The sequence below is a fragment of the Amycolatopsis sp. NPDC004747 genome, from assembly GCF_053601335.1.
This window is the reverse complement of record NZ_JBSGBQ010000008.1, coordinates 1-226,282: the sequence shown is the minus strand read 5'-3', so window position 1 is coordinate 226,282 and position 226,282 is coordinate 1. Positions and strand designations below refer to the sequence as shown.

Here is a 226,282-nt window from a genome sequence, read left to right as displayed (position 1 = left end):
CCCGCCCTGCGGGCCCAGGCCGCCCGGCTGCGGGCGCTGCTGGCCGAGCCCGGCGCCTCCCCGGCCGAGCTCGGCCGGGCGCTCGTCACGACCCGCGCCGCCTTCGAACACCGCGCGGCGGTGGTCGGCGACGACCCGGCCGCGCTGCGGGACGGCGTCGACGCGCTGGCGAACGGCGTGCCCGCGGCCAACCTGGTGACCGGCACGGCCGGCGCCACGGCGGCGGGCAAGGTCGTGTTCGTCTTCCCCGGCCAGGGTTCCCAGTGGGCCGGGATGGCCGTCGGCCTGCTGGCCGATTCGGCGGTCTTCCGCGCGGAGCTGACGGCGTGCGACGCGGCCGTGCGCGAGATCACCGGCTGGTCCGTGGTCGACGTGCTCACCGACGCGCCGGGCGCGCCCGGCCTCGACCGCATCGACGTGCTGCAGCCCGTGCTGTTCTCGGTGATGGTCTCGCTGGCCCGGCTCTGGGAGTCCTTCGGCGTCCGGCCGGACGCGGTCGCCGGGCACAGCCAGGGCGAGGTCGCCGCGGCCTACCTCGCGGGCGCGCTCTCGCTGGCCGACGCCGCCCGGGTGATTTCGGTGCGCAGCCGCGCGATGACCGAGGTGTGGGGCCAGGGCGAGATGATGTCGCTGGCGCTGTCCGCCGACGAGACCGGCGCCCGGATCGCCAAGTGGGGCGACGCGATCTCGCTCGCCGTCGTCAACAGCCCGTCGTCCGTCGTCGTCTGCGGGGACGGCGAGAAGCTCGCCGAACTGGCCGCCGAGTGCGAGGCGGACGGCGTCCGCGTGCGCAAGGTCCGGGGCGCCAACGCCGCCGGTCACTCGCCGGCGGTCGACGTGCTGCGCGAGCCGCTCCTGCGCGACCTGGCCGTGCTGCGCCCGGCCGCCGCCGAGGTGCCGTTCTACTCGACGGTGACCGGCGCGGTGCTCGCCGAGCCGGCCGACGCGGCGTACTGGTGCCGCAACATGCGTGAGCCGGTGCGCTTCGAAGACGTCACCCGGGCCCTGATCGCCGACGGCCACACCCTGTTCGTCGAACTGAGCCCGCACCCGCTGCTCGCCTCGGCGATCCAGGAGACCGCGCAGGACGCGGGCGCCGCGGTGCTCACCTTCGGCTCGCTGCGCCGTGACGAGGGCGGGCTGCGGCGGTTCACCCGGTCGCTGGCCGAGGCCCACGTCCGCGGCCTCGGCGTCGACCTGGCCCGCCTGTTCGGCGAGGGCGCCGTGCCCGAGCTGCCCACCTACGCCTTCCAGCGCGAGCGGTACTGGCCCGACGCCACGGCCGCGGCCCCCGCGGCCCCTGCCGCCGCGCACGGCCCCGGCGAGGCCCGCTTCTGGTCCGCTGTGGACAGCGGGGACTCCGGCGCCATCGCGGCCGCACTGGCGATCGACGACTCCGAAGCCCTGCGCGCGGTCGTGCCGGCGCTGGCGGCCTGGCGCCGCGACCGGCTCGAGAAGTCGGTGGCGGACGACTGGCGGTACCGCACCACGTGGCGGCCGCTGCCCGCCGCGGCCGGCGCCGCGCCGTCCGGCACCTGGCTGGTCGTCACCCCGCCCGGGGTGGACGCCTCGGCGTACGCCGGCGCGCTCGCCCGCCACGGTGCCGAGCCGGTCACCCTCGAACTGCGCCCGGACGAGCCGTTCGAGGCGCCGCCGGGCGACATCGCCGGCGTGCTCTCGCTGCTGGCGCTGGACCCGGCGGGCCTGACGGCCGCACCGGCGACGCTCGCCGCAACGGCCACCCTGCTGACCACTGTGGACGCTCGCTTGTGGACGGTCACCCGCGGCGCGGTCTCCGTCGGCCGCGCCGACCGCCTCACGGCACCGGAGCAGGCCCCCGTCTGGGGCCTTGGCCGGGTGGCCGCCCAGGAGCACCCCGATCGCTGGGGCGGCCTGATCGACGTGCCCGCCGACTTCGACGACCGCGCGGGCGACCGGCTCGCGGCGGTGCTCACCGGCACCGAGGACCAGGTGGCGATCCGCGCCTCGGGCGTGTTCGGCCACCGGCTCGTCCATGACCGGCTCGTCGACCAGGCGCCGGCGCAAGACTGGCAGCCCCGCGGAACGGTGCTGGTCACCGGCGGGACCGGGGTCGTCGGCGCCCACGTCGCACGGTGGCTGGCCCGCTCCGGCGCCGAGGGGCTGGTGCTGCTCAGCCGACGGGGACCCGCCGCGCCGGGCGCCGCCGAACTGGCCGCCGAGCTGACCGGGCTCGGGACCGAGGTGGCCGTCGTCGCCTGCGACGTCACCGACCGCGAGGCCCTCGCCGCGGTGCTCGACGGCATCCCGGCCGAGCGGCCGCTGACCGCCGTGCTGCACGCCGCCGCCGTGCTCGACGACGGCGTCCTCGACCGGCTGGACGCCGGGCGCTTCGAAACCGTGCTGCGCCCGAAGGCCTTCGCCGCGGCGGCGCTGCACGAAGCCACCCGGGACCTCGACCTCGACGCGTTCGTGCTGTTCTCGTCGATCGCGGGCACACTCGGCAACTCCGGGCAGGCCGGCTACGCCGCCGCCAACGCCTACCTCGACGCCCTCGCCTTCGCCCGCCGCGCCGAAGGGCGGACGGCGACGTCGATCGCCTGGGGCGCCTGGGCGGGCAGCCTGGCCACCGAAGGCGTGGCCGGGCGGACGAGGGCCCGCCGCGGCGCCGCCGGCGCGATGGAGCCCGCCACGGCGATCGCGGCCATGGCGACCGCGCTCGCCCACGACGACACCGCCGTGGTGCTCGCCGACCTCGACTGGAACCGGCTCGGTCCCGCGCTCACCGCGGCCCGGCCCAGCCCGCTGGTCGCGGAGCTGGTGCCCGCGGCACCGGCCGGCGAGCCGTCCGCCGACGATGGCCTCGCCGGCCGGCTCGCCGCCGTCCCGCCGTCCGAACGCGCCGACGCGGTGCTGGAGTTCGTGCGCGCGCAGGCCGCCGCCGTGCTCGGGCACTCCTCCGCCGAGGCCGTCGACCCGGACCGGCCGTTCCGCGAGCTGGGCTTCGACTCGCTGACCGCGGTCGAATTCCGCAACATCCTCGGCGCGGCGACCGGGCTGCGCCTGCCGGTCACCCTGGTCTTCGACCACCCGACCCCGCTCGCGGTCGCCGCCCACGTGCTCGAGCGCGCGTTCGGCGACGGCGAACCGGTGCGCGCGTCCGTGCCGGCGTCCGCCGCCGCCGCCGATGAGCCGATCGCGATCGTCGCGATGGGCTGCCGCCTGCCCGGCGGCGTCCGCTCCCCGGAGGACCTCTGGCGGCTGCTGGCCGACGGCGGCGACGCCATCGGCCCGTTCCCCGAGGAGCGCGGCTGGGACATCGGCCGGATCTTCGACCCCGAGCGGTCGAAGCCCGGGACCACCTACGTCCGCGAAGGCGGCTTCCTGGCCGACCCGGGGGAGTTCGACCCGGCGCTGTTCCGCGTTTCGCCCCGCGAGGCGCTGACCATGGACCCGCAGCAGCGGCTGCTGCTGGAGATCGCGTGGGAGGTGTTCGAACGCGCCGGGCTCGACCCGCAGTCCCTGCGCGGCAGCGAAACCGGCGTCTACGTCGGCACCAACTACCAGGACTACCCGGCACTGCTGCACCAGGCGGGCGGCACCGACGAAGGGTTCATGGTCACCGGCGGCGCGGCCAGCGTCGTGTCCGGGCGGCTGTCGTACACCTTCGGGCTGGAAGGCCCCGCGGTCACCGTCGACACGGCCTGCTCGGCGTCGCTCGTCGCGCTGCACCTGGCCGCCCAGGCGCTGCGGCAGGGCGAATGCTCGCTCGCGCTGGCCGGCGGCGCCACGGTGATGGCCACGCCGATGCTGTTCGTCGGCATGAGCGCGCAGGGCGGGCTGGCCGCCGACGGCCGGTGCAAGACCTTCGCCGGTGCCGCCGACGGCACCGGCTGGGGCGAAGGCGCCGGGCTCGTGCTGCTGGAACGGCTGTCCGACGCGCGCCGCAACGGCCACCCGGTGCTGGCGCTCGTCCGCGGCTCGGCGGTGAACCAGGACGGCGCGTCGAACGGGATCAGCGCGCCCAGCGGACCGGCGCAGCAACGGGTGATCCGCCAGGCGCTGGCCGGCGCCGGACTGTCCACACAGGACGTCGACGCGGTGGAGGCGCACGGCACGGCCACCACGCTCGGCGACCCGATCGAGGCCCAGGCGCTGCTGGCCACCTACGGGCAGGACCGGACCGAGCCGCTGCTGCTCGGCTCGGTCAAGTCCAACCTGGGGCACACCCAGGCGGCCGCGGGCATCACCGGCGTGCTGAAGATGGTGCTGGCCCTGCGCCACGGCCTGCTGCCGCGGACGCTGCACGTCGACGAACCCACCCCGCACGTGGACTGGACCGCGGGGAACGTCCGCCTGCTCACCGAAGCGCAGCCGTGGCCGGACCACGGCCGGCCCCGCCGTGCCGGTGTTTCCGCGTTCGGGGTCGGCGGCACCAACGCCCACGCCATCCTCGAACAGGCACCGGAACCCGCCGGGACCGCCGAAGCCGGCGAGGACGGCGAGCTCGCGGTGACGCCGTGGCCGCTGTCCGGCGACTCGCCCGCGGCGCTGCGGGCCCAGGCCCGCGAACTGCGGGACCACCTGCTCGGCCACGGCGGCTTCCGCGCCGCGGACGTCGGTCACACGCTGGCCACCGCGCGGGCGGCGCTCACCCACCGCGGGGTCGTCACCGGCGCGGACCGCGACGAGCTGCTCGACGGGCTCGCCGCCGTCGCGGCCGGCCTGCCCGCCGCGAGTGTGGTCACCGGGACCGCGACCGGCCGCGGCAAGCCGGTGGTGCTGTTCTCCGGGCAGGGCTCCCAGCGGATCGGGATGGGCCGCGAGCTCGCCGCCGCGTCCGGGGTGTTCGCCGACGAGCTCGACGCCGTCTGCGCCCACCTGGACCAGCACCTCGACCGGCCGCTGCGCGAGGTCATGTGGTCCGGCACGCCGGAGGAGCTGGACCGGACCGAGTACGCCCAGGCCGCGCTCTTCGCGGTCGAAGTCGCCCAGTTCCGCCTGCTGGAAAGCTGGGGCCTGCGCCCGGGGGTGCTGCTCGGCCATTCGATCGGCGAGCTCGCCGCCGCGCACGTCGCCGGCGTCTTCTCCCTCGCCGACGCGGCCGCGCTGGTCGCCGCCCGCGGCCGGCTGATGCAGGCACTGCCCGGTGGCGGCGCGATGCTGGCCGTCCAGGCCTCGGAAGAAGAGGTCGCCGCCGCGGTCGAGGGCACCGGCCTCGACATCGCCGCGGTCAACGGCCCGGCTTCGGTCGTCGTGTCCGGCGACCAGGACGCGGTCGCCGCGTTCGGCGCCCGGTGGCGGGACCAGGGCCGGAAAACCCGGCGGCTGCGGGTTTCCCACGCCTTCCACTCGGCGCGGATGGACGCGATGCTCGCCGCGTTCGCCGAAGCCGCCGCGAAGGTCACCTACCACGCACCGAAGATCCCGGTCGTCTCGAACGTGACCGGTGAGCCCGCCGCCGAGACCGACCTCGGCACGCCGGAGTACTGGGTCCGGCACGTGCGCGGCACCGTCCGGTTCGCCGACGGCGTCCGGGCGGCCGCGCGGCTGCACGCCGGCCCGTTCGTCGAACTCGGCCCGGACGGCGTCCTCACCGCGCTCGCGCAGGAGACGCTCGGCGCGGACGAGCGCGTGTTCGTCGCCGCGCAACGGGCCGACCGCCCGGAGTTCGCGTCCGTGCTGCTGGCGGCCGGGCGGCTGCACGCGACCGGCACGGCGGTGGACTGGGCGGCGGTGTTCGCCCCGGCGAAGCCGCACCGGGTGCCGCTGCCGACGTACGCCTTCCAACACGAGACGTTCTGGCCGAAGATCGTCCACACCGGCTCGCGCGCGGACGTCGACCGCCTGCGCTACCGCGTCGGCTGGCGGCGGATCGACCTGCCCGCCGGGAAACCGGCCGGCCGCTGGCTGCTCGTGCTGCCCGCGGGCGACGCCGGGCAGGCCGCGACCGCGCGGGCGGCACTGGGCGCGGGAGCCACCGAACTGGTCGTGGGCGCGGAAAGCCGCGAGGAGCTCGCGGCCCGGCTGGCCGGGCTGGGCGCGTTCGACGGCGTGCTGTCGCTGCTCGCGCTCGACGAGGAACCCGCGCCGATCGTGCCCCGGGGCGCGACCGCGAGCCTGCGCCTGATCCAGGCCCTCGGCGACGCGGGCGTCGAGGCGCCCCTGTGGCTGCTCACCGAAGGCGCGGTCGCGGTCGGCTCCGACGACGTCGTCACCGGCCCGGCCCAGGCCATGGCCTGGGGCTTCGGCAAGACGCTCGGCCTGGAACAGCCGGCCCGCTGGGGCGGTCTGGTGGACGTCTCGGGAGCGGCCGCCGAGCAGCTCGCCGCGGTCCTGGCCGGCGCCGGCCACGAAGACCAGCTCGCGGTCCGTGCCGACGGCGTGTACGTCCGGCGGCTCGCCCGGGCGCCGCTCGGCCCGCGCGGCGAGCCGTGGGTGTCCCGCGGGACGGCGCTGATCACCGGCGGGACCGGCGGCCTGGGTGCCGAGGTCGCGAAGTGGCTCGCCCGCGGCGGCACCGAGCACCTGGTCCTGACCAGCCGACGCGGCCCGGCCGCCGACGGCGTCGCGGAACTCGAAGCCGAGCTGACCGGGCTCGGCACCCGGGTCACCGTGGTCGCCTGCGACGTCGCCGACCGGGACGCGCTGGCCAAGGTGCTGGCCGACGTCGGCGAGGAGATCCGCACGGTGGTGCACGCCGCCGGGATCAGCCTCAACAACCCGATCGCCGCGACCACCGACGCCGAACTCGAAGCCGTGGCCACCGCGAAGCTGGCCGGCGCGGTGCACCTCGACGAGCTGCTCGGCGACCGCGACCTCGACGCGTTCGTGCTCTTCTCGTCCATCTCCAGTACCTGGGGCAGCGGCGCGCAGGCGGGGTACGGCGCGGCCAACGCCTTCCTCGACGCCTTCGCGCACTGGCGCCGGGCCCGCGGCCGGACGGCGACCTCGGTCGCCTGGGGCGCGTGGGGCGACGTCGGCATGGTGAACCTGGCCGGCAACGCCGAGGCCGCGCGGCGGCTGGGCCTCACCCTGATGCCGCCGTCCTCGGCGATCGCCGCGCTGGCCGCGGCGCTGGACCAGGACGAGACCGCGGTGACGGTCGCCGACGTGGACTGGGCGACCTTCGCCCCGAGCTTCACGCTGGCCCGCCGTCGCCCGCTGCTCGACGACCTCCCGGAGGTCCGCGCGGCGGCCGACCCCGGCACCGGGACCGACGGGGTGGCCGAACAGCTGCGCGGGCGGCTCGCCACGATGTCCGGCGCCGACCGCACCCGGGTACTGGCCGAACTGGTCGGTGCCCACATCGCGGCCGTGCTGGGCTACGCCGACGCCGTCGACCCCGGCCGGTCCTTCCGCGAACTCGGCGTCGACTCGCTGACCGCGGTGGAGCTGCGCAACCAGATCGGCGCGGCCACCGGCCTGCGGCTGCCCGCCACGCTGGTGTTCGACCACCCGACACCGGCCGACGTGGTCGCCTTCGTCCGCGACGAGCTGCTGCGCGACGGCGACGAGGGCCGGACGGTCATCGACGACCTCGACCGCGTCGACGCCGCGCTCGGGGCCGACCTGCCCGACGGCGACCGGCGGCTCGTGGTGGCCAGGCTGCGCTCGCTGCTGGCGAAGTTCGGCGACGACGACGGCGAAACCGGAACCGGCGGCCTCGACACGGCCACCGACGACGAGCTGTTCGCGCTCGTCGACCACGACCTCGGACTGTCTTGAGCACGCGGGGGAACGACGTGACGGAGAACGAAGGCAAGCTGCGCGAGTACCTCAAGCGCACGATCGGCGAGCTGCAGCAGGCCCGCCGCCGGATCGACCGGCTGGAGGCGAGGGCGCACGAGCCGGTGGCCATCGTCGGGATGAGCTGCCGCTACCCCGGCGGCGTCCGCACCCCGGACGACCTGTGGCGGCTGGTGGCCGACGGCGGCGACGGGATCGGCGCGTTCCCCGCCGACCGCGGCTGGGACCTGGACGCGCTCTACCACCCCGACCCGGACAACCCGGGCACGAGCTACGCGCGGGAGTCGGGCTTCCTGTACGACGCCGCGGACTTCGACGCCGGCTTCTTCCGGATTTCGCCGCGGGAGGCGCTGGCGATGGACCCCCAGCAGCGGCTGCTGCTGGAGGCCACCTGGGAGGCGGTCGAGCACGCGCGGATCGACCCGAGCTCGCTGAAGAAGGAGCCCGTCGGCGTCTACATCGGCTACAGCGGCCAGGACTACAGCAGCGTGCTGCTGGCGTCGGACGAGCCGGCCGCCGGGTTCGTCGGCACGGGCAACGCGTCGAGCATGGTCTCGGGCCGTCTCGCCTACGCACTCGGCCTGGTCGGCCCGGCGGTCACGGTCGACGCGGCGTGTTCGTCGTCGCTGGTCGCGCTGCACCTGGCGGCGCAGGCCCTGCGGGCGGGCGAATGCTCGCTCGCGCTGGCCGGCGGGGTGACGCTGATGTGCACGCCGATGGCGTTCCTCGAGTTCTCCCGCCAGCGCGGCCTGTCGGCCTCGGGCCGCTGCCGCGCGTTCGACGACGCGGCCGACGGCACGGCGTTCTCCGAAGGGCTCGGCCTGCTGGTGGTGGAGCGCCTGTCGGACGCCCGCCGCAACGGCCACCGGGTGCTGGCCGTGCTCCGCGGTTCCGCGGTCAATTCCGACGGCGCGTCCAACGGCATCACGGCCCCGAACGGCCCGGCCCAGCAACGGGTGATCCGCCAGGCACTGGCGGCGGCCGGCCTGTCCACATCGGACATCGACGTGGTCGAGGCGCACGGCACGGGCACGGTGCTGGGCGACCCGATCGAGGCGCAGGCCCTGCTGGCGACGTACGGCCAGAACCGCGACCGCCCGCTGTGGCTGGGTTCGGTGAAGTCCAACATCGGCCACACCCAGGCGGCGGCGGGCGCGGCCGGGGTGATCAAGATGGTCCAGGCCCTGCGGCACGGAGTGCTGCCGCGCACCCTCCACGCGGAAACGCCGACCAGCCACGTGGACTGGTCGGCGGGCGCGGTGGAGCTGCTCACGCAGGAGCGCCCGTGGCAGCCGGCCGGACGCCCGCGGCGGGCCGGGGTGTCGGCGTTCGGGATCAGCGGAACGAACGCGCACGTGATCATCGAGGAGCCACCGGCCACGGACACCGACCGGGCCGCGCCGCCGGCCGGTGGTGACCGGGTCGGGGAGGAGCTGCCCGTGGCCAACCTGTCCGTGACCGTGCCGCCTGCCGCTGCCGATCGGGCCGGGCCGGGCTCGCCCGCCGCCGATCTGGTCGCCGCGGCCGGACCTGCCCTCGCTGAAGTGCCCGCCGCCGAGATGCCCGCCGCCGTGCCGTGGCTGCTCTCCGCCAAGACCGAAACCGCCCTGCGGGCGCAAGCCGATCGGCTCGCCGGTCACCTCACCGAACGTCCCGGCCTCCGGACCGCCGATGTCGGCCTCTCGCTCGCCGTCACCCGGGCCGAGCTGGAACGGCGGGCGGTGGTCGTCGGTGCCGGGCGGGCCGAGCTGGCCGCCGGGGTGTCCGCCGTCGCCGCCGGGGTGGCCGCGCCCGGCGTTGTCACCGGGACCGTCGCCGGTGTCGGGCCGGGGCCGGTGCTCGTCTTCCCCGGCCAAGGCTCGCAATGGGCAGGCATGGCCGTCGAGCTGCTCGACACCTCGCCCGTCTTCGCCGCCCGGTGGGCCGAGTGCGAGGAAGCCCTCACCTCCTTTGTGGACTGGTCGCTGACCGGGGTGGCCCGCTCGGCCGACCCGGCGGCCATGGACCGGGTGGACGTGGTGCAACCCCTGCTCTGGGCGGTGATGGTCTGCCTGGCCGAGCTGTGGCGGTGGGCCGGCGTCGAGCCGGCCGCGGTGATCGGGCACTCCCAGGGCGAGATCGCCGCCGCGGTGGTCGCCGGAGCACTGTCCCTCGAGGACGGTGCCCGCGTGGTCGCGTTGCGCGCCAAAGCCATCACCGAGCTGGCGGGCACCGGCGGGATGCTGTCGGTGCCCCTGCCGGTCGCCGAGGTCGAAGACGCACTCGACCCGCGGCTGGCCGTGGCGGCGGTGAACGGGCCGTCGGTGACCGTCGTTTCGGGCGAGGTCACCGCCCTCGACGAGGCGCAGGAACGGTGGAAAGCCCAAGGTGTCCGGGTTCGCCGCGTCCCCGTCGACTACGCCTCGCACTCGCCCCAGGTCGAGGCGATCCGCGACCGGATCCTCGCCGACCTCGTCGCGGTCAAACCCTCCACTGTGGACACCACCTTCTTTTCGACGCTGACCGGCGGCCCGATCGACACCGCCGAGCTGACCGCCGGGTACTGGTACCGCAACCTGCGCGCGACCGTCCGCTTCGAGGACGCCGTCCGCGCCGCCGCGGCCGCCGGGCACACCGCGTTCGTCGAAGCGTCCGCGCACCCCGTGCTCACCCTCGGGATCCAGCAGACCCTGGAAGACGCCGGCACCGTGCTGCCCACCCTGCGCCGCGACCACGGCGACGTGCCCCAGCTGCTGACCGCCTTCGGCGAGGCGTGGACCCGCGGCCTGCCGGTCGCCTGGGAGCGGCTCTTCGAGCCGTCCGGCGCGCGTGCCGTCGACCTGCCCACCTACGCCTTCCAGCGTGAACGCCACTGGCCGCGGCGGGCCGCACGGGCCGCCGCCGGCTGGGCCCACCGCACCGAATGGGTGCCGCTGGTGGTCCCCGGCGGCCGGTCGCTGTCCGGCACCTGGGTGGTGGTGTCCGGTGTGGACGGTGGCGAGCCGGTCGCCGACGTCGAACTCGCGCTCAAGCGGCACGGCGCCGACGTGCACGCCGTCACCTTCACCCCGGGGGCGACCCGGGCCGACCTCGCCGCGGCACTGCGGGACGCGGGCGACATCGACGGCGTCGTCGCGGCCTTCGTGCCCGGTTCCGGCCCGGCCGAGCTGCTCGCGCTGGTCCAGGCGATGGGCGACACCACGACCGGCGTTCCGTTGTGGACGGTCACGGCCGGCGCGGTGAGCACCGGCCCCGCCGATCCGCTCACCGACCCGTTCGGCGCCCAGGCGTGGGGCCTGGGCCGGGTGGTCGCCCTGGAGTACCCCGGCCTGGCCGGCGGGCTCGTCGACCTGCCGTCCCGGCTGGACGAACGCGCCGGCGCCCGGCTGGCCGCGGTGCTGGCCGGCGCGGCGGCGGAGGACCAGCTGGCGATCCGGCCGGAAGGCGTGTTCGGGCGGCGGCTGCGGCCGGCCCCGCCGTCGTCCGGTGAACCCGTCGCGCTGTCGGGCACCGCGCTGGTCGTCGGCGGGGCGGCCTCGATCGGCGTGCACGCCGCGCGCTGGCTGGCCGCGAGCGGGGTCGGGCACCTGGTCCTGGTCTCCCGGCGCGGCGCGGGCCACCCCGAACTGGAGGCGGAGCTGAAGGCCGCGGGCGTCCGGGTCAGCCTCGCCGCGTGCGACGCCACCGACGCCGACGCCCTCGGCGAGCTGCTCGCCGGCCTCGCGGCCGACGGCGACCAGGTCCGGTCCGTCGTGTACGCCGCGGGCGGGCTCGACGGCGGCGTGCTCGGCACCCTCGACCCGGCCGGGCTCGACACGACGCTGGCGGCCAAGTCCGGCATGGTGGTCACCCTGCACGAGCTGACCCGCGAGCTCGACCTCGACGCGTTCGTGCTGTTCTCCTCCCTCACCGGGACGTGCGGCGTCGGCGGGCAGGGCGCCAAGGGCGCGGCGAACGCGTTCCTGGACGCCTTCGCCGACTACCGCCGCGCCACCGGGCTGCCGGCCACCTCGATCGCCTGGGGCCTGTGGGACGACGGCGGCGAAGACGTCATGGCCGGCCAAGCCGCGCGGCTCGGCCTGCGCCCGATGCCGCCGGTGCGCGCGGTCGACGCGCTCGGCCACGTGCTGCGCGGCGGCGCGGCCACCGCACTGGTGGCCGATGTGGACTGGACCCGGTTCACCGCCATCGTCGCCGGCTCGCCGCAGAACCACGGCTACGACGAGCTGGTCGGCCGCCCGGCCCCGGCGGCGGCGCCGGTCCTGCGCGCGCTCGACGAGGCGTCCGTGCTGGCGCTGGTCCGGACCGAAGCGGCCGCCGTGCTCGGCTACCCGAGCCCCGACCTGGTCGAAACCGGCCGGCCGTTCGCCGAACTGGGCATCGACTCGCTGACCGCGATGGAACTGCGCAACCGGCTCGCGGCGGGCACCGGGCTCACCTTGGCACCCGGCGTCGTCTTCGAACACCCGACGCCGGGTGAGCTGGCCGCGCGGCTGAGCACCGAACTCGGGGGCGGGAGCGCGGAACCGGCCGGGCACGACGGGCTCGGCGAGCTCTTCCGCGAGGCCGTCCGCACCGGCCGGGCGGGGGAGTTCACGCTCGGGCTCACCGCCCTGGCCGGCTTCCGCCCGGTCTACCGCGAACCCGGCGAAACCCCGGTGCCCCCGCCGGTCCGCCTGGCGGAAGGCGGGGCGCCGCTCAAGGTGATCGCCTGCTGCGGCTTCGTCGCGGCGGCGGGACCGCACGAGTTCGTCCGGTTCGCGGGCGGCCTGCGCGGGAAGCGGGACGTCTGGGCGGTGCCGCTGCCCGGGTACCGGCCCGGCGAGCGGGTGGCCGCCGACCTCGCGGCGCTGCTGGACGTGCAGGCCGCCGCCGTGCTGGACCTGGCGGGCGGGGAGCCGTTCGCGCTGCTCGGGCACTCCGGCGGCGCGGTGGTCGCCCAAGCGCTCGCCTCGCACCTGGAAGCCCGCGGCTGCGGCCCCGCGGCCGTGGTGCTCGGCGACATGTACGGCTCCGACACCATGAGCTCGATCCTGACCTGGGAACGGGAGCTGACCGGCGGCGTGCTCGAGCGGGACGGCGCGTTCGTCGCGCTCGACGACACCCGGCTCACCGCGGGCGCGGCGCACGCGAAGCTCTTCGAGACGTGGCTGCCCGAGCCCACCGCCGCGCCGACCCTGCTCCTGCGCGCCACCGAGCCGCTCGGCGCCTGGGACGGCGAAGACGGCGCGTGGCGGGCGTCCCTGAACTTTCCGCACACGGTGATCGACGTGCCGGGAAACCACTTCACGATGATGCGCGATCACGCCGGAACGGCCGCGGACGCGGTCGACGAATGGCTCGCCGGAATCGGCTGAGCTCCCACCGAGACGAACGAAGCTGGGGACGACCATGACGAAAACGGCGTTGATCACCGGGATCACCGGCCAGGACGGTTCCTACCTCGCCGAGCACCTGCTCGCCGAAGGCTACGAGGTCTGGGGCGTGATCCGGGGGCAGGCGAACCCGCACCGCTCGCGGATCGACCGCCTGCTGTCGGAGGTGAAGCTGGTCGAAGGCGACCTGCTCGACCAGAGCAGCCTGGTCAAGGCGATCGACCTCGCCCAGCCGGACGAGGTCTACAACCTCGCCGCCATCTCCTACGTGCCGCTTTCGTGGCAGCAGAGCGAACTCACCGGCGGCGTGACCGGCCTCGGCGTCCTGCGCATGCTCGAAGCCATCCGGATGGTCAGCGGCTTCGGCGGCTCGCGCACGCCCACCGGCCGGCAGATCCGGTTCTACCAGGCGTCCTCTTCGGAGATGTTCGGCAAGGTCGCCGAGACGCCGCAGCACGAACGGACCATCTTCCACCCGCGCAGCCCGTACGGCGTCGCCAAGACCTACGGCCACTTCATCACCAAGAACTACCGGGAGTCCTTCGGGGTGTTCGGCGTCTCCGGCATCCTGTTCAACCACGAGTCACCCCGCCGCGGCACCGAGTTCATCACCCGCAAGATCACCCTCGCCGCCGCGCGGATCAGCCTGGGCCAGCAGGCGAAACTGCCGCTGGGCAACCTGGACGCCAAGCGCGACTGGGGGTTCGCCGGCGACTACGTCGAGGCGATGCACCTGATGCTGCAGCAGGAACAGCCGCAGGACTACGTCATCGGCACCGGGGAGATGCACTCGGTCAAGGACGTGCTCAGCACCGCGTTCGACGCGGTCGGGCTGGACTGGCACGACTACGTCTACCTCGACCCGCAGCTGGTCCGGCCGGCCGAAGTGGACACTCTGTGCGCCGACGCGAGCAAGGCCGAAGCCGAACTCGGCTGGAAACCTTCGGTGCGGTTCCGGGAGCTCATCGAAATGATGGTCGAGGCCGACCTGCGCCGGGCGAGCCGCGTCCGGCGCGACGAAGACGAAGCCGACCAGTGGTGACCCCGGCGACCGCCTGAGCCGAACTGCCGCATTGCCGGGGCGGCCGGCTTGAGGTGGCCGAGCGGCCCCTGGGGCGGTTGAGGGGGTGGGCGCCCGGTGATCAGGGGTGTCCGGCAGGCGGCCGCGTGGGTAGCGTTTCCCTTGCCGGGCCCCAGGAGCGGGAGGTTTCTCCCACCCGCCAGGCGCCGGGGTTGGCACGCGCGGCCGGACGGCGAATTCTCCTCGAGCGAGTTCTCGGTCGCTCAACCGAATTTCTGATAGGGGCCCGATGACTTCTTTGGTAACCGCACCGCCGGTCGGCGCCGCGTTCGCCGATCCGGCGAACGCCGCGCTCCCGGCCGAGTACGTGGCCGCGCACCTGCGCGTCGAGGACGTCGACATGTTCCGCGGAGTCGCCGACAAGGACGTCCGCAAGTCGCTGCGCGTCGGCCGCGTGCCGATGCCCGAGCCGGCACCCGACGAGGTGCTGATCGGCGTGCAGGCCGCCGCCATCAACTACAACACCGTGTGGTCGTCGATGTTCGAGCCGATGCCCACCTTCAAGTTCCTGGCGCAGTACGGGAAGCAGGGCGGCTGGGCGGCACGGCACGACCAGCCCTACCACGTGGTCGGTTCCGACGCCGCCGGCGTGGTGGTGCGGACCGGTTCGAACGTGCGCCGCTGGAAGGTCGGCGACCACGTGGTCGTGAACCCGATCCAGGTCGACCCGGAGGAGCCGGAGGCACAGGCCGACGCCATGCTCGGCGACCACCGCGCCTGGGGTTTCGAAACCAACTTCGGTTCCCTCGCCGAGTATTCGATCGTGCGCGCCAGCCAGCTGCTGCCGAAGCCGGCGCACCTGAGCTGGGAAGAGGCGGCGGCCAACCCGCTGTGCGCCGGAACCGCGTACCGGATGCTCGTCGGCGAGCGCGGGGCCCGGATCAAGCAGGGCGACGTCGTGCTCATCTGGGGCGCGGCGGGCGGTCTGGGCGCGTACGCGGTGCAGTTCGTGAAGAACGGTGGCGGGATCCCCGTCGGGGTGGTCAGTTCCGGCGACAAGGCGGAGTTCGTCCGCCGGCTCGGCTGCGACGTCGTGATCGACCGCACCGAGCTGGGGCTGACCGGCCGCACGGCCGACGACCCGGCCGAGGTGGTCAAGGTGGGCAAGCGCCTCGGCGGCATCATCCGCCGCGAGACCGGCGAGGACCCGCACGTCGTGTTCGAACACACCGGCCGCGCCACGTTCGGCGTGTCGATGTTCGTGCTGCGGCGCGGCGGGGCGATCGTCACCTGCGGCTCGAGCTCGGGGTACCAGCACGGCTACGACAACCGGTACCTGTGGATGCGGCTGAAGCGGGTGATCGGCAGCCACGCGTCGAACCTGCTCGAAGCCACCGAATGCAACCGCCTCTTCGCCATGGGGCACGTCGTCCCCGCCCTGTCGGCGCTCTACCCGCTGTCCGAAGTGGCCGAAGCGGCCCGCCAGGTGCAGGAGAACAGCCACTTCGGCAAGGTCGGCGTGCTGTGCCAGGCGCCCCGCCCGGGCCTCGGGATCACCGACCCGGACCTGCGCGCGCGGATCGGCGAGGAGCGGCTCAACCCGGCCCGGCTCCGGTTGACGGGCTGGACGGCGTGAAGGGGAACGCAATGGGCATCGGCATCCTGGGCACCGGTTCGTACCTGCCCTCGCGGATCGTGACCAACGAAGAGCTCGTCACCTGGGTCCCGGGGGCGACCGCGGACTGGATCGAGACCAAGACCCTCATCAAGGCGCGGCGCCACGCCGCCGAAAACCAGGCGGCCTCGGACCTGGCCGTGCGGGCGGCGGAGCGCGCGCTCGAGACGTCCGGGATCTCGGCCGGGCAGCTCGACTTCGTCATCGTGTCCACGTCGACCGGTGACCACCCGCAGCCGCCGACCGCCTGCCGGGTCCAGCAGGCGCTGGGCGCCTACGGCGCGGCCGCGTTCGACATCAACGTCGTCTGCGCGGGTTTCGTGCACGCCACCGCGCTGGCCCAGAGCCTGATCGCGACCCGGCCCGGCGCCCACGTGCTGGTGATCGCCGCGGAGGTGTACTCGCGGTTTCTGGACTACCGGGACCGCCGGATCTCCGTGCTGCTCGGCGACGGTGCCGGTGCCGCGGTGATCGGGGAGGTGCCCGACGGCGGCATCATCGACGTCGACATGGCCACCGACGGCGGGTCGGCGGACCTGATCATCGTCGAAGCCGGCGGCAGCAGGCGGCCGACCACGGCGGAAACCGCGGCCGACCTCGGCCACACGATCAAGATGAACGGCCGCGCCGTGCGGGACTTCGTGCTCGAACAGGTGCCGCCGGCCATCGCCAAGCTGCTCGCGCGCGCCGGGGTGCGGCCGGACGAGATCGACCACTTCGTGCCGCACCAGCCGAACGGCAGGCTGCTCGCCGAGCTGGTCGAAGCCTGCGGCCTGCAGGGCGCGCGAACCCACACGACCTTGGCCGACTACGGCAACACCGGCAGCGCCTCGGTCCCGGTGACCCTGGACGCCGGGGTGCAGTCCGGCGCCATCGCCGGCGGCGACCTGGTGCTGCTCAGCGGGTTCGGCGGCGGCATGTCCACCGGGACTTGCCTGCTGCGCTGGACGGAGGCGGCATGAGCGGGGAGATCACCCGGATCGGGGTCGCCGGCTGCGGCGTCATGGGTGCCGGACTGGCCGAGACGTGCGCGCGGGCCGGGCTCGACGTGCTCGTGCTGGCCAGGACCGCCGACTCGGCGGCCCGCGGGCGGCGCCGGGTGCTGAAGTCGATCGGCCGGGCCGTCGAGGCGGGCAAGCTCACCGAGCAGGCGCGGGACGCCGCGCTGGCCCTCCTCAAGTTCACCACCGATCCGGCGGACCTGCACGACCGGCAGTTCGTGCTCGAAGCGATCGTGGAGAGCGAGCCGGAGAAGGCGGCGCTGTTCAAGGAGCTCGACGACCACGTGACCGACCCGCACGCGATCTTCGCCTCGACCACGTCGGCCATCCCGATCACCCGGCTGGCCGGGGCGATGAACCGGCCGGGCCGGTTCGTCGGCACCCACTTCTTCAACCCGGCACCGGTCATGCGGCTGGTCGAGGTCACGGCGTCGCTGCTGACCGACGACGACGTGGTGACGCGCACCGAAGCGTTCGTCACCGGCGTGCTCGGCAAGGAAGTGGTGCGCTCGCAGGACCGGGCCGGCTTCGTGGTGAACACGCTGCTCGTGCCGTACCTGCTGGCCGCGGCGCGCATGGTCGAATCCGGCTTCGCCACCGCCGAAGACGTCGACAAGGGCATGACGCTCGGCTGCGCCCACCCGATGGGCCCGCTGCGCCTGATCGACCTGATCGGCGTGGACACGGTCGTCGGGGCCGGCCGCGCGCTCTACGAAGAGTTCCTGGACCCCGCCTGCGCCCCACCCGCGCTGCTGCTGCGCATGGCCGACGCCGGCCTGCTCGGCAAGAAGACCGGGCGCGGCTTCTACGACTACCGCTGACCGCGGCCGGGGGATGAGATGTTCGTCAGAAGGATCGCGGTCGTCGGCACCGGCTACGTCGGGCTGACGACCGGTGCGTGCCTGGCTTCGCTCGGCCACCGGGTGGTGTGCGCGGACTCGGACGCGGCCAAGGTGGCCCGCCTGCAGGCGGGCCGGGTGCCCATCCCGGAGCCGCGGCTGCCCGAGCTGGTCGCCGCCGGGCTCGCGGCGGGACGGCTCGAGTTCGTCCTGGGCGCGGCCCAGGCCGTCGGGGACGCCGAGGTCGTGTTCCTCTGCGTCCCGACCCCGATGGGCGAGGGCGGCGCCGCCGACCTGCGGGCCGTCGAGTCGGTCATCGCCGAGGTCGGTGCCCTGCTGCCGCGCGGCTGCGTGGTGGTCAACAAGTCCACGGTCCCGGTCGGCACGGCGGCCCGGGTGGCCCGGCTGCTCGGCCGGGACGACGTCGCGGTCGTGTCGAACCCGGAGTTCCTGCGCGAGGGTTCGGCCGTCGACGACTTCCTGAACCCGGACCGGATCGTCGTCGGCTCGGACGCCCAGGACGCGGCCGAGCGCGTCGCCGCGCTGTACGCCCGGCTGGGCGCGCCGACCGTGCTCACCGACGCGGCCAGCTCGGAGCTGGTGAAGTACGCGGCGAACTGCTTCCTCGCCATGAAGCTCTCCTACGTCAACGCGATGGCGGAGCTGTGCGAGGGGCTCGGCGCGGACATCGCCGACGTCACCGAGGGCATGGGGTACGACCGCCGGATCGGGCAGTCGTTCCTCCGGCCGGGGCCCGGCTGGGGCGGGTCGTGCCTGCCCAAGGACACCCACGCGCTGGCCCAGGTGGCACGCGTGGCGGGCGTCGAGTTCCCCCTGCTCGGCGCCACCATCGACACGAACACCCGGCAGCGCGAACGGGTCCTCGGCAAGATCCGCGCGGCGGCGGGCGGTTCGCTGCGCGGCAAGCGGATCGGCCTGCTGGGCCTGGCGTTCAAGGCGGGGACCGACGACCTCCGGGATTCCCCGGCCCTCGCCGTCGCCGACCTGCTGGCCGCGGAGGGCGCCGAGCTGGCCGCCTACGACCCCGCGGTCTCGGTGGAGGTGCCCGGGATCCTGGTCACCGACGACCCCTACCAGGCCGTCAAGGGCGCCGCGGTGATCGTGCTGCTCACCGAGTGGCCGGAGTTCCGCGGCCTCGACTGGGGCCAGATCGGCGAGCTCGCCGCCGGTCCCGTCGTCGACACCCGCAACCACCTCGATCCCGACGCCGTGCGGCGGTCCGGCCTGTCCTGGACCGGGATCGGCCGCTGAAACAACCCCGAAGGAGAAGCAATGCCGAAGAAGACGTCCGCGGCGAGCGCGCTGGCCGCGGGAGCGCTGGCCCTGACCCTGTTCGCCCCGGCGACCGCGTCCGCCGCACCCGTGCTGCGCGACGGCGACTGGGTCTTCACCGGCCGGACCTACTCCGACGACATCGGCGGCCGGGCCCAGTGCTGGCTGGCCGAGCAGGCGGAGGAGGCCAACAACCCGTTCCGGGACTACGACTGCCACTGGGGCGTGCCGCTGAAGATGGGGATCATCGGCCTCTGGTACCGCTGACCGGGATGACCAGGCGTCATATCTGATGTTTCGTGCATCGCGTCTTGACGCCTGGATTGGCAGGAATCTTTACTAACCGGAGGAAGTCCCCTCCACCTCCGGGAGCACGCATGTCTTCACTCCGGCGCGCCGCGATCGCGGTCTCCGCGTTCGCGATCGCGGCCAGCGGTCTCGTGGTGAGCCCGCCCGAGGCGCTCGCCCTCGAAAACGGGTTGCTGCGCACGCCACCGATGGGCTTCAACAACTGGAACTCGACGCAGTGCCGCGCCGAGTTCAACGAGACGATGATCAAGGGCATCGCGGACATCTTCGTCAGCAAGGGCCTGAAGGACGCGGGCTACACCTACGTCAACATCGACGACTGCTGGGCACTGCCGTCCCGCAACTCCGCGGGCAACCTCGTCCCCGACCCGGCGCGGTTCCCCAGCGGTATCAAGGCGCTCGCCGACTACGTGCACGCGAAGGGCCTGAAGTTCGGCATCTACACCAGCGCCGGCACGAAGACCTGCAACACCGCGGGCTTTCCCGGCGCGCTGAACCACGAGCAGCAGGACGCGAACCTGTTCGCCTCCTGGGGTGTGGACTACCTGAAGTACGACAACTGCAACAACCAGGGCGTCGACGCGCAGCAGCGGTACAAGGCGATGCGCGACGCCCTCGCGAAGTCCGGCCGCCCGATCGCGTACTCGATCTGCGAATGGGGGCAGAACAAGCCGTGGACCTGGGCGGAGCCGGTCGGGAACCTGTGGCGCACCACCGGTGACATCTCCGACAAGTGGTCGAGCATGATCGGCAAGGCACAGACCAACCGCGGCCTCGCCCAGTACGCCGGTCCCGGTCACTGGAACGACCCGGACATGCTGGAGGTCGGCAACGGCGGGATGACCGCGGCGGAGTACCGCACCCACTTCAGCCTCTGGGCGATGATGGCGGCACCGCTGCTGATCGGCAGTGACCTGCGCAAGGTGTCGGACGACAACTTCTCGATCCTCAAGAACGCCGACGTCATCGCGCTCGACCAGGACCCGCTGGGCAAGCAGGCGACGGTGCTGAGCGCGAATTCGGGGCTCGTCGTGTACAGCAAGGTGCTGGCGAACGGCGACCGCGCGGTGGCGCTGTCCAACGAGACGGCGGCGGCGGCGACGATCAGCACGACGGCGTCCGCGACCGGGATCGGCGGCGCGTCCTCGTACACGCTGAAGGACCTGTGGAGCAAGGCCACCCGGACGACCACCGGCACGATCAGCGCGTCGGTGCCCTCGCACGCGACGGTGCTCTACCGCGTGTCCAAGGCTTCCGGTGGCTCGACGCGCTACGAAGCCGAGTCGGCCACGGTGTCGGCGGGCGGCACGATCGACTCGAACCACGCCGGCTTCTCCGGCACCGGCTTCGCGAACGGCGCCAACGCCGTCGGCAGCTACGTCGAATGGCAGGTGACGGGACCGGCGTCGACGCTGGCGTTCGGCTACGCGAACGGCACGACGGCGGCGCGCCCGGTGGACATCGCGGTGGACGGCACGGTGGTCGCCGCGGCGGTGCCCTTCCCGGCGACCGGCGCCTGGACGACGTGGAGCACGGTGACCAGGTCAATGTCGGTGCCGTCGGGCCCGCACACGGTCCGCGTGACGGCGACGACCGCCGACGGCCCGGCGAACCTCGACTACCTGGACGTTTCGCCGTAGTGGCGTTCGTCGTAGGCCTGCCGGGCCGCTTCGACCTCGCCGAGGTTGCCCGACCACTGGGAGAGCGACGCGAACAGCGGGCCGAGGCTGCGGCCGAGCTCGCTGATCTCGTACTCGACCCGTGGCGGCACCTCGGCGTGGTAGGTCCTGGTGATCAGGCCGTCGCGCTCCAGCTGCCGCAGCCGCTGGGTGAGCACCTTCGGGGTGATCGTGGTGATCCGGCGCTGCAGTTCGACGAACCGCTGCCGGCCGTACTCGTGGAGCGCCCACAGGATGGGCGTGGTCCACCGGCTGAACACGATGTCGACCACCGGGGCGATCGGGCAGGCCAGCTCGGGTGTGGTCTCGGTCACTGTTCGGGCCTCCGGCCATTACTTTCCTCTAGGTACCTACTATCCCTTCGAATGTAGCGTCGTTCCCATGATCATGGTTGTGGGAGCGACGGGAAACGTCGGGAGCCCGCTGGTGCGGGCGTTGGTGTCGGAGGGCGAAGAGGTGACGGCGGTGTCCCGCCGGATCACGTCGGCGCCTCCCGGGGCCGTGGTGCGGCAGGCCGAGTTGAGCTCGCTGTCGTTCTCGGGCGTCTCGGCGGTGTTCTTGATGGCGCCGCCGGGCTTCCAGGGTCCGTTGGAGCCGGTGCTGGACCGGGCGCGCGAGGCCGGCGTCGAGCGGGTGGTGCTGCTGTCCTCGCAGGGCGTGGGAACGGGCCGTCACCCGGAGGACTTCGAGCGGGCGGTGCGGGCGTCGGGTCTGCAGTGGACGGTCCTGCGCCCGGCCGGCTTCGCGTCGAACGCGTTCCAGTGGGCGGAGAGCGTCCGCGTGGCGCGCGAGGTGGCGGCGCCCTTCGGCGACGTCGCCCTGCCGGTGATCGACCCGGAGGACATCGCCGAGGTGGCGGCGGCGACCCTGCGGTCGCCGGCGCACGCGGGCAGGACGTACGAGCTGACCGGCCCGGCACCGGTGTCCCCACGCGACCAGGCGGCGGCGATCGGTGCGGCGGTGGGCGAGCCGGTGCGGTTCGTGTCACTGGAGCGCGAGGAAGCCCGCGCGGTGCTGCTGGGCTTCATGCCGGCGCCGGTCGCCGAGTCCACATTGGACATCTTGGGCTCGCCGACACCGGCGGAGCAGCGGGTGAGCCCGGACGTCGAGCGGGTCTTGGGCCGTCCGCCGCGCCCCTTCGCCGAGTGGGCCTCGCGCTTCGCGGAGGCGTTCAAGTGACCGGGCTGGCTTACCGTTCGTCGGGCTCCGGCGCACCGGTGGTGTTCCTGCACGGCAATCCGGCGTCGTCCCACCTCTGGCGCACCGTGATGCGGTCCCTGCCGGGCCGCTTGCTGGCCCCGGACCTGATCGGCATGGGCGACTCCCCGCGGCCGGACATCGCGTACACGTTCGACGACCACGCGCGTCACCTGGACGCGTGGTTCGACGCGTTGTCCCTGACCGACGTGGTCCTGGTGGGCCACGACTGGGGCGGCGCCCTGGCGGCGGACTGGGCGTCCCGGCATCCGTCGCGGGTCCGCGCCTTGGCGTTCACGGAAGCGGTGCTCAAGCCGATGACGTGGGAGGAGTTCCCGCCGGCGGGAGCGGAGCTGTTCCGCGCGCTCAAGACGCCGGGGCTGGGGAGTCCATCGTCGAGAAGTTCCTCCCGCCGGAGTACGCGGACCAGGACCACCGCCCGGTCTTGCAGTGGACCCGTTCGATGCCACTGGGCGGCGAGCCACCCGAGGTGGTGGCCCGCATCGAGGCGTTCGGCCGCTGGCTGGCGACATCGCCGTCGGTGCCCAAGCTGCTGGTGACGTTCGAGCCGGGCTTCGACACGATGCTGACACCGTCGATGGTGGAGTGGTGCGCTTCGACGTTCGCGTCGCTGGAAGTGGTGGCCCGCCCGGAAAAGGCGGGCCACCACACGCCGGAGGAGCAGCCGGAAGCCTTGGCGGAGACGTTGTCGGCCTGGCTGGCGACTGTGCGGCCGTAGTCCGGGTGACCGCTCGGACCGGAGCGTGCCGGGGCCACTTCTCGTGTCCGGTGTTACGGGCGCCGGTGGGCGAGCGACTGTGTTGACATGGTGCATCGTCGGTGGCGGGGCTTCGGAATCGGCCTGGTGGCGGCCGGACTGGGGTGGTGGGTGCTCAAGGTGACCTTCCTCGAGCCCGCTGAACGCGGCATTGCCAGCGGGTACGGCCAATTCGTCCTCGCGGCCCTCGGCATCGTGATCGCACTGGGGCAGTTCCTCGGCAGCCGCCGGAAGATCCGCGGCGCGGACGTCGAACGGATCGTCGACAACCTCGCCGCCGAAATGCGGTCACAATGGGAAGCTGCGGCCGCGGAACGGGGACTGCTCCAGCCGGCACCGCTGCCCATCCGGTGGCGCCGCTGCCCGGAGCCGGTCGCCGGCCCCGCGGCCGCGGCGACGAAGCCACACGCAGGCGGTGCCGCCTTCGACCCGCTTCCCGGCATCGACCACGTCACGAGGGCCCAGCTCCGGGAAGGCACCCACCGGACGTTGCACCGGATCTACGGCGGCCTCGCCTCCGGCCGGCTGATCCTGGTCGGCGGTCCGGGAGCGGGCAAGAGTTCGGCCGCGGTGTTGTTGCTCCTCGACGCCTTGCGTTACCGCCGTACGCAGACATCGCCCGGCTGGCGCGCGCGGATCCCGGTGCCGGTGATGGTCACGTTGTACGGGTGGGACCCCGATCGGACATCCTTCCCGGACTGGGTCGCCGGCAAGCTGGCCGGGTCGGCGGCGTTGCCCGGACGTCGCGGCCGGCGCCGCACTGCGGACCTCCTGCGCGATGGCCGCTTGGCCGTGTTCCTCGACGGCCTCGACGAAATCCCGGCCCCGACCCGCCCGGCGGTGTTGCGCGTGCTCGGCCAGCAGACCGCCGTCCGGCTGGTCCTGCTGTCCCGGACCGACGAGCTCCTCGAAACGGTGGGCCACGGAGTCCTCGCCGGGGCGGTCGCTCTGGAGCTCAAACCACCTACCCCCGCGGACGCGGCGACGTACCTGGTCCAGGGGATCACCGAGCCGGCTCCGCAACCCTGGCAGGATCTGGTCGAGACGCTCAACGGCAGTCCCGAGAGCCCGGTGGCTCGCGCGCTGGCCAGCCCGTTGACCATCTCGCTGGTCCGGGATATATACCCACCTCGCCCCGTCGAGGGTTCTTCGGTGGGCGCGGTGGATGAACTGCTCGACTCGGAGCGGTTCCCGGACGCGGCAAGCGTGACCGACTACCTGCTCGACCAGGCGATCGAGTCGGCGTACACGACACAGGTACACCCTCGTTATTCCGCGGCTACGGCGTTGCGGACGCTCACCCTGATTGCCGAGCGCATGCGCGACGGGAAGACGCGGGATCTCCAATGGTGGACCATGCCCGGCTGGCTGCCAGGCGGTGTCCGAATTGCGCTCAGTGCGTTTATGGGAGCTGTTCTTTCCGGCTGCCTCCTGATTCCTGCCTCGATCGGTGAAATGCAGCCGTATGACGATGTGTCATTGTCGGACTGGGTTGTTCCCATCCTGCTCGGGCTGTTGGGCGGGTGCGCTGCCGGCATGCTGGACGGGGTCAGGCCGGTTGTGCTCGATCGGAAGTTCTTCGATCGAATTTTGCGATTCAGGACAGTGGCGCCGTCGGCGATGGGAGGAATTCTGCTGGGGACACTGATCGGTATATCGTTTGGGATATCCGACGGGCTGGTCACCGGATTTGTCATCACCATTTTGGGGTTGATGCTGTCCGAATCGACCGCGGCGGACAGGTCGACCGGGCTGCCGCCGGTGGATCTGTGGCGAAGTGATTTCCTGTCGAAAATGGTCGGCTGCGTCGCCGGGCTGTTGCTCATGGGTACGGTCAGTCAGCTGCAAAGACCGCCGTGGATCTCGGGTGGTGACATCTTCTGGTCACTCCTGACGTGGGGCGCCATGGGCTTGGTGGCGGGGCTGCTGGTGTCCCAAGCCTGGATGACGATGGTCGCCCAGATCTACCTCACGATCCGCTACCGGACCCCGCTCCGCCTGGGCCACTTCCTCGAGGACGCCCGCGGGCGGCACCTGCTGCGCTCGATCGGCCCGGCTTACCAGTTCCGCCACGCAACCCTGCAAGACCGGCTCGCCCCGCCGGTGCCCGACGTCGAACTGGTCGAAGTGGAGCACGCCGACTGATTGCGACGCTGGTGGATGGAAAGCGGCCAAATGCTGCCCCTCGGCTGCTGGTACAACAGCTCGCCTGACCAACGGCGGCGGGGTCGATGAGGTGGTCGTCCTTGCACTCGTCAGCTACCGGTTCTGGTCAGCCGCCGACTACCTCGACTATCCGACGTGGGTGCCGGGGAACCTGCGTCGCGGGCGTCTTCGGCATCCAGAACGCCAAAGCGAAGTAGCCACCCTGCCGGTTGCCGCAACCACCCGGTTCGTGTGGTCGTCCGACTCCGTATAACAGCATGTACCGAGCCCGAGACCTCCGCGCCTGCGGAGGTCTCGGGCTGACTGCCGGTCGGGGTGATTGAGGCCTTTTCAAGGCCTTCCCATCAGGTAAAGCGCCTGGTCAGAATGGCCGAGGCGTGGCCACCAATCACTTATAGTAGTGATTATAGCACTAAAAGTAGCAGGACTGCCCGGCAGCTGAGCTCCGCCGATGTTGCTTCTCTCGTGGCTGCTCACGCGGCAGGGGAGTCGATCGCCCAACTTGCTGAGCGCTTCGGTGTTCATCGCGGCACTGTCGGCAAGCATCTCCGCGCTCGTGGCGTCGTCACGACGAGCCCAGGACTTCATCCTGACGACGTGCCTGCTGCCCTTGAGCTCTACAAGGCCGGCTGGACTTACGCCCAGATTGCGGCCAAGTTCGGAGTGGGGGAGACGACGGTGCGCGATCGACTTCACCAGGCAGGAGTGCCGAAGGCTGAGCGCTACGGGCGGAGCGGTCGAAATCTGCGATGCTAAGTCAGGTCAGCTGCCCGAGTGCCATCTGCTTCAGTGTTGCGGCAGTAGGGAAGCCTTCCCGAAGCGCTCGGCGCAACCCAAGTCGCGCCAGCTCATCTGCCACCTGCTTGCCGGAACTTATCTCGGCCGGTGTGGGGTACTTGCCGCCATGAACCAGGCGACTGCGCAGTCCATAGAGGGCCGTGAGCTTCTTTGCAAGGTTTACTCGATCGCTAGGCTTCTCGCTGAGGTAGTGCGCGCCGTGAATCTGAAAGCGGTAGCCCAGGTCGCCATGTCGTGCACTTTCGTCGTAGGGAAGCAGGAGTGACTCAAGTGCAATGACAAAATCCAAGATAGCATCTGCTGGATTGCGCCGCGCAGCTCCCGAATAGAATCGGTGAAGAGCGAGGTCTTGTGGAGAAGCGGGCGTCACGAGATTGTACTTTCCAAGTTGCGTTACTGTCTGGAGGAGGCTCTGGAGATCACTGAGGTCGAGTGATGACCATTTTTCCGGCGCTGAGTTTTTGGCTATGGGTGTATGGTTGGATGTAGACATGCGCCACTTGGGCAAGCCTTCAAACTTCGATGCTCCGCCGGAAATGCTGTATCCGTGTAAGTGAAAGGCGCACAACCATCTATCCAGCAAGTTTCGGGTATCTGGGGGTTCGGCATCGCGGGGTGTATTGACCTGGGCCTCTAATATAACCATGGGAAGCGTGAGGGACACGCCTCCAAGCACTGAGCTCATTCCCCACGCTTGGAACAGATCACCTTGCTCAAGTTCGGAGAGCTTTCGAATGGTGGCTCTTCCAGTGGTTAAGGGAGTGTCACCTTCCTCGCTGATCGATAACCCTGAAAGGGGTACGCTCACCTGATAGGTCAGGTTTGGCTGCTCAACCAGTCTTAATATGTCATTGGCAAACTCTTCGGCGGCCGACTCGTTGGCGCTGTCAACGCTCGGCAGTGTCCCGAGATGGTAATTAAGTGCTGGAAATACGACACGGTAGAGGACCCATTCGGTTGGGTCGTCGGCGTACTCGCGATAATCTGGGTATCCTTCGCTAAGGGGGCGGGCAAGGAAGGCGCCACTTGTTGCGCCGAAGGGTGACCAGAAGGGTAAATTTCTGCCGGTCATGGTTGCTATGCAGGCGGCGCACTTCATGGCTTGTGCCGTAGTCTGCTCGTCTAGTACTGGCCATAGGTTGTGGGTCGGTAATCCAGAGGAGGGCGCTAGGACATTCCGCTGTGCTTGGTGCCACTTGGATTTCCAAGTTCCAGGGTTGCTGTCACGCTTAATCAGGAGCTGATCTGTGGGAACCGTCGAGGGCCAGCTAACGTCAGCTATCCGTTGCCTAGCCGCAGACTTGGCCATTTCGAACAGGGATTTAAGATTGTCGAAAACTTCTTCGCGGGTAGATGCTGACATGATGTAATTATAGTCCGATCTCGAATTTCTGTACTGATTCCGGGTGATTTCGTCAGTCTATCGAGTTCCGGTGTCACCCTGTGGGGTTGGTTACCTGGATCAAAGTCTGCCAGTCACTGCAGCCGTCAAGTGTGCCCGCATGAGGCAGGCGTTCCGAAGGTGGAACGTACGGTCGGCGCGGCAGTACCTTGCAAACACCCGAAACACCTGGCATGCATTGACATTAAAGCCATCTGCAAGCAAAATACGACTGAAACAATTTATCTTGGAATAACCTTCTTGAACTCTATCTACAAGTACATCGCCCCAGCCCATCGCGCGTTATGGCGTTGGCCAATTCTAGCATTTGCCGTGCTGGGGTTCGACCTGGCAATCGCCCCGGCGGGCCAAAAGCTCACCAGTCTAAGCTACCACTCAGCCTTTATAACGGTCTACGTATTTGGCCTAATATTTGGCATATTCGAAACCGTCAGCGAATATCGCCACCCGAGAGCAGATGTCTACAAAACAGCTGGAAGTTCGGCGAGAAAATGGAATCTTGTCTCTAGTGGCATACTGGCAACAATAATTTGGCTCTACATTAAGCAAGGTCAAATCATGACCGAATGGCCTTGGTTGTTCGTGATTTGGATTCCCGCACTTGCGATCTACCTCCTGCGACCGAGAGAACCACAAAACTAGCGGCAAAGCTGCAGACTTTGACTTCATGATCAACATCAATTAAAGTATTTTAGCTTGAGAGCGCCTCAAGCGGTTTTTTTGACATCGCGGGAGTCTTGATGCGCAAGCGCAGATTGAGGATAGCTACTTCGGTAGCCACAATCCTCGCCGTCTTGGCCGCCATCTTTGGGGTCGCGACGCCAACGGCCCAGGCCGACACCTGGCCAGACGCCTATACACAGATCATCAACCACCAGATCCCGGTTCAGTCGGATGGCTCACCAACCTACATGTTTGGGGACCGGGATTTCGGCCGCTACTACGTGGGCACCAACGGCCTTGAGATGCGATTTACTAGCGGCGGAACTGGCACCGTCGTCACGGCGGCTCTAGCTATCGGAAGTGCCGGGGCTAGTGAACTCCTTGTGGGCAATATCAGCGGCGTTGGAGCCATGATTATTTCCGCCGTACGTTCCGAGGGGCTTCGAAAGGCATTAAGCCTCGTAGGTATCGGGGCTGGCGCATATGTCGGCTACGAGGCAAACGCCCTCGTATACAAGAACTACTGCCTCGGCGTCACATTGCGGTCTAGCGTACTCGACCAGGTTCTCTATAAGAGTACGCAGATCTTGCTCGGCTCCTATCTGGCGAGCAAGGTTGCGACTCCGGCTTACGACCCGGTTGTGTGGTTTGAGCCATGTGCCGCGAGCGGTAACGCCGATCGCTTCGCACCGGTCTCGCTGCCAGGTATTGCAGGTGTTGTTGCGGCGCAGCCGATGCAGGCTCCTAGCCCTGACGTTGCCCCCTTCGGCTCACTCGACGAAGCCAAGCAGGTACCGGATCAGACGAAGATCTCGGTAGCAGGTTGGGCCATCGACCCGGATGCGGGTACTGGTCCCATCCAGGTTCACACCTACATCGACGGACTCCTGCAAGGAGCCGCTACAGCCATTGGTCCGCGCCCGGACGTGGGTGCGGCGTTCCCCAACTATGGGGCCAACCACGCTTACTATGCCGAGTACACCGTCGGGATCGGTAATCACCAGGTCTGCACCTACGGCATCGACGTAGGCGGTGGGGTGAACCCGCAGCTACCGAACTGCAAGATGGTCCAGGTGTCGTTCGCGCCGGCCTCGTTCCAGCGCTCCAACGGTGAGACGGTGGTCGTATCGGTCGGTCCCAACAACCGACTCGATTTCTACTACAACACCTACGGTCAGCCGACATTCAATCGCATTCCAGCCACGCCGGACAATACAGTGTTCTCGGCTCCGGCGATCATCCAGCGGCCGAACGGCGAGACCGACATCGTTGTTATGGGACCTAACCACCGGTTGGACTTCTACTACAACGTGTTTGGCACCTCGACGTTCACAAGGCTGGCGGTCACGGGCGACAACATGGCCTACTCGGCACCGTCAATCGTGCAGCGGGCAAACGGCGAGTCCGATGTAGTGGTCAGGGGTCCAAACAACAGTCTAGACTTCTACTACAACGTCTTCGGCCAGCAGACCTTCAACCGCCTCACGGCCGGACCGGACACGGCGTTCTCCGCGCCTGCGATCATCCAGCGCGGCAGTAACGGTGAATCCGACCTCGTGGTGCAAGGCCCGAACCACCGGCTCGATTTCTACTACAACGTGTTCGGGACTTCAGCCTTCAACCGCCTGGTCGTGGCTGGCGATGGGATGGCCTTCTCGTCTCCCGTGATCGTCCAACGAACCAACGGCGAGTCGGACGTGGCAGTACGGGGACCGGGCGACAGCCTGGACTTCTACTACAACGTCTTTGGCCAACCCAACTTCACGCGGCTGACCGCGGGAGGCGGCACGGCCTACTCGACACCAGCACTGGTCCAGCGGGACAACGGGGAGTCCGACCTGGCGGTCCTTGGACCGAACGGGCGACCGGACTTCTACTTCAACGTGTTCGGCACCTCGACGTTCACCCGGCTCAACGTCAACGGCGATTTCACCGCCACCTCCGCACCGACGCTCATGCAGCGACCGGACAAGGAGAGTGACATCGTAGTAGCCGGCCCCGGCCCGAACTACGATTTCTACTACAACGCGTTCGGGCAGCAAACCTTCGGACACGTGCCGGTCGCGGGCTAACACCAAGCAATGAATGCACACCTCATCCCCAACCCCGAGAAGGGAGGGCGCCCCGCCGAGAGCGTATCTCGGCATCTAACTTGAGGCCTGAACTGTCAGTTCAGACTTGGAGCTAGATTGTCATACTGCAGTCAGTACGAAGGAATAGTAACGCCAGTGCTGAGCAGTCATATGGGCCAATTGGACTATCTCGGCAATCTCCGGAGCTGCCGAGCTTGCATCGGTCATGCAGAGCTTAATTTTGCCCTCTAGTACCGGCCACAACTGCTCGGCTAGCTCAACCTTGCTTGGTTTGTAGCTCCATCGCCCCCAAACGTTCTTGATATCCGTCTTCTGATTCTTGGTTCCGCGTCGTGCTCGAACTTCGGCAAGATGATCTATAAGCTCGTCACGACTAAGCCCATCGCATGTCTGATGGATAGCCCTAATTCCGTCGGCGAGTTCAGCATCAGTAAAGTGTGTAAATTCGTAGCAAGACTCTGTCCAAGTGAAGATCTTGACGAGGTGATCAAGCTCCTCGTCTGTTGTCGCCGCACCTTGCGCCCTCAGTACTAATTTGATCTCGGTAAGTATGTTCGCGCGTGTCTTTTCGACATGTTGCGGCGCGAAGTAGCTACCCTCTGGATCAACGGCGACCATAAGGCATGTCGGCGGCTTAATTAACTCCCAGTAGTCTTCGGTTCGGCGTTCACCTACCAAAGGGGCAGCAGCTAACGCGGCGACCTTTTCAAGGTCTCGATCTGCTCCACGGAGGTTAAGTACTCGCATCAGCTCAGGCGCATTGGGATAGCCAAGTGTGCTCCATACCCTAGGGACGTGAACCTGCTCGCTTTCGCCTTCAATCGCGAGCACCACTCGCGGATGAGGCGACAGTCCAACCTGTACCAGGTCCTGATCTAGGGTCTGTCTCCTATAGGTCAGCCGCTCAGTTAGCGGGTGCCAGGCCTTCGACGGGGTAGCCGGCAAAGGTTCTGCGGCATCACGGCCAGCAAGGTCTTCCCTGAAACGAAGTAGAATCTCGGCTGTTTCCCGCATGTCCATAGCCAAGAGGGCGTTATCTTTAAGGTCCCTCCATGAGGACCGTGGCGCACGTCGAATAAGCGAACTCCATGCGCCTCGTATCGGGTCGATCCATTGAGCTTTTTCGAGGAGGTATTCGGCATCGTCATATGCTTGCTCGCCTGAATATCCAAGCTGGCTACCGATGGTGACTGGGTCAAACTCTGCGCGGTATCGATCCCATATCTCATGGCTAACATTCACAAAGTGAAGGCGCTCCGGGTCAAGGTTAGGTAAGTACCTAGCCTCCAGTGCGGTTGCCATAATCGCGATTCGCCTGAATCGAATAGCTCGCTCTAGTAAGTACCAGTCAGGTTTCGGCAAGGTTGTCCTGATGCGCTGACCTTGCGAGAGTTGCCGTCTCTCGCTGAGCGTGTGCTCCAGCGCGGGCAAGCACTGTAATTGATGCCATGAGTAGATCAGGCCATTCCACCAGTTTGAAGACCTTTGCTGCCCACGCGCGAAGGGGAGACGTGGCTTAAAAGTAGTCTGTTGAAGGTCTTCAATGGCGCCCTTGCTTCGCGCTTTCCGAATCTCTGTCAACAGCGTGCCAGTGTATGCAATCGGCTCCTCTACCTCCAGAGCGGATTGCCCTTCAACGCGCCGGTCATAGATTGCCACAAAGGGCACAAGTAGGCCATGACGATACAGTTCCCGCATGGTTGCGTCATCGAGATCGTATCCACGCCTCTTCGCCTCGCTTATGAAGTCACTCAGTTTGAGTGGGTCGCGCTGCGTGAATACCCATGGCATTGAGACTGCCGCAAGCGCTGAGGGAACATCCCCACTCGATGATTGCGCCTTCTTTGGTGACACTTTGTTCATGTTACTACTATACAGTTCGTCATCTGCGCATACGTCTCGGACGCGACCAATTCGCTCGGACGTGTCATGCTAGCAAATCGAAGTGATGCGTGAGATGATGCGGCCATGATAGATATTCCCGCAGTCGAAGCGCTTGCCATGCCGGTTGATGAACTTGCTCTGGCGATCCTGGCTGACCTTGTTAAAACTAAGGAATGGAATGCAAATAACTACCTAAACAGTTGCAAACAGGATTCGCGCAACCTTGGGTACCAGCGGAACCAACAGGCGCAAGAAGCAGTCGCCGAAGCCATGGGCTGGCTTCGATCTCAGGGCATGATCGCTCATACTCCTGCCAACTCGGACGCAAACGCGATCTTTGTCACTCGATGGGGACATGAAGCGCTAAAGAAGACCATCTCAGAAGTTTGGGCGGTCAATCGACTTCAGGTCCATCTCCATCCGCTCATCGAGCGCAAGGCGCGACGGCAATTCTTGCTGGGTGAGTATGAGAATGCGATATTTGTCGCACTCAAGGCTGTTGAAGTACGAGTACGGAAACTCTGCGGTTATGGTGACGAGATGATCGGTGTACCTATGATGACTCAGGCTTTTAAGGTTGGCGGTCCGCTCGCCGATCCGGCCGCACCGACCGGTGAGGTTGAGGGCACTATGGCGTTATTCCGAGGAGCCTATGCGGTACTTCGCAACCCATCCGGTCACCGGGAAGTATCTTTTGATGATGTGACTGAAGCATCCGAGGCTGTTATGACGGCGAGTCTTCTCATGCGAATGCTAGACAAGATTGAGAAGAGGATCTCGACTACCCCCTGAGTGGGCTAGCTCCAACTAGTTATCCGATCTACGCGAGCTCTGTTCTTGCTGATAATAATTATTGATAATTGTCTGCTGATTGATGCGCGTTGTGGGTTGCTGCAGTATCTGACCTAGAATGAATAAGAGTAAGCTCATGCCTAGTTCTAAGATAAAAGGGATGTTGTTCTTAAGCCATTGAAGATGAGGCCCCTCTCCCTGTGAGAGTTCTCTTTTGATCTCTTTCGCGGTTTGGCCTGGATCGGCAGACTCGTAGACGTACTCAAGTACCCTGTCGGCCATGAATCGGAAAACGCCGTCGGGGAGACCAACCCATGTTCGGCACGTTCTACAACGAGATGCGTTGTCGTACAGAGTCACTGTCCCGCCAAACGAATATCCCGAGTCGAAGACTGATAAGCAGTTTGGGCATTCGAGCATGAGTTTCATATGTAAACTAGTATAGCTCAGCTTGCACGATAAGCGCATAAGCGCTATTGCGCGGAGATTCTCTCATTGTCGCAGCTATATGCCTTCGTCGACTCGGTTGAAGGCTGACAGGTTTGGTGTTCAGCCGACTTCGCCAGCTTGCAGCTTCTCCAAGTCGTACATCAGTGAGTCATACACCGGCGCGTCATCGAACGGCTGCAACTGCCCGAAGAGCTGCCAACCCCAGGACAGGTACGCGGTGCGAGCTGGCATGTTGTCCGGCTTCACGAGCAGGGTGGCGCGTTCCTCGGGCCGGTCGGCGAGCAGCGCATCGTGCAGCTGGCGGGCGTAGCCACGCCGCTGCCAGGCCGGGAGCACCATCAGCTGAGTGACGGCGAAGGTGCGCTGGCCATCTTCTTCGAGGACTACCGGAGCAGGGTCCCCACGGAGACCTCGCCACCAGTTAGAGCCCTTCGGCAAGGTGTAGCCCAGCGTGTAGCCAACCAGCTCGTCGTTAATCCAGCCCGTGACCAGCGCGAAGCCGGGCCACTTGGCGTAGGCCTCGAGGCGTTCCCAGAACCGATCCGGTGCGAAGAACGGATCACTGAGCAGGTCGGCATAGACCTCGGTGTAGACCGCGAGCAGGAGACGGCGCAGCTCGTGCATACCGGCGGCGTCGTGGTCGTGGAGAACCAGCTCGGGCGTCGGGGTCGTCATCACGAGACCAGGGTGGCGTAGCGCTCGGTCAGCTCGTCAACGCCGGGAGCCTGGTAGGTCGAGATGACGCGCATGACCCGGTCCAGCTCCATGGTGACGCGCCAGCTGTCGAGCCCCTCGGCGATGGCGTCGAGGACTTCATCGGCGGCTTCAACCGCTCCATCGACAGCGCCGGAGCCCACGCGGGCTGACGCGAGCCGCACCCGGTAGAGGGCGACGTTGCGGGCGAAGCCGTCGCCATACCCGGCAATGGCCTGCTCCAGCAGTTTCTCGCCGCGTTCGGCCTTGCCGACTTCAACCGCGCAGGTGGCCTCGACAGCGTCGATCTCCATCGGGCTCATGAACGCCGCCCAGCTGGCGGCCTCGTCGCCCCGGTCAGCATCGAGAGCTTTCCGGGCGCGGGTAATGGCGGCTTGAGCGTCACTGAAGTCGTCACTACGCGCGTTGGCTACCGCCAGGTGCAACAGCGGCACGGCGGTCATCCGCGACGACGGCCCGAGACTGCGCACGGCGTCCTCGGCCGCGCGGGAGAAGCGCAGGCCCTCCCGCGGGCGGCCGACCAGGTTGCTCTGAAAGCCCAAGCCAGCCAGGGCGCGGGTCTCAATCTCGGCGTCGCCGGCCTGGCGGGAGACGGTTAAGGCGTCGGTGAAGCTGGTGCGGGCGACCTCGTGCTGGCCAGCGTCACACGCCAACCAGCCGGTCCGGATTTGCAGATTGCCGGTGGCCTGAAGCAGCGCTTGCCCGACTTTCGCGTTGTAGCTGCCACGTTCAAGCATGAGGTTGGCTTCGCGCACGGTCGCGACTCCGGCCTGCCAGAGGGTTTCGCCGCCGTGACGGTGGTCGAGGTTGCAGAGCCGGTCGGTGGTCCGCTGCAGCCGTCGCACGTCAGCCATGCCGATGCTGCCGAACGCCTCAATCCCCATCCCCGTGGCGGCGGTCGCGGCTACGCCCCACTTCATCAGCGTCCGTCGCTTCATAGGATCGGACGCTACCTCCGCCTCGATCAGCACGCCGTCTTGCTCATGCGTTGCCGGAGGTTCGAGGCTTTCGGCCAGCAGGTCTTCGAGGCCGGCGGCGGTAACCCCCAGGACCTTGGCGAGCCGTGGTCGCTTGTGGGGCAACGGCTCGGTCTCGCCTGCCTCCCACCGGACCACGGTGCTGCGGTCGGTGTCGAGCGCCTCGGCCAATGCCTCCTGCGTGTACCCGGCCGCCTTGCGTGCGCGGGCCAGACGTGTCCGCTTGACGGCCATGATTCATCCCCTCGGTTACGGCGCGAGATCGTCACATTACCGCAGGTCAGGCCGCCGCGTGCATCACCCGCGCGTCTTTTTCGCGCTTTCTCCGCTCTGGTTTGGCGAATCCCGCCTAAGCGATGGTCGATCACGTCACCCCGGCGGCCGGTAGACCGGCCCCTCCGCCGACGACCAGGCCAGCGGTCTTTTCCGGTGTTTTCGCCGCTGACCTGGTCGGATGTCCTGGCCGTCGGGGTGACGCCCATTTGGCCGCACGACCAGGACGTGACCCCATGACGCTGACCGCCCAACTCCTCGCCGAACCGCCGCCGCTCCTTGCCGATGAACCGCAAACTCTGGTCGCCGCCCCTCTGGCCTACGGCTACATGCGGGTTCCCGCCGACGTGCCGGATCACCGGGTGCGCCGTGTCGAACAGGCGGTGACTCGGTTCGCGGCGTCAAAGGGGTTGTACTTCGTCAGCTTCTTCTTCGAGCTGCAGTGCGGCTCGCGCGAAGGCTTCGATGAGCTCCTGACCGAACTGGTCCAGGCGGACGCGCACCACGTGGTGGTCCCGAGTTTGAAGCACCTGGCCTTAAACGAGCTGCTCCAGACCGCCATGCGCGAGCAGCTCGCGGCTGAGGCGAATGCCCAGGTCCACGCCGTTGGGCGTCGGACCGGCGAGGCACTGGCATGACTACCTTCCCCGACCTGCAAGTACTGGCCGACCATCTGAAGAAGACACCCATCATCGCCCCGTCGGACCCACCGCCACTGGTGTACGGCTACGTCCGCACGGCCGAGCCGGAACCGAGCTACGCCGACGCCTGCTCAGATCTCCTGACCTGGTGGTGCGCCTCGCGCGGCTGGCAGCTCGGAGTGGTCTTCCGCGACGTGGGCGTGGGTTGCGGCAAGGCCCCTCGGCCGGGCTTTACCGGCCTGCTCGACGTGTTGCGGCTGCCGGAGGCCGCCTTCGCGGTGATCGTCGAGATGAAGCAGCTCGGTCGTCGGCCTGAGGACGTCGCCCGGCAGGTGGTGCAGATCCAGCGCGCCGGTGCGCTCGTGCGGGTGCTCGCCGATGAGGTGCAGTCATGAAACGGCAAACCGCCGAGCTGATCCGCGCCCTCGCGGCCGTGACCAAGCCCGTGCCGCGCATCTCGACCGAGCTGCTGGCCGGAACGATGCCCGCCGACAAGCAGTGGGAGTTCGCCGGACTGCTTGAGGGACTGGCCGGCCTGTTCGCCGCGCATGCAGACGACCAGGAACCTAAGACGCCGGAGACCCTGGCCCGCCGACTGGCTCGAACCGGCCGGGAGCTGCTGCAGGCAGCCACTCAGTTGGAGGCCGACGCCCTGCCCGGTTCCGACCTCCAGCAGCTCAGTGGGCTACTGAGAGCGTTGGCCGAGGTGCTCGACCTGTACGTCGGCAAGCTGCCAGACCCGCCGGCCGCCGCGGACCCGCCCGACATGCCGGAGTCGCCAGGCTCATGAGCGGCGAGGTGCTGGCGGTGCTTGTGGTCATGACTGTTCCGGTGACCTGCGTTGCCGTGCTCCTCGTGGGCGACGCCCGGCACAACCGCCGAGTTCGGGCCCGGCCGGAGCACACCGTGGCCGGTATCCGCAAGCGCGTAGAGGCCGAACGAGCCGAAGCCGAAGCCGCCAGCGCACCGACGCAAGTCCTACCCCGGATTCAGCCGGCCTCCCCCGACGAGCCCACCCAACCGCTGCCGCCGGTCTTACCGAAGCGGTCCCGGCCGGGCGGCCAGCGCCCGACGCCGTATCCCCGCAAGCCGCACCAGCGCCCAGATACCGAACTTGTGGAGCGCGTCCTTCACGGCTTGCGCAATCTTCCCGACCGGCCACCGGCCGAGTCGGACTCCAAGGACCCTCCGGCTTGAAAACGAGGTCGGAGTTTTGTTGGCAAACAAGAGAAAGAGGAACGATGAGGCTCGCCGACACCCGGGTACCTGAGTCGGGCAAGGTGACGCTCGCGGTGCGCGGGAGCAGGCTGACGCACTGGTCGAGTTGCCGCTCGACGTGCGACTTCGGGTTGTGGTTGGGCTCGATAAGTGGTGGCTGCTTCTCTGGCGCACCGCAATAAGGAGGACGGTTGCCGCGATCACGGGACAGGCGCTGTTGGAGGCTCACCGCGCCGAGTGGTCGCTGCGAAAGATCGCTCACCGCACCAGGTGGGGTGCGTCGTCGGTGCATCGCCGCATCGGGACCTACCACCCGGCCCCAGTAGCACCGCTGGCCACACTGCCCCCAGGGCTGGAGAAGTGGACAAAGGTGCTCGTAGCCGCTGATCAGGAAGGAGTAGCGACCGACGTACTGAGCAAAGCGCGGTACGAGATCGGCGCATGTGTTGAGGTGACGCTATCCGCGCTGCTGGAACATGGAGAAGTGCTCGCCAGGCTCTCGCACACTACCCGGCTGTGTGCGGCAGTCGAGCTGGACGACTGGTGGAGCAGCTGGCACCAGAGCATGAGCACCTGCATTTCGGTGTTCCTGGCCGAAGCGCTCATCGCCGCCCATTCTGATGACTGGTCCGTGAGAAAGATCGCCGTTGCGGCTGGGGTCAGCGCTTCGTTCGTGCATCGTCGCCAGTCCGCGTACAAACACGCCGCGAGATCGCCCGGGGATGCCGCCCAGCCGAACGTGGAGCAGCTGGTCCGAGAATTGGTCGACGCCACCCGCGAGGTGCCAGCTACAAGTAAGCATCACGTTACGTCGACGTGCGCGGAGAGCAATCTACCAGCACACGCCCGGATGGGTTCCCCGCACGCCCCAACTCGTCATCGAAGCCGACAGGCCCACGAGGGGCCGGGGTACCCGTTGCGACCTCGACGTTGGTGAAGTCGTGGGCAGACGGTACGGGAGGTTGCCGCCGTGCACGGCACGTCATATGGCAAGGTCTACTGGCTGCTGGCAGAGGACGGCGTAACGCTTCACTTTCGCGGCTGGGCCTCACGGGCCTAGCCGAACGGCGACACAATCAAGCTCGACGTATAGACCCTGTGACGGCGGGATACCTGGATAGCTACCGGTTTGGTTGCTTCGCTCCATCCAGCTCATAAGCTGGGCGTGTCCCTCTTTGGTCGCCAACAACAAGACAATCATGAACTCCTTGGATTTTCCTCCTTCGTATACGTGACGCTCGAACCGCCCTTCGTTGTCAAACGTCAACTCGAAGCCTTTGGGCCAAAATAGCCCGCCGGGGTCAACTCCGTGGGCGATCCACACGTGATGCTCTGGAGGTACGTCTTCCACGACACCGGTAACGCGGATGCGCTGCTCAACGACCGCGCCGCCCGCTGGCGAGTCAATGCGTCCAGTACACACGCTGGACTGTACCACGGAAGATGCCACACCACTCTTCTTTGTTTCCTTGTTCGCGTCGGAATTGCCTTTCAAGAGGCTTACTGGGACTTGGGGCTTGAATCCTGGATCAGTCAGTATCTGGCTTTCAATTTCAGCATACGCGAACCACAGATGTCGCTGAGCCGTCTCGAAGCTGGCTTTGCGACCATACTGGTCTGCTCTCGTGATCGACCTTTGTCTAGCCCCTTTATTCAACGCTTGAATACCTGGTGGACAAAGGATATTGAACCCGAGCTGAAATGAGCGCCGAAAGACCACTTTTTCCTCGCCAGGTGCCAGTCTTCCCGGGTAGGGCCGCATGCGCTGCAGGTGTTCGAGCAGGTTCACTTGGACTTGTTTTCGTATTTCAGTGCAGCTGCGCGACAGGTCAATCTCCCAGGCGCGTTGAAGATCCGCCAACTCGCTTGCAAGAAGATCGGGCAAGTCTTCACCAGCAACACCTGGCCCCTGGGAGAGCATTTGCAGCTGAAGCTGGACAGGCGTGGTCAACTTCGACTGCCTGATCTTGCGTGAGGCCTTAGGCATTTATTCCTCCGCATCGTGGACATCGCGCCCATCAAGTCGCACTACGTCAGCGTTTCGGTGTCGCCTGCTGACCAATAGTTGTCGAAATGTTATAAGTAAAGTGTAGTTAAACAAGATCCATCACATGCCTGAGAATTCCCCTGACCCCCAGCGGGAGTCGGCCACAGAGGACAACAAAACACGAGAGACGGGCGATGACTTCACGGCATGGGCCAATGAAGCGGTGCGCCAGGAGGCAGAGGAAACGCGGCGAATCCAGAAGTCACCAATGTGGACTCAACCTGATCCCCTGGAAGGTCCCGCCGGACTCGCTGCCGGAGTCGAGTCGCTTTCATCATCAGAAGTGCGGGCAGAAGTGCCATCGGAAGCCGATGAAGACTTCACCTCCTGGGCTGAATCAGCCGTCCGCCAGGAGGCAGAGGAAACACGGCGAATCCAGGAGTCGCCAATGTGGCTGCAAGACGACGTTCCCGGAGTAGAACTCCCATCGACGCCCGACAGCTCAAAGGATGATGAGGGCGGGTCCTGACTAGTCGCTGACTAGTCAGCCTGGCTCGCTGACAAGCCCTCTGAACTGCAACAACGCCCGTGACTAGTCACGGGCGTTGTTTTCGTTCTGGGCACCATGCAGCGGCCTTCGTAGTGTCATTTCTCGGCAGCCCGGACTCGGATCAGCTGCCTGTCTAACCCTCAGAAGATCAGACCTCGTGGATCTTCGTGCTCCCCGCGAAAGGAGGTGATCATGCGACGTGGCATCGGACCCATGCTCGGCCGGGTGGCCGGACTGATCCTCGGCGCGGTCGGACTGGGCGTCTTCCTGCGCCTGGTGCTCGCGATCCTGGAACCGGTCCTGCCAGCTCCACTGTTCGGGGCGCTCATGACCGGCTGGGCGAAGCTCTTCGAGATCGTTGAGCCCGCCCTGGCTCCAGCGCTCGGGATCGGCATCCTGGCCGCGTTCGGCTGGATCATTCTGGGTTCTCGTAGGTAATCAACAGAAAAGGTAGGTGATACATGTTTCTGATCGTCCTCATGCTCCCGCTTCTGCTCTTCCTCGCCATCGTCCTGATCGGCGTTCACGTTCTGGCGGTCGCTTGGCCTTGGGTTCTCCTGGCCATCGCCGTTGGGGTGCTCATCAAGGTTCTTAAGTAACCACAGCGCCCGGTCACATCTCCTAGTTCTCATCACACGCCCTCGGTGGGCGGTCTTTGTGCTGCCCACCGAGGGCTTCTTATCCGGTTCTCATCTATCAGATCGGAGTTACCATGCCTCGCCTCACCCGTAAACAGCTCATCGAGATCGACGGTAGCTACAACGAAGACGTAGCGGCATCCGAACGCCAGCTGGCCTGCCGGGCTCTGGCCCGCGAACTGCGCTGGCGCTGGCGGACCGATACGCCTGTCACGGTCAACATGGCTGGCCCCAGGCTCATTGGCACTCGCTCGCGCCGCGCTGCTAATAGCTGATACCTCAGCACTCATGCCACTGGCGTTTCGCCGGAGATATCGCGATATGTTCGGTAAATGTTCGGCAGGTCCGCCATGGTTCTAGCGGGTCTGCATACGCCAAAATAAAAACCCTGAGCCGCTACCAGCGCGACACGCGGATGAGATCTAGTCATCTACGAGTCACTTAGTGCTGGTGGGCGGACTCAGGTGTCACACAACAGAAGCCTCGAAGTGAGGGGCTGTCGCGCATCTTTTATTACACGCCCACCCGTGCCAGTCGTCAAGCACGGCTGGTTTGATGCGCCCGCATACCTCCCTTCGAGCACCACCGAAGGGAGGTTTTGCATGTCCGAGTCACACAAACCTATTCGCGTCACCGCGCAAGAGCGCAGTCACGTGGCCGTACGCAAACTTGCGAGAGCTTGCATCGCCATCGCCCGGCAGCAGCTCTGCACGGAGCCCCGCTCCGAGACCGGTACGCAGCCGGCGAACCAGGAGGTGGCCCGTGACTAACCTCCAATGGTTCGAAGCTATCCCGCCGCGGAACGGCAGTTTGGCCGACCTAACCGCCATGTGCCGCGTGCTGGCCGGTCGGCCGCAGTACGGGATGCGTCGCTTGCAACCTTTGGTTGCATTCGAGGCGTGGATCGCGCGTGACCAAGTGCGCTGGCTGCTCGGCGTCGAGTCGCGCATCGCTGATTCACTGCCGCGAGAGCTCGTCGCCCAGCTGCCGGGCTTGGCGCTCTTGGAGACGGACGCGCCGGATCGGCCGGCGCCGGTCACGGCCCGCGAAGTCCACCTAACGAGCAAGATCCACCCCGTCCGACTCGATACCTCTGCCGGGGTCACGGCCGGGCTCGTACAGCTACGAGAGTCACTGCGACCAGGCGAGTCCTTGGTGCTGAGCTGGGTAGTCGGGCCGAGCCATCGCTCTACTCAGGTGCCGATTGCTGATTCACCGCTGGAGTGGCTGGGCTGGGCGCCACCTCGCGAACCGACCGGCGACGAGCAGCGTGGCTGGAAAACCAAGCTGGCTGAACCTCTCCTCGGGGTGCGCGGTCGGCTCGGTGCGGTCGCGGACAACCCGAAGCGGGCGGCCCAACTGCTCCGTCCGGCGGTCTCGGCGTTGGGACTGGCCAGTGGTTCGCACACGCGCATCTACGCTTCGCCCCAGTCGAGCAAGACAGCCGACCGGCTGATCCGCGTCATGGGTCGGGTGCGCTCGTTCTCGGGCATCACGAACGCTAGCGAACTGGCGACACTCCTCGGCTGGGCGTTGCATGACCTTGACGTACCCGGCGGTCCGGGCGGTTTCTCCGCTCCCCCGTCCGGCCTGCTACACGACGCCTCCGCCGGAGCTCCGGCCCCGGCCAGCCGGCCCCTGGGGCAGAGCACCCACGCGACGGCTCGTGGTCAAGCGGTTTGGCTGCCACGCGCGAGCTACGCCACCCACGCCCACGTCATCGCGCCATCTGGGACCGGCAAGAGCACGCTGCTAGCTCACTGGATCACCGCCGAGGCGAAGGCAGGCAACAGCCTGGTCGTCATCGAGCCAAAAGGTGACCTCGTCCGCGACGTGCTAGCCCGGCTACCCGAGCAGCGCCATACCGACGTGGTAGTCATCGACCCGGCCGCGGACGGCCCCGTGATCGGCTTCAACCCGTTAGCTGGTCCCCGCGACGACGCCGAACGTCAAGCCGACTCGGTGTTGGGTCTCCTGCGCCAAGTCTTCGGGGCTGCCATCGGCGCGAGGTCGGCTGACGTGCTGCTACACGGGCTGTATCTGGCCTCGCGGCTGGAGGACGGCACGCTGACCGATGTCGGTCCGCTCCTGACGAACCCGAAGTTTCGGCGAACGGTCGCGGCCAAAGTCGGCGATCCATTGACGGTGGCCCCGTGGCTGGCCTGGTTCAACAGCCTGTCCGACCCCGAGCGACTCCAAATTATTCAACCAGTGCTGAATAAGACGAGGGCTTGGACGGCGCGTCCGGCCGTCCGCCGACTCATCGGCCAGGCGCACCCCAGGTTCGACCTGGCCCAGGTCTTCAACCGGCCGACCATCCTGCTCGTGAACCTGAACTCGGGCGCCCTCGGACCCGAGACGACGAGTCTCGTCGGCAGTCTGCTCCTGTCGCAACTCTGGGAGGCCACGCAGCGGCAGACCACAAAACTTGCCGCAGAGCGGCGGCCGGTGTCGGTGTTCGTGGACGAGCTGGAGCGGTTCACGGCCGGGCTCGACTTCGCCGACGTACTCGCTCGGAGCCGGGGTGCGAACGTTTCCTGGACGCTGGCTCATCAGCACCTTGGTCAGCTCAGCCCCGACCTTAAGGCGGCTGTGCTGGCGAATGTCGGGGCACGGGTGGTGTTTCGGCCGGCGGTTGGAGACGGAAAGGCCCTGGCTGGTGTCCTCGGTGCACCCGTCACGCCGGACGACCTCGAACAGTTGCCCGCCTACCGCGCCGTCGCGCGCGTGCTGGTGAATGGCTCCCCGAGTCCGGCCTTCGAGGTGGCCACCCCGCCACTCCCGGACGCCTTCAACGGCCCGGACGCCTTGCGCCAGGCGAGCGCCGAGCGGTACGGCGCGGACCCGGCCGAGCTGGACGCCGAACTGTTACGCCGCTGGCAGGGCGGTGAACCACCAGCCGCGCCGGTCGGGGTACGGAAGGCCAACCGATGAGGCGGCCTAAGTCCCTCATAAGGGCTACCGATCGCCCTACCGATGGCGTCGAGCAGGAAACGCCCTCACCTGCGAGAACCCCGGATAGCTGGCCTGGACTCTCTATCGCTCATGGAGGTATCCAATGAGCGGCCATGGACGAGCCCGCCGGATCGCCGGACGGCTAACAGCTCGGGATCTCGCCATTCTCGAATCGCTCTGGCGCTTGCGCCTGCTCACCGGCTCGATGATCGCCCGCCTCCACGTCACGGCCGCCACTCCGGCGACGCGGGGCCGCAAGACGCGGGCCGTCATGCAGCGGCTGACGAGCTTCGGCCTGGTCGTTCCGCTCCAGCGGCGGATCGGCGGCGTGCGGGCTGGCAGCGGTGGTCTGATCTTCGGCCTGTCCGGGCTGGGTCACGCCGTCCTTGACCTTGGCACCGGCGGAGTCGGCCGCCGTCGGCTGCGGGAACCGAGCCCGATGTTCCAAGATCACTTGCTGGCGGTGGCCGAGCTCTATACGCAGCTCGTCGAAGCGGCTCGCGCCGGCCAGAGCGAACTCCTCGAGTTCACAGCCGAGCCGACCTGCTGGCGATACTTCACGGGGCTGGCCGGAGAGACCATCGCGCTCAAGCCGGACGCCTTCGTCCGGCTCGTCACCGGCGGCTACGAGCTGAGCGCCTTCGTCGAGGTGGACCTTGCCACCGAGAACCTGACCCGCATCGCCGTCAAACTCGGGCTCTATGTCCGCTACTGGCACGACGGAGCCGAGCAGCACCGTCACGGCGTGTTCCCGCGGGTCTGGTGGCTCGTGCCTGACGCGGACCGGCGCGACGCTCTGACCCGGCAGGTTCTCCGCCTGCCTGACGACGAGCAAGCCCTGTTCGCGGTCGGCCTCCTGGCTGAGGCCACCGACCATCTGACCGAAATTCCAAACCATGAAGGAGGTGCCCGATGACCGAACCACAAACCACACTGCCAACCGGCCGCATCCTCGTCGGGGACCTCCGCGAGCGCCTGGCCGAGCTGCCGGACGCCTCGGTGGACTGCGTGGTGACAAGCCCGCCGTACTTCGGTCTGCGCGACTACGGCCACGTGCAGCAGATCGGGGCGGAACCCACGGTGGACGACTGGGCTGTTCAGATCGCAAGTACCTGCGACGAACTGGCCCGCGTGCTGACGCCGACCGGCACGCTCTGGCTGGTGCTTGGCGACGGCTACAGCCGCCATCCCAACGAAGGAGCGTCCAAGAAGAGTCTGCTGCTCGGACCGTCACGGATGGCACTGCGGCTGATCCGGTCCGGCTGGCTCCTACGCAACGCCGTGGTGTGGTCGAAGCCGAATCCGACACCGAGTTCCGTTCGCGACCGGTTCACGACCAGCCACGAGGTGGTCTACCTGTTCACCCGGCAGGCGAACTACTACTTCGATCTCGATGCAGTCCGGGAACCCGCCAAGACCGCGGCCGCCGGCCCGGCCCGCACGACAGCTCGGACCTATCTGTCTCGCGAGGATGTCCCGACGCTCGGCGGCGGCAAGAGCCCGCGAGTGGATCTCAACCACGGCCTCGCCGCTATGAAGACGGCGGGACTGGCCAGTCACCCGCTTGGCAAGAACCCAGCCGACGTGTGGACAGTCCCGACCGGCAGCTATCGCGGGGCACACATGGCCACGTTCCCGCTGGAGCTGATCCGCCGCCCGATCTTGTCAGGCTGCCCGGAGCGAGTCTGCTCGATCTGCGACCGGCCCTGGCGTCGAGCGGACCGACTGCACGACGGCCGTTGGTTAGCCACCGGACCACTGGAGCCGGTCTGCCCGCACATCAGCTGGCGGCGCGGTGTTGTACTTGATCCGTTCATGGGCGCGGGCAGTACGGCACTGGCCGCCGAGATCCACGGCCGGGATTGGGTCGGCATCGAGCTCAACCCGGACTACGCGGCGCTTGCCGAGAAGCGGCTCGCCACCTGGCGGGCCGAGCAGAAGGCGGCTTCATAAGCCGCGGGCCACTCGTCGGTGGCCTGTGGTCGCTCAGCTCTCGTCCCGCGCGAGCGCGCGGGCCTGGGCGATCACACCAACACCGAGGAGGACGCCATGTCCGAACCACGAGGCGGCGTGAAGACGCTCGGGATCAAGGTGCCCGACGCCTTGCACGCCCAGTTCACGCTCGTTGCGCAGCTGGATGGCATCTCGCTCAACGATGCGGCCCTGCGGGCCGTGGAGCTGTACGTCACCACCAAGCGGCAGGAGCCGGACTTCGCCCAGCGGGCCACGGCTGCGCTGGACGAGATCGAAAAGGAGGCCGCCGCCCGGCGCGGCGCGATCCAGGGCCTGTTCGGCAGCGATGACCCGGCCGAAGTCGCCGACGCCAAGCCCCAGGCCACCCGAGGCCGCAAGGCCGCAGCCGCCGAGTAACTGCTCGGCTCGGTACCGGATGGCGGATATCCGCCATCCGGTACCACCCCCACCATAAATAAGGTCAGGATTTCCTATCTTGGCACTTCCTAAAAACACTGAGAAAATGATTGTGCAATGACATTCTTGGCTCTTTAAAGCCAAAAGGAGGATTCCGCAACATGGACGAAGTCTGTCCAAAAAGGGCTGTTATCTACCTGCGCGTAGCGCGTGAGGACAGGAATCAGGTGCAAGCCCTGGCTTTTCAGCGTCACGCTTGCCAGCGCCGGGCCAACGAACTCAATCTGATGATGCTGGGTGAGTACGTTGATCGCGGCAGTAACAACGTCAATCCTGAACATCGGCCTGGACTGTCGCGACTGCTGGCCGAGCTGCGAGAGCGGCCGGTAGCGTATGTCGTCACGTTCAATTCGGCGCGTATCGCACACAAGGCGTACCACTTCGCGAGCGTGGCCTGGCGACTTGGCAAGTTAGGTACACGGCTGGAGATTGCGTCGGTACCGCATAGCGAAGTTGACGAACAAGCTCGCCAGCTCATTAGCTACATCGGCTCGGTGCAGTTAGTCGACCCTGAACTCGGTCGGACTGACAAATAAGAATCGATAGGAGGGTAACAATATGAATAACGCAAAGCTGTCGGCCATGGACGCCGCACGGACTGCTCGTGAGGCTGCCTCGGTAATCCGCTCTAGCTTGAGCGCGCAGGGAGCGGGCGAGATCGCTCTTATCTACTTGCGGGTCAGTACTCGTGAACAAGCCCGCTCGGGCGGTGGTGCTGAAGGGTACTCGATCCCGGCGCAACGCGAAGCTTGCTACGCCAAAGCGCGCCACTTGGGTGTGACCATTCAGAATGAATACGTCGATGCTGGCGAGTCGGCTCGCTCGACAAATCGTGATGAGCTGCAACGGCTCCTCGGAGACCTCAAGAGGATTCGTCCCCGGTACGTCATCGTACATAAGGTGGATCGGCTGGCGCGCAACCGCGAGGATGATCTGGCGATCAACCTGCTCTTGCGTAAGCTGGGCGTCAAGCTGGTCTCCTGCACGGAGAACATCGACGACACGCCAAGTGGCAAGTTGTTGCACAATCTCATGGCGGGTATCTCCCAGTTCTACTCAGATAACCTCGCTCAGGAGGTTCTTAAAGGCCTAGTTCGTAAGGCTCAGGAGGGTGGTACGCCGTTTTATGCGCCGCTCGGCTACATCAACTGCCGCGAGAGTCGTGAGGGCGTGGAGCGGTCCTGGGTCGAGTTGGACCGCGACCGTGCCGAAATCATCAGCTGGTGCTTCGAGCACTACGCCACAGGAGAGTGGAGCGGGATCGCCCTTACATTGGCGGCTCAGAATAAAGGACTTACGAGTCGGCCCAATCGTAGACGTCCGGCCCAGCCGATTGGCCTAACCGGCATGTACCACATCTTGGCGAACCCCTACTACATGGGCGTGGTGAGCTACCAGGGCATTCATTATGAGGGCAAGCATCCGACCCTTGTTGAGCCCGACGTGTGGTTGAGAGTGCAGGATATTCTCGCTGCACATAACCACACGGGCGAGAAGGACCGGACGCATAACCACTACCTGAGGTCCACCATCTACTGCTCGGAGTGTGGCGGTCGCAAGGTCTACTCGGAGCACAAGGGCAACGGCGGAGTCTACGCGTACTTCCACTGTGTGAAGCGCAAGACCAAGACCAACAACTGTCAGCGTCGTGCTGTTCGCGTCGAACAGATCGAAGAGGGCATCGCAACCTTCTATGGCACCTTCCGGGTGCACCGGGAGCACGTCGAGCTCATTCGCGCAGCTGTCAGGGAGGAGTTAGCTAGCCAGCACGCCGAAGCAGCTCGCGGCCTGGAACGAGCCCAGCGAACGAAGCGACGGGTCGAAGGGGAGCGGCAGAAGCTGCTTCAGCTGCACTATGCCGGCGATGACTTCCCGCAGGACCTGTTGGCTTCGGAGATGAAGCGGCTGACGCGAGAGCTGGCGGAGGCTGACGCGGAGATCAAGGCGGCAACGGTTGGAGTGACGGATGTCGAAACAACCCTGGAACTGGCTTTGACGGCGGCGGAGCGTTGCGAGGCGGCCTACCTCGCCACGGCCGACAACAGCATCCGTCGTCAGATCAACCAGGGCTTCTTCGAGAAGCTCTACATTGGTGAGGACGGCTCTGTGGAGCGTGTCGACCTGACGGAGCCGTTCGCGGCGCTCTTTGAGGTGGGGGACACGATCAGGCTGCCCGCCGCGCTGGGCGGCACGCGCGCGGCGTCCCATGTGGCCGAGGACGCGCCGGATCTCTCCGCCGGGGCTGGTGTCGCGGCGGACCGCGCGGCCGATCTCACGGTCGCGTTCGGCGAGCGCGCCACGGTCACGAAACGTACATACACAAACACGCCCGGCGAGCATCTGCTCGTCGGGCGTGGTGTGAAACAGGCATATCTGGTCGGGATGACAGGATTTGAACCTGCGACCCTCCGCTCCCAAAGCGGATGCGCTACCAAGCTGCGCCACATCCCGGCACACCCCCAGGGGGGTGTGTGATCAGCCTAGCGGGTCACGCTAAGCTGGCCACGCACCCGGGTACCTCCGGGGGCACGCGGGTGTAGCTCAATGGTAGAGCCCTAGTCTTCCAAACTAGCTACGCGGGTTCGATTCCCGTCACCCGCTCAAGAAGCGCCAAGGATCTCCCTGGAGCTCCGAGAAGCTCCAGGGAGAAGCCCTCAAGCAGGCGAAGCGGCGTCCCGGGTCGAAGCGGCGTCCGCCTCCAACGAGGCCGCGATCACGTCCAGCAGCTTGTCCGTGTCCACCGGCTTGGTGATGTAGTCGTCCGCGCCGCTGGCCAGTGTCCTGGCCCGGTCCTCCGCCGTGGCCTTTGCTGTGACCGCGATCACCGGCAGGTCCGCGTTCGCCGCCTCGGCCCGGATGGCCGCGATCGTGGCGTTGCCGTCCAGCTCCGGCATCATCACGTCCATCAGCACCAGGGCCGTGTCCTCGTTGCGCTCCAGCTGCCGGATGCCGTCGACGCCCGTCTCCGCGTAGATCACCTCCAGGCCCGCCTGCTCCAGGACCGCCGCCAGGGCGAACACGTTCCGCAGGTCGTCGTCGACGATCAGGACCTTCTCGCCGTGGAAGCGCTTCGGTGTCACGTCCGGGGCCGCCACCAGCACCGTGCTGGGCACCGACGGCAGGCGGGGCGACGACAGGGCCGTCAGGGCCGGGTCCACCAGGTTGGCCGCCGCCACCGGGAGGTACAGCGTGAACGTCGAGCCCACGCCCGGCTCGCTCACCACCCGCAGCTCACCGCCCAGGAGCTCCGTCAGCTGCTGGCTGATGTTGAGCCCCAGGCCCGTCCCGCCGTACTTGCGGCTCGTCGTGCCGTCCGCCTGGCGGAACGCCTCGAAGATCACCGCCAGCTTCTCCTCCGGGATGCCGATCCCGGTGTCCTCGACCGCGAACGCGATGATGCCCGGCGCGTTCCGCAGCGCCTCCTGCTCCACCTCCGCCGGGTCCGCCGCCCGGATGTGCAGGCGGACGCCGCCCTCGTTGGTGAACTTCGCCGCGTTCGACAGCAGGTTGCGCAGGATCTGCTGCAACCGGTGCTCGTCCGTGTGGACGCTGCCCGGCACCGGCGGGTCGATGTGGACGGCGAACTCCAGGCCCTTGTCCGCGGTCAGCGGCCGGCACAGCGACTCGACGTAGTCCACCAGCTCCGGCAGCGTGATGTCGGACATCTGCATGTCCAGCCGGCCCGCCTCGACCTTGGCCAGGTCCAGGATGTCGTTGATCAGCTGCTGCAGGTCCGACCCGGCCGCGTAGATCGTCTTCGCGAACTGGATCTGCTTCTCGGTCAGGTTCCCTTCCGGGTTCTCCGACAGCAGCTTCGCCAGGATCAACGCGCTGTTCAGCGGCGTCCGCAGCTCGTGCGACATGTTCGCCATGAACTCGGTCTTGTACTGCGACGCCACCGTCAGCTGCCCGGCCCGCTCCTCCAGCTCCTGCCGCGCCTGCTCGATCTCGCTGTTCTTGACCTCGATGTCGCGGTTCTGCTGGGCCAGCAGCGCCGCCTTCTCGGCCAGCTCGGTGTTGGACCGCCGCAGCTCGCCCTGCTGGGCCTGCAGCTGCTCCGACCGGGCCCGCAGCTCCTGGGCCAGCCGCTGCGACTCGGTCAGCAGCGCCTCGGTCCGCGAGTTCGACAGGATCGTGTTCACGTTGACGCCGATCGTGTGCCGCAGCTGCTCCAGCAGGTCCTGGTGGACCGTGCTGAACTCGTTCACCGAGGCCAGCTCCAGCACCCCGAGCACCTCGCCCTGGAACAGCACCGGCAGCACGATCAGGTTCACCGGCGCCGCCGAGCCCAGGCCGGACGAGATCAGCGCGTACTCCGGCGGCGCGTTGTGCACCAGCACCGTGCGCTGGTCGACGGCGGCCTGCCCGATCAGCGACTCGCCCATCGCGAACCGCAGCCCGGCGCGGGACTGCGCGAGCCCGTACGCGGCGATGCACTCCAGCACCGTGCCGTCGCGGTCGTCGTCGCGGGCCAGGAAGAACGCGCCCTGCTGCGCCCGCACCAGCGGGGCCAGCTCGGACAGGATCAGCGCCGCCACCGACACCAGGTCGCGGTGCCCCTGCATCCGGCCCGACAGCTGCGCGAGGTTCGTCTTCAGCCAGTCCTGCTCGCGGTTGGTCCTCGTCGTCTCCTTGAGGTTCGCGATCATCTGGTTGATGTTGTCCTTGAGGTCGGCCAGCTCGCCGTTCGCCTCGACGGTGATGTGCCGGGTCAGGTCGCCCGCGGTCACCGCCGTCGCGACCTGGCCGATCGCGCGCACCTGGGTGGTCAGGTTCCCGGCCAGCCGGTTCACGCTCTCGGTGAGCCGCTGCCAGGTGCCGGACACGCCGTCGACCTCGGCCTGGCCGCCCAGCTTGCCCTCGGTGCCGACTTCGCGCGCGACCCGCGTGACCTCGGAGGCGAACGCCGAGAGCTGGTCGACCATCGTGTTCATCGTGGTCTTCAGCTCGAGGATCTCGCCGCGGGCGTCGACGTCGATCTTCTTCGTCAGGTCGCCCTTCGCGACCGCCGTCGTGACCTGGGAGATGTTGCGCACCTGGCTGGTCAGGTTGTGCGCCATGAAGTTGACGTTCTCGGTCAGGTCCTTCCAGGTCCCGGCCACGCCGGGCACGCGTGCCTGACCGCCGAGGATGCCTTCGGTGCCGACCTCGCGCGCGACGCGGGTGACCTCGTCGGCGAACGCCCGCAGCGTCTCGACCATCCCGTTCAGCGTCTCGGCCAGCGCCGCGACCTCGCCCTGGGCCTCGATCCGGATCTTCTTCGACAGGTCGCCGTTGGCCACCGCGCTCGCCACCGTGGCGATGTTGCGGACCTGGTCGGTCAGGTTGTCGGCCATGACGTTGACGTTGTCGGTGAGGTCCTTCCAGGTCCCGGCGACGCCGCGGACCCGCGCCTGGCCGCCGAGGATGCCTTCGGTGCCGACTTCGCGGGCCACTCGGGTGACTTCGTCGGCGAAGGCGGACAGCTGGTCGACCATCGTGTTGAGCGTGGTCTTGAGCTCGAGGATTTCGCCGCGGGCGTCGACGGTGATCTTCTGGGTCAGGTCGCCCTTCGCCACCGCCGCCGTCACCGTGGCGATGTTGCGGACCTGGTCGGTCAGGTTGTTCGCCATCGAGTTGACGTTGTCCGTGAGGTCCTTCCAGGTCCCGGCGACGCCGGGCACGGCGGCCTGGCCGCCGAGCTTGCCTTCGGTGCCGACTTCGCGTGCCACTCGGGTGACTTCGTCGGCGAAGGCGGACAGCTGGTCGACCATCGTGTTGAGCGTGGTCTTGAGCTCGAGGATCTCGCCGCGGGCGTCGACCGCGATCTTCTGCGTCAGGTCGCCGCGCGCGACGGCCGTCGCGACCTGGGCGATGTTGCGGACCTGGGTGGTCAGGTTGTTCGCCATGAAGTTCACGGACCCGGTGAGGTCGCGCCAGGTGCCCGCGACGCCGGGGACCTGCGCCTGCCCGCCCAGCTGGCCCTCGGTGCCGACCTCACGCGCCACTCGGGTGACCTCGTCCGCGAACGCGGAGAGCTGGTCGACCATCGTGTTCATCGTCGTCTTGAGCTCGAAGAACTCGCCGCGGGCGTCGACGGTGATCTTCTGGGTCAGGTCGCCCTTCGCCACGGCCGTGGTGACGTGCGAGATGTTCCGGACCTGGTCGGTGAGGTTGTCGGCCATCTGGTTGACCGAGTCGGTGAGGCTGCGCCACGTCCCGGCCGCGCCGGGCACCTCGGCCTGCCCGCCCAGCTTGCCCTCGCTGCCGACCTCGCGCGCCACCCGGGTGACCTCGCCGGCGAACGCCGAGAGCTGGTCGACCATCGTGTTCAGCGTGTTCTTCAGCTGCAGGATCTCGCCGCGGGCGTCGACGTCGATCTTCTTCGTCAGGTCGCCGCTGGCCACCGCGGTCGCCACCTGGGAGATCCCGCGGACCTGGTCGGTCAGGTTGTCGGCCATCAGGTTGACCGAGTCGGTCAGGTCGCGCCACGTCCCGGCGACGCCCGGCACCTGCGCCTGGCCGCCGAGCTTGCCGTCCGAGCCGACCTCGCGGGAGACGCGGGTGACCTCGTCGGCGAACGCCGAGAGCTGGTCGACCATCGTGTTGATGGTGTTCTTGAGCTCGAGGATCTCGCCGCGGGCGTCGACGTTGATCTTCTGGGTCAGGTCGCCGCGCGCGACGGCGGTGGTGACCTGGGCGATGTTGCGGACCTGCTCGGTGAGGTTGTCGGCCATGAAGTTGACCGAGTCGGTCAGGTCGCGCCAGGTGCCCGACACGCCCGGGACGACCGCCTGGCCGCCGAGACGTCCCTCACCCGCGATTTCGCGGGAGAGCCTGGTCACTTCGGCGGCGAACCGCGACAGCTGCGCGATCAGGCCGTTGACCGTCTTCGCCAGCGTGGCGTACGCGCCCTGCAGCGGGCGCCCGTCGAGGGTGAGCGTCATCGGCTGGGACAGGTCGCCGTCGGCGACGCCGCCGAGCACGCGCTCCAGCTCGATCGCCGGCCGGGTCAGGTCTTCGACCAGGCCGTTCACCGCGTCGACGGCTGTGGTCCAGCCCCCGGGACCGACCTGGCCCTCGAGCCGCTCGCTCAGCCTGCCTTCCTGCCCGACGGCCGCGCGGACCCGCAGCAGCTCGCTGACCAGCCGCTGGTTGCGCTCGGCGATGTCGTTGAACGCGACCGCGAGCTGCGCCGAAATGCCGTCGCCGTGCGGGACGAGCCGCCGGCGGAAGTTGCCGTCCCCGAGATCCCGCACCGCCACGAGCACCCGTTCCAGCGCGGCCGCTTCGCTCTGGGATTCCGTTGTCATGTGTGCCGACCCTCTCCACCACGCATGCGCCAGCCATGGTCGTCGACCCAGCGTGCCATGCTTCGCCCTACACTTCGAGCCAGCCCGCCCGCTCACGCGGTAGCCGTTCGACAGCAGTCCGGAGGCAGGAGGTCCGTGCATGGTGTCACGTCCGGCCCCGGCCTCGACGGCCCTGCCGCCGATGCCCGGTGACGGCGGGCCGCCTGGCATCGACGCCTTCGCGCGGGCGGCCCTCGAAGACGTCCGCGACGCGGTGTTCCTGCAGGACGCCGCGGGCGTGGTGCGCTGGGCGAACCCGGCGGCGCGGGCGCTGGCCGGCGACGCCGAGCCGCAGCTGCACGCGGCGACCGAAACGGTGACACCCGGGGCCGCGCCCCGGACCTCCGCGGAACCCTCGGTGGGTCACCTGGAGGTGGCCGGGCACCGGCGGGCCGCCCGGATCCGGGCCCTGCCCGGCGGCTGGCACGCCTGGACCGTCCTCGCGGACGACGTCCCGCAGCGGCACGTGGGCGACTTCATGGCCGAGGCCGGTCCCCGGCTGGCCGCCGCGCGCGGGCGGCACGGCACCGCACGGGTGATCGCCGAGCTGGCCGCGTCCGCGCTGGCCGAAACCGTCTTCGTGCTGCTGCCGACCACCCGCGGCCGGTGGGAGTGGTGGAGCTGCGAGCGGCCCGCCGCGCAGGGTCACGGCCGGATCCGGCGGGTGCCCGCCCAGGTCGCGCCGGTGCTCGCGGCGACGTTCGGGGCCACCGGGCCGCCTCAGCAGGCGCCGGTGCCCGCGCCCGAGGTCGCCACGCTGCCCTCGGTGGTCGCCGACCGGTTCGAAGGGCACACCGACGTCTCGGTCGTCTCGCTCGGGCCGAGCGCGAGCGCCGGGGTGACCGGCGCCCTGCTGCTCGGGCGCCGCGGTGAAGCCGAGTTCGGCGCCGGGCAGGCCCGCGCGGTGGCGGAGTTCGCGCTGGCGGCCGGGACGGCGCTGGCCAACGCCCAGCGCTACGCCCGCCAGGAGGAGGCGACCCGCGGCCTGGAGACGACGCTGCGCCCGGTCGACCCGCCGGAGCTCGACGGCGCCCGGTTCGAGACCTGGTACGAGCCGGCGGGCGGGGTGCTCACCGTCGGCGGCGACTTCTTCGACGTCCTGCCGCACGAGGACGGCAGCGCGTTCCTGGTGCTCGGCGACGTCTGCGGCAAGGGGCCCGAGGCCGCGGCCCTGACCGGCCGGGTCCGGCACGCCCTGACCGCGCTCGCCATGGTCGAACGCGACGGCCGCACGCTGCTGCGGCTGCTCAACGAGCTGCTCATCGCCGGCGGCAGCAGCCGGTTCGCCACCCTCGTCCTGGGCACGGCCCGGCCGTCCGGCAGCGGGGTCGGCCTCACGCTGGCCTCCGGCGGCCACCCGGCGCCGTTGATCGTCCGCCGCTCGGGCGTGGTCGAAGAGGTCACGGTGCCGGGTACGCTGGTCGGCATCTCGCCGCAGGCCCGGTTCGCCGAGGCGGAGGTCCGGCTGGAGCGTGGGGACGTCTGTCTCCTGTACACCGACGGCATCACCGAGGCCCGCAACCGGCACGACCAGACGGAACTCTTCGGAGACGACCGGTTGCGCGCCGTGCTCGCCGCGGCGGCGGGTGAGCCGGCCCGTGAGGTCGTGCGGCAGCTGCGCCAGTCCGTTCGCGACTGGCTCGGCAGCTCGGCGCACGACGACATCGCGGTGCTCGCCATCGAATGTGCGGACTGATTGCACTGTCCTTTGTGGACTTGGTTTGACGCCTGGATGAGGGGGTAATTACCCCGGTGCACTCAGTTTTTCCGACGGAGGAGCCCCATGGCGAACGCACTGCAAGGACGCCGGGTCGCGATCCTGGCCGCGGACGGCGTCGAACAGGTCGAGCTGGAAAAGCCGCGCCAGGCCGTCCTGGACGAGGGCGCGACGGTCGAGCTGGTTTCGCTGGACACTGGCGAGATCCAGGCGATGAACGGCGACATCGACAAGGGCGACCGGTTCGCGGTGGACCGGAAGGTCGCCGACGTGGCAGTCGGTGACTTCGACGCGCTGCTGCTGCCCGGCGGCACGATGAACCCCGACAACCTGCGCACGGACCCCGCCGCGGTCGGGTTCGTCGGCGACTTCGTGCGGGCCGGCAAGCCGGTCGGGGTGATCTGCCACGGTCCGTGGACGCTCGTCGAAGCGGATGTCGTGCGTGGCCGCACGCTGACGTCGTACCCGAGCATCCGGACCGACCTGCGTAACGCCGGTGCCACCGTTGTCGACGAAGAAGTCGTAGTGGACAACGGACTGGTTTCCAGCCGCAATCCGGACGACCTGCCGGCGTTCTGCGAGGCGGTCGTGCGGGAGTTCGCGGGCTGACCACGAGTCCTTTGTGGACGTCACCCGATCGTGTCTGTTAAGTCCGGCTTAAATCTGTTGGCGTTCGGCCTCCGCGCGGAGGACGCTGTTGGTGTGACGAGGATCGCCCGTGGAGAGGAGGTGAACGCGATGACTGTGCACGCAAGGCGCTACGGCCGCTGGTGCCGTGAACACTTCGACGCGATCGCCGCCGAGGGCGTTCCCGCACCCCGTGGCGGCGAGCCCGCCGGCCAGGCCCTGCCCGAACCCGAGCCGGAGCCCGTGCAGCCGGGTGCCGAACAGCCGCCGCGCCGATGACCACGAAGAAGGCCTCCCCGATCCGGGGAGGCCTTCTTCGTGTCCGGGGTCAGCGGTAGCTGCGCCGGTACCAGACGCGCCGCGGGCCGGGCACGCCGATCCGGGTGATGACGTCGGTCAGGATGGCGCCGATGACCAGCCAGAGGACGGCGGCGAGGCCGTCGTTGAGGAACGTCCGCAGCCCCTCCGAGTCCGGCGTGAAGAGGTTCCGCAGGCCGAGCGACACGCCCGCCGACCACTCCGAGATCAGCTGCGCGAAGCCGTTCGACGAGTTCGCCCCGCCCAGCACCAGCACGATGTGCACGGCCAGGACCAGCGCGAACACCGCACAGACCAGGTGGATGAGGGCGTTGATCGTGCGCACGGCCCGGATGCGCGGGTGGGTGCGCTCCACGATCTCTTCGGTGGGAGCGGGCTCGTACGACTCCGGGGGCGGGGGATACGGCATCGTCGGCGTCCCTTCGACTGTCCGATGTGGACGTATCTGGGCGAACAGGAACAACGCTGGTGAATACCCGTCACCCGGGCGAGCGAACCGGATGTTCCGCAAACTTCCCTGACGAGCGGCTGATAGGGTATTTTGCGGAACACGAGGAGGGTCATGGCGCAGGACGTCTACTCCGTCGAGCAGGTCGCCGCGAAGCTCGGCCTGCACGTCCGGACGGTCCGGAACTACGTGCGGGACGGGCGGTTGAAGGCGGTCCGGATCGGCAAGCAGTACCGGATCACGGCCGCGGACCTGGTGGCCTTCACCGGGCTGCCGGTGGCCGAGCGGGCCCCGGCCGCGGAGCTGTCGGGGGTCGTCGAGCTCGCCGGTGTCGACCGGGCAGCGGCCGACCGGATCGCGACCGCGGTCGGGGCCCTGCTCACCGGCCCTCGCGACGGCGGCGAGCGGCCCCTTCGCGTCGAAACCATCTACGACGGGGAGCGCGCCACCATGAAGATCATCGTGCTCGGTGACCTGGCCGCCGGTGCCGACCTGCTGCGCTGGGTCGCCTCGGTCACGGAGAACCCGGCGTGACCGCGGTCTACCGGTCGGCGGCCGGGGCGGCCGCGGTCCGCGAGCGCTACGACGCGCTCTTGGACCGCTGGCCCGTGCCGTCCGAACGGCGCACGCTGGCCACCCGGCTGGGCGACACGTTCGCCGTGGTGTCCGGCCCGGTGGACGCGCCGCCGGTCGTCGCGCTGCAGGGGTCCGGCGGCACCGCCGCGCACTGGCTGCCGGACATCGCCACGCTCGCCGGGCGGCTGCGGGTGTACGCGGTCGACGCACCCGGCGAGCCGGGCCGGACCGTCGAGGCGCGGCCCCCGCTCGCGTCACCGGCGTACGCCGAGTGGCTCGACGACGTCCTCGACGCGCTCGAACTGCCGCGCGCGGCCTTCCTCGGCACCTCGCTGGGCGGGTGGTGGGCACTGGACCACGCGCTCCGGAGTCCCGAGCGCGCCGGCCCGCTGGTGCTGGTCAACCCGTCGGGGATCGGCAGGCGCCGGATCGGGCCCTTGCTGAAGTTCGCCTGCTACGGCTTCCTCGGCGGCTGGGGACGCCGCCGGTCGCTGGCCATGGTCGCCGCGGGCGGCCCCGCCGACCCGGGCCGGCGTGCCGTCGGCGAGTTCACCCTCGCGACGTTCGAGCACTTCAAACCGCGCCTGGAGGCGATCCCGGTATTCGGCGTCGAGCGCCTGCGTGAACTGGCGGTGCCCGTGCAGGCCCACTTCGGTGCCCGCGACGTCCTCCTCGACCAGCGGGACGCGGCGGCGAGACTGCGGGCCGCCCTCCCGGCCGCCGATGTCCGGTTGGCCGAGCACGCCGGGCACTTCCTGCCCGGCTGGGCCGCCGCCGCGGCGGAGTTCCTGGCACGGAAACGATCGTGACCGGCAGGGGCCGGTTCGCGGCCGGCCGGCCGCACCGCGCTGAGCCGGGCGGCGCAACTCGCCCGCGGAGGGGCAACCGCCGTCCCGCGCCGGGCGTCAGGTGATCATGAGCACTCCCCGGCGCTGTGCGCTGTTGGTGTCCGTCCTCGCCCTGCTGGCCGCGTTCGCCTCGCCCGCGACCGCGGAAGCCGTGGTCCCGCCGGGATTCCGGCCCGCATCGACGAGCTGGACCGGGCCGGACACGGGGTACGTCCTGGGGTACCGGCCGTGCGGCGGGACGTGGTGCCCGGTGCTGCTGGGCACCACGGACGCCGGGCGGCACTGGCGGCGGCTGGGTGCGCCGCCGATGCCGCTGCCGGACAACCACAACCACGTCGCGCTGCGGGTGTTCGGCGACCGTCTCGCGTACGTCGAGGACGGCGTGCACGTGCTGACGACCCGCGACGGCGGCGGCACCTGGCAGCGGGTCACCCCGGCCGGGGCGCAGGAGCCGTACTACCTCTCGAAGATCGCCGAAACCGGTGGCCGCGTCTTCGCGCTGCTGACCACCCACGGCGAAGGCCGCGGCTCGACCCGGCTGTATTCGGGAGCGGCCGGTTCGCCGGTGCTGGCCCCGGTGCCCGGGTTCGCGGTCACCGGCGGCCTCACCTACGGCGACCTGGCGGTCGGCGGCGGGCTGCAGGTCGCGCTCGGGGCCGACTACGGCACCGAGGGGTACTGGACCTCCCGCGACGGCGCCCGGTTCGCGCCCGCGGACCCGCCGTGCCCGGAGGGGCAGGTCGCATCGCTGAGCGCGGTCCGCGACGGGCAGGTGGTGGCGTTGTGCAGCGGCAGCCCCGGCTCGCCGCAGCCTGGCTCGACCGAACGGCAGCTGCGGCACGCCCCGCAGCTCGGGGCGCGGTTCAGCGGAACGGACGCGGCCCCGTTCGCGGGGATCAACCAGGGTTTCGCCGCGGCCTCACCGACGTCCGCGACGGTCGCGGCCGTGGGCGGCGGCGTCGGCTTCCTGCACCACACGGCCGACGGAGGCCGCACCTGGACGACGACCGAGCTGTCCGAGCGCGGCTTCGCGCTGACCGATCTCGACTTCACCGGCGGCGGGACGGGGGTCGTCGTCGACGGGCAGCCGGACGCCTCCGGCGGCTCTGCGGTGTACCGGACCACGGACGGGGGAAGGACGTGGCGGGAGCTGGAATTCGGGTAATCGATCCCTCCACGGTGTACCGCGCCACGGACGGAGGAACCCCGGCCACAACTTCGTTTCGGGTCGTTCTCCCTGGCAGGTAAGGCCCTTGTGCCTGGTTCACTTGGTGAACGGCATGTCGTAACCTGAGCACTGTCCGTCGCCGGACACGGTGAGCGAACCCGGGCAGGGGTGTCGCCACCACACGCAGAGTGGGAGAACAGTCGATGACGCCTGGCGACCTGCGGTCCGGAACCGAGGGTGGTGCGGCCGCCCTCGATTTCAGCAAGGCGAGCCTGGCCCGGTTGTCCGACGCGCTCCTCGGCGGGCACGACCACTACGAGGTGGACCGCGAAGCGATGCGGCGGCTGCTGGCCATCGCGCCCGGCGCCCGGGTGATGGCGAAGGAGCACCGCGACTGGCTGGTGCGCGCGGTGCGGTTCCTGGCCGGCAAACGCGGCATCGACCAGTTCCTCGACCTGGGTTCCGGCATGCCGACGGCGGAAAACACCCACGAGGTGGCGCAGCGGTACAACCCGGACGCGCAGGTGGTGTACGTCGACAACGACCCGGTGGTGCAGGTGCACGGGCGGGCGCTGCTCGAGGAGAACTACCTGACCCACGTCACCGGCGCCGACCTGACCCGGCCGGCCGAAACCCTCGCCGACGAGGTCGTCAAGGAGTACCTGGACTTCACCCGGCCGGTGGCGCTGATCCTGACCTCGATCGTGCACCACATCGACGACTACGACCGCGCGAAGTCGATCGTCGCGGAGTACGTCGACGCGCTCGCGCCCGGGTCGTTCCTGCTGCTCACGCACAACTTCGACCCGGAAGAGGATTCCCCGCGCCAGGAGCTCGCGCGGCTGCTGGAGACCAGTTTCCAGGGCACCGGCCTGGGCAGCGTGTACCGCACGCGCGAGCAGATCGCGGGGTTCTTCGAGGGCACCGAGCTGCTCCGGCCCGGGCTGGTCTACCTGCACGAATGGTGGCCGGACGGCCCGCGGCTGCACCCGCTGGGCGAGCTGAACTTCCTGACGCTGGGTGGGGTCGCCCGCAAGCAGTGAGGAGCGGCCGCCTGCCGTCACCCGGGTGAGTTCACTCGTTCCGCTGACAGGCGTGCCCGATTCATGATTGTTTGTCCCCCGTACGTGTTCCGAGCACAAACGGGGGGATACCCAGTGAAGAAGTTTGCGGCAGCCGCTGCCGTCATGGGTGCGCTGGCGTCGACGGTCGTGTTCGCGCCGCCGGCCAGCGCGGGGGACAGCCAGATCATGAAGTACCAGTGGAGCTACCCGGCGGCGTACGAGTACGACTGCTACTCCGACGGCCAGTGGTACGTGCAGACCGGCGGGTTCGTGCGGTTCGAGTGCCGCCCCACGACCTGGACCTGGGAGCTGTGGGCCGTCACGCGGTGACCGTCGCGCCGTGATGACCCCCTTGCGGGACTCCGGTTTCGCAAGGGGGCCGTGCCGGGTCAGGCGGCGTTGAAGGTGTCGGGGTCCGGGCCGGTGCGCTCGCCGCGGTCCAGCGGGGTCAGCGACTCCATCTCCTCCTCCGTGAGGGTGAACCCGAACAGGTCGAAGTTCTCCTCGATCCGGGACGGCGTGACCGACTTCGGGATCACCACGTTGCCCAGCTGCAGGTGCCAGCGCAGCACGATCTGCGCGGGGGTGCGGCTGTGCTTCACGGCGAGTTCCGCGATCACCGGGTCGCCGAGCAGGCTGCCGCCCTTGGCGAGCGGGCTCCACGCCTCGGTGGCGATGCCGTGCTTGGCGTCGAACTCGCGCAGCTCCCGCTGCTGCAGGTACGGGTGCAGCTCCACCTGGTTGACCACGGGGGCGACTTCGGCGGCGTCGAGCAGGCGCTCGAGGTGCGCGGGCTGGAAGTTCGAGACGCCGAGCGCGCGGACCCGGCCGTCGGCGTGCAGCTTCTCGAACGCCTTCCAGGTGTCGAGGTACTTGTCGCGCGCCGGCGTCGGCCAGTGGATCAGGTAGAGGTCCAGCTGCTCCAGGCCGAGCTTGGTCATGCTCTCGTCGAACGCCTTGAGCGTCGAGTCGTAGCCCTGGGCCGAGTTCCACAGCTTCGTGGTGACGAACAGTTCGTCGCGGGGGATGCCGGACTCGGCGATCGCCTGGCCGACGCCTTTTTCGTTGCCGTAGACGGCGGCGGTGTCGATGCTGCGGTAGCCCGCTTCGAGGGCGGCCTTCACGGCGGTGGCGGTCTCGTCGTCCGGGACCTGGAACACGCCGTAGCCGAGCTGCGGCATCCGCACGCCGTTGGTGAGTTCGATGACGGGCACGCTGGTCACAAGTGGTCCTTTCGGTGGGTGGTTCATCGGGCGAGTACCCGCTCCCCGGCGTCGAAACTAGCCGGAGTCCTGCGGTCGAGCAGTCCGGAGCCGAGCGCCACGGCGAGGCCGGCCGCGGCGAGCGCGGCGCCGATCCAGTTGGGCGCGGTGTAGCCGAGCCCGGCGTCGATGGCCTGGCCGCCGAGCCACGCGCCGCCGGCGTTGCCGAGGTTGAACGCGGCGATGTTCGCCGCCGACGCCAGCGCCGGGGCGCCTTCGGCCTTGGCCAGCACGCGGGCCTGCAGCGGCGGCACGGTGGCGAAGCCGGCCGCGCCGAACAGCACGATCGTGATCGCCGCCGGCACCTTCGCGTGCGCGGTGAACACGAACGCCACCAGCACCAGCGCGAGGACGGCGAGGATGACGTAGAGACTGGGCATCAGCCTGCGGTCCGCGGCCTTGCCGCCGAGCAGGTTGCCGGCGAACAGGCCGGCGCCGAAGAGCACGAGCAGCCAGGTGACGGCGCCGCTGGAGAAGCCGGCGACCTCGGTCATCATCGGGGCGATGTAGGTGAAGGACGCGAACACCCCGGCGAAGCCGAGCGCGGTCATCACCAGCGCGAGCCACACCTGGGGGCGGCGGAACACGGCGAGCTCGCCGCGCAGGCCGGCGCCCGGTTCGGGGGCCTGGTGCGGCACCAGCGCGAGGATGCCGGCGGCGCCGGCCACGCCGAGCGCGCTGACCACCCAGAACGTCGAACGCCAGCCGAAGGCCTGGCCGAGCGCGGTGCCGGCGGGCACGCCGAGCACGTTCGCCACGGTCAGCCCGGTGAACATCAGCGCGATGGCGCCGGCCCGCTTGGCCGGGGCGACCAGCGACGCGGCGACGACCGAGCCGACGCCGAAGAACGCGCCGTGGCTCAGCGCCGCGACGACCCGGCCGGTCATCAGCAGGCCGTAGCTCGGCGCGAGGGCCGAGAGCACGTTGCCCGCGATGAACAGGCCCATCAGGGCGACCAGCACGGTCTTGCGCGGTACCCGCGAGGCCAGCGCGGTGAGCACGGGGGCGCCGACGACGACGCCGAGCGCGTAGCCGGAGATGAGCAGGCCTGCGGCCGGGATCGAGACCCCGAAATCGCCCGCGACCTCGGGCAGCAGGCCCATGATCACGAACTCGGTGGTGCCGATCCCGAAAGCGCTGATCGCCAGTGCGAGCAGAGCGGCGGGCATGGAAGTTCCTTCTTCCCGGAGTAGACTGGGTGCGTTGGCAACTACAAGCGTCCGAGATAGTTGCAGACGCCGTATATTGCACAAGCTTGCGACTTGTCGGGCGGTCAGCGCAAGCCGGGGAGAGGTGAACCGTGTCACTGGACGACGACGCCGTCGAAGCGCGCGCGCAGGGCTGGCGGACGCTGGCCGCGCTCCACGCCCGGATCGAGGACCGGCTGCAGCGGGCGCTCGAGCGCGACCACGAGCTGTCGGTGAGCGAGTACACGGTGCTGGACGTGCTGGCCCGCCAGGACGGCTTCCACCTCCGGATGAACCAGCTCGCGAACGAGGTGGTCCTCAGCCAGTCCGCGACGACGCGCCTGGTGACGCGCCTGGAGGGCCGGGGGCTGCTGGCCCGGTACCTGTGCGCGGACGACCGCCGCGGGATCTACACGGAGGTGACACCGGCGGGCCAGGTGCTGCTGACGGCGGCCCGCCCGACGCACGACACGGCGTTGGCGGAGGCGCTGGCGGAAGCGGAGACGCTGCCGGAGCTGGCCCCGCTGGTCGGGGCGCTCGGCGCGCTGAGTTTCCGCGGGACTGCCTCGGCCTGACCGGGTTCGGGGCTCGCCGCGAAGAGGTCCCCGGCCTGGGGGCCCCCGGATTTCACGTTACCGGGTACCCCCGACAATTTCGGGTCCCGCGGCCCGCGGTGGGTTGTCCGTACCAGTCAGCCGGTTTGGGGGTTTCTGCCGGTATTGTGAAAGCGGGCCGGCATCACCGCCCGTGAAGTTCTTACCAGGCAACAGAATCGGTGCCGCCGTGCCCGGCATCCGCCTGCTGGCCGCCGTCCCCGCCGAGTGAAGAGGTTCCCCGTGCAGGTGCTGGTGTTCTCCAAGACGACCGCGTACCGCCACGACTCGATCCCGGCCGGGATCCGGGCGATCCGGGAACTGGGTGCGGCGCACGGTTTCGCCGTCACCGCGACCGAGGAAGCGTTCACGCCCGTCCACGATGTGGTGGTGTTCCTGTCGACCAGCGGCGAGGTCATGGACGCGGCGCAGCGGGCGGCGTTCGAGTCCTATGTGGAGGGAGGCGGTGGCTACGTCGGCGTCCACGCGGCGGCCGACACCGGGTACGGCTGGCCGTGGTACGGACAGCTGGTGGGTGCCTGGTTCGACCGCCACCCGGAGATCCAGCGGGCCCGGTTCGTGACCGAGGACGGCACGCACCCGGCGACCGCCCACCTGCCGGCGGTGTGGACCAGGACCGACGAGCTCTACGACTTCCGGACCAACCCGCGTGGCCGCGTCCAGGTGCTGCAGACACTGGACGAGTCCAGCTACACCGGCGGCGGCATGGGGGCGGACCACCCGATCACGTGGTGCCACCCGCAGGGCCGCGGCCGGGCGTTCTACACCGGACTGGGCCACACGAGCGAGTCGTACGCCGATCCGGCGTTCCGCGCCCTCCTGCTGGGCGCGATCCGCTACGCCGCGGGAGTGCTTCCCGCGGCGTAGCGGCGTCGGCGTCGGCCTCGGGTCAGCGCACGCCGAGGAGGTGTTCCAGGGCGAGCTGGTTGAGCCGGGTGAAGTGGTAGCCGCGCGCGGCCGCCGCGTCGAGGTCGAACTCGTCCTTCAGGACGTCGTCGAACGTCTCGCCCGGCGCCAGCGTCGGCGTCGAGAGGTCCGTGACCCGCGACGCGGCGAGGGCCTCCACGACCTCCGGGTCGGCCCGGAACGCCTTCGACTTCTCCTTGAGGATCAGGTAGGTCCGCATGTTCGCCGCCGCCGACACCCAGACGTCCTCGGCGTCCTCGGTGCGCATCGGCTTGTAGTCGAAGTGCCGCGGACCCTCGTAGCCGCCGTTCTCCAGCAGGTCGACCAGGAAGAACGCGCTCTTCAGGTCGCCGTGGCCGAAGATCAGGTCCTGGTCGTACTTCGGGCCGTGCTGGCCGTTGAGATCGATGTGGAACAGCTTGCCCTGCCACAGCGCCTGCGAGATGCCGTGCACGAAGTTCAGCCCGGCCATCTGCTCGTGCCCGACCTCGGGGTTGAGCCCGAACAGCTCCGGCCGCGTCAGCTGGGAGATGAAGCCCAGCGCGTGCCCGATCGTCGGCAGCAGGATGTCGCCGCGCGGCTCGTTCGGCTTCGGCTCGAGCGCGAACCGCAGGTGGTAGCCCTGCTCGACGACGTAGTCGGCGAGCAGGTCGAGGCCCTCCTTGTAGCGGTCCAGCGCCGCGCGGACGTCCTTCGCGGCGTCGGACTCGGCGCCTTCGCGGCCGCCCCAGACGACGTAGGTCTCCGCGCCGAGCTCGGCCGCGAGGTCGAGGTTGCGGCGCACCTTCCGCAGCGCGTACCGGCGGACGTCACGGTCGTTGCTGGTCAGGCCGCCGTCCTTGAACACCGGGTGGGTGAACAGGTTCGTCGTGGCCATCGGGACCTTGAGGCCGGTCTCGGCGAGCGCCTTGCGGAAGCGCTCGATCGCCTTGTCGCGGTCCGGCTCGGTGGCCAGCAGGTCGTCGTCGTGGAAGGTCACGCCGTAGGCGCCCAGCTCGGCGAGCCGGTGCACGCTCTCGACCGGGTCGAGCGCCGCCCGCGTCGCGACACCGAACGGGTCGTTGGCGGGCCAGCCCACGGTCCAGAGGCCGAAGGTGAACTTGTCGGCCGGCTGGGGAGCGTAGTCGCTCATGACTGTCCCTTCATTTAGTTCACGTTGTAGACTAAATATGCGCCGCGGCGGTCCTCGGCGTCAAGAGCCCGGTTAGAGTGCTTCGCGGGAGGACACGATGACGCAGGCCGTGCGGCACGAAGAGATGCGCGCCCGCAACCTCGAGGTCGTGCTGGGCGCGGTCGGCCGCGGCGGCCCGCTCACCCGGGCCGCGCTCGCCGAAGTCACCGGGCTCACCAAATCCACGATCTCCAAGCTCGTCGGCGACCTGGTGGACGCGGGCCTGCTCGCCGAGACCGGCCCCGCCCGGGCCGGCGAACGCGGCCGGCCGGGGGTCGGCCTCGTGCTCAGCGGAGCGCGGGTGGCGTCGCTGGGCCTGGAGGTCAACGTCGACTACCTGGCCGTGCGCGTGCTCGACCTCACCGGGGAGGTCCGGGTCGCCGCCCGCCGTGACCGCGACAACCGCGGCTCGCGGCCGGAGGAGGTGCTGGGGGAGCTGCAGGACCTGGCTTCGGAGGCGCTGGCCGAGGCGCACCGGCTGGGGCTCGAGGCGGCGGGTGCGGTGCTGGCGGTGTCCGGCCCGGTCGGCGACGGCGTCCTGTTCAGCGCCCCCAATCTCGGCTGGCAGGACGTCCGCCCGGCCGGCCTGCTGCGGCTCCCGGTCGCGGTCGAGCTGGACAACGAAGCGAACCTCGCCGCCCTCGGCGAGCTCTGGTACGGCGACGGCGAACGCGACTTCCTCTACGTGTCCGGCGAAATCGGCATCGGCGCCGGCCTGGTGGTCGGCGGCGCGCTGTATGCCGGCGCAACGGGCCTCGCCGGCGAGCTGGGACACGTGGTGGTTGCTCCGGAAGGGGAGCTCTGCCGCTGCGGCGGCAGCGGCTGCCTGGAGACCTACGCCGGGCAGGAAGCGTTGCTGAGAGCCGCGAACGCCGCTTCGGTACCGGCGCTGCTGGACGCCCTCGAGCGCGGCGACGACCCGGCGCTGACGGCCTGCACGGCGGCCGGGCGCGCCCTCGGCGTCGCCTTGACGTCGGCGGTGAACCTGCTGGACCTCGACCGCATCGTGCTGGGCGGGGTGTTCACGCAGCTGTACCCGTGGCTGTCCGGGCCGGTGTCGGAAGTGCTGGCGAAGCGCCTGGGCGGCCTGCGCGGCACGCCCCCGGTCCTGACCGCTTCGCGCCTCGGCGGGGACGCGGCGACCCTCGGCGCGGCCGGCCGGGTCATCCACCGCGTCCTGGCCGACCCGGCGCCCTTCGTCACCCGGGCCCAGGAAGCCGGAACAGCGTGAAGGCCGCCCCGGGGGTTCCCGGGACGGCCTTCACGGACTCGCGGAACTAGCTGACCGCGGTGATCTGCACCAGCGAGGTGCCGACCGTGACCCCGGTGTCGGTCTGCACGGTCAGCTGACCGCGCAGGGTCCGGCCCGCGGCCGGGGCGGCCGTGGCCGTCACCGTCGCCGGCACGGTCCACGAGCTGCCCGACGCGCGCAGGGCGTTGGCGTCGGTCACCGCGACCGAGCCGAAGGCCGGGTTGGTGAACACGTCGAGGTAGTCGTAGGCGGTGGTGCCACCCGGCACCGCGTACCCGTCGACGAGCGCGACCCAGATCCCGGCCGCCGGGTTCTGCACGGTCACCGACTCCTCGGAGTCACCGTCCGCGCTGACACCCGCCTGCACGCAGGAGCCCGTCGTGCAGTTGTACAGCACCAGGTCGAGGTCCGTGCCCACCACGGCGGGGTTGCCGATCGTGGCGGTCAGCGACGTCGAGCCCGGCGTCACCGCGATCTGGTACTGCTGCTGCGCGCCCTCGGCGATGGACGGCCGCTGCGTCTTCGCGCTGCCCAGCGTGGCGCCGGCCAGCTTGCCGGTGAACGCGCCGAGCGTGTTCTGCACGGTGTAGGACCGCGAGATCGGCGTGCCCAGCGTGGCGGACGCGATGGTGTCCGGGTTCGGCGAGATCGCCGTGCCCAGCACCGCGGCCGTCAGCTTGTACGGCGCTTCGGCCACGTCGGAGGTCCGCCGCGCCTCGACGACGATCTCCCACACGCCCGGGAGCGGGTTGGCGATCGTCCGGCTGGTCGGCGTGCCGCCGGCGCAGCCCGCACCCGCGTCGGGCAGGTAGCACGCGGTCGTCGCGGTGCTGGCCTCGGCCGGGACACCGGTCGGGTCGTACCGCAGGAACCGCACCTGGCCCTTGCCCGGGGCGCCGGCGCCGGCGTCCAGGTCCACCTTCAGCGCGCTGGCGCCCTGCGGCACCCGCACGAAGTAGCTGGTCGCCTGGTTGCGGGCGGCCTTGCCCGCGACGTCGACCTGGAAACCCTTGCCCGCGACGAACTCCTGCGGCGCGAAGACCGTGTTCAGGGTCTGCACGTCGATGCCGATGGTCAGCGGGTTGTCCAGGTAGAGCAGGGCCGAGTGGACCCCGGCGCTCTTCGGGTCGACCTTGACCTCGAACGTCACCGGCGTGTTCAGCGGCAGGACCACCGTGGAGGCCGAGGAGTACGTGCCGTCGTTGCCGACCCACCGCACGAAGTACGGCACCGGGTGCGCCGAGCCCGTGGTGCGGGTGATCGTGTACGTCCGCTTGTAGGCCTTGCCGACCGTCACGCCCTCGCGGTCGTGGATGCCCACGCCCGTGTTCGGCTTGGCCAGCAGGCCCGACAGCGCGGTGTGCACCTCGACCGACGTCGAAACGGCGTCCGGCTTCGGGTTGAGCGAAAGCGCGACGAACGCGGCGGGGACGTTGAACAGGCCCGCGCCCTGGGCGTACGCGCCGATGCCCGGCACGAACCGCGCGGTCGACTTGATCGCCGAACGCAGCTGCGCCACCGGCGGCCGCTGGCCGTTGTGCGTCGCCTTGTACGCGCTCACCAGCAGCGCGGCCGCGCCGGTCGCCTGCGGCGCCGCCATCGACGTGCCCTGCAGCATCGCGTACCCGGCGGGCAGGGTGTACGTGCCGGGCACCGGGCTCGGCTGCTCCCACCGCGGGACGGTGGCGATGGCCGCGCCGGGCGCGATGATGTCCGGCTTGAAACCGCCGTCCTCACGCGGGCCGCGCGAGGAGAACGGGTGCATCGACTCGGGGTTCTGGGTGACCGAACCGTAGTTCGACAGCCAGGTCTCCTTGGTGATGTACGAGCCGACCGAGATCGCGTCCGTGGCCACCGACGGGTCGCCGACGGTGTTCGCCCCGGCGCCGCTGTTGCCGGCCGAGATGAAGATCTGGACGTTGTACTCGGCGATCGTGCGGTTGTAGAGCTCCGCGCGGGCGTTGTTGCCGTCGTTGAGGGCCGGCAGGCCGCCGATCGAGATGTTGATGACGTCGGCGCCGTGGCTGGCCGCGTAGACGACACCGTCGATCAGGCCCGAGGAGGTGCACCCGGAGCTGGTGAGGCAGACCTTGACGGCCAGCACCTTCGCACCCGGGGCGGCGCCGTCCATCTTGCCGCCGAACAGGTCGTTGCCGGCGGCGATGCCGGCCACGTGCGAACCGTGCTCCGCGCCCGCGATGCCGATGCCGACGTAGCCCGGCTTGTCGGTCTGGACCACGAAGGCCATCCGCTCGGCGATGTCGGTCGCCGGGTTGTCGGTGCCGAAGAAACCGACGTCGTACTTCTTGTTGTAGTCGGTCATCGGCTTTTCGTCGGTGAAGTCGCCGTTGCCGTTGAGGTCGACCCGGACCTCCTTGGTGGCGGGGTCGAGCAGGACGCCCCAGGAGTCCGCCCGGTCGCCGTCGCGGTTGATGTCACCGCCGGTCTCGCTGTCCGCGGCGCCCAGGTCGCCCGCGGTCTCGCCGAACACGCCGAACGTGTACGGGCCGCCGGTCGCCGGGGCCGTCCAGGTCCTGCCGTTCGCGGTGAACGTGCCGGTGTAGGTCTGGGTGGACTGCTTGACCCAGGTGCCGTCACCGGAGTTGGTGGCGTTGGCGTTGTACCAGTCGACGATCTTGCGTTCGCCGTGGCTGGTGGTGGCCAGCGCGGGGGAGTCGAGGTCGACGCCGGAGTCGAGCACCGCGACCGTGGTGTCCTTGCCGTCCCAGTTGGGCAGGACCTGGCCGAACTGCGCCGCGTAGGTGTCGCCGGTCGGCAGGTACGGGTTCACGCGCGGGGTGTTCTTGCCCGGGGCCGGCTGCGGCAGCGGGGTGGTCGCGCCGTCGGGCTTCGGGTCGTCGCGGTAGACGAGGCCGTCGACGTCGACGGCGTTGACCGACTTGAGCTTCGCGGCCTTCTCCGCCTTGTCCGGCGGGATGGTGACCTTCACGTAGTCGAGCTTCGTGTCGGTGGACTGGACGACGCCGCCGAGGGCCTTGAGCTCGTTGACGGCGGTGCCGGTCTGGCCCTTTTCCGCGGCGATCAGCAGGGTGACGTCGGGCTTCCCGGCCTTCTCGGCTTCGGCGACGAGTGCGCGGTCGTGCTCGTCGAGGGTCTTGCCGTCGGCCGCGCCGCTGGTGGGCGGGGCCTGCTGGGCGGAGGCCACCGGGACGGCGACGCCGAGGACGGAGGCGCCGAGTGCGGTGGCGAGGACGGTGATCCCGGCCCGCCGTCTCCAGCGCGATCTGTGCTGTGTCACTGAAACGACCCTTCATGAAGAAATGCGTACCGGCAGTACACAGGGTGGGATCTTCGTCAGCAATCAGACAGTTAGCCCATAGACCGCAATTGGTTGCGAGCCAAATGGCCTAATGCACTGCCCGGTTGGGCGGTCACGAAAACGATTGCCGACCGGCCAGATCTCCCCATTGCTACATGCGCGTATAGCGGGCTATATTCACGTGTAGTCGACTACACGTACGTATAGGACGCTGATGAGCTCCGAAGACCTCACCGCCCGGGCCCGGATCCGCGACGCCGCCATCCGCCTGTTCGCCGAGCACGGCATGGAAAAGACGTCGATCCTGGACATCGCCAAGGAAGCCGGCGTCTCCGGTGGCCTGATCCGCCACCACTTCGGCTCCAAGGACGGCCTGCGCGAGGCCTGCGACGCCCACGTCCACGACGAGCTGCTGCGGTTCAAGCTGGAAGCGCTCGAGAAGGGGGTCGCGAACGGCGGTTTCCTGCCGACGTTCGACCCGCGCCAGCTGCTGCTGCGGCGCTACCTGGGCCGGGCCATGATCGACGGCTCCGAAGCGGCGGCCCGGCAGTTCGCCGAGGTCGTCGACGAGACCGAGGCGTACTTCCGCGCCACGGACTCCGGTGGCCCCGACCCGCGCGCCGCCGCGGCCGCGCTCGTCGCGATGACCGGCGGCCTGTTCGTCTTCCACAGCCACATGGCAAACGTGCTCGGGGAAACCCCGAACACCCACGAGGCCACCCTGCGGATCATGGCGGCCGCCGGGCACCTGCTGGCCCACCCGCCCGCCGCGCCCGAGCTGCTCGAGAAGGCGCGCGAAGTCCTGTCCGAAATGGACATTGAAAGAAAGGGATGACGATGGCCGAAGCGATCACCGCCGACGGCCTCACCAAGGCGTTCGGCCGGACACGGGCCCTCGACGGGCTCGACCTGACCGTCCACACCGGAGAGGTGCACGGCTTCCTCGGGCCCAACGGCGCCGGCAAGACCACCACGATCCGCGTCCTGCTCGGGCTGATGCGCGCCGACAGCGGCCGCGCCACGCTGCTCGGCGGCGATCCCTGGGCCGACGCCACCGAGCTGCACCGTCGGCTCGCGTACGTCCCCGGCGACGTCACCCTCTGGCCGAACCTCACCGGCGGCGAGGTCATCGACCTGCTGGGCCGGCTGCGCGGCGGCCTCGACCCCGCCCGCCGCGCGGAGCTCGTCGAGCGCTTCGACCTCGACCCGCGCAAGAAGGGCCGGACGTATTCGAAGGGCAACCGGCAGAAGGTCGCGCTGGTCGCCGCGCTGGCGTCCGATGTGGAGCTGCTGGTGCTCGACGAGCCGACGTCCGGGCTCGACCCGCTGATGGAGGAGGTCTTCCGGGAGGTCGTCGCCGAGGAGCGCGAACGCGGCGACCGGACGGTCCTGCTGTCCTCGCACATCCTCTCCGAGGTCGAAGCGCTGTGCGACCGCGTCACGATCGTCCGGGCCGGCCGCACGGTCGAGTCGGGCACCCTGGACGAGCTGCGGCACCTGGGCCGGATCACGATCGACGCCTCGCTCGCGCAGGTGCCGGCGGACCTCGGCTCGCTGCCGGGCGTGCACGACCTGAGTTCCTACGGCTCGCACGTCCACCTGTCCGTCGACCAGGCGGCGCTGGACGACGTCATGCGGCACCTCGCCGGAGCCGGGCTGCGGAGCCTGGTGAGCCGGCCGCCGACGCTCGAAGAGCTGTTCCTGCGCCACTACCGCCACGACGAGCCGGTCGGAGCGGCGCGATGACCGGCACCGGGGCGTTGCTGCGGCTGGTGCTGCGCCGCGACCGCCTGCTCATGCCGGTCTGGATCGCCGGGCTCGCGCTCGCGCCGGTGGGCTACCTGTCGTCGATCAAGGCGGCGTACCCGGATGCCGCGTCGCGGCAGCACTTCTACGACCTCAACTCCTCGAGCGCGACCTTCGTCGTGCGCAACGGCCCGCTGTACGGCTCGTCGGTGGGCAACCTCCTGGCCTGGCAGTGCGGGTTCGTCCCGGTCGTCGTCGGCCTGATCGCGCTGCTCACCGTGGTCCGGCACACCCGGACCGAAGAAGAAGCGGGCCGCCGTGAGCTCACCGGCGCCACGGTCGTCGGCCGGCACGCCGGGCTGGCCGCGGCGGTGCTCGCCACCTGCGGTGCGTGCCTGGTGTTCGGGTTGCTGACCGCGCTCGGCGTCGCCGCGCAGGGCGAGCCGCTCGCCGGTGCGCTGGCCCTCGGTCTCGGGTTTTCCTTGGCCGGCTGGGTGTTCGCCGGGGTCGGCGCGGTCGTCGCCCAGCTCACCTGGGGTGCGAGCGGGGCGCGGGGGATCGGGATCGGCGTGCTGGTGGCGGCGTTCCTGCTGCGCGCGGCGGGGGACAGCAGCGAGGCAGCGGGCCGGCTCGTGTGGCTGTCGCCGATCGGCTGGGCGCACCGGCTGCGGCCGTTCGCCGGGGAACAGTGGTGGGTGCTCGGGTTGGGCGTGATCGCCACCGGCGCCCTGGTGGTCGTGGCCGTCGCTCTCGCGGCGCGCCGGGACCTCGGCGCGGCACTGCTGCCGGCCCGGCTCGGGCGTTCCGGCGCGAAGCCGTCACTGCGCTCGCCGCTGGCCTTGGCCTGGCGGCTGCAGCGGGGAACGCTGCTGGTCTGGACCGGGTGCCTGGGTCTGGTCGGGTTGCTGATGGGCGGGGTCGCGCAGAACGTCGCGGAGATGATGCGGGACAACCGGGCGGTCGCGGACGTGTTCGCCCGCGTCGGCGGGGGCGGCGCGGTGATGGACGCCTACCTGGCGGGGACGATGACGTTGTTCGGCCTGGCGGCGGCGGGTTACGCGGTGCAGGCGGCGCTGAAGCTGCGTGCGGAGGAGGCGGCGGGCCGCGCGGAACCGGTACTGGCGACGGCGGTCGGGCGCGTCGGCTGGGCGCTGGCCCACCTGGCGTTCGCGTTCGCCGGCCCGGCGGTGGTGCTGGCGGTGACGGGCTGGGCGACGGGGGCGGCGTACGGGAGCGGCTTCGGGCTGGTCCCGGCGGCGCTGGCCCAGCTGCCCGCGGTGTGGGTCCTCGCGGGCCTGGCCGTGGTGCTGATCGGCTTCGTCCCCCGGTATTCGGCGGCGGCTTGGGGCCTGCTGGCGGCGTTCCTGCTGTTGTCGCTGGTGGGCACGGCGTTGCGGTGGAACGACGTGGTGCTGGGGATTTCGCCGTTCCAGCACCTGCCGAGGTTGCCGGGCTCGCCGTTTTCGGTGGCACCGGCGCTCTGGCTGGCCGCCATCGCCCTGGCGGTGGGCACGGGCGGCCTGTTCGCGTTGCGGCGACGGGACATGCCGGCGGGCTGAAGCGTCCCTGCGTCTGGTGGCAACCGAGGGAGTCGAACCCTGCGCGGCTTGTGAAGGCGGCGCTCCTAACCGGCCCTGACCCTTCGGCGGGCGACGGCTGCCAGTGGTTACAACGTGGCTAGTACCCCCGTTATTTCACTTTCAAGCGCCGCTTCACCCGGACGGGTCGGGCTGGCAAGGTTGTCCGCATGGATGATCTCCTGCTGCGCCGCGTCCGGCCGGGTCTCGGCGGGGACCTCGCCGACGTCCGGGTGAACGACGGCCGGGTCACGTCGATCACCGAACCGGGCTCCACCGGGTTCGCCGCGCGGGTGGTCGACGGGCACGGCGGGACGCTGCTGCCGGGGCTCGTCGACGCGCACGTCCACCTCGTGCAGTGGGCGACGTTCCGGCGTCGCATCCCCCTGGACGCGGCCCGCTCGGCGGGGGAGGCGATCGAGCTGCTGCTGGCGCACCTGCTGGCGACCCCCGCGCCGCAGACGGAACTGGTCGTGGGCGCCGGGTTCCGCGACGCGCTGTGGCCGGACAAGCCGCACAAGGACCTGCTGCAGCGGGCGCTGCCCGGGCGTGCGGTCGCGTTGTTCAGCGCGGACCTGCACACGCTGTGGCTGAGCCCGGCGGCGTTGAAGCTGATCGGCCGCGACCACCCGACCGGCGTCCTGCTGGAGGGCGACTGCATGGCCGCGACGGCCCAGCTCCCGACGGCGGCGATCGACGTCCAGGACCGGTGGGTGGCGGAGGCGGTGGCCGCGGCGGCCGCGCGGGGCGTGACGCAGATCGTCGACTACGAATACGCGGACACCGTGGCGGACTGGACGCGCCGGGGAGCGCCGGCGGCCCGGATCTCGTGCGTCATCGCGAAGCACCTGCTGGACCGGGCCATCGAGCGCGGGCACCGCACGGGCGACGTCCTGCCGGACTCCGGCGGCCTGCTGACGGTGGGGCCGTTCAAGCTCTTCGTGGACGGTTCCCTCAACACCCGCACGGCCTACTGCCACGACCCGTACCCGGGCGCGGATTCCCCCGGCCTGCTGGAACTCCCGCCGGCCGAGCTGATTCCCTTGATGCGGCGGGCGTTCGACCACGGCCTGCTCCCGGCCGTCCACGCGATCGGCGACCGGGCGAACACGATCGCGCTGGACGCGTTCGAGGAAGTCGGCTGCCCGGGCCGCATCGAGCACGCGCAGCTGCTGGCCCCTCCCGACGTTCCCCGGTTCGCTTCCTTGGGCGTGATCGCGGCGGTCCAGCCGTCGCACCAGCCGGACGACCGCGACGTCGCGGACCGCCACTGGCACGGCCGGACTTCGCGGGCGTTCCCGTACCGGTCGCTGCTGGAATCGGGTGCCCGCTTGGAGTTCGGGTCGGACGCCCCGGTGGCGCCCTTGGACCCGTGGGACGGCATCGCCTCGGCAATCTCCCGAACGGACGACGACCGCCCACCGTGGCACCCGGAGCAGGCGATCCCGTTCGAAGAGGCCCTGGCGTCGTCGTCCGGTGGCCGCCGAGGGGTGGCGGTGGGCGACGTCGCGGACCTGATGGTGACGGCGGCGGACCCGTCTTCGCTGTCCCCGGCGGACTTGCGAGCCCTCCCGGTGACGGCGACGCTCGTCGGGGGGCACGTGACCCACCAGGTCTGAACGGGCAACCGGCGGGGTTTTCCCGAACCGGCGCACCGGACGGCGGGGAAATCTCGGTCGAAGTTTCGGTCCCATGAAGAAATTGATCCGATTCAGAGTTCTCCCAGCTCTTCCACGTCGTCCGATTCGCTCATCGGGGTCTCGGCGGACGACGCACCCGACCTGCGCAAGACGATCATCGCTTCCCTCCTGACCGTGCTGAGCCTGGTCATCGGTTTCTACTTCGGTTCCCGCACCGCGCAGACCGCCATCGAAACGGAGGCCGGAATCGGAACCGGCGCTCCCCGTCCCGCTCCGCCGTCGCCCGTCATCACCGGTGTGAGCCCCGGAGAAGGTCCGACCGGGACCGCGGTGACCGTGAAGGGAAAGGGCCTGGCGGAAGCGTCCATCCATTTCGGGACGCTCCCGGCGACGCCCATCGGACCGCCGTCCGACTGGGAGGTCGTCGTGGCCGTGCCGGCCCGGCCGGACCGTTATCCCGCCGAGGTCGACGTGGTGGCCGAAACCGCGGCCGGCTCCTCCCCGGTCACGGACGCGACGAAGTTCACCTTCCGCTGACCGACCTTCAGGCCTTGATTTGTCCACCGGACAACGGAAAAGATCCCACCGTGGATGTGACAACGTTGTCAGGAGGACACCGATGAGGCTGTGCACCCCAAGAACGGGGACGCGCGTTCTGGCCACCCTGCTCGCCGGCGCCACGACGGTGGCCCTCGCCACCCCGGCCCAGGCCCGAGGCCCCCGGTTCGCCGAGGACCCCACCACGCTCGTCGACACCTCGATCGGCAACAACGGCGACGGCACCACCTTCCCCGGCGCCACCACGCCCTTCGGGATGGTGCAGCTCAGCCCGGACACCCAGCTCAAGAAGTACGCCTCCTACGACTACGCGCAGGACACCACCCTCGGCTTCAGCCACACCCACCTCTCCGGCGTCGGCTGCCAGACCATGGGCAACTTCCGGTTCATGCCCACCACCGGCGCCGTCACCACGAGCGACCCGGCGAAGTACGGCGCCAAGTTCAGCCACGCCGACGAGACCCGGCAGCCCGGGTACTACGGCGTCAAGCTCGCCGGAGGCATCGAAGCCGAACTCACCGCCACCCAGCGCACCGGTCAGCACCGCTACACCTTCCCCAGCGGCGCCACCAGCGAAAACGTCCTCATCGAGGTCGGCGAGAGCAACGGCTACACCTACGCCGGCGATGTCCACGTCGTCGGCGACGACACCGTCGAGGGCTGGCTGCAGGGCGGCAACTTCTGCTGGGAGACGCAGAAGGAGCGCTACAAGGTCTTCTTCAGCGCCAAGTTCGACCGCAAGTTCACGAGCTTCGGCACCTGGACCGACGACCAGCTGACACCGAACCGGCGTGACGCCGGACTCGGCAGCCGGCGCACCGGGGCGTGGCTCACCTTCGGCACCGACGAGAACCAGGTCGGCGCCTCGGTCGGGCTTTCCTACACCTCGATCGACGGCGCCCGGCTGAACCGCGGCGCCGAGCAGCCCAAGTCGTTCGACAAGGCCCGGAAAGCCGCCCACGACACCTGGCGCGACGAGCTGAACCGGATGCGCGTCGCCGGCGGGACGACCGCCGACCAGCGCACCTACTACAGCGCGCTGTACCGGTCGCTGCTGCACCCGTCCGTCGGGTCCGATGTGGACGGCTCGTACCGCGGCTTCGACGACGCCGTGCACCGCAGCCGCGACACCTACTACCAGATGTTCTCGCTGTGGGACACCTACCGCTCGCAGAACCAGCTGGTCGCGCTGCTGCACCCGGACAAGGCCGCCGACATGACCAGGTCCGTCCTCAAGATCTACCAGGACGGCGGCTGGGTGCCGCGCTGGGCGCTCGCCGGCGGCGAGACGAACGTGATGAGCGGCGACCCCGTCACGCCGTGGGTGGTCGACAACTACCGCCGCGGCCTGCTCGACGACCGGACCGCGCGTCAGCTGTTCGACGCCCTGTGGCGCAACGCCAACGAAGTGCCGGGGGACCAGTCGATCTTCCGCGGCCGCGACGGCAACCCGACGTACGTGCGGAACGGCTGGATCGGCTACCAGGACCTCCCGGGCTACACCTACGGCGACACGCGCCAGGCCGGGTCGGCGACCCTCGAGTACGCCCTCGCCGACTGCGCGCTGGCCACCATGGCCTCCGGGCTGGGCTACCGCGACAAGGCGGCGACGCTGCGGGCCCGCTGCGGCAACTTCGCGAAGCTGTGGGACGCCGGCGTCGAATCCCACGGTTTCACCGGCTTCCCACGCACTCGCGCGGCGGACGGTACCGGCGTCGGCGACCCCGACCCGGCGCAGTCGACGGGGTTCCACGAGGGCACGCCGTGGCAGTACCAGTGGCTCGCCCAGCAGGACACCGCGAAGCTGTTCGGCCTGATGGGCGGCCCGGCGCAGGCGGAAAAGCGGCTCGACACCTTCTTCGACCTGCCGCTGCTGCTCACCGACCCGGCGAAGGCGGCCAAGGACTCGTGGGTCCACGGCGCGTACGACTACCACAACAACTTCGCCTTCAACCCGAACAACGAGCCCGACCTCCACGCGCCCTGGATGTACAGCTGGACGGGCGCGCCGTGGAAGACCTCGGCCGTGCTGCGCGCGGCGCGGACGCTGTTCACGGACACGCCGTACGGCATGCCCGGCAACGACGACCTCGGCACCATCTCGTCGTGGCTGGTGTTCGGCATGGCGGGCGTTTTCGAAGCCCAGCCGGGCTCCGGGACGTACCTGCTCAGCACGCCGATGTTCGAGAAGGTCGAGATCCGCCCGGACGGCGGCCGCAAGATCGAGATCGAGGCCCCCGGCGCGAGCGCGGGGAAGCTTCAGTACACAAAGGACGTCCGAATCGGACACCTGGGGTACGACCGCAGCTGGATTTCCCACGCCGACCTGCTGAGCGCGGGCAAGATCCGGTTCTCCGTGAGCGACCGCCCGACGGCGTGGGGCACCGCCTCGGCGCCGCCCGCGATGTGACGAAGGGAGCGGCCTCCCCGGCACCCGGGGAGGCCGCTCGGCGGTCGAGCGGCCTGCGGGCGGGAGAGGGGAACCGGGCGGAGGCTTCAGCGAAGCCGGCACAGGGCGGCTGACCAGGCTTGGCGCGAGACGGTGAGCCGGCCCGCGGAGCGGGCCTTGCTGAAGTTCAGCGCCCAATTGGTTAGCGTGGTCGCGGTTCGTTCGCATTCGGGCAGTCCGCTCGGCGGTGCGGATATTCGAAGAAGTCTGTTTCATGGTCTGATACTGCAAACCCCCGATCACCACTCCCTCAGTGTGTTGGTGTCAACCAGCCGCGACAGTTTCAATGGTCACCATGTTGAGGTGGCAGCAGGCGGAGGGAAAGCGCCACGCGCTCGATGGGCCGTTCCCTCCGCGCCCGGAAGAACAGTTCGTGGCTTTGTGCGGCGCGGAAGTGACGGTCGCGGTGCGGGATGTTCCGCAGCTCGGGGGGAATTGGTTCGATCCGACCTGCGCCGAATGCGAGTCGGCGTGGCTGGCGCGGTGCTGACCGATGCCGGCCGGGACCAGCGGCTGCTGGAGCGCATCCGCGATCTCCACGCTTCGCTCGGCCCCGATCTGGCGTGGCTGGCCAGGACCGTCGGGGAGGAGGTGCCGCGCCCCGACATCCTCCGCGACCTGGGGGAGCGGCTCGCCGATCTCGGCGGCGACCTGGTCGCCCGCGCCGACGAGCTCGACGCCGAGGTCCGGGCCGGCCTCCCGGACCACGGCTGGCTCCCCGAAGCGGGCGCACGGCGGCGCGCGCTCGCCGTCGCCCACCAGGTCGGCCCGCGCCCCCTCCGGTGCGGGCCGATCTTCCTCGCCGTCTGCGGGGCGGCCTGTATCCCCTTCTACGGGACGGACCCGACCGGCCGGACAGCGCGGCACGAACGGTGCGAAAAGTGCCTCCACGTGCGCTGATCCGCCGTTTCTGCTGAGCTGGGGGTATGTCCGAGCAGAAAACGACGGCGACCGAGCGGTTCTTCCGCGTCGCGATCGCGATCAAGGGCCTCGACGGCGGGCTGCAGGTCGTCGGGGCGTTGATCTTGGCGTTCATCCCCGCCTCGACGGTCAGCGGGTTCACCCACGCGGTCATCACGCGTGACCTGCTGGGCGACCCGTCGGGCACCCTTGCCCGCCACCTCGAGTCGGCGACGGAGAACTTCCTCCACGGCGACACGAAGACGTTCGCCGTCGCGTACCTGCTCGCTCATGGGCTGATCAAGCTCGGCCTGGTGTGGGCGCTCGCCCGGAAGATCGTGCGGGCGTATCCCGTTGCCGCGGTCGTTCTCACCGCGTTCGTGGTCTACGAGATCTTCCGGGCGGTGCACACCCACTCGATCGCTTTGCCGTTCTTCGCTGCCCTCGACGTGGTGATCATCGTTCTGGTGCTGCGGGAGTACCGGCAGCTGAAACGCGGTTAGGCGGCGCTGCGGCGAACGCGAGCCCGTACCTCAGCGCGGCGGGCCGGGTTCACGCGGCGACGGGAAATCGGACCGTCGTGCGGTCGACGACCTCCAGCGGCTCGACGTAGAGGGCCGTTGCGTTGTCCGAGCCGCCGCGGGACAGTGCCGCTTCGACCAGCTCCGCCGCGCCCGCTCCCGGCTGGGCCAGCACCGCGCGGATGCCCGTGCCCGTCAGCGGCTTGTGGACGCCGTCGCTGGTCAGCAGGAGCCCCGTGCTCGTGGTTTCCGCCGTGCCGATCTCCTGCTCCTCCGCCGTGCGGACGCTCGTGGTGACGACGTGCTCCATCCTCGGCGTCACCGGCTGGTGGCGGGCGCGGAAGTACTCGGCGAGCGTGTGGTCGGTGGTCAGGAGGCTCAGCGCGGTGCCGTTCCAGGCGTACGCGCGGGCGTCGCCGACCCAGGCGATGCGGTAGCCGCCGTTCCCGGACGGCATCGCGACCACCAGGACCGCGTCCCCGAGCGTCTGCTCGCGCACCGCCCGCTGAGCGGCGAGCACCGCCTCGACCGGTCCTTTGTGGACTGGGGTGCGGGCGGCGGCCGCGGCGGCGGTGCGGGCGGCGCGGGCGGCCGCAGGGTCGTCACCCACCCCGTCGGCGAGGGCGAACGCGATGCCGGGGCCGCCGGCTGCCGCATACGCCCCGACGGCGTCGGCGTTGAGTGCGCGCGGCCCCTGCGCGCTCGCGGTGTGCCACCGTGGGTAACCCGGACGTGTGGTGATCATCGCGGCCTCCTCATCCCCTCCGGCCTCCATGATCCGCCCCGAACCTAAGGGGCGGCTGAGACTTTGCGGGTACCCGCCCGCCGAGGTGCGGAAGATCCTCGTGCCTTCTCGGTACGCTCGGTCTCGTGGACGACTACCGGGCGCTGGAGAACCTGATCTTTTCCTACGCATCGCTGGTCGACGCGGGAGACTTCGCCGGGGTCGGCGAGCTGTTCGCACGGGGTGCGTTCGTCGGCAGCGGCGGCGTGGTGCGGGGCGCGGCGGAGGTCGAGCGGATGCTGCGCGAGTCGGTGATCGTGTACGCGGACCGGACGCCGAAGACGAAGCACGTCACGACGAACGTGGCCCTCGAGGTGTCCGGCTCGAAAGCGTCCGGCCGCTCGTACTTCACGGTGCTGCAGGCGGTCCCCGGCTTCCCGCTGCAGACGATCGCGGCGGGCCGCTACCAGGACCGCTTCACCCGCGAGAACAACGGCTGGCGCTTCACCGAACGCCGGGCGACGGTCGACCTCGTCGGCGACATCAGCCACCACCTGCGCGCGAAGGGGCCGTGAGGGGCCCCTTCGCGCGATCCTCAGCTCTGCAGGTCGTACACCGTCTGGCCGTCCACGGTGGTGGCGGTGAAGTTCGCCGTCACCCAGTCCGTGATCTCCGACGAACCGCCGCCCGGGACGCCTCCCCGGCCGCCCTCGACGTAGTACTTGACTTCGCCCGCGGCCACGTACGCCTGGAACTCGGCCAACGTCGGCGCCGGGTCGGAGCCGCTCCAGCCGCCGATGCCGATCACCGCCTTGCCGCTCGCCAGCTCCAAGGATGCCGCGCTCTGCGAACCCGTCGTCGCCGCCGCCCACTTCGTCGTCGTCTTGGCCAGCAGCGCACCGACCGCGCTCGACGAATCCTCGAAGCCACCGAAACCACCGAAGCCACCCATCGCGCTCGACGTCGGGCCGGACGTCGGGATCGACCCGCTGTGCGCCACCGACGCCGTCTCGACGCCGTACGCCGCGGAAGAGACCCCGATCGTCAGCACGACGGCCGCCGCGACCACCGCGGCCGCCCGGCGAACGCCCGGCACGCCCATCACCAGCACCGTCCCGACCAGCACCCCCAGCACCGCGACGATCCAGCGCAGCGCCGGGAACCACTCCGGCGTCCGGTCCAGCAGGATGAACGACCACACCGCCGTCACCACGACCATCCCGGCCAGCACCGCCCGCGGCGCGAGGTGCGCCCGGCCCTGCCACAGAGCGCGGCCCGAAATCGCGACCAGTGCGGCGATCGCCGGGGCCAGTGCCACCGCGTAGTACGGGTGCACGATGCCGCTCATGAAGCTGAACACCAGCGCGGTGACGACCAGCCAGCCGCCCCACAGGACCAGCGCCAGGCGCGTCCGGTCCGTGCGCGGCGCGCGGCGGGTGAACCACAGGCCCGCGACCAGGCCGATCACCGCGGCGGGCAGCAGCCACGAGATCTCCGTGCCGAAGCTCGAGCCGAACATCCGGAACAGCCCGGACGCCCCGCCGAAACCGGTGTTCCCGCCGCCCCCGCCACCGCCGGGGCCGCCGCCTTCGCCGCCGCCGAAGATGCGGCCCAAACCGTTGTAGCCCAGCGCGAGTTCCAGCAGGCTGTCCCCTTCGGACCCGCCGATGTACGGCCGCGACGACGCCGGCCACAGGTCCACCAGCGCGATGAACCAGCCCGCCGAGACGACCAGCGCGACGACCGCCCCGCCGAGGTGCAGCAGCCGCTTGCCCGGCGACGCCGGTGCCGCGATCAGGTACGCCAGGCCGAACGCCGGCAGCACCAGGAACGCCTGCATCATCTTGGTCAGGAAGCCGAACCCGATCGCGACCCCGGCCAGCGCCAGCCAGCGCGGGCTCGCCGTTTCCGTGGCCCGCACGACGAAGTACGCGCCCGCGACCATCAGCAGCACCAGCAGCGCGTCCGGGTTGTTGAAGCGGAACATCAGCGCCGCGACCGGGGTCACCGCCAGCACCGCGCCGGCCAGCAGCCCGGAGATCGGGCCCGAAGTCCGCTTCACCGTCAGGTAGAGGATCCCGACGGACGCGACGCCCATCAGCGCCTGCGGCGCCAGCACGGTGAAACTCGAGAAGCCGAAGACCCGGGCGAACGCCGTGCCGACCCAGAGGGCCGCGGGCGGTTTGTCGACAGTCAGCACGTTCCCGGAGTCGAGCGAGCCGAACAGCCACGCTTTCCAGCTCTGCGTGCCGGACTGGACGGCGGCGGCGTAGAACGAGTTGCCGTAGCCGGAGGCGGTGAGGTTCCAGAAGTACAGCACGGCGGTCGCGGCCAGCAGCCCGAACACCGCCGGGCGCACCCAGCGCGGCGGTGCGGGTGCGGCGGACTCCCTGCGGTGCCGGGGTTCGGACACCGGGACGGGCAGGACGGCGGTCATCAGTACTCCTTCTGGGTGGTGGCCTGGCGGCGCGGGTGGAACACCCAGCCGCGCAGGAGCAGGAACCGGAGCACCGTGGCGGCGAGGTTCGCCAGCACCAGCACGGTGAGCTCCAGGACGAGCCCGCGGGTGGTGGATCCGTTGAGCAGCGCGAGCGAGCCGCTGGTGAGCGCGAGCCCGAGGCCGAACACGATCAGCCCTTCGAACTGGTGCCGCCCGGCGCCGGCCCGGCCGCGGATGCCGAAGGTGAGCCGCCGGTTCAGCGCGGTGTTCCCGACCGCCGTCACCAGCAGCGCCGCGAAGTTCGCCGGCTGCGCGCCGACGACCGTGCGCAGCAGCAGGAAGAGCACGAGGTAGGCGAGCGTGCTGCCGGCGCCGATCGCGGCGAACCGCACCAGCTGCGTCACCAGCCGTGGCGGCACGCCCGGCGCGTCGACGCCGATGGGCTGCCTGCCGAGCTGCTCGCGCAGCCTGCTGACCGGGATCTCGCCGGTGAACGTGGCTTTGGTGACGCGGGCGATGCCCTTGAGGTCTTCGGTGGCCGTCCGCAGGATGTGGACCGAGGAGTCGGGGTCGTCGACCCAGTCGACGGGCACCTCGTGGATCCGCAGCCCGGCGCGCTGGGCCAGCACGAGCAGCTCGGTGTCGAAGAACCAGCCGGTGTCCACCACGTGCGGCAGCAGCTCGCGGGCGACGTCGGCGCGGATGGCCTTGAACCCGCACTGCGCGTCGCTGAACTTCGCCGCGAGCGTCGAGCGCAGGATCAGGTTGTAGCAACGGGAGATGAACTCGCGTTTCGGGCCTCGCACCACTCGCGCCCCCCGGGCGAGCCTGCTGCCGATGGCGAGATCGGAGTGCCCGGACAGCAGCGGCGCGACGAGCGGCCCGAGCGCGGCGAGATCGGTGGAGAGGTCGACGTCCATGTAGGCGAGCACGGCGGCGTCCGAGGCCTGCCACACGGCGTTGAGCGCGCGGCCGCGGCCCTTCTCCTCGAGGTGGTGGACGGCCACTTCCGGGAATTCCCGGGCCAGCCTTTCGGCCACCGGCAGCGTCGCGTCGGTGCTCGCGTTGTCGGCGACGGTGATCCGGTACGGGTAGGAGACGTGCTCGGCCAGGTACGCGTGCAGCCGTCGGATGCACGGTTCGAGGTCGGCCTCTTCGTTGAAGACCGGGATGACGACGTCGAGAACGGGCCGCGGGCCGGCCAGGTCGACCGGGCCGGTCCCGGGCCGCGATGCGGGGGCGGTGGCTGTCATGCCCCCACGGTCGCGGCCGCCGCTTTGGTGATCGTGTGTGCCGTCTGTGCGGTTCCTGTGCGGTCAGCTGTGGGCGCGCAGCGGGACCACGTTGCTCGGCAGCGAAGCGCGACCCGGTTCGCGCTTCGGGGCCGTCGGGCTGATCGTCAGCGTCACGAGGCTCGCGTACCTCGGGTGGCGGTCGACGTACACCTCCGGCACCGCGCACGCGGCCGCCAGCACCGTGCGGTGGCGGTGCAGGTGCTCGAACGCCTCACGGCCGTACAGGGACACTTCGATGTCACCGCCGCGGGGACGGCTCCAGAGGATCGCCGGGAGGCGGCCGCCGGGCAGGCGCAGGTGGGGGAACACCGCGCGCAGCCGGTGCTGCAGGCGGATCGCGTGGATCCGGGCCCGGACCTGGCGGCGCCGCAGCACCGCGACGCCGAACGCGACGGCGAGGACCGCCGACGCCCACAGCGGACCGGCCCACAGCGCGAAGGTCACCACGCCGTAGGGGAGCAGCGTGACGGCCAGGATTTCCCAGCGCCAGTGGTAGATCCGCAGCGGGAAGGTCGGGGACGTGCCGGTCATTTCCGTGCTCCTTTCGGTCGGACGGCGGCGGAGGAGGCCGCCGAGGTGGCGCAAGAGACGTCCGGCACCGGCGGCCAGCACGAGGGCGGCGACGATCACTGGCCCGGACGTCATGTCGGGATCCGCGTCTTCGGGGCGGGCTCGGGCTTGATGTCGCGGTCGCGCCCGAGCTGCCAGGTCCAGCGCCAGCCGGCCCAGATCGCGACGGCGGAGCCCACCAGGACGAGGACGAAGGCCTGCCCCACCAGCCCGTCGAGCGGGGCGAGCCGCAGCAGCACCAGCAGCGCCCACACCTGGGACGCGGTGAAGGGGATGACGAGACCGGCCGCGTAAACGCCCCGGCGCCAGCGGCTCCGGCCCGGTGCGGTGGTGTAGGGGTCCATGAAAGCCCTCCTCTGCCGTGGATCCAGGAAACCTCCGGCGCACCGTTTCCTCTGTGTCAGGAGACACAGAGCGCGGAATCAGTTCGCCAGTCGTCGAAGTTCGGCCATGTGGTGGATCGTCACCTGTCTTCGGCCGGTGCTGATCACCCCGCGGCGGCGCAGGTCGCGGGTCACCCGCGCCCACGACTCCCGCGAGATCGCCGCGGTCATCGCCAGTTCGGCCTGGGTGGCCGGCACCGCGATCCGGATGTCGTCCCCGCGCTGGACGCCGTGCTGGACGGCCAGCTGCATCAGCTGTGCCGCCACCCGCCGCGCCACCGTCCCGCCGCCGACGTCCAGCCACTGCCTGCCGACCGACCGCAGCCGGTTCGAGAGCACCAGCAGCAGCGCCCAGGAGATCCGCGCCCGGGCCTGGCACAGCGCGGCGAACCGGTCGCCGGGTATTTCGAGGACGTCGAGGTCGTCCAGTGCTTCCACGGTGGCCGAGCGCGGCCGGTCGTCGATCGCGGCGAGCTCTCCGATGACGTCACCGGCACCCCGCACCCCGACGACGACGTCGCGGCCGTCCGGCGTGCCGTGGACGATCCGCACGTGCCCGGTCAGCAGCACCAGGACGACACTGGAGAGGTCACCTTCCCGGCACACGATCTGCCCGCGCCGGAAGGTCCGCCGCGTGGCGGCTTCCGCCAGCTTGCGGCGATCGGCCGGGGCCAGTCCGGCCCAGAAGCCCGTCGGTTCCACGGTCCCCACCTCTTTCGCGCTACGCGGTCATGTCCTCCTGGCGCCGGACGGCTTCCGGCGAGTGCACCCACCCGCGGAGCCGCTGGGTGCCGACCTTGATCGGCACGGTCTGGAAGTAGGTCCGGTGGTCGATCCCCGGGTAGCCGTGCCGGACGACCGAGCGGTGCATCTCCGGGGAGATGACGAGCACGAGCGGGGCGGCGGTGAGACTCAGCTGGCGCCGGAGCTCCCGGGCGTCGACGAAGCGGCAGACGATGTCGACGTCCTCGCCGTAGGGACCGCGGCGGTCGTAGTGCACCTCGCCGGCGTGCACGGCGACCCGGAGCCGGAAGGCCAGCTCGGGATGGCTCTCGGCGTGTCTTTCCAGCAGCAGCGCCAGCGTCGGGACGACGGTGGTGAGCAGCACCGGCTTCGGGGCCTGGTCGACCGGCCGGACCAGGCACAGCGCGCCGTCGCCCCGGTCGACGAACTCGTCGCGGAACTTCTTGGTGATCCCCCCGGCCAGGAAGGCCTCGTCCAGCAGCTCGAACAGGACGGTGCGGAGCTGGGCCCTCGCCGGGTTCGTCCGCGTCGTCGAGCCTTCGATGTCGACCGCCACCATGGCCCGGTGGAGGGGGACGTGTTGCGCTGGGATACTCATGGCCTGCTCCTGCCTTCAGATCAAAACTGAAGTTCAGTCAAGGAGACTGTAAGGCGTGAAGTACCCCGGATCAACTGAGATGAATCGGTGTTATCTGTTCGGTGCGAGGAAGTTCCGCTGAGCGTAACGTTTCAGTCCCAGGATGGGCGGGGCGCCGACAAAGGCACTAGTGACGGGGAGTAGTATTGGCGCCCTCGTCGGGATTACTGAAATTTCCTGAAGGGCGGCCCGAGTCGTGTCCCCAGCCCAGCCACCGTGGCTCGCGCTCGCTCACCGCCTGCGCGCGCTGCGCGAGAGCGAGTGGCCCGAAGCCGGGATTACCCAGGGCCAGCTCGCCAAGGCGATCGGCGGAAGCAAGTCCCTCAGCGTCTCCCTCATCTCGTCGTGGGAGAACACGGACAAGCCGGTCACGCCGCCGACCAGGCGGCTCGAGGCCTACGCGACGCTGTTCGCGACCCGGCGGTCGCTGGACGGCGGCACGCTGCGCGTCCTCCCCATCGGACAACTGACGGACGAGGAGCGGGCGCGGCGCGAAGAGCTCCTGGACGAGCTCCTGGGGCTGCGCGAAGGCCGGGCGTTCGTCGCGCCGCCGGTCCCGGTGGCCGACATCTGGACCTTCGACCAGGACCAGAACATCACGATCGTTTGTGCCCGGCTGCCGGAGCAGTACCGGCGGCACCTGTCCTACGCGAACCCGGAGAGCGCCGACTTCGTCTCGCTGTACACCTACGCCGACCCGGACGCGCTGATCGAGCTGTTCGGGCACATCCGCTCGCGCAACCCGGAGAACAACGTCAAGTTCTGCACCAGCGAGGAACTGACGGCCGACGACTACACGAGCCACCTCGTCCTGCTCGGCGGGGTGGACTGGAACTCGGTGACCCGGGACGTGATCGAGCGGGTGGACCTCCCGGTGGAGCAGGTCGGCCGGGCGGACGACGCCGAGCACGGCGGGTTCCGGGTGCGGCAGGACGGGCGTCCCAGATTGTTCGAACCCAAGCTCGACCGCCGCGGTCACCTGCTGGAGGACGTCGCCCACTTCTACCGCGGCGAAAGTCCGTTCAACCGAAAGCGCACCGTGACCGTGTGCAATGGTATGTACGGTCGTGGCACCCTCGGAGCGGTCCGCGCGCTGACGGACGCGCGTTTTCGCGACCGTAACACCGCGTACGTGCAAGACCGGTTCGGCGATGTGGAATCCTTCAGCATCATCAGCCGCGTGCCTGTCGTCGGGGGACAGGGGCTGACTCCCGACTGGACCCTCGAGGAGAACCGGTTGCACGAGTGGCCCGAGGCTGCCGGGTGAGCCCCCGGCAGCACGAGTCGCACCAGGACCTCCTGGCGCACTTCGACACCGAGGACGTTTCCGGTGCGGCGATGGACGCCATCATCGTGCCGACCGCGCGCCCGGCCGCGTACCTGCGGCAGGCCATCGCGGCGGCGAAGGACCGGGACGCCTTCCTGCTCTTCCTGTGCAGCAAGCTGTCGACGATCTCCGGCGCGGTCCTGGAGGCGAAGAACGCCGGCGTCCGCGCGCTCGCCATCGACACCGACCTGCTGAACCCGGGGCTGGTGCCGGAGTTCGCCACCGACCAGGTCGTGCGCTTCACCCGCTTCCGGCGGCAGACCGACACCAGCTTCAAACGCAACCTCGGGCTGCTCATCGCGGTGCTCGCCGGCTGGAAGCGGATCCTCTTCCTCGACGACGACATCGTGCTGCCGAACCCCGCGGACCTCGGTGTCGCGGCCGGCCTGCTCGACGAGTACGCGGTGGTCGGCCTGGCCAACGCCGGCATGCCGGACAACTCCGTGGTGTGCCACGCGATCCGCGACGCCGGCCGGAAGCAGGACACCTTCATCGGCGGCGGCGCGCTCGCGGTGGGGGAAGCGGCCTTCAGTTCGTTCTTCCCCAACATCTACAACGAAGACTGGTTCTTCCTGCTGGACGGCATGAAACTGCGGCCGTCCGCGATCACCGGCACCGCCGTCCAGAAGCCCTACGACCCCTACCGGGACGCCCGCCGCGCCCGCGGCGAGGAACTGGGCGACACCCTGGCCGAAGGCGTGTTCGGCCTGTTCGACAGCCATCTCGGTCTGGCGCAGGCCAACAAGGCCTACTGGCGCGAGTTCCTCGCCGACCGCCGCCGGATCATCCGGGACACGATCAAGCTGGTGCAGGCGTCCCCGATCGAGGCGGCCCTGCAGGCGCGGATGGTCGACTCCCTCAAGGCCGCGGTGGGCCGCAGCGAACTGATCACGCCGGACCTGTGCGTGCGGTACCTGCGTGCCTGGCAACAGGACTGCGTGCGCTGGCGGCAGCGGATCACCGACCTCCGGCGCGACCACCACGGCGGTTCGGGTGTCGAGCACGCCGTCGCGGCGCTGGGCATCCCCCTGCTGGCGCAGGCCCAGGCCGGGATCGACGCACCGCTCAGCACGGGTGCGGAGCGGCTACCGGCGGTGCCTCGGTCCGCGGCGCCGGTGTGACCGGCGGCAGGTCCTGGACCAGCACGTAACACACTTCCTTCTCGGTCAGGACCGTGCCGTCCGCCGAGGTCGTCCGCGCCAGGCAGATGACCTCGCCGTGGCCCCAGTCGCGATACCCGAGGTTCTTGTACAGGCGGGCCGCGTCGTGGTTGTCCGTCCGCACGGCGAGCGCGACCCGGTAGCGGCCCTGCTCGAGGACGAGGCGCTCGGCTTCGCGGACCAGCGCCGTGCCGACCCCCTGCCGCCGCAGGTCCTGGTGCACCCGCAGGTTCATGATCAGGGGAACGTGCGGGAGGTGGTCGCGGATGGGCTTCTCCTCCGCATCCGCCAGCCACAGGTAGACGACGCCGGCGAGTCGGGACCCCAGTGAGCCCAGGAGCAGCAGACCACGCTTTTTCTGCTGTCGCCGGTAGCGGTCTTCGAAGAAAGCGCGGTCACCGAAGGCTGTGACGAACGATTCCAAGTCTGCCGATTCGGCCAGCCGTATCTGAGGCTCGGTCATCAGCAGGAACTCCTGTTCGCCTGGGCACCACCAGTGTGCCGGAGTGAGCCGGTTGTTGACCAGGTTGCCCGGGCCCGGACCGGCGTCACACCCTGCTTTCGTCGTGTCTCACACGGTCGCTGCCAGGTCGTACACCGTTACGCCGTCCACAGTGGAAGCCTCGTGGTGCGAGGCGACCCACTCGGTGATCTGCCGGGCCGCGTCCGAACCGCTGTTGCCCGGCATCGACGTGCCTTCGCCCAGGAAGTAGTGGATCCGCCCGCTCGCCACGTACTGCTGGAACTGCGCAAGCGTCGGGTACGGGTCCGTTCCGTTGAAGCCGCCCACCGCCAGCACCGGGGCGCCGGCGGCCAGCTGGTAGCCCGCTGCCGCGTTCGACAGCACCGTGGCCGCCGTCCAGGTGTACTTCGAGGCGTCCTGCCGGAGCAACGCCGTGAGGGACGCGCCCGGCAGCGTCGTCGAAAGCAGCGCGCCCGGGCCGCCGCCACGGCCGCCGCCGAAGCCGCCGAAACGGCCGCCGAAACCCGATGACGGGCCGGCCGACGGGATCGCGCCGTTGTGCGTGGTCGCCGCCGTGGCCAGCGTGTACGCACTCGTCCCGGACAGCGCGACGACCAGCGAAAACACCGCCACCGACGAAGCCGCGCCGCGGGTCAGGTGGGGCGCGAAGAACAGCGCCACCGCCGCGAGCAGGCCGCCCACCAGGACCGTCGGGGCCAGCCACGGCTGCCACGACGAGCCCAGCAGCAGGTACGCCGTCAACGCTGTCACGGCGACCCCGCCGCTGAGCAGCCCGGCCGCCGCCGGGTGGGTGCGCAGGCGCCACAGCTGGACCGCCGCCGTCCCGACCAGCGCCGCCACCGCCGGGGCCAGTGCCACCGTGTAGTAGGGGTGGATGATGCCGCCCATGTAGCTGAACACCAGGGCCGTCACCAGCAGCCAGCCGCCCCACAGCAGGAGCGCCGCCCGCGACGCGTCCGTGCGCGGGGCGCGGCGGGTGAACCACAGCCCCGCACCCAGCGCCAGCAGCGCCGCCGGCAGCAGCCACGCGATGCCACCCGCCATTTCGCTGCCGAACAGCCGGGACAGGCCCGTCGAGCCCCAGCCACGGCCCCCGCCGCCGCCGACGCTGCCGACCTCGTCGCCGGTGATGCGGCCGAAGCCGTTGTAGCCGAAGACCAGTTCCCACAGCGAGTTCGTCTGGGACCCGCCGATGTAGGGCCGCGAAGCCACCGGCCACAGCGCGACGACCAGCAGGTACCAGCCCGCGGACACCAGCACCGAGACCAGCGCGCCGAGCAGGTGCAGCAGCCGCTTGCCGACCGAAACGGGCGCGGCGACGAGGTACGCGACGGCGAAGGCGGGCAGCACCAGGAACGCCTGCAGCATCTTCGCCAGGAACCCGAAGCCGACCGCGACACCGGCCAGCGCGAGCCAGCGCGGGCTCGCCTTCTCGACGGCCCGGACCACGCAGTACGCACCCGCCACGAGCAGCAGGACGAGCAGGGCGTCCGGGTTGTTGAACCGGAACATCAGCGCCGCGGCGGGCGTCAGGGCCAGCACCAGGCCCGCGACCAGCCCGGCCGCCGGGCCGGACGAGCGGCGGACCGTCGCGGACAGCAGCCAGACCGAGCCGACGCCCATCAGCGCCTGCGGCACCAGGATGCTCCACGCGTTGACGCCGAACAGCCGGGCCGACAGGCCCATCACCCACAGCGCCGCCGGGGTCTTGTCGACGGTGATCGCGTTCGCCGCGTCGCTGGAACCGAAGAACAGCGCCTTCCAGCTCTGCGAGCCCGCCTGGGCGGCCGCCGAGTAGAAGGCGTTGGCCCAGCCGGAGGCGCCGAGGCCCCACAGGTACAGCACAGCGGTCCCGAGCAGGAGCACGGCCAACGCGGGACGGTGCCACGAAGGGGGTGCAGCGGTTTCGCGGGCGGCACGAGCGGCTTTTCGGGGGCTCCGGGCGGCGGAGCCCCCGGCCCGGGACGAAGCCCCGGATGTCACAGCGGTCATGAGGCTCAGCTTCCGGTGCCCAGCTGGGGCCGCGTTGTGCCGATGCTGTGCACGCGCTGTGCGGGCACGGCCACCGGGAGGTGCACCGCGAACTCCGTCCGGCCGGGCCGGCTGTGCACCTCGATCGTGCCGTGGTGGGCGACGACGACGGCGGACGCGATCGCCATCCCGAGCCCGGTGCTGCCGGCGTTGCGGGAGCGCGACGAGTCGCCGCGGGCGAACCGCTCGAAGACGTCCGGCAGCAGGTCCGGGCTGATGCCGGGGCCGTCGTCGGTCACCGTGAGCACGGCGCTGCCGTCCGCCGAGCGGGCCAGCGCCGTCACCACCGTGGTGCCCGGCGGCGTGTGCGTGCGCGCGTTGGCGAGGAGGTTCGCCAGCACCTGGTGCAGGCGCTGGACGTCGCCGAACACGAGCACCGGGTCCGGTGGCAGCTCCAGCAGCCAGCGGTGCTGCCGCCCGGCGACCTGGGCGTCGCCGACGGCGTCGGCGACCAGCCGGGTGAGGTCGACGTCGCGGGCGTCGAGGGGGCGGCCCGCGTCGAGCCGGGCGAGCAGCAGCAGGTCCTCGACCAGCGCCGTCATCCGGACGGCTTCGGCCTGGATCCGGCCCATCGAATGGGCGACGTCCGGCGGCACCAGCGCGCTGCCGCGGGCGGCCAGCTCGGCGTACCCGCGGATCGCGGCCAGCGGCGTGCGCAGCTCGTGGCTGGCGTCGGCGACGAACTGCCGGACCCGGATTTCGCTGGCGTGCCGGGCCTCGAGGGCCTGGGCGACGTGGCCGAGCATCAGGTTCAGCGCGGAACCGACCTGGCCGACCTCGGTCCGCGGGTCGGTGTCGCCCTCCGGGACGCGGATGGACAGCGCCACCTGGCCGCGGTCGAGCGGCAGCTCGGTGACGCGGCCGGCGGTGGCCGCGACGCGCTCGAGCGGGCGCAGCGTGCGGCGGACCGCGAACGCGCCGAGGAAGGCCGCGCCGAGCACGCCCGCCGCGGCGACGCCGAACAGGATCAGCCCGACGGTGAGCAGCGTGTCGTCGACCGGCTTCATCGGCAGGCCGGTGACCACGACGTCGGAGGTCCCGGCGACCGGCAGCGCCATCAGGCGGTACTCGCCGAGGTCGGCGAAGGACAGGGTGTGCGGTTTGCCGTCGGCGGGCACCGACCGCATCAGTGCCTGCTGCGCGGTGGTCAGGTGCAGCCGTCCGCCGTGTTCGGAGATGCTGTCGTCGCGGACGAGCGCCTGCCCCGAGAAGGTGGCGCTGACCGTGCCGACGTTCTGCCCGAGCGGGTGCTGGCCCAACGTCTGCGGCGGCGGCCCGCCGTCCGGCGGCCGGACGTTGCTCGCGAACACCAGCGAGCGGTTCGCCGCGGCCGAGAGCTGCTGGTCGACCTGGCGGGTGAGGAAGAGGTCGAGCGCGAACTCGCTGACCACCCCGACGATCAGGCACACCACGGTGAGCAGCACGACCACCGAGCCGGTCAGTTTCGCGCGCAGCGAAAGCCGCCCCCGTCGGGGACGAGGCGGGACGGTTCGCGCGGCCATGGAACCAGCGTCCGTCCGCGCCGTGTGTGCGGGTTGTGCGCTGCCTGTGAAGCGGCTGTGCGGTGACCGGCCCGTTGCGGGATGTCCGGTTCGCGGTCACAGGAACGGCTGACGGCGGGCACAGTCGGTGCACAGCCGGCGGCTCCACCGTGGACCTCACCCGAAGAGCGAGGAGCGACACCATGACCACACCGCAGGCACCGTCCACTCCGGACCGGACGTGGGGCGCGACACCCGCGCCCGCCCCGAAGCAGGCTTGGTCGCCGGGCAAGAAGATCGCCGCCGGCGCCGTCGCGGCGGTGCTCGTGGCCGGCGGGGGAGCGGCGGTCTGGGCCGCCTTGTCGTCGTCGGCGGCCACCGAAACCCGGACCGGCCCCGGCGGCATGGCGGGCGGCCCCGGCAGCCGGCCGGGCGGTGGCCTGGCCGGAGCGCTGCACGGCGAATACGTGGCCTCCGACGGCAACGGCGGCTACGTCACGAAGATCGTGCAGACCGGGGAGATCACGGAGCTGAGCGCGACTTCCCTGACGGCCGAGAGCGACGACGGCTTCTCGAAGACGTACACGATCACGTCGGCCCAAGCCACGGGCCTGGCGACGGGCGACACGGTCACGGTGACGGCCACGGAGTCCGGCAGCACGGCGACGGCGACCTCGGTGACCGACGGCGAGTCGGGCGGCCCGGGCACACCGCCCTCGGGCGCTCCGACCGGCTGACCCCGGGCTCGCAGGCGCCCCGAGGCGGCCTTGGTTGCGTCTGACGCACCGAAGGCCACCTTGGGGCGCTTCGGGGCCGGGCCCGGAGGTCAGCGGCGGTCGTAGTCGACCGCGACCTCCGGGGTCGTCGCGCGGGAGCGGCAGGTCAGTATCCGGCCCGCGGCGACGTCGTCCTCGGTCAGCGCGTACCGGACGTCCATGTCCACCTGGCCGTGCAGCAGCGTCGCCCGGCAGGTGCCGCACGCGCCGCCCGTGCACGAGTACGGCACCTCGTAGCCGGCCCGCAGGGCCGCGTCCAGCACCGTCTCCCCGGCTTCGGCCGTGACGCACGTCGTCGTGCCGCCCAGCGTCACCGCCACCTGCGCCGGCGTGCCCGCCGGGTCGCGCAGGGGGGCCGCGCCGCGGAAGAGCTCGAAGTGGACGCTCTCCTCCGGGACGTCCGCGTCGGCGAGGGTACGGCGGGCCAGCTCCATCAGGCCGCGCGGCCCGCAGAGGAACCACTCGTCGACCTTCGCCGGGTGCAGCCGGTTCTGCAGCAGCGCGCGCAGCCGCGTCGCGTCGAGCCGCCCGCGCTGGTAGCGCTCGTGGGAGATGGCCAGTGCCTCGCCGACCGTGTCGAACTGCCGCGGCCGGTGCGCGTGCAGGTCCGGGTCGCGCTCGTCGGTGCGGTAGTGGACCACGTGCAGCCGGCCGCCGAACCCTTCGGCGAGCGCGCTCAGCTCCGCCGCGAACAGCGTCGTGGCGCCCGAGGTGTTGACGTAGAGCAGCGTGGCCCGGCTGTGCGGCTCGGCCGACAGCGTGCTGACCAGGATGGACAGCACCGGCGTGATGCCGCTGCCCGCGGCCAGTGCCACGTAGTGCGCGGTCCGCGCCGGGTCCGGGACCAGCGTGAACGAGCCGGACGGCGGCAGGACGTCGAGGCAGTCACCCGCGGCCAGCGCGGTGGTCGCGAAGCCGGAGAACGCCCCGCCCGCCCGCCGCTTCACCGCGATCCGCAGCTCGCCCGCGTCCGCCGGCGCGCAGATCGAGTACGTCCGCCGCACGGGGTGGCCGTCGACCACCGCGCGGACCGCCACGTGCTGGCCGGGCGAGAACCGGAATTCGGCCGCCAGGTGCGGCGGGACGTCGAAGGTGATCGCGACGGCGTCCGCGGTCAGCGGCCGGACCTCCCGCACCCGCAGCCGGTGGAACCGGCTCGGCCCGAGCGGCGGCGGTTCGGGGCACGGCTTGTGGTCGCCGAGGTCGTCGGCCAGCCGCCGCCACGCGCGGTATTCCGACGGCGTCAGCTCCCGGCCCCACGCCGTGATGATCGGGACGTCGCGGGCCAGGTAGGCCTCCCGGTTGTCCCGCCACGCGCGCAGGTAGCGGTAGAACGGCACGGCGGGGTGGAGGTGGTGCACCAGGTGGTAGTTCTGGAACAGCATCATCGGCGTCATCAGCCACTCCAGCCCCACGCGCACCCGCGTGGTGCCGAACTTGTCGCGCGGCTTCGCGGCGGGCAGGCCGTGGTGCGGCAGCCAGTCGAACCACCACGCCAGCACGGCGAGCCCGATCCGCTGCGGCAGCAGGTACCCGAGCAGCAGCTCCCGGCCGTGGCCGCCGGCGACCAGCGTCGCGGCCGCGACGAACGCCAGCGACAGCAGCACGACCGTCTCCGCCCGCTCCGCGGCCGGGCGGGTGCGCGCGCGGGCGGTGTAGAAGCGTGCGTACCAGAAGTCGATGGTGAGCCAGCGGAACGGCAGCGACCACCAGGTTCCCTGCGATGTCCACGCGTCGGGATCCGTGTGGGAGTCCGCATTCGTGTTCCGGTGGTGCTCACTGTGGACGAACCGGAGCAGCGGGAACGACGCGTAAGCCGCGACGAACGGCATCGCCAGCCGGCCGAGCACCTCGTTGACCCATGTCAGCTTTCCTGCGGCGTGGTGGGCGGATTCGTGCACCACGGTGAACATCGTGAAGGTGACGATCGCGTGCAGCGGCACGGTGAACACCGGCGGCGCGATCCCGGCCAGCAGCAGCCAGGTCGCGGTGGCCCACAGCGAAGCGCCGCCGGTGAACAACAGCAGTGTCGGCACCGACAGGCGGGGCAACGGGATGCGGGGCGAAGGCACCGAGCGCGGGGTCGGCGGGGGTGACGCGGACGTCCGGGAGCCGCGCGGCGAGGTGTCGACGACGGGCATCGAGTGGTCTCCTCGGTCGAGAAGCTCCGGGCGAGGCGGGAGTCACCGTAGACAACGCGCTCGCGTTTGTAAACGTCGCACCACGCTTCGAAAAAAGGTCCCGGCCAGCCGAACGCAAGCGGTGGGTAAGCTGCCCGTGTGAAGGCCGTCACCCGTCCCGCCCCGGCGCGCACCCGCGACCGCCTGCTGGACGCGGCCGCCGAGCTGACCGCGGGCGAGGGCTGGGCCGCGGTGACGATGGGCAAGCTGGCCGCCCACGTCGGCGTCAGCAGGCAGACCGTCTACAACGAACTCGGCTCCAAGGCCGAACTGGCCGAAGCCTTGGTGCTGCGGGAAACCGAGCGCTTCGCCGAGCGCGTGACCGAGGTCGTCGCCGCCCACCCGGGCCGTCCCGTCGACGGGGTCACCGCGGCCTTCCGGCAGACGCTGGAAGCCGCCAGGGTCAACCCGCTGCTGCTGATCGCACTGGGCTGCCCGAAGGGCGGCCGCGACGACTTCCTCCCCCTGCTGACCACCCGGCCCGAGGGCGTGCTCGAGCGCTCGGTCGACACGGTGGCGGCCCTGTTCGCCCGGTGCTACCCGGAGGCCGGGCTGACCCTCTCGGAGTGGACGGTCGCGGTCGAGGCCGTCGTCCGGCTGCTGCTGTCGCACCTGGTGCAGCCGAGCGGGTCGGTGGCGCACGCGAGCGGTCAGATGCGGTGGGTGATCGGCCGGATGCTCGGCGCCTGACGCGCGGGCGGTCCTGCGGCCTTGGTCCGGCCGGCGTGGCGAGGGTCGGAGGTCGCGGCGCGAGCGGTGCGGCTGCTGCTCTCCCACCCCGTGCAGCCGAGCGGCTCGGTGGTCCACGGGAGCGGTCAGATGCGGTGGGTGATCGGCCGGACGCGCGGCGCCCGACCTCGCAGGTGGCCCCCGGCCCGGTGGCGGAGGCCACTGGCCTAGACTCGGACGTCCCGGCCTGCACGTCAGACGGGGCCATTTCCGCAGGATTGTCCACCACAATCGTTACCGCTCGAGGAGAAGACCTTGAAGAGCACCGTCGAGCAGCTCAGCCCGACGCGAGTCAAGATCAATGTCGAGGTGCCGTTCGACGAGCTCAAGCCGAACTTCGACCGCGCCTACCGCAAGATCGCCCAGCAGGTGCGCATCCCGGGCTTCCGGCCCGGCAAGGCGCCCGCTCGCGTCCTGGAAAGCCGGATCGGGCGCGGCCCGGTGCTCGACGAGGTCGTCAACGAGGCCATCCCGGCCAAGTACATCGAGGCCGTCCGCGCCAACGAGGTCCGCACGCTCGGCAACCCCGAGTTCGACGTGACCAAGCTCGAGGACCGCGACGTGCTCGAGTTCACCGCCGAGGTCGACGTGCGCCCGGAGATCGAGCTGCCCGACCTGGACGGCTTCGCGATCACCGTCGACGACGTCGAGCTGACCGACGCGGAGGTCGACGAGCAGCTCGACGAGCTGCGCGCCCGCTTCGGCACGCTGACCGGCGTCGAGCGCCCGGCCGAGACCGGCGACTTCGTCTCGATCGACCTGTCCGCCACCGTCGACGGCGAGGCCGTCGAGGAGGCGAGCACCACCGGGCTGTCCTACGAGATCGGCTCCGGCCAGCTCGTCGACGGCATCGACGAGGCGATCGTCGGCGCGAACGCCGGCGAGACCAAGACGTTCACCACCCAGCTCGTCGCCGGGGAGCACGCCGGCAAGGACGCCGAGGTGACCGTGACCGTCCAGTCGGTCAAGTCGCGCGAGCTGCCCGAGGCCGACGACGAGTTCGCCCAGATGGCCAGCGAGTTCGACACGATCGAAGAGCTCAAGAACGACCTGCGCGAGCGGCTCGGCCGCGTCAAGAAGATGCAGCAGGGTGTCCAGGCCCGCGACAAGGTGCTCGACGAGCTCCTCGAGCGCACCGAGGTGCCGATCCCGGAGAAGGTGCTCGACGCCGAGATCGAGAACCGCAAGCACGACGCGATCCACCCGTTCGACCACGACGAGGCCCAGTTCGCCAAGGCCCTCGAGGCCGAAGGCCGCACCCTCGAAGAGTTCGACGCGGAGACCCGCACCGAGTCGGAGAAGGCCGTCCGCACGCAGCTGCTGCTGGACACCATCGCCGACAAGGAAGCGGTGTCGGTCAACGACGGCGAGCTCACCGAGCGGATCATCTACCAGGCCCAGCGCTTCGGGATCAGCCCGGACGAGTACGTCCAGCGCGCCCAGCAGTCGGGCCAGCTGACCGCGATCTACGCCGACGTCCGCCGCGGCAAGGCCCTCGCCTCCGTGGTCCGGAAGGCCGCCGTCACCGACGGCTCCGGCGCCGAGGTCGACCTCTCGGAGCTGTTCGGCAGCGACGAGCCGGCCACCGACGAGGCAACCCAGGAGACGCAGGTCACCGACGAGGCGGCGAAGACTCCGGCGGAGTGAAGCTGTGAGCGAACTTGGGCGGTGTCAGGCATTCTGCACCGCCCAAGTTCGTTAGGGTCGGTTACAAGATCTCAAGCATCTGAAACGACAGCGGTGGCCGTCAGCACCGGGCCGCCGCCGGCGAAAAGGCAGGCAGACGTGACGCAGCACACGCCCGAGGCGCGGACCGGCACCGCAGGGCTCAACCTCACCGACTCGGTGTTCGAGCGGTTGCTCCAGGAGCGCATCGTCGTCCTCGGTTCCGAGGTCAACGACGAGGTCGCCAACCGGATCACCGCGCAGCTGTTGCTGCTCGACGCGGACGACGCCGAGTCCGACATCCGCTTCTACATCAACTCGCCGGGTGGCTCGGTCACCGCCGGGTTCGCCATCTACGACACCATGCAGCTGATCCGCCCGGACGTCGCGACCTACGCGATGGGCATGGCGGCCTCGATGGGGCAGTTCCTGCTCTCCTCCGGCACGCCGGGCAAGCGCTACGCGCTCCCGCACGCCCGCATCCTGATGCACCAGCCCTCGGCCGGTGTCGGCGGCACGGCGTCGGACATCGCGATCCAGGCGGACCTGTTCAACAAGTGGAAGCAGGAGCTGGCCCGGATCACCGCGGACCAGACCGGCCAGACGGTCGAGCAGATCATCAAGGACGGCGACCGCGACCGCTGGTTCACCGCGCAGGAGGCGAAGGACTACGGGTTCGTGGACCACGTCCTCACCGCCGACATCGCCCGTCCGGGCTCTCGCTGAGCCGAAGCACCAAGGAGACTTTCGATGAGCAACTTCAGGCTCCCGGGTGACTTCCAGGGCCCGAGCATCCCCCAGTCGCGGTACATCCTGCCGTCGTACGTGGAGCGGACCAGCTACGGCGTCAAGGAGTCGAACCCGTACAACAAGCTGTACGAAGAGCGGGTCATCTTCCTCGGCGTGCAGGTGGACGACGCCTCGGCCAACGACGTGATGGCCCAGCTGCTGCACCTCGAGCACGAGGACCCGGACCGCGACATCCTGGTCTACATCAACTCGCCGGGTGGCTCGTTCACCTCGCTGATGGCGATCTACGACACGATGCAGTTCGTCCGCCCGGACATCCAGACGTACTGCCTCGGCCAGGCCGCCTCGGCCGCCGCGGTGCTGCTGTCGGCCGGCACGCCGGGCAAGCGCTACGCGCTGCCGAACTCCCGCGTGCTGATCCACCAGCCGGCCACCGAGGGCACGTATGGCCAGGTCTCCGACCTGGAGATCCAGGCCAACGAGATCCAGCGGGTGCGGCGCCAGATGGAGGTCATCCTGGCCAAGCACACGAACAAGGACCCGGACCAGATCCGGACCGACATCGAGCGCGACAAGATCCTGACGGCCGAGGAGGCCAAGGCGTACGGCATCATCGACGAGGTGCTGCCGTACCGTAAGGCGTCGGCTCTGTAGATCCGCCAGGCCGGTGTGTGTCGAGAAGACGACACACACCGGCATCCTGGTTTAGGGTCGTCCTCTGACGTGCTCCCGGAGTTCGTGGGTGTTCCCGCTCGCGGCATCGGACGGGTACCGTCAGTGGCAATGTGTGAGGCTCCGTCCGGTCACCCCCGACCGCGGGTCGCACCGTCGCAACACACGTCAGGCGCGCCGAACCCGCGCCGGAGGGGACGAGGTCAACGGCCATGGCACGGATCGGTGACGGCGGAGACCTGCTGAAGTGTTCTTTCTGCGGGAAGAGCCAGAAGCAGGTGAAGAAGCTCATTGCCGGCCCCGGGGTCTACATCTGCGATGAGTGCATCGACCTCTGCAATGAGATCATCGAGGAGGAGCTGGCCGAGGCCGGCGACGTCAAGCTCGACGAGCTGCCCAAGCCCGCCGACATCCACGAGTTCCTCGAGCAGTACATCATCGGCCAGGAAGACGCCAAGCGGACGCTGGCGGTGGCGGTCTACAACCACTACAAGCGGATCCAGGCGGACGACAAGGCCGGGCCGAAGGACTCCAAGGAGGAGTCGGTCGAGCTCGCCAAGTCGAACATCCTGATGCTCGGCCCCACCGGGTGCGGCAAGACCTACCTGGCGCAGACGCTCGCGAAGCTGCTCAACGTGCCGTTCGCCATCGCGGACGCCACGGCGCTGACCGAGGCCGGGTACGTCGGCGAGGACGTCGAGAACATCCTGCTCAAGCTCATCCAGGCGGCGGACTACGACGTCAAGCGGGCCGAGACCGGGATCATCTACATCGACGAGGTCGACAAGATCGCCCGCAAGAGCGAGAACCCGTCGATCACCCGGGACGTCTCCGGCGAAGGCGTCCAGCAGGCGCTGCTGAAGATCCTCGAGGGCACCACCGCCTCGGTCCCGCCGCAGGGCGGCCGCAAGCACCCGCACCAGGAGTTCATCCAGATCGACACGACGAACGTGCTGTTCATCGTGGCCGGCGCGTTCGCCGGGCTGGAGAAGATCATCAACGAGCGGGTCGGCAAGCGCGGCCTCGGCTTCGGCGCGGAGATCCGCACCAAGTCCGAGATCGAGGAGAGCGACGTCTTCTCCGACACCATGCCCGAGGACCTGATCAAGTTCGGGCTGATCCCGGAGTTCATCGGCCGCCTTCCGGTCGTGGCGACGGTGAACCACCTGGACAAGGACTCGCTGGTCAACATCCTCACCCAGCCGCGCAACGCACTGGTGAAGCAGTACAAGAAGCTCTTCGAGATGGACAACGTCGAGCTCGAGTTCACCAAGACCGCGCTCGAGGCCATCGCCGACCAGGCGGTCCTGCGCGGTACCGGCGCCCGCGGGCTGCGTGCGATCATGGAAGAAGTGCTCCAGCCGGTGATGTACGACATCCCGAGCCGCGACGACGTGGCGAAGGTCGTCATCACCGAGCAGACCGTCCGGGAGAACGTGAACCCGACGATCGTCGCCCGGCAGCCGACGCGGCGCGCGCGCAGCGAGCGCGGCGAGAAGTCGGCCTGACTCCGGGCGTCTCCGGGCCGCCCGGCTCGGAGACCCGACAGGAAAGCTGAATGACTGCTGATTCCTTCCCGGGTTCCGGGGCCGCTCCAGGCGGCGGCGTGCAAGCGCCGGCGCCGCCGGCCCCGGAACCCGCCGGAACCGCCCCGGCCGCGCCGGTCTTGGGGTTCCGTGAGCTGAGCGAGCGCGTGATCGCGTCCGTCGCCGAGCGGTACCCGTGGCTGCACCGGGTGCTGATGGGCGTGCTGGCCGTATTCACCGGCACCTGCGTCGTCGCCGTCGTGTCCCGGCTGTCGCCGTTGCCGCTGATCCCCGTGCCGTTGTTCCTGGTCGGGGCGTACGGGCTGTGGCGGGCCCGCGGGGTGACCGAGCGGCGTCAGCTGTTCAACTGGGTGCTGCTGTTCGGCCTGTCGACGCTGGTCGGCTTCTGGCTGATCGCCGTCGTCGGCCGCTGGGTGGAGTGACCACCGACTTTCGCAGGGTTTGAAGCCCTCGCCGGTTGGGTATGCCGTTTTCGTGGTAGATGCCCTCAGACCGTTCCGGCATCCGGCACTCTTCTATCGCGGCGACACCGAGTACCTGGACGGTGTCGTCCCGTTCCTCCTCGAAGGCCTCGACCGAGGTGAGCCCGCGGCCGTCGCCGTCCCCGGCCGGAACCTGCTGCTGGTCGAGAAGGCCCTGGAAGACCGGGCCGGCGAAGTGCGGCTGATCGACATGCAGCGGGCGGGTCGCAACCCGGGGGCGATCCTGCCGTCGGTGCTGCATGCGTTCGCCGGGGAGCACGCCGGCCCGGTGCGCATCGTGGGGGAGCCGATCTGGGCCGCCCGTACGGACGCGGAGTACTCGGCGTGCGTCGTGCACGAAGCTCTCATCAACAACGCCTTCGCCGGGCGTGACCTGGCGGTGCTGTGCCCGTACGACGTCGGGGAACTGCCGCCGCCGGTGCTGGCCGACGCCGAGCGCACCCACCCCGAGCTGTGGGGCCTGGCCGGGCCGTTCGTCAGTGCGCGCTTCGACCCCGACGGCGTGCGCGAGGACTACACGCGGCCGCTCGAGCCGCCGCCGGGCGCGATCGAGCGCGAGTTCGACCTCGGGCAGCTGGCATCGCTGCGCGGCTTCGCCGAGATCTGGGCGGCCCGCCACGGCCTGCGCCGGCCCCGCCGCGACGACTTCGCGCTGGCCATCGCCGAGCTGACGACCAACAGCGTCCTCTACGGCGGCGGCACCGGCGTGCTGCGGCTGTGGGCGGAGGCGTCGGAGGTGGTCGCCGAGGTCACCGACACCGGCACGATCACCGAGCCACTGGCCGGCCGCATCCCACCGCCGGCGGCGACCCTGGGCGGCCGCGGCCTGCTCCTGGTCAACCGCCTGGCCGACCTGGTCCGCACGTACTGGGTCCCGGGCCGCACGATCACCCGCATCCACTTCACCCGCTGACCGGACGACACGCGTACCTGGATGGACGACACGGCGACCGGCTCGGGTGCAGCCGTGTCGTCCGGCGGGGTACGCGTGTCGTCCGGCGGGGTACGCGTGTCGTCCGGCGGGGTACGGGTCAGGCGGAGCGGGGGACGTGCTTGCCGAGGAAGCTGACCAGGCTGGGCACCACCGTGCGGTTGAACGAGTCGCCGTGCTTGCCGTGCGCGGTGTGGGCGACCGCCGGGCGGGCCGCGTCGATGTAGCGGCGGACGCCGGTGATGAACGAGTCCTCCGTGCCGCACCAGATGCCGTTGGGCACGCCCCTGGTCTCGTCGATGTGCCGCAGCGGGTCCAGCGCCGTCCAGTCCTGGATGCCGGTGAAGATGTGCCGCTTGGCCATCTCCGGCCACGACGTGATCAGCGCCGGGGCCAGCGTCGCGACCGCGGCCGGCGGCTGGCGCCGTTCGACCCGGCGGCGCGTGTACACCAGCGCGCCGAACCCGCCCATCGACACGCCGGTGGCGGCGAACGGCTGCCCGGTCGGGCCGGCGAACCCGCGGGCCCGCAGCCACTGCGGGACCTCCTCCAGCAGCATGGCCATCGGGTCGTCGCCCGGGTGCACCTCGTGCCAGTAGTTGTCGCCGCCGTCGACGGCCACCAGGCCGAACGCCGGGACCGCCTTGCGGGCGACGTCGCTGGCCAGCTGCTTGAGCGTGCCGGTCGGCGCCGCGCTGCGGGCGTTGCCGTGCAGGCCGTGCAGCATGAGCGACATCGGCAGCCCCTTCGGCGGGGTCTTCGACGGCAGGATGAACACCAGGTCGACCATCCGGCCGCGCGCGGCGGAGTAGACCCGCTCGACCCGCGTGCTGCCCAGCTGGGTCGTCGGGTTCGACGACGTCACGCCGACCGTCCGCTGCAGGGCCGGGCTGAACGGCAGCTTGCCGGTCGCGGTGCCGACGGCCAGCCCGGTCACCGCCAGCCCGGACGCGCCCGCGATCAGCACCGACCGGCGGCTCAGCCACCGCCGGGCGCCCTGGACCGCCTCCACCACCGGCCCGGCGGGCTCCGCATCCCCGTTTTGCTCGTTCACCCTGTCTCCAACCCCCTCGCCCCTCCGTAAGGACGCCGCGCACCCGCTCCGCGTTCCCCCGCGCCCTCGTTCACCGGGTTATTCGTTCTCACCCTGCCCGGCGTTTCCGGTTCTCGCTCGCCAAGCTGCTTTCGCGGTCTCGGCCGAGCGCCCGGCTTCGTCCACAGTGTCCCCGAGACCCACCGCCATGGTGATCCCCAGGGGGATCAAAATGTGGTCTATGCCCTGTTCACCGGGGCCGAAGTGCCCCGACGCCTCCAGTGTGACGAATCCGTGCAGCGCACTCCAGAGCTGGGCGGCGGCCTGGTACTCGTCCGCGGGGCGGAACCGGCCGGCCGCGATGGCCCGTTCGGTCGCCCGGACGATGTGGGTGAACGCCTCCAGGCCCTCCTGAGCGGCTTCGCGGCCTTCCGCGGTGGTCAGGTCGGACAGCGTGGCCCGCTTGCCGCCGGGCGCGGACTGGCCGAACGTCACCGCGAACAGCTGCGGCTGCTCGGCGACCGCCTGCCGGTAGGTGCGGGCCATGCTGAAGATGTCCGCCACCGGGTCGCCGGTCTCGCCGACCCCGGCCAGCCATTCGCTGAGCCGCAGGTAGCCCGCCCGCGCCACCTCGTCCACCAGGGCGGCCATGCCGCCGAAGTGCGTGTAGACCGCCATCGTCGAGACGCCGACCTCGGCGGCCAGCTTGCGGGCCTGCAGGGCCTCGGGACCGTTCTCGTCGAGCAGGCGGATGGCGGCCTCGACGAGCCGGGCCTTGACGTCGGACGCGCGCGGTTTCGGGCTCATGCTTGCCAGTGTCCCATAACCCTGTTATACCTGTATCCATAACCAAGTTATGGCAACCGTGGAGGGGTCACATGGGCAACAAGTTCCTCGAGGGCAACTTCGCCCCGGTCAGCCGGGAGCACACGATCACCGAGCTGGCCGTCACCGGAGCGATCCCGGAGTTCCTCGACGGCCGCTACCTGCGCAACGGCCCCAACCCGCTGTCCGAAGTGGACCCGGCGGCCTACCACTGGTTCATGGGCGACGGCATGGTCCACGGCGTGCGCCTGCGCGACGGCAAAGCCGAGTGGTACCGGAACCGGTGGGTCCGCAACCCCGCCGTCGCGGCCACGCTGAACGGCGAAGACGCGAGCCGGTTCTGCGGGCTGGACGCGCTCGGGGCCAACACCAACGTCATCGGCCACGCCGGCAAGACCCTCGCCCTGGTCGAGGCGGGCGCGCCGATCTACGAGCTGACCGACGAGCTCGACACCGTCGGCCGCTGCGACTTCGACGGCACGCTCCCCGGCGGCTACACCGCCCACCCCAAGCGTGACCCGCGCACCGGCGAGCTGCACGCCGTCTCGTACTTCTTCGGCATGGGGAACAAGGTCCAGTACTCGGTGATCGACGCGGCCGGCCGCGCCCGCCGCACGGTCGACGTCGAGGTCACCGGGTCGCCGATGATGCACGACTTCTCGCTGACCGAGAACCACGTCGTCTTCTACGACCTGCCGGTGACGTTCAACGCGGAGATGGCGGTCGCGGCCAGCGTGCCCGCCGCGCTGCGCGCGCCGGCGAAGCTGGTGGTCTCGGCCGTGGTCGGCAAGGTCCGCGTCCCGGACCCGGTGACCGCCATGGTGGCGGGCAAGCTCGGCGCGAACGGCGGCCTGCCCTACCGCTGGAACCCGAAGTACCCGGCGCGGATCGGGGTCATGCCGCGCGAGGGCGGCAACGGCGACGTCCGGTGGTTCGACGTCGAGCCGTGCTACGTCTTCCACCCGCTCAACGCCTACGACGACGGCGACAGCGTGGTGCTGGACGTCGTCCGCCACCCGAAGATGTTCGACCGCAACCTGCACGGCCCGGACGAGGGCGGCCCGACCCTGGACCGCTGGACGGTGGACCTGGCGGCGGGCAAGGTCCTGGAGGAGCGCCTCGACGACCGCGGCCAGGAGTTCCCGCGCGTGGACGAGCGCCTGGTGGGCCGCCGCCACCGCTACGGCTACGCGACGTCGGCCGACGGCGGCGCGGAGCCCGGCGGCTCGCTGTACAAGCACGACTTCCACACCGGCTCGCGGGCCGAGCGCGCGTTCGGCGCGGGCCGGCAGCCGGGCGAGTTCGTGTTCGTCCCCCGCCACGACGACGCGGCCGAGGACGACGGCGTCCTGATGGGCTTCGTGTTCGACCCGGCCACCCAGCGCAGCGACCTGACGATCCTGGACGCGGAAACCCTGGAGACGGTGGCGGCGGTCCACCTGCCGGACCGCGTGCCCCACGGCTTCCACGGCAACTGGGTGCCGGTCGGCTAGGTGAGGATGCGGTGGTCGCCGGTGTAGAGGTTCATCGAGTCGCCGCGCAGGAAGCCGACCAGGGTCATGCCGTTCTCCTCGGCCAGCTCCACCGCCAGTGACGACGGGGCCGACACCGCGGCCAGCAGCCCGATCCCCGCCATCGCGGCCTTCTGCACCAGCTCGAACGACGCTCGTCCGGACACCAGCAGGCCGTGTCCGGACGCCGGGATCCGGCCGTCGAGGAGCGCCCAGCCCAGGACCTTGTCGACCGCGTTGTGCCGGCCGACGTCCTCGCGGACGACGTCGAGCGATCCGTCCGGGGTGAACAGCGCCGCCGCGTGGAGGCCGCCGGTGCTCGCGAACACCTTCTGGCGGGCGCGCAGCGCGTCCGGCAGGGCCGCCAGGGTTTCGCTCTTCACCGCGAACGGCGCCGAAGCGGGGGAGAAGCGCGTGCGGAGCTTGACCGCGTCGAGCGCGGCCTTGCCGCAGACGCCGCACGAGGACGTCGTGTAGAAGTTGCGCTCCACCCCGGTGTCGGGCGGCGGGACGCCGTCGGCCAGCGCGATGTCCAGCACGTTGTAGGTGTTGCGGCCCTGGTCGTCGACGCCGTCGCAGTAGCGGGCGACCGCGATGTCCTCGCGCCCGCCGATCACGCCCTCCGACAGCAGGAAGCCGTGGGCCAGCTCGACGTCGTGGCCGGGCGTGCGCATGGTGACCGCCAGCGCCCGGCCGCCGACCCGCAGCTCCAGGGGCTCTTCGGCCGCCAGCGCGTCGGGGCGGCGCCGGTCCCCGGTCGCGGAGATCCGCCGCACCGGCCTGCGCACGGTCACCCTGCCCATCAGCACATCCTTCGCTGCCCGAAAGTTCGACACTCGTATGGTGCAACACCGGTGATTTAGTAATACATTCCCACCATCATCCCCAGATTACGGAGGGAACCGATGGCTCTCGGCTTCCTGGACCGCTCCCGGATCGTGGCCCCGCCCAGCTGGACGCGCTGGCTGGTGCCGCCGGCGGCCCTCTCGGTGCACCTGTCGATCGGGCAAGCGTACGCGTGGAGCGTGTTCAAGGTCCCGCTCGAGAAGACGCTGCACCTCAACGGCACGCAGAGCTCGCTGCCGTTCCAGCTCGGCATCGTCATGCTGGGGCTGTCCGCGGCCTTCGGTGGCACGCTCGTCGAGAAGAACGGCCCGCGCTGGGCGATGTTCGTGTCGATGTGCTGTTTCGCCAGCGGATTCCTCGTCTCCGCCCTCGGCGTGGCGACCGGCCAGTTCTGGCTGGTCGTCGTCGGCTACGGCGGGATCGGCGGCGTCGGGCTCGGCATCGGCTACATCTCGCCGGTGTCGACGCTGATCAAGTGGTTCCCGGACCGCCCGGGCATGGCCACCGGCATCGCGATCATGGGCTTCGGCGGCGGCGCGCTGATCGCCTCGCCGTGGTCGTCCTCGATGCTCGGCACCGCGCCGACGACCGGCACCATCGCAACCGCGTTCCTGGTCCACGGCCTCGTCTACGCGGTGTTCATGTCGATGGGCTGGCTGCTCGTGCGGGTCCCGGCCGACGGCTGGAAGCCGGCGGGCTGGGAGCCGAAGACCGACCACGGCGCCGCGATGATCACGACGGCGAACGTGTCCGCGGCCAACGCCATCAAGACACCGCAGTTCTGGTGCCTGTGGGTCGTCCTGTGCTTCAACGTCACCGCGGGCATCGGGATCCTGGAAAAGGCTTCCCCGATGATCCAGGACTTCTTCAAGGGCACGTCCACGCCGGTGGGCGTGGCCGCGGCGGCCGGGTTCGTCGCGCTGCTGTCGCTGTGCAATATGCTCGGCCGGTTCGTCTGGTCGTCCACTTCGGACCTGGTCGGCCGCAAGAACATCTACCGCACGTACCTCGGCGCCGGCGCGCTGCTGTACCTGGTGATCGCGCTGACGCAGAACTCCTCGAAGCTCGTGTTCATCCTGTGCGCGATGGTGATCCTGTCGTTCTACGGCGGCGGGTTCGCGACGGTCCCGGCCTACCTGAAGGACCTCTTCGGCACCTACCAGGTGGGCGCGATCCACGGCAGGCTGCTGACGGCGTGGTCGGTGGCGGGCGTGCTCGGCCCGCTGATCGTCAACCGCATCGCCGACAGCGAGAAGGCGGCGGGCAAGTCCGGCCCGGACCTGTACACGACGTCGTTCTACATCATGATCGGCCTGCTCGTGGTCGGCTTCGTGGCCAACGAGCTGGTCCGCCCGGTCAAGGAGAAGTTCCACGAGCCGGTCCCCGAGGCCGTGAGGAGCGAAGCGTGATGAGCGAACCGACGACGAAGCCCAACCGGGTGCCGCTGATCGTGCTGGCCTGGGCGTGGGTGGTGCTCCCGTTCGGGTACGGGGTGTACCAGCTGTTCCTGAAGCTGGTCCAGCTGTTCGGATGAGCAAGGGAGTCCTGGTCACCGGCGCGTCCCGCGGTATCGGGCGCGCCGTGGCCACGGCGTTCGCGTCCCGCGGCGACCGGGTCGCCGTCCACTATGGACATCGAGCCGCCGACGCCGAGGAGACGCTGAAAAGGCTCCCTGGTGAAGGCCACGTGCTGATCGGCGGTGACCTGGCCGACCCCGAGGCGGCACGCAAGATCGCCGACGCGGCCGAAGCCGGGCTCGGCGGGGTCGACGTGCTGGTCAACAACGCCGCCGTCGCGACGTCGCCGGAGACCGTGCACCCCGTCGCCGGAGTGTCCTATGCGGACTGGCAGCGGATCTGGCGGCGCACCCTCGACGTCAACCTCGTCGGCGCCGCGAACCTCAGCTACTGCGTCGCCCGGCACCTCATCGGGCGTGGCGCGCCCGGCCGGGATCGTCAACGTCGGGTCGCGCGGCGCCTTCAAGGGTGAGCCGGACCACCCCGCGTACGGTGCGAGCAAGGCCGCGCTGCACGCGTTCGGCCAGTCGCTCGCCGTTTCCCTCGCGCCCCACGGGATCTCCGTGACGTCGGTGGCTCCCGGGTTCACCGCCACCGAGCGCGTGGCCGGCCGGATCGACGACACCCTGCGCGCGCAGAGCCCGTTCGGGCGGGTCGGCACGCCCGAGGAGGTCGCCGCGGCCGTCCTCTACCTCGCCTCGGCCGAAGCGACCTGGGCCTCCGGCGCGATCCTCGACCTCAACGGAGCCTCTCACCTGAGAATGTGACTCGGCTCTCACTCGTGCAGCGGTTCCCAGGGCTCGGGCGTCCAGAGGGGCGTGCATCCACTGGGGAAGGTCGTCGTCGCCGGACTGGCTCTCGTCGTGCTCAGCGGCACGGCGTACGGGTATGTCAACCTCCGCGCTCTGGACGGCGTGACGCGTGACAACGTGATCGACGAAGAGGGCGGCGCGGCGAAGCCGGGGGAACAGCCCGCCGACGGCTCGCTCGACATCCTCCTCGTCGGCCGGGACGCCCGCTCCGACAACGACGGCAACCCGCTGCCGCCGGAAATGCTGCGTGAGCTGCGGGCCGGCGCCAACGGCGACGACCTCACCGACACCCTGATCGTGCTCCGGATCCCGAACGGCACGAAGGAGGTGAAAGCGTTCTCCATCCCGCGGGACAGCTATGTCTCGATGGCGGGCGGGAAGGGCAAGATCAACGGCGCGTTCGGGCGGGCGAAGGCCGCCGAAGCGCGGCGGCTGCGCAACGCGGGCGAGACCGACAAGACGAAGATCAACCAGGGCGCGCTCACGGCGGGCCGTCGGGCGACGCGGCAGGCGGTCGAGGACCTCACCGGGGTGAAGATCGACCACTTCGCCGAGGTGAACCTGCTCAGCTTCTACGAGATCAGCAAGGCCGTCGGCGGCGTCGACGTCTGCCTGAAGAAGGCCACCAAGGACGAGAACTCGGGTGCGGACTTCCAGGCCGGCCCCCAGCGCATCTCGGGCGCGGACGCCCTCGCCTTCGTCCGGCAGCGTGACGGGCTCCCGGGCACCGACTTCGCCCGCGTCCGCCGCCAGCAGGTGTTCCTCGCCGGGCTGGCCCGGCAGGTGCTCTCGGCGGGCACGCTGGCCGATCCGGGGAAGCTGTCGGACCTGATCGACGCGGTGAAGCGCTCGGTGGTGCTGGACGGCTCGTGGAACCTCCTCGACTTCGTCGGGCAGATGCGCGGCGTCAGCGGCGGCGGGATCCAGTTCGCGACGATCCCGGTCGTCAACGTCGACTACCGGTACGACCCGGTCAACAACCCCCGGGCGACGGCGGTGCAGGTCGACCCGGCCGCGGTGAAGGCTTTCGCGGCGAGCTTGATCGGCGGTGGGACGCCGGCCGCACCCGCCACGCCGGCGACCTCGGCGCCGGCCGCGTCGGTCACCGTCGACGTCTCCAACGCGGGCCCGAAGGCGGGGCTCGCGGCGCGTGTGGCCGGGGTCCTGCGGGAGAAGGGGTTCCCGTCGAACGCGACGGGCAACAGCGACACCCGGCGGACGTCCCTGGTCCGCTTCGGCCCCGCGCTGGCCGAACGCGGCGCCGAGGTGGCGAAGGCGCTGGGCGGGCTGACGACGCAGCAGTCGGCGTCGGTGCCGGCGGGGCACATCGAGGTGGTGCTCGGGACGGTCTACGCCGGCCCCGGCGCGGCGGGCGGCGGCGGCACCGGCCCCGGGGGCGCTTCGGACGATCCGATCACCTCGAACGGCGTCGTCTGCGTGGATTGACCGCCGGTGAATTGATCGACGGCGAAGTTCCGGATTTTCCGTCGAATCCCTGAAATGCGCGGGGAATTCCCGCGACGACCGTCCCCACTGGACCACGGTGGACCACCCGGGTCAGTGGTCTTGACGCTGCCGCACTGGTGAGGCAGGGTGCGGTGACCATCGGCACGGGCAGGCCACGTGCCGGGAGATGGTTCACCCGATCGGTGGGCGATCTTGGAAAATCGATTTCAGGGAATACGGAAAGTCCGGAATTTATGCGCAGCAGCGTCACCCCGGGTGGGTGGATCTTGCCCGTCCTCGCTTCAGCCGTTCTTTGTGCCGGGTGCCAGTCGGCGTCTGCCTCGGCGCACTACCCGGGCGCGATAGACGCCTGCCGGCTGCCCGGGCCGAACGCACAGGCGCAGCTCGCGCCCGGGACCGTCGAGATCCCGGCCGACTCGGTGAAGGCCGCCGAGGCCAAGGTCATCCCCGACGACCACGCCGACGACGGCAACGAGATCACCACGTGCCGCCGGCTGTACGCGCGCGACCTCGGCGGCGGCAAGCCCAACCTGCAGGACTACCGGCTCGTCACGATCGCGGTCGTGCGGTTCACGCAGTCCGACGCGGACGAGGCCGCCGCCAAGGCCAGCCAGCTGATGACCGACGCCCTCGGCGACCACTCGGGCGTCCGGCTCGCCACCGGGGTCGGTGACGAGTCCGGCTTCTCCGAGCAGTGGGCGGCCGTGCGCTCCGGCAACGTAGTGCTGGGCCTGTCCATCGCCGACGGCGGCACCGAGGCCGCGCTGATCCCGCCCGCGACCCTGGACAGCGTGCAGGCCGTGGTCACGGACATGACCGGCACGCTGAAGAAGGACTTCCAGGGCTGAGGTTCAGGGCCGGGGTTCAGGGCCGGGTTTCCGCCGGGACCGGGACCAGCCGCACGACGATCGCCTTCGACACCGGCGTGTTCGACTTGTCCGCCACCGAGTCCAGCGGCACCAGCGCGTTCGCCTCCGGGAAGTAGGCCGCCGCGCAGCCGCGGGCGGTCGGGTACGCGACGACCCGGAACGCCGGCGCCCGGCGTTCGGTGCCGTCGCGCCATTCGGAGACCAGGTCGACGAGCGCGCCGTCGGCCAGGCCGAGCGCCGCGAGGTCGTCCGGGTTCACCAGCACCACGCGGCGGGCGTTCTCGATTCCCCGGTAGCGGTCCGAGAGCCCGTAGATGGTGGTGTTGTACTGGTCGTGGCTGCGCATCGTCTGCAGCAGCAGCCGGCCATCGGGGACCTTCGGGTACTCCAGCTCCGACACCGTGAAGTTGCCCTTGCCGTTCGCCGTCCCGGTGAATTCGCGGGAGTCGCGCGGGGCGTGCGGCAGCACGAAGCCGTCCGGCTCGCGGACCCGGCGGTTGTAGTCCTGGCAGCCGGGCACGACCCGCGCGATCCGGTCGCGGATCAGGTCGTAGTCGGCCTCGAACGTCCGCCACGGCACGGCGTGGCCCGCGCCGAACAGCTTCTCACCCAGCCGGGTGATGATGGCGACTTCCGAGAGCAGGTGCTCGCTCGCCGGCGTCAGGCGCCCGCGCGAGGTGTGCACCTGCGACATCGAGTCCTCGACCGTGACGAACTGCTCGCCGCTCGCCTGGACGTCGCGCTCGGTGCGGCCCAGCGTCGGCAGGACCAGCGCGGTCCGGCCGTGCACGACGTGCGAGCGGTTCAGCTTCGTCGAGACGTGCACGGTCAGCGAGCAGGAGCGCAGTGCCTTCTCGGTCAGCGCCGAGTCCGGCGTCGCCGACGCGAAGTTGCCGCCGACGGCGAAGAACACCTTGCCGCGGCCGTCTCGCATCGCCCGGATCGCGTCGACGGTGTCGAAGCCGTGCTCGCGCGGGACCTCGATGCCGAACTCGGCGGCGAGGGCGTCCATGAACGACTGCGGCATCTTCTCCCAGATGCCCATCGTCCGGTCGCCCTGGACGTTCGAGTGCCCGCGCACCGGGCACAGGCCGGCGCCGGGCTTGCCGATCATGCCGCGCACCAGGGCGAGGTTCGCGATCTCGGAGATCGTCGGCACCGCGTGCTTGTGCTGCGTGAGGCCCATCGCCCAGCAGTAGACGGTGCGCTCGGAGGAGGCGATCATCCGCGCGACGCGCTCGATCTGCTCGCGCGGCAGGCCGGTCGCGCGCTCGATCTCCGGCCAGTCGATCTCCTGGAGGTGCTCGGCGTAGTCGTCGAAGCCCTCGGTGACCCGGTCGACGAAGTCGCGGTCGACGATCGCACCGGGCGCTTCGGCGTCCCAGGCCAGCAGCAGGTGCCCGACGGCCTGGAACAGCGCCAGGTCGCCGCCGAGGCGGACCTGGGCGAACTCGTCGGCCAGCGGCGTGCCCCTGCCGATGACGCCGCGGACGTTCTGCGGGTTCTTGAACCGCATCAACCCGGCCTCGGGCAGCGGGTTCACGGCGATGATCTTCGCGCCGTTGCCCTTGGCCTCTTCGAGCGCCGAGAGCATCCGCGGGTGGTTGGTGCCCGGGTTCTGCCCCACGACGACGATCAGGTCGGCCCGGTGGATGTCGGCCAGGCTCACCGAGCCCTTGCCGACGCCGGTGGTGGCCGACAGCGCGGCGCCGGAGGACTCGTGGCACATGTTCGAGCAGTCCGGCAGGTTGTTGGTGCCGAAGGAGCGCACCAGCAGCTGGTAGAGGAACGCGGCCTCGTTGCTGGTGCGGCCGGAGGTGTAGAAGATGGCCTCGTTCGGGTCGGTCAGCGCCTTGAGCTCGCCCGCGACCAGCTCGAACGCGTCGTCCCAGGAGATCGGCTCGTAGTGCGTCGCGCCCTCGCGCAGCACGAACGGCTCGGTGATCCGGCCCTGCTGGCCGAGCCAGTAGTCGGTCTTGGTTTCCAGCTCGCCGATCGGGTGTTGCGCGAAGAACCCGCGGTCCACCCGCCGTTTCGTGGCCTCTTCGGCGACGGCCTTGGCGCCGTTTTCGCAGAACTCGGCCAGCTTGCGCTTCTCGCCGTCGACCTCGCGGGGCTCCGGCCACGCGCAGCCCGGGCAGTCGAACCCTTCGCGCTGGTTCAGCAGCCGCAGCGCCTTGATCGTCCGGCCGGTGCCCATCTGCTCGACGCTGCGCGCGAGCGACACGGCGACGCCGGGTATCCCGGCCGCCCAGCCCTTCGGCTTGCCCACCTCGAGGCGGGTTTCGTCCACGTCCTGCGCCGGCGCTTCACGGGTCATGCGTTCATCGTGCGCCAAGGTGATCGTCCGCGGCCACCGGGGTCACGCGCGATCGGTGCGCAGCCCGCGGTCGGCGAGGGTGACCGCGAGCAGGAGCACGCTGATGACGACCAGCGCGATCGCCAGCCGGTGCAGGCCCGCCGAGTCGGCGTGCGGGCCGTAGCAAAGGGCGATGAGCGTCGACGCCACGATCGCGCCGAGGTACTGGGCCGTGCGGAACAGCCCGCTCGCCGTGCCCATCTGCTCCGCCGGGGCCTCGCGGTAGAGCGTCGTCTGGTTCGCGACGCTGGTCAGGCCCTGAGCGAGCCCGAACAGCGCGGCCAACGCGAGCAGCGCGCCGATCCAGGTGCCGTCGTGCACGAGCAGGAGCAGGGCCGAGCCGCCTGCCAGTGCCACCGCGACGGTGACCAGCCGGGCCTTGATGCCCGACGCGCGGCCGGAGAACGCCGCGGCGCAGACCGCCGTGCCCGACATCGGCAGCAGCATCAGCCCGGCCGCTTCTTCGGACAGCCGCCGGGTGGTCTCCAGCCACTGGACGTAGCCGAACATGATCGCGTAGATGGCCATGAAGCTCAGCGCCTGCCGCAGGTAGGTCCGCAGGATGGCGCGGTTGGCCGCGAGCATCCGCAGGTCGAGGAAGGGGGCGTCCCGCCGCAGCTCGACCAGCGTGAAGGCGGTCCCGAAGGCCGCGACGACGGCGAGCAGCCAGACCTCGGCGCCAGGGGCCATCAAGAAGAACAGGAGCGCGAGCAGGGTCGCGGAGAACAGCGCGATGCCGAGCACGTCGATCCGGGTGGCGGTGCGCTCGCCGCGGTCGTCCTTCGGCACCCACGCCCACGCCAGCACCAGCGACAACCCGGCGAGCGGGATGTTCACGGCGAAGATCGCGGGCCAGCCGAAGAGGCCGATCAGCAGCCCGCCCAGCGTCGGGCCGATCACCATCACCGTCTGGGCGGACATCGAGAGCAGCGACAGCACCCGCGCGGGCACGCCCTGGCCGCTCGCCTCGGCGTGGTGGCGCAGCACGGCCATGGCGGCCGGGAACCCGGCGCACGTGCCCAGGCCGAGGACGACCCGCACGCCGGTCAGCCAGCCGACCGAGACGGGGATCAGGCCCGCGATCCCGGCGACGATCACCAGGCTCGCGCCGCCGAGCAGGACGCGCCGGGCGCCGTGGCGGTCGACCAGCAGGCCGACCACCGGCTGCCCGACCGCGGTGGCCAGGTAGAGCGCCGAAATCAGCCACGCGGTCTGCCCGGGTCCGGCGCCGAAGCTCTGCCCGATCGGCACGAGCGCGACGGCGATGAGCGTGGAGTTGATCGGGTTGAGCACCGCGCCGGCCACCAGCGGGGTGACCAGGCGGGCGCCGAACTTCGCGGGGGCGGTGACGGTGCTCGTGAGGAACTCCTTCAGTGTTCGGCGACGCGCTGCAGCAGCGGCAGCGCGCGCGTGACGGCGTCGAGCTCGGCGGGGGTCAGCTCGTCCAGCAGGGCCTGGGCCAGCCACTCGTCGCGGTGCTGCTGGATCCCGCGCACGGTGTCGCGGCCGGCGTCGGAGAGGCTGATCACGACACGCCGGCGGTCGGCCGGGTCCGGTGTGCGGGCGAGGTAGCCGAGCTCGTCGAGGACGCCGAGGGTGGCGGCCATCGACTGCTGCCGCACGTGCTCGGCGGCGGCCAGCTCACCCTGGGTGGCCGCGCCTTCGCGGTGGAGCCGGTGCAGCACGGCGGACTGCGACGGCGTCAGGATCCCGGCGTTGTCGACGTGGCGCAGCCGCCGGTGCAGCTGCCCGACGACCCCGCGGATCCAGCCCGCGCTCTCGGCCACGTGCGGAGGTACTTCGCCCATGTACACAGTTTAACTGTGCAGTCCAGACTGTGCATCTGGTGTGATCGAACGATCAGTTGCAGGTGTCGAGGGTCGGGACCGGGTACTTCGGGTCGTAGTAGCCCGGCGGGTGCTGATCGCCGGTCGACGGCGTGGCCGACGGTGGGTTCGCGTAGCCGGGGGCGAGGTAGCCCTCCTTGGCGGCCGCGCAGCCCACGGACGACAGTGCGCTCTGCCCGCCGTCGAGCCACAGGCCCTGGCTGCTCTTCGCGACCTTCGAGTCGGTGACCACCACGTAGGTCTCGTCCACGCGCAGGAAGCTGACGATCTCGTTCGGGCTGGTCAGCGACTTGGGGTGGGGGTTGTCGAAGGCGTAGGCGACGACGTACTTCGCGTCCACGGCCAGCTCGCCGGGCTTGTCACCGGCCCGGGCGGTCAGCGTGCCGAACGTGCGGGGTCCCGCGTCGAGCAGGTGGTAGCCGTCGGCGATCTCGGTCACGTAGGTGTCGAAGCCGCCGTCCTTCGACGGCTTCTCGGCGAGCCTCGGCACGAGCTGTTCACGCTGGTCAGGGGCGAACGCGGCGAGGAACGCGGCGGTGTCGTGGCGGTAGAGCACCGCCGGGTCGAGGTTGGCGGCGGAGATGGCCTGGCGGACCTTGGCGTACGCGTCGGCGACCGCGTCGGCCTTGAAGGCGCCGATCGCGGCGGCGGCCGGGGAGGTGATGCCGTCGAGCCCCTTCGGCCAGACGTCGGCGGGCGTGTGCGCGTACGGCCGGGCCAGGTCGACCGGGGCGACGTCCGGGACCGACGTCGGGTCCGGCGGCGCGGCGTCCTGGGCGGGCCGGTGGCCGAGGACCACGATCGCCGTGGTCGTCACGGCCAGGGCGGCCAGGAAGGCGGCGAACCCCCACCAGCGGCGGCGCGAGCCGTGCGCGGAGCGTTTCTGCTGCCTGCGGAACTGCTTGCGGTCCTTCTTCGCGCCCAGCCAGGCATCGGTCTGCGCGTGCTTTCGCCAGTCCGGATCCATCAGGTCCGGGTGCGTTTCGAGCAGGTTGTCCTCGTCCACGTGCGTCCCCCCAAGGTCGACGACTGACTCATCGACGGCGGGGGACGGGCGTTACCCGAAGTACGCGAACTCGTTGACGCCGACGCCCTGGAGCTGGTGCACGATGATCGCCGCGGCGACCAGGCCGACCACGATGAGCAGGGCGAGCACGCCCGGCCAGCGGCTTTGGCCCGGCTGCCGGTACCCGCCCGCGCGGCGCTCGCGCTTGCGACGCTTCTTGAGGTCCTTCTTCGCGCCCAGCCAGGCGTCCCGGGCGGCGTACTTCTGCCAGTCCGGGTTCATCAGGTCCGGGTGCGTCTCGAGGCGCCGGTCGTCCGGGTCCTGCGGCTGCTGAGGCTCCGCCATCGTCAGAGTGCCTTCCCCCTGGGTGACCCGCCGTGACGGGTTCGTAGACTTGTCCATTGTGACCGAGAACGCTCCGCAGCAGACCACCGACCTTCCGGGTGCCTGGGACCCGGCCGCCGAGGAAGCACCGATGTACGACCGCTGGGTAGCGGCCGGGTACTTCACGGCCGACGCCTCGTCGGGGAAGCCGCCGTTCTCGATCGTACTGCCGCCGCCGAACGTCACCGGTTCGCTGCACATGGGCCACGCGCTCAACCACACCCTGATGGACGCGATGAGCCGTCGTCGTCGCATGCAGGGCTACGAGGTGCTGTGGCTGCCGGGCATGGACCACGCGGGCATCGCGACGCAGAACGTCGTCGAGCGCCAGCTGGCCGGCGAGGGCCTTTCGCGCCACGACCTGGGCCGGGAGAAGTTCGTCGAGCGCGTCTGGGAGTGGAAGGCCGAGTACGGCGGCAAGATCCTCGGCCAGATGAAGCGCCTCGGCGACGGCGTCGACTGGTCGCGCGAGCGCTTCACCATGGACGAGAACCTCTCGAAGGCCGTCCAGACGGTGTTCAAGAACTTCTTCGACGAGGGCCTGATCTACCGGGCCGAGCGGATCATCAACTGGTGCCCGCGGTGCCAGACGGCGCTGTCGGACATCGAGGTCGACCACAACGACGACGACGGCGAGCTCGTGTCGATCCGCTACGGCGACGGCGACACCGCGATCGTGGTGGCGACGACCCGCGCGGAGACGATGCTGGGCGACACCGCGGTCGCCGTCCACCCGGACGACGAGCGGTACGCGCACCTGGTCGGCACCGAGGTCGAGCTGCCGCTGACCGGCCGCCGCATCCCGATCGTGGCCGACAAGCACGTCGACCCGGAGTTCGGCACCGGTGCGGTGAAGGTCACCCCGGCGCACGACCCGAACGACTTCGAGATCGGCCGCCGCCACGACCTGCCGATGCTGACGATCATGAACGAGCGCGCGGAGATCACCGCGCCGGGGCCGTTCCAGGGCCTCGACCGCTTCGAGGCGCGTCCGGCGGTCGTCGCCGCGCTGCGCGAGGCCGGCCGGATCGTCGCGGAGAAGCGGCCGTACGTGCACGCGGTCGGGCACTGCTCGCGCTGCGACACGGTGGTCGAGCCGCGGCTGTCGCTGCAGTGGTGGGTCAAGGTCGAGGAGCTGGCCAAGCTGGCGGGCGACGCGGTCCGCGACGGCCGGACGAAGATCCACCCGCCGGAGCTGGGCAAGCGGTACTTCGACTGGGTCGACAACATGCACGACTGGACGATCTCGCGCCAGCTGTGGTGGGGCCACCGCATCCCGGTGTACTACGGACCGGACGGCGAGGTCGTGTGCGTCGGCCCGGACGAGCAGCCGCCGTCCGGCGAGGGCTGGACCCAGGACCCGGACGTGCTGGACACCTGGTTCTCGTCCGGCCTGTGGCCGATGTCGACGCTGGGCTGGCCTTCTCCTTCGGAAGACCTGGCCAAGTTCTACCCGACCAGCGTGCTCTCCACGGGCTACGACATCCTGTTCTTCTGGGTCGTCCGGATGATGATGTTCGGCGTGCACCAGATGGCCGGGAAGCAGCCGTTCGACCACGTGTACCTGCACGGGCTGATCCGCGACGCGAACGGCAAGAAGATGTCGAAGTCGCGCGGCAACGTGATCGACCCGCTGGAGTGGATGGACGCCTACGGCGCGGACGCGACCAGGTTCACCCTGGCCCGCGGGGCCAACCCGGGCGCGGACATGGCGCTGGCCGACGAATGGGCGGCGGGCTCCCGCAACTTCTGCACGAAGCTGTGGAACGCCACGAAGTTCGCGATGATGAACGGCGCTTCGGTTTCGTCTCCTCTGCCGGACGCCGGCTCGCTGACGGAAGCGGACCGCTGGATCCTGGGCAGGCTGAGCGCGCTGGTGTCCGAAGTGGACGGCCTGTTCGAGGACTTCCAGTTCGCGAAGGTGGCGGGCGCGCTCTACCAGTTCACGTGGAACGAGCTGTGCGACTGGTACCTGGAGCTGGCGAAGGTCCAGCTGTACCAGGGCGACGACGCGCGCGTCGCCGCGACGCGGTCCGTGCTGGGGCACGTCCTGGACACGGTGCTGCGGTTGCTGCACCCGTTCATCCCGTTCATCACGGAGAAGCTCTGGACGGCGCTGACCGGCGGTGAGTCGTTGGTCGTCGCGGCTTGGCCTGCCCCGTTCGAGGGCTACGCGGACGCGGCGGCGGACGCCCGGATCGCGGACGTCCAGAAGCTGGTGACGGAGATCCGCCGGTTCCGCGCGGACCAGGGGCTGAAGCCGGGCCAGAAGGTGGCGGCGCGCCTGGCGGGGTACGCGGGCGGCCACGAGGACGCGGTCCGTTCGCTGGTCCGGCTGACACCGGCAGCCGACGACTTCGCGGCGAGCGCCTCGCTGGAGGTGGCGCTGGCGGACGGCGTGGTGACGGTGGAGCTGGACCTGTCGGGAACGGTCGACGTGGCGGCCGAGCGCAAGCGGCTGGAGAAGGACCTGGCGGCGGCGCAGAAGGAGCTGACCCAGACGGAGGCGAAGCTGGGCAACGAGGCGTTCATCGCGAAGGCCCCGGAGCAGGTGGTGTCGAAGATCAAGGTCCGCAAGGAAACGGCCGAGGCGGACATCGACCGCATCACGTCCCGTTTGGCGGCGCTGCCGGCTTCCTGAGGCCGCGGACGGCGAGCCCGGCACTCCGTTGCGGAGTGCCGGGCTTTTCGCTGTCCGGACGGCGTCGTGGAATTGATTGGGAATTCCGCTCGCGAGTGGAGCGCGGTCATTCTTCTCGGACATACTCGCTCCGGGTGATTCGGGGTCGTCACCGTGAATCGACAGTTGTGCCGAGCAGGAGAGCCGAGAATGTCCAGCAAGCCCGTGGTGCCGGTGGCGGCAGCACGTCCGTCGCCGCCCGGCGTGGGTGTCGCGTGGGGCCTCTACATGACCATTTTCGCCAGCATTACCGCGCTGGCCCTTGTCATCCGAGGCGAAGGTGTCGCCGTCCCGGTGGCGCTGTCGTCCGCGAGCGGAGTGGCGATCCTGGCCGTGTCACTGGTGAACAGGCTCCTCGGGGGCCGCCGGTGAAAATGGCGAGGCCGGGTCGTCCGGAGGCGAGTCTCGATCCCGGAGCCGGCCCCGCGGCCCGGTTCGGCTCGGCCCTGCGGCAATTGCGGGAGAACGCGGGGTGCCCGACCTACCGGCAGCTGGCGGCGCGGCCCGGGGTGCATTTTTCCGCGTCGGTTCTGTCGACGGCGGCCAATGGCAGGAAGATTCCGCCGTGGGAACACGTGAAGGCTTACGTCATCGCCTGCGAGGGGACGGAATGCCTGAATGCGCTCAAGTACTGGAGACGCCAGTGGCGGCGGTACCTCGCGGAGTCCGGTCAGCCGTGCGGGGACGCCGGAACGCTGCCGGACGCGGATCACGAAGCGGGCCGCTGGCGCAGGCTGGTCGCGACGGTGGGGATGGTGATCGGCGCGGGGACCGCGGCCGTCGTCCTCTTCGCCGGATCGACCTCGCCGCCACCGGCCACGCAGCTGGAACTGGTTTTCGGATGCCGGCTCGTCGACGCCGGGCTGACCGTGACCCAGCCGGTGCGGATACCGCCCGGTTACCTGGACGGACGGCACTACCAGTCCGGATACCGCGTGCAGCTGCCTCGCGTCGCGGGCAGGCACCAGGTCACCTGTGCGGTTCCCCATGAAGTGCGCGCGCCCTCGCCCCGCCTGGTGACCGGGGTCTTCCGCGCCCGGATCGGGATTCCCGACGGGCTCGCGGGTGGGGCACCGGTCACGGTGGCGGTCACCGACTACCTGCCGGAGTCCGGGCCGCAGACGTTCGGCGGTCCGGGAGGCGGTCTCGCCGTGGAGGTCAGCCAAGCGGTTCCGATGCCACCGCAGGAGCCTGCGCTGGGCATCACCTTCGAATTCGCCACCACCTCCGCCGCGGAGACCACCGTGGTGATCGTCGACCCCACGGTCACGCTTCTCCACTGGATGTGACGGTGGCCCGCGCCGCTTCGATCAGCGCCACCAGCTCGGGGGTCAGCCGCCGGTCGGCCGGGGTCGCCAGGTACGTCTGCATCCGTGGCGCCGGGTCCGTCAACGGGCGGAACACCACGCCCGGCACCGGCAGCAGGTTCGCGTGCGCCCGGTAGAACACCGTCCAGTGTGGACGCCCGAAACCCAGGGTGCCCAACGTGTCCTGGGACGTCGTGAAGTCCGCCCCGAGCACCGGCTCGAACCCCGCCTCCCGGCAACACGAAACGACCAGGTCGTACAGCGGCTGGTTCCGTGAAGGCGGGCTCAACCGCACCGGGAGCGAAGCCAGCGAAGCGAACGGAACCTCGGATCGGGCGGCCAGCGGGTGCGACGAAGGCAACGCCACCATGACCTCGTCCATCCACAGTGGAGTCAGATCCAGCCCCGGCGCAGGCCAGGACCCCCGCACGATGGTCGCGTCCAGCGACCCGTCGCGGACCCGCTGGAGCCGTTCGAGCGTGGGCGCGTGCAGCAACTCCAGGGACGTCGACGGAGACAGCCGCGCGAACGCCCGGAGCAACCCGTCCAGCCGATCTCCCAGGCCCTCACTCGTCCCCAGCCGAACCGAAGCCCCGGCCGGCCGGAACGAAGCCACCGACTCCTCCGCCCGCCGAGCCGCCGCCAGCACCGCCCGCGCCTCCGGCAGGAACCGCTGCCCCGCCTCCGTCAGCGTCACCGACCGCGTCGTGCGCGACAGCAACGGCACGCCCAGCGAACGCTCCAGCCGCCGGACCTGCTGGCTCACCGCCGGCTGGACGATGTGCAGCCGCTCCGCCGCGCGGCCGAAGTGCAGCTCCTCGGCCACCGTGACGAAATATCGCAGCTGACGCAGCTCCACCGGCCGTCCCCATTCATCAGGTTTCGTGATCAGTGTAGGAGCGAACTGCTCATCGAAAGGCGCGAACCCGAGCACCAAGCTCGAGGCATGCCTTACTTGACCGCCGGCGGAACCCGCCTCCACTACGAAGACGCCGGCACCGGCCCGGCCCTGCTGCTCCTGCACGGCTGGGGGACCAGCGGCCGCGTCTGGTACTCGTGCCTGCCCGATCTCGTGCGCGACCACCGCGTCGTCACCCTCGACTGGCGCGGGTGCGGTCGCTCGGACCACCCCGCCGTCGGCAACACCATCGCCCGGATCACCGCCGACCTCGCGCTGCTGGTCGAAACGCTGGAGATCACGCCCACCGTCGTCGGATCGAGCATCGGGGGGCTGTTCGCCACCGAGCTCGCCCTCGCGCGGCCGGAACTCGTCGACCACGTCGTCGCGGTCGGCAGCCCCGGGTACTGGCCCAGTACCGGCATGCTGGACAAGGTCCACTACCTGCGGAAACGGCTCGTCGACGACCGGGTCGGCACGCTCGAAGACTGGGTGCCGAACTGGTTCGCCCCGGGCACCGCGCGCGGGCTGGCCGACTGGACGGTCCGGCAGCTGCTCGACTCCGGTGCCTACATCGACGAGCTCTTCACCGAGTGCACCACCTACGACCCGCGGCCGCGGCTGAAGCACCTGAAGGTCCCCATCAGCTACCTGCACGGCGAGCTCGACGCCGAAATCCCGCTCGAAGTGCCGCGCACCTGCGCCGCGGAAACACCCGGCGCCCGCGTGCACGTCCTGGCCGGCCGCGGGCACCTGCCGCACCAGGAAAACCCGCGGGCGTTCACCGCCGCCCTCCGAGGGATCGCCTGAACGATGCCGAAAGCGACGCTCGGAGACACCCTCGTCCACTACGACCGGACCGGCGACGGTCCCGCGCTGCTCCTGCTGCACGGCACCGCCGCGTCCCGCGAACAGTGGGGCCCGCTGACCGCGCAGGCGCACGGCTTCACCGTCCTCGCCCCCGACTTCCCCGGCTCCGGCCTGACCACCGACGACGGCGGCCCGATCACCGTCGAGACCCTGGCCGCCCAGGCCGAAGCCGTCCTGGACCACGCCGGATGCGAGACCGCCCACGTCGTCGGGCATTCACTCGGCGGCGTGGTGGCGGCCCACCTCGCCGGCACCCGTCCGGGCCGCGTCCGCTCGGCGGTCCTGCACGCCGCCTGGCCGGTCACCGACGTCCGCCAGGACGCCGAGTTCCGCTACTGGCTGGACCTGCTCGAAACCGGGGCGTTCGCCCGCATGCTCCCGCTGATGGCGTTCGGCCCGCGCTATTGGGAGCAGGCCACCGCGGAGGGCAACGAACAGCTCGTCAAGACCCTGGAAGCGGGCCTCCAGCCCGGCACGGACCGCCAGATCGAGGCCGACCGCGGCGTCGACCTGCGGCCGGTCCTCCACCGGATCACCGCGCCCGTGCTGGTGCTCGGCAGCACGCACGACCGGATCGTCACGGCGGAGCAGCAGCGGGAACTGGTCGCCGCGATCCCGGGCGCGCGCGCCGCCGAGATCGGCGCGGGGCACGGTGCCCCGGCCGAGCTGCCGGACGAGTTCGCCCGGCTGGTGCTGGACTTCGTCAGCGCAGCGCCTTGAGCACCACCGCGGCCACGCCGGCCATCCCGGCCTTCAGCGGGTGGTAGGCGGCCGCGGCGAAGACGTCCTGGTTCTTGCCGTTGATCCACGCCGAGCCGCCGCGGGCGCAGGCGTCGTGGCCGCGTGACGGGCCGAAGGTGTCGACGAATTCCGCCTTCCCGTCCGCGTCCGCGGCGTCGGACAGGGCCCGGTTCAGCGCCTCTTCGACGCCGTTCAGCCACGCGTAGTCGCCGTCGGCGAACGGCAGCACGTCCGGGCAGTAGCCCTGCTCGGGGGCGATCCGCGGGTACCCGACCACCAGGACCCGCGCGCCCGGCGAGCGCTCGTGGACCGCGGCGAGCACCGCTTCGACCCGCGGGCCGATGCTGTCGATCGCCGCCGCGATCGTGTCCGTGCCGGTGGCGCCGAAGTGCTTTTCGCACGGGTTGCCGGTCGGGTCGCTCGCCCGCAGCCCCGGGCAGGTCGCGGTCAGGGTGCTGAAGACGCCGTGGTCGTTGCCGCCGATGCCGAGGGTGACCAGGTCGGTGTCGACCCGCAGGGCGTCCAGCTGCGGCGCGTTGGTGCCGTCGAACGGCACCCGCTGCGGCCGGGTCATGTTCGTGGTGTCCGCGCCGGCGCAGCTGACGTCGGTGAACCGCCCCGGGTGCACGGCCGCGGCCAGCACCGACGGGTAGTTCGCCGTCGACCGCCCGCAGCCGAGCGGGTCGAGCCGCTGCGCCGGGACGAACGGCCCCGAGGTGTAGGAGTCGCCGAGGGCGACGTAGTGGCGGTACTCCGCCGCCGACGCGCCGGCGGCGGTGGCGGGGAGCAGGATGGCTGCCGAGAGGACGGCGACGAGCAGCCGGGTGGTGCGCATGGAGACCCCTGTTCTGTTCCGGGAACGCTGCTCCCACATCTAGCGAGCACCGGACGCCGGGGGGCCGGACTTCACCCGGCAGTCGGGTCACCGTCGCCGGGTTCACGGTAAGTGATCAAGGTGCGCCAGAAGAGCAGCGGCCGGACCGTGCTCCCGGGCAGCAGCCGGGCGGACTCGCGGCGCAGCTCCGCCAGCGTGGGGTAGTCGTCGACGACCGGTGCCTTCGGGCCCTCCTCTGGCCCGCCGTTGAGCCGCTCGCCCGCGTAGACGACCAGCCGCGCGAGCGCGTTGACCGGCACCGCCGCGACCGCCAGCGCCCAGTCCGCCGGGGTGCTCGGTTTCGCCAGGCCGAGCACCACCAGCACGCCGCCCGGCACCAGCGCCCGGCGCAGCTTGGTCACCGTCTCGAACGGCATGTGGTGCAGCGACGCCAGGCACGAGATGTAGTCGTAGTGCGCCTCGGGCAGCGGGTCGGCGGTGACGTCGGCCTGCCGGTGGACGATCTCGCCGGGCCCCGGGGACCCCAGCCCGGCCGCCGCCTCGACCATCGCCGCCGAGACGTCGACCGCCTCCACCGCCATGCCCGTCGCGGCCAGCCGCCGGGCGAACCGGCCGGTGCCGCAGCCGACGTCCAGCGCGATCCCCGGTCCCGGCGGCAGCAGGTCCAGCAGCAGCGGGTGGTAGTGGTCGTTGTGGTTGAACGGCATGCGTCGAGAGTGCCACCCGGCACGCACGTAGACTCGGAAGGCAAGTCCGAAAACCCCAGGCCGGAGGAGATTCAGTGCCGCAGGATGAGACAGGTCGCAAGCCGGACCTGTCGGATCTGGACAGTTTCGCGGGCGTCGACGAACTGGGGACGTCGGGCTACGAGGAGTCCGACGACCACGACCCGGAGCTGGACGTCCGCGACACCGCCTTCGAGGCAGGCGGCGGCTCGCGCGGCGGCATCGGCGGCGTCGGCCAGCTCGGCGACAACCTCGCCACCGGCCCGGTGCCCGACCTCACCGTGCCCGAGGACACCGAGCTGCACGAGCTCGACGACCAGGGTGAGCAGGTCCAGTACGGCGACCCGGACGGTCCCGAGGCGCGGCGCGAGCTGATGGCCGTCGAGGCCGAGCTGAACCAGCGGTGGCCGGAGACCAAGATCGAGCCGTCGCTCACCCGGATCTCGGCGCTGACGCAGCTGCTGGGCGAGCCGAACCGCGGCTACCCGGTGCTGCACGTGGCGGGCACGAACGGCAAGGGCTCCACGGCCCGGATGATCGACGCGCTGCTGACCCGGATGGGCCTGCGCGTCGGCCGCTACACCAGCCCGCACCTGCAGCTGGTCACCGAGCGGATCGCGCTCGACGGACGGCCGATCTCCGCCGCGCGCTACGCCGAGCTCTGGCACGACATCGCGCCGTACGTGTCCATGGTGGACGGTGCGTCCGCGGACGGCGTCGAGATGAGCAAGTTCGAGATCCTCACCGGGATGGCGTTCGCCGCGTTCGCCGACGCGCCGGTGGAGGCCGCGGTCCTCGAAGCGGGCCTGGGCGGCGCCTGGGACGCCACGAACGTCGCGGACGCCGACGTCGCCGTCATCACCCCGATCGGCCTCGACCACGTCGAGTACCTGGGGCCCGACGCGGTGAGCGCGGCGCGCGAGAAGGCGGGCATCATCAAGCCCGGCTCGGTCGCGGTGATCGCCGAGCAGGACCCCGAGGTGCTGAAGGTGCTGCTGGAGCGCGCGGTCGAGGTCGACGCCGCGGTGGCGCGGGCAGGCAGCGAGTTCGGAGTGCTGGAGAAGGAGGTCGCCGTCGGCGGGCAGCTGCTGAAGCTGCAGGGCCTCGGCGGGGTGTACGACCAGATCTTCCTGCCGCTGCACGGGGCCCACCAGGCCGCGAACGCCGCGCTGGCGCTGGCCGCGGTCGAGGCGTTCTTCGGCGCGGGCAAGGACAAGCAGCTGGTGGTCGAGGCGGTGCGCGAGGCGTTCGCCGAGGTCGAAACCCCGGGCCGGCTCGAGCGCGTCCGCTCGGCCCCGACGGTCCTGCTCGACGCGGCGCACAACCCGCACGGCGCCCGCGCCCTCGCCACGACGGTCTCCGAGGAGTTCGCCTTCCGCCGCCTGGTCGCGGTGGTCGGCGTGATGGCCGAAAAGGACGCCCACGGCATCCTCGACGCGCTGGAGCCGGTGGTGTCGGACATCGTCGTGACGCGCAACTCTTCGCCCCGGTCGATGCCGCTGGAAGAGCTGAACGAGCTGGCGATCTCGGTGTTCGGCGAGGACCGGGTCGTCGCGGAGACGGACCTGGAGACGGCGATCGAGACGGCGATCGCGCTGGTGGAGACCAACGACGATCCGGAGGAACCCCTGGCGGGCGGCGGCGTGCTGGTCACCGGCTCGGTGGTCACGGCGGGCGAGGCGCGCACGCTGTTCGGGAAGGAGCCGGCGTGACCTCCCGGGAACAGCCCAAGCCCAAGGACCCGATGAAGGGTTTCCGCGGCGTGATGTCGGGGACGCTGATCATGGAGGCGATCACGGTCGCCCTCGCCCTGCCGGTGGTCAACAAGCTCGGCGGCGGCATTTCCACGGGCACGGGCTGGACGGTCATCGCGGTCGCGGTCCTGCTGATCGTGACGTGCGGGTTCGTCAAGCGCACGTGGGCGGTCCCGCTGATCCTGGCGTTGCAGGTGGTGCTGATCGCGCTGGTGTTCTGGCTGCCGGCGATCGCGGTGCTGGGCGTGATCTTCCTGGCGGTGTGGCTGTGGTTGCTGTGGCTGCGCCGGGACGTCGCCCGCCGGATGGCGGCGGGGACGCTGGCGAGCCAGCAGCCCCAGCCGTGACGCTCACGGGTGCTGGCAGGCCCGGACCTCGGTGACCAGCGTGTCGAGCGCGGCCAAGGCATCGGCAGGCACGTCGAGGCGGTAGATCCGGTGCGGGCCCGACCGGCTCACCGCCAGCAGCCGGGCGTCGAGCAGGATCCGCAGGTGCCGGGACACCGTCGACTGCGGCAGCCCCAGCGCCTCCTGCACCTCGCCGACCGTGGCGGATCCGCCGCGTTCGAGGAACACGCCGACGATCTGCATCCGGGTCGCTTCGCCGAGGGCCCGCAGCACCGGCAACGCCGTGGTGAGCGCGTCCTGGATCACGACGGCACCCGCTCCAGCAGCGCTTCCAGCTCCCCGGTCAGCAGGGCGTGCCGCCGGCCGAGGTCGACCCAGTCGCGCAGCATGCGGACCGTCTGCGGACCGTGACCGCCGAAGTGGCTTCGGAGGTACTGCGGCACGTCGAACGGGGCCAGCCGGGGGAACACCGTCAGCGCCGCGAGCACGGCTTGCGAGCGGACGGGCCGCGCGCCCGGGCCGCCGTAGCCGGCCGCGACCGCGGCACGTGCCTGCGTGGCCGCCGCCGCGAGCCGGCGGGCCGACCGGCGGGCGGCCGCGAGGTCGAAGTCCGCGGCGTGCAGCCCGGCCACGACGGGCATCATCGCCGCGGCGGAGAGCAGCGGCGCCGCCAGGGGTGCGGTCTTCGGCCGGGCGAACAACGACCCGAGCAGCGCCGCGGCCGGACCGGCGACGGTGAACCGCGCCCGCGGCCACAGCCACGTCGGGTCGGCGCCGCCGGCGAAGAACCCGGGCACCACCAGGCCCCACGGCCGGTCGCCCGCCAGCTCGCGGAGCAGTTCGACCTCCGACGGCACCTGCGTGACCGCCGCGACGACCGCCGCCGGCGCGAGCAGCTCGGCGACACCCGGCGAGGCGGGCGAGGCCGTGCTGATCGCCACGTCCCAGCCCTCGCCCGTCGTCACCAGGTCGACGGTCTGCCGGACGGTGCGCCGCCGTCGGGTCTCGACCAGCAGGGAGTCCGCCGTCCGCTCGCGCACGGCCAACCCCACCGGATGGGGCAGCGACGTCGCCAGCACCCGGGCCACCGGGCCCTGTCCCACCACGAGAACACGCATGCCGAGCACTATATCCGCATATCCGGATATAGGTAGTCACCCTGCTCGATGTCGTCGAGCAGGCCTGGCCGCTTCGGGGACCAGCCGAGCAGTTCCCGGGTGAAGGCGCTGGAGACGGGGCCGTCGAAGCCGTAGGCCAAGGCCATGAACGGGCTCACGTAGTGCCGGGCGGCCTCGTCCGGAGTCAGGGAGACCACCGGGAGGTCCAGGCCGCGGCCGATCGTCTCGGCGATGCTCCGGAACGGCACGTTCTCGGCGGTCGCGTGCAGCACGCTGCCGGCCGGGGCGCCCTCCAGGGCCAGGCGGAAGACGACCGCCGCGTCGAGCCGGTGCACCGCCGGCCAGCGGTTGGTGCCGTCGCCGACGTAGGCCGACCGCCCGGTCTTGCGCGCGGTGTCCACGAGCCAGGCGATGAAGCCGTGGTCACCTGGGCCGTGGACGGTCGGCGCGAGCCGGACCACGCTCGCCCGCACGCCGCGCCCGGCGAAGTCCAGGCAGGCGCGCTCGCCGGCGATCCGGAACGCGGCGAGCCCGGACGGGTCGGGTTCGTCCCGCTCGGTGCTCTCCCGTCCGGCGGGCATGACCAGCGTGCCGGACGTGCTCACGAAGGGCTTCCCGGAGCCGGCCAAGGCCTGGCCGAGCGTCTCGATCGCCGTCCGGTCGCGGCGCGTCATGGCGTCGGGATCGGCGAAGTCGCCGCCGAAGGCCATGTGCAGCACGCCATCGGCGGCTTCGGCGCCCGCGCGCAGGCCGGCGAGGTCGTCGAGCGAACCGGGGTGCGGCGTGGCGCCGAGCGACTCGAGCCGGGCGGCGGCCGCGTCCGACCGGGCCAGTCCGGTGACGGTGTGCCCGGCCGCGAGCAGCTCGGCGACGACGGCGGGGCCGGTCTGGCCGGACCCGCCGGTGACGAAGACGTGCATGGGACTCTCCCCGGTAGTGACAGTGACTGACGCTACCGACTGTACCGCGTAGTGTCAGTCACTGTCGCTACGGGTAAGCTGGCGGGGTGCCACGCAGCGGAGAAGAAGCGCGTCGCCGCCTTCAGCGGGCGGCCTTGGAGCTGTACGCGGAGCGTGGCTTCGACCGGACCACCACGGCGGAGATCGCCGCCCGGGCCGGCGTCACCGAGCGCACGTTCTTCCGCCACTTCCCGGACAAGCGCGAAGTGCTGTTCGACGGCGAAGCCGCGCTGCGCGCGGACCTGACGGCATCGGTGGCCGACGCGCCCGACGGGCTGCCGCCGCTCGAAACCCTGCTCCGCGCCTTCCGGAAGGCCGCGCGGATCATGGAGGGCAACCGGCCGTTCGCCGAACCGCGGCTGGCGGTCATCGCCGCGACCCCGGCGCTGCGGGAGCGCGATCTGGCCAAGGCCGCGGCGATGGCCGACGCACTGGCGGCGGCGCTGCGCGAGCGAGGGGTCGAAGACCGGCTCGCCGCGCTGGCCGCCCGCGTCGGCTGGGCCACCTTCCACCACGCGGCCGCGGGCTGGATCGAGGAATCCGCGCGCGGCCTGGACGAGCACCTCGAAGAGGCGTTCGCCGATCTCCGCGCGCTGTCGGCGGAGACGGGCGGCTGAGCGCCCGCCTCCGCCGGGGACCTCAGCGCAGGACGACCACCCGCAGCTCGGGCGAACGGAGGATGTCGGCCTCGCAGAACCGGCCCGGCACCCACTCACCGCGGCTGTAGAGCTTCGTCTGGTCGCTGAAGTACGGCGACGCCGGGTTGGCCGACTGCGAATACGTCAGCAGCGTCGAGGAGTCCGGGCACCCGCGCCCGCCGAACCCCACCACCTGGATGAAGCTCGACCCGTGCGCCACCTCGGCGTTGCCGCGGGCCGGGTCCCACACCGGCGTCATCACGTTCAGCACCCCGAGGAAGCCCTGGGCGCCGTGGACCGGGATGCGCTCGCCGTTGCGCGTGACGGCCTGGCCGTCACGCAGCCGGGCGTCCGGGGCCAAGCCCGCCGTGCGCAGTTCCACCAGCGCGTCCCCGAACGCCTTCTGCACGGCCGCGTTGCCGACGTTGAGCGTGTTCGGCGTAGTCAGCGGTGCCTTCGGGTCGAACGGCACGGTGAACCTCGGCAGGTTGGCCAGCCGGGCGGCAAACCGTTGGAACAGCAGCGAACCACGGCTGTCGAGCGAGTACGCGTGGTCCCACTTCGCCAGCGCGGCGCACGCCGGGCCGACCGGCACCGGGCCGGACGACGACGGTGCCTGCCCGCCGGGGAACGACGAGCAGAGCTTCGCCAGGTCCGCCGCCGCCAGGTCGGCGAACAGGCTGTGGTCGGCGAAGAGCACCTTCTTCATCGAGTCCGTGCTGAACCTGCTCGACTCGGCCGTCAGCAGCGCTTCCCGGGTGCGCGGGGAACGCTCGGTGTCCTGGTCGCTGACGATCCGCGGGAACCCGGTGAGCGGCGCCTTGGCGTTCGCGAGCCAGGCGCTGTCGTTCGTGTTCAGCTCGTAGTCCCGGCGCTGCTGCTGCGGCAGCCGGGACGGCGCGAAGATCCCCGGCTCCACCGCGCCCGGGTCCGCACCCCACTGGCACGACGACCGCGAACCGTCCAAAATGGCCAGTCCGTCGCCGTCGAGCGTCTGCTGCCCCATCGGCGTGCTGCACTTCGCGGCCAGCTCGTCGGTGACGTGCGGGACGACCTGGATGTCGGCGTAGAGCGCGTTGCCCGCCCGGTCGGTGGCCATCGTGTTCACCCACGGCACGCCCTGCGTGCTGCTGAGCGCGCGGACGACGTCGGCCGTGCTGCGGGCCTGGTCGAGCTCGAACCACGTGTTCAGCCCGCGCATGTTGGTCGCGTTGGCGTCCCGCAGCGCGTACGCCGACTTCGCCGTCCACGGCACCGGGATCCCGCCGACGTCGTCCAGCACCGGGCCGTAGCGCGTCGACCAGAACGTCTGCCGCACCGGCTCGAGCGACCCGTCGGCCTGGCGCACCTGGACGGTGACCTCGTGGGAGGTCATCTTCTCGGGTCGGCCGTCGACCACGTACGTCGTCGGATCCCCGTCGGCCAGCGGCACTTCGAACAGGCCGAACGTGACCGGCGTGGACACCGTGTGCGTCCAGGCCGCGTCCGCGGTGTGCCCGATCATGACGAACGGCATGCCGAGCAGGCTCGCCCCGGCGACGTCGAAGCGGCCGGGGATGGTCAGCTGGCTCTGCCAGAACCGCCGTCCGTCGTGCCACGGGTAGTGCGGGTTGCCGAGCAGCACGCTGCCCTGGCCCGCCGCGGTCCCGTCGGCGCCGACGGCGATGCCGTTGCTGCCGAGCCCGCCCTTGCCGAGCCCGTCACGCAGGCTCGCCGACAGCTGCGCGGGCGTGCCCGGAGCCGGTAGCGGCGCACCGGACGGCGGCGCCGCGAACAGCCCTTCGGTGACGAAGCCCAGCCCGCCGGTGACGGCGATGGCGTAGAAGTGCCGGTAGAAGTCCTGCTCGCCGATCGGCCGGACCCAGTCCGCGCCGCGGCAGGCCGGATCGGTGATCCCGGACCGGCCGGTGCGGGCGAGGTAGGCGTTGAACCCCTTGACGTAGCCCGAAACGAGCTGCCGGACCTCGGGCCGCGGCCCCTGCGGCGCGGGCTGCGCGACCAGCCGGTCGACCACGCCGGAGTCGTTGAGCCGCTGGAAGAACAGGTCGCTGTGCAGGTTGTCCTTCGCCTCGGACAGCGACCGGTAGCCCTCGCCGTCCGGGCCGAAGTACCGCGACCGCTGCCCGCTCACCGTGAGGTAGATCTTCGCGAGCTCGCAGACGTTGTCGGTCGCCGCCGCGTAGCCGTAGCCGTACCCGAGGCCGGCGAAGTCCTTGGCGACTATGTGCGGGATGCCGTGTTCGGTGTAGCGCAGGACGGCTTTCGCGCTGTCCTGCCCGGCGTTCGCGACCCCCGCGCCGAGCGTGGAGACCGAGAGCGCGGCCGCGAAAACGGCCAGCGCCTTTCTGATGTGTGACATTGCCAACCCCCTTGTCGTGATCACCAAGCTACCGACGGCGACGACCCCCGGGTATGGGGGAAAACCCCGGTATCCGTTCATCCGCGCGCAAACCGGCGTTGGCCGCGGCGGGATAGAAACCGCGCATGACCGAACACTCCCGCCGCAGACTCCTCAAGGCCGGGCTGACCGGCGCTTCCGCGGTCGCCGCCGGCCTCGCGCTGCCGCCCGCCGCCTTCGCCGCCGTCCCGCTCGTGCGCGGGGACCGGCCGGTGCTCACCCACGGCGTCCAGTCCGGCGACGTCACCCCGGGTTCGGCGATCGTCTGGTCCCGCGCGGACCGGCCGTCACGCCTGGTCGTCGAAATCGCGCGGGACCCGTCGTTCCGGCACGCGCGCTGTGTGCGCGGCCCGCTGGTGGGTCCCGACAGCGACGGCACCGGCCGCGTGCGCGTCCCCGCCCTGGCGCCCGGCACCGAGTACCACTACCGCGTCACCGCCGAAGCCCTCGACGGCCGCACCACGAGCGAGCCGCTGACCGGCCGGTTCGCCACCGCACCGGTGGGCCGCCGCGACGCGCGCATCCTGTGGTCGGGCGACGTCGTCGGCCAGAACTGGGGGATCAACCCGGGCCTGGGCGGGATGACGATCTTCTCCGCGATGGCCGCCCGCCGCCCGGACCTGTTCCTGCACAGCGGCGACACGGTGTACTCCGACGGCCCGCTGACCGAGACGGTCACCCTGCCCGGCGGCCGGACCTGGCGCAACGTCGTCACGCCGGAGAAGTCGAAGGTCGCCGAGACCCTCGACGAGTTCCGCGGCCAGCACGCCTACAACCGCCTCGACGACAACTTCAAGCGCTTCGCCGCGCAGGTGCCTTCCTACGTCCAGTGGGACGACCACGAAGTCCTGAACAACTGGTACCCGGGCAAGATCATCGACAACCCGGCCTACACCGAGAAGCGCGTCGACGTCCTCGCGCCGCGGGCGTACCAGGCGTTCCACGAATGGCACCCGATCGACTCGCGCCGGGCCGTCGACGGCCGCGTCTACCGCAGCTTCACCTATGGCTCCCGCGTCGAAATCTTCGTCCTGGACATGCGGACCTACCGCAACGTCAACACCGCGGACCAGACGAAGCCGGGCTACATCCTCGGTGACGCCCAGGCCCGCTGGCTCGCCGACGCGCTCGGCCGCAGCACGGCGACCTGGAAGATCGTCCAGGCCGACATGCCGCTGGGCCTGGTCGTCCCGGACGGTGCCGGCATCGAGGCCGTCGCGAACAACCTGCCGGGCGCGCCGGGCGGGCGCGAGACCGAGCTGGCCTGGGTGCTGCGGGAGATCCAGCGCCGCCGCGTCCGCAACGTCGTCTGGCTGACCGCCGACGTCCACTACACGGCCGCGCACCACTACTCGCCCGACCGGGCGGCCTTCCCGGACTTCGACCCGTTCTGGGAGTTCGTGTCCGGGCCGCTGAACGCGGGTGCGTTCGGGCCGAACACGCTGGACCCGACGTTCGGCCCGCAGGCGGTGTTCGTGCACGCCCCGCCGGTGGCGAACACGTCCCCGATCGACGGCTTCCAGCACTTCGGGGAGCTGAACGTCGACGGCGCGAGCGGCGACCTGACCGTCGACCTCCGGGACGCGACCGGGGCGTCGCTGTGGTCGAAGACCCTGCACCCGCAAGGTCGCTGAGGTCCGTTCGCCGATCCACCCGGCCCCGCTCGTAACGGGCGGTGGCCGGGTGGCGTCTGGCCGGGTGTGTGGGAGTACGCGTTGTGGGGCCTGGCCGGCGCGGCGGTGAACCGCGCGCTGGTGTTCCTGGAAGCGACCCAGCGCGTGAAGGCCTGGCCGTGGGCCGCCCCGGACGGCCCGGGCGGCGCGCTGTTCGTGGTGGCGCAGGTGCTGCACCTCGGCATCGGAACAGCGGTGACGGCGGCCGCGTCGACGACCCCGGTGGTCGCGAACGGCTTCACGGCGTTCGGCATCGGTGCGGTGGCACCGCTGGTGGTCAAGAAGCTCGCGGGCTACACGCTGTCCCAGCTGCCCGGTGACGCCGCGAAGGACGAGCCGGGGGAGCAGGCGTGAACGGCACGGCGAGGAGGCTGCTGGAAGCGCTGGGCGACACGACACCGGCGTTCGTCCCGCGCGGCGGTGCCGAGCGGCCGGGCCGGACGCGCCGGTTGCTCGCGACGCTCGCCGACGCCCCGCTCCGCCGGGCCGCCGACGAGTACCGTCCCCGTCCGGTCCGCACTCCGGGACCCGGGCTGGTGGTGGCCGCGGTCCTGACCGGCCTGCTCGCCGTCGCCGCCGACCAGACCGCACTGGGCGTGGCGGCCGTCCGGACCGCCTCGGCGCTCGGCGGGCTCGACGAGCTGGCCTGGCTGAGCACCCCGTACCTGGCGGCGTTCCTGGTGACCGGGTTGGTCGCACGGCGCGCGGCGGACCGCATCGGGATCCGGTGGTGCTTCCTGCTCGCGCTGGCCGCGTTGGTGGCCGGGGCGGGAACGGCGGTCGTGGCCCCCGTGATGCCGTTGCTGGCGGTGGCGCGGGCCTGGCAAGGAGCCGCGGCGGGCGCGGTGGCCGTGCTGGCGGTCCGGCTCCTCCTGGAGGTGATCGAGCCGCGCGATCGCGGCCGGTCCCTCGACCTCTACTTCGCGGTGTTCGGTGCCATGACAGTGGCCGGGCCGGTGCTCGGCGCAGCCGCCGCCGGGGCGGGGCCGCGCTGGCTCTTCGCCGGCGAGGCCGTCTTGGCCACGCTCGGCTTCGTGTTCGCGGCGGCCGTCGTCCCCGGCGGGACGTCCCGCTCGCCGGACCCCGCACCCGCCGTCGGCGCCGGATCGTTGCTGCTCGTGCTCGTTCCCCTGGTCGTGGTGACCGGGGCGGGTGCCCGCTGGGGCTGGGGATCGGCCGCGGCGGTGCTCTGCTACACGCTGGCCGCGCTGGGGATCGCCGTCTTCGCCGTCGTCACCGGATGGGCGGGCGATCGCGCCGTCCTGCCACCGCGGCTGCTCCGCGAGCGGTGGTCCGCGCCATCACTCGCCGGTTCCTTCCTGGTCGGGTTGACCATTCCCGCGGTGTTCGTCCTGACCCCGGTGCACCTGCAGGTCGTGGTGGGGCTCTCGCCCGGGGCTGCCGGGCTGCTGGTGACCCCGGCCGCTCTGGCCATGCTGGTCGCTTCGACGGTCGCGAGCCGGCTGCTGGTCCGCACGGGCCAGGGCCGGGCGATCGCCGTGACCGGGGCGCTGCTGGCCGTCGCCGGGCTGGGGGCCTTCGCCTGGGCCGGAACCGCGGCCGGCGCGGCGGTGACCACCGGCTGCGGGATGCTGGCCGGGGCGGGCTTGGGGCTGGTCACCCCGATCCTCGGCGAACTGCTGTTCTCCGGGGCCTCGTTGTCGTGGCGGAACTCGGCGTCCACCGCACTGAACTTGGCCCGGCAGAGCGGGCTGTTCCTGGGGACCGGTGGCTACCTGGCCGTCCTGTTCGCCGCCCCGGGCCGTCCGTCCGGCGCCGCGACGACGACGGCCTTCCTGGCCGCCGCGGGCGTCGCGCTCGCCACCGTGGGCGCGGTGCTCTTCCTGCGGGACACCCGGTCCGGGTTCGGTCCGCCGGAGGCCGTGGAGGACCGGGAGGCCCGGCCCGTGCCCCACGCGGCGGGGCGGCGACACCACTGGCCGCAGACCGGCTTCTGACCTGCGCCGCACCGCCCGCTAGGCTCGCGCGCACCGAAACCCACCGCACAACGGCATCCGGGGCTTCGCCACCCGGACCCCCGAAGAACAGCACTAAGGAGAAACACCGTCGTGACTGAACGCACGCTGGTCCTGGTCAAGCCCGATGGCGTCGCGCGCGGCCTCGTCGGCGAGGTCGTCTCGCGGATCGAGCGCAAGGGCCTCAAGCTCGCCGCCCTCGAGCTGCGGACCGTTCCGCAGGCGCTGGCCGAGGAGCACTACGCCGAGCACAAGGAGCGTTCGTTCTTCGGCGACCTGCTGGAGTTCATCACCTCGGGCCCGCTGGTCGCGCTCGCGGTCGAGGGCCCGCGCGCCATCGCCGCGTTCCGCCAGCTGGCCGGCGGCACCGACCCGGTCGAGAAGGCCACCCCGGGCACCATCCGCGGCGACTTCGCGCTGGAGACCCAGTACAACCTGGTGCACGGCTCGGACTCGCCGGAGTCGGCCGAGCGCGAGCTGAAGCTCTGGTTCCCCGACCTGTGATGCTCCGGAACCGGGGCCACCGGCGCGTGGCCCCGGTTCCCCGGGAGGCCCCATGACGACGATGCCGTTCCCCGCCCGCGAGTACCTGCCCGTGCTGCGCGAGCTGACCAGTGCCTTCGCCGAGCGGCTGCGCACCGCCGACCCGGCGGCGAAGGTGCCGGACTGCGCGGGCTGGACGCTGGCCGACCTCGGCACCCACCTCGGCAACGTGCACCGCTGGGCCGCCACCGTCGTCACCACCGGCCAACCCCAACCTGAGGACTTCGAGCAGCCCCCGGCCGCCGATCTGGCGTCCTGGTACGCCGAAGGCGCCCGGATCCTCCTGGCCGCGCTGGCCGCGGCCACCCCCGAAGACCGGTGCTGGCACTTCGGCGGCACCGAGAAGACCAAGGCGTTCTGGTTCCGCCGCCAGGTCTACGAAACCGCGATCCACCTCGCCGACTCGGGCAGCGGCCACGTGCTCGACCCCGCCGTGGCCGCGGACGGCGTCGACGAGGTGCTCGGCGCGATACTGCCGCGGGTGACGCGCTGGCACGCCGTGCCCCGGCTGCCCGGGCCGGTCACCCTGCGCGCCACCGACACCGGCGACGCCTGGACCGTGCACCCCGGCGAGCCACCCGCGCTGGGCCCGGCGGCGGGCGGTGCGAGCGTCGAAGCGCCCGCGCGCGATCTCCTGCTGCGCCTGTGGAAGCGCACCGGTCCGGATCCGCGCGTCACCGGCGAGGCCGCGCAGGCGCTGCTCGCCGCCCCGCTGACGCCCTGATGGTGTTCTAGACCATTCAGGCGGCGTTCACCGGGAAGCCTTCCGCCGGCCGTGCCACTGCGCTGTGCTGGTCCGGATCGCTCTCACTCGATACTGGGGTACCTGGTGAAGAAGTCACGCACCGCACTTCCGCTTGCCGCCCTGTTCGCGACGGTGCTCGTCGCCCCGGCCCACGCCGACCCGCTGAAAGCACCGCTCGGTACACCGCCGGTCGAGGCCGCACCCGCGGCATCCTCGGCCCACGAAGGCCCGAGCGCCTTCGCCGCCGCGGACCCCGACGACGGGCTCGTCACCGGCAGCGCGACCACCGAGGTCGCGCCCGGCCTGAACCTCACCCAGTTCGACCGGTTCGACCCGGCGGGCTGGATCCGCGGCGACACCCTCGCCGTCGACCTGGGCAGCAAGGTGCTGAAGCCGACGTACCTGAGCCCCGGCACGGTTTCCGCGCGCACGCCGCTGTCGCAGCAGCTCGCGCGGGCGGGCGCGGTGGCCGGCGTCAACGGCGACTTCTTCGACATCACCGCCACCGGTGCCCCGATCGGCGTCGGCATCGACCACGGGCAGCTGCAGACCGCGCCCGCCGCCGGGCACAACCTCACCGCGTCGATCACCGACGAAGGGAAGGCGCGGCTGGCTTCGGTCTTCCTCGAAGCCACCGTGACGCTGCCCGGCGGCTCGATGCGGGCGACCAACTTCAACAGCCCGGTCCTCGGCGCGGACGCGATCGGCGTCTACACGCCGTTGTGGGGCGCTTCGAGCCGTCAGACGTCGGTGGCGGGCGCCTCCCGGGTGCGCGAGGTCGAGCTGCGCGACGGCGTCGTGACCGCCACGCGCGAGCAGCCCGCGGCCGGCCCGATCGCGGCGGGCACGACACTGCTCCTGGCCCGCGAAGCCGGCGCGGACGCCCTGGCCGCGGTGAAGCCGGGCGACCCGGTGAGCGTCACCTACGCCCCTCGTTCGGATGCCGGGCGGATCGCGGTCGCGGTGGGCGGCAACGAAGTCCTCCTCCGCGACGGTGTCGTGCAGCCGGTCGACGACGTCGCCATGCACCCGCGGACCGCGGTCGGCTTCTCCGCCGACGGCCGCCGGATGTGGCTGGCCACAGTGGACGGACGGCAGGCCGACAGCCGCGGGATGACCGAGCTCGAACTCGCGCGGCACATGAAGAGCCTCGGTGCCGACGACGCGATCAACCTCGACGGCGGCGGATCCTCGACCCTCCTGGCCCGCAACGAAGGCGAGGCCGCGCCGAGCGTCCGGAACTCGCCGTCCGACGGCGGGGAACGCCTGGTGCCCAACGGAATCGGCGTCACGACCGTGCCCGGCAGCGGCCGGCTCACCGGCTTCGCGCCGTCCCCGGCCGTGGCCGCCGACGGCGCGGACCGCGTGCTGTCCGGCCTGACCCGGCACCTGGTCGCCGACGGCCACGACGAAACCGGCGCCGCGGTGGCCGCCGACCCGCGCTGGAGCACGTCGGCGCCGTGGCGGGCGACGGTGACCCACGGGGTCGTCACCGGGCACGGCGCGGGCCGCGTCGACGTCCTCGCGAGGGCCGGTCGCGCCTCGGGCAGGACGACGCTTTCCGTGCTGGGCGAACCGATCCGGCTCGGCACGAGCACCGAGCAGGTCGCGTTGTCGGCCGTGGGCGCGCGAAGCACGTTCAAGGTCTACGGCTACGACGCCGACGGCTACGGCACCTGGCTGGAGCCCGACGACGTCAAGCTCGACTACGACCACTCGGTCGTGCGGGTGGAGCCGTCCGGCGACGGTTACGCGGTCACCGCGCTGACCTCCTCCGGCGCCTCGGCGATCACGGCTTCGGCGGCCGGCCTGACCACGCACCTGGCGGCGACCGTCGGGACGGTCGCGCAGGTGGCGTCGCCGTTGGACGGTCCGGCGGGCTGGACGGCCACAGTGTTCCCGGCGGTCGCCGGGGCGGCGCTGTCGGCGGCGCCCGGCCGCGACGGCGGTGCCGGGCTCGCGCTGGACTACCGGCTGACCGGCACGACCGCGACGCGCGCGGCCTACGTGACGCCGTCGTCGCCGCTCCCGGTGCCGCCGGGGACGCAGAAGATCGGGCTGTGGGTGAACGGCGACGGCAAGGGTGCGTGGCTGCGGGCCGAACTGCGCGACGCCGCCAACGTGGCGTCCATTGTGGACCTTTCGTTGAGCGCGGACTGGACGGGCTGGCGGTACGTCACCGCCGCGATCCCGGCCGGGCTGCCCGCGGGACAGCGCCTGGCCCGCTTCTACGCCGTCGAAAACGTGCCGGACCAGCAGTACGAGGGCCGGCTCGTGTTCGACGACCTGACCTTCGAAGTGGCGCCGACGACGGCCGTGCCCGCCGATCCCGCCCCGCGCGACCCGGCGCTGGTCACCGACGGCGTCCTGACCGGCGGCCTGCGGGTCGCGGTGGTCAGCGACGCCCAGTTCACCGCGGACGACCCGGCAGGCCCGCTGGTCGCGCAGGCCCGGCGGGCGCTGCGCGAAGCCGTGGCGGCGAAACCGGACCTGGTGCTGATCAACGGCGACTTCGTCGACCGCGGCACGGCACCCGACTTCGCGCTGGCCCGGCAGGTGCTCACCGAGGAGCTCGGCGAGCTGGTGCCCTGGTACTACCTGCCCGGCAACCACGAGGCGGAGGGCGGCAACGGCCTCGCGAACTTCCAGGCCGCCTTCGGCGTGACCCACCAGGTCGCCGACGTCCACGGCATCCGGCTGGTGCTGCTCGACTCCTCCCGCGGTTCGCTGCGGGCCGGCGGGTTCGACCAGGTCCGGATGCTGCGCTCGGCGCTGGACTCGGCGGCCGCGGACCGGTCGGTCCGCGGGGTCGTCGTCGCCATGCACCACCCGGTGCAGGATCCGAGCCCGACCGGGAACTCCCAGCTCGGCGACCGGAAGGAAGCGGCGCTGCTGACGCGGTGGCTCACCGGGTTCGAGCAGGTCTCCGGCAAGCCGGCCGCCGCCGTGGCTTCGCACGCCGGCGTGTTCTCGCTGTCCCGGGTCGACGGGGTGCCCTACCTGGTCAACGGCAACTCGGGCAAGGCGCCCGCGGCGGCGCCGGGCGACGGCGGGTTCGTCGGCTGGACGCTGCTGCGCGTCGACCCGGCCGACCGCGCCCAGCCGGTGCGGTTCGAGACGCGGCCGAACGTCGACTCGCTTTCGCTGACCGGGCCGTCGTCGATGGTGCCGGGGGAGCGCGCCTCGGTGCGTGCTTCGGTGCGGCAGGGGACGCGGGACGTCCCGGTGACCTATCCGGTGAGCGCGGACTGGCAGGTCGGCCGGGGCGTCGTCGCGTTCGATCCGGCTTCGGGCGTGCTGACGGCGTTGCGACCGGGTGTTGCGCGGCTGTCCGTGCAGGTCAACGGGGTCTCGCAGGCGCTGGTGGTGACCGTCCGCGGCTAATCCGCTCGGTTTTTGTCGGTGGTGGGTCCTATGGTGCGGAGCGTGGACGATTCGGAGGACCGGGAACCGGCACTGGTGCAGGCCAAGGCGCTGGTGAAGCGCTTCGGCGAGTTCGAAGCCGTGCGCGGGATCGACGTCGAGGTGCGGCGCGGGGAGGCGTTCGGCTTCCTCGGCCCGAACGGCGCGGGCAAGTCGTCGACCATGCGCATGATCGCGTGCGTGTCGCCCCGCACCGATGGCGACCTCCGCGTGCTCGGGCTGGACCCGGAGGCCGCCGGGCCGCGGATCCGCGCGCGGCTGGGCGTGGTGCCGCAGCAGGACAACCTGGACGTCGAGCTGACGGTCCGGGAGAACCTGCTGGTCTACGGCCGCTACTTCGGCCTGTCGCGCGCGGCGGCGCGGCGCAAGGCTTCGGAACTGCTGGAGTTCGCGCAGCTCACGGACCGGGCCGGCGACAAGGTCGATCCGCTCTCCGGCGGCATGAAGCGGCGGCTGACGATCGCCCGCTCGCTGGTCAACGACCCGGAGCTGCTGCTGCTCGACGAGCCGACGACGGGCCTCGACCCGCAGGCGAGGCACCTGCTGTGGGATCGGCTGTTCCGGCTCAAGGCCCAGGGCACGACGCTGATCGTCACGACGCACTACATGGACGAGGCCGAGCAGCTGTGCGACAGGCTGGTGGTGATGGACCACGGCCGCATCGCGGCGGAGGGCTCGCCGTCCGACCTGATCCGGCGGTACTCCACGCGCGAGGTGGTCGAACTGCGGTTCGCCCCGGGCGAGCAGGTCGCGGCAGCGCAGCAGGTGGAGGGGCTGGCGGAGCGCGTCGAGGTGCTGCCGGACCGCGTCCTGCTGTACAGCGATGACGGCGAGGACACCCTGGAGCGCGCCCACGCCCGCGGGGTCCGGCCGGTGTCGAGCCTGGTGCGCCGGAGCTCGCTGGAGGACGTCTTCCTCCGGCTCACCGGCCGGACGTTGGTGGATTGATGGCGACGATCTCGACCGGCCGCGTGGTCGGCAAGTGGCAGGGCGCCTGGCTGCAGGTCGAAGGCCGCTGGACCTGGTACCGCAGGCACTGGGTGTCCACTCTGTACTCGACCGGGCTGCAACCGGTGCTGTTCCTCGCCGCGATGGGGCTCGGCTTCGGCTCGCAGGTGCGGCCCGGCACGGTCACCGGCGGCCTGTCCTACCTCCAGTACATCGCCCCCGCGCTGCTGGCGGCCGGGGCCGCGCAGCAGGCGTTCGGCGAGTCGAGCTACCCGGTGCTGTCCGGGTTCAAGTGGCAGAAGGAGTACCTGGCGGTCACGGCCACGCCGGTGTCGCCGGGCCAGGTGTTCGGCGGGCACCTGATCTGGGCGGCCCTGCGCCTGACGCTGGCGGGCGCGATCTACGCGTTCGTCGCCCTGTTCTTCGGCGCCTGGACCGGGCCGGGGGTGCTGGCGGCGATCCTGGCCGGCACCGTCACCGGGCTCGCCTGCACCGCGCCGATGGCCGCGCTCGCCGCCCGGACCTTCGACGAGGGCCAGCGCTTCGGGCTGATCTTCCGGTTCGTCGTGATGCCGATGACGTTGTTCTCCGGCACGTTCTTCCCGATCACCCAGCTGCCGGCGGCCATCCGCTGGCTGGCCTGGCTCTCGCCGCTGTGGCACGGCACGCAGCTGGCCCGCGGCGTGAGCATCGGCGGCGTCGGCGGCTGGGCGATGCTCGGGCACCTCGCCGTGCTGGCGGCGTTGTTCGCGGCCGGGTGGGTGCTCGCGCACCGGGCCTTCTACCGGAGGCTGGTGGTCTGAATGACGAGTGTCGAAGCCCGCGCCGGGCTGCTGCTGCGCGTCCTCCCGCCGGGGCTGTACGCCGGCCGGGCCCGCATGCTCGTCGAACGCTCGGTGATGGTGTCCCGCAACAGCTGGCTGCTGTTCCTCTCCGGCGCGCTGGAGCCGTTCCTCTACCTGCTGGCGTTCCAGCTGGGGTTCGGCAAGCTGGTCACCGAGGTGACCGGCCCCGACGGGCACCCGATGAGCTACGTCGCGTTCGTGGCGCCGGCCCTGCTGGCGACGTCGGCGATGAACGGCGCCGTGTTCGAATCGACGTACAACCTGTTCTTCAAGCTGCGCTACGCGAAGCTGTACGACGCGATGCTGGCGACCCCGATCGGCCCGCTGGACGTGGCACTGGGCGAGATCGGCTGGGCGATCACCCGCGGCGGCCTCTACGCGGTGGCGTTCCTCGCGATCGCGGCGGCGATGGGGCTGCTGGCCTCGTGGTGGGCCCTGCTGATGGTCCCGGCGGCGCTGCTGGTCGGGCTGGCCTTCTCGGCGATCGGCATGGCCCTGGTGACGTTCCTGAAGTCGACGGCCCAGTTCGACTACATCCAGCTGGTCCTGACCCCGATGTTCCTCTTCGCGACGACGTTCTACCCGCTGTCGGTGTACCCGGAGCCGCTGCAGTGGCTGGTCCGCTGCCTCCCGCTCTACCACGCGATCGAGCTCATGCGCGGCCTGGCGACCGGCCTCCTGTCGGGCAGCATGCTGATCAACCTGGGCTACCTGCTGGCCCTGGGCGCGCTCGGCCTGTGGGCCTCGACCCGCCGGATCGCCAAGCTCCTCCTGACCTGACGAGATCCCCGCCCGATCACGCGTGATCCCCGCCAATCACGCGTGATGCCCGCCTGATCACGCGAGTTCCGCGCCCGATCACGCGAGACCCGCCCCGGATCACGCGAGTTCCGCGCTCAATCACGCGAGTTCCGGCCTCCATCACGCGGGTTCCGGCCTCAGTCACGCGAGACCCGCCCCGGATCGCGCGAGTTCCGCGCTCAATCACGTGGGTTCCGCCCTCAGCCACGCGCGACCCGCCTCGGCGCACCGCCCGGCCCGAGGCTCAGCGGGCCAGGTCGGGCTGCCCCGCCGGCACCGCCGCAGGCGCCGGGACGTGCACCATCCCGTGCCCGTAGAACCCGTTGTACCCCTCGTACCCGGTGCAGTACGCGTCCTGGAGCCCGTCCCCGGTCAGGTCGTAGTCCGCCGGGCACGGCATCGGCATCGCCTGCGCCTCCAGCGTCCGGCGCAGCTGCCGCGGCCGGGCCTCCGGGGCCGCCGACGCCAGCAGCGCCAGCACACCGGCGACGTGCGGCGCCGCCATCGACGTCCCGCACATCGGTGCGTACCCGCCCGGCACCGTCGACAGCACGCACTCGCCCGTTTCCCCGCCCGGCGCCGTGACGTCGATCACGCCCAGCCCGTACGAGCTGTACCCCGCCTTCACCCGGCCCGCACCGACGGCCGACACCGCGACGACGTCCCGCAGCCCGGCCGGCAGGGCCTCGCACCCGCTGCCCGCCCCCCGTGCCCCGGACCGCGCCGACGGCGTCAGGTCCACGGCCTCGTTGGTCGCCGCCGCGACGTTCAGCGTCCCGGCCGACGTGCTGAACTCCACCGCGCGGGCCAGCACCTCGTGCACCACTCCGCGGTCGTTGCCGCGGATGCACGACAGCGTCCACGGGTTGACGAAGAAGCTGCTGTTGGTCACCCGCATGTGCCGGGCCGCCGCCCACATCAGGCCGCACACCGCGGCCTCCGGGTCGGCGTAGCCGCGGTCGTCGATCACCTTCACCGACGCCACCCGCACCCCGGGCGCCACCCCTGTCACCCCGCGCCCGTCGTCGGCCGCCGCGATGATCCCCGCCACGTGCGTGCCGTGCACCGACGTCGTCGGCACCCACGCCGACGGCGACCGGTCGGGGGCGCCGGTCAGGCAGCCGGCCGAGTCGTCGGAGTCCACGGCGCCGCTCAGGTCCGGGTGGTCCGGGTCGATCCCCGAGTCGAGCACGCCGACGACGATGTCCCGCGAGCCGCGCGGCCGCCCCGCGTCGATCATCCGCATGTCCCACTGCTGCCCGCTCAGGTCCTCGGTGGGGACGCGAGCCGGGTCCGTCGCGGGCAGCGCAGCCCGCGCGGGCTGCGGTTTGACCTCGGCGACGCGCTGCGCGGCCAGCCGCTCGGCCTGCGCGCTGAACGCCCGGTCGAGCCCGATCCGCCCGCCGAACTCCGGGTCGCCCGAGGTGGCGACCGCGACGGCGATCTGCGGGTAGTACACCGTGGTGGCCCCGCACGCGCCGTCGATCTCCGCCTGGGCCGCGGCCTCGGTGGTGCCGCGGTCGAAGGTGACGACGTAGCGCAGGGCCCGGCCGTGGACGCAGCCGGGCTCGCCGGCCGCCGCCGGACCGGCCGTGACGCATCCCGAAAGCACCAGGACGGTGCACACGGCCGCCCGTAGCGGCCGCGCCAGCAGGGACACCGGACCTCCCACCGGATGCAGGAACCGCGGGGGCCGGCGCGCGAGATCCCGGTCACCCCGAGCCGCACCGTAGCCACCCGGTGCCCGGCGGACAAGCGCTGTGGCGAAGTTCCCCCGGCCGTGGGGCAGCCGGGGCCGGTACGGCGCGCCCGGGTGCCTGCGGGAGGTACCGAGTACACCGGAGTGGTCACCCGGTGTGGGATACTCAGGGTGGCCGCTGGGCCGCGGGGCGCACGTGAGAGGTGCTGCCTGCGGCGTTGTGGCCCGGTGATGTGCGTGAACTCCCGCGACGCGCGTCGCTGCCCGTGAACCGGGCGGCTGGACGACGTGGCGGGCGGCCGGGGGCCGCGAATGCCTCACGCACGCACGCCGCCGAGCAGACCTTTGACCGGGTTGCGCGTCACCGGAGAGCCGGTGCGACGTCCGGTCGTCGGGCAAGGATTCCCGCCGCTGGTGACCACCACGGCGGAACGAACAGAAAGGGGCCCCTGCGCGGCCGCGTCCCTGCCGGTGCGAACCGGCAGACGCGCCCGGGGGCGGAGGAGACACATGTCGAACGCGGAAACACCCGCCGAGCACACCGGCGGGAATCCCGCCACACCCACGGGCGGCCCGCTGGCCGACCTGCCGCCCCGGATCCGGGTGCACGCGCTGGCCAAGCTGTTGGAGTCGCACAGCCGGGACGTCCTCGCGAAGCTCGCCGAGCTGGGCGAAAGCGTGCGCAGCGCGCAGTCGAGCGTGACCAGGGACGTGGCGCTCAAGGTGGCCGAGGCCTTCGCGCCTGCCGAACCCGCCGGTGAGACGCCCGGTGAGACCGAGAACACGCCGGCCGAGCCGCCCGCCGAGACCCGCCCGGCGGTGCCCGAGGTGCCGGTCGCCGAGGCCGAGAAGCCGCGCCCGCGCCAGAAGACCCGCGCGCACCTGCCGGTGTTCGCCGCGCCGTCGCCGGTCTTCCTGCCGCCGGAGCCCGCCGAGCCCACGGCCAAGCCGGCCCGCAAGCCGGCCGACCCGTTCGCGGAGCCGCCGTCGCGGCCCGAGCGCGAGGTCGCCGAGGAAGAGACCGAAGACACCACGCCGGACGCCGAAGCCGGTGCCGACGAAGACGGCGAGGACGCCGGCAGCCGCCGTCGCCGCCGCCGGGGCCGTCGCGGCCGTGGCCGGGGCAAGGGCGCCGAGGGCGGCGACGAGACCGCCGAGGCCGAGGAAGACCAGGCCGAGGAGCAGCCGCGCCGCAGGGGCCGCAACGGCGACGAAAAGCCCGAAGCGGACACCGAAGAGGCCGAGGACGCCGCCGAGTCGTCTGCGTCTTCGGAGGCCGAGAGCGACGCCGACGAGGGCGAAGGCGGCAGCCGCCGTCGCCGCCGCCGTCGCCGCCGCAAGGGCTCGGACGGCGACGACGCCGAGACCACCGACGACCCGCCCAACACCGTCACGCACGTCCGCCAGGCGAAGGCCGAGCAGCCCGAGCGCCCGGCGCGCGACGAGGTGCGCAGCGTCCGCGGGTCGACCCGGCTCGAAGCCAAGCGCCAGCGCCGCCGCGACGGCCGCGAGGCGGGCCGCCGCCGTGCCCCGATCCTGTCCGAGGCCGAGTTCCTGGCCCGGCGCGAGTCGGTCGAGCGCACGATGGTCGTCGCCGAGCACGGCGACTCCACCCAGATCGCGGTCCTCGAGGACGGCGTGCTGGTCGAGCACTTCGTGACGCAGTCGGGCTCCGGCTCGATCGTCGGCAACGTCTACCTCGGCCGCGTCCAGAACGTGCTGCCGAGCATGGAGGCCGCGTTCATCGACATCGGCCGCGGCCGCAACGCGGTGCTGTACGCCGGCGAGGTCGACTGGGACGCCGCCGGCCTGGAGGGCAAGGCCCGCAAGATCGAGCAGGCGCTCTCCACTGGCGACTCCGTGCTGGTCCAGGTCACGAAGGACCCGGTCGGGCACAAGGGCGCCCGGCTGACCACGCAGATCTCGCTGCCCGGCCGCTTCCTCGTCTACGTGCCCGCGGGCGGCGCCACCGGCATCTCCCGCAAGCTGCCGGAGAACGAGCGCCGCCGCCTGAAGGACATCCTCAAGCGGATCGTCCCGGAGGACGCGGGCGTCATCATCCGCACCGCCTCCGAGGGCATCGGCGAGGAGGAGCTGGGCCGCGACGTCGACCGCCTGAAGGCGCAGTGGGACGTCATCAAGGAGAAGGCCGCCGCCGGTTCCGGCAAGAAGGGCGGCGCGCCGACCATGCTCTACGAAGAGCCCGACCTGCTGGTCAAGGTCGTGCGTGACCTCTTCACCGAGGACTTCACCAAGCTGGAGATCCAGGGCGACCGGTCCTGGGAGACGATCAACGGCTACGTCAGCCACGTCGCGCCGGAGCTCACCGAGCGCCTCAAGCGCTACACCGGCACCGGCAGCGCCTTCGCCGACCACCGGATCGACGAGCAGATCACCAAGGCCCTCGACCGCAAGGTCTGGCTGCCGTCGGGTGGTTACCTGGTCATCGACCGCACCGAGGCGATGACGGTGATCGACGTCAACACCGGCAAGTTCACCGGATCGGGTGGCAACCTCGAGGAGACGGTGACCCGCAACAACCTGGAGTCGGCGGAGGAGATCGTCCGCCAGCTCCGGCTGCGGGACATCGGCGGCATCATCGTGATCGACTTCATCGACATGGTGCTCGAGTCCAACCGCGAGCTGGTGCTGCGCCGGCTCACCGAGTGCCTCGGCCGCGACCGCACGCGCCACCAGGTCGCCGAGGTCACCTCGCTCGGCTTGGTGCAGATGACCCGCAAGAAGATCGGCACCGGCCTGCTGGAGGCGTTCTCCACGCCGTGCGAGCACTGCAAGGGCCGGGGCGTGCTCGTCTCGACCGAGGTGCAGCGGACGGCCGGCTCGCCGTCCCAGGGCGGCAACGGCAACGGCGGCAACAGCGGTGGCGGCGGCGGGGAGAAGAGCTCCCGCCGGTCGCGGGGCCGCGGCAAGGGCGAGGAGGCCGCCAAGGAGCAGGCCGAAGCCGCCAAGACCGAGGTCCACGCGGTCCCGCCGCCCGAGAAGCGCGAGTCGATCGCGTCGGCGGTGGCGGCGATGGCGAACGCCTCGAAGGCCGCCAAGGAGCACGACCACGGCGCGCTGAACGGCAACGGGCCCGTCCCGGAGCCGGCCAGGGAGGTCGCGGACGTCCCGGCGACCACGGAGGCGGACGAGACGCCGGTGGCGGCCGAGCCGCCCGCCGAGCCCGCCCAGGAGGTCGCCGGCACCCCGGTGACCACCGAGGCCGACGAGGTGCCGGTGCCCCAGGACCAGGAGCCCGAGGTCGAGACGTCCTCGGCCCCGGAGCCCGCCGAGGAGCCGGTCACCGAGGTCACCGTGCCCGAACCGGCCGTGCGCTCCACCCGGCGCCGTCCGCGCCGGGCGGCGTCGAGGCCGGCGGGCCCGCCGGTGCACGCCTCCGACCAGAGCAAGTGAACAACTAGGGGGACCCCGGTGGTAACGCACCGGGGCACCCCACGTAACCTGTAGTACGGCCTGCCACCAGAGCAGGTCGCCTGCGCGAGTCCAGGACCGCCGTTCCACAAGGTGGGCCGATCGCGCGGAGCCCCCACCCATTGTCGAGTAATGCAGGAGACTTCCGTGTCGGCGTACGCGATCGTCAAGACCGGCGGCAAGCAGTACAAGGTGGCCGTCGGCGACGTGGTCGAGGTCGAGAAGCTCGAGGGCAAGCCGGGCACCGAGCACATCCTCCCCGCCGTTCTGTACGTCGACGGTGGCGAGGTCACCACGGACGCCGACGCGTTGGCGAAGGTCTCGGTCACCGGCAAGGTCGTCGAGCAGACCAAGGGTCCGAAGATCCGGATCCACAAGTTCAAGAACAAGACGGGCTACCACAAGCGCCAGGGTCACCGGCAGAAGCTGACCCGCGTCGAGGTCACCGCCATCTCCCTGTAAGGGTTTCCGGATCTTCGTTCTTCAGAAAGAGGACTGAGCTATGGCTCACAAGAAGGGTGCGTCCAGCTCCCGCAACGGTCGTGACTCGAACGCGCAGCGCCTCGGCGTCAAGCGCTTCGGTGGCCAGGAAGTCAACGCGGGTGAGATCCTCATCCGCCAGCGCGGCACCAAGTTCCACCCCGGCGTGAACGTCGGCCGTGGCGGCGACGACACGCTGTTCGCCCTGGCCGCCGGTGCGGTCCAGTTCGGCGAGAAGCGTGGCCGCAAGACGGTCAACATCGTGCCGTCGGAAGCCTGAGTCTTCGGCTTCTGTCTAGACCTCTGACGAGGGGTGGGGCCGGAATATCCGGTGCCACCCCTCGTTTGTTTTGTTCGTACCTTGTCGTTGAGTGAAGTGAGGCAAAGTCATGGCGTCCCGGTTCGTGGACCGCGCGGTCATCCACCTGACCGCCGGTGACGGGGGCAACGGCTGTGCCTCGGTGCACCGCGAGAAGTTCAAGCCCCTCGGCGGCCCCGACGGCGGCAACGGCGGCAACGGCGGCGACGTCCTGCTGGTCGTCGACCCGAACGTGCACACCCTGCTCGACTTCCACTTCCGCCCGCACGCCAAGGCCGGCAACGGCAAGATGGGCCAGGGCAGCAACCGGGCCGGCGCGGCGGGGGAGACGCTGGTGATGAAGGTGCCGTCCGGCACCGTCGTTTTCACCGAAGACGGCGAGATGGTCGCCGACCTGATCGGCCCGGGCACCACCTTCGTCGCCGCCCAGGGCGGCCGCGGCGGGCTCGGCAACGCCGCGCTCGCGTCGAAGGCCCGCAAAGCCCCCGGGTTCGCCCTGCTGGGCGAGCCGGGCGAGGCCCGGAGCCTGACGCTGGAGCTGCGGTCGGTCGCCGACGTCGGCCTGCTCGGGTTCCCGTCCGCCGGCAAGTCGTCGCTGATCTCGGTGCTGTCCGCGGCCAAGCCGAAGATCGCCGACTACCCGTTCACCACGCTGGTGCCGAACCTTGGCGTCATCACCGGCGGCGACACGGTGTTCACGATGGCCGACGTGCCCGGCCTCATCCCCGGCGCGTCCGAGGGCAAGGGCCTCGGCCTGGACTTCCTCCGCCACATCGAGCGCTGCGCGGTGCTGGTGCACGTCGTCGACTGCGCGACGCTGGAGCCGGGCCGCGACCCGCTGTCCGATGTGGACGCTCTGGAGGCCGAGCTCGCCAAGTACACGCCGAGTCTCGGTGGGAAGCTCGAAGAACGTCCCCGCGTGGTCGTGCTGAACAAGATCGACGTCCCGGAGGCCGCCGAGCTCGCCGAGTTCGTGCGCCCGGACTTCGAAGCCCGCGGTCTCCAGGTGTTCGAGGTCTCGACGGCCTCACGCAAGGGGCTGCGGGAGCTGACGTTCGCGCTGGCCGCGATCGTCGAGAAGTACCGCGAGGCGCAGCCGGTGCTGGAGCCGGAGAAGATCGTCCTGCGGCCGCTGGCCGTCGACGACTCCGGCTTCACCGTCGAGGTCGACCCGGAGGAAGAGGGCGCGTTCATCATCCGCGGCGCGCGCCCGGAGCGGTGGATCCGCCAGACCGACTTCGGCAACGACGAGGCCGTCGGCTACCTCGCCGACCGGCTCAACCGCCTCGGCGTCGAGGACGAGCTGGCGAAGCTCGGTGCGCGGCCGGGCAGCCCGGTCACGATCGGCGACGTCCAGTTCGAGTGGGAGCCGTCGACGCCTTCGGTGGCGGTCCACCTCTCCGGGCGCGGCACCGACGTCCGCCTGGAGCGCACCGACCGGGTCGGCGCGGCCGAGCGCAAGGAAGCCCGCCGGATCCGCCGCGACGGCACCGGCGAGGACGACGACGAGCTGGACTTCGACGCGTGAGCGGCACCCGCGAAGCGATCGCGGCCGCGCGCCGGTTGGTGGTCAAGGTCGGCTCGTCGGCGCTGACTACGGCGGGCAGCGGGCTCGACGTGGCCCGGCTGGACGCGCTGGTCGACGCGATCGCCGAGCGCGTCGCCCGGGAAACGCAGATCGTCCTGGTGTCGTCGGGCGCGATCGGGGCGGGCCTGGCCCCGCTCTCGCTGGGCAAGCGCCCGCGTGACCTGGCGACGCAGCAGGCGGCGGCGAGCGTCGGGCAGCTGGCGCTGGCCCACGCGTACGCCGAGTCGTTCGGGCGGTACTCGCTGACGGTCGGGCAGGTGCTGCTGACCTCCGACGACGTCGTCCGCCGGTCGCACTACCGCAACGCGCAGCGGACGTTCTCGCGGCTGCTGGCTTTGGGCGCGGTCCCGGTGGTGAACGAGAACGACACGGTGGCGACCGAGGAAATCCGCTTCGGCGACAACGACCGCCTGGCGGCCTTGGTGGCCCACCTGATCGGCGCCGACGCGCTGGTCCTCCTGTCCGATGTGGACGGTTTGTACGACGGAGATCCCCGCAGTGGTGCCACCCGCAAGCTGACGGAGGTCCTGTCGGAGTCCGATGTGGACGGCATCTCGGTCGGCATGTCCAGCTCGGGCCTGGGCACGGGCGGCATGGTCTCGAAGCTCGCGGCGGCTCGCACGGCGGCGGGAGCGGGCATCCCGGTCCTGCTGGCGGCGGCCTCGGAAGCGTCGGCGGCGTTGACGTCGGCATCCCCGGGAACGGCGTTCGCCCCGGCGGACACGCGCCTGTCGGCCCGCCGCTTCTGGCTGGGTTACGCGGCGGACACCACGGGCAAGCTCCGCCTCGACGACGGCGCGGTGACCGCGGTGGTCCGCCGCCGCAGGTCCCTCCTGGCGGCCGGGATCACCGGCGTGGACGGCGAATTCCAGGCGGGCGACGTGGTCGACCTGGTCGACGCGAAGGACCGCCCGGTCGCCCGCGGAGTGGTCGCGTTCGACGCAACGGAACTCCCGGACCTGATCGGCCGCTCAACCCCCGAGCTCCCGGAGGAGCAGCGAAGAGAGGTCGTCCACGCCGACGACCTCGTCCCCCTCCGCCGCTGACCGCCGTGTCGCCTCGCCAATCACGTGTGATGCCCCCTCAATCACACGTGATTCCCGAGGCATCACCGTGTCGCCCCTGCAATCACGTGTGTCGCCCCCTCAATCACACCTGATTCCCGAGGCATCACCGTGTCGCCCTCTCAATCACGTGTGATGCCCCTTCAATCACGCGAGTTGCCTCTCCGAGCACGCGAGATGCCCCTCCAAGCACGCGAGATGCCTCTCCAGGCACGGTGAGGCCCCGCCGGTCGGTGTTCGGGTGAGGTCAGGCCGAGCTCAGCCCAGCGAGACCAGGCGGGCGCCGCCGTCGGCTTCCAGGACCGTGCCGGTCAGGTTCCGGTTCGTCGCCGCCAGCGTCACCACCTCCGCCACGTCGTCCGCCGTCGCGACCCGACGCGCCGGGAGCGATGCCGCCGCCTGCGCGAAGAACCCTTCCCGCACCTCCGCCGGGAAGCCGCTCCACCACGCCGTGTCCACCACGCCCGGCGACACCGCGTTCACCCGCCGCGGCGCCAGCTCGACCGCGAGCGGCTTGACCAGCGCCTCGATCGCCGCGTTCAGTGCTCCGATGCCCGCCGTGCCGGCCATCGCCGCCCGGGCCGTGATCGCGCTCAGCAGCGTGATCGACCCGTCCGCCGCCAGGTGCGGCAGCACCGCCTGGATCGTCGTCAGGTGCGCCCAGAACTTCGCGTCGAACGCCCGCCGCAGCATCGCGAGGTCCAGCGTGTCGACCGGCCCCATCCCTTCGGCGCCGGACAGGCTCACCACCAGCACATCGACCGTCCCGAGCGACTCGGCCAGCGAGGCCATCGCCACGGCGTCGCCGCCGTCGGCCTGGTGCCCGGTCAGCTCCGGATCGCTCGACGCGACGTCGTCGAGGCGCTCCTTGGCGCGCCCGGTGACGTGGACGTCGTATCCCTGCTGCTGCAGCCGTCGCGCGGTCGCCAGGCCGATGCCCGAAGTGCCGCCGGCCACGAGAGCGATGCTCATGTCTTGTTCCCCATTTCGAACCGGTACGTCTCGTTTCGAATTCGACGCTACCATCGGATCCCATGACCGACCAGTCCCGCCCCGGCCGCAAGCGCAGCGAGCAGAGCCGGCTGGCGATCCTCGCCGCCACGCTCGACCTCGTCGGGGAGGCCGGCTACGGCGCACTGACCATCGAAGGCATCGCCGCGCGCTCGGGCGTCGGCAAGCAGACGATCTACCGCTGGTGGCCGTCGAAGGCCGACGTCCTGCTCGACGCGCTCGCGACTAAGGCCGACCTGCAGATCCCGATCCCCGATGCGGGCTCCTTCCGCGCCGACCTCGGGCACTTCCTGGACAGCACGTTCGAGCTGGGGGAGAAGAGCCAGGTCGCGGACACGCTGCGGGCGCTGATGGCGCAGGCGCAGCTCGACCCGGAGTTCGGCAACCGCTTCCGCGAGGACTTCCTGCGCCGCCGCCGCGAAGCGCTGGGCACGATCGTCGACCGCGCCCGCGAGCGCGGCGAACTGCCCGCCGGCGTCGCTCCCGGCACGGTCGTCGACGTCGTGTTCGGCACGCTCTGGTACCGGCTCCTCGCGACACGGGAGCCGATCGGCCACGGCCTGGCGGGCGAACTGGTGACGCTACTGGCGGATCACGGCGCTTCGACCGCCGAGATCCGGTAGCGCGCCACCGACGCGTCGAGGATCCGCGCCGCCTGCTCGCTCGAGGGCCCGGATCCGCGGAACCGCTCGAGGTCCGCGTCGGACTCCCAGCGCTCGTACACCGTGATCCGGCCGGGGTCGAGCAGGTCGGCGCCCAGCGCGTACTCCAGGCAGCCGGGCGCCTCCCGCGCGAGCCGGACGGCTTCGGCGCAGCTGTCGAGGTAGGCGGCGCGATCTTCGGGAGCCACGGCGAGCCAGCCGGCGATGATGATCACGACGCGATCCGGTCCGCTTTGATCGTGAGCAGCAACCGCGTCTGGTCGCGGCCGCCCCACCACGGGTACGGGCCGCCGAGGTAGCGCTGTGCGAGCTCCTCGATGTGCTCGACGGCGCCGTCCTCGGTCACGTCGACGACCTGCCCGCGGATCGCGTAGTAGCGCGACGGCCGGTCGCGGTCGGCGACGTTGAGCGCCACCCGCGGGTCGCGCGCGATGTTGCGCTGCTTCTGGTGGCCCAGCACCGTGTTGACCAGGATGTGCGTGCCGTCGGTGTCCACCCAGGTCTGGGTGAGCTGCGGCGAGCCGTCCGGCATCAGCGTCGACAGGAAGCAGAGGCTGGGCTCGCGAAGGAGAGCGAGCAGGTCGCCGGGCAGTTCCACAGTGGTCTCCCGCTAGAGCTGGTCGGGCGCTTCGATGCCGAGCAGGGAAAGCCCGAGCGCAAGCGTGTTCGACGTCAGCGTAGTCAACCTCAGCCGTGACGCGCGCAGCTCCTGCGTCGTCGCCTTCAGGACCGGACAATCGTCGTAGAACCGGGAAAACGCGACGGCCGTCTCGTACAGGTACGTGCACAGCTTGTGGGGCGCGTACGCGGCCGTCGCGGCCTTCACCGCTTCGCCCAACCTGAGCAGCTTCAAGGCCAACGCCCGTTCCGCGGGCGCTTCCAGCAGGATTTCCGCGCCGCCGGGCACCCCGCCCGCCTTCTGGAGAATCGACTGCGTCCGCGCGTGCGCGTACTGGAGGTACACCGACGTGTTGCCTTCTTTGGCCAGCATCCGGTCCCACGCGAAGACGTAGTCGCGTTCGCGGTCACCGGACAGGTCGGCGTACTTGACTGCGCCGATGCCCACCGCCCGGGCCACTTCGGCCTGGCCCGCCGCGTCGAGCTCGCTGCGTTCGGCGACGACCGCGGCGGCCTGCGTCACGGCTTCGGAGAGCAGGTCGGCCAGCTTGACGGTCTCGCCGGCGCGGGTCCGCATCGCCTTGCCGTCCGCGCCCAGCACCGTGCCGAAGCCGATGTGCTCGGCGTGCCCGGTCAGCCAGCCCGCCGCGCGGCAGGTGGCGAACAGCATCGCGAAGTGCTGTGACTGCGACGCCCCGACGACGTAGAGCAGGTCGGTGGCACCGTGCTCGGCCGTCCAGTACCGGACGGTCGCCAGATCCGTGGCGGCGTACCCGTATCCGCCGTCCCGCTTGCGGACGATCAACGGCAGCCGGTCGCCCTCGCGGTTGCGGAACCCTTCGGGGAACACGCAGATCGCGCCGTCGCTGACCTCGGTGAGGCCGGCGGCTTCGAGATCGTCGACGACCGCGGCGAGGTACGGGTTGTAGAAGCTCTCGCCGTAGATGTCCTTGTCGGTCAAGGAAATTCCCAGCAGGTCGTAGACCTCGTTGAAGTGCCGGGTCGACTCGTCGACGAGCTCCTGCCAGACGGCGAGGGTGTCCTCGTCGCCGCTCTGCAGCTTGACGACGCGCGTGCGTGCCCGCGTCGCGAACGCTTCGTCGCTGTCGAACTTCCGCCGCGCTTCGCGGTAGAAAGCGTCGAGATCGGCGATCGCGCGTTGCCCCGCGGAGATGTCGAGCAGGTGCTCGATGAGCATGCCGAACGGCGTGCCCCAGTCGCCGAGGTGGTTGTGCGGCAGCACTTCGTGCCCGGCGAAGCGCAGCAGGCGGGCGAGCGCGTCGCCGATCACGGACGAGCGCAGGTGCCCGACGTGCATTTCCTTGGCCACATTCGGGCTGCTGTAGTCGAGCGCGATCCGCCGCGGTGCGGTGGTTTCCGGCACGCCGAGACGCGGATCGCCGAGCAGCGCGCCGGTGGTCGCTTCGAGCCATTCCTTGCGCAGCAAGAAGTTCAGGAAGCCCGGCCCGGCCACTTCGGGCGGATCGGCGATCCCGTCGAGCTCCAGGGCCCCGGCGATCAGCCCGGCCACTTCGCGCGGCGGCCGGCCGAGCTGTTTGCCCAGGCTCATCGCGAGGTTGGCCTGGAAGTCGACGCCCTCACGCGGCGACGCCTGCACGAGCGCCTGCTCCGGCGTGAGTCCGACGTCCAGTGCCCGGCCGGCGGCGGTCACCACGCGGCGCGCCAGCTCCTCGGTGACGTCGGCGGTCTGCTGCACGGTGTCCTCCTTCGGCTCGGTCACGGGGACCCGCAGCGTAGCGAGCGTGACCGGCCGGTGACGAAGGGTTTACCGCAGCTCGCTGCCCTTGGTTTCGGGCAGCGTGAGGATCACCGCGAACGCGATCGCGGCGCCCACGGCGACGTACCAGAAGTAGAGCGTCTGCGACACGGTGCCGAACAGGGTGATGAGCAGGGGAGCGGTGCCGCCGAAGATCGCGACGGTCAGGTTGTACCAGGCCCCGATGCCCAGCCCGCGCAGTTCGGTGGGGAACAGCTCGCTCATGATGGCCGGCGCGATCGACGTCATCGCCGTGTACAGCCCGAGCCCGACGCAGAACACCACGAGCAGCCCGCCGGCGTTCGGACCGATCAAAGTGGACAGCGGCACGACGACCACCGCGGTCACCCCGGACCACACCAGCAGCTGCGGCTTCCGCCCGATCCGGTCGGCGAGGGCACCCATCGGGTACTGCAGCGCGATGAACAACGCCGTGCCGGCCGACAGTGCGAGGAAGACGGCGTCCGCGTCCGCGTGCCGGTTCTTCACCGCGAACGACGTCAGCGCGCTGAAGAACGTGTAGTAGCAGAGGGTCGACAGCATCGTGAAGCCGACGAGCCGGCCGACCGCCTTCGGGTGGTGGGTCAGCGTGGTCAGCAACGGCCGTTCGATCTTCCGCGCCTTGACCTTCGTCTGCTCGAACAGCTCGGTCTCGGCGAGGCTGCGGCGCAGCCACAGCCCGACCAGGCCGAAGACCCCGCCCAGCAGGAATGGCAGCCGCCAGCCCCACGACGCGAGCTGGGCCTTGTCCAGTGTGCGGGCCAGCACAAAGCCGAGCACCGTCGCGACCAGCACGGCCGACCCGGTCGAGATGTAGAAGAACGCCGAGTACCGCCCGCGCCGCTCCGGCGGCGCGATCTCGCCCAGGTAGGCCGACGCGTTCGACACCTCGCCGCCGAGGGACAGCCCCTGGGCGACCCGCGCGAGCAGCAGCAGGACCGGCGCGAACCAGCCCACCTGGGCGAACGTCGGCAGCAGCCCGATCGCCACCGACCCGCCCGCCATGAGCAGGATGGTGAGGATCATGGCCGGCTTCCGCCCGCGCGTGTCCGCGAAGCGCCCGAGCAGCACCCCGCCCAGCGGGCGGAAGAAGAACGCGAGCGCGTAGGTGGCGAACGTGTTGATCAACGCGAGCGTTTCGTTCCCGGCGGGGAAGAACGCACTGGCGAAGTAGATGCTGAACGTCGCGTAGATCGTCCAGTCGAACCACTCCAGCGCGTTCCCGGCACTCGCGGCGAACAGCTTCCGCACCGGCAGCCGGTGGCGCTGCGACGCCTGGACGGCGGATTCGGTCATGGCGGCCTCCACGTCACCCGAAGGTGGAACGGGACTTTGCCACATTCCTTCGCAGTACGAAAGATCCTGACTGTCTCCTTTCGCTGTCCTCCTCCCTCAGGCCGTGCTGGCCAGCGCGAACGGCAACACCGCCGGTGCCCCGGCCCGCCGCAGCAGCCGCGCGGCGAGCGTCATCGTCCAGCCGGTGTCGATGACGTCGTCCACCAGCAGCACCGGCCCCGACGGCAGCACGCCCGCGAGGTCGGCCGGCATGCTCAGCCGCCGCCACAGGTCGGCCAGCCGCTGCGCGCTGTTCGCCTGACGCGGCGGTGGCCCCTCGGCGTCGAGCGCGCCGAGGAACTCCAGCCTGCCGATCTCGGCCAGTCGCGTCGCCAGGCTGTACACGAGCTGCGGCCGCGTCTCCGAGGGAACGGCGACCACCGCGACCGGCCGTTGGGCCCACTGCCAGCCGGCCAGCACCTGCACGCACGCCTTGAACACCGAGTCCGGTACCTCGGCGTCCTTCGCCTGGGGACCCACCAGCTCTCGCAGCCGGTTGCCCCAGCCGACGTCGGTGAGCCGCCCGAGCACCTGGCCCGGCTCGGCCTGGTCGTCGGCCGAGATCCGGCCGGACACCGGTACGTCCAAAGAGGACATCCCGGTGGGCCATTGCTTCCGCGGCGCGACCTCGACGCCCGGTCGCTGCAGCCGTTCGCGGGTCGCTTCGGCGACGTCTTCGGCCACCGTCGCGTCCCAGTGCTGCCCGGTGCAGTTGTCGCACCGCCCGCACGGCGCCGCCTCGGGGTCGTCGAGCTGGCGGCGCAGGTACTCCATCCGGCAGCCGCCGGTGGCGAGGTAGCCGAGCATCGCCTCCTGCTCGCGGTCGCGCGCCTCCGCGACCCGCCGGTAGCGCCCGCGGTCGTACTGCCATTCCTCGCCCGTGCTCGTCCAGCCGCCCTTCACCCGCCGGACCGCGCCGTCGACGTCCAGCACCTTGAGCACCATTTCCAGCCGCGACCGGGAAAGCTCGACCGACGGCTCCAGCGCGGCCGTCGACAGTGGACGGTCGGCGTAGGAGAGGGTGTTCAGCACCTGCGTCACCCGTAGCTCGTCCGGGAAGGCCAGCGACCCGAAGTAGGCCCAGATCGCCTTGTCCTCCTCGCCGGGCAGGAGCACGACTTCGGCGCGTTCCACGCCACGCCCGGCGCGGCCGACCTGCTGGTAGTAGGCGATCGGCGACGACGGCGCGCCGAGGTGGACGACGAACCCGAGGTCCGGCTTGTCGAACCCCATGCCCAGTGCGGATGTCGCGACCAGTGCCTTGACCCGGTTGCCGAGCAGGTCGTCCTCGGCCGCCTGCCGGTCGGCCGGGTCGGTCTTGCCGGTGTAGGCCGCCACCGGGTAGCCGCGGTCCTTCAGCAGTGAAGCGACGTCGTGCGCCGCTGCCACGGTCAGGCAGTAGATGATCCCGGACCCGGGCAGCCCGGCCAGGTGTTCCGCGAGCCACGCCAGCCGCGCCTGGGACGTCGGCAGCCAGCACACCGACAGCCGCAGGCTTTCCCGGTCGAGGCTGCCGCGCAGCACCAGCGTGTCGCCCCCGGTGCCGAGGCCCAGCTGCTCGGCGACGTCGGTGACCACGCGGTCGTTCGCGGTCGCCGTCGTCGCCAGCACCGGGACGCCTTCCGGGAGATCGCCCAGCAGCGTGCGCAGCCGCCGGTAGTCCGGCCGGAAGTCGTGGCCCCAGTCCGAGATGCAGTGCGCCTCGTCGACCACCAGCAGGCCGGTGCTCGCGGTCAGCTTCGGCAGCACGTTGTCGCGGAAGTCCGGGTTGTTCAGCCGTTCGGGGCTGACGAGCAGGACGTCCACCTCGCCGGCCGCGACCGACGCCTGGACCTGGTCCCACTCCTGCGGGTTCGCGGAGTTCATCGTCGCCGCGTGGATCCCGGCGCGCGCCGCCGCCGAGATCTGGTTGCGCATGAGGGCGAGCAGGGGCGAGACGATGACCGTCGGCCCGCTGCCCTGCTCGCGCAGGAGCGCCGTGGCCAGGAAGTACACCGCCGACTTGCCCCACCCGGTGCGCTGCACGACCAGCGCGCGGCGCCGCTGCGCGACCAAGGCCTCGATGGCGGTCCATTGGTCTTCGCGCAGCTTCGCCGCATCGCCGGCCAATGCCCGGAGGAGCGTCTCGGCGCGGTCGCGGAGGGCTGAGGTGGTGCTGGTCGTGTCCACGTCCCCACGTCTACCCCATGACACCGACAGATCGGGAGTCGGCGGTGCCGCGAACGGAGGGTTAGCGACGCATACGGGCCGTATTGTGACCTGAATCACATGTTTTGCCCGGTCGGGCGAGGTGGCGAAGAGCACCAGGCCGCGGGGCGCCCGGCCTTATAGGCTCTCCGGTCATGTCACCACGGCGGATCGGGGTCATGGGCGGCACCTTCGACCCCGTGCACCACGGCCACCTCGTCGCGGCCAGCGAGGTCCAGTCGCGGTTCGGGCTCGACGAAGTGATCTTCGTCCCCACCGGGCAGCCGTGGCAGAAGACCGCCCGCGAGGTGACCAAGGCCGAGGACCGCTACCTGATGACGGTGATCGCGACCGCGTCCAACCCGGTCTTCTCCGTCAGCCGGGTGGACATCGACCGCGGCGGCCCCACCTACACCGTCGACACGCTGCGCGACCTGCACGCCGAGTACCCCGAAGACGAGCTCTTCTTCATCACCGGCGCGGACGCCCTCGAACAGATCCTGACCTGGCACAAGGCCGAAGAGCTGTTCGACTTCGCGCACTTCATCGGCGTCACCCGGCCCGGGTACCGGCTCAACTCCCACCACCTGCCCAGCGGCAAGGTGAGCCTCGTCGAGGTGACCGCGATGGCCATTTCGTCCACCGGCTGCCGCGATCGGGTCGCCCGCGGGGAGCCGGTCTGGTACCTCGTTCCCGACGGCGTCGTCCGCTACATCGCCAAAAAGGACCTTTACCGGAAGAGCGACTGAACCGCCGCCGGTCCCTGCGGGTACCCTTCTCGGGCGAACCCGATCTGGAAAAGGAGCACCGTGGCAGCCACGTCCGAGGCTCGAGAGCTGGCCGTAGCGGCCGCCCACGCGGCGGCGGACAAGAAGGCCAGCGACGTCGTCGTGCTGGACGTGTCCGAACAGCTCGTCATCACCGACGCCTTCGTCATCGCCTCCGCGTCCAACGAGCGCCTGGTCGGCGCGATCGTCGACAACGTCGAGGAGAAACTGCGGGAGAGCGGCCACAAGCCGGTCCGCCGCGAAGGTGCCCGCGAAGGGCGCTGGGTGCTGCTCGACTACGTGGACGTCGTCGTGCACGTCCAGCACGTCGAAGAGCGCTCGTTCTACGGCCTCGAGCGGCTCTGGAAGGACTGCCCGCGCATCGAGGTCGCCGGCCTCGAGGAGCCACCCGCCGACGAGGACCCGGACCTCCCGTGAGCCCGCGGCGGCTGGTGCTCTGGCGCCACGGCGAGACGGACTACAACGCCGCCGGGCGGATGCAGGGTCACCTCGACTCGGCGCTGACCCCGCGCGGCTGGAACCAGGCCCGGTTCGCGGTGCCCGCGCTGGCCCGCTTCTCCCCGGACCTCGTCATCGCCTCCGACCTGCGCCGGGCCACCGACACCGCCACCGTGCTCACCGACGCCATCGGCGTCCCGCTGAGGATCGACAAGCGGCTCCGCGAGACGCACCTCGGCGAGTGGCAGGGCCTCACCGGCGAGGAGGTCGACCAGGCCTACCCCGGTGAACGCGACCGCTGGCGCACCGACGCGACCTGGGCCCCGCCGGGCGGCGAGAGCCGGGTCGACGTCGCGGACCGCGCGGGTGACGTCGTCACCGACCTGCAACGGGCCAATTCCGCGGCGGGCGACACCGTGCTGCTGGCCGCGCACGGCGGGCTGATCATCGCGCTGACCGCGCGGCTGCTGGACCTGCCGGTCGTCAGCTGGCCGTCGCTCGGCGGGATCTCGAACTGCCACTGGGTCGAACTGGGCCGCCGCGACGGGAAGTGGCGGCTCCACGCCTACAACGCGGGGATGCACGGCTAGCCGATGGGGCCGCGCCTGCTGGTGTTCGGCGATTCGCTGAGCTTTCACGGTCCCGAGGGACCCTGCGCCGCGGACGAGCCGCGGCTGTGGCCCAACGTGGCGGCCGCCGCCTTCGGCGGTACCGCCGACCTGGTCGCGGGCATCGGCTGGAACGCACGGGACGCGTGGTGGTCGCTGACCGGCGACCCGCGCGTCTGGGCCGACCTGCACCACGTCGACGCGGTCGTCCTGGCGGTCGGCAGCATGGACACGCTGCCGTCGCCGTTGCCGACCTACCTGCGCACCGGACTGCGCTACCTGCGGCCCGACCCGGTCCGGCGCGTGGTCCGCAAGGCCTACCTGGCCGCGCAGCCCCGGCTTTCGGTCGCGTTCCGCGGCCGTCCCACGGTGCTGCCGGCCAAGCTCACCGTGCAGTACCTCGACACGGCCGTGGGCGCGCTGCGCGTCCTGCGCCCCGAGCTGCCGATCTTCGGCTGGCTGCCGTCGGTGCACCGCGCGGCGGCCTACGGCGGCGTGCACACCGCCCGCCCCGCCGCGGCGGCCGCGATGGCGGCGTGGGGCACGCGCGCCGGGGTCCCGTTGCTTGACCTCGAAGCCGTCGTGGGGGCGCACGTCCTGAGCGGAGAGGGCAACCCGGACGGCATGCACTGGGGCTGGCAGGGGCACGCGGCGGTGGGCGACGCGATGTCCGTGTTGATGGCGCCGGTGCTGGCCCCCGGCCACGTAGGCTGACGGCGTGTCGGTCGCCGTAGTCACGGATTCCACCGCCCACCTGCCGGAGGGCTTCGCCGAACGGCACTCGGTCCGGGTGGTGCCCCTGCACGTCCTGGTCGACGGCGTGGTTTCCCTCGACGGCGTCGAGACCGGACCGGCGGCGGTCGCGGAGGCGATGAAGCAGCGGAAGATCGTCACGACCTCACGTCCGACACCCACCGAGTTCGTCAAGGAGTACCAGGCGGCGCTCGCCGAGGGGGCAGACGCGATCGTGTCGGTCCACCTGTCGCGGGAGCTGTCCGGCACCTGGGAAGCGGCGGTGCTCGCCGCGCAGGAGGTCGGGCCGGACCGGGTCCGCGTCGTCGACTCGCGGACCACCGCGATGGGGCTCGGGTTCGCCGCGCTGCGCGCCGCATCGGCCGCCTCCGCCGGAGCTTCGGCGGCCGACGTCGAGGCCACCGCGGTGGCCGCGGCAAGCTGCTCGTCGACGCTGTTCGTGGTGGAGACCCTGGACCACCTGCGCCGCGGCGGCCGGATCGGCCCGGCGGCGGCGCTGCTGGGCACGGCGCTGGCGGTGAAGCCGGTGCTGCACATGTCCGACGGCCGGATCCTGCCGCTGGAGAAGGTCCGCACGATGAACCGGGCGATCGCGCGCCTGGTCGAGCTCGCGGCCCAGGCGGCGGCCGACGACGACGTCGAACTCGCCGTCCACCACCTCGCCTCGCCGGAACGGGCGGTCGAGCTGGCGAACCGGCTCGAGGAGGCGGTGCCGCGTTCGGCGGGCTGCGTGGTCTCCGAGCTGGGTGCGGTGATCGGGGCGCACACGGGGCCCGGGGTGCTGGGGGTCGTCGTCCAGCGGACGGTCCTGCCCCGGAGCTGACGCCCGGGGAATCCATCCACAACACCCCGGTTGTCCACAGGACGCGACGCCACCCCTGTCGGACACCTCCCCGCGCACCCTAACGTCGATCGTGTGTTCGAGCAGTCCGCCCGGGATCCGGGCTCTTCCGTCAACGACCGGCTCTCCTGGCTGGCCGACCAGCTCTCGCCCGATGCGAGCACGGTCGGCCCGGGCGGCCGGTTGGTCCGGCGCTGGCTGCCGGGCGGATCGGCCGGAACGGGCCGCCGCCGGTGGGCGCTGGCCGCTGTCTTCGCGGCGGTCGTGGTGATCGTCCTCGGCGCGGTCGCGCTCGTGGGCGGCGCTCCGGCGCCCGAAGCACCGCCCGCGCTGCCCAGCGCGCAACCCAGCGAGAAACGGCCTGCGGGCAGCGCGCCGCCCGCGGGTCTCGTGATCAGCGTGATCGGCCGCGTCCGGTCGCCGGGCTTGGTCACGGTGCCCCAGGGCGCCCGGGTGGCAGACGTGCTGCGAGCGGCAGGCGGCCCCGAGCCGGGAGCGGAGCTGGGCGCGCTGAACCTGGCCCGCAAGGTAGCGGACGGAGAGCAGCTGGCGGTCGGCATCCCGGCACCAGCACCGGACCCCGAAGCACCGGCGGGCGGCGGAAAGGTCGACCTCAACACGGCATCGGCGGACCAGCTGGACACACTGCCGGGAGTGGGCGAGGTGATGGCCAAGCGCATCGTCCAGTGGCGCACGGACCACGGCGGCTTCACGAAGGTGGAGCAGCTGCGCGACGTCGACGGCATCGGGGAAAGCAAGTTCGCTCGCCTGCGAGAGCAGGTGACGGTCGGATGAGCATCGTCCCCGTCCCCGTCCCCGTCCCCGTCCCCGTCCCCGTCCCCGACGCCGGGCAAGGCATGCGGCTTGCGGGGTGGGCGGTCGCCGAGCGGCTCGCGGCAGGCGCGCATCCTTGGCGCCGGCCAGCACCACTCGCCCTCCGGCGGCCGGGCCGTTCGTCAGCAGCACGCAAAGTCGGCCTCGATCGCTTGCGGGAGAAGGCTGCCAACTGCCTTCCGCGGCTGCGCAGGCCGGCCGACGGCGCTCGGTGCCGTGGTCGAGCTCGTTCACTCTCCGGCGGTGATGGCCCTATGCGCACCAATCCCGCCTCGGGCGCCCGGCAAGGCATGCCGCTTCTGGAGGGCGTGGGAGCGTCGTCGAATCGGGTGTTGCAGCCGTGTGTTCGCGGCGTCGGCTGGGGCCGTTTTCTGGCAGCGCGCGAGGACACGCCGGATCGTTCGCCGGAGAAGGCGGCGGTCGTTGAACGCTTTTCGCGGTTGCGCGAGCCGGCCAACGGCGCTCTGTGCCGTGGGCGTAGTCGATCGTTTTCCGGGGTGATGGCCCGATGAGCACCAACCCGGCCCCCGGCGCCCGGCAGGGCACGCGGCTTCTGGAGGGCGTGGGGGCGTCGTCGAATCGGGTGTTGCCGCCGTGTATTCGGTGCGCCAATTGGGCCGTTCTTTGGCACCTCGTGAGGACGTGCTCGATTGTTTGCAGGAGAAGGCGGCGGTCGCCAACTGCCTTCCGCGGTTGCGCGAGCCGGCCGGCGGCGCTCGGTGCCGTGGTCGAGCTCGTTCGCCTTCCGGAGGTGACGGCTGGATGAGCACCAGCCCCGCCCCCGACACCCGGCAGGACATGCGGCTCGTCCCGGCCGCCGCGGCGTGCTGGTTGGCGGCCTTGACCGGCCTCCTCCTCGGCTGGTGGACGGCCCTCGCCACCGGCCTCGCCGCCACAGTCGCGGCCGGTCTCGTGCTGTGGCGCGCCCGAGACCACCCCAGGGCGCGCGACACAGCGGCAGCCCTGCTGATCCTCGGCCTCCTGGCCGCCGGCCCGATCACCTGGCGAATCCGCGACGCCCAACGTGACGAGCTACGCGCCTCCGCGGCCGAAGGGCTGCCGGCAGCACTGCAGGTCATCGTCGCCGAACGCCCTAAGCCCGTGCGCAGCGCGGGGTATGCCGATCGGCAAGCCGGCGCCCGATCGGTCGTCCTCACAGCCGACGTCCGCACGGCCTCGGTCGACGGAAGACCGGTCTCCTCGTCCGGTCGCGTCCTGCTGCTGGCCCCGGTCGAACAGTGGACGTCCCTGCTGCCAGGCCAAGAGGTGACCGCGACGGGCCTGCTGATGCCGCCACGCGGCTCGGACCTGACCGCGGCCGTGCTGTCGGTGCGCGGCCCGCCAGGGGAGCCCGGCCCGGCGCCGTGGTGGCAGCGGGCGGCGGCCGGGCTGCGCGCCGGCCTCCACGACCTGTGCCAGGTTCTGCCGGACGAACCCGCGGGCCTGCTGCCAGGGCTGGTACTGGGCGATACGAGCGCGTTGTCCCCACGCGTCGAGCAGGAGTTCGTCTCGGCGGGCCTCGCGCACCTCACCGCGGTCAGCGGCGGCAACCTGGCGGTCGTCTGCGGGGCGGTACTGCTCCTGTTGCGCCTGCTCCGGCTCGGGCCCCGGCTGTCGGCCGCGGCGGCCGGGACGTGCCTGGCCGGCTTCCTCGTCCTCGTCGGTCCGGAGCCGAGCGTGTTGCGCGCGGGCGTCATGGCGGCCGTGGCGCTCCTGGCCCTGGCGCTGGGACGCCGTGGTTCGGCGTTGCCGGCGCTGGCGTTCGCGGTCTGCGTGCTGGTGGTGGCGGATCCGGCGATGGCCACGGACTTCGGCTTCGCGCTGTCGGTCTGCGCCACCGGCGGGCTGGTCCTGCTGGCACCCCGCTGGGCCGATGCCCTGGTCCGCCGCGGGATCCCGCCCGGATTCGCGGAAGGGCTGACGATCCCGCTGGCGGCTTTCCTGGTGACGGCGCCGGTGCTCGCGGGCATGGCGGGTTCGGTGAGCCTGGTTTCGGTGCTGACAAACGTCCTCGCCGCGCCCGTGGTGGCCCCGGCGACGGTGCTCGGCGTGCTGGCGACCCTCACCGGCCCGTGGTGGCCGGGCGCCGGGAAGGTCCTGGTGCACCTGGCCGATCCGGAGGCCCGGTGGCTGATCACCGTCGCCCGGCACGGCGCGCGGGCCCCGGGCGCCGTCATCGCCTGGCCCGGTGGCTGGACGGGTGGTCTCCTGGCCGCCGCCGTCCTCATCGTGCTGATGCTCGCGGTCCGGCACCGGCGAGTGCGGGTGCTGATGGCGGTGCTCGTGGCCGGCGCGCTGCTGGTGTTCGTCCCGGTCCGGGTGCTGGCGCCCGCCTGGCCGCCGCGGAACTGGGCGATGGTCGAGTGCGACGTCGGCCAGGGCGACGCCGTCGTGCTGGCGACGGCCGAGCCGGGGCGGGCGGTCGTCGTGGACGCCGGACCCGAGCCGGGCCCGGTCGACGAATGCCTGCATCGGCTGGCGGTCGACCGGATCCCGCTGCTGGTGCTGAGCCACCTGCACGCCGACCACATCGGCGGGCTCGCCTCGGTCTTCGACGGCCGCGCGGTCGGCGCGATCGCCGTCGGCCCCGGGCGGTCACCGGGCTGGGCGTGGCGGCAGGTCGCCGCCGAGGCCGCGCGGCGGGCGGTGCCGCTGGTGGAGCTGAACCCGGGCGAACGGCTGGCCTGGCCGGGCCTGGCCATCGACGTACTGGGCCCCCGCTACGTACCGGCGAGGCAGGACGGGCCACAGGACGGCACGACGATCAACAACAGCTCGGTGGTGCTGCGCGCGGAGACCACGGCAGGCCGGGTCCTGCTGACCGGCGACGTGGAACTGGCGGCCCAGGCGGACCTGCTGGCCGACATCGGAGATCTGAAGGCGGAGGTGTTGAAAGTCCCGCACCACGGAAGCAGGTATTCGCTGCCGGCGTTCCTCGCGGCAGTGGCCCCACGGGTGGCATTGGTCAGCGTGGGCGCGGGAAACACGTACGGACACCCCAGTAAGTCCACAATGGACACACTAGCGGCTCTCGGCGCACGAGTCACCCGCACTGACCTGGATGGCGACACGGCGGTGGTCACCGGAACGGCAATATCCCGCCGAGGCGAGCCCCGCGGCCCACCTCGCCGGTGACGGCCGGCCAAGCCTGGGAACGGCGAAGACCGTCGTAGGCAACGCGGTCGGCAACTCCGCGGGCTGTCTCGCCGGAGGTGCCGCGGTGGGCGCGATCTGCGTGGCTGGTCCGCGACCACCACCGAATCGTGGGCGACCGCTGAGCGTCCGGGGCGGGCCGAAGTGCCCGCCCCGGACGGGAGCTCAGTAACCCAGAGCCTCGTTCACGGCCGCGGCCGAGGGCGGCAGCGTCGCCTTGGGGCCGACGTGGTTCTCGATCGCGTCGAGGGTCTTGAGGCCGTCGCCGGTGATCAGCAGAACCGTCTCGGCGTCCGGGTCCAGCTTGCCCGTCTCGACCAGCTTCTTCGCCGTGGCGACGGTCACCCCGCCGGCCGTCTCGGTGAAGATGCCTTCGGTGCGGGCCAGCAGGCGGATGCCCTCGACGACCTCTTCGTCGGAGACGTCCTCGATCGCGCCGCCGGTGCGGTTGACGATGTCGAGCACGTACGGGCCGTCGGCCGGGTTGCCGATGGCCAGCGAGCGGGCGATCGTGTCCGGCTTCACCGGCTGGACCACGTCGTGGCCCTCGCGGAACGCCGCCGACACCGGCGAGCAGCCGGTGGCCTGCGCGCCGAACACCTTGTACGGGCTGGCTTCCACGAGACCGAGCTGACCCAGCTCGCGGAAACCCTTGTCCACCTTGGTCAGCTGCGAACCGGAGGCGATCGGGACGACGATCTGCGGCGGGATGCGCCAGCCGAGCTGCTCGGCGACCTCGAAGGCCAGCGTCTTCGAGCCCTCCGAGTAGTACGGCCGGACGTTCACGTTGACGAACGCCCACTTCGGGTGTTCGCCGGCGAGCTCGGTGGCAAGGCGGTTGACGTCGTCGTAGTTGCCGTCGATGGCGAGGAGGTCGCCGTCGTACACCGCGGTGGTGAGGATCTTGGCGCGCTCGAGGGTCTTGGGGATCAGCACGACCGACCGCCAGCCGGCGCGGGCGGCCGCGGCGGCCGTCGCGTTGGCCAGGTTGCCGGTCGACGGACACGCGAGCACCTCGAACCCGAACTCGCGGGCCGCCGCCAGCGCGACGGCGACGACGCGGTCCTTGAACGAGTGCGTCGGGTTGCCGGTGTCGTCCTTGACCCACACGCGCTTGAGGCCGAGCTCCTTGGCGAGGCGGTCGGCGCGGACCAGCCGCGTCGCGCCCGGCTCGGTGTTCGGGATCTCTTCGACGTTGGACGGAACCGGAAGGAGCTTCTTGTAGCGCCAGATGTTCTTGGGACCCGCCTCGATGTCCTCGCGGCGGACACGGCCGAAGTCGTAGGCGACCTCGAGCGGCGAGAAGTCTTCGGCGGAGACGAACTCCGGAGCGAGCGGCTGCCGGTGGCCCTCTTCCTTCGACACCAGCTCGACGGCCGGACCGAGATCCGGGGTCTTCGTGGTGGAGGTCGTGCCGAGGGTGGCGGTCATCGCGAGGTTCCTTTCCTCATCTGCCCCGCCGAAGCGGGCCGGAATTGGCACCGTGGTCGTCAGCTATCCCGCGATCGCGGGATGACAGGCTGTACGCCGGTTGCCGGGGCTTCGTCGGGCCGTTCCCTCTGCCCCTCTGGATGAGCGGTATTCGGTTGTCGGTGCCGCGCACTCCGGATCTTCCGGTGCGGGCTGCCTCGGCTACACCGTACGACATCGCGCTCGGCCCGTGCCATGGTGGCCGCTCGACATCACCGGAGCGGGCGCACAAGAGCGCAAGTGAGAGGATTCACGGGTGACCGCGCAAGCCACCGCCCCGGCCCCGCTGCAGCTGGTGCTGGGGGAGGAAGAACTGCTGATCGAGCGGGCCGTCCGCGAGACGCTCGCCGCCGCCCGCGCGATGGACGCGACCGCGGAGCTGACCCGGGTCCGGGTGTCCGATCTCACAGCCCCCGAGCTGGCCGAACTGGTCAGCCCGTCGCTGTTCAGCGAAGGCCGGGTGATCGTCCTCGAGTCGGCGCAGGACATCTCGCAGGAGCTGGCCGACGCCGTCGCGGCTTACCTGAAGGACCCGGCCGAGGGGGTCGTGCTAATCGTCGTGCACACCGGCGGCGGCCGCAGCAAGGCGGGCAAGTCGCTGCCGGCGGTGCTGAAGAAGGCCGGCGCCGAGGTCACGGAGTGCCCGAAGCTCACCAAGCCGGCCGAGCGAGAGCAGTTCGTGCGCCACGAGGTGCGCCGGGTGAGCGGCAAGATCGACCCGGCGGGGGTCGCCGCCCTGCTCGACGCCGTGGGCTCCGACCTGCGCGAACTCTCTTCGGCGGCGACGCAGCTGGTCGCGGACACGGGCGGCGCGGTCGACGCCGACGCGGTCCGCCGCTACCACCGCGGCCGCGCCGACGTGACCGGCTTCGCGGTCGCGGAAAAGGCGGTCAGCGGCGACCGCGCGGCGGCGCTGGAGTCGCTGCGCTGGGCGATGCAGCTGGGCGTCCCGCACGTCCTGGTCGCCGACGCGCTGGCGGACGCGGTCCGCACGATCGCCCGGGTCTCCGGCGCCGGCCGCGGCAACCCGAACCAGATGGCGGGCGAGCTGGGCATGCCGCCGTGGAAGATCCGCAAGGCCCAGGGGCAGTCCCGCGGCTGGAACCCCGACGGCCTCGCGACGGCGATGCGCGTGGTCGCGCGGCTGAACGCCGAGGTCAAGGGCGTGGCGGCGGACCCGGGCTACGCGCTGGAGCGAGCGGTCCTCGAGGTGGCGGCGGCAAAGGGCGACCGCTGATCGCTGCCCAACGCCGCCGAGCCGCCGGGGCGCGCCCGAATCGCTCCGCGAACGCACGAGCGACTCACGGGATGCTCGCACGAGTTCGAGCACCTCGCGGCCCGCTTGGTGAGCACCGGGCTCACGGCCGCCAGTAGCTCCGCGCTGGCCGCCGGTCACGCCGCGCTCTGGCCGCGGGCCGCGCCGCTCCGGCTGCAGGCGGCTGTTCGCGGCTGGCGCCGCGCTGGATGCCGCGCCCGCCGCGCGCCGGTGGCTGTTCCTGGCCGCGCCGGCCGTAAGCCGTGCCGCTCAGGCCGCCAGCCGCGCCGGCCGCAAGCCGTGCGACTCCGGCCGCCAGCCGCCAGCCGCCAGCCGCCAGCCGCAAGCCGCGCGGCTCCGGCTGCCGCCCCGCCAGCCGCCTGCCGCTCAGCCACAGCCGCGTCGCGCCGGCCGCGCTGCTCCGAGCCGTGCCCAGGACATGAAGAAGGCCCCGGCCGAAGCCGGGGCCTTCCCAGAAATCAACCAGCTCAGAGCGCGTTGACGCGCTTGGCCAGCGCCGACTTCTTGTTGGCGGCCTGGTTGGCGTGGATGACGCCCTTCGAGACGGCCTTGTCCAGCTTCTGGGCGGCGTCGCGCTGCAGCTCGGCGGCCTTGGCCTTGTCGCCGGCCTCGGCGGCCTCGCGGACCTTGCGGATCGCGGTCTTCACCGAGGACCGGATCGCCTGGTTGCGCTGACGCGCCTTCTCGTTCGTCGTGATGCGCTTGATCTGCGACTTGATGTTGGCCATAGGGCAACTCCTGTTTCACTCGGTGAGATCGCCGCCGCGCTCAAGTGGCCCCGGGCGAACCGGGTTTCCTCCATGACGGAATGCCGCACGGGCAGCGAGCGACCACTCTAACAGCCCGGCCACCCGCGCCCGGAGCCGGGAGTACCGTGGGTGACGGCAGTGCCTAGGGTTCCGCCGCCGGTCCGAGCAGTCCGCACGACAAGCACGACAAGCACGACAAGCACCCCACAACCAGGGCCGGTGGGTCTGGTCCGAGCGGCACCATCGGCGGGCCCGGACGGCCGGTCGTTCATCTGACGGGGCAAAAGCCTGGAGGACCCGGTTTTCGCGCGCGAAAACCCGAAGGGGTCCCGTGAACGCCACCGCACTCTCCCTCGTCCTCGTCGCCGCCGTCGTGCACGCCGCGTGGAACCTCGCCGCCAAGCGGGTCACCTCCGGCGGCACCCAGTTCGTCTGGCTCTACTACACCGCCAGTGCCGTCGTGCTGCTGCCGGTCACGATCGTGCTGCTGATCGCCGAAAACCAGCGTCCACAGTGGAGCTGGCTGCTCGCCGCCGTCGTCACCTCGCTGCTGCACATCGCCTACGGCATCGTGCTGCAACGCGGGTACCGCGTCGGCGATCTCTCCGTCGTCTACCCCGTTGCGCGCGGCACCGGGCCGCTGCTTTCGGTGCTGGCCGCCGTCCTGGTGCTCGGCGAACGACCCGGTCCGCTCGGGCTGCTCGGTGCGTTCCTGGTCGTGGCGGGCGTGCTGGTGATCAGCACCGGCCGCAAGGCGGACGATCCCCGGGCGGTCAGGGCCGGCATCCTCTACGGCCTGCTCACCGGGGCCGTCATCGCCGGCTACACGCTCTGGGACGCGCACTCGGTGACCGGCCTCGGCGTGCCGCCGGTCGTCTACTTCGGCCTCGGCTCGATCCTGCAGAGCCTGCTGCTCGTGCCCGGCGCGCTGGCCGGCCGAACCGAACTGACGCGGATCTGGCGCGAGCAGCGCCGCGAAGTCCTCCTCGTCGCGGTCCTGTCGCCGATCGCCTACATCCTCGTGCTCTTCGCCCTCACCATGGCGCCGGTCAGCCTGGTCGCGCCCGCCCGCGAGCTGAGCATCGTGCTCGGCGGCCTCGCCGCGTGGCTGGTCCTCGGCGAGCGGGACGCCGTGCGGCGGCTCGCCGGTTCGGTGATCGTGCTGTCCGGCATCGCGGCGATTGCGGCCGCCTGAGCCCGTCCGGTAGGCAGGTCGGATGGAGATCCTGAAGAGCAGGCTGCTGATCCGCCCGCGGGACGCCGCCGCGTCCACGGCGTTCTACCGCGACACCCTCGGCCTGGCCGTGGAGCGGGAGTTCCCCGGCGGCACCGTGTTCTTCCTCGGCCACGGCTCCCTGGAGGTCTCCGGCGCGGGCGAGGCGGGCTCGTCGCCCGATCTGGTGCTCTGGCTGCAGGTCCGGGACCTCGCCGGCACCCTCGCGGACCTCAAGGCGAAGGGCTTGGAGCCGGTTCAGGACGCCCAGCGGATGCCGTGGGGCCTCGACGAGGCCTGGATCGCCGATCCGGACGGCACGCGCATCGTGCTGGTCGAGGTCCCCGAGGGGCACCCGATCCGCACGGACACCCGCTAGGCGGGCTTGACGGCGCGCAGCTGCGCGGCGAGCGCGGCGAACCCCGGCGGCTCCCAGGTCCAGGTCTGCAGGTCGGCGAACCCCGCGGCGGCGGCTTCGTCGGCCAGGACGTGCCTGCTCACCGGCAGCCACTTCTCGTGCGCGGACAGCAGCAGCCGCCCGCCCGGGCGCAGCACCCGGAACAGCTCGGCGAACCCGGCCGCGCGGTCGTCCCACAGCATGACGTTGTTCACGCTCAGCACGACGTCGACGGACTCGTCGGGCTCGCCGGTGTGCGCCGCCGACCCTTCGCGCAGCTCGGCGCGGTCGCCGCAGCGCTCCTGGCACAGCGTGAGCATCTCGAGGGAGGGGTCGACGCCGACCGCGCGCCCGGCCAGGCGGGCGGCGGCGTCCAGGCCGACGCCGGGGCCGGGCCCGACGACCAGGACGGTCTCGTCCGGCTCGATCTTCGCGAGGTCGACGATGCGGTGTTCGGTGGCGGCGTTGCCGCGGGCCATGACCCAGCCGCCGAGGCGGCCGAGCGCGCCGGAGGGGTGACCGAACGTCCGGTCGAGGACGCGGGCGAACCCGCTGGTCTCCGGCTGGGGAGGGGGTGCCGGCTGGTGCGGAGTGCTCATACTTCGAGGGCACCACGGATCGCGGAACCCCGCATCGGGGATGACCCCCACCCGCACCCGGAGGGCCATGGGAACATAGAGGTGGCCATCCCCGACTTTCCGAGGACTCATTCGAGTGACAGCGTCCAGCAAGTTCGCCGACACCACCTTCACGCCGCCGGAGCTCATCCGGAACTTCTGCATCATCGCGCACATCGACCACGGCAAGTCGACCCTGGCCGACCGCATGCTGCAGCTCACCGGCGTCGTGGAAGAGCGGGCCATGCGCGCTCAGTACCTCGACCGGATGGACATCGAGCGCGAGCGCGGCATCACGATCAAGGCGCAGAACGTCCGGCTGCCCTGGAAGGTCGACGGGCAGGACCACGTCCTGCACATGATCGACACGCCCGGCCACGTGGACTTCACCTACGAGGTCTCCCGGGCCCTGGAGGCGTGCGAAGGCGCGATCCTGCTGGTCGACGCCGCGCAGGGGATCGAGGCCCAGACGCTGGCCAACCTCTACCTCGCCCTGGAGAACAACCTCCAGATCATCCCGGTCCTGAACAAGATCGACCTGCCCTCGGCCGACCCCGACAAGTACGCGGGTGAGCTCGCCCACATCATCGGCTGCGAGCCCGAGGACGTGCTGCGGGTCTCGGCCAAGACCGGCATGGGCGTCGGCGAGCTGCTCGACGAGGTCGTCAAGCAGGTGCCGGCGCCGCAGGGCGACGCCGACGCGCCCGCCCGCGCGATGATCTTCGACTCGGTCTACGACACCTACCGCGGCGTCGTCACCTACATCCGCGTGGTCGACGGCAAGATCACCCCGCGCGAGCGGATCCGGATGATGTCGACCGGCGCCACGCACGAGCTCCTCGAGGTCGGGATCATTTCGCCCGAGCCGAAGCCGAGCAAGGGTCTCGGCGTCGGCGAGGTCGGCTACCTGATCACCGGCGTGAAGGACGTCCGCCAGTCGAAGGTCGGCGACACCGTGACGTCGGAGCGCCACGGCGCCAAGGAGCCGCTGGCCGGCTACCGCGAGCCGAAGCCGATGGTCTACTCGGGACTGTATCCGGTGGACGGCTCCGACTACCCGGAGCTGCGCGAGGCCCTCGACAAGCTCCAGCTGAACGACGCGGCGCTGGCCTACGAGCCGGAGACGTCGGTGGCGCTGGGGTTCGGCTTCCGCTGCGGCTTCCTCGGCCTGCTGCACCTGGAGATCACCCGCGACCGGCTCGAGCGCGAATTCGGCCTCGACCTGATCTCCACGGCGCCGAACGTCATCTACCGCGTGGTGCTGGAAGACCGCAGCGAGGTAGTCGTGACGAACCCGTCCGACTGGCCGACCGGGCTGAAGATCGCCGAAGTGCACGAGCCGGTGTCGAAGGTGAGCATCCTCGCGCCGTCGGAGTTCGTCGGCACGATCATGGAGCTGTGCCAGACGAAGCGGGGCTCCCTGCTCGGCATGGACTACCTGTCCGAGGACCGCGTCGAACTGCGCTACAACATTCCGCTGGCGGAAATCATCTTCGACTTCTTCGACACGCTGAAGTCGCGTACGCGCGGCTACGCGTCTCTCGATTACGAAGAGGCCGGCGAGCAGATTTCCGATCTGGTCAAGGTGGACATCCTGCTGCAGGGCGAAACCGTGGACGCGTTCTCGGCGATCGTGCACAAGGACGCGGCCTACGGTTACGGCAACCGGATGGCGACACGGCTGCGCGAGCTGATCCCGCGCCAGCAGTTCGAGGTCCCGATCCAGGCCGCGGTCGGCTCCCGGATCATCGCGCGCGAGACGATTCGCGCGATCCGCAAGGACGTGCTGGCCAAGTGCTACGGCGGTGACATCTCGCGGAAGCGGAAGCTGCTGGAGAAGCAGAAGGAAGGCAAGAAGCGGATGAAGACCGTCGGCCGGGTCGAAGTCCCGCAGGAAGCCTTCGTCGCTGCACTGTCCACTGAGGACACCGGCAAGAAGAAGTAACTGTTCCGTTGATGTGACAGTGGCACCCATATTCACGCCTCCGCGTGAATATGGGTGCCGAACTCGCGTTCGATGCGGTTTCTGTCGGTGGTCTCTGGTTTGCTCTGGTGCGAAGAGCGAAAGGAGAGCACCATGACGGTCATGGCTGACATCGAGCATCCCGCCGATTCGGGCCCCCTGACGGTGCAGGGCCTCGAGGGGATGCCGGACGATGGCCGACGTCACGAACTCATCGACGGGGTGCTCCTCGTGAGCCCCGCGCCCGGTCGAAGACACCAGAAGGTCGTGATAAAGCTCGCGAGGGTTCTCGAGGACGCATGCCCGGCTGAGTACGACGTGCTCGTCGCGCCGTTCGCGGTGCACTCGGGTGACAAGATCGAGCTTCAGCCGGACGTCCTGGTCGGCTTGGATGAGGACTTCACGGACAAGGACCTCCCGGCAGCACCGGTGCTGGCGGTCGAGGTGCTGTCGCCGAGCACGGCGATCCACGATCTCAACACCAAGAAGGCGGTCTACGAACGACTCGGGACCCACAGCTACTGGGTGATCGACCCGGAGCAGCCGGCGCTGACGGTGTTCGAGCTGGACACGGACGGCCACTACCAGCAGGTGGCCAAGGCGGCGGGCGACGAGGCGGTCGAGCTCGAGCGGCCGTTCCCGGTGCGGATCGTGCCGCGGGAGCTGCTGGGCCGGCTCGGCTGAGGCCGGCCGGTGCCGGGGTGGTTGCCTTCCGAGCCTGCTTGGAACAGCGGGGAGCCGTTCGCGGGAGTGCCCCGGTCAGCCCTGCCGGAAGCGAGTGTCGCGGAGCTGGGCGTGCAGCTGCCGGTGGCGCAGTTCCTTCCGGAGCCGCTCGAGCACCGCGTCGAACAGGGCCGGGGCGAGGATCGCCGTCTGCTCGAACTGTCTTCGCTCCGGTGGCGCCGGTTGGAGTTTGCCGCGAGGCGCGTAGCGCTGCACCGAGCTCTCGACGCCTCCGCCGGTGACCAGGTCGACCCAGAGGGCGTCGCGCAGGTAGCCGTCGCCGAAGCGGGCTGACCTGCGGACGGTCACCTCGGCGATCTCCGGCCAAGGGACCAGACGCGTGCTCAGCGTGCCCGCGGGCAGGCGCAGGCCTTCGTCGCTGACGGTGAGGTCGTGCAGGGCCTCGAACCCGCGTTTGAGGTCGCGGGCGCGCGACACCCGGAAGGCCACGACAGCGACGAGCACGGTCGCCGCGTAGGCGCCGCCGATCAGCCACGGCGAGAGGCCGCGCACCAGCCCGGTGGCCAGCGCCGCGCCGAACCCGGCGTCGGCGACGACGAGGAGGCCGACGAGGATCTTGACCGGCGTGGTCACGCGAGGCGGGGACTCGGACAACGGGACGACTCCTGGGGCCGGACGGGTCAGGGATTGCCGATTATCCGGTCTGCCCGGATGAACACCGCGACCCGCCGCTCCTCGGCCATCACGCGGTCGTACTCGGCCCAGTCGTCGTGGGTCCCGGTGGCGGCGATGAACACGTCACGCAGCAGCTGCGGCAGGCCCGCCGGGTCGAAGGCGGGGTCGGGGTCGTCCGGCCCGATGAGGTGGGTGGCGCCGGTGACGGAGAGCCAGTTCCAGCCGCGCCGGAAGGTCACCGTGGCGTGCCCGGCCCGTCGCAGCAGCAGAAGCTTGTGCGCCTTCCCGACGGCGACGTACGCGACACCCGGGGCACCGGTCACCGGATCGTCGATGACACCGACGTTGACGACGGAGGCGTGCACGGTGCCGTCGGCCCGCGTCGTGGCGACGGTGGCGAGGCCGTGCTCCTGCAACGACAGCGTGCGAACCTGTTCCAGATCAGCGCTCATGCCCCAACCTAACCCGCCGCGGCCCGCGGGTGGCCACCGGCGAACGCGGGTGGTGCGTTCGGGTGACCGTCGAGCCGGCGCGTTGCGGAGCGGTGCCCGCCGGCGATCTCCTGGTTCGACACGAGGGGGGACGATGGCCCGTGGCCTGTGCTTTCGCGACGCCGTCCGGCTGCTGGGCGGCGCCGACAACCGGACGGTCGCCGCGCTCGACAAGCTCGCCGGGGGTGCGCTCCTGGTCGCGGCGGCCGCGGGCGTCGACTTCGCGCTCGGCCTGTTCGATCCGAAGGCCGAGTTCGCCCGCCTGACCGGCGACCTGGCCTCCGGCCTGCGGGACCGCCTCAGCGGCCTGGGCCGGGCCGAGCGCAGTCACCGGCTGACCGCCGCCCACGCCGTCGCGGTGCTGGCGGCCTTCTTCGAGGTGCTGTCGGAGATCGAACTGCCGCGCGACCTCCGGCTCGACCGAGCCGATCAGCTCCGCGTGGCGCTCGACAGCCCGCCCGTGGCGCGGCGGCTGGATCGCCTGCTCGCCGCGGTCGTGGCGGACGACATCCCGATCCCCGCGCCGCACCGGCCGCACGAGGCCGTGCTCGAGAGCCTGGGCCACTACTACGGGCAGCTGGCGACGCGGACCCGGGACTTCCTCGCCGGGCTGGCCGGCTGGGATCGCCTGGACGAGACCGAGCGGGCCCGGCTGGAGCTGAGGCTGGCCGAGCTGCGCTCCCGGGCGGTGACCCGCTACGAGGCGCACTTCCGGCGGCTGGCCACGGAATTCCCCGAGTTCGCCTTCTGGGCCGGTCTGCTCGACCACCAGGCCACCCGGGCCGCGGTCAACGACCTCGGCGCCGGTCTGGCCGGGCTGGAACGCGCCCTCGCCGCACTCGCGCCAACGCCGCCGGTCGCGCATCCGCTGCGGCTCGCCCACCGCGATGCCCTCGACAGGCCGATGATCTCGATCCGGGACGTCCCCGACGGCCTGCACATCCCGGCACTGGGCGAGGCCTACGTCACGCCCAGGTTCCGCGTGGCCGAGGCCGGTGTCTCCGACCAGATCGCGTCGGAGCGCTGGTGGTCGGACCGGAAGGTCCGCGCCGACCTCCCGGCGTTCCTGGCCGGCCATCTGACGGCGCCGCACGCGACCCTGGCGCCGCTGCTCGTCCTCGGCCAGCCGGGCGCCGGGAAGTCGATCCTCACCCAGGTGCTCGCGGCGCGGCTCGCCACGGCCGAGTACCTCGTGGTGCGGGTGGTGCTGCGCGAGGTGCAGGTGGAGGCCGACCTGCAGAGCCACCTCGAAGAAGCCGTGCGGAACGCGACCGGCGAGGACCTCACCTGGCCCGCCTTGGCCCGCGAGGCCGCGGGCGCGCTGCCAGTCGTCCTCCTCGACGGTTTCGACGAGCTGCTCCAGGCCACGGGGGCGAGCCAGTCCGACTACCTCGAGCGCGTCGCCGAGTTCCAGCGGCGGGAAGCCGCACTCGGCAGGCCGGTCGTGGTGCTCGTGACCAGCCGGACCGCCGTCGCCGACCGGGCGCGCCCGGTCGGCGGGATGATCGTCGTGCGGCTCGAGCCGTTCGACGCCGGCCAGGTCGCGCAGTGGCTCGACGTCTGGAACCGCGCCAACGAGCCCTACTTCACCGCGAACGGCCTGTGCCCGTTGACCGCCGAGGTGGTCGCGCCGCACGCCGACCTCGCCGGCCAGCCCCTGATGCTGTTCATGCTGGCGCTCTACGACGCCGACGACAACTCGCTGCAGCACCACGACGTCGCGCTCGGGCAGGCCGAGCTGTACGAGCAGCTGCTGGGCCGGTTCGCCGCGCGGGAGGTCCTCAAGTCCGGCGGCGGGCTGACCGCCGCCGGCTTCCACCAGGCCACTGAACAGGAGCTGCTGCGGTTGTCGGTGGCCGCGTTCGCGATGTTCAACCGGACCCGCCAATGGGTCACCGAAGCGGAGCTGGACGCCGACCTGGCGGCCCTGCTCACCGCGCCGCAGCGACCGACCGCGGAACTGCGGGCCACGCTGACCGCGGCCCAGCTGATGTTCGGCCGCTTCTACTTCATCCACGAGACCCAGGCCGTCCAGGACGACCGGCGGCTGCGCACCTACGAGTTCCTCCACGCGACCTTCGGCGAGTACCTGGTCGGCCGCCTCGTCACGGAAGAGCTGCGTGACCTGACCGCCGCCGCCCGGGCGATGGGCCACCGGGGCCGTCCCGGAGTGCTCGACGACTCCTTCCTCCACGCGCTGCTTTCCTTCGCCCCGCTGGTCATGCGCGAGACCACCGTCTCCTTCATCGGCGAGCGGCTGGCCACCGTCGCCGAAACCGATCGCGCGGTGCTGCGCGAACTGTTGCTTTCGCTGGCGCGGCAGGCACTCCAGGCGCGGCACACGGACGCCTTCGCCGGCTACCGGCCGCGGCCGGCGACCCAGCCGGAACGGCATGCGGCGTACTCGGTCAACCTGACGATCCTGCTCGTCCTCGTGAGCGGACGGCTCAGCGTCGACGAGTTGTTCCCGGACGCCGCCGAGCCGGTGGACGCGTGGCGGCGGCTGACCCTGCTGTGGCGGTCACAGCTCCCTGGCGAGGGCTGGAAGGCGCTCATCCACCGGTTCACCGTGGAGCGTGCTTGGCAGGGCGAGCGCCGCACCGCGTTCGTCGTCCCGAGCGAGGCCGCGAGCCCAGGGTGGGAGCCGGACACCTACTGGACCTACGGCCGCTACTGGCCAGGGCACCCGACGCGGCCCGTCGAGCCGTACCAACGACTGGGGTGGTACGAGGGAACCTTCGGCTACCTCCGCAACCAAGGGCGGTTCCAGTGCGAGGCCGACGACGACGTCGTCGTGCACGCGCTCGACCCGTTCCACCCGGGCCTCAGCGCGGCCGTCTTCACCTTCCACCACGGAGGTGTCCTGCCGCGGCCGGTGTCCGGAGCGCACGCGCTGATCGCCCTCTGGCTGGCGGCGACGAGCCCCGGCGACGCGGAAACCGTGACCTGGGCGTTCACCGTGGCGTGGGAGTTCGCGGCGCACGGGTTCGCCCCGAGTGACGCCGACCAGCGGCACCGGTACCGCGTCCAGGTCCTGAACCTGCTCGTGCTGATCGCGGACCGGTTTCCCGTGGACTGGTTCACCCGGTTGCGATCCGAACTCCGGGAGCTGGCGGCGGCGGAAGCGCACGAAAACGACACCCTTCTCGCCGGGCTGCTCGACGGGCTGGGGTTGGCCGAGCCCCGCGCCTTCGACTGAAGGCGCGGGGCCAGGCCGACCAGCTCAGCAGGTGCCGTTGTCGGTCCAGACGCCCCACTCGCCCGTGGTTCCCGGCTCCTCGCCCTGCGTCCACCACTTCGCCGTCCACTTGTGGCCGCCGTGGGACACCACGTTGCCGCCCGTGTACACCTGCGTCGCGCTCCATGCCGGGTCTGTGCACGTGCCCGGGTTCGTCGTGCCGCCCGTGTCCCAGGTGATCTGCGAAGACCGGTAGAAGGCGATCCCCTGCGCCACCCAGCGCGGTGCCTGCGCTCCCAGCCGGGTCCGGAAGGCCGTCCAGTCGTGCGTGGACCACGGGGACCAGCCCAGCTCCGCGTGCGCCGCCAAGCGGGGGAAGGCCAGGTAGTCGATGTTCGACGGCGTCGCCACCGTTTCCGTCCACAGTGGAGACTCCACGCCGCGGACCGCCGGCTCGCCCACGCCCGACAGGTACGCTCCCGGGTTCCAGCCGTACGCGTCCTGGACCTCGATGTAGCCCGCCCACGACAGGCCGATGGGCGACGAGCTGTTGTACTTCATGTCCAGGTACGCCTTGTTCGCCGGCGACAGGATCACCTTGCTGCCGCGGGAAACCGCCGCCGAGACGCCCGAGTCGGACGTCGTCGTGCCCCAGAACTGCGGTGTCGCCGAAGCGGGCAGCGTGGCCTTCGCGATGTCGTGCCAGCCGACCACCGACTTGCCCGTCGCCGCCACCAGGGGGAGGACCTTGTTCATGAACGTCAGGTAGTCCGCCTGCGAGGTCGCCGAGGCTTCGTCGCCGCCGATGTGGAGGTACGGTCCCGGGGTCAGGGCCGCCAGCTCGCGCAGCACGTCCGCGACGAACGTGTACGTGACGTCCTTGGAGATGCACAACGAGCTGTAGCCGACCGCCGTGTCCGTGCGCAGGGCCGGGGCCACGCCGTTGCAGTTCAGCTCCGCGTACGACGCCAGGGCCGCGTTCACGTGTCCCGGCATGTCGATCTCCGGGATGATCGTGATGTGGCGTGCGGCCGCGTAGTTCACGATGTCCGTGTACTGCGCCTTCGTGTAGTAGCCGCCCGCGCCGCCGCCGACCTGGGTGCTGCCGCCGTAGGTCGTCAGGCGGGGCCAGCTGTCGATCTGGATGCGCCAGCCCTGGTCGTCGGCCAGGTGCAGGTGGAGGTGGTTGATCTTGTACTGGGCCAGCTGGTCGAGGTACCGCTTGACCGTCGGAACCGGGTGGAAGTGGCGGGCGACGTCGAGCATCGCGCCGCGGTAGCCGAACCTCGGGTAGTCGAGGATCGTCGCGCCCGGGACGCTCCACGGCCCGGGCTGCGCGGAGGCGCTTTCGACCCGGCCCGGCAACAGCTGCCGCAAGGTCTGGACGCCGGCGAAGAGCCCGTCGGCGGTGGTGGCCCGCACGGTGACCGAAGACGCCGTCGACACGAGCTGGTAGCCCTGCGCGCCGACGGATGCGGGCGCGCCACCGAGCAGGAGCGCGATGCTGTCGGCCGGCACGGACGCCGGTGCGTCGGACACCGGCAGCGCGAAGCCGGTCGAGGGCCGCAGCACCCCGGCGAGGTAGTCGCCGACCTGCCTGGCCGGGGCCGAACCGGCCTCGGTGACGATCTTGGTGGTCGAGACCAGCGGGAACGTGACGCCGGCCGCCGGGGTCACCGAGACCGGCACCGGCACGATCGACTGCAGCGCCGGCGTCGCCGCCGCGGCCGGTGTGAGGTGTGCGGCTGTCGTACCGGCGCCGACCAGGGCCAGGACGGCGAGTGCGCGGCCGAGCCGCCGCGCCAACGGATGCTTCACCGGGGGACCTCCAGGCAGAAGGGGCGCGACCTCGCCGTCGCACCTGTCCGGATCGTCGCACTTCCCACGCTGATGGTCTAGACCAGTTTGGGTGGTTAAGCTCGCCGCATGGCAGCGGACTTCGTGCCGGGGTCGCCGTTCGCGCTGCTTTCGAGCGCCGAGACGGCCGCCTGGTACGCCTACATGAAGGTGCACCTCCGGCTGGAGTACGAGCTGAACCGGCAGCTGCGCGCCGACAGCGGGATCTCGCTCGCCGACTACCACGTGCTGGTCGCCCTGACGAGCGAGCCCGGCGGTCGGATGCGGGTCACCGACCTCGCCATCCGCATCGGCTGGGAGCGCAGCAGGCTGTCGCACCACCTGAAGCGGATGCGGGGGCGCGAGCTGGTCGAAACGGGAACCGCGGCCGGCGACCGCCGCGTGACCGAGGTCGTGCTGTCGGAAACGGGCTGGGAGACGCTGCGGCAGGCGGCGCCGGACCACGTGGGCTTCGTGCGGGAAGCGTTCCTGGACGCCCTCGGCCCGGAAGAGAAGGCGCAGCTGACGACACTGCTGGACCACGTCTACGACTCGCTCGTCGAGCGCGGCAGCCTGCCCCGGCCGAACGACCATCCCTGACAGTTACGTGACATGTCACGTAATATGGGCGCGGACCCGAGGAGGACGCGAATGGTGACGGTGGCCGAGCTGATGGAAGCCAACCTGCTCAAGGTGTTCAACGAGCGCGACGACGAACGGCGGGCGAAGGCGATCGCCGAGACCTACGCGGCCGACGTCGAGTTCGCCGACCCGGACGGGGTCACGACCGGCCACGAGCAGCTGAACGCCAAGGCGAAGGGCCTGCTGGAGCAGTCCCCAGGCTTCGTGTTCGCGGCCGACGGCCCGGTGCTGGTCAACCACGACCTCGGCCACCTCGCGTGGCGGCTCGGCCCGGCGGGCGAGCCGCCGGTCGTGCGGGGGATCGACGTCGCGCTCGTCGAGAACGGGCTGATCAGGAAGCTCTACACGATGCTGCTGCCCGCCTGAGTACTACGCTCGGTGGCATGTTCGACGAGCTGACGTTCCCGGTCGTCGCCGCGCCGATGGCGGGCGGTCCCACCACCCCGGAGCTGGTCGCCGCGGTGTCCGAGGCCGGCGGGTTCGGCTTCCTCTCCGCCGGGATGCTCACGCCCGCGGCGCTGGCCGCGCAGATCGACCGGACCGCCGAGCTCACCGGGCATCCGTTCGGCGTCAACCTCTTCGTCCCGCAACCCGACACCGGCGCCGACATCGGCGCGCACCGCGAGCGGCTCGAAGAGTTCGCCCGCGAGTACGACGTCGAGCTCGGCGAACCGAAGTGGGACGACGACGCCTACCCCGCGAAGCTCGACGTCGTGCTCGAGAAGCGCGTCCCCGTCGTGTCGTTCACCTTCGGCCCGCCCTCGCCGTCGGAGGTCGTGCGCCTGAAGGAGGCCGGGAGCAAGGTCGTCGTCACCGTGACCACGCCCGAGTCCGCCGACCGGGCCGCCGCCCTCGGCGCCGACGCGCTCGTCCTGCAGGGCTTCGAAGCCGGCGGGCACCGCGGCCTGTTCACCGACGACCCGCGCCGGCCCGGCGGCGGCGCCGAATACGGCGTCCTCGCGCTGCTGAGGCTCGTCGCCGCCCGGGTCGACCTGCCGCTGATCGCCGCGGGCGGGCTCGTGCACGGTGCCGACGTCGCGGCCGTGCTCGCCGCCGGGGCCGCGGCCGCTCAGCTGGGCACCGTTTTCCTGCGCGCGGACGAGGCCGGCACGTCCGAGGCGCACCGTAAAGCCCTCGCCCTCGCCGAACGCGAGACAGCCTTCACCCGCGCCTTCAGCGGCCGCCCGGCACGCGGCCTGGTCAACAAGTTCATGGACGCGCTGTCCGAGGGGGCACCGGCCGCGTATCCGCAGCTCAACCACCTGGCGGGCCCGGTCCGCAAGGCCTCGGCGAAGGCCGGCGACCCGGAAGCGATTTCGCTGTGGGCGGGCCAGACCTACCCGCTGGCCTACGACGCCTCGGCCGCCGTGATCATCGAGCGGCTGAAGGTCGAGGCGCGCGAAGCCGCCGCGCGCCTCGACCGGATCCGCTGACCGCTGCCGGATTTGGGCCGTTTGGAAGGTGCGCCGGAGGTGGTGTGCCGAGAGGATTTCGGCGTTCATCCACTACATCCGACTGAGGGGTGAGGGACGTGGCCGTCCTGACAGGGTTAGCGAAGTTTTCCGCGGTCGTGGCGTCGGCAGTGCTGGTCAGCGGGCTGGCCGCGGCGCCGGCCGAGGCGGCGCCGGTGCGGGTGGCGTGCGGCGGCGCCGTCCGCGTCGACTTCACGCCGGGCTTGACGAACGCCGACCAGACGGTCGACGTGGACGGCGTCGAACGCGCCGAGCGCTGCGTGAGCAAGACGAACCCCGGCCTGCGCTCGTTCGTCACGGAGTACAGCGGCACCGTGCAGACGTCCTGCACGGCCATGCTCCAGGAGGGCGCGGGCGTCCAGACGTTCTTCTGGAACGGCTCGGCCACGCGCTCGAGCACCTGGGAGTGGACCAGCAAGCCGGTCCGCCACGGCGACGTGTTCGCCCTCGTCACCACCGGCACCGTCACCGCGGGCGAGCTGACCGGGGCCCACGTCACGCAGACGTCGGTCTTCACCCCCGGTGTCCTGGACGCCTGCACCCAGCCGGGCGGTCTCGGCCGGCTGGCGGGCGGCTCGACCTGGACGTTCTCGGAGTAGCCGCGCCGGTGCGGCGTGGGGCGGTGACGGCCGCCCCACGCCCGCCGCTCAGTCGGACCGGCCGCGGTTCAGCACCGAGTGCCGTCGGCTGTAGGTGAAGTAGACGACCAGGCCGAGGACGAACCAGACGGCGAACCGCAGCCAGGTCGCCGGCTGCAGGAACGTGATCAGCCAGATCGAGAACACGACGCCGATCGCGGGCACCACCGGCATGCCCGGCGTCTTGAACGTCCGCGGCAGGTCCGGCTGCTTGTAGCGCAGCACGATCACCGCGACGCAGACGACGACGAACGCGAGCAGGATGCCGATGTTCGTCAGCTCGGCCGCCTCGCCGATGGGCAGCACCCCGGCGATGACCGCGGACGCGCCGCCGAGGATCCACGTCATCCGGCTCGGCACCTGCCGCGTCGGGTGGGTCTTGCCCAGCCACGGCGGCAGCAGGCCGTCGCGGCTCATCGAGTAGCCGACGCGGGTCGCGCCCATCAGGAACGTGAACAGCACGGTGAGGATGCCGACGATCGCGCCGATCGCGATCACCGTGGCCAGCCCGTCGAGGCCGACCGACTTGAACGCCGTCGAGAACCCGCTCTTCGGGTCGATCTCGGTGTACTTCTGCATGCCGGTGAGCACCAGGCAGGCCAGTACGTACAGCACCATCGAGATGGCCAGCGAGTACAGGATCGCCTTCGGCATGTGCCGCTGCGCGTCCTTCGATTCTTCGGCGGCCGTCGACATCGCGTCGTAGCCGAAGACGGCGAAGAACACCGTCGCGGCGCCGGTCACCGCGCCGCCGAAGCCCGCGGGCGCGAACGGCGTGTAGTTGCCGGTCTTGACGTAGAAGAAGCCGACCAGGATGACCACCAGCACGATCAGGACCTTGATCCCGACCATCGCGGTCTCGAACCGGGCGGCGCTGCGGATGCCGCGGTTGAGCAGGTACGCGATCAGCAGGCACAGCAGCGCGGCGAACAGGTCGACCTTGTGGCCGGGCCCGGTGCCGGGCGCGCCGAGCATCCACGCGGGCAGGTCCAGGCCGAGCTGGCCGAGCAGGAAGTTGAAGTAGCCGGAGATGCCGATCGCCACCACCGACACGATCGCGGTGTACTCCAGCAGCAGGTCCCAGCCGATGAACCAGCCGACGACCTCGCCGAGCACCGCGTAGCCGTAGGTGTAGGCCGAACCGGCCTTCGGGATCAGGCCGGCGAACTCGGCGTAGGAGAACGCCGCCGCCGCGCTGGCGACCCCGGCGATGAGGAAGGAGATCAGCACGGCCGGGCCGACGCCGGGGATGCCCGCCGCGTCGTCGCCGTGCGCGACACTGCCGGCGAGGGCGAAGATCCCGGCACCGATGATGCCGCCGACGCCGATGGCGGTCAGCTGCCACAGCCCCAGGGTGCGTTGCAGGCCGCCGCTTTCGGCCGTGTCCTGGATCTGGTCGATCGGCTTGCGCCGGAAGATGCCGGAGCTCGAGCCCAGGCCTTCTGGAGCGGACATCGTCGTCTCCCGAACGGTCGGTGGAGGGCCCGGATCACGGACCCTCGCCGGAACCTACCGCCATCCGCGCGTGAAGACAGCGTGAGCCGCTCAGCCCGCCGCGGTGTCCTCGCTCACGGCCTTCGGCGCCGTCGCCGCGGCCCGCTTGGCCTGGGTGGTCCGGACCGCGCTCGCCGCGAAGTAGGTGAGCAGCTCCGCGACCTCCACCGGGTCGTCGAGCTGCGGGCAGTGCCCCCAGTCCTCGCGGACCAGCAGCCTGCTGTGCGGCACCAGCGTGTGCAGCTGCCGCCCGGACGCCGCGGTGACCAGCTTGTCCTTGCCGCAGGCCACGACCAGCAGCGGGACCTGGACCGAGTCGAGGCGGTAAGCGTCGGCGAGCTCCGCGACGAGCTGGCGGGCCTGCTCGAGGCGGCTCTTCGTCGCGCGGTAGTCCGGGAAGAGCGCGGTGAAGCGCTGTACGTGGGTCGCGTCGGCCGCGCCCGCGTCGGCGTACAGCAGCCGCGGGACGAGCTGCTCGGCGACCGTGCGCACGAGGAACCCCGGCACCGGGAGGGGCAGGGACGAGTACAGCCGCAGCGGCAACGGGTAGCGCGCCACGGTGCGGATCAGCCACGAATCCACGAAGCCCGGCGCGGCGATCGAGACGACGCCCGAGATCGGCAGGCGGCTGTTTTGCGCCGCGCGCAGGCTCATGGTGCCGCCGAGGGAGTTCCCGGCCAGCACGACCGAGCCGAGCACGGCCTGCTCGCGGACGACGGCGGTGGTGAACGCGTCGAGCTGCGGCAGCATCGGGCCGGGCCGCAACGGCTGGGCGTCACCGAACCCGGGCAGATCGACCGCAACCGCCGGGATCCCGGCGGCCGCGAGCTGCTCCAGGGCGGGGCGCCAGGTGTCGGCGCTGTCGCAGTAGCCGTGCAGGAGCACCAGGCGCGGGGCGCTGGGCCGGGTGTGCGGTGCGGCGGCCCGGCGACGCAGGGAACGACGGGGAGCCTCCGGCTCGGGGGCGAGGTCGCCGACCTCGAGCACGCGGGTGCGGACGCCGGCGTAGCGCCGGAAGGAGACCCGGATCGGGTCCTCGTCACTGGGCCGGGCGCCCGGGGTCGCCGGCGCGGGCCGCTTCGTCGCGGTCATGACCACAGATTACCTGGCCGGGCTTGGGTTTTGGTGGAATTTCGGTGCTAACGACCAGGTCTCGAACTGAATACGTCGAAAAATCACCAGATGTCGGAATGGTTCACCCGCTGGGCGGATCCGGGGATCCGCCCAGCTCAACGACGGTCTACCGGGTGAAGACGATCTTGCCGGCGGTGTCCCCGTCGAGCATCGCCCGGAACCCCTTGGGTGCCTCGGAAAATGAAAGTTCCGCGCCGATCTGCGGCCGGACGCCGGTCAGGTCGAGGTAGGCGAGCAGGTCCGCGAGCTCGTCGCGGGTCCCCATGGTCGAGCCGGCGACGCGCAGCTGGAGGAAGAAGACGCGCTGCAGCTCCGCGTGCGCGTCCGGGCCGCTGGTCGAGCCCGAGACCACGATGATCCCGCCCGGCTTGAGGGATTTGACCGAGTGTGACCAGGTCGCCTTGCCGACGGTCTCGAACACGGCGTCGACCCGCTCGGGCAGCCGCGCGCCCGGTTCGAACGCCTGGTGTGCGCCGAGGCTGGTGGCGAGGGCTCGCTTCTCCTCGGTGCGGCCGGTGACCCAGACCCGGAACCCGGCCGCGCGGCCGAGCTGGACCAGCGCCGTCGAGACGCCGCCGGAGGCGCCCTGCACGAGCATGGTCTGCCCCGGCCGCAGCCCGGACTTCACGAAGAGCATGCGGTAGGCGGTCAGCCAGGCCGTGCCCATGGTGGCGGCTTCGGCGAAGCTGAGTGCCGCGGGCTTCGGGACGACGTTGCGGGCCGGCACGACGACCTGGTCGGCGAAGCTGCCCTGGTGCTTTTCGGTGAGCAGCGTGCGCTTCGGGTCGAGGGTGTCGTCGCCCTGCCAGCCGGGCGCGTTGATCACCGAGTGGATGACGACCTCGGAGCCGTCGTCGAGGGTGCCGGCGCCGTCGCAGCCGAGGATCATCGGGAACTGCTCGGGCTTGATCCCGACCCCGCGCAGCGTCCAGAGGTCGTGCATGTTCAGGCTGGCCGCCTTGACGTGCACGCGGACCCAGCCGTCGGGCACTTCGGGTTCGGGGCGCTCGCCCACGACGAGCGAGTCCAGCGGGCTGTCGGCGTTGGGTTCCTGCGCGTACACGGCGAACATGTCCTGCAACGTACCGCCCCTGGCACGCGGTGGCAGCAGGGCGCGCGTAGGCTCACACCGTGTTCAACGGGCTTGCCGACTGGTGGGACGGGGTCGAGCTGTGGCTCGCCCAGGCCTGGTTCCCGGTGCAGTTCGTGCTGGTCATGGTGGTCGTCGTGCCGCTGTGCCTGGCCGCCGCGTGGGTGCTCGACAAGGTGGTCGGTCTCTTCGCCCGCCGGCTGGCTCCGGGGCGTGACGAAGACCCCTCCGACACCTCGGCATAGGCTCGCGCACCATGTTCAACCGAAGGCGGATCACCGCCGCGCTGATCGGGCTCCTCGTGCTGGTGCTGGGGGGCTGGCTGGTCAAGGACAACCTCGGCGGCTCGTCGTCGCCGGCCACCCCGTCGAGCTCGAGCAGCAGCACACCGGCCAAGGGCGGCGCCGCCGTGCCGGGCGCGGACTCCGGCCTGCCGGTGAAGGCGCTTTCCGCGCTACCCCCGCAGGCCGCCGACACGTGGAAGCTGATCGAGGCCGGCGGCCCGTACCCCTACCCGCGCAACGACGACGTCGTCTTCGAGAACCGCGAGAAGAGATTGCCCGGCAAGAAATCCGGCTACTACCACGAGTACACCGTGAAGACCCCGGGCAGCCCGGACCGCGGCGCCCGGCGGCTGATCACCGGGCAGGCGCACGAGCTGTACTACACCGGCGACCACTACGCGTCGTTCGTCGTCGTGGACCCGGCCCGATGAGCGCCGACGAGCCGGCGAAGGCCGCCGCGGAACAGGCGTTCGCCCGGGGCGCGTACCCGCACCTGGTGAACTCGCGGCCGACCGTCGACAAGGCCAGCACGCTCGAGGCCTTCGCCGAAGCACTGTCCTTTCCGGACTACTTCGGGCACAACCTCGACGCGCTCTACGACTGCCTGACCGACCTGTCGTGGCTGCCGCCGGGGGAGCACGTGCTGATCTGGCCGGGCTCGGACGCGTTGCGCAAGGCCGAACCGAAGACGTACCTGGCCATCCGCAGCGTGCTCTCCGACGCGCAGCGAGCGCTCGGCCCGAGCGGCCGCAGCGCCGGCTCGTGGCGGCTCACGGTCGTGCTGCCGGACGCCTGACCGTCAGTCCTGCGGCACCCAGTTCGGCTTGCGCTTCTGGGCGAAGGCCAGGATGCCCTCCTGGCCTTCCTCGCTCGCGAAGAACTTCGCCGACAGGCCGAGCATCTCCTCGAAGCCGTCCGACGGCGTGGCCGGGCGGGGACGGCTCAGCAGCGCCTTGGTCTCGGCCAGCGCCTTCGGGCCGCCCGCCGCCAGCGACTTCACGAACCGGGCCACTTCGGCGTCGAGGTCGCCGGTCGCCGAGTTCAGCAGGCCGATTTCGACCGCGCGGCGGGCGTCGAACGTGTCGCCGGTCAGGAACAGCTCGTGAGCGGCGCGCGGGTTCAGGCGCGGGAGGACGGTCAGGGAGATGATCGCCGGCACCACGCCGATGCGGACTTCGGAGAAGGCGAACGTCGCTTCCGGCACCGCCACGGCGATGTCGCACGCCGCCACCATGCCGATCCCGCCGGCGCGGGCGGGGCCGGCCAGGCGGGCGACCACCGGCTTCGGGCTGGTCCACAGCTGCTCGAGGATGCGGGGGAACTCGTTCACGCCCTGGTCGCCCGCGCCGGCGCCGCGGGCCTCCTTGAGGTCCATCCCCGCGCAGAACACCGGCCCGGTGTGGGTCAGCACGATCACGCGCACGGCGTCGTCGGCGGCCGCCTTCGTCAGCGATTCCGAGAGTTCGCGGCGCAGCTGCGCCGAGAGCGCGTTGCGGTTGTGCGGGGAGTCCAGGGTGATCGTGGCGGTGCCGCCCACCACGTCGTAGTGCACCAGTTCGTCAGCCATGCCGACACCCTTGCACACTCCCCGCCGGTGGCCGGTGTTACGCGGGGCACAGCCAGCCGGGCTCACCCGCACGGGCTTCCCTGGCGGCCGGCGCGAAGTGCTGCTTGAGCGTGAACGCCTCGGGAGTCGGGCCGTGCACCCGCAGGTGCTTGATCTTCGCTTCGGCGTCGGCGGTGGTCGGCCGGTACCCGGCGGGCACCCACCACAGCGCGGTCATCACGTCCTGGACGCGGTGGAACCACTCGCGGCGGCGCTTGAGGATCGCCAGGTGCTCGCCGGAGAACACGAAGCCCGCCAGCGCTTCCACCGACGTCCACACGGACATGTTGACCAGGATCCCGGACGTGCCGCGGACGTCCCACTCGAAGGCGCGGATCGACGTCGCGTCGCCGTCTTCGGTCTGCAGGCGCCAGACGAAGCCCGGCGCGCGGTCGGCGATCGCGTTCACCGGCTCCAGCGCGTCGACGAAGCCGCGGAAGGACTCGTCGTCGAGCGGCGCCTTCATCCGGCTGATGTTGACCTGGGCGAGTTCGAAGTTCCCCATGAGGATCACCCTACGGACTCGACGCCCGTAGGGTGATCCGGCGATCAGCCGATGGTCGTCGTGGTGAAGACCGGGCTCGGGTTGGGGAAGCACGCCGTCGGCGCGGTGATGTCGCCGATGATCGTGCTCGCCACGGCCTTGAACGTCAGGCCGGGGTCGCTGTAGCTGGTGCCGGCGAGCTTGGTCTGGATGGTGCCGGATTGGCCCGCCGTCAAGTGGGCGGTGACGGTGGGCAGTTCGAACGTCGCACCGCCGGCGATCGGGCCGGGGAAGCTCAAGGTCGCGACGCGGTTCGCGACGCTGATGACCGGGGGCGTCGAGCCGAGGCCGGAGCCGCCGGCCAGGGTGGCGCCGACGTACGACGAGTTCGCCGGGATCGGGATCTTGAGCGCGAAGGTGTTGATGTTCTTGACTTTGTTGCCGCTCACGGTGCCCGGAACGGTGTTCGGAGCCGGATCGATGACGACGTCGAACGCGGCACCGGGCGCGACGGTGGCGGGCGCGGTGACGGTGGCGTCCTGGTTCAGCGCCACCTTCTGCGGCCCGACGATCGGCGCGTTGGCCTGGCAGTCGAAGGTGACGCTGGTGGCCGCCGACGCCGGGGCGGCGAGGGCGATCGGGAGCACCGCGGCCGCGGTCAGCGCGGCGAGCCGGGAAAAGTGAAGAGCTTTCATCTGTGTCCACCTACCTGCGGTTTCACGAGGGAGGAAGAAAGCTGCGCAGCCATTCAGATTGTTACCGGCAAGTTAAGTAGGCCGTCAAGAATTTACCGTTCCCATGCGCGCTCGGTAACAGAAATGTGAATAAGTCTCACCTTCTGGCGGTGTCGCGGCGGTTCAGGCGTACTGGCGGAGCAGTCCGCTGATCGCGGACGCGTACCGGCTGACCACGACGTCGGCGACGCGCGGATCGTCGGCCAGCGGCTCCGCGATGAACGCCTTCGGGTCCGCCTCGCGGGCCAGCGCGGCGATCCGGTCCGGCAGCAGGCCCGGTGCCAAGAACCACGAAGCCACGACGAGGTGCCGCACCCCGCGAGACCGCAGCGAGGCCGCCGCCGTCGGGATGTCCGGCTGGGTGGCCGAAGCGAACGCCTCGCTCACCGGCACCCCCAGCTTCTTCTCCCAGCGGGACGCCAGCGAAGCGACCACGGTGTTGGCGGAAGCGTTCGACGAGCCGACCGCGCTGACGATCACCCCGGTGCCGCCGCGGTGTGGCGCGGACGCCAGGCGGTCGAGCGCGACCGCCTCCAGCGCCGGGTCGGCGCCCAGCACGTCCGAGACCCCGACCCGGAAGCCCGGGCAGGAGGCCGTCACCGAGCCGATCAGCGCCGGCAGGTCGACCCGGGCGTGGAACGCGCTGCCCAGCAGCAGCGGGACGACCACGGCCGTCCGGTGGCCGTCGGCGTACAAGGCCTGCAGCACGTCGGTGACCAGGGGCGAAGAGAGGTCCAGGAAGGACTCGTACACCGGAACGCCCGGTGCCCGGTCGCGCACGACGTCGACGAGCGCCCGCACGGTCGCCGCCGAGCGGGGGTCGCGGCTGCCGTGCGCGACGGCGACCAGGGGTGGCGTCACGAGAAGCGCTCACCCACCAGACCCGCGGCGAGGGTGTCGCCGTCCTTCGGGTCGATCACCAGGAACGCGCCGGTGCGCGGGCTGACGCCGTAGTCGTCGACGCCCAGCTCCTCGGCCAGCCGCAGCGTGACCCGGCCGATGTCGTTGAGCTCCAGCGACGCCGGTGAGTCCACACTGGACAGCGTCTGCTCGTCGAACCGCGCGTGCAGCTCGTCCACCAGCGCCTGCACCGTGCGGGTGCCGTGTTTGACGAGCACGCGCGCGCCCGGCTTCAGCGGTTTGGACGACAGCCAGCACAGCGTGCCGGTGATCTCGTCGGTGACGCGCGGTGGCGCGTCCGCGGCGGCGATCAGGTCGCCGCGGGAGATGTCGATGTCGTCGGCGAGCAGCAGCGTCACCGACGTCCCGGCGCCGGCTTCGGCGAGCGGGCCGTCCGCGGTGTCGATCCGCTCGACGCGGCTGCGGATGCCCTGCGGCAGCACGACGACCTCGTCACCGGGACGGACCGTGCCCGCCGCGATCTGGCCCGCGTAGCCGCGGTAGTCCAGGTACTCGGGCGTGCGCGGGCGGATCACGTACTGCACGGGGAACCGCAGTGCCGAGTCGTGCGGGTCCGGCGCGACCGGCACGTCCTCCAGGTGCTCCAGCAGGCTCGGCCCGGTGTACCACGGCGTCCGCTCCGAGCGGGTCGCGACGTTGTCGCCCTCCAGCGCCGACACCGGGATCGCGAGCACCGAACCGCGCGCGTAGCCCAGGGAAAGAGCGTGTTCGGCGAACTCCTCGGCGATCACCGTGAAGGTCGCCTCGTCGTAGCCGACCAGGTCGATCTTGTTCACCGCCAGCACCAGCTGCGGCACGCCGAGCAGGGCCAGCACGGCCGCGTGCCGCCGGGTCTGCTCGATCACGCCCTTGCGCGCGTCGACCAGCAGCACCGCCAGCTGCGCGGTGGACGCGCCGGTCACCGTGTTGCGCGTGTACTGCACGTGCCCCGGCGTGTCGGCCAGCACGAACGACCGCTTCGGCGTCGCGAAGTAGCGGTAGGCGACGTCGATGGTGATGCCCTGCTCGCGTTCCGAGCGCAGGCCGTCGACCAGCAGCGACAAGTCCGGAGTGGACAGTCCCTTGTCGACGGACGCGCGGGTGACCGCGTCGAGCTGGTCGGCGAGCACCGACTTCGTGTCGTACAGCAGCCGCCCGACCAGGGTGGACTTGCCGTCGTCGACGCTCCCGGCGGTGGCCAGGCGCAGCAGCGAACTCATCAGAAGTACCCCTCACGCTTGCGGTCTTCCATGGCCGCCTCGGACATCCGGTCGTCGGCCCGGGTCGCGCCGCGCTCGGTGAGCCGCGAGGCCGACACCTCGGCGATGACCTCTTCGACGGTGGCCGCGGTGGATTCGATCGCGCCGGTGCACGAGCCGTCGCCGACGGTCCGGTAGCGGACGGTCAGCTCGCGGACCTCCTCGCCCGGCCGCGGGCCGCCCCACGGGCCTTCGGCCAGCAGCATCCCGTCACGCTGGTACACCTCGCGCTGGTGCGCGTAGTAGATCGAGGGCAGCTCGACCTTCTCGCGGGCGATGTAGTTCCAGACGTCGGCCTCGGTCCAGTTGGACAGCGGGAAGACGCGGACCTGCTCGCCGGGGCGGTGCCGCCCGTTGTAGAGGTTCCACAGCTCGGGCCGCTGCCGGCGCGGCTCCCACTGGCCGAAGGCGTTGCGGAGGCTGAAGATCCGCTCCTTGGCCCGGGCGCGCTCCTCGTCACGGCGGCCGCCGCCGAAGACGGCGTCGAACTTGTTCTCCGCGATCGTGTCGAGCAGCGGCGTGGTCTGCAGCGGGTTGCGCATCCCGTCCGCGCGCTCTTCCAGGCGTCCGTCGTCGATCCAGTCCTGCACCTTCGCGACGACCAGGCGCAGGCCGTGCCGCTCGACGACGCGGTCGCGGAACTCGATCACCTCGTCGAAGTTGTGCCCGGTGTCCACGTGCAGCAGCGGGAACGGCACCGGCGCCGGCCAGAACGCCTTGATCGCCAGGTGCAGCAGCAGCGTGGAGTCCTTGCCGCCGGAGAAGAGGATCACCGGCCGGTCGAACTCGCCCGCCACCTCCCGGAAGATGTGGATGGCCTCGGACTCCAGTGCCGCGAGGTTGTCCTGTGCCGCATCGGTTGCGGGCTCCAAGGTCGTCATGCGTCCCTTCCTCAGTCAGCCGTGCAGTCCGCACTCGGTCTTCGACTGACCCGCCCACCGGCCGCTGCGCGGGTCCTGTCCCGGTTCCACGCGAGCCGTGCAGGGCGCGCAGCCGATCGACAGGAACCCGATCGAGACCAGCGGGTTCTCGAGAATCCCGTGCTCGCGGATGTAGCCGTTGAACTCCTCGTCGGTCCACGCCGCGATCGGGTTGATCTTGACCAGCCCGTTGCGGTCGTCCCAGGTGACGATCGGGGTGTTCGCGCGGGTCGGCGCGTCGACGCGGCGGACGCCGGTCACCCACGCCGAGTAGTTCGCCAGCGTCTTGCGCAGCGGCACGACCTTGCGCAGGTTGCAGCACAGCGTGGCGTCGCGGTCGTGCAGCTTGGGGCCGTGTTCGGCGTCCTGCTCGGCGACGCTCTGCTCGGCCTGGGCGTTCACGATCTTCACGTCCGGGTACACCGTCTGGACGGCGTCCCGCGTGCCGATCGTCTCCGGGAAGTGGTATCCGGTCTCCAGGAACAGAACGTCCACATCGGACTTCACCTTGGTGGCGAGGTCGATGAGCACGGCGTCCTGCATGTTGGACGCGACGATGAAGTCGTCGCCGAACGTCTCGACGGTCCAGCGCAGCGCTTCTTCCGCGGTGGCGTCGGCGAGCTCCTTCGAAGCGCGCTCGGCGAGGGTCCGGTAATCGGCAGTGGCGGTCATCGGGAAACCTCCGGAAGGGAAAGTCCGAGGAACTTGACCGAGAAAACCCGGCGACAGGCAGAACATAGCCAGCCGCCGTTCTCTTCCGGCCGCAGGTCCTCGTCACCGCAGTACGGGCAGTAGTACGGCGCCGCTCGTTCGGTCACTGGAGGGCACTTTCGTCGGCGCGGGCGGCCCATTGCGCGAACCGTTCACCGTCTTCGCGCCCGGCGACGTAGTTGCGCACGACCCGCTCGACGTACCCGGTCAGCTCGCCCGAAGTCACCTTGTGCCCGCGCAGCTTCCGGCCGAACCCGGCGTCGAGGCCGAGCCCGCCGCCGAGGTGCACCTGGAAGCCCTCGACCTGGTTGCCGTCGGCGTCGGTGACGATCTGGCCCTTGAGGCCGATGTCGGCGGTCTGGATCCGCGCGCAGGAGTTGGGGCAGCCGTTGAGGTGCACGGTGACCGGCGTGTCGAGGCCGTCCTGGATGTCGGCGAGGGACTTCTCGAGGTCCGCGACGAGCTGCTGCGCGCGGGCCTTCGTCTCGACGATGGCGAGCTTGCAGAACTCCAGCCCGGTGCAGGCCATCACCCCGCGCCGCCACGGCGACGGCTTCGTCTCCAGGCCCAGCTCGGCCAGCTCGGCCGACAGGGTGGCGACCTGGGCCTCGGGGACGTCGAGCACGACGAGCTTCTGCTGCGGGGTGAGCCGCACCCGACCCGAGCCTGCCCGTTCGGCGGCCTTGGCGACGGCGACGAGCGTGCCGCCGCTCGACCGGCCGGCGATCGGCGCCGCGCCGACGTAGAACTTGCCGTCGACCTGCGGGTGCACGCCGACGTGGTCGATCGGGACGGCCGGCTCGGCCGGCGGCGGGCCGTCGATCAGCTCGCGCTTGAGGTACTCGTCCTGCAGCACCTGCCGGAACTTCTCCGCGCCCCAGTCCTTGACCAGGAACTTGATCCGGGCCCGCGAACGCAGCCTGCGGTAGCCGTAGTCGCGGAAGATCGAGATGACGCCTTCCCAGACGTCCGGGACCTCCTCCCGGGGGATCCAGGCGCCGAGGCGCTGCCCGAGCATGGGGTTGGTCGACAGGCCGCCGCCGACCCAGATGTCGAAGCCGGGCCCGTGCTCGGGGTGGTCGACGCCGACGAAGGCGACGTCGTGGATCTCGTGGGCGACGTCCGGCTGGCCGGAGATCGCGGTCTTGAACTTGCGCGGCAGGTTGGCGAACTCCGGCTTGCCGATGTAGCGGCGCTTGATCTCCTCGATCGCCGGGGTGCCGTCGATCACCTCGTCGGCGGCGATGCCCGCGACGGGCGAGCCGAGGATGACGCGCGGGCTGTCGCCGCAGGCCTCCATCGTGGTCATGCCGGCGTTCTCGAGCTTGGCCCAGATCGTCGGCACGTCCTCGATCCGGATCCAGTGGTACTGGATGTTCTGCCGGTCGGTGATGTCGGCGGTGTCGCGCGCGTACGCCTGCGAAATCTCGCCGAGCACGGTGAGCTGGGCGGTGGTCAGCGCGCCGCCGTCGATCCGGACCCGCAGCATGAAGTAGCGGTCGTCGAGCTCTTCGGGCTCCAGCGTCGCCGTGCGGCCGCCGTCGATCCCCGGCTTGCGCTGGGTGTAGAGGCCGAACCAGCGGAACCGGCCGCGCAGGTCGCCCGGGTCGATCGCGTCGAACCCGCGATGGGCGTAGATGTTCTCGATGCGCGCCCGCACGTTGAGCGGGTGGTCGTCCTTCTTGGACCGCTCGTTCGGGTTCAGCGGCTCCCGGTAACCGAGCGCCCACTGCCCTTCGCCGCGCTTCTGCTTGGCCCGCGCGGGGCGGGCTGGGGTTTGGGGCGTGGCCATAGCGGCGTCCTCCGAGAGGCTTTCGTGGCGGCGGAGGCCCACCGGCTCGCGGTGTGCTCCGGCGCCTGCTGTCCAGAATTCGTGGCAGGTGGTGGCGATCGGGAGTCAGCGAACGGGTGCGCAGAGGGCGCTGGCGACCCGCAGGAGGTCGACGTGGCGGCGGGCCACGAGGAGAACACCGGCATGAGTCACGACGTCAGCGTGCCACGCGTCCACAATGTGGTCCAGGCCTGCCCGAATGGTGGGAGCAGGGTCACTCACCTGCGAAAACCGTGTCAACCGCCTTGTGGTGGCGCCTCTTGCGACCTCAAACCACTACATGTAAAGTACTTCAAAGACAGTGGTTTGGAGAGAGGAACCGGGGATGCAGGTCAAGGGTTTCGGGGCGGGTTACCTGGTCGACGACGTCGCCGCGACCACCCGCTTCTACGCGGACGTCGTCGGCCTGCCGGTCACCGTCGAGCTCGACTGGTTCGCCAGCGTCAACGCCGGCGCGCCGGGCTACGAGATCAGCTTCGTGCAGCGCGGGCACGAGTCGGTGCCGCCGGCCCACCGGGCGCGGGAGACGGCCGGGCTGATGTTCGGGCTCGTCGTCGAAGACGCCCGTGCCGAGGCGAAGCGGCTGGAGGAGGCGGGCGTCGAGCTGGTCGCCCCGGTCGTCGACGAGGTCTACGGGCAGCGGCACTTCTACGTCGCCGACCCGAACGGCGTGCTGCTCGACGTCATCGAGATGATCCCGGTCGACCCGGACTGGGCGGCGGCCAACCTTCCCGTGTCGTGACAGGCGTTGACCCGATCGGCCCCTTGAGGCGACCGGGCGTGACCGGGTGGACAATTCGACCGTGTCCAAGCTGCGTCCCGACCCCGCCACACCGATCGATCCGGCGTTGCCGGAAAGCGCGCTGAAGGGGCTGGGCAGCAGAGCGTTCGGGGTGTACGTGCACGTCCCGTTCTGCGCCACCCGCTGCGGGTACTGCGACTTCAACACCTACACCGCGGGTGAGCTCGACACCGGTTCGTCGCCGCAGTCCTGGCTCGAAGGGCTGCGCCGCGAACTGGAGCTCGCCGCGCGCGTGCTCGTCGTGCCGCCGGCCGCCGACACCGTGTTCGTCGGCGGCGGCACGCCGTCGCTGCTGGGCGCGGACGGGCTGCGTTCGGTGCTGGACGCCGTCCGGGACGTCTTCGGGCTGGCGCCCGGGGCCGAGGTGACGACGGAGTCGAACCCGGAGTCGACGTCGCCGGAGTTCTTCGCCGGAATCCGCGAAGCCGGCTACACCCGGGTCTCGCTGGGCATGCAGTCGGCCGCGCCGCACGTGCTGAAGATCCTCGACCGCGTGCACACCCCGGGGCGTCCGGGGCAGGCCGCCGCCGAAGCGCGGGCGGCCGGGTTCGAGCACGTGAACCTCGACGTGATCTACGGCACGCCGGGGGAGCGCGCCGAAGACCTGCGCGCGACGCTCGAGGCCGTGCTCGCCGCCGGAGTCGACCACGTTTCGGCGTACGCGCTGATCGTCGAGGAGGGCACCGCGCTGGCCCGCCGCGTCCGCCGCGGCGAGCTGCCCGCGCCGGACGACGACGTGCTCGCGGCGGACTACGAGATGATCGACGCGATGCTGTCCTCGGCCGGTCTGCGCTGGTACGAGGTGTCGAACTGGGCGGCTTCGGACGCGGCCCGCTGCCGGCACAACCTCGGCTACTGGCGGGGTGACGACTGGTGGGGCGCCGGTCCGGGAGCGCACAGCCACGTCGGCGGCGTGCGCTGGTGGAACGTCAAGCACCCGGCCCGCTACGCGTCGCTGCTCGCCGCGGGCGACTCGCCCGCGGGCGGGCGCGAGGTGCTCACCGACGACGACCAGCACCTCGAGCGGATCATGCTGGAGCTGCGCGTCGCCGAGGGGTTGCCGCTGGACGTGCTCGACGAGCCGGGACTGGCCGAGGCGCGCGCGGCCGCGGCCGAGGGCCTGCTCGATCCGTCCGCTTTGGACTCCCGGGGCCGTGCGGTGCTCACCGACCGCGGCCGGCTGCTGGCCGACGGGGTGGTCCGGCGCCTCGCCGGGTAGGGATTAAAACCGGGGACCCGGTCGTTGCTTGTATTCAGCAACGACTTTCGAGGAGGCCCCATGGCGCGCGCGATCAGGTTCGACGAGTACGGCGACGTGGAGGTCCTGCGGGTCGAGGACGTCCCGCGTCCGGTGCCGGGGCCGGGCCAGGTGCTCGTCGAGGTGCGGGCCGCCGGGATCAACCCGGGCGAGGCCGCCATCCGGCAGGGCTTCCTGCACTCGCGGTTCCCGGCGACCTTTCCGTCGGGCCAGGGCAGCGACTTCGCGGGAGTGGTCGCTTCGCTCGGCGAAGGCGTCTCGGACATCGCCGTCGGCGACGAGGTGATGGGGTTCGCCGACACGCGGTCGAGCCACGCCGAGTTCGTCGTCGCGGAGGCCGCGAACCTCACCCCGCGCCCGGATGGCGTGCCGTGGGAGGTCGCCGGTTCGCTGTTCGTCGCCGGCACGACCGCGTACGCCGCGGTCGGCGCGGTGTGCCCGCGTGAAGGGGAGACCGTCGTCGTCTCCGGGGCGGCGGGCGGAGTGGGCTCGCTCGTCGTGCAGCTGGCGCGTCTCGCCGGCGCCACCGTGCTCGGGCTGGCGAGCGAGGCGAACCACGAGTGGCTGCGCGAGCTGGGCGTCATCCCGGTCGCCTACGGCGAGGGCGTGCTGTCGCGGATTCGCGACGCCGCGCCTTCCGGTGTGCACGCGTTCGTCGACACCTTCGGCTCCGGGTACGTCGAACTGGCTCTCCACCTGGGCATCCACCCCGGGCGGATCAACACGATCATCGACTTCGCGGCGGCGGAGAAGTACAACGTGAAGACCGACGGCAACGCGGCCGCGGCCTCGGCCGACGTCCTGCGCGAGCTGGGCTTGCTGCTGGACAAGGGGTTGCTGACCCTGCCGATTGCCGGCGTCTACCCACTGGAGGAGGTCCGGGAAGCCTACCGCGAGCTGGAGCGGCGGCACACGCGCGGCAAGATCGTGCTGCGGCCCTAGTTCTTCTTCGCCAGCGCCTTCAGCCCGGCGAGGAACGCTTCGAGCGCGAACTCGAGGCGTTCCTTCGCCGTTTCCGCGGAAAAGAACTCGCCGACCTGAAGCAGGTTGGGGAACGCCTCGGCGGGCAGTGACCGCATGTACGCCACCATCTGCGCGCCGCGTTCGCTTGCCTGGTTCTGGTCGATCTCGCCCCAGGTCCAGCCGCTCGCTTCGTAGGCGTACGCCTTCGCGTACAGGGAGAGGGCGTCGCCCGCGAAGGTCGCCTGCTTGAGGGTCAACCCGCCCGCGCGGAGCAGGGCGAGCATCCCTTCGCCCTGCTTCAGCGAGTTGGGCGTGACCGGCACGGCGATGTCCCACGCGATCCGGGCGATGCCGCGGTGCGCGGCCATCGCCCGGATCTGGTCGCGGACGAGGTCCTTGACCTGCTCGTCCCAGCGCGCCGGGTCCGGCTCGGGGACCAGCACGTCCCTGAGCACGGCGTCGAGCATCAGCTCCGCCAGCTCTTCCTTGTTCGAGACGTGCGCGTAGAGCGACGCCGGCCCGGTCTCCAGTTCCTGGGCGATCCGCCGCATGGTGACCGCTTCGATCCCCTCGTCGTCCAGGACGATCAAGGCCGCTCGCACGATCGAGGCCTGGGAGAGAACGGGTTTGGCGGCGCGGCGGCGCGGCGCGCTGCGCCACGGCGGCGGGGGAACTGTCACCCGAACACTGTACTTGACGCGAACATCGTTCGAGAGTAGAACGGTGTTTGTAAGACGAACGGCGTTCGAGGGGGTAGCGATGACTGCGGTTGCGGAAGTGCGGGACGTGCTCGGCCGGCTCGCCGACGCGTGGAACTCCGGTGATGCCGCCGCGTACGGGCGGCTCTTCACCGAAGACGCGGATTACGTGACGTTCTTCGGGATGAACTTCCCGGGACGGGAGGCGATCGAGAGCTCGCACCGGGCCTTGTTCGAGGGGCCCTTGCGGGGATCGAAGCTCACCGGGTCGCTGGGCGGGGCGGCGAAGGTGCGGTTCGTCCGGCCGGATGTCGCCGTGGCCGTCGTCGGCGGCGGGTCGTCGCTGACCGGGGCGGAGGTCGCCGACGAAGGGCGCGAGTCGACCGTTTCCTTCGTCCTCGTCCAGGAGGGAGGCGAATGGCTGATCACGGCGTTCCAGAACACGCGAGTTTCGGATCCGCGCGGGTGAAAACGCTTGCGGAGGCGTCGGGCGTGGTGGCGCGGCCACCGGCGGAGGTGTTCGAACGGCTGCGGCGGAAGCTGGGTGGCGGTCACCCGATGCGGATGGAGGTCAACGGCGAGCGCGGGTTCGTCGCGGTGCAGGGCGGCTGGTGGTACCGCGGCGAGTATCGCGTCACGGCGGATCCGGTGGGGGCGCGCGTCGAGCACCGGGTGGTCAACGCGGCGGTGCGTGGGCGGTGGGGTGTGCCGTTGGCGAACCGGTTCTTCGTCGGATTCCGGAAGGAGGTGGCCGCCGGGTTCGGGAGGTTGCTCGCGGAACTGGGCACACCTGAGTAGCCGCGCGTCGTTTTCGGCGCGTAGGCTGACTTAGGTAAGCCTTAGCGATGGTTGGAGTGGCCGATGGCTGAAGCACCCCAGCGGTCCGGGCGTCCCGCGACGCGGTTGCGGGTGCTGCGGACCGAGCGGCTGACCCCGCACATGATCCGGATCGTCGCGGGCGGTGAGGGAATCGCGCAGTTCACCCCGAACGAGTTCACCGACGCCTACGTGAAGGTGCTGTTCAAGGTGCCCGGCGTCGAGTACCCGGAGCCGTTCGACGTCCACGAGTGCCGGGCGACCATGCCGCGGGAACACTGGCCGCGGCAGCGTTCCTACACCGTCCGCGCGTTCGACCCGCAGGCGGGCGAGCTGGTCCTCGACTTCGTCCACCACGGCGACGAGGGCATCGCCGGCCCGTGGGCGGCCTCGGCCCAGCCGGGCGACGAGCTGCTGCTCCTGGGTCCGGGCGGAGCGTACGCGCCCGACACCGAGGCGGACTGGCACCTGCTGGCCGGGGACGAAAGCGCGTTGCCCGCCATCGCGGCGTCGCTCGAAGCGCTGCCCGCCGGTGTCCCGGCGCACGCGGTGATCCTGGTCGAGAACGCCGACGAGGAACAGCCGCTGGCCACGAAGGCGGACGTGCAGATCAAGTGGCTGCACCGGTCCGCGGGCGGCGACGTGGCGGCCGCGGTGCGCGAGCTGCCGTGGCGCGAGGGCGTCGTCCAGGCATTCGTCCACGGCGAGGCGGGCTTCGTGCGCGAGCTGCGGCGCCACCTGCTCGACGAGCGCGGCGTGCGGCGCGAGCTGCTGTCGATTTCGGGCTACTGGCGCCTCGGGAAGAACGACGAAGCGTGGCGCGAGGAGAAGGCGGCCGAGCGGGCGCGGGAGAAGTAGCAAGCCGGCCGCCCTCGCGGCAACTTACCGTTGCCGCGAAGCCATGCGGCCGTGACTGTGGTCGGCTTGGTGCTCATCGGCGCAGTAGCCTCGCCGCATGGCGGATTTCGAAGTGGACGTCGACCCGGCCGAAGCCGGCTTCGACGCGGTGCGGCTTTCCCGGATCGACGGGCATTTCAACCGGTATGTCGAGGACGGGCGGTTGCCGGGCTGGCTCGCGGTGGTGAGCAGGCACGGCCGGATCGTCCACATCGGCCGTGGCGGGGCGCGTGACGTCGAAGCCGGGTTGCCGGTCGAGACGGACACGCTGTGGCGGATCTTCTCGATGACCAAGCCGATCACGTCCGTCGCGGCGATGATGCTCGCCGAAGAGGGCCTGCTGGAGCTGGACGACCCGATCTCGCGCTGGCTGCCGGAGTTCGCTTCGCCGCGCGTGTACGTCAAGGGGTCGGCGTTGGCGCCGTCGACCGAACCCGCCACCTCGCCGATCCGGGTGTGGCACCTGCTGACGCACACCGCGGGCCTGACGTACGGCTTCCACCACGGCCACCCGGTCGACGCGATCTACCGCGCCGCCGGTTTCGAGTGGGGCAGCCCGCCGGGGCTCGACCTCGCCGCGTGCACGGAGCAGTGGGCGTCGCTGCCGCTGCTGTTCCAGCCGGGCACGGAGTGGAACTACTCGGTGGCCACCGACGTGCTCGGCCGGCTCGTCGAGGTGGTGTCCGGCCTGCCGCTGGACGAGTTCTTCGAGACCCGGATCTTCGCGCCGCTGGGCATGACGGACACGGGTTTCGTGGCCTCGTCGCCGGAGCGCCTGGCGGCGATGTACGTCCGCAACCCGGCAACGGGCCGCGCAGTCCGCAACGAGGCTTTCGGCCGTCTCGGAACGAGCCGCCCGGACTGCCTTTCGGGCGGCGGCGGCCTGGTCTCCTCGGCGGCGGACTACTGGCGGTTCACGGAGATGCTCCTGCGCGGCGGCGCCCTGGACGACGTGCGGCTGCTGGCCCCGCGGACGGTGGCGTTGATGGCGAGCAACCACCTCCCGGGCCGGGTGGACCTGGAGGCGTTCGGCCGTCCGCTGTTCGCCGAGATGCCGTTCGACGGCCACGGCTTCGGCCTCGGGTTCTCGGTGCTGGAGGACCCGGTGAAGGCCCGGACGTTGTCCTCGGCGGGGGAGTTCGCCTGGGGCGGAGCGGCTTCGACGGCGTTCTGGGTGGATCCGGACGAGGACCTGACGGTGGGCTTCTACACGCAGTTGCTGCCGTCGAGCACCTATCGGCTGCGTCCTCAGCTGCGGCAGCTGGTCTACCAGGCGCTGGTGGACTGACCGGTGGGCCGGCGGTAGGCCTTGCGCAGCACCACTTCGGCCTCCGCCAGCCCTTCCGCGATCACCTGCCGCCCGCCGGCGTCGTCGAGGAGTTCCGCCACCGGCTTGTTGTCGGCGAAGTACACGGCCGTGAAGCGGTCGAAGCCGCGGGACAAGGCCGCCTCGCCCAGGAGCCGGACAAGCGCCGACGCGAGTCCGGCCCGGCGCCAGGCCGGCATGACGGCCACGGCGATCTCCGCGACCCCGGCCGTCTTCGTGGCTTCGTAACGACCGATCGCCACCCCACACCCCGAGGGATCCCGCGCGACCAAGGCGAAGCGACGCTGGTAGTCCAGCGAAGTCAGCCGCTCCAGCAACCCCGGCGTCACCCGGGGCGGCGTGCCACAGAACCGCCGGCGCAAGGTCACCGGGTCGGCCGTGCGGATCGCGTGGCCCAGTTCCGGGGCGTCGCGGCGGGTCAGCGGGTGAACGCTCACCCACCGGCCATCACGGAGGCGGACGGTGCGGTCGAATCCCTGCGGGGGTTTCGTCACCCTGGTCACCTTAGAGCAGGTTCGAGGACGACGTCACGGTGTTCGCCGAGCGGGCCCCGCCTCCCGAGCACGTTCTGGCCACTTTGGACAGTGCGTGGCACGCGCCCGAGGTGGCGCATCGGTTCGCCCCCATTCCGCGAATCCCGCCGACCACGAAGGCCGGCTCGGTGATCCAGAAGCGGCGATGGCGTACCTTCACGACGTACAGGTCGAACGAGAGTAAGCCGCTGGAGGGACGAACATGACGGCCGAGGATCCGGAGACGAAGAAGACCGAGAAGCTGCGCAGCCAGGAGCTGGTCGCGCGGGTCAAGGAGCTCATCCGCCAGGGCAACGTGCGCCGCATCCGGATCAAGAACGACAAGGGGCACACCGTGCTGGAGATTCCGGTGACGGCGGGTGTGGTGGCTGTCGTCGCCGCGCCGGTCGTTGCCGCGATCGGGGCCATCGCCGCGCTGGCCAAGGAGTGGACCATCGAGGTCGACCGCTCGGATGCGCCGGCGGAGAAGAAACTCGAGGAGTGACCCCCGGCCGCCGTGGGGCAGTCGCCTGCCCCACGGCGGCCGGCGGTGCTCAGCCGAACGGGTCGTGGTCCAGTGCGCAGAGCGTGGCCGGTGCCGGTAGTGCGCCCGTGGTGAAGTAGCCGTCCAGCCGGTCGTCGATGCAGGCGCTCTTGCCCCGGGCGCCGTGGCCGTACGTGTCCAGGGTCAGCAAGCGCGCGTTCGCCAGCAGGCGCTCCGTGCGTTGCGCTCCGGCATACGGTGTCTCCAGGTCGCCCTGGCGGTTGGCCAGCAGGAGGATCGGGGCCGTGGGGCGGTTCCACGGTCCGGCGTAGCGGCCCGGGTCCGTCACCTCCCAGCTCGCGCACGGCAGCGTCTTGTAGACGTCGAACCGGCCGAAGCCGCGGCCGATCCGGTCCGCGCGCCGGGCGTAGTCCCACCAGACGGCCGGGTCTCGCGGGTTTGCCGCGTCCGAACAGAGTGTGGCGCCGCCGCCCAGGAGGGAGTCGATGTCCGGTGGGCCGCCCTGGGTGGCCGGGGCCGGGGACGCCGGGTCGGCCAGTGCTCGGAGGAACGCCGCCAGCTGCGGCGCCGACCGGGCGTCGGTCAGGTAGTCGTGGATGCGGGCGATGGCGCTCTGGTACGTGACGACGGTCTGCCGCCCGGCCGGGTCGGTCACCGTGATCGGGCCGCGTTCGAGCCTGTCGAGGATGGCGTCGTAGTCGAACGTGCAGCGGGCGCCGCAGGCGGTCAGGAAGGACTCCAGCGCCCGTGGCGCGTCCGAGAAACCCTGGAGGCGATAGCTCATCGGCGCGGCGCCGGTCGACCAGCGCACCGGGTCGTCGACCGCGTCGAGAGCCATCGAACCGACCCGGCCGGGGAACAGGTTCGCGTACGTCTCGCCGAGGTACGTGCCGTACGACTTGCCGTAGTACCGGAGCTTCGGCTCTCCGAACGCCGCGCGCAGCCTGTCCAGGTCACGGGCGATCGTCCCGGTCGAGAGGTGGTTCGCCAGCGGACCCGCGTTCTGTTCGCAGAGGTCGGTGACCGTGCGCGTGTCGGCGATCTGCTGCTGCTCGGCCGCGCGGGTCAAGGGGAAGGTGCCGAGCGCGCGTTGCAGCACTTCGAGCTGCGACGGGTCGGTGAAGCAGTGGATCTTCGAGCTGGCGCCGACCCCGCGCGGGTCGAAGCCGACGATGTCGAAGCGGGCGTGCAGGGCCGGGGTCAACGCGGGCGCGAACCGGCCGGACGAGCCGGGGCCGCCCGGGTTGGCGAAGATCGTGCCCAGCTTGTGGGCCTGGTCGGCGGCGGGCAACCGGCCCACCGCGATGCGGACCGTGCCCGCCGAAGGGTCCTGATAGGACAGTGGCACGTCGAGGTGGCCGCACTCGTAGCCGGCCGGGCAGGAGTCTTCCCAGACGATCCGGGCGGGGCTCGCCGCGGCCACGGGCGCACTCAAGGCGACCGCGCCCGCGGCGGCCCCCAGCGCCAGCGCAACACGGAGTTTCCGAGGATTCATCCGCCGATGGTCTCGCCACCGGATCCGGGGACGCGCTGGTGCGCGCCCCCGGATCCGCGGTGGGGCGGGCCCTACGCGGTGAGCTTCGGGATGATCTGCGACCCGTAGGCCGCCAGCGTCGCTTCGCGGTCGTCGTGCATCAGGTACAGCGAGAACTGGTCCACGCCCAGCTCGGCCAGCTCCTGCAGCCGCTCGACGTGGGCGGACGCCGGCCCCAGCAGGCAGAACCGGTCGACGATCTCGTCCGGGACGAACTCCGTCGACGGGTTGCCCGCCTTGCCGTGGTGGCTGTAGTCGTAGCCTTCCCGCTCGCGGATGTAGTCGGTCAGCTCGCGCGGTACCGCGCCCGACGAGCCGTACCGCGCCACCAGGTCCGCGACGTGGTTGCCGACCATCCCGCCGAACCAGCGCAGCTGTTCGCGCTGGTGGGGCAGGTCTTCGCCGACGTACGCCGGGGCCGCGACGCAGATCGTGATGCCGCCCGGGTCGCGCCCGGCCGCCCGGGCCGCATCACGGACCGCGCCGATCGTCCAGCGGGCGATCGCCGGGTCGGCGCACTGGAGGATGAAGCCGTCGGCGTGCTCGCCGACCGTCTTCAGCGCCTTCGGCCCGTACCCGGCCATCCACATCTCGAGCTGCCCGTTGCGGACCCACGGGATCTGCACGGCCTTCCCGCGCAGTTCCGCCTCGCGGCCTTCGGCGAGGTCCTTCACGGTCCGCATGCAGTCCCGCACGGTCGCCAGGTCCGACGGCGGCAGCCCGACCACCCGGTGCGCCGAGTCGCCGCGGCCGATGCCGCACACCGTCCGGTTGCCGTACATGTCGTTGAGCGTGGCGAACGTCGACGCCAGCACCGACCAGTCCCGCGTGCCCGGGCTGGTCACCATCGGTCCGACGACGAGAGACGACGTCGCGGCCAGCACGGCGGAATAGATGACGAACGGTTCCTGCCACAGCACGCAGGAGTCGAACGTCCAGCCGTAGCGGAACCCGGCGTCTTCGGCGTCCTTCATGAGCCGCACGACGTCCCGCGCGGGCGGGTCGGTCTGCAGCACGATTCCGAAGTCCATCGCAACCTCAGTTCAGGTACTGGTTGAGCGAGCGGGACAGGAACTTGCCGTGTGACGTCGACCCGGTGAACCCGTCCGGCGACACCACGACGCGCCCACGTGACAGCACCGTGTGCACCCGGCCGGTGATCTCGAGCCCTTCGTACGCCGAGTAGTCCACGTTCATGTGGTGTGTCTCAGCCGACAGCGTCTGCGTTGCCGAAGGGTCGTAGATCACGATGTCCGCGTCCGAACCCGCCGCGATGACTCCCTTCTTCGGGTACAGCCCGAACATCCGCGCCGGCGTTGCCGAGCACGTCTCGACCCAGCGGCCGAGCGTCAGCTCGCCGGCGACGACGCCCTGGTGTAGCAGGTCCATCCGGTGCTCGACACCCGGGATCCCGTTCGGGATGGCCCGGAAGTCGCCGCGGCCCAGCTCCTTCTGGTCCTTGAAGCAGAACGGGCAGTGGTCGGTGGACACCACGGACAGGTCGTTGGTCCGCAGGCCCCGCCACAGGTCGGCCTGGTGCGACTTATCCCGCAGCGGCGGCGAAGCCACGTACTTCGCGCCCTCGAAGTCCGGCTTCGCCAAGTCCTCAATGGACAGGTAGAGGTACTGCGGGCACGTCTCCGCGAAGACGTTCTGGCCGTCGTTGCGCGCTTCCGCCACCGCGGCCAGCGCCTGCGACGCCGACAGATGCACGATGTACAGCGGTGCGCCGGTCACCTTTGCGAGCTGGATCGCCCGCGACGTGGCTTCTCCTTCCAGTTCCGGCGGCCTGGTCAGGCCGTGTTGCACGGGGTCGATGTTGCCCGCGGCGAACGCCTGCGCCGCCAGCTGGTCGATCGCGATGCCGTTTTCCGCGTGCATCATGATCGTAGCGCCGATTTCCCGCGCTTTCTGCATCGCGAGCAGGATTTCCCCGTCCGTGGAGTAGAACACCCCCGGGTACGCCATGAACATCTTGAAGCTGCCGACGCCGCCGTCGACGCAGGCTTCCATCTCCTTCAGCGACTGGTCGTTGACGTCGGAGACGATCATGTGGAAGCCGTAGTCGATCGCGCAGTTCCCGTCGGCCTTCGCGTGCCATTTGTCCAAAGTGGACAACAGGGACGTGCCCTTGCTCTGCACGGCGAAGTCGATGATCGTGGTGGTCCCGCCCCATGCGGCCGCCGTCGTCCCGGTGGAGAAGGTGTCGACCGAGTGCGTGCCGCCGAACGGCATCTCCATGTGGGTGTGGGCGTCGATGCCGCCGGGCAGCACGTACTTCCCGGTGGCGTCGATCGTCTCGTCGCCGGTCAGCGTCCCGGGCGCCCCGACGGCGGCGATGGTCTCGCCGTCGACGAGGACGTCCGCCAGGAGCGCACCGGACGGCGAAACGACCTGGCCGCCCTGGATGAGCGTGGTCATCAGGCCTCCGCGAGCGGGCCGTAGGTGTCCGGGCGGCGGTCGCGGTAGAACGCCCACGTGTTCCGGACCTCCTCGAGCAGCGACAGGTCGAGGTCGCGCACCACCACCTCGTCCTCGGTGTCGGACGCGGCGTCGCCGACCAGCTGGCCGCGCGGGTCGACGAAGTACGTCTGGCCGTAGAAGTCGTTGTCGCCCAGCGGCTCCACGCCCACGCGGTTGATCGCGCCGACGAAGTACTCGTTCGCCACCGCGGCCGCCGGCTGCTCCAGCTTCCACAGGTACTGCGACAGGCTGCGGCTGGTCGCCGAGGGGTTGAACACGATCTTCGCCCCGGCCAGGCCGAGCGCGCGCCAGCCCTCCGGGAAGTGCCGCTCGTAGCAGATGTAGACGCCGATGCGGCCCACGGCCGTGTCGAACACCGGGTAGCCGAGGTTGCCGGGACGGAAGTAGAACTTCTCCCAGAACCCCTTGACCTGCGGGATGTGGTTCTTGCGGTACTTGCCGAGGTAGGTGCCGTCGGCGTCGATCACCGCGGCGGTGTTGTAGTAGACGCCGGGCTGCTCGACCTCGTACATCGGCACGATCAGCACGACGCCGTGGCGTTCGGCCACCTCCTGCATGAGCTTCGTGGTGGGCCCGTCCGGGATGGCCTCGGTGTAGGAGTAGTAGTCGGCGTCCTGCACCTGGCAGAAGTACGGCCCGTAGAACAGCTCCTGGAGGCAGACGACCTGGGCGCCCTGGGAAGCGGCGGTGCCGATGTGGTCGACCGCCGCCTTGATCATGGACTCCTTGTCACCCGTCCACCGCTGCTGGATCAGGCCGGCTCGAACCACGCTCACTGATTTCCTCCTTCGTTGTGGACAGGGGCAGGGACAGGGCGGCGAAGACGACGAACGCGCCGACCAGGCCGACCACCCAGTTGTAGTCGTAAAGCGGCTTGAGGAACGGGATCAGGCCGCTCTCGGGGAACGGCCCGCCGTACGCGCCGCCGACCGCGAGAACGGCTCCCACCAGCGTGGCGACCAGCGCGCGCCAGTTCCAGCCGCCGCTGAACCAATACACCCCATCGGGTGTGTAGAGGTCCTTCAGCCGCAGTTTCGTGCGGTTGACGACCCAGTACCCGGCGACGAGCACCCCGGCGACCGCCCCGAGCAGGCCACCGTAGAAGCCGAGCCACGCGAAGATGTAGATGTTCGGGTCGGAGTACAGCCGCCACGGCTGGATGAGGACGCCGATGACGCCGGTGATCCCGCCGCCGATCGCGAAGGTGATCTTCTTCGGGAAGGCGTTCGAGAAGTCGTAGGACGGGCTGACGACGTTGGCCGCCAGGTTCGCCGAGATCGTCGCCAGCACCAGCGCGATCAGGGCCACGACGACCACGATCGGGCTGGAGAACCGGTCCGCGAGCTTCGACGGGTCCCACAGCTCTTCGCCGTAGAGCAGCTTGCCGCCCGAGGTGGTCAGGATGGCCACGACCGCGATGAACGTCATCGTCGTCGGCAGGCCGAGGATCTGGCCGCGGACCTGCTTGCGCTGGCTGCCGCCGAAGCGGGTGAAGTCCGGCATGTTCAGCGACAGCGTCGACCAGAACGCGATCATCGCCATCAGCGCGGGCGCGAACACCTTCCAGAAGTCCGGGCCCCAGCCGAGCTTGCCGCCGTCGGACAGGATCGGGCCGAGCCCGCCCGCCTTGACCAGCACGTACCCGAGCATGATCAGGAAACCGACGGACACCAGCGGCGCCGTCCAGTTCTCGAACCGGCGGACCGCCTCCATGCCGCGCCAGATGATCAGCATCTGGCCGATCCAGAAGACCACGAAGGACAGCCAGAGCGTCCAGTGCTGCCCGGCGACCACGGCGGAGTCGCGCCACCACGAGCCGAGCAGCCTGCCGAGGATGACGTAGATGGCCTCGCCGCCGACCCACGTCTGGATGCCGAACCAGCCGCACGCGATGAACGCGCGCAGCAGCGCGGCCAGGTTGGCGCCGCGCAGGCCGTAGAAGGCGCGGGCGAACACCGGGAACGGGATGCCGTACTTCGTGCCGGCGTGGCTGTTGAGCAGCATCGGCGCGAGCACGACGAGGTTGCCGATCGTGATGGTGATCAGCGCCTGCACCCAGTTCATGCCGAGCGCGATGAGCGACGCGGCCAGGGCGTAGCTGGGGATGTTGTGCGCCATCCCCATCCAGAGCGCGAAGTAGTTGTAGGTGGTCCAGGTCCGTTTTGCGACGGGGACGGGGGCCAGTTCCTCGTTGAAGAACCGGCTGCCTTCGAGAGACCGGACGTCGGCGGGGTCGAGCTCGACCCGGCCGTCGTCGTGCACGCGCTGGTCTGCGGGTGTCGGCGCCATTGCGGAATCCTGCGCGCCAGGTCAGGGCCGTGGCAACGGCACTCTGTTCACTCTTCGCAGATCAGGAGTGCAGTCTGTCGATTGCGCGAAGGGGTGCCGGAGTGCATGACCTGGGTCACACATCCGGCCGTCATGAACCGGCAAAGAGGGTGAAACGTCTCCACAGGATCTTCACACTTCACGCGAACCGTCTCCACCGGGGGTGCTTAGGGTCGTGGTCATGGAACTGGGTGGGCGGCGGGTGCTGGTCGTCGAGGACGACGTCACGATCGCCGCGTCGATCGCGGCCCGGCTGCGGGCCGAGGGGTTCGGGGTGGACGTGGTCCACGACGGACCGGCGGCGGTCGCGGCCGAGGCCTCCGGGGAGCCGGACCTGGTCGTGCTGGACGTGATGCTGCCGGGGTTCGACGGCCTGGAGGTCTGCCGCCGGATCCAGGGGCGGCGTCCGGTGCCGGTGCTGATGCTGACCGCGCGCGCCGACGAGACGGACCTGCTGGTCGGGCTCGGCGTCGGCGCCGACGACTACCTGACCAAGCCGTTCTCGATGCGGGTGCTGACCGCGCGGGTGCACGCGCTGCTGCGGCGGGTCGAGCGTTCGTCGGCCGGTGCGTCGGGGGCCCGGATCGTGCTGGGTGACCTCGAAATCGACGTCGACCAGCGGCGGGTCGCGCGGGCGGGCGTCGCGGCGCAGCTGACGCCGATCGAGTTCGACCTGCTGGTGCACTTCGCGCGGCGGCCGCGAGTGGTGCAGCCGCGGGAACGGCTGCTGTCGGAGGTGTGGGACTGGGACGTCCACGGCACGTCCTCGGGCACCCGGGCGGTGGACAGCCACATCAAGGCGCTGCGGCGGAAGCTCGGCGCGGACCTGATCCGGACGGTGCACGGCGTCGGCTACGCGTTGGAGGCGGGATCGTGAACTTCGTGCCGCGGCCGCTGGATCGGATCCGGTCGATCAAGCTGAAGCTGGCGATCCTGATGGTCGCCTCGGGTGGGGTGGCGTTCGCGTTCTTCAACTGGCAGATCGGCTGGCTGCCGCCGAAGACGACGATCACCGCGATGGTGCTGGCGCTGGTGTTGTCGCAGGTGCTGGCGCACGGCATGACGCGGCCGCTGAGGGAGATGACCGCGGCGGCGCGGGCGATGGCCAAGGGCGACTACACGCGCCGGATCCGGGCCACCACGCGGGACGAGGTCGGGGTACTGGCCCAGGCGTTCAACCAGATGGCGGGCGACCTCGGGAACGCCGACCGGCAGCGCCGCGAGCTGATCGCGAACGTGTCCCACGAGCTGCGGACGCCGATCACGGCGTTGAGCGGGGTGCTGGAGAACCTCGTCGACGGCGTCGAGGAACCCGATCCGGCGACGTTGAAGACGGCGTTGCAGCAGACCGAGCGCCTGGCTTCGCTGGTGGACGAGCTGCTGGACCTCTCGCGGCTGGACGCGGGGGCGCTGCCGCTCCAGAAGACGGCGTTTTCGCTGTGGTCGCTGCTGTCGGAAGCGGTGGGGGAGGCGCGGTTCGCGGGCCGCGGGGTGACGTTCGAGGTGTCGGTGTCGCCGGAGGGAGCGGTGGTGACGGCGGACCGCGGGCGGCTGTTCCAGGTGGTGGCGAACCTGCTGGAGAACGCGGCCCGCCACGGCCCGGCGGGTGGGCAGGTCCGGGTGGTGGCGCAGGTGCGGCAGGGGGAAGTGCGCATCGACGTGTGCGACGAGGGGCCGGGGATCGCGCCGGCGGACCGCGAGCGGGTGTTCGAGCGGTTCACCCGCGGGGAGCGGCCGTCCGGCGGGGGGACGGGGCTCGGGCTGGCGATCGCCCGGTGGGCGGTGGACCTGCACGGCGGGACGATCGGCGTGGTGGACCAGTCACCGGGGACGGGCAGCCGGATCCGGGTGACGTTGCCGGCTTAGGGCTGGGGTTGGCGGTGGCCCGTGGGGTGGGTGCGGGCCGTGGGATTTGCGAACGGGAAGTGGGCGGAGATGCCGAAGAGCAGTGTGGGCGGGGCCGGGGAAAGGGTGCCGCGGGGGAAGCGGTCGGGTGGGGGCGGGCCAAAGGTGGGGGTCGGCGGGGATTCGGACGCGGGTGTGCCGCGGGTGGCCGTGGGCGAGTCGGCGGAGGTGGGGCCGCGGTCGCGGCGGGGCGGGGGTGCGGCGGCGCTCGCGGAGCGGGGCTCGGAGGCCTCGGGGGCCGGTCCTGGTGGGGGCGCCGTTGTGCCGCCCGGTGCTTCGACCGCGGGTGGCGGGGTGGCCGTTGCCGCGCCACCTGTGCTCATGCCGCCGGTGCCGCCGCCGAAGTCCGTTGTCGTTCCGCTGCCTGCCTCCGTTCTCCCGGCCGCCGGGCTGGCCGGGGTTGCGGGCGCGCTTCTCCTGCCCGTCGACCGGCCCGGGGTGGGGTGGCTGCTCTCCGGGCTGGCCGTTGCCGGCGGTGTCTTCGTCGCCGACCGGCGCTCCCGGGAGGGGGCGCCGGGGGTCTTCACCTGGCGCAGCGCCGGGTGGGCCGCTCTCGCGCTCGCGCTGCTCGCCGTGGGCGCCGTGCGGGCGTCCGGGTGGCTGTTCGTCCTCTGCGTCATCGCCGCCGCGGTGGCCGGGTCGCTGGCCGTCGTCGGGGAGCGGACCGTCAACTCCGTTCTCTACGACATGCTCGCCGTCCCGATCGAGGCCTTCCGGGCCGTTCCGTGGGTCGGGCGCGGGGCCGGCCGGTTCACCGCCCGCCGCGACGGAGTGGCCCGGCGGATCGCCCTCGCCGTGCTCGCCGCCGCCGGGATCGTCGGGGTCTTCGTGCCGCTGCTCGCCAGTGCCGACGCCGCCTTCGCCGCCGTCGTCAACGCCGTCGTCCCCGATCTCAGCGTCGCGACGCTCGTGCGGTGGTGCTCGGTGTTCGCCGTCGTCAGCCTGGTCGTCGCCGGGGCCTGCTACTTCCTGGCCGCGCCCGCGCCGCGCGCGTCCGTCGTCCGTCCACACCGGACCGGATACGGTCTGGAGTGGACGGTCCCGCTCGCCGTCCTCGTCCTGGTGTTCGGCGTCTTCGTCGGGGTGCGGCTGGTCGTGCTGTTCGGCGGGACCGAATACGTCCTGCGCACCAGCGATCTGACGTCGGCCGAGTACGCCCGCGGCGGCTTCTGGCAGCTGTGCGCCGTCACCGTCCTGACGCTGGCCGTCGTCGCCGCGGCACTGCGGTGGGCGCCGGACTCGACGAAGGCCGACCGGCTCCGGCAGCGCGTCCTGCTCGGAGCGCTCAGCGCGCTGTCCCTGGTGCTCGTCGGTTCCGCGTTGAGTCGCATGTGGACGTACCAGCAGGCGTACGGCTTCACCGTGCTGCGGCTGCTGGTCGAGGTCTGCGAACTCTGGTTCGGCGCGCTGTTCGTGCTGGTCCTGGCAGCCCTGGTCCGGCTGCGCCCGGCGTGGCTGCCCCGCGCGGCGATCGGCACGGCCGCGGCGGCGCTGCTGGTGCTGGCCGTCCTGGACCCGGAACGCCTGATCGCCGACGCCAACCTCGACCGCGCGGCCACCGGCAAGCCCCTCGACGACCGTTACCTGGCCCGCTTCTCCGCCGACGTGGTCCCGGTCGTCTCGGACCGCCTGCACGAGCCGCTGCGCACGTGCGTGCTCCGGCAGGTCCTGCGCGACGACACCCCGGACGCCTGGCCGGAGTGGAACCTCAGCCGCTCGACGGCTCGTGAGGTGACGTTCGGCCCGGTCACCGCCTGCGGCTGAACCGGACCGGCGAGTAGCCCGTGGTTAAGAGTTACGCGGGAGCCACCGGGCCGTCGTGGGGGCGGCCCGGCGGCTTCCGCGCAGTCACGTCGGCCAGCAGGGCTTCCCACGATCGGGTGGTAACGGAGAGTGTGCCGCCCGAGCGGTCTTTCGTGTCGCGGATCTGCGACAGCCCCGCGAGCCGCACTTCCACGCAATTGCCTTCGGGGTCTTCGCCGCTGTGAGAGGACTTCCGCCAGGCGGCATCTGACATTTCAGGCCTCCAGTTCGGTGATCACCCCCTGGATGAGCTGCTCCGAATCGTGCTCGCTCAACGCCAGGGCGGACAAGGTCGCCACTGCCCCACGGTAGTCGGCCAGGTGATCGTCATGGTAGACGTAACCGTTGCTGCGGTAGTGCTCCAGATAGACGATCGGCGGCAGGTCTGCGAAGTCGAAGATCACGAACGGCCCGTAAAGCCCCGGGTGGTAGCCGCAGCGCTCCGGCAGGATGCGAACCGAAACGTTGCGTGCGCGGGAGGCTGCGAGCACGTGGCGGAGCTGCTCGGCCATCACCGGCTGGTCGCCGATGTTCTGGCGCAGCACCGACTCATTGAGCACCGCCCGGTACTGCAGCGCCTGCCAGCCGGTCAGGACATCGCGGCGGGCGAGGCGGACGATCACATGCTTCTCGATGTCCTGCTTCGGGCGCGCCGCGGCGGCGAAGATCGCCCGCATGTAGGCGGGTGTCTGCAGAAGCCCGGGGATCAACCCCGAAGCCCACTCGAACATCTCGGTGGCGGTCCGCTCGTACTCGACGAACGTCGCCGTGGGAGGCGCGTGCTGCTCGAGCCAGTTGGGTTCGTTGGCGTTGCGGGCCAGCTCCAGGAGCCGGTCACGTTCGCCGGATTCCACCCGCAGCGCGGTGAGGATCGTCGCGACATCCTCGATCTTCGGTACTCGCTTGCCGCTTTCCCAGTTCGAGATGTTCTGCGGCAGCACATCTATCAACCGGCCCAGCTCGCGGACCTTCAAACCGCGGGCCTGCCTGGCTCTCTTCATCCCGAAACCCAGCGCGCGGGCCCGGGGCGTGGCGATCGGTGGTGGCATGGGGCACAGCCTGCCGGGGAGCAGGCCGTGCCCCATCGGGTGATGCCGGTCCGCTGTCGCGGAAGCGTGTCAGAACGCGAAGACCTCGTCCGAATCCCGATCGGCCTCGCAGCGGTTCGCGTACGTCGTCTTGTACGACACCGGCTTTCCGCGCCAGGTGCCGATCGCCGTCGCTTCCACCGGTGCGTAGATCAGCGTGCACGCCTGGTGCCGCGCGTTGATCCGAGAGAAGTCACCACCCGCGCTCGTCAGCACCGCGCACGCTTTGTCGCGCTTGGGGTGCGTGCCGCCCGCGGGCTCGCACGTCAGGACCACCGAGCCGATGCGGCCGGCGGTGTCGTGGGTGGTCAGGTGCAGCGTCGAGGCCGGGGGTTGCGCCGGCGCCAGACAGCCGATGCTCATCAAGCACGCTGCCAACGGGATCAAGGCCATATCGGTGTCATCGGCCGTCCGGAGCCGATCACTGTGCTGCACGTCCGGGTGAGTCTTCTTCGCTCGGCCGGGTGAGGTTCGCTGCCAGCAGGGCCACGTACAGCGACAACATCGACTCCGGGTCCTCCAGCCGCACCCCCAGGACCTGCTCGATCCGGGCGAGCTGCTGGTAGTACGCCGTCCGGGACGTGTGGGCCGCCGCGGCCGCCGCCGACTTGTTGCCGCCCTGCTCGCAGTAGTGCCGCAACGCCTGCACCAGCCGGCTGCCCGTCGCGGCGTCGCGCTGGAGCAACGGCCCGAGCTCGCGTGCCGCGAAAGCCGTCACGCGCTCGTCGCCGGACAGCAGGTGCAGCAGGCCGCGCAGGCGGACGTCGGACAGCCGGTGCAGCGGCCGTTCCACGCCCGCGCCCAGCGCCGCCGCGGCGACCTGGCTCGCTTCCAGCAGCGTCCGGCGGGCTTCGGCCGGGGACGTCACCGTCGTCCCGACCGCGAGCACGCCCGGCGCGCTGCCGCGGGCTTCGTGGACGTCGGTGGCGAGGCGGTGCAGCACGGCGTCGGCGTTCGCCTCCGGCGACAGCGCGATCAGCGCCCGCACGCCGAGGTCGTCCGTCGCCACCAGGGCCGACACCTTCGCGCGGCGCGCCGCCAGCACCGTCGCCTCGGCCAGCTCGCGCAGCACCGGCGGCGTCGACAACGCAGGCCGCGCTGTCGCGGTCAGCCGCGGCCGGACCGCCAGCCCGACCAGCTGCCGCCCGGGCAGCGGCACGGCCAGCGCCGACGCGCGGGCCAGCAGCTCGGCCGTCGGCGCCGGGGACGCCAGCAGCTCGGCGAGCACCGCGCGGTGGGCCTGGCGCTCGAGGCCGTCGGAGTCCTTGGCGACCAGCCGGTGCACGGCCAGCGCCGACGCGGCCCGCTCGGCGACCACCCGGTGGCGGTGCGGCGGCTGGTCGGCGCAGACGAGGATCAGCCGTCCCCAGTCGTGCCCGCGCGCGCCGACCACGGTCACCAGCCAGCCCGACCCGGGGTGGTAGCCGGTCCGCTCGCCGACCTGGACCACTCGCGACCGGGCCGGCCAGCCGGTGAGCAGCTCGGCCGGGTCGGTGCCGGCCGCGTCGTAGGCGAGGACCTCGTGCGACAGCGTCTCCAGCACCACCGGCTGCTCGGTGAGCCGGGCGACCTCACCCAGGACGACGCCGGGTTCGGCGCCCGCGACCGTCAGCGCGGTGAACGTCTCGTGCACGCGCTCGGCGGCGCGCAGCTCGGCGACCTGGGCGTCGACGATCTGGCCGTTCACCGCTTCGGTGACGCTCACGAACCGCGTCTCGCGCGAGAGCGTCACCAGGGGGAGTCCGTGCTCCTCGGCCGCGCCGACCAGCGCGGACGGCAGCTTGTCGCTCCAGTGCCGGACCAGCTCGACCACCACCCCGGCCGCGCCGACCCCGGCCAGGTCGGCGACGTAGCGGGCCAGCGCCGGGCCGTCGTCGGGCAGCGCGACGCCGGTGGTCAGCACCAGCTCGCCGCCGCGCAGCAGGTGCGCGATGTCGGCGACCTCGGCGACGTGGGCCCAGCGCACCGGCGCGTCCAGCCCGGCCGCGCCGGCGACGACGTGCGGACGGCCCTGGCGCAGCACCGGCAGCGCGAGGACCTCGGCAACGGTCGGGTACATGGCTCCTCGAGATGATCGGCAGGGACAGACTGTACGGCCGCGACGGCTAGTGCGTACACGTTGCCGATGGCCTGGCGTGGCGCCCGCCCGGAGACTCAGGGCGGACGTTGCCGCCAGCGAAGGAGTGCCCGCCGTGACCGACCGCATCAGCCACTGGATCGACGGCAAGCCGTTCAGCGGGACCGCCGCTCGCTCCGGAGAGGTCTTCGACCCGGCCACCGGCCAGGTCAGGGCGCACGTCGACTTCGCGGGCGACGCCGAGGTCGAAGCCGCCGTCGCCGCGGCCAAGGCGGCGCTGCCGGGCTGGCGCGGGACGTCGCTGGCCGGCCGGACGCGGGTGCTGTTCGCCTTCCGCGAGCTGCTGTCCGCGCGCAAGCACGAGCTGGCGAAGATCGTCACGAGCGAGCTCGGCAAGGTCGAGTCCGACGCGGCCGGGGAGATCGCCCGCGCGATCGAGAACGTCGAGTTCGCCTGCGGTGCCGCCCAGCTGCTCAAGGGCGGGTTCAGCGAGAACGCCTCCACCGGCGTCGACGTCTACTCGATCGCCCAGCCGCTGGGCGTGGTCGGCGTGATCTCGCCGTTCAACTTCCCGGCCATGGTGCCGCTGTGGTTCGTGCCCAACGCGCTGGCCTGCGGGAACACCGTCGTGCTCAAGCCGAGCGAGAAGGACCCGTCGGCGGCGGTGTTCATCGCGGAGCTGTTCGCCGAGGCCGGGTTGCCGGCGGGCGTGCTGAACGTGCTGCACGGCGACAAGGTGGCCGTGGACGGGCTGCTGACGCACCGCGACGTCAAGGCGATCTCGTTCGTCGGGTCGACGCCGATCGCGCGGTACGTCTACGAGACCGGTACCCGGCACGGGAAGCGCGTCCAGGCGCTCGGCGGCGCGAAGAACCACATGGTGGTGCTGCCGGACGCCGACCTCGACCTGGCCGCCGACGCCGCCGTGTCGGCCGGGTTCGGCTCGGCGGGGGAGCGGTGCATGGCGGTTTCGGTGGTGGTGGCCGTCGACCCGGTCGGCGACGCACTCGTGCAGAAGATCACCGAGCGGATGGCCCGGCTGCGCGTCGGCGACGGCCGTGACCCGGAGTCGGAGATGGGCCCGCTGGTCACCAAGGCCCACCACGCCCGCGTCGAGTCCTATGTGGACGCCGGAGTGGGCGAGGGTGCGTCCCTGGTCGTCGACGGCCGCGGGATCGAGGTGCCCGGGGACGGCTTCTGGCTCGGCCCGACGCTGTTCGACCACGTCCGCCCGGAGATGTCGATCTACACCGACGAGATCTTCGGCCCGGTGCTGTCGGTGGCCCGCACGGCCTCCTACGACGAGGCGCTGGAGCTGATCAACGCCAACCCGTACGGCAACGGCACGGCGATCTTCACCGGTGACGGCGCGGCCGCGCGGAAGTTCCAGAACGAGGTCGAGGTGGGCATGGTCGGGGTCAACGTCCCGATCCCGGTCCCGGTCGGCTACTACTCGTTCGGCGGCTGGAAGGACTCGCTGTTCGGCGACAGCCACGCGTACGGGCCGGAAGGGTTCCACTTCTTCACCCGGACGAAGGTGGTCACCTCCCGCTGGCCGGACCGCTCGCACGCCGGGGTCAACCTGGGCTTCCCGCGCAACTCCTGAGCGCGGCCCGGCTCGCGTCGTCCGCGGGACGGCCGATCAGCAGCCGCTGGCCGGCGTCCCGCAACGGCACGAGGACTTCGAAGTCGACGGCGACCACCCCGGCGGCGGGGTGGCGCAGCACCTTGCTCCCGCGGCCGGTGCCGCGGACGTCCCGTTCCGCCCACAACCGCGCGAACTCTTCGTTGCCGTCGGTGCATTCGGCGATGAGCGCGGTCAGCACGGGGTCGTCCGGGTGCGCGGCCCACGCGGTGCGCAGGTGGTTGATCCCTTCGCGCACCACGCGTTCGCGGTCGACGTAGTACTCGCGGACCTCCGGGTGCAGCAGGCACAGCCACATCGCGTTCCGCCGTGACGGCGGCAGTTCGGCGAAGTCCAGCAGCAGGTGCGCCATCTCCTCGTTCCAGGCGAGGATGTCGAAGCGGTGGTTCAGCAGCATGACCGGCAGCGGCGACAGGTCTTCGACCAGCCGCGCGAGCGACGGCTCGGCGGCGGTGGCGGGCTCGCCGGTGCCACGGGGACGCTGCCCGGTCAGGTCGAAGAAGTAGGCGCGTTCTTCCTCGGTCAGGCGCAACGCCCCCGACAGCGCCTCCACCACGGCCGCCGAAGGGCGCAACCCGCGGGCCTGCTCCAGCCGCACGACGTAGTCGACGCTGACCCCGGCCAGCTCGGCGACCTCTTCGCGGCGCAGGCCCGGGGTCCGCCGCGACCGGCGCACCGGCAGGCCGAAGTCGCGCGGGTCCAGGCGTTCCCGCCGGGTCCGCAGGAACGCGGCCAGCTCCAGGGTGGCGGTGATCATGTCCGGTCCAACCGCCGGGGTGGGACTCGTGTTCCCAGGAACTTCCTTCCCTTACCCCCGGTCCGCCCCGGTTCCAGGCTGGTGCCCGACGCTGCGACCACAGGAGGAACCGATGGCACTCACCCTCGACACCTACCGGCTGCTGGGCCGGTCCGGGCTGCGGGTTTCCCCGCTGGCGCTGGGCACGGCGACCTTCGGCACCGAGTGGGGCTGGGGCGCGGAGGCGGCCGAGGCCCGCAAGCTGTTCGACACCTACGTCGAACGGGGCGGCAACTTCCTCGACACGGCCCCGACGTACACCGACGGCAGCTCCGAGCGGCTGCTGGGCGAGTTCGCCCGCGAGCGCCGCGAAAGCCTGGTGCTGGCGACCAAGTACACGACGCTGCGCCGCCCCGGCGACCCGAACTCCGGCGGCCCGCACCGCAAGAGCCTGTTCGGGTCCGTCGAAGCCAGCCTGCGGCAGCTGGGCACGGACTACCTCGACGTCCTGTTCCTGCACGTCTGGGACTTCACGACACCGGTGGAGGAGATCCTGCGCGGCCTCGACGACCTGGTCCGCCAGGGCAAGGTCCGGTACGTGGCGATGTCGAACGTCCCGGCCTGGGAGGTCTCGCGGATGCAGGCGATCGCCGACCTGCGGGGCTGGTCGCCGCTGATCGCGCTGCAGGTCGAGTACAGCCTGATCCGGCGGGACGCCGAACGCGACCTGATCCCGATGGCACGGGAGCTCGGCCTCGGCGTGACGCCGTACTCGCCCCTGGGCGGCGGCGTGCTGTCGGGCAAGTACCGCGGCGCCGGGTCCGGGGAGAGCACCCGCCGCAGCTTCAACGCGGGACTGGGCATGGTCACCGACCGCACGCTCGCCATCGCCGACGTCGTCACCGAGGTCGCGGAAGCGGCGGGGCACACGCCCGCGCAGGTCGCGCTGGCCTGGACGCTGCGGAACCCGGGCGTGACGGCGCCGGTCGTCGGCGCCCGCACGCTCGACCAGCTGGAGGGCAACCTGGGCGCCCTCGACGTCGAGTTCACGCCGGAGCAGCTGGCCCGCCTCGACGAGGTGAGCGCGATCGAGCTCGGCTACCCGCACGACCTGCTCGGCGGCGAGCACCTCCGCGCGGTGACCCGCGGGGAAATGGTGATCGAGCCGCGGGTCACGACGGCAGGACGTTGACCAGCAGCTTGGAGCGCGGGGCGATCAGCACGGTGTTGACCCGCTCCGGCTGGATCCGCCCGCGGAGCTTCCGCTCCAGCGGGTAGGTCCGGCCGCCGGCGCGCAGGCTGAACGATTCGAGGCTTTTGAACCCCTCGGGGCTGCGGTGCAGGCCGATCGGGTACTCGTCGGTGAGGCGGGCGGTGTCGAAGTCGTGCGTCCAGCCCGTGACCGCGACCAGCCGGCCGCCGAAGGCGTCGGCGAGCCGCCGCCAGCAGACGAACGCGAACCAGCCGGTGATCGCCAGGAGCGGGACCACCGTGCCGAGCACCTCGCCCGCGGTCTCCGCCACGAGCGCGATGCTCGCCGTCACCACCAGACCGGCGACGACGAGGACCGCCGCGGCCCAGAAGGCCGGGTCGAGCAGCTTGCCGCGCTGCGCGGGGTGGAGCCGGCCGTTGCGGTTGGCCAGCTCCACTTCCGGCCGGTCGTTCACTCGCCCTCCCCCTCGGGGTGTTCCTTCTCGTAGGCTTCCCGGGCCTCGTGGTAGCGGTCGTACTGCTCGTTTTCCTGGCGGCGGCCCTCGGCCGCCACGCCGATCCCGTCGGCGAGGTCGAACCCGGGCACCCCGTCGCCTTCCCGCCACTTCTTCTGGTTGAGGAAGCTGCGGCCCTCCTCGGAGTACTGGCCAGGCCCTTCGAGCTTCTCGCGGCCCGGGACGCGCTCCTTGGCGGCGTCGCTCCAGCCCTTCGCCGTCTCCTCGGCGGACTTCGCCTCGCGGCCCGCCTGCTTCAGCTCGTCGGCCCTGCGCTCGATGCCCGCCGCCGTGTCCACGCTCTTGTCCACGATCCGGTCGGCCGCCTTGCCCGCCTTCTTCAGCGCGTTCGCCGCGCCTTCGAGGGCCGCCTTCGACTTGCCCGCGCCCTTCGCCAGGCCCTCCAGCTTCTCGACGATCTTCGCGATGCGCGTGCTGATCTTCTCCGCCAGCACGCCGCCCTCGATCACCGTGTCCGCGATGAACGCCGCGATCGTGCCGCCGAAGGTGCACCACGACGCCGCCAGCGCGGCCAGCGCCTTGACGATCAGCTCGCCCACGAACGACGAGATCATGTCCCGGATCAGCCCGCGCTCGGTGCCGACCAGGGCCGCGCCGACGTTCATCGCCGTCGACGCGCCTTCGGCGTGCGAAGCCGCGCCGCGCAGGACGCCGACGTAGCTCTCCGCCGTCCGCTGGTAGGCCTCGGCGGACCCGCAGTCGCTGAAGGACTGCTGGACCGCCTTCGCCTTCTGCTCGTAGCTCTCGGCCGTCTCGGTGAGCTGCTTGGCGATGTTCGTCCAGGTCACGGCCTTGGCGGTGATCGACTCGGGCTTGCCGGCGAGCTTGTCGAGGCCGTCCTTGAGGAAGCTGATGTGCTCGATCAGCCAGCCGACCCCGGCGCTCGCCAGGGTGCCGAGCGGGTCCATCGCGGCGCCGAGCAGGTCGAGGGCGTCCGTGCCGACGTCCATGGCGAAGTTGCCCCAGTCGCCGTTGCGGGCGTCGGTGAGCGTCGACGCCGCATCGCTGAAGATGCCGGCGCCGCCGGTCTGCGCGTTGAGGTTGTCCAGCTCGCCCTTCGAGCCGTCGCCCATGCCGCTCCAGAAGCCGTTCGCCGGCTCGGCCGTCGCGACCAGTGCGTTCTCCGTCATGCGGGCAGCTCCTTGCCGATGCCTTCGATCAGGCACTTCGTCTTGTGCTCGTGGTCGCGGAACGCGGTGTGGGCGGTCTTCACCCGGTCCGCGACTTCGTGGCCGGCCTCGACCGCGGCGGCGAGGAAGCTGTCGGCGGTGTCGACCCACGCCTGGATGGGGACCGCGAAGACCTGCCCGACCAGCCCGAACGCGTCGAAGTCGAGGGCCTGCGCGGTGCCGGCGGCGTCGAGCGCCTGCTGGACCTTGGCGGCGATCTCGCGGATCTCGTCCTCGTGGCCGCCGAGGACGTCGAAGTCGACCTTCAGAGCTTGCAGAGTCATCACAGCCCCCGGCGCAGGATCGGGCCGCCGAAGTCGTCGTCGGACGGCGGTTTCCGGCGCGGTTCCCCGCGGTGTTCTTCGGGGACTTCGGGCGCCGGAATCTGTTCCTTGAGGAATTCCATCGCTTCGCTGCGCTCGCCGATCACCGGCGCCATGATGCCGGTCAGCTGCTGCGCGGCGTCGAGCTGGGCGCGCTTGGCCGCGGCCAGGACAGCCTGCGCCAGCCGGGTCCTCGGCAGCTCGCCCGCGCGCGGGCCGAAGCTGAGTTCCTGCAGCGCACCGGCGGTGTTGACGGTGACCGTGACGGCCCCGTCGGCGCTCGTGGCGGTCGCCGAGACACGCTGGAGACGAGCCTTCGCCTCGGCCGCGCGCCGGGCGATTTCGGGCATACCGGCCGAAGCCGGGTCAAAATTGTTCACGGCGACCTCGTCAGTCGGGGAAGGATGTGTGACTCAGAGGGAGCAAACCGGTTTTCGGTTCCCCATTCAAGCTGGAAAAGTATTTCCAGAACAATTCATGGGCATCGGTTTGCGTGCTCTTTACCCGGCGCGGGCGGCCCGTGTTGAGCGCGCCGGGCTCAGGCTTCCGTAAACTCGGAGCGAGCAGCGAGCGAGGTAGGTGAGGAACCGGTGGCCAACGCGGAGGAGCGCCGCTTCGACGTGCTGCGCGCGATCGTGGCCGACTACGTGTCCAACCAGGAACCCGTCGGGTCCAAGGCGATCGTCGAGCGGCACAACCTGGGTGTGTCGAGCGCCACCGTGCGCAACGACATGGCGACGCTCGAAGAAGAGGGTTACATCACCCAGCCGCACACCAGTGCCGGCCGGGTCCCGACCGACAAGGGCTACCGCCTCTTCGTCGACCGCCTGTCGGAGATCAAGCCGCTGAGCGCGGCCGAGCGGCGGGCCATCACCACGTTCCTCGACAGCGGCACCGACCTCGACGACGTCCTCCGGCGCTCGGTCCGGCTGCTCGCGCAGCTGACCCGCCAGGTCGCCGTGGTCCAGTACCCGATGCTGACCAACGCCAAGGTCCGGCACCTCGAAGTGGTGCCGCTCACCCCGGCGCGGCTGATGCTGGTGCTGATCACCGACAACGGGCGCGTCGACCAGCGCACGGTCGACCTCGGCGACGTCGTCACCGAAGAGGACGTCGCCCGGCTCCGCACCGTGCTCAACGCCGCGATGTCCGGACGGCGGCTCAACGACGCCGCGGCGCGCGTCGCCGAGCTGCCCGACAAGTCGCCCGGCGAGCTGCGGGACGCGCTCATCCGCGTCACCACCGTGCTGGTCGAGTCGCTGGCCGAACACCCGGAGGAGCGCCTGGTGCTCGGCGGCACCGCGAACCTCACCCGCAACGTCGCCGACTTCCCCGGCTCGCTGCGCCAGGTCCTCGAAGCGCTCGAGGAACAGGTCGTCGTGCTGAAGCTGCTGGCCGCCGCGCGCAACCCCGGTGCGATCACGGTGCGCATCGGTGAGGAAAATGAAGACGAGCAGATGCGCAGCACCTCGGTCGTCTCGATCGGCTACGGCCGCGACGACGTCGTGCTCGGCGGCATGGGAGTCGTCGGCCCGACCCGGATGGACTATCCGGGCACGATCGCCGCGGTGCGGGCGGTCGCCAACTACGTGGGGCAGATCCTGGCCGGCCGCTGAGCCGGGCAGAGCAGAAGGAGAAGCAGAGACGGTGGCGAGGGACTACTACGGCATCCTCGGGGTGGCCAAGAACGCGAGCGATCAGGAGATCAAGCGCGCGTACCGGAAGCTGGCCCGTGAGCTGCACCCCGACGTCAACCCGTCGGACGACGCGCAGCACAAGTTCGCCGAGGTCACGACGGCGTACGAAGTGCTGTCCGACCCGCAGAAGCGCAAGATCGTCGACCTCGGCGGCGACCCGATGGACAACGGCGCGCGCGGTGGGGGCGGCGGCGACCCGTTCGCCGGCTTCGGCGGCCTCGGCGACATCATGGACGCCTTCTTCGGCGCGGCCGGCGGGGGCGGCGGGCGCGGGCGGGGCCCGCGCAGCCGCGTCCAGCCCGGCTCCGACGCGCTGATCCGGCTCGGGCTCACCCTCGAGGAGTGCGCCACCGGCGTCGACAAGGAGATCGCCGTCGACACCGCGATCGTCTGCGACCTGTGCCGCGGCGCGGGCACCAGCGAAGGCACCTCGGTCAAGACCTGCGACACCTGCGGCGGCGCCGGCGAGGTCCAGTCCGTCCAGCGGTCGTTCCTCGGCCAGGTCGTCACGGCCCGCCCCTGCCCGGTCTGCCGCGGCTTCGGCGAGGTCATCCCCGACCCCTGCCGCCAGTGCGGCGGCGACGGCCGCATCCGCGCCCGCCGCAACGTCACCGCGAAGATCCCGCCGGGCGTCGGCGACGGCATGCGCATCCGGCTGTCCGGCCAGGGCGAGGTCGGCCCCGGCGGCGGCCCGGCCGGCGACCTGTACGTCGAGATCGACGAGACCCCGCACGAGGTCTTCGTCCGGCAGGGCCACGACCTGCACTGCAACTTCCGCATCCCGATGACCACGGCCGCGCTCGGCGCCACGGTGCCGATCTCGACCCTGGTCGACGGCGACTACGAGCTCGACGTCGAACCGGGCACCCAGCCCAACGCCGAGCTCGTCCTCACCGGCAAGGGCATGCCGCGGCTGCGGTCCTCCGGCCGCGTCGACGGCCGCGGCGACCTGCACGTCCACATCGACGTCGTGGTCCCGACCAAGCTCGACGAGGCCCAGCGCGAACTCCTCGTCGAGCTGGCCCAGCAGCGCGGCGAAGAGGTCCCGACGCTGGCGTCCAACGGCACCAAGCACGGCGGGCTGTTCTCCAAGCTCCGCGCCAAGAACCACCGCTGACCGTGCCCGACACCACCCTGCCGGTCTTCCTCGCCGCGTCGGTGCCGGCTTCGGGCCGCGCGCTCCTCGACGGCGAGGAGGCCCGGCACGCAGCCACGGTCCGCCGCCTGCGCGTGGGCGAGCGGCTGGTCCTGTCCGACGGCGCGGGCGCGATGGCCCGCTGCGTCGTCGAGGGCGTCCAAACCGGGCGGGACGCGCTGGTGACGCTGTCGGTCGAGTCGTCGTGGACCGAGGAGCCGCCCGCGCTGCGCGTCCTGGTCGCCCAGGCGCTGGCCAAGGGCGACCGCGGGGAACTCGCCGTCGAACTCGCCACCGAGGCCGGGGTCGACGCGATCGTCCCGTGGCGGGCCGCTCGGAGCGTCGCGAAGTGGGAAGACGGCGGCCGCGGCGACAAGGCGCTCGCGCGGTGGCGGGCCACGGCCCGGGCGGCCGCGAAACAGGCCCGGCGGGCGCACGTCCCGGAGGTCACCGAGCCGGTGACCACGGGCGAGCTGGCCGGGCTCGTGGCGACCACGTCCCTGGCCATCGTGCTGGAATCGGACGTACCGGACCGGCTCACCGACCTGGCGCTGCCCGACACCGGCGACGTGCTGCTGGTCGTGGGCCCCGAAGGCGGCATCACCGACGACGAACTCGCTGCCCTGCGCGAAGCCGGCGCCCAGGCGGTGCGCCTGGGCACGACGGTGCTGCGGACCTCCACCGCGGCCGCGGTGGCCCTCGGCGCCCTCGGCGCACTCACCACCCGCTGGCAGTAGATCACCAAAAAACCAGGCGAAATTTGCGCCCAGTTATGGCGCGATCACGCTCCGACCCGTTACTCTCATTTACTAACGCACCGTTCATCGTCTCGGTGCGCACTGGGAAGAAAGACTCCGCCGGGCACCTCCCCCCTCGGTCCGGCGGCCGCCGCGGTCGCGGTGAGGCGACCCCCAGGCTTCACCGCCACCGCGGCATCTCCTCGCTCGCTTCGCTCGCGGTCGAGCCGCGGTTCTGGTTTCGTTGTTTTCTCTGGGGGTCAAACCCCCAGACCCCCAGCGGGGGGGGGGGCCCCCCCCCCCCCCCCCCCCGGGGGGGGGGGGGGGGGGGGGGGGGGCCGGGGGGGGGGGGGGGGGCCGGCCCGCGGGCGCCGCAAACACAGCGACGCGCCCGGGGGGAAGCGCGGG

At 70.9% G+C, this 226,282-nt stretch carries 205 protein-coding genes, 2 tRNA genes, 2 pseudogenes and 1 riboswitch (1 of these 210 cut by a window edge); of the genes and pseudogenes, 127 read left to right on the top strand and 82 right to left on the bottom strand.

Annotated elements, in window-relative coordinates; genetic code table 11:
* The 9 genes from ACWEGE_RS15775 to ACWEGE_RS15735 form a co-directional block, all read left to right on the top strand.
* A protein-coding gene (locus ACWEGE_RS15775; RefSeq protein WP_449661149.1) for a type I polyketide synthase crosses the window boundary here: on the top strand, positions 1–7,707 show its 3' portion. The gene continues 6,267 nt to the left of window position 1, outside the view; only the last 7,707 of its 13,974 coding nucleotides appear in the window; its start codon lies off the left edge, out of view; the stop codon is at positions 7,705–7,707.
* Positions 7,708–7,724: 17 nt separating this feature from the next.
* On the top strand, positions 7,725–13,064 hold the full coding sequence (locus tag ACWEGE_RS15770) for an SDR family NAD(P)-dependent oxidoreductase (RefSeq protein WP_449661148.1): 5,340 nt from the start codon (positions 7,725–7,727) through the stop codon (positions 13,062–13,064).
* Positions 13,065–13,098: 34 nt separating this feature from the next.
* Positions 13,099–14,124, top strand: coding sequence for a GDP-mannose 4,6-dehydratase (locus ACWEGE_RS15765; protein ID WP_449661147.1), 1,026 nt, complete (start codon positions 13,099–13,101; stop codon positions 14,122–14,124).
* A 268-nt stretch (positions 14,125–14,392) separates the two neighbouring features.
* Positions 14,393–15,739: a crotonyl-CoA carboxylase/reductase gene (gene ccrA, locus ACWEGE_RS15760; RefSeq protein WP_449661146.1), complete on the top strand. Its 1,347-nt coding sequence runs from the start codon at positions 14,393–14,395 to the stop codon at positions 15,737–15,739.
* An 11-nt stretch (positions 15,740–15,750) separates the two neighbouring features.
* Positions 15,751–16,740, top strand: coding sequence for a 3-oxoacyl-ACP synthase III family protein (locus ACWEGE_RS15755; RefSeq protein ID WP_449661145.1), 990 nt, complete (start codon positions 15,751–15,753; stop codon positions 16,738–16,740).
* On the top strand, positions 16,737–17,600 hold the full coding sequence (locus ACWEGE_RS15750) for a 3-hydroxybutyryl-CoA dehydrogenase (protein WP_449661144.1): 864 nt from the start codon (positions 16,737–16,739) through the stop codon (positions 17,598–17,600). The genes ACWEGE_RS15755 and ACWEGE_RS15750 overlap by 4 nt, the downstream gene beginning before the upstream one ends.
* A gap of 18 nt (positions 17,601–17,618) precedes the next feature.
* A complete protein-coding gene (locus ACWEGE_RS15745; RefSeq protein WP_449661143.1) occupies positions 17,619–18,890 on the top strand; it encodes a UDP-glucose dehydrogenase family protein in 1,272 nt (423 codons plus the stop codon).
* A gap of 21 nt (positions 18,891–18,911) precedes the next feature.
* Positions 18,912–19,178 carry a hypothetical protein gene (locus tag ACWEGE_RS15740; RefSeq protein ID WP_449661142.1) on the top strand — a complete coding sequence of 89 codons (267 nt, stop codon included), beginning with the start codon at positions 18,912–18,914 and terminating at the stop codon, positions 19,176–19,178.
* 110 nt (positions 19,179–19,288) lie between these two features.
* Entirely contained in the window at positions 19,289–20,860 is a 1,572-nt protein-coding gene (locus ACWEGE_RS15735; protein WP_449661141.1) for a carbohydrate-binding protein, read from the top strand.
* On the opposite strand, the gene ACWEGE_RS15730 is transcribed toward ACWEGE_RS15735, so the two are convergent.
* A complete protein-coding gene (locus tag ACWEGE_RS15730) occupies positions 20,839–21,213 on the bottom strand; it encodes a winged helix-turn-helix transcriptional regulator (protein ID WP_449661140.1) in 375 nt (124 codons plus the stop codon). The genes ACWEGE_RS15735 and ACWEGE_RS15730 overlap by 22 nt on opposite strands.
* Before the next feature lie 67 nt (positions 21,214–21,280).
* Here ACWEGE_RS15730 and ACWEGE_RS15725 point away from each other — a divergent pair, with 67 nt between their 5' ends.
* From ACWEGE_RS15725 to ACWEGE_RS15705, 5 genes are all read left to right on the top strand, one after another.
* Positions 21,281–22,078: an NAD(P)H-binding protein gene (locus tag ACWEGE_RS15725; protein ID WP_449661139.1), complete on the top strand. Its 798-nt coding sequence runs from the start codon at positions 21,281–21,283 to the stop codon at positions 22,076–22,078.
* A gap of 89 nt (positions 22,079–22,167) precedes the next feature.
* Positions 22,168–22,656 (top strand): alpha/beta fold hydrolase, encoded by a 489-nt coding sequence (locus ACWEGE_RS15720; protein ID WP_449661182.1) that lies wholly within the window; start codon positions 22,168–22,170, stop codon positions 22,654–22,656.
* Positions 22,638–22,835, top strand: a complete 198-nt coding sequence (locus tag ACWEGE_RS15715) for a hypothetical protein (protein WP_449661138.1) — start codon at positions 22,638–22,640, stop codon at positions 22,833–22,835. Before ACWEGE_RS15720 ends, ACWEGE_RS15715 begins: the two co-directional genes overlap by 19 nt.
* A gap of 159 nt (positions 22,836–22,994) precedes the next feature.
* Positions 22,995–25,019 (top strand): hypothetical protein, encoded by a 2,025-nt coding sequence (locus ACWEGE_RS15710; protein ID WP_449661137.1) that lies wholly within the window; start codon positions 22,995–22,997, stop codon positions 25,017–25,019.
* Between the two features lie 387 nt (positions 25,020–25,406).
* Entirely contained in the window at positions 25,407–25,796 is a 390-nt protein-coding gene (locus ACWEGE_RS15705; RefSeq protein ID WP_449661136.1) for a helix-turn-helix domain-containing protein, read from the top strand.
* A 1-nt stretch (position 25,797) separates the two neighbouring features.
* On the opposite strand, the gene ACWEGE_RS15700 is transcribed toward ACWEGE_RS15705, so the two are convergent.
* Positions 25,798–27,201, bottom strand: a complete 1,404-nt coding sequence (locus ACWEGE_RS15700; protein ID WP_449661135.1) for a hypothetical protein — start codon at positions 27,199–27,201, stop codon at positions 25,798–25,800.
* A 159-nt stretch (positions 27,202–27,360) separates the two neighbouring features.
* Between ACWEGE_RS15700 and ACWEGE_RS15695 the strand changes: the two genes are divergently transcribed.
* Positions 27,361–27,882 (top strand): hypothetical protein, encoded by a 522-nt coding sequence (locus ACWEGE_RS15695; protein WP_449661134.1) that lies wholly within the window; start codon positions 27,361–27,363, stop codon positions 27,880–27,882.
* A 98-nt stretch (positions 27,883–27,980) separates the two neighbouring features.
* Entirely contained in the window at positions 27,981–29,975 is a 1,995-nt protein-coding gene (locus tag ACWEGE_RS15690; protein ID WP_449661133.1) for a hypothetical protein, read from the top strand.
* Between the two features lie 120 nt (positions 29,976–30,095).
* Here the strand turns inward: ACWEGE_RS15690 and ACWEGE_RS15685 are convergent, their stop codons facing one another.
* Positions 30,096–31,859 carry a hypothetical protein gene (locus tag ACWEGE_RS15685; RefSeq protein ID WP_449661132.1) on the bottom strand — a complete coding sequence of 588 codons (1,764 nt, stop codon included), beginning with the start codon at positions 31,857–31,859 and terminating at the stop codon, positions 30,096–30,098.
* Positions 31,860–31,964: 105 nt separating this feature from the next.
* On the opposite strand from ACWEGE_RS15685, the gene ACWEGE_RS15680 reads away from it, so the two are divergent.
* Positions 31,965–32,672 carry a TIGR02391 family protein gene (locus ACWEGE_RS15680; RefSeq protein ID WP_449661131.1) on the top strand — a complete coding sequence of 236 codons (708 nt, stop codon included), beginning with the start codon at positions 31,965–31,967 and terminating at the stop codon, positions 32,670–32,672.
* A gap of 549 nt (positions 32,673–33,221) precedes the next feature.
* Here the strand turns inward: ACWEGE_RS15680 and ACWEGE_RS15675 are convergent.
* Both ACWEGE_RS15675 and ACWEGE_RS15670 read right to left on the bottom strand, forming a co-directional pair.
* On the bottom strand, positions 33,222–33,797 hold the full coding sequence (locus ACWEGE_RS15675) for a GNAT family N-acetyltransferase (RefSeq protein ID WP_449661181.1): 576 nt from the start codon (positions 33,795–33,797) through the stop codon (positions 33,222–33,224).
* Positions 33,797–35,047: a helix-turn-helix transcriptional regulator gene (locus ACWEGE_RS15670; protein WP_449661130.1), complete on the bottom strand. Its 1,251-nt coding sequence runs from the start codon at positions 35,045–35,047 to the stop codon at positions 33,797–33,799. Before ACWEGE_RS15670 ends, ACWEGE_RS15675 begins: the two co-directional genes overlap by 1 nt.
* A gap of 275 nt (positions 35,048–35,322) precedes the next feature.
* Between ACWEGE_RS15670 and ACWEGE_RS15665 the strand changes: the two genes are divergently transcribed.
* From ACWEGE_RS15665 to ACWEGE_RS15645, 5 genes are all read left to right on the top strand, one after another.
* Complete coding sequence (locus tag ACWEGE_RS15665; RefSeq protein ID WP_449661129.1) at positions 35,323–35,724, top strand: hypothetical protein; 402 nt, start codon at positions 35,323–35,325, stop codon at positions 35,722–35,724.
* Positions 35,721–36,122 (top strand): recombinase family protein, encoded by a 402-nt coding sequence (locus tag ACWEGE_RS15660; RefSeq protein WP_449661128.1) that lies wholly within the window; start codon positions 35,721–35,723, stop codon positions 36,120–36,122. The genes ACWEGE_RS15665 and ACWEGE_RS15660 overlap by 4 nt, the downstream gene beginning before the upstream one ends.
* Positions 36,119–36,517: a hypothetical protein gene (locus ACWEGE_RS15655; RefSeq protein WP_449661127.1), complete on the top strand. Its 399-nt coding sequence runs from the start codon at positions 36,119–36,121 to the stop codon at positions 36,515–36,517. Before ACWEGE_RS15660 ends, ACWEGE_RS15655 begins: the two co-directional genes overlap by 4 nt.
* Positions 36,514–36,924, top strand: coding sequence for a hypothetical protein (locus ACWEGE_RS15650; protein ID WP_449661126.1), 411 nt, complete (start codon positions 36,514–36,516; stop codon positions 36,922–36,924). The genes ACWEGE_RS15655 and ACWEGE_RS15650 overlap by 4 nt, the downstream gene beginning before the upstream one ends.
* Positions 36,925–37,915: 991 nt before the next feature.
* Entirely contained in the window at positions 37,916–38,005 is a 90-nt protein-coding gene (locus tag ACWEGE_RS15645; RefSeq protein ID WP_449661125.1) for a hypothetical protein, read from the top strand.
* Here ACWEGE_RS15645 and ACWEGE_RS15640 read toward each other — a convergent pair.
* Positions 37,994–38,896: a hypothetical protein gene (locus ACWEGE_RS15640; protein ID WP_449661124.1), complete on the bottom strand. Its 903-nt coding sequence runs from the start codon at positions 38,894–38,896 to the stop codon at positions 37,994–37,996. The two genes, ACWEGE_RS15645 and ACWEGE_RS15640, sit on opposite strands and share 12 nt — an antisense overlap.
* A 778-nt stretch (positions 38,897–39,674) precedes the next feature.
* Here ACWEGE_RS15640 and ACWEGE_RS15635 point away from each other — a divergent pair.
* The 8 genes and pseudogenes from ACWEGE_RS15635 to ACWEGE_RS15600 all read left to right on the top strand — a co-directional run.
* A complete protein-coding gene (locus ACWEGE_RS15635; RefSeq protein WP_449661123.1) occupies positions 39,675–39,920 on the top strand; it encodes a hypothetical protein in 246 nt (81 codons plus the stop codon).
* A gap of 23 nt (positions 39,921–39,943) precedes the next feature.
* Entirely contained in the window at positions 39,944–40,081 is a 138-nt protein-coding gene (locus ACWEGE_RS15630; protein WP_449661122.1) for a hypothetical protein, read from the top strand.
* A gap of 801 nt (positions 40,082–40,882) precedes the next feature.
* The gene (locus ACWEGE_RS15625) at positions 40,883–43,054 is read left to right on the top strand and encodes a type IV secretory system conjugative DNA transfer family protein (protein ID WP_449661121.1); all 2,172 of its coding nucleotides are present in this window, start codon (positions 40,883–40,885) and stop codon (positions 43,052–43,054) included.
* 124 nt (positions 43,055–43,178) lie between these two features.
* Positions 43,179–43,991, top strand: a complete 813-nt coding sequence (locus ACWEGE_RS15620) for a replication-relaxation family protein (protein ID WP_449661120.1) — start codon at positions 43,179–43,181, stop codon at positions 43,989–43,991.
* Complete coding sequence (locus ACWEGE_RS15615; protein ID WP_449661119.1) at positions 43,988–45,028, top strand: DNA-methyltransferase; 1,041 nt, start codon at positions 43,988–43,990, stop codon at positions 45,026–45,028. The genes ACWEGE_RS15620 and ACWEGE_RS15615 overlap by 4 nt, the downstream gene beginning before the upstream one ends.
* Positions 45,029–45,124: 96 nt before the next feature.
* A complete protein-coding gene (locus ACWEGE_RS15610; protein ID WP_449661118.1) occupies positions 45,125–45,445 on the top strand; it encodes a hypothetical protein in 321 nt (106 codons plus the stop codon).
* 161 nt (positions 45,446–45,606) lie between these two features.
* A complete protein-coding gene (locus ACWEGE_RS15605; protein WP_449661117.1) occupies positions 45,607–46,041 on the top strand; it encodes a recombinase family protein in 435 nt (144 codons plus the stop codon).
* A gap of 22 nt (positions 46,042–46,063) precedes the next feature.
* Positions 46,064–47,179: pseudogene (locus ACWEGE_RS15600) on the top strand (recombinase family protein); the annotation flags it as partial.
* Between the two features lie 81 nt (positions 47,180–47,260).
* Here the strand turns inward: ACWEGE_RS15600 and ACWEGE_RS15595 are convergent.
* Both ACWEGE_RS15595 and ACWEGE_RS15590 read right to left on the bottom strand, forming a co-directional pair.
* A complete protein-coding gene (locus ACWEGE_RS15595; protein ID WP_449661116.1) occupies positions 47,261–47,845 on the bottom strand; it encodes a hypothetical protein in 585 nt (194 codons plus the stop codon).
* 34 nt (positions 47,846–47,879) lie between these two features.
* A tRNA-Pro gene (locus tag ACWEGE_RS15590) sits at positions 47,880–47,956 on the bottom strand.
* A gap of 79 nt (positions 47,957–48,035) precedes the next feature.
* Here ACWEGE_RS15590 and ACWEGE_RS15585 point away from each other — a divergent pair.
* Positions 48,036–48,106: transfer RNA gene (locus tag ACWEGE_RS15585), tRNA-Gly, on the top strand.
* 53 nt (positions 48,107–48,159) lie between these two features.
* Here the strand turns inward: ACWEGE_RS15585 and ACWEGE_RS15580 are convergent.
* Entirely contained in the window at positions 48,160–52,797 is a 4,638-nt protein-coding gene (locus ACWEGE_RS15580; RefSeq protein ID WP_449661115.1) for a HAMP domain-containing protein, read from the bottom strand.
* A gap of 139 nt (positions 52,798–52,936) precedes the next feature.
* Here ACWEGE_RS15580 and ACWEGE_RS15575 point away from each other — a divergent pair, with 139 nt between their 5' ends.
* From ACWEGE_RS15575 to ACWEGE_RS15565, 3 genes are all read left to right on the top strand, one after another.
* On the top strand, positions 52,937–54,532 hold the full coding sequence (locus ACWEGE_RS15575; protein ID WP_449661114.1) for a SpoIIE family protein phosphatase: 1,596 nt from the start codon (positions 52,937–52,939) through the stop codon (positions 54,530–54,532).
* Between the two features lie 87 nt (positions 54,533–54,619).
* Positions 54,620–55,162 (top strand): type 1 glutamine amidotransferase domain-containing protein, encoded by a 543-nt coding sequence (locus ACWEGE_RS15570; protein ID WP_449661113.1) that lies wholly within the window; start codon positions 54,620–54,622, stop codon positions 55,160–55,162.
* A 129-nt stretch (positions 55,163–55,291) separates the two neighbouring features.
* The gene (locus ACWEGE_RS15565; protein ID WP_449661112.1) at positions 55,292–55,459 is read left to right on the top strand and encodes a hypothetical protein; all 168 of its coding nucleotides are present in this window, start codon (positions 55,292–55,294) and stop codon (positions 55,457–55,459) included.
* A 49-nt stretch (positions 55,460–55,508) separates the two neighbouring features.
* On the opposite strand, the gene ACWEGE_RS15560 is transcribed toward ACWEGE_RS15565, so the two are convergent.
* The gene (locus tag ACWEGE_RS15560; protein WP_449661111.1) at positions 55,509–55,907 is read right to left on the bottom strand and encodes a hypothetical protein; all 399 of its coding nucleotides are present in this window, start codon (positions 55,905–55,907) and stop codon (positions 55,509–55,511) included.
* Between the two features lie 153 nt (positions 55,908–56,060).
* Here ACWEGE_RS15560 and ACWEGE_RS15555 point away from each other — a divergent pair, with 153 nt between their 5' ends.
* The 5 genes from ACWEGE_RS15555 to ACWEGE_RS15535 all read left to right on the top strand — a co-directional run bounded on the left by ACWEGE_RS15555 (position 56,061) and on the right by ACWEGE_RS15535 (position 59,932).
* Positions 56,061–56,480: a helix-turn-helix domain-containing protein gene (locus ACWEGE_RS15555; RefSeq protein WP_449661110.1), complete on the top strand. Its 420-nt coding sequence runs from the start codon at positions 56,061–56,063 to the stop codon at positions 56,478–56,480.
* Positions 56,477–57,331: an alpha/beta fold hydrolase gene (locus ACWEGE_RS15550; protein WP_449661109.1), complete on the top strand. Its 855-nt coding sequence runs from the start codon at positions 56,477–56,479 to the stop codon at positions 57,329–57,331. The genes ACWEGE_RS15555 and ACWEGE_RS15550 overlap by 4 nt, the downstream gene beginning before the upstream one ends.
* A gap of 106 nt (positions 57,332–57,437) precedes the next feature.
* The gene (locus tag ACWEGE_RS15545; RefSeq protein WP_449661108.1) at positions 57,438–58,535 is read left to right on the top strand and encodes a hypothetical protein; all 1,098 of its coding nucleotides are present in this window, start codon (positions 57,438–57,440) and stop codon (positions 58,533–58,535) included.
* Between the two features lie 206 nt (positions 58,536–58,741).
* Entirely contained in the window at positions 58,742–59,581 is an 840-nt protein-coding gene (locus ACWEGE_RS15540; protein ID WP_449661107.1) for an SAM-dependent methyltransferase, read from the top strand.
* A gap of 114 nt (positions 59,582–59,695) precedes the next feature.
* Positions 59,696–59,932, top strand: a complete 237-nt coding sequence (locus ACWEGE_RS15535) for a hypothetical protein (RefSeq protein WP_449661106.1) — start codon at positions 59,696–59,698, stop codon at positions 59,930–59,932.
* A gap of 59 nt (positions 59,933–59,991) precedes the next feature.
* Here ACWEGE_RS15535 and ACWEGE_RS15530 read toward each other — a convergent pair whose 3' ends face one another.
* On the bottom strand, positions 59,992–60,825 hold the full coding sequence (locus ACWEGE_RS15530; protein WP_449661105.1) for an aldo/keto reductase: 834 nt from the start codon (positions 60,823–60,825) through the stop codon (positions 59,992–59,994).
* A gap of 23 nt (positions 60,826–60,848) precedes the next feature.
* Positions 60,849–62,033: an MFS transporter gene (locus ACWEGE_RS15525; RefSeq protein ID WP_449661104.1), complete on the bottom strand. Its 1,185-nt coding sequence runs from the start codon at positions 62,031–62,033 to the stop codon at positions 60,849–60,851.
* A 131-nt stretch (positions 62,034–62,164) separates the two neighbouring features.
* Between ACWEGE_RS15525 and ACWEGE_RS15520 the strand changes: the two genes are divergently transcribed.
* Positions 62,165–62,626 carry a MarR family winged helix-turn-helix transcriptional regulator gene (locus tag ACWEGE_RS15520; RefSeq protein WP_449661103.1) on the top strand — a complete coding sequence of 154 codons (462 nt, stop codon included), beginning with the start codon at positions 62,165–62,167 and terminating at the stop codon, positions 62,624–62,626.
* A 261-nt stretch (positions 62,627–62,887) separates the two neighbouring features.
* Positions 62,888–63,532 (top strand): ThuA domain-containing protein, encoded by a 645-nt coding sequence (locus ACWEGE_RS15515; RefSeq protein WP_449661102.1) that lies wholly within the window; start codon positions 62,888–62,890, stop codon positions 63,530–63,532.
* A gap of 22 nt (positions 63,533–63,554) precedes the next feature.
* Here ACWEGE_RS15515 and xylA read toward each other — a convergent pair whose 3' ends face one another.
* Positions 63,555–64,703, bottom strand: coding sequence for a xylose isomerase (gene xylA / locus ACWEGE_RS15510; RefSeq protein WP_449661101.1), 1,149 nt, complete (start codon positions 64,701–64,703; stop codon positions 63,555–63,557).
* Positions 64,704–64,800: 97 nt separating this feature from the next.
* Here xylA and ACWEGE_RS15505 point away from each other — a divergent pair, with 97 nt between their 5' ends.
* Positions 64,801–65,973, top strand: a complete 1,173-nt coding sequence (locus ACWEGE_RS15505; RefSeq protein ID WP_449661100.1) for an ROK family protein — start codon at positions 64,801–64,803, stop codon at positions 65,971–65,973.
* A gap of 46 nt (positions 65,974–66,019) precedes the next feature.
* Here the strand turns inward: ACWEGE_RS15505 and ACWEGE_RS15500 are convergent, their stop codons facing one another.
* Complete coding sequence (locus ACWEGE_RS15500) at positions 66,020–69,253, bottom strand: S8 family serine peptidase (protein WP_449661099.1); 3,234 nt, start codon at positions 69,251–69,253, stop codon at positions 66,020–66,022.
* Positions 69,254–69,488: 235 nt separating this feature from the next.
* Between ACWEGE_RS15500 and ACWEGE_RS15495 the strand changes: the two genes are divergently transcribed.
* The 9 genes from ACWEGE_RS15495 to ACWEGE_RS15455 all read left to right on the top strand — a co-directional run bounded on the left by ACWEGE_RS15495 (position 69,489) and on the right by ACWEGE_RS15455 (position 78,647).
* Positions 69,489–70,109, top strand: a complete 621-nt coding sequence (locus ACWEGE_RS15495; RefSeq protein ID WP_449661098.1) for a TetR/AcrR family transcriptional regulator — start codon at positions 69,489–69,491, stop codon at positions 70,107–70,109.
* Between the two features lie 2 nt (positions 70,110–70,111).
* On the top strand, positions 70,112–71,020 hold the full coding sequence (locus ACWEGE_RS15490) for an ABC transporter ATP-binding protein (RefSeq protein WP_449661097.1): 909 nt from the start codon (positions 70,112–70,114) through the stop codon (positions 71,018–71,020).
* The gene (locus tag ACWEGE_RS15485; RefSeq protein ID WP_449661096.1) at positions 71,017–72,579 is read left to right on the top strand and encodes an ABC transporter permease; all 1,563 of its coding nucleotides are present in this window, start codon (positions 71,017–71,019) and stop codon (positions 72,577–72,579) included. The genes ACWEGE_RS15490 and ACWEGE_RS15485 overlap by 4 nt, the downstream gene beginning before the upstream one ends.
* A gap of 188 nt (positions 72,580–72,767) precedes the next feature.
* Complete coding sequence (locus tag ACWEGE_RS15480; RefSeq protein WP_449661095.1) at positions 72,768–74,216, top strand: amidohydrolase; 1,449 nt, start codon at positions 72,768–72,770, stop codon at positions 74,214–74,216.
* Positions 74,217–74,411: 195 nt separating this feature from the next.
* Positions 74,412–74,774 carry an IPT/TIG domain-containing protein gene (locus tag ACWEGE_RS15475; RefSeq protein WP_449661094.1) on the top strand — a complete coding sequence of 121 codons (363 nt, stop codon included), beginning with the start codon at positions 74,412–74,414 and terminating at the stop codon, positions 74,772–74,774.
* Between the two features lie 82 nt (positions 74,775–74,856).
* Positions 74,857–77,205 (top strand): GH92 family glycosyl hydrolase, encoded by a 2,349-nt coding sequence (locus ACWEGE_RS15470; RefSeq protein WP_449661093.1) that lies wholly within the window; start codon positions 74,857–74,859, stop codon positions 77,203–77,205.
* Between the two features lie 325 nt (positions 77,206–77,530).
* On the top strand, positions 77,531–77,734 hold the full coding sequence (locus ACWEGE_RS15465; protein ID WP_449661092.1) for a zinc finger protein: 204 nt from the start codon (positions 77,531–77,533) through the stop codon (positions 77,732–77,734).
* On the top strand, positions 77,716–78,144 hold the full coding sequence (locus ACWEGE_RS15460; protein WP_449661091.1) for a hypothetical protein: 429 nt from the start codon (positions 77,716–77,718) through the stop codon (positions 78,142–78,144). The genes ACWEGE_RS15465 and ACWEGE_RS15460 overlap by 19 nt, the downstream gene beginning before the upstream one ends.
* A gap of 26 nt (positions 78,145–78,170) precedes the next feature.
* Positions 78,171–78,647, top strand: coding sequence for a DUF2127 domain-containing protein (locus tag ACWEGE_RS15455; RefSeq protein ID WP_449661090.1), 477 nt, complete (start codon positions 78,171–78,173; stop codon positions 78,645–78,647).
* Positions 78,648–78,696: 49 nt separating this feature from the next.
* Here the strand turns inward: ACWEGE_RS15455 and ACWEGE_RS15450 are convergent, their stop codons facing one another.
* Positions 78,697–79,410, bottom strand: a complete 714-nt coding sequence (locus ACWEGE_RS15450; RefSeq protein WP_449661089.1) for a PP2C family protein-serine/threonine phosphatase — start codon at positions 79,408–79,410, stop codon at positions 78,697–78,699.
* A 125-nt stretch (positions 79,411–79,535) separates the two neighbouring features.
* Here ACWEGE_RS15450 and ACWEGE_RS15445 point away from each other — a divergent pair, with 125 nt between their 5' ends.
* Positions 79,536–79,964, top strand: a complete 429-nt coding sequence (locus ACWEGE_RS15445) for a nuclear transport factor 2 family protein (RefSeq protein WP_449661088.1) — start codon at positions 79,536–79,538, stop codon at positions 79,962–79,964.
* A 20-nt stretch (positions 79,965–79,984) separates the two neighbouring features.
* Here ACWEGE_RS15445 and ACWEGE_RS15440 read toward each other — a convergent pair whose 3' ends face one another.
* The 6 genes from ACWEGE_RS15440 to ACWEGE_RS15415 form a co-directional block, all read right to left on the bottom strand.
* On the bottom strand, positions 79,985–81,826 hold the full coding sequence (locus tag ACWEGE_RS15440; RefSeq protein ID WP_449661087.1) for an ArnT family glycosyltransferase: 1,842 nt from the start codon (positions 81,824–81,826) through the stop codon (positions 79,985–79,987).
* On the bottom strand, positions 81,826–83,082 hold the full coding sequence (locus tag ACWEGE_RS15435; RefSeq protein ID WP_449661086.1) for a glycosyltransferase: 1,257 nt from the start codon (positions 83,080–83,082) through the stop codon (positions 81,826–81,828). The genes ACWEGE_RS15440 and ACWEGE_RS15435 overlap by 1 nt, the downstream gene beginning before the upstream one ends.
* A 63-nt stretch (positions 83,083–83,145) precedes the next feature.
* Entirely contained in the window at positions 83,146–83,769 is a 624-nt protein-coding gene (locus tag ACWEGE_RS15430) for a hypothetical protein (protein WP_449661085.1), read from the bottom strand.
* Positions 83,766–84,038: a hypothetical protein gene (locus ACWEGE_RS15425; protein WP_449661084.1), complete on the bottom strand. Its 273-nt coding sequence runs from the start codon at positions 84,036–84,038 to the stop codon at positions 83,766–83,768. The genes ACWEGE_RS15430 and ACWEGE_RS15425 overlap by 4 nt, the downstream gene beginning before the upstream one ends.
* 78 nt (positions 84,039–84,116) lie before the next feature.
* Positions 84,117–84,779: a Crp/Fnr family transcriptional regulator gene (locus ACWEGE_RS15420; protein ID WP_449661083.1), complete on the bottom strand. Its 663-nt coding sequence runs from the start codon at positions 84,777–84,779 to the stop codon at positions 84,117–84,119.
* Positions 84,780–84,798: 19 nt separating this feature from the next.
* A complete protein-coding gene (locus tag ACWEGE_RS15415; RefSeq protein WP_449661082.1) occupies positions 84,799–85,419 on the bottom strand; it encodes a hypothetical protein in 621 nt (206 codons plus the stop codon).
* Between the two features lie 235 nt (positions 85,420–85,654).
* Between ACWEGE_RS15415 and ACWEGE_RS15410 the strand changes: the two genes are divergently transcribed.
* Positions 85,655–86,725, top strand: coding sequence for a helix-turn-helix domain-containing protein (locus tag ACWEGE_RS15410; protein WP_449661081.1), 1,071 nt, complete (start codon positions 85,655–85,657; stop codon positions 86,723–86,725).
* Positions 86,722–87,906 carry a hypothetical protein gene (locus ACWEGE_RS15405; protein WP_449661080.1) on the top strand — a complete coding sequence of 395 codons (1,185 nt, stop codon included), beginning with the start codon at positions 86,722–86,724 and terminating at the stop codon, positions 87,904–87,906. The genes ACWEGE_RS15410 and ACWEGE_RS15405 overlap by 4 nt, the downstream gene beginning before the upstream one ends.
* Here ACWEGE_RS15405 and ACWEGE_RS15400 read toward each other — a convergent pair.
* The 3 genes from ACWEGE_RS15400 to ACWEGE_RS15390 form a co-directional block, all read right to left on the bottom strand.
* The gene (locus ACWEGE_RS15400; RefSeq protein ID WP_449661079.1) at positions 87,851–88,408 is read right to left on the bottom strand and encodes a GNAT family N-acetyltransferase; all 558 of its coding nucleotides are present in this window, start codon (positions 88,406–88,408) and stop codon (positions 87,851–87,853) included. The genes ACWEGE_RS15405 and ACWEGE_RS15400 overlap by 56 nt on opposite strands.
* Before the next feature lie 108 nt (positions 88,409–88,516).
* The gene (locus ACWEGE_RS15395) at positions 88,517–90,421 is read right to left on the bottom strand and encodes an ArnT family glycosyltransferase (protein WP_449661078.1); all 1,905 of its coding nucleotides are present in this window, start codon (positions 90,419–90,421) and stop codon (positions 88,517–88,519) included.
* Between the two features lie 5 nt (positions 90,422–90,426).
* Positions 90,427–91,962: a sensor histidine kinase gene (locus ACWEGE_RS15390; protein ID WP_449661077.1), complete on the bottom strand. Its 1,536-nt coding sequence runs from the start codon at positions 91,960–91,962 to the stop codon at positions 90,427–90,429.
* 182 nt (positions 91,963–92,144) lie between these two features.
* Here ACWEGE_RS15390 and ACWEGE_RS15385 point away from each other — a divergent pair, with 182 nt between their 5' ends.
* Entirely contained in the window at positions 92,145–92,678 is a 534-nt protein-coding gene (locus ACWEGE_RS15385; protein WP_449661076.1) for a hypothetical protein, read from the top strand.
* An 89-nt stretch (positions 92,679–92,767) separates the two neighbouring features.
* On the opposite strand, the gene ACWEGE_RS15380 is transcribed toward ACWEGE_RS15385, so the two are convergent.
* Positions 92,768–94,858 carry a fatty acid desaturase gene (locus ACWEGE_RS15380; RefSeq protein ID WP_449661075.1) on the bottom strand — a complete coding sequence of 697 codons (2,091 nt, stop codon included), beginning with the start codon at positions 94,856–94,858 and terminating at the stop codon, positions 92,768–92,770.
* Positions 94,859–94,996: 138 nt separating this feature from the next.
* On the opposite strand from ACWEGE_RS15380, the gene ACWEGE_RS15375 reads away from it, so the two are divergent.
* From ACWEGE_RS15375 to ACWEGE_RS15345, 7 genes are all read left to right on the top strand, one after another.
* Positions 94,997–95,587, top strand: a complete 591-nt coding sequence (locus tag ACWEGE_RS15375) for a TetR family transcriptional regulator (RefSeq protein WP_449661074.1) — start codon at positions 94,997–94,999, stop codon at positions 95,585–95,587.
* Between the two features lie 294 nt (positions 95,588–95,881).
* Positions 95,882–97,273, top strand: a complete 1,392-nt coding sequence (tig, locus tag ACWEGE_RS15370; RefSeq protein WP_449661073.1) for a trigger factor — start codon at positions 95,882–95,884, stop codon at positions 97,271–97,273.
* Between the two features lie 138 nt (positions 97,274–97,411).
* On the top strand, positions 97,412–98,017 hold the full coding sequence (locus ACWEGE_RS15365; RefSeq protein ID WP_091320319.1) for a ClpP family protease: 606 nt from the start codon (positions 97,412–97,414) through the stop codon (positions 98,015–98,017).
* Between the two features lie 24 nt (positions 98,018–98,041).
* A complete protein-coding gene (locus tag ACWEGE_RS15360; RefSeq protein ID WP_091316263.1) occupies positions 98,042–98,695 on the top strand; it encodes an ATP-dependent Clp protease proteolytic subunit in 654 nt (217 codons plus the stop codon).
* A gap of 230 nt (positions 98,696–98,925) precedes the next feature.
* Positions 98,926–100,221 (top strand): ATP-dependent Clp protease ATP-binding subunit ClpX, encoded by a 1,296-nt coding sequence (clpX, locus tag ACWEGE_RS15355; protein WP_004562779.1) that lies wholly within the window; start codon positions 98,926–98,928, stop codon positions 100,219–100,221.
* 50 nt (positions 100,222–100,271) lie between these two features.
* Complete coding sequence (locus tag ACWEGE_RS15350; RefSeq protein WP_449661072.1) at positions 100,272–100,682, top strand: hypothetical protein; 411 nt, start codon at positions 100,272–100,274, stop codon at positions 100,680–100,682.
* Between the two features lie 52 nt (positions 100,683–100,734).
* Positions 100,735–101,655, top strand: a complete 921-nt coding sequence (locus ACWEGE_RS15345) for an anti-sigma factor RsbA family regulatory protein (RefSeq protein ID WP_449661071.1) — start codon at positions 100,735–100,737, stop codon at positions 101,653–101,655.
* A 118-nt stretch (positions 101,656–101,773) separates the two neighbouring features.
* Here the strand turns inward: ACWEGE_RS15345 and ACWEGE_RS15340 are convergent, their stop codons facing one another.
* Together ACWEGE_RS15340 and ACWEGE_RS15335 are read right to left on the bottom strand one after the other, a co-directional pair.
* Positions 101,774–102,727, bottom strand: coding sequence for an alpha/beta hydrolase (locus tag ACWEGE_RS15340; protein WP_449661070.1), 954 nt, complete (start codon positions 102,725–102,727; stop codon positions 101,774–101,776).
* 78 nt (positions 102,728–102,805) lie between these two features.
* The gene (locus tag ACWEGE_RS15335) at positions 102,806–103,513 is read right to left on the bottom strand and encodes a TetR/AcrR family transcriptional regulator (protein WP_449661069.1); all 708 of its coding nucleotides are present in this window, start codon (positions 103,511–103,513) and stop codon (positions 102,806–102,808) included.
* A 71-nt stretch (positions 103,514–103,584) separates the two neighbouring features.
* On the opposite strand from ACWEGE_RS15335, the gene ACWEGE_RS15330 reads away from it, so the two are divergent.
* Positions 103,585–105,024, top strand: coding sequence for a carotenoid oxygenase family protein (locus ACWEGE_RS15330; RefSeq protein ID WP_449661068.1), 1,440 nt, complete (start codon positions 103,585–103,587; stop codon positions 105,022–105,024).
* Here ACWEGE_RS15330 and fdhD read toward each other — a convergent pair.
* Entirely contained in the window at positions 105,021–105,845 is an 825-nt protein-coding gene (gene fdhD, locus ACWEGE_RS15325) for a formate dehydrogenase accessory sulfurtransferase FdhD (protein WP_449661067.1), read from the bottom strand. The genes ACWEGE_RS15330 and fdhD overlap by 4 nt on opposite strands.
* 102 nt (positions 105,846–105,947) lie before the next feature.
* Here fdhD and ACWEGE_RS15320 point away from each other — a divergent pair, with 102 nt between their 5' ends.
* From ACWEGE_RS15320 to ACWEGE_RS15300, 5 genes and pseudogenes are all read left to right on the top strand, one after another.
* Entirely contained in the window at positions 105,948–107,297 is a 1,350-nt protein-coding gene (locus ACWEGE_RS15320; RefSeq protein WP_449661066.1) for an L-lactate MFS transporter, read from the top strand.
* The gene (locus ACWEGE_RS15315) at positions 107,297–107,422 is read left to right on the top strand and encodes an MFS transporter small subunit (protein ID WP_360276039.1); all 126 of its coding nucleotides are present in this window, start codon (positions 107,297–107,299) and stop codon (positions 107,420–107,422) included. Before ACWEGE_RS15320 ends, ACWEGE_RS15315 begins: the two co-directional genes overlap by 1 nt.
* Positions 107,419–108,091, top strand: a pseudogene (locus ACWEGE_RS15310) (SDR family NAD(P)-dependent oxidoreductase); the annotation flags it as partial. The gene ACWEGE_RS15315 and the pseudogene ACWEGE_RS15310, both read left to right, overlap by 4 nt.
* A gap of 132 nt (positions 108,092–108,223) precedes the next feature.
* On the top strand, positions 108,224–109,663 hold the full coding sequence (locus ACWEGE_RS15305; protein ID WP_449661065.1) for an LCP family protein: 1,440 nt from the start codon (positions 108,224–108,226) through the stop codon (positions 109,661–109,663).
* Between the two features lie 287 nt (positions 109,664–109,950).
* The gene (locus ACWEGE_RS15300; RefSeq protein ID WP_449661064.1) at positions 109,951–110,532 is read left to right on the top strand and encodes a hypothetical protein; all 582 of its coding nucleotides are present in this window, start codon (positions 109,951–109,953) and stop codon (positions 110,530–110,532) included.
* A 16-nt stretch (positions 110,533–110,548) separates the two neighbouring features.
* On the opposite strand, the gene ACWEGE_RS15295 is transcribed toward ACWEGE_RS15300, so the two are convergent.
* The 5 genes from ACWEGE_RS15295 to ACWEGE_RS15275 all read right to left on the bottom strand — a co-directional run bounded on the left by ACWEGE_RS15295 (position 110,549) and on the right by ACWEGE_RS15275 (position 116,110).
* Positions 110,549–112,873, bottom strand: coding sequence for an FdhF/YdeP family oxidoreductase (locus tag ACWEGE_RS15295; RefSeq protein ID WP_449661063.1), 2,325 nt, complete (start codon positions 112,871–112,873; stop codon positions 110,549–110,551).
* A gap of 42 nt (positions 112,874–112,915) precedes the next feature.
* Positions 112,916–114,217, bottom strand: a complete 1,302-nt coding sequence (locus ACWEGE_RS15290) for an MFS transporter (RefSeq protein WP_449661062.1) — start codon at positions 114,215–114,217, stop codon at positions 112,916–112,918.
* A gap of 65 nt (positions 114,218–114,282) precedes the next feature.
* Complete coding sequence (locus tag ACWEGE_RS15285; RefSeq protein ID WP_449661061.1) at positions 114,283–114,720, bottom strand: MarR family winged helix-turn-helix transcriptional regulator; 438 nt, start codon at positions 114,718–114,720, stop codon at positions 114,283–114,285.
* Between the two features lie 52 nt (positions 114,721–114,772).
* Positions 114,773–115,765 carry a hypothetical protein gene (locus ACWEGE_RS15280; protein ID WP_449661060.1) on the bottom strand — a complete coding sequence of 331 codons (993 nt, stop codon included), beginning with the start codon at positions 115,763–115,765 and terminating at the stop codon, positions 114,773–114,775.
* 51 nt (positions 115,766–115,816) lie between these two features.
* On the bottom strand, positions 115,817–116,110 hold the full coding sequence (locus ACWEGE_RS15275) for a hypothetical protein (protein WP_449661059.1): 294 nt from the start codon (positions 116,108–116,110) through the stop codon (positions 115,817–115,819).
* Between the two features lie 58 nt (positions 116,111–116,168).
* On the opposite strand from ACWEGE_RS15275, the gene ACWEGE_RS15270 reads away from it, so the two are divergent.
* The 3 genes from ACWEGE_RS15270 (at position 116,169) to ACWEGE_RS15260 (ending at position 120,118) form a co-directional block, all read left to right on the top strand.
* Entirely contained in the window at positions 116,169–118,790 is a 2,622-nt protein-coding gene (locus ACWEGE_RS15270) for a valine--tRNA ligase (RefSeq protein ID WP_449661058.1), read from the top strand.
* A 189-nt stretch (positions 118,791–118,979) separates the two neighbouring features.
* Positions 118,980–119,201: a hypothetical protein gene (locus ACWEGE_RS15265; RefSeq protein WP_449661057.1), complete on the top strand. Its 222-nt coding sequence runs from the start codon at positions 118,980–118,982 to the stop codon at positions 119,199–119,201.
* 203 nt (positions 119,202–119,404) lie between these two features.
* Complete coding sequence (locus ACWEGE_RS15260; protein ID WP_449661056.1) at positions 119,405–120,118, top strand: hypothetical protein; 714 nt, start codon at positions 119,405–119,407, stop codon at positions 120,116–120,118.
* Here the strand turns inward: ACWEGE_RS15260 and ACWEGE_RS15255 are convergent.
* Positions 120,096–120,995 (bottom strand): LysR family transcriptional regulator, encoded by a 900-nt coding sequence (locus ACWEGE_RS15255; RefSeq protein WP_449661055.1) that lies wholly within the window; start codon positions 120,993–120,995, stop codon positions 120,096–120,098. The genes ACWEGE_RS15260 and ACWEGE_RS15255 overlap by 23 nt on opposite strands.
* Positions 120,996–121,082: 87 nt before the next feature.
* Here ACWEGE_RS15255 and ACWEGE_RS15250 point away from each other — a divergent pair, with 87 nt between their 5' ends.
* Together ACWEGE_RS15250 and ACWEGE_RS15245 are read left to right on the top strand one after the other, a co-directional pair.
* On the top strand, positions 121,083–121,844 hold the full coding sequence (locus ACWEGE_RS15250; RefSeq protein WP_449661054.1) for an alpha/beta fold hydrolase: 762 nt from the start codon (positions 121,083–121,085) through the stop codon (positions 121,842–121,844).
* A 3-nt stretch (positions 121,845–121,847) separates the two neighbouring features.
* Positions 121,848–122,624: an alpha/beta fold hydrolase gene (locus tag ACWEGE_RS15245; protein WP_449661053.1), complete on the top strand. Its 777-nt coding sequence runs from the start codon at positions 121,848–121,850 to the stop codon at positions 122,622–122,624.
* On the opposite strand, the gene ACWEGE_RS15240 is transcribed toward ACWEGE_RS15245, so the two are convergent.
* Entirely contained in the window at positions 122,608–123,480 is an 873-nt protein-coding gene (locus tag ACWEGE_RS15240; RefSeq protein WP_449661052.1) for an SGNH/GDSL hydrolase family protein, read from the bottom strand. The genes ACWEGE_RS15245 and ACWEGE_RS15240 overlap by 17 nt on opposite strands.
* Before the next feature lie 71 nt (positions 123,481–123,551).
* The gene (locus ACWEGE_RS15235) at positions 123,552–124,187 is read right to left on the bottom strand and encodes a class I SAM-dependent methyltransferase (RefSeq protein ID WP_449661051.1); all 636 of its coding nucleotides are present in this window, start codon (positions 124,185–124,187) and stop codon (positions 123,552–123,554) included.
* A gap of 74 nt (positions 124,188–124,261) precedes the next feature.
* Here ACWEGE_RS15235 and folC point away from each other — a divergent pair, with 74 nt between their 5' ends.
* Both folC and ACWEGE_RS15225 read left to right on the top strand, forming a co-directional pair.
* The gene (gene folC / locus ACWEGE_RS15230; RefSeq protein WP_449661050.1) at positions 124,262–125,917 is read left to right on the top strand and encodes a bifunctional tetrahydrofolate synthase/dihydrofolate synthase; all 1,656 of its coding nucleotides are present in this window, start codon (positions 124,262–124,264) and stop codon (positions 125,915–125,917) included.
* A gap of 32 nt (positions 125,918–125,949) precedes the next feature.
* Positions 125,950–126,306 carry a DUF4233 domain-containing protein gene (locus ACWEGE_RS15225; RefSeq protein ID WP_449661180.1) on the top strand — a complete coding sequence of 119 codons (357 nt, stop codon included), beginning with the start codon at positions 125,950–125,952 and terminating at the stop codon, positions 126,304–126,306.
* Positions 126,307–126,309: 3 nt separating this feature from the next.
* Here the strand turns inward: ACWEGE_RS15225 and ACWEGE_RS15220 are convergent, their stop codons facing one another.
* The 3 genes from ACWEGE_RS15220 to ACWEGE_RS15210 are packed head-to-tail and all read right to left on the bottom strand — an operon-like array spanning position 126,310 to position 128,344.
* Complete coding sequence (locus ACWEGE_RS15220; protein WP_449661049.1) at positions 126,310–126,612, bottom strand: ArsR/SmtB family transcription factor; 303 nt, start codon at positions 126,610–126,612, stop codon at positions 126,310–126,312.
* Positions 126,609–127,424 (bottom strand): hypothetical protein, encoded by an 816-nt coding sequence (locus tag ACWEGE_RS15215; protein ID WP_449661048.1) that lies wholly within the window; start codon positions 127,422–127,424, stop codon positions 126,609–126,611. The genes ACWEGE_RS15220 and ACWEGE_RS15215 overlap by 4 nt, the downstream gene beginning before the upstream one ends.
* Positions 127,425–127,432: 8 nt before the next feature.
* Positions 127,433–128,344 carry an SDR family oxidoreductase gene (locus ACWEGE_RS15210; protein WP_449661047.1) on the bottom strand — a complete coding sequence of 304 codons (912 nt, stop codon included), beginning with the start codon at positions 128,342–128,344 and terminating at the stop codon, positions 127,433–127,435.
* An 86-nt stretch (positions 128,345–128,430) separates the two neighbouring features.
* Here ACWEGE_RS15210 and ACWEGE_RS15205 point away from each other — a divergent pair, with 86 nt between their 5' ends.
* Positions 128,431–129,000, top strand: a complete 570-nt coding sequence (locus tag ACWEGE_RS15205) for a TetR family transcriptional regulator (RefSeq protein WP_449661046.1) — start codon at positions 128,431–128,433, stop codon at positions 128,998–129,000.
* A gap of 22 nt (positions 129,001–129,022) precedes the next feature.
* Here the strand turns inward: ACWEGE_RS15205 and ACWEGE_RS15200 are convergent, their stop codons facing one another.
* A complete protein-coding gene (locus ACWEGE_RS15200; protein WP_449661045.1) occupies positions 129,023–131,380 on the bottom strand; it encodes a penicillin acylase family protein in 2,358 nt (785 codons plus the stop codon).
* 125 nt (positions 131,381–131,505) lie between these two features.
* Here ACWEGE_RS15200 and ACWEGE_RS15195 point away from each other — a divergent pair, with 125 nt between their 5' ends.
* The 9 genes from ACWEGE_RS15195 to ACWEGE_RS15155 all read left to right on the top strand — a co-directional run bounded on the left by ACWEGE_RS15195 (position 131,506) and on the right by ACWEGE_RS15155 (position 142,352).
* Positions 131,506–133,053, top strand: a complete 1,548-nt coding sequence (locus ACWEGE_RS15195; protein ID WP_449661044.1) for an alkaline phosphatase D family protein — start codon at positions 131,506–131,508, stop codon at positions 133,051–133,053.
* Between the two features lie 66 nt (positions 133,054–133,119).
* Positions 133,120–133,446, top strand: coding sequence for a hypothetical protein (locus ACWEGE_RS15190; protein ID WP_449661043.1), 327 nt, complete (start codon positions 133,120–133,122; stop codon positions 133,444–133,446).
* Positions 133,443–135,050, top strand: a complete 1,608-nt coding sequence (locus ACWEGE_RS15185) for an MFS transporter (RefSeq protein ID WP_449661042.1) — start codon at positions 133,443–133,445, stop codon at positions 135,048–135,050. The genes ACWEGE_RS15190 and ACWEGE_RS15185 overlap by 4 nt, the downstream gene beginning before the upstream one ends.
* A 111-nt stretch (positions 135,051–135,161) precedes the next feature.
* Positions 135,162–135,572, top strand: coding sequence for a nucleoside-diphosphate kinase (ndk, locus tag ACWEGE_RS15180; RefSeq protein ID WP_176171787.1), 411 nt, complete (start codon positions 135,162–135,164; stop codon positions 135,570–135,572).
* A gap of 52 nt (positions 135,573–135,624) precedes the next feature.
* Positions 135,625–136,335: a maleylpyruvate isomerase family mycothiol-dependent enzyme gene (locus tag ACWEGE_RS15175; RefSeq protein ID WP_449661041.1), complete on the top strand. Its 711-nt coding sequence runs from the start codon at positions 135,625–135,627 to the stop codon at positions 136,333–136,335.
* A 105-nt stretch (positions 136,336–136,440) separates the two neighbouring features.
* The gene (locus tag ACWEGE_RS15170; protein WP_449661040.1) at positions 136,441–139,740 is read left to right on the top strand and encodes a phosphodiester glycosidase family protein; all 3,300 of its coding nucleotides are present in this window, start codon (positions 136,441–136,443) and stop codon (positions 139,738–139,740) included.
* Between the two features lie 30 nt (positions 139,741–139,770).
* Entirely contained in the window at positions 139,771–140,727 is a 957-nt protein-coding gene (locus tag ACWEGE_RS15165; RefSeq protein ID WP_449661039.1) for an ABC transporter ATP-binding protein, read from the top strand.
* On the top strand, positions 140,727–141,530 hold the full coding sequence (locus ACWEGE_RS15160) for an ABC transporter permease (RefSeq protein WP_449661038.1): 804 nt from the start codon (positions 140,727–140,729) through the stop codon (positions 141,528–141,530). Before ACWEGE_RS15165 ends, ACWEGE_RS15160 begins: the two co-directional genes overlap by 1 nt.
* Positions 141,531–142,352 carry an ABC transporter permease gene (locus tag ACWEGE_RS15155; protein WP_449661037.1) on the top strand — a complete coding sequence of 274 codons (822 nt, stop codon included), beginning with the start codon at positions 141,531–141,533 and terminating at the stop codon, positions 142,350–142,352.
* A 265-nt stretch (positions 142,353–142,617) separates the two neighbouring features.
* Here the strand turns inward: ACWEGE_RS15155 and ACWEGE_RS15150 are convergent, their stop codons facing one another.
* Positions 142,618–144,033 carry a S8 family peptidase gene (locus ACWEGE_RS15150; protein ID WP_449661036.1) on the bottom strand — a complete coding sequence of 472 codons (1,416 nt, stop codon included), beginning with the start codon at positions 144,031–144,033 and terminating at the stop codon, positions 142,618–142,620.
* A 549-nt stretch (positions 144,034–144,582) separates the two neighbouring features.
* Between ACWEGE_RS15150 and ACWEGE_RS15145 the strand changes: the two genes are divergently transcribed.
* The 5 genes from ACWEGE_RS15145 to proB all read left to right on the top strand — a co-directional run bounded on the left by ACWEGE_RS15145 (position 144,583) and on the right by proB (position 150,937).
* The gene (locus tag ACWEGE_RS15145) at positions 144,583–147,486 is read left to right on the top strand and encodes a translation initiation factor IF-2 N-terminal domain-containing protein (protein ID WP_449661035.1); all 2,904 of its coding nucleotides are present in this window, start codon (positions 144,583–144,585) and stop codon (positions 147,484–147,486) included.
* A gap of 165 nt (positions 147,487–147,651) precedes the next feature.
* Positions 147,652–147,966 carry a 50S ribosomal protein L21 gene (gene rplU / locus ACWEGE_RS15140; protein WP_043777828.1) on the top strand — a complete coding sequence of 105 codons (315 nt, stop codon included), beginning with the start codon at positions 147,652–147,654 and terminating at the stop codon, positions 147,964–147,966.
* Positions 147,967–148,006: 40 nt separating this feature from the next.
* Positions 148,007–148,264, top strand: coding sequence for a 50S ribosomal protein L27 (rpmA, locus tag ACWEGE_RS15135; protein WP_086846674.1), 258 nt, complete (start codon positions 148,007–148,009; stop codon positions 148,262–148,264).
* 109 nt (positions 148,265–148,373) lie between these two features.
* Complete coding sequence (gene obgE, locus ACWEGE_RS15130; RefSeq protein WP_449661034.1) at positions 148,374–149,831, top strand: GTPase ObgE; 1,458 nt, start codon at positions 148,374–148,376, stop codon at positions 149,829–149,831.
* Complete coding sequence (gene proB, locus ACWEGE_RS15125; protein ID WP_449661033.1) at positions 149,828–150,937, top strand: glutamate 5-kinase; 1,110 nt, start codon at positions 149,828–149,830, stop codon at positions 150,935–150,937. Before obgE ends, proB begins: the two co-directional genes overlap by 4 nt.
* A gap of 276 nt (positions 150,938–151,213) precedes the next feature.
* Here proB and ACWEGE_RS15120 read toward each other — a convergent pair whose 3' ends face one another.
* Positions 151,214–151,927: an SDR family oxidoreductase gene (locus ACWEGE_RS15120; RefSeq protein WP_449661032.1), complete on the bottom strand. Its 714-nt coding sequence runs from the start codon at positions 151,925–151,927 to the stop codon at positions 151,214–151,216.
* Positions 151,928–151,989: 62 nt separating this feature from the next.
* On the opposite strand from ACWEGE_RS15120, the gene ACWEGE_RS15115 reads away from it, so the two are divergent.
* A complete protein-coding gene (locus tag ACWEGE_RS15115) occupies positions 151,990–152,589 on the top strand; it encodes a TetR/AcrR family transcriptional regulator (RefSeq protein WP_449661031.1) in 600 nt (199 codons plus the stop codon).
* Here the strand turns inward: ACWEGE_RS15115 and ACWEGE_RS15110 are convergent.
* The 5 genes from ACWEGE_RS15110 to ACWEGE_RS15090 all read right to left on the bottom strand — a co-directional run bounded on the left by ACWEGE_RS15110 (position 152,559) and on the right by ACWEGE_RS15090 (position 158,527).
* Complete coding sequence (locus ACWEGE_RS15110) at positions 152,559–152,843, bottom strand: putative quinol monooxygenase (protein ID WP_449661030.1); 285 nt, start codon at positions 152,841–152,843, stop codon at positions 152,559–152,561. The two genes, ACWEGE_RS15115 and ACWEGE_RS15110, sit on opposite strands and share 31 nt — an antisense overlap.
* Positions 152,840–153,226: a PPOX class F420-dependent oxidoreductase gene (locus ACWEGE_RS15105; protein ID WP_449661029.1), complete on the bottom strand. Its 387-nt coding sequence runs from the start codon at positions 153,224–153,226 to the stop codon at positions 152,840–152,842. Before ACWEGE_RS15105 ends, ACWEGE_RS15110 begins: the two co-directional genes overlap by 4 nt.
* Before the next feature lie 12 nt (positions 153,227–153,238).
* A complete protein-coding gene (gene argS / locus ACWEGE_RS15100; RefSeq protein WP_449661179.1) occupies positions 153,239–154,963 on the bottom strand; it encodes an arginine--tRNA ligase in 1,725 nt (574 codons plus the stop codon).
* 69 nt (positions 154,964–155,032) lie between these two features.
* A complete protein-coding gene (locus ACWEGE_RS15095; protein ID WP_449661028.1) occupies positions 155,033–156,319 on the bottom strand; it encodes an MFS transporter in 1,287 nt (428 codons plus the stop codon).
* A 96-nt stretch (positions 156,320–156,415) separates the two neighbouring features.
* The gene (locus ACWEGE_RS15090) at positions 156,416–158,527 is read right to left on the bottom strand and encodes a RecQ family ATP-dependent DNA helicase (protein WP_449661027.1); all 2,112 of its coding nucleotides are present in this window, start codon (positions 158,525–158,527) and stop codon (positions 156,416–156,418) included.
* A gap of 197 nt (positions 158,528–158,724) precedes the next feature.
* Here ACWEGE_RS15090 and nadD point away from each other — a divergent pair, with 197 nt between their 5' ends.
* The 7 genes from nadD to ACWEGE_RS15055 all read left to right on the top strand — a co-directional run bounded on the left by nadD (position 158,725) and on the right by ACWEGE_RS15055 (position 165,942).
* Positions 158,725–159,294, top strand: coding sequence for a nicotinate-nucleotide adenylyltransferase (gene nadD, locus ACWEGE_RS15085; protein ID WP_449661178.1), 570 nt, complete (start codon positions 158,725–158,727; stop codon positions 159,292–159,294).
* Positions 159,295–159,354: 60 nt separating this feature from the next.
* Positions 159,355–159,750, top strand: coding sequence for a ribosome silencing factor (gene rsfS, locus ACWEGE_RS15080; RefSeq protein ID WP_449661026.1), 396 nt, complete (start codon positions 159,355–159,357; stop codon positions 159,748–159,750).
* Positions 159,747–160,361, top strand: coding sequence for a histidine phosphatase family protein (locus tag ACWEGE_RS15075; protein WP_449661025.1), 615 nt, complete (start codon positions 159,747–159,749; stop codon positions 160,359–160,361). Before rsfS ends, ACWEGE_RS15075 begins: the two co-directional genes overlap by 4 nt.
* Positions 160,362–160,364: 3 nt before the next feature.
* On the top strand, positions 160,365–161,093 hold the full coding sequence (gene octT, locus ACWEGE_RS15070) for a diglucosylglycerate octanoyltransferase (protein WP_449661024.1): 729 nt from the start codon (positions 160,365–160,367) through the stop codon (positions 161,091–161,093).
* 4 nt (positions 161,094–161,097) lie between these two features.
* The gene (locus ACWEGE_RS15065; RefSeq protein WP_449661023.1) at positions 161,098–161,955 is read left to right on the top strand and encodes a DegV family protein; all 858 of its coding nucleotides are present in this window, start codon (positions 161,098–161,100) and stop codon (positions 161,953–161,955) included.
* Positions 161,956–162,048: 93 nt separating this feature from the next.
* Complete coding sequence (locus tag ACWEGE_RS15060) at positions 162,049–162,768, top strand: helix-hairpin-helix domain-containing protein (protein ID WP_449661022.1); 720 nt, start codon at positions 162,049–162,051, stop codon at positions 162,766–162,768.
* An 801-nt stretch (positions 162,769–163,569) separates the two neighbouring features.
* Positions 163,570–165,942, top strand: a complete 2,373-nt coding sequence (locus ACWEGE_RS15055) for a ComEC/Rec2 family competence protein (RefSeq protein WP_449661021.1) — start codon at positions 163,570–163,572, stop codon at positions 165,940–165,942.
* A gap of 183 nt (positions 165,943–166,125) precedes the next feature.
* On the opposite strand, the gene thrC is transcribed toward ACWEGE_RS15055, so the two are convergent.
* Positions 166,126–167,391 carry a threonine synthase gene (gene thrC / locus ACWEGE_RS15050; RefSeq protein ID WP_033261177.1) on the bottom strand — a complete coding sequence of 422 codons (1,266 nt, stop codon included), beginning with the start codon at positions 167,389–167,391 and terminating at the stop codon, positions 166,126–166,128.
* A gap of 13 nt (positions 167,392–167,404) precedes the next feature.
* A riboswitch (SAM riboswitch) is annotated at positions 167,405–167,538 on the bottom strand.
* Between the two features lie 148 nt (positions 167,539–167,686).
* Between thrC and holA the strand changes: the two genes are divergently transcribed.
* Positions 167,687–168,667 (top strand): DNA polymerase III subunit delta, encoded by a 981-nt coding sequence (gene holA / locus ACWEGE_RS15045; RefSeq protein ID WP_449661020.1) that lies wholly within the window; start codon positions 167,687–167,689, stop codon positions 168,665–168,667.
* Between the two features lie 506 nt (positions 168,668–169,173).
* Here holA and rpsT read toward each other — a convergent pair.
* Positions 169,174–169,434: a 30S ribosomal protein S20 gene (rpsT, locus tag ACWEGE_RS15040; protein ID WP_091316168.1), complete on the bottom strand. Its 261-nt coding sequence runs from the start codon at positions 169,432–169,434 to the stop codon at positions 169,174–169,176.
* Between the two features lie 352 nt (positions 169,435–169,786).
* Here rpsT and ACWEGE_RS15035 point away from each other — a divergent pair, with 352 nt between their 5' ends.
* Entirely contained in the window at positions 169,787–170,650 is an 864-nt protein-coding gene (locus tag ACWEGE_RS15035; protein WP_449661019.1) for a DMT family transporter, read from the top strand.
* 22 nt (positions 170,651–170,672) lie between these two features.
* Positions 170,673–171,047: a VOC family protein gene (locus ACWEGE_RS15030; RefSeq protein WP_449661018.1), complete on the top strand. Its 375-nt coding sequence runs from the start codon at positions 170,673–170,675 to the stop codon at positions 171,045–171,047.
* On the opposite strand, the gene ACWEGE_RS15025 is transcribed toward ACWEGE_RS15030, so the two are convergent.
* Positions 171,044–171,664 (bottom strand): class I SAM-dependent methyltransferase, encoded by a 621-nt coding sequence (locus tag ACWEGE_RS15025; RefSeq protein ID WP_449661017.1) that lies wholly within the window; start codon positions 171,662–171,664, stop codon positions 171,044–171,046. The two genes, ACWEGE_RS15030 and ACWEGE_RS15025, sit on opposite strands and share 4 nt — an antisense overlap.
* Positions 171,665–171,779: 115 nt before the next feature.
* Here ACWEGE_RS15025 and lepA point away from each other — a divergent pair, with 115 nt between their 5' ends.
* The gene (gene lepA, locus ACWEGE_RS15020; RefSeq protein ID WP_449661016.1) at positions 171,780–173,627 is read left to right on the top strand and encodes a translation elongation factor 4; all 1,848 of its coding nucleotides are present in this window, start codon (positions 171,780–171,782) and stop codon (positions 173,625–173,627) included.
* A gap of 132 nt (positions 173,628–173,759) precedes the next feature.
* On the top strand, positions 173,760–174,329 hold the full coding sequence (locus ACWEGE_RS15015) for a Uma2 family endonuclease (protein ID WP_449661015.1): 570 nt from the start codon (positions 173,760–173,762) through the stop codon (positions 174,327–174,329).
* Positions 174,330–174,404: 75 nt separating this feature from the next.
* On the opposite strand, the gene ACWEGE_RS15010 is transcribed toward ACWEGE_RS15015, so the two are convergent.
* Together ACWEGE_RS15010 and ACWEGE_RS15005 are read right to left on the bottom strand one after the other, a co-directional pair.
* Positions 174,405–174,983 (bottom strand): hypothetical protein, encoded by a 579-nt coding sequence (locus ACWEGE_RS15010; protein ID WP_449661014.1) that lies wholly within the window; start codon positions 174,981–174,983, stop codon positions 174,405–174,407.
* Between the two features lie 26 nt (positions 174,984–175,009).
* Positions 175,010–175,456 carry a pyridoxamine 5'-phosphate oxidase gene (locus ACWEGE_RS15005; protein WP_449661013.1) on the bottom strand — a complete coding sequence of 149 codons (447 nt, stop codon included), beginning with the start codon at positions 175,454–175,456 and terminating at the stop codon, positions 175,010–175,012.
* Between the two features lie 133 nt (positions 175,457–175,589).
* Here ACWEGE_RS15005 and ACWEGE_RS15000 point away from each other — a divergent pair, with 133 nt between their 5' ends.
* Positions 175,590–178,694 carry an NACHT domain-containing protein gene (locus ACWEGE_RS15000; protein WP_449661012.1) on the top strand — a complete coding sequence of 1,035 codons (3,105 nt, stop codon included), beginning with the start codon at positions 175,590–175,592 and terminating at the stop codon, positions 178,692–178,694.
* Between the two features lie 24 nt (positions 178,695–178,718).
* On the opposite strand, the gene ACWEGE_RS14995 is transcribed toward ACWEGE_RS15000, so the two are convergent.
* Entirely contained in the window at positions 178,719–180,491 is a 1,773-nt protein-coding gene (locus tag ACWEGE_RS14995) for a family 20 glycosylhydrolase (protein WP_449661011.1), read from the bottom strand.
* A gap of 108 nt (positions 180,492–180,599) precedes the next feature.
* Here ACWEGE_RS14995 and ACWEGE_RS14990 point away from each other — a divergent pair, with 108 nt between their 5' ends.
* The 4 genes from ACWEGE_RS14990 to ACWEGE_RS14975 all read left to right on the top strand — a co-directional run bounded on the left by ACWEGE_RS14990 (position 180,600) and on the right by ACWEGE_RS14975 (position 183,222).
* On the top strand, positions 180,600–181,109 hold the full coding sequence (locus tag ACWEGE_RS14990) for a MarR family winged helix-turn-helix transcriptional regulator (RefSeq protein WP_449661010.1): 510 nt from the start codon (positions 180,600–180,602) through the stop codon (positions 181,107–181,109).
* Between the two features lie 51 nt (positions 181,110–181,160).
* Entirely contained in the window at positions 181,161–181,517 is a 357-nt protein-coding gene (locus ACWEGE_RS14985; RefSeq protein ID WP_449661009.1) for a nuclear transport factor 2 family protein, read from the top strand.
* 17 nt (positions 181,518–181,534) lie between these two features.
* Complete coding sequence (locus tag ACWEGE_RS14980; RefSeq protein WP_449661008.1) at positions 181,535–182,584, top strand: NAD(P)H-dependent flavin oxidoreductase; 1,050 nt, start codon at positions 181,535–181,537, stop codon at positions 182,582–182,584.
* A gap of 98 nt (positions 182,585–182,682) precedes the next feature.
* A complete protein-coding gene (locus ACWEGE_RS14975; protein WP_449661007.1) occupies positions 182,683–183,222 on the top strand; it encodes a hypothetical protein in 540 nt (179 codons plus the stop codon).
* A 48-nt stretch (positions 183,223–183,270) separates the two neighbouring features.
* On the opposite strand, the gene ACWEGE_RS14970 is transcribed toward ACWEGE_RS14975, so the two are convergent.
* From ACWEGE_RS14970 to ACWEGE_RS14960, 3 genes are all read right to left on the bottom strand, one after another.
* On the bottom strand, positions 183,271–184,716 hold the full coding sequence (locus ACWEGE_RS14970) for an amino acid permease (protein ID WP_449661006.1): 1,446 nt from the start codon (positions 184,714–184,716) through the stop codon (positions 183,271–183,273).
* 90 nt (positions 184,717–184,806) lie between these two features.
* On the bottom strand, positions 184,807–185,847 hold the full coding sequence (locus ACWEGE_RS14965; protein ID WP_449661005.1) for an alpha/beta fold hydrolase: 1,041 nt from the start codon (positions 185,845–185,847) through the stop codon (positions 184,807–184,809).
* A 148-nt stretch (positions 185,848–185,995) separates the two neighbouring features.
* On the bottom strand, positions 185,996–186,961 hold the full coding sequence (locus ACWEGE_RS14960) for a quinone oxidoreductase family protein (protein ID WP_449661004.1): 966 nt from the start codon (positions 186,959–186,961) through the stop codon (positions 185,996–185,998).
* A 59-nt stretch (positions 186,962–187,020) separates the two neighbouring features.
* On the opposite strand from ACWEGE_RS14960, the gene ACWEGE_RS14955 reads away from it, so the two are divergent.
* Genes ACWEGE_RS14955 through ACWEGE_RS14945 form a run of 3 tightly spaced genes read left to right on the top strand, consistent with a single transcriptional unit; the run spans position 187,021 to position 188,059 of the window.
* The gene (locus tag ACWEGE_RS14955; protein ID WP_449661003.1) at positions 187,021–187,224 is read left to right on the top strand and encodes a hypothetical protein; all 204 of its coding nucleotides are present in this window, start codon (positions 187,021–187,023) and stop codon (positions 187,222–187,224) included.
* 11 nt (positions 187,225–187,235) lie between these two features.
* The gene (locus ACWEGE_RS14950; RefSeq protein WP_449661002.1) at positions 187,236–187,694 is read left to right on the top strand and encodes a ribonuclease domain-containing protein; all 459 of its coding nucleotides are present in this window, start codon (positions 187,236–187,238) and stop codon (positions 187,692–187,694) included.
* Entirely contained in the window at positions 187,691–188,059 is a 369-nt protein-coding gene (locus ACWEGE_RS14945) for a barstar family protein (protein WP_449661001.1), read from the top strand. The genes ACWEGE_RS14950 and ACWEGE_RS14945 overlap by 4 nt, the downstream gene beginning before the upstream one ends.
* Positions 188,060–188,062: 3 nt before the next feature.
* On the opposite strand, the gene ACWEGE_RS14940 is transcribed toward ACWEGE_RS14945, so the two are convergent.
* The 10 genes from ACWEGE_RS14940 to ACWEGE_RS14895 all read right to left on the bottom strand — a co-directional run bounded on the left by ACWEGE_RS14940 (position 188,063) and on the right by ACWEGE_RS14895 (position 195,861).
* A complete protein-coding gene (locus ACWEGE_RS14940) occupies positions 188,063–188,830 on the bottom strand; it encodes an enoyl-CoA hydratase family protein (RefSeq protein ID WP_449661000.1) in 768 nt (255 codons plus the stop codon).
* Between the two features lie 37 nt (positions 188,831–188,867).
* A complete protein-coding gene (locus tag ACWEGE_RS14935) occupies positions 188,868–189,374 on the bottom strand; it encodes a DUF3291 domain-containing protein (protein ID WP_449660999.1) in 507 nt (168 codons plus the stop codon).
* A 44-nt stretch (positions 189,375–189,418) separates the two neighbouring features.
* Entirely contained in the window at positions 189,419–190,048 is a 630-nt protein-coding gene (locus ACWEGE_RS14930; RefSeq protein WP_449660998.1) for a cyclase, read from the bottom strand.
* 162 nt (positions 190,049–190,210) lie between these two features.
* Positions 190,211–190,948 (bottom strand): sirohydrochlorin chelatase, encoded by a 738-nt coding sequence (locus ACWEGE_RS14925; protein ID WP_449660997.1) that lies wholly within the window; start codon positions 190,946–190,948, stop codon positions 190,211–190,213.
* Entirely contained in the window at positions 190,945–192,207 is a 1,263-nt protein-coding gene (locus tag ACWEGE_RS14920; RefSeq protein WP_449660996.1) for a sulfate adenylyltransferase subunit 1, read from the bottom strand. Before ACWEGE_RS14920 ends, ACWEGE_RS14925 begins: the two co-directional genes overlap by 4 nt.
* The gene (gene cysD / locus ACWEGE_RS14915) at positions 192,207–193,127 is read right to left on the bottom strand and encodes a sulfate adenylyltransferase subunit CysD (protein ID WP_449660995.1); all 921 of its coding nucleotides are present in this window, start codon (positions 193,125–193,127) and stop codon (positions 192,207–192,209) included. Before cysD ends, ACWEGE_RS14920 begins: the two co-directional genes overlap by 1 nt.
* A gap of 15 nt (positions 193,128–193,142) precedes the next feature.
* Complete coding sequence (locus ACWEGE_RS14910; protein ID WP_449660994.1) at positions 193,143–193,838, bottom strand: phosphoadenylyl-sulfate reductase; 696 nt, start codon at positions 193,836–193,838, stop codon at positions 193,143–193,145.
* On the bottom strand, positions 193,835–194,017 hold the full coding sequence (locus ACWEGE_RS14905) for an Insertion element protein (protein ID WP_449660993.1): 183 nt from the start codon (positions 194,015–194,017) through the stop codon (positions 193,835–193,837). The genes ACWEGE_RS14910 and ACWEGE_RS14905 overlap by 4 nt, the downstream gene beginning before the upstream one ends.
* A complete protein-coding gene (locus ACWEGE_RS14900; RefSeq protein ID WP_449660992.1) occupies positions 193,981–195,669 on the bottom strand; it encodes a nitrite/sulfite reductase in 1,689 nt (562 codons plus the stop codon). The genes ACWEGE_RS14905 and ACWEGE_RS14900 overlap by 37 nt, the downstream gene beginning before the upstream one ends.
* Before the next feature lie 105 nt (positions 195,670–195,774).
* Positions 195,775–195,861 (bottom strand): putative leader peptide, encoded by an 87-nt coding sequence (locus ACWEGE_RS14895; RefSeq protein WP_368660830.1) that lies wholly within the window; start codon positions 195,859–195,861, stop codon positions 195,775–195,777.
* A 172-nt stretch (positions 195,862–196,033) separates the two neighbouring features.
* On the opposite strand from ACWEGE_RS14895, the gene ACWEGE_RS14890 reads away from it, so the two are divergent.
* From ACWEGE_RS14890 to ACWEGE_RS14880, 3 genes are read left to right on the top strand one after another with little or no spacing between them, the layout of a single operon-like run.
* Positions 196,034–196,450 (top strand): VOC family protein, encoded by a 417-nt coding sequence (locus tag ACWEGE_RS14890; RefSeq protein ID WP_449660991.1) that lies wholly within the window; start codon positions 196,034–196,036, stop codon positions 196,448–196,450.
* Positions 196,451–196,496: 46 nt separating this feature from the next.
* Positions 196,497–197,729, top strand: coding sequence for a radical SAM family heme chaperone HemW (gene hemW, locus ACWEGE_RS14885; protein ID WP_449660990.1), 1,233 nt, complete (start codon positions 196,497–196,499; stop codon positions 197,727–197,729).
* A gap of 60 nt (positions 197,730–197,789) precedes the next feature.
* The gene (locus ACWEGE_RS14880; protein WP_449660989.1) at positions 197,790–198,710 is read left to right on the top strand and encodes an NADP-dependent oxidoreductase; all 921 of its coding nucleotides are present in this window, start codon (positions 197,790–197,792) and stop codon (positions 198,708–198,710) included.
* On the opposite strand, the gene ACWEGE_RS14875 is transcribed toward ACWEGE_RS14880, so the two are convergent.
* Positions 198,707–199,411 carry a TetR/AcrR family transcriptional regulator gene (locus tag ACWEGE_RS14875; RefSeq protein ID WP_449660988.1) on the bottom strand — a complete coding sequence of 235 codons (705 nt, stop codon included), beginning with the start codon at positions 199,409–199,411 and terminating at the stop codon, positions 198,707–198,709. The genes ACWEGE_RS14880 and ACWEGE_RS14875 overlap by 4 nt on opposite strands.
* A gap of 79 nt (positions 199,412–199,490) precedes the next feature.
* On the opposite strand from ACWEGE_RS14875, the gene ACWEGE_RS14870 reads away from it, so the two are divergent.
* From ACWEGE_RS14870 to ACWEGE_RS14855, 4 genes are all read left to right on the top strand, one after another.
* On the top strand, positions 199,491–199,898 hold the full coding sequence (locus tag ACWEGE_RS14870) for an SgcJ/EcaC family oxidoreductase (protein ID WP_449660987.1): 408 nt from the start codon (positions 199,491–199,493) through the stop codon (positions 199,896–199,898).
* Entirely contained in the window at positions 199,895–200,227 is a 333-nt protein-coding gene (locus ACWEGE_RS14865; protein WP_449660986.1) for a hypothetical protein, read from the top strand. The genes ACWEGE_RS14870 and ACWEGE_RS14865 overlap by 4 nt, the downstream gene beginning before the upstream one ends.
* Positions 200,228–200,290: 63 nt before the next feature.
* Positions 200,291–201,103, top strand: a complete 813-nt coding sequence (locus ACWEGE_RS14860) for a siderophore-interacting protein (RefSeq protein ID WP_449660985.1) — start codon at positions 200,291–200,293, stop codon at positions 201,101–201,103.
* Between the two features lie 97 nt (positions 201,104–201,200).
* Positions 201,201–202,430, top strand: coding sequence for a serine hydrolase domain-containing protein (locus tag ACWEGE_RS14855; RefSeq protein WP_449660984.1), 1,230 nt, complete (start codon positions 201,201–201,203; stop codon positions 202,428–202,430).
* On the opposite strand, the gene ACWEGE_RS14850 is transcribed toward ACWEGE_RS14855, so the two are convergent.
* A complete protein-coding gene (locus ACWEGE_RS14850) occupies positions 202,409–202,963 on the bottom strand; it encodes an N-acetyltransferase family protein (protein ID WP_449660983.1) in 555 nt (184 codons plus the stop codon). The genes ACWEGE_RS14855 and ACWEGE_RS14850 overlap by 22 nt on opposite strands.
* Before the next feature lie 241 nt (positions 202,964–203,204).
* Here ACWEGE_RS14850 and ACWEGE_RS14845 point away from each other — a divergent pair, with 241 nt between their 5' ends.
* The gene (locus ACWEGE_RS14845) at positions 203,205–203,486 is read left to right on the top strand and encodes a DUF4342 domain-containing protein (protein WP_449660982.1); all 282 of its coding nucleotides are present in this window, start codon (positions 203,205–203,207) and stop codon (positions 203,484–203,486) included.
* 49 nt (positions 203,487–203,535) lie between these two features.
* Here ACWEGE_RS14845 and ACWEGE_RS14840 read toward each other — a convergent pair whose 3' ends face one another.
* The 5 genes from ACWEGE_RS14840 to ACWEGE_RS14820 all read right to left on the bottom strand — a co-directional run bounded on the left by ACWEGE_RS14840 (position 203,536) and on the right by ACWEGE_RS14820 (position 209,793).
* Positions 203,536–204,981 (bottom strand): alpha/beta hydrolase, encoded by a 1,446-nt coding sequence (locus ACWEGE_RS14840; RefSeq protein WP_449660981.1) that lies wholly within the window; start codon positions 204,979–204,981, stop codon positions 203,536–203,538.
* Positions 204,982–205,052: 71 nt separating this feature from the next.
* The gene (locus tag ACWEGE_RS14835) at positions 205,053–206,051 is read right to left on the bottom strand and encodes a TIGR03842 family LLM class F420-dependent oxidoreductase (protein ID WP_449660980.1); all 999 of its coding nucleotides are present in this window, start codon (positions 206,049–206,051) and stop codon (positions 205,053–205,055) included.
* 7 nt (positions 206,052–206,058) lie between these two features.
* On the bottom strand, positions 206,059–207,441 hold the full coding sequence (hydA, locus tag ACWEGE_RS14830) for a dihydropyrimidinase (protein WP_449660979.1): 1,383 nt from the start codon (positions 207,439–207,441) through the stop codon (positions 206,059–206,061).
* The gene (locus ACWEGE_RS14825; RefSeq protein ID WP_310972674.1) at positions 207,441–208,223 is read right to left on the bottom strand and encodes a nitrilase-related carbon-nitrogen hydrolase; all 783 of its coding nucleotides are present in this window, start codon (positions 208,221–208,223) and stop codon (positions 207,441–207,443) included. The genes hydA and ACWEGE_RS14825 overlap by 1 nt, the downstream gene beginning before the upstream one ends.
* A gap of 10 nt (positions 208,224–208,233) precedes the next feature.
* Positions 208,234–209,793: an NCS1 family nucleobase:cation symporter-1 gene (locus tag ACWEGE_RS14820; RefSeq protein ID WP_449660978.1), complete on the bottom strand. Its 1,560-nt coding sequence runs from the start codon at positions 209,791–209,793 to the stop codon at positions 208,234–208,236.
* Between the two features lie 220 nt (positions 209,794–210,013).
* Here ACWEGE_RS14820 and ACWEGE_RS14815 point away from each other — a divergent pair, with 220 nt between their 5' ends.
* The 3 genes from ACWEGE_RS14815 to ACWEGE_RS14805 all read left to right on the top strand — a co-directional run bounded on the left by ACWEGE_RS14815 (position 210,014) and on the right by ACWEGE_RS14805 (position 213,501).
* Positions 210,014–210,709, top strand: a complete 696-nt coding sequence (locus ACWEGE_RS14815; protein ID WP_449660977.1) for a response regulator transcription factor — start codon at positions 210,014–210,016, stop codon at positions 210,707–210,709.
* Positions 210,706–211,698 (top strand): HAMP domain-containing sensor histidine kinase, encoded by a 993-nt coding sequence (locus ACWEGE_RS14810; protein WP_449660976.1) that lies wholly within the window; start codon positions 210,706–210,708, stop codon positions 211,696–211,698. The genes ACWEGE_RS14815 and ACWEGE_RS14810 overlap by 4 nt, the downstream gene beginning before the upstream one ends.
* Positions 211,699–212,058: 360 nt before the next feature.
* On the top strand, positions 212,059–213,501 hold the full coding sequence (locus tag ACWEGE_RS14805; RefSeq protein WP_449660975.1) for a DUF4153 domain-containing protein: 1,443 nt from the start codon (positions 212,059–212,061) through the stop codon (positions 213,499–213,501).
* A gap of 31 nt (positions 213,502–213,532) precedes the next feature.
* Here the strand turns inward: ACWEGE_RS14805 and ACWEGE_RS14800 are convergent, their stop codons facing one another.
* The 4 genes from ACWEGE_RS14800 to ACWEGE_RS14785 all read right to left on the bottom strand — a co-directional run bounded on the left by ACWEGE_RS14800 (position 213,533) and on the right by ACWEGE_RS14785 (position 216,687).
* A complete protein-coding gene (locus tag ACWEGE_RS14800; RefSeq protein WP_449660974.1) occupies positions 213,533–213,754 on the bottom strand; it encodes a DUF397 domain-containing protein in 222 nt (73 codons plus the stop codon).
* A gap of 1 nt (position 213,755) precedes the next feature.
* Entirely contained in the window at positions 213,756–214,589 is an 834-nt protein-coding gene (locus ACWEGE_RS14795; protein ID WP_449660973.1) for a helix-turn-helix domain-containing protein, read from the bottom strand.
* 69 nt (positions 214,590–214,658) lie between these two features.
* Positions 214,659–214,991: an SSI family serine proteinase inhibitor gene (locus tag ACWEGE_RS14790; protein WP_449660972.1), complete on the bottom strand. Its 333-nt coding sequence runs from the start codon at positions 214,989–214,991 to the stop codon at positions 214,659–214,661.
* A gap of 58 nt (positions 214,992–215,049) precedes the next feature.
* Entirely contained in the window at positions 215,050–216,687 is a 1,638-nt protein-coding gene (locus ACWEGE_RS14785; protein WP_449660971.1) for a PucR family transcriptional regulator, read from the bottom strand.
* A 133-nt stretch (positions 216,688–216,820) separates the two neighbouring features.
* On the opposite strand from ACWEGE_RS14785, the gene ACWEGE_RS14780 reads away from it, so the two are divergent.
* Positions 216,821–218,311: a CoA-acylating methylmalonate-semialdehyde dehydrogenase gene (locus ACWEGE_RS14780; protein ID WP_449660970.1), complete on the top strand. Its 1,491-nt coding sequence runs from the start codon at positions 216,821–216,823 to the stop codon at positions 218,309–218,311.
* Here ACWEGE_RS14780 and ACWEGE_RS14775 read toward each other — a convergent pair.
* Positions 218,283–219,107: a helix-turn-helix transcriptional regulator gene (locus ACWEGE_RS14775; RefSeq protein WP_449660969.1), complete on the bottom strand. Its 825-nt coding sequence runs from the start codon at positions 219,105–219,107 to the stop codon at positions 218,283–218,285. The genes ACWEGE_RS14780 and ACWEGE_RS14775 overlap by 29 nt on opposite strands.
* A gap of 112 nt (positions 219,108–219,219) precedes the next feature.
* On the opposite strand from ACWEGE_RS14775, the gene ACWEGE_RS14770 reads away from it, so the two are divergent.
* The gene (locus ACWEGE_RS14770) at positions 219,220–220,278 is read left to right on the top strand and encodes an aldo/keto reductase (RefSeq protein ID WP_449660968.1); all 1,059 of its coding nucleotides are present in this window, start codon (positions 219,220–219,222) and stop codon (positions 220,276–220,278) included.
* Here the strand turns inward: ACWEGE_RS14770 and ACWEGE_RS14765 are convergent.
* From ACWEGE_RS14765 to ACWEGE_RS14750, 4 genes are read right to left on the bottom strand one after another with little or no spacing between them, the layout of a single operon-like run.
* Positions 220,259–220,753, bottom strand: coding sequence for a hypothetical protein (locus ACWEGE_RS14765; protein ID WP_449660967.1), 495 nt, complete (start codon positions 220,751–220,753; stop codon positions 220,259–220,261). The genes ACWEGE_RS14770 and ACWEGE_RS14765 overlap by 20 nt on opposite strands.
* The gene (locus tag ACWEGE_RS14760; protein ID WP_449660966.1) at positions 220,750–221,943 is read right to left on the bottom strand and encodes a PPE domain-containing protein; all 1,194 of its coding nucleotides are present in this window, start codon (positions 221,941–221,943) and stop codon (positions 220,750–220,752) included. The genes ACWEGE_RS14765 and ACWEGE_RS14760 overlap by 4 nt, the downstream gene beginning before the upstream one ends.
* Complete coding sequence (locus ACWEGE_RS14755) at positions 221,940–222,266, bottom strand: type VII secretion target (protein ID WP_449660965.1); 327 nt, start codon at positions 222,264–222,266, stop codon at positions 221,940–221,942. The genes ACWEGE_RS14760 and ACWEGE_RS14755 overlap by 4 nt, the downstream gene beginning before the upstream one ends.
* Positions 222,266–222,685 (bottom strand): YbaB/EbfC family nucleoid-associated protein, encoded by a 420-nt coding sequence (locus ACWEGE_RS14750; protein WP_449660964.1) that lies wholly within the window; start codon positions 222,683–222,685, stop codon positions 222,266–222,268. The genes ACWEGE_RS14755 and ACWEGE_RS14750 overlap by 1 nt, the downstream gene beginning before the upstream one ends.
* A 210-nt stretch (positions 222,686–222,895) precedes the next feature.
* On the opposite strand from ACWEGE_RS14750, the gene hrcA reads away from it, so the two are divergent.
* From hrcA to ACWEGE_RS14735, 3 genes are read left to right on the top strand one after another with little or no spacing between them, the layout of a single operon-like run.
* On the top strand, positions 222,896–223,921 hold the full coding sequence (hrcA, locus tag ACWEGE_RS14745; RefSeq protein WP_206792948.1) for a heat-inducible transcriptional repressor HrcA: 1,026 nt from the start codon (positions 222,896–222,898) through the stop codon (positions 223,919–223,921).
* A 31-nt stretch (positions 223,922–223,952) separates the two neighbouring features.
* Positions 223,953–225,119: a molecular chaperone DnaJ gene (gene dnaJ, locus ACWEGE_RS14740; protein ID WP_449660963.1), complete on the top strand. Its 1,167-nt coding sequence runs from the start codon at positions 223,953–223,955 to the stop codon at positions 225,117–225,119.
* Positions 225,120–225,121: 2 nt separating this feature from the next.
* Positions 225,122–225,874: a 16S rRNA (uracil(1498)-N(3))-methyltransferase gene (locus ACWEGE_RS14735; RefSeq protein ID WP_449660962.1), complete on the top strand. Its 753-nt coding sequence runs from the start codon at positions 225,122–225,124 to the stop codon at positions 225,872–225,874.
* The last annotated feature ends 408 nt before the right edge of the window (positions 225,875–226,282 follow it).

What these genes read in the sequence shown, in the direction of transcription:
- ACWEGE_RS15525 (WP_449661104.1), bottom strand. Translation starts at nt 62,033, where the DNA reads ATGCCCGCCGCTCTGCTCGCACTGGCGATCAGCGCTTTCGGGATCGGC.
- ACWEGE_RS15095 (WP_449661028.1), bottom strand. Translation starts at nt 156,319, where the DNA reads ATGACCGAATCCGCCGTCCAGGCGTCGCAGCGCCACCGGCTGCCGGTG.
- ccrA (WP_449661146.1), top strand. Translation starts at nt 14,393, where the DNA reads ATGACTTCTTTGGTAACCGCACCGCCGGTCGGCGCCGCGTTCGCCGAT.
- ACWEGE_RS14905 (WP_449660993.1), bottom strand. Translation starts at nt 194,017, where the DNA reads ATGGGCCGCCCGCGCCGACGAAAGTGCCCTCCAGTGACCGAACGAGCG.
- ACWEGE_RS14845 (WP_449660982.1), top strand. Translation starts at nt 203,205, where the DNA reads ATGACGGCCGAGGATCCGGAGACGAAGAAGACCGAGAAGCTGCGCAGC.
- ACWEGE_RS15750 (WP_449661144.1), top strand. Translation starts at nt 16,737, where the DNA reads ATGAGCGGGGAGATCACCCGGATCGGGGTCGCCGGCTGCGGCGTCATG.
- ACWEGE_RS14820 (WP_449660978.1), bottom strand. Translation starts at nt 209,793, where the DNA reads ATGGCGCCGACACCCGCAGACCAGCGCGTGCACGACGACGGCCGGGTC.
- ACWEGE_RS15390 (WP_449661077.1), bottom strand. Translation starts at nt 91,962, where the DNA reads ATGGCCGCGCGAACCGTCCCGCCTCGTCCCCGACGGGGGCGGCTTTCG.
- ACWEGE_RS15235 (WP_449661051.1), bottom strand. Translation starts at nt 124,187, where the DNA reads ATGCCGTTCAACCACAACGACCACTACCACCCGCTGCTGCTGGACCTG.
- ACWEGE_RS15570 (WP_449661113.1), top strand. Translation starts at nt 54,620, where the DNA reads ATGGCGAACGCACTGCAAGGACGCCGGGTCGCGATCCTGGCCGCGGAC.
- ACWEGE_RS15360 (WP_091316263.1), top strand. Translation starts at nt 98,042, where the DNA reads ATGAGCAACTTCAGGCTCCCGGGTGACTTCCAGGGCCCGAGCATCCCC.
- ACWEGE_RS15415 (WP_449661082.1), bottom strand. Translation starts at nt 85,419, where the DNA reads ATGAGTATCCCAGCGCAACACGTCCCCCTCCACCGGGCCATGGTGGCG.
- ACWEGE_RS15490 (WP_449661097.1), top strand. Translation starts at nt 70,112, where the DNA reads ATGGCCGAAGCGATCACCGCCGACGGCCTCACCAAGGCGTTCGGCCGG.
- ACWEGE_RS15495 (WP_449661098.1), top strand. Translation starts at nt 69,489, where the DNA reads ATGAGCTCCGAAGACCTCACCGCCCGGGCCCGGATCCGCGACGCCGCC.
- ACWEGE_RS15615 (WP_449661119.1), top strand. Translation starts at nt 43,988, where the DNA reads ATGACCGAACCACAAACCACACTGCCAACCGGCCGCATCCTCGTCGGG.
- ACWEGE_RS15145 (WP_449661035.1), top strand. Translation starts at nt 144,583, where the DNA reads ATGTCGAACGCGGAAACACCCGCCGAGCACACCGGCGGGAATCCCGCC.
- ACWEGE_RS15240 (WP_449661052.1), bottom strand. Translation starts at nt 123,480, where the DNA reads ATGCGCACCACCCGGCTGCTCGTCGCCGTCCTCTCGGCAGCCATCCTG.
- ACWEGE_RS15700 (WP_449661135.1), bottom strand. Translation starts at nt 27,201, where the DNA reads ATGTCAGCATCTACCCGCGAAGAAGTTTTCGACAATCTTAAATCCCTG.
- ACWEGE_RS15380 (WP_449661075.1), bottom strand. Translation starts at nt 94,858, where the DNA reads ATGCCCGTCGTCGACACCTCGCCGCGCGGCTCCCGGACGTCCGCGTCA.
- ACWEGE_RS15595 (WP_449661116.1), bottom strand. Translation starts at nt 47,845, where the DNA reads ATGCTCGCCGGGCGTGTTTGTGTATGTACGTTTCGTGACCGTGGCGCG.
- ACWEGE_RS15350 (WP_449661072.1), top strand. Translation starts at nt 100,272, where the DNA reads ATGACTGCTGATTCCTTCCCGGGTTCCGGGGCCGCTCCAGGCGGCGGC.
- ACWEGE_RS15430 (WP_449661085.1), bottom strand. Translation starts at nt 83,769, where the DNA reads ATGACGTCCGGGCCAGTGATCGTCGCCGCCCTCGTGCTGGCCGCCGGT.
- ACWEGE_RS15655 (WP_449661127.1), top strand. Translation starts at nt 36,119, where the DNA reads ATGAAACGGCAAACCGCCGAGCTGATCCGCGCCCTCGCGGCCGTGACC.
- ACWEGE_RS15485 (WP_449661096.1), top strand. Translation starts at nt 71,017, where the DNA reads ATGACCGGCACCGGGGCGTTGCTGCGGCTGGTGCTGCGCCGCGACCGC.
- ACWEGE_RS15330 (WP_449661068.1), top strand. Translation starts at nt 103,585, where the DNA reads ATGGGCAACAAGTTCCTCGAGGGCAACTTCGCCCCGGTCAGCCGGGAG.
- ACWEGE_RS14900 (WP_449660992.1), bottom strand. Translation starts at nt 195,669, where the DNA reads ATGGCCACGCCCCAAACCCCAGCCCGCCCCGCGCGGGCCAAGCAGAAG.
- ACWEGE_RS15740 (WP_449661142.1), top strand. Translation starts at nt 18,912, where the DNA reads ATGCCGAAGAAGACGTCCGCGGCGAGCGCGCTGGCCGCGGGAGCGCTG.
- ACWEGE_RS15425 (WP_449661084.1), bottom strand. Translation starts at nt 84,038, where the DNA reads ATGGACCCCTACACCACCGCACCGGGCCGGAGCCGCTGGCGCCGGGGC.
- ACWEGE_RS14940 (WP_449661000.1), bottom strand. Translation starts at nt 188,830, where the DNA reads ATGGCTGACGAACTGGTGCACTACGACGTGGTGGGCGGCACCGCCACG.
- ACWEGE_RS15560 (WP_449661111.1), bottom strand. Translation starts at nt 55,907, where the DNA reads ATGCCGTATCCCCCGCCCCCGGAGTCGTACGAGCCCGCTCCCACCGAA.
- ACWEGE_RS14870 (WP_449660987.1), top strand. Translation starts at nt 199,491, where the DNA reads ATGACTGCGGTTGCGGAAGTGCGGGACGTGCTCGGCCGGCTCGCCGAC.
- ACWEGE_RS15435 (WP_449661086.1), bottom strand. Translation starts at nt 83,082, where the DNA reads ATGACAGCCACCGCCCCCGCATCGCGGCCCGGGACCGGCCCGGTCGAC.
- ACWEGE_RS15160 (WP_449661038.1), top strand. Translation starts at nt 140,727, where the DNA reads ATGGCGACGATCTCGACCGGCCGCGTGGTCGGCAAGTGGCAGGGCGCC.
- hydA (WP_449660979.1), bottom strand. Translation starts at nt 207,441, where the DNA reads ATGACCACGCTCATCCAGGGCGGCCAGGTCGTTTCGCCGTCCGGTGCG.
- ACWEGE_RS15385 (WP_449661076.1), top strand. Translation starts at nt 92,145, where the DNA reads ATGACCACACCGCAGGCACCGTCCACTCCGGACCGGACGTGGGGCGCG.
- ACWEGE_RS14770 (WP_449660968.1), top strand. Translation starts at nt 219,220, where the DNA reads ATGGCACTCACCCTCGACACCTACCGGCTGCTGGGCCGGTCCGGGCTG.
- ACWEGE_RS15000 (WP_449661012.1), top strand. Translation starts at nt 175,590, where the DNA reads ATGGCCCGTGGCCTGTGCTTTCGCGACGCCGTCCGGCTGCTGGGCGGC.
- ACWEGE_RS15320 (WP_449661066.1), top strand. Translation starts at nt 105,948, where the DNA reads ATGGCTCTCGGCTTCCTGGACCGCTCCCGGATCGTGGCCCCGCCCAGC.
- ACWEGE_RS14825 (WP_310972674.1), bottom strand. Translation starts at nt 208,223, where the DNA reads ATGATCAAGGCGGCGGTCGACCACATCGGCACCGCCGCTTCCCAGGGC.
- ACWEGE_RS15540 (WP_449661107.1), top strand. Translation starts at nt 58,742, where the DNA reads ATGACGCCTGGCGACCTGCGGTCCGGAACCGAGGGTGGTGCGGCCGCC.
- ACWEGE_RS15545 (WP_449661108.1), top strand. Translation starts at nt 57,438, where the DNA reads ATGAGCACTCCCCGGCGCTGTGCGCTGTTGGTGTCCGTCCTCGCCCTG.
- ACWEGE_RS14815 (WP_449660977.1), top strand. Translation starts at nt 210,014, where the DNA reads ATGGAACTGGGTGGGCGGCGGGTGCTGGTCGTCGAGGACGACGTCACG.
- ACWEGE_RS14880 (WP_449660989.1), top strand. Translation starts at nt 197,790, where the DNA reads ATGGCGCGCGCGATCAGGTTCGACGAGTACGGCGACGTGGAGGTCCTG.
- clpX (WP_004562779.1), top strand. Translation starts at nt 98,926, where the DNA reads ATGGCACGGATCGGTGACGGCGGAGACCTGCTGAAGTGTTCTTTCTGC.
- nadD (WP_449661178.1), top strand. Translation starts at nt 158,725, where the DNA reads ATGGGCGGCACCTTCGACCCCGTGCACCACGGCCACCTCGTCGCGGCC.
- octT (WP_449661024.1), top strand. Translation starts at nt 160,365, where the DNA reads ATGGGGCCGCGCCTGCTGGTGTTCGGCGATTCGCTGAGCTTTCACGGT.
- ACWEGE_RS14800 (WP_449660974.1), bottom strand. Translation starts at nt 213,754, where the DNA reads ATGTCAGATGCCGCCTGGCGGAAGTCCTCTCACAGCGGCGAAGACCCC.
- ACWEGE_RS15745 (WP_449661143.1), top strand. Translation starts at nt 17,619, where the DNA reads ATGTTCGTCAGAAGGATCGCGGTCGTCGGCACCGGCTACGTCGGGCTG.
- rpmA (WP_086846674.1), top strand. Translation starts at nt 148,007, where the DNA reads ATGGCTCACAAGAAGGGTGCGTCCAGCTCCCGCAACGGTCGTGACTCG.
- rpsT (WP_091316168.1), bottom strand. Translation starts at nt 169,434, where the DNA reads ATGGCCAACATCAAGTCGCAGATCAAGCGCATCACGACGAACGAGAAG.
- ACWEGE_RS15765 (WP_449661147.1), top strand. Translation starts at nt 13,099, where the DNA reads ATGACGAAAACGGCGTTGATCACCGGGATCACCGGCCAGGACGGTTCC.
- ACWEGE_RS14930 (WP_449660998.1), bottom strand. Translation starts at nt 190,048, where the DNA reads ATGAAAGCTCTTCACTTTTCCCGGCTCGCCGCGCTGACCGCGGCCGCG.
- ACWEGE_RS15400 (WP_449661079.1), bottom strand. Translation starts at nt 88,408, where the DNA reads ATGACCGAGCCTCAGATACGGCTGGCCGAATCGGCAGACTTGGAATCG.
- ACWEGE_RS14855 (WP_449660984.1), top strand. Translation starts at nt 201,201, where the DNA reads ATGGCGGATTTCGAAGTGGACGTCGACCCGGCCGAAGCCGGCTTCGAC.
- xylA (WP_449661101.1), bottom strand. Translation starts at nt 64,703, where the DNA reads ATGAGCGACTACGCTCCCCAGCCGGCCGACAAGTTCACCTTCGGCCTC.
- ACWEGE_RS15565 (WP_449661112.1), top strand. Translation starts at nt 55,292, where the DNA reads ATGACTGTGCACGCAAGGCGCTACGGCCGCTGGTGCCGTGAACACTTC.
- ACWEGE_RS14755 (WP_449660965.1), bottom strand. Translation starts at nt 222,266, where the DNA reads ATGACTCTGCAAGCTCTGAAGGTCGACTTCGACGTCCTCGGCGGCCAC.
- ACWEGE_RS14795 (WP_449660973.1), bottom strand. Translation starts at nt 214,589, where the DNA reads ATGCCACCACCGATCGCCACGCCCCGGGCCCGCGCGCTGGGTTTCGGG.
- ACWEGE_RS15005 (WP_449661013.1), bottom strand. Translation starts at nt 175,456, where the DNA reads ATGAGCGCTGATCTGGAACAGGTTCGCACGCTGTCGTTGCAGGAGCAC.
- ACWEGE_RS15215 (WP_449661048.1), bottom strand. Translation starts at nt 127,424, where the DNA reads ATGCGTGTTCTCGTGGTGGGACAGGGCCCGGTGGCCCGGGTGCTGGCG.
- ACWEGE_RS14760 (WP_449660966.1), bottom strand. Translation starts at nt 221,943, where the DNA reads ATGACGGAGAACGCACTGGTCGCGACGGCCGAGCCGGCGAACGGCTTC.
- ACWEGE_RS14790 (WP_449660972.1), bottom strand. Translation starts at nt 214,991, where the DNA reads ATGAGCATCGGCTGTCTGGCGCCGGCGCAACCCCCGGCCTCGACGCTG.
- ACWEGE_RS15275 (WP_449661059.1), bottom strand. Translation starts at nt 116,110, where the DNA reads ATGGCGGAGCCTCAGCAGCCGCAGGACCCGGACGACCGGCGCCTCGAG.
- ACWEGE_RS15720 (WP_449661182.1), top strand. Translation starts at nt 22,168, where the DNA reads ATGCGGTCCCTGCCGGGCCGCTTGCTGGCCCCGGACCTGATCGGCATG.
- ACWEGE_RS15455 (WP_449661090.1), top strand. Translation starts at nt 78,171, where the DNA reads ATGTCCGAGCAGAAAACGACGGCGACCGAGCGGTTCTTCCGCGTCGCG.
- ACWEGE_RS15670 (WP_449661130.1), bottom strand. Translation starts at nt 35,047, where the DNA reads ATGGCCGTCAAGCGGACACGTCTGGCCCGCGCACGCAAGGCGGCCGGG.
- ACWEGE_RS15030 (WP_449661018.1), top strand. Translation starts at nt 170,673, where the DNA reads ATGGAGATCCTGAAGAGCAGGCTGCTGATCCGCCCGCGGGACGCCGCC.
- ACWEGE_RS15210 (WP_449661047.1), bottom strand. Translation starts at nt 128,344, where the DNA reads ATGCACGTCTTCGTCACCGGCGGGTCCGGCCAGACCGGCCCCGCCGTC.
- ACWEGE_RS15195 (WP_449661044.1), top strand. Translation starts at nt 131,506, where the DNA reads ATGACCGAACACTCCCGCCGCAGACTCCTCAAGGCCGGGCTGACCGGC.
- ACWEGE_RS15635 (WP_449661123.1), top strand. Translation starts at nt 39,675, where the DNA reads ATGCGACGTGGCATCGGACCCATGCTCGGCCGGGTGGCCGGACTGATC.
- ACWEGE_RS15440 (WP_449661087.1), bottom strand. Translation starts at nt 81,826, where the DNA reads ATGACCGCCGTCCTGCCCGTCCCGGTGTCCGAACCCCGGCACCGCAGG.
- ACWEGE_RS15245 (WP_449661053.1), top strand. Translation starts at nt 121,848, where the DNA reads ATGCCGAAAGCGACGCTCGGAGACACCCTCGTCCACTACGACCGGACC.
- ACWEGE_RS14990 (WP_449661010.1), top strand. Translation starts at nt 180,600, where the DNA reads ATGGCAGCGGACTTCGTGCCGGGGTCGCCGTTCGCGCTGCTTTCGAGC.
- ACWEGE_RS15575 (WP_449661114.1), top strand. Translation starts at nt 52,937, where the DNA reads ATGGTGTCACGTCCGGCCCCGGCCTCGACGGCCCTGCCGCCGATGCCC.
- ACWEGE_RS15685 (WP_449661132.1), bottom strand. Translation starts at nt 31,859, where the DNA reads ATGAACAAAGTGTCACCAAAGAAGGCGCAATCATCGAGTGGGGATGTT.
- ACWEGE_RS14920 (WP_449660996.1), bottom strand. Translation starts at nt 192,207, where the DNA reads ATGAGTTCGCTGCTGCGCCTGGCCACCGCCGGGAGCGTCGACGACGGC.
- ACWEGE_RS15480 (WP_449661095.1), top strand. Translation starts at nt 72,768, where the DNA reads ATGGATGATCTCCTGCTGCGCCGCGTCCGGCCGGGTCTCGGCGGGGAC.
- ACWEGE_RS14835 (WP_449660980.1), bottom strand. Translation starts at nt 206,051, where the DNA reads ATGGACTTCGGAATCGTGCTGCAGACCGACCCGCCCGCGCGGGACGTC.
- ACWEGE_RS15120 (WP_449661032.1), bottom strand. Translation starts at nt 151,927, where the DNA reads ATGAGCATCGCTCTCGTGGCCGGCGGCACTTCGGGCATCGGCCTGGCG.
- ACWEGE_RS15690 (WP_449661133.1), top strand. Translation starts at nt 27,981, where the DNA reads ATGCGCAAGCGCAGATTGAGGATAGCTACTTCGGTAGCCACAATCCTC.
- ACWEGE_RS15155 (WP_449661037.1), top strand. Translation starts at nt 141,531, where the DNA reads ATGACGAGTGTCGAAGCCCGCGCCGGGCTGCTGCTGCGCGTCCTCCCG.
- ACWEGE_RS15630 (WP_449661122.1), top strand. Translation starts at nt 39,944, where the DNA reads ATGTTTCTGATCGTCCTCATGCTCCCGCTTCTGCTCTTCCTCGCCATC.
- ACWEGE_RS15650 (WP_449661126.1), top strand. Translation starts at nt 36,514, where the DNA reads ATGAGCGGCGAGGTGCTGGCGGTGCTTGTGGTCATGACTGTTCCGGTG.
- ACWEGE_RS15200 (WP_449661045.1), bottom strand. Translation starts at nt 131,380, where the DNA reads ATGTCACACATCAGAAAGGCGCTGGCCGTTTTCGCGGCCGCGCTCTCG.
- ACWEGE_RS15605 (WP_449661117.1), top strand. Translation starts at nt 45,607, where the DNA reads ATGGACGAAGTCTGTCCAAAAAGGGCTGTTATCTACCTGCGCGTAGCG.
- ACWEGE_RS15055 (WP_449661021.1), top strand. Translation starts at nt 163,570, where the DNA reads ATGAGCACCAGCCCCGCCCCCGACACCCGGCAGGACATGCGGCTCGTC.
- ACWEGE_RS15025 (WP_449661017.1), bottom strand. Translation starts at nt 171,664, where the DNA reads ATGAGCACTCCGCACCAGCCGGCACCCCCTCCCCAGCCGGAGACCAGC.
- fdhD (WP_449661067.1), bottom strand. Translation starts at nt 105,845, where the DNA reads ATGGGCAGGGTGACCGTGCGCAGGCCGGTGCGGCGGATCTCCGCGACC.
- ACWEGE_RS14785 (WP_449660971.1), bottom strand. Translation starts at nt 216,687, where the DNA reads ATGTACCCGACCGTTGCCGAGGTCCTCGCGCTGCCGGTGCTGCGCCAG.
- ACWEGE_RS15680 (WP_449661131.1), top strand. Translation starts at nt 31,965, where the DNA reads ATGATAGATATTCCCGCAGTCGAAGCGCTTGCCATGCCGGTTGATGAA.
- ACWEGE_RS15250 (WP_449661054.1), top strand. Translation starts at nt 121,083, where the DNA reads ATGCCTTACTTGACCGCCGGCGGAACCCGCCTCCACTACGAAGACGCC.
- ACWEGE_RS14860 (WP_449660985.1), top strand. Translation starts at nt 200,291, where the DNA reads ATGGCTGAAGCACCCCAGCGGTCCGGGCGTCCCGCGACGCGGTTGCGG.
- ACWEGE_RS15335 (WP_449661069.1), bottom strand. Translation starts at nt 103,513, where the DNA reads ATGAGCCCGAAACCGCGCGCGTCCGACGTCAAGGCCCGGCTCGTCGAG.
- ACWEGE_RS15725 (WP_449661139.1), top strand. Translation starts at nt 21,281, where the DNA reads ATGATCATGGTTGTGGGAGCGACGGGAAACGTCGGGAGCCCGCTGGTG.
- ACWEGE_RS15465 (WP_449661092.1), top strand. Translation starts at nt 77,531, where the DNA reads ATGGTCACCATGTTGAGGTGGCAGCAGGCGGAGGGAAAGCGCCACGCG.
- ACWEGE_RS15610 (WP_449661118.1), top strand. Translation starts at nt 45,125, where the DNA reads ATGTCCGAACCACGAGGCGGCGTGAAGACGCTCGGGATCAAGGTGCCC.
- ACWEGE_RS14890 (WP_449660991.1), top strand. Translation starts at nt 196,034, where the DNA reads ATGCAGGTCAAGGGTTTCGGGGCGGGTTACCTGGTCGACGACGTCGCC.
- ACWEGE_RS15225 (WP_449661180.1), top strand. Translation starts at nt 125,950, where the DNA reads ATGAAGGGTTTCCGCGGCGTGATGTCGGGGACGCTGATCATGGAGGCG.
- ACWEGE_RS14950 (WP_449661002.1), top strand. Translation starts at nt 187,236, where the DNA reads ATGTTCAACCGAAGGCGGATCACCGCCGCGCTGATCGGGCTCCTCGTG.
- ACWEGE_RS15295 (WP_449661063.1), bottom strand. Translation starts at nt 112,873, where the DNA reads ATGACCCGTGAAGCGCCGGCGCAGGACGTGGACGAAACCCGCCTCGAG.
- ACWEGE_RS14945 (WP_449661001.1), top strand. Translation starts at nt 187,691, where the DNA reads ATGAGCGCCGACGAGCCGGCGAAGGCCGCCGCGGAACAGGCGTTCGCC.
- ACWEGE_RS15555 (WP_449661110.1), top strand. Translation starts at nt 56,061, where the DNA reads ATGGCGCAGGACGTCTACTCCGTCGAGCAGGTCGCCGCGAAGCTCGGC.
- ACWEGE_RS15285 (WP_449661061.1), bottom strand. Translation starts at nt 114,720, where the DNA reads ATGGGCGAAGTACCTCCGCACGTGGCCGAGAGCGCGGGCTGGATCCGC.
- ACWEGE_RS14840 (WP_449660981.1), bottom strand. Translation starts at nt 204,981, where the DNA reads ATGAATCCTCGGAAACTCCGTGTTGCGCTGGCGCTGGGGGCCGCCGCG.
- ACWEGE_RS15580 (WP_449661115.1), bottom strand. Translation starts at nt 52,797, where the DNA reads ATGACAACGGAATCCCAGAGCGAAGCGGCCGCGCTGGAACGGGTGCTC.
- ACWEGE_RS15705 (WP_449661136.1), top strand. Translation starts at nt 25,407, where the DNA reads ATGGCCGAGGCGTGGCCACCAATCACTTATAGTAGTGATTATAGCACT.
- cysD (WP_449660995.1), bottom strand. Translation starts at nt 193,127, where the DNA reads ATGACGACCTTGGAGCCCGCAACCGATGCGGCACAGGACAACCTCGCG.
- thrC (WP_033261177.1), bottom strand. Translation starts at nt 167,391, where the DNA reads ATGACCGCCACCCTCGGCACGACCTCCACCACGAAGACCCCGGATCTC.
- obgE (WP_449661034.1), top strand. Translation starts at nt 148,374, where the DNA reads ATGGCGTCCCGGTTCGTGGACCGCGCGGTCATCCACCTGACCGCCGGT.
- ACWEGE_RS15735 (WP_449661141.1), top strand. Translation starts at nt 19,289, where the DNA reads ATGTCTTCACTCCGGCGCGCCGCGATCGCGGTCTCCGCGTTCGCGATC.
- ACWEGE_RS14980 (WP_449661008.1), top strand. Translation starts at nt 181,535, where the DNA reads ATGTTCGACGAGCTGACGTTCCCGGTCGTCGCCGCGCCGATGGCGGGC.
- ACWEGE_RS14970 (WP_449661006.1), bottom strand. Translation starts at nt 184,716, where the DNA reads ATGTCCGCTCCAGAAGGCCTGGGCTCGAGCTCCGGCATCTTCCGGCGC.
- ACWEGE_RS15165 (WP_449661039.1), top strand. Translation starts at nt 139,771, where the DNA reads ATGGTGCGGAGCGTGGACGATTCGGAGGACCGGGAACCGGCACTGGTG.
- ACWEGE_RS15315 (WP_360276039.1), top strand. Translation starts at nt 107,297, where the DNA reads ATGAGCGAACCGACGACGAAGCCCAACCGGGTGCCGCTGATCGTGCTG.
- ACWEGE_RS15265 (WP_449661057.1), top strand. Translation starts at nt 118,980, where the DNA reads ATGTCCAGCAAGCCCGTGGTGCCGGTGGCGGCAGCACGTCCGTCGCCG.
- ACWEGE_RS14775 (WP_449660969.1), bottom strand. Translation starts at nt 219,107, where the DNA reads ATGATCACCGCCACCCTGGAGCTGGCCGCGTTCCTGCGGACCCGGCGG.
- ACWEGE_RS15505 (WP_449661100.1), top strand. Translation starts at nt 64,801, where the DNA reads ATGACGCAGGCCGTGCGGCACGAAGAGATGCGCGCCCGCAACCTCGAG.
- ACWEGE_RS14960 (WP_449661004.1), bottom strand. Translation starts at nt 186,961, where the DNA reads ATGTTCGCCGTGTACGCGCAGGAACCCAACGCCGACAGCCCGCTGGAC.
- ACWEGE_RS15175 (WP_449661041.1), top strand. Translation starts at nt 135,625, where the DNA reads ATGACGACGATGCCGTTCCCCGCCCGCGAGTACCTGCCCGTGCTGCGC.
- ACWEGE_RS14985 (WP_449661009.1), top strand. Translation starts at nt 181,161, where the DNA reads ATGGTGACGGTGGCCGAGCTGATGGAAGCCAACCTGCTCAAGGTGTTC.
- ACWEGE_RS15115 (WP_449661031.1), top strand. Translation starts at nt 151,990, where the DNA reads ATGACCGACCAGTCCCGCCCCGGCCGCAAGCGCAGCGAGCAGAGCCGG.
- ACWEGE_RS15395 (WP_449661078.1), bottom strand. Translation starts at nt 90,421, where the DNA reads ATGACCGCTGTGACATCCGGGGCTTCGTCCCGGGCCGGGGGCTCCGCC.
- ACWEGE_RS15660 (WP_449661128.1), top strand. Translation starts at nt 35,721, where the DNA reads ATGACTACCTTCCCCGACCTGCAAGTACTGGCCGACCATCTGAAGAAG.
- ACWEGE_RS14935 (WP_449660999.1), bottom strand. Translation starts at nt 189,374, where the DNA reads ATGGGGAACTTCGAACTCGCCCAGGTCAACATCAGCCGGATGAAGGCG.
- ACWEGE_RS14805 (WP_449660975.1), top strand. Translation starts at nt 212,059, where the DNA reads ATGCCGCCGGTGCCGCCGCCGAAGTCCGTTGTCGTTCCGCTGCCTGCC.
- ACWEGE_RS15665 (WP_449661129.1), top strand. Translation starts at nt 35,323, where the DNA reads ATGACGCTGACCGCCCAACTCCTCGCCGAACCGCCGCCGCTCCTTGCC.
- ACWEGE_RS15755 (WP_449661145.1), top strand. Translation starts at nt 15,751, where the DNA reads ATGGGCATCGGCATCCTGGGCACCGGTTCGTACCTGCCCTCGCGGATC.
- ACWEGE_RS15675 (WP_449661181.1), bottom strand. Translation starts at nt 33,797, where the DNA reads ATGACGACCCCGACGCCCGAGCTGGTTCTCCACGACCACGACGCCGCC.
- ACWEGE_RS15450 (WP_449661089.1), bottom strand. Translation starts at nt 79,410, where the DNA reads ATGATCACCACACGTCCGGGTTACCCACGGTGGCACACCGCGAGCGCG.
- ACWEGE_RS14910 (WP_449660994.1), bottom strand. Translation starts at nt 193,838, where the DNA reads ATGACCGCCACTGCCGATTACCGGACCCTCGCCGAGCGCGCTTCGAAG.
- ACWEGE_RS14965 (WP_449661005.1), bottom strand. Translation starts at nt 185,847, where the DNA reads ATGACCGCGACGAAGCGGCCCGCGCCGGCGACCCCGGGCGCCCGGCCC.
- ACWEGE_RS15470 (WP_449661093.1), top strand. Translation starts at nt 74,857, where the DNA reads ATGAGGCTGTGCACCCCAAGAACGGGGACGCGCGTTCTGGCCACCCTG.
- ACWEGE_RS15015 (WP_449661015.1), top strand. Translation starts at nt 173,760, where the DNA reads ATGACGGTCATGGCTGACATCGAGCATCCCGCCGATTCGGGCCCCCTG.
- ACWEGE_RS15620 (WP_449661120.1), top strand. Translation starts at nt 43,179, where the DNA reads ATGAGCGGCCATGGACGAGCCCGCCGGATCGCCGGACGGCTAACAGCT.